Annotated in this window: 177 protein-coding genes and 1 pseudogene (1 of these 178 only partly in view); 109 read left to right on the top strand and 69 right to left on the bottom strand. The window is 48.8% G+C overall.

Going from position 1 to position 222,113, the window contains the following annotated elements:
- A pseudogene (locus IEX60_RS09325) lies at positions 1-317 on the bottom strand (hypothetical protein); the annotation flags it as partial.
- A gap of 23 nt (positions 318-340) precedes the next feature.
- Between IEX60_RS09325 and dnaG the strand changes: the two are divergent.
- The 5 genes from dnaG to IEX60_RS09300 all read left to right on the top strand — a co-directional run bounded on the left by dnaG (position 341) and on the right by IEX60_RS09300 (position 6,341).
- Positions 341-2,335, top strand: coding sequence for a DNA primase (gene dnaG, locus IEX60_RS09320; protein ID WP_188749832.1), 1,995 nt, complete (start codon positions 341-343; stop codon positions 2,333-2,335).
- The gene (locus IEX60_RS09315) at positions 2,336-2,701 is read left to right on the top strand and encodes a YraN family protein (RefSeq protein ID WP_188749830.1); all 366 of its coding nucleotides are present in this window, start codon (positions 2,336-2,338) and stop codon (positions 2,699-2,701) included.
- Positions 2,702-2,783: 82 nt separating this feature from the next.
- The gene (locus IEX60_RS09310; protein ID WP_188749828.1) at positions 2,784-3,827 is read left to right on the top strand and encodes a glutaminyl-peptide cyclotransferase; all 1,044 of its coding nucleotides are present in this window, start codon (positions 2,784-2,786) and stop codon (positions 3,825-3,827) included.
- The gene (locus IEX60_RS09305) at positions 3,827-5,605 is read left to right on the top strand and encodes a TrkH family potassium uptake protein (protein WP_188749826.1); all 1,779 of its coding nucleotides are present in this window, start codon (positions 3,827-3,829) and stop codon (positions 5,603-5,605) included. Before IEX60_RS09310 ends, IEX60_RS09305 begins: the two co-directional genes overlap by 1 nt.
- A 49-nt stretch (positions 5,606-5,654) precedes the next feature.
- The gene (locus IEX60_RS09300) at positions 5,655-6,341 is read left to right on the top strand and encodes a potassium channel family protein (RefSeq protein WP_188749824.1); all 687 of its coding nucleotides are present in this window, start codon (positions 5,655-5,657) and stop codon (positions 6,339-6,341) included.
- A gap of 5 nt (positions 6,342-6,346) precedes the next feature.
- On the opposite strand, the gene IEX60_RS09295 is transcribed toward IEX60_RS09300, so the two are convergent.
- Complete coding sequence (locus tag IEX60_RS09295; RefSeq protein ID WP_188749822.1) at positions 6,347-7,636, bottom strand: NUMOD1 domain-containing DNA-binding protein; 1,290 nt, start codon at positions 7,634-7,636, stop codon at positions 6,347-6,349.
- Between the two features lie 196 nt (positions 7,637-7,832).
- On the opposite strand from IEX60_RS09295, the gene IEX60_RS09290 reads away from it, so the two are divergent.
- From IEX60_RS09290 to IEX60_RS09280, 3 genes are all read left to right on the top strand, one after another.
- Positions 7,833-8,861, top strand: a complete 1,029-nt coding sequence (locus IEX60_RS09290) for a L,D-transpeptidase (protein WP_188749820.1) — start codon at positions 7,833-7,835, stop codon at positions 8,859-8,861.
- Positions 8,862-8,927: 66 nt separating this feature from the next.
- Entirely contained in the window at positions 8,928-9,704 is a 777-nt protein-coding gene (locus tag IEX60_RS09285; protein WP_188749819.1) for a murein L,D-transpeptidase catalytic domain family protein, read from the top strand.
- A gap of 111 nt (positions 9,705-9,815) precedes the next feature.
- Positions 9,816-12,296 (top strand): YfhO family protein, encoded by a 2,481-nt coding sequence (locus IEX60_RS09280; protein WP_188749816.1) that lies wholly within the window; start codon positions 9,816-9,818, stop codon positions 12,294-12,296.
- On the opposite strand, the gene rnhB is transcribed toward IEX60_RS09280, so the two are convergent.
- Positions 12,283-12,879 carry a ribonuclease HII gene (gene rnhB / locus IEX60_RS09275; RefSeq protein ID WP_188749847.1) on the bottom strand — a complete coding sequence of 199 codons (597 nt, stop codon included), beginning with the start codon at positions 12,877-12,879 and terminating at the stop codon, positions 12,283-12,285. The genes IEX60_RS09280 and rnhB overlap by 14 nt on opposite strands.
- A 170-nt stretch (positions 12,880-13,049) precedes the next feature.
- Here rnhB and IEX60_RS09270 point away from each other — a divergent pair, with 170 nt between their 5' ends.
- Genes IEX60_RS09270 through IEX60_RS09260 form a run of 3 tightly spaced genes read left to right on the top strand, consistent with a single transcriptional unit; the run spans position 13,050 to position 18,064 of the window.
- The gene (locus IEX60_RS09270; RefSeq protein ID WP_188749814.1) at positions 13,050-13,874 is read left to right on the top strand and encodes a hypothetical protein; all 825 of its coding nucleotides are present in this window, start codon (positions 13,050-13,052) and stop codon (positions 13,872-13,874) included.
- 21 nt (positions 13,875-13,895) lie between these two features.
- Positions 13,896-16,811, top strand: a complete 2,916-nt coding sequence (locus IEX60_RS09265) for a TonB-dependent receptor (RefSeq protein WP_188749812.1) — start codon at positions 13,896-13,898, stop codon at positions 16,809-16,811.
- Between the two features lie 26 nt (positions 16,812-16,837).
- On the top strand, positions 16,838-18,064 hold the full coding sequence (locus IEX60_RS09260) for a M16 family metallopeptidase (protein WP_188749811.1): 1,227 nt from the start codon (positions 16,838-16,840) through the stop codon (positions 18,062-18,064).
- A 5-nt stretch (positions 18,065-18,069) separates the two neighbouring features.
- Here the strand turns inward: IEX60_RS09260 and IEX60_RS09255 are convergent, their stop codons facing one another.
- Both IEX60_RS09255 and IEX60_RS09250 read right to left on the bottom strand, forming a co-directional pair.
- Positions 18,070-18,804, bottom strand: coding sequence for a DUF481 domain-containing protein (locus tag IEX60_RS09255; protein ID WP_188749809.1), 735 nt, complete (start codon positions 18,802-18,804; stop codon positions 18,070-18,072).
- 76 nt (positions 18,805-18,880) lie between these two features.
- On the bottom strand, positions 18,881-19,699 hold the full coding sequence (locus IEX60_RS09250; protein WP_188749807.1) for a M48 family metallopeptidase: 819 nt from the start codon (positions 19,697-19,699) through the stop codon (positions 18,881-18,883).
- Positions 19,700-19,828: 129 nt separating this feature from the next.
- Here IEX60_RS09250 and IEX60_RS09245 point away from each other — a divergent pair, with 129 nt between their 5' ends.
- Positions 19,829-20,116 carry an Rdx family protein gene (locus IEX60_RS09245; RefSeq protein WP_188749805.1) on the top strand — a complete coding sequence of 96 codons (288 nt, stop codon included), beginning with the start codon at positions 19,829-19,831 and terminating at the stop codon, positions 20,114-20,116.
- Between the two features lie 228 nt (positions 20,117-20,344).
- Here IEX60_RS09245 and IEX60_RS09240 read toward each other — a convergent pair whose 3' ends face one another.
- A complete protein-coding gene (locus tag IEX60_RS09240) occupies positions 20,345-20,887 on the bottom strand; it encodes a hypothetical protein (RefSeq protein ID WP_188749803.1) in 543 nt (180 codons plus the stop codon).
- 313 nt (positions 20,888-21,200) lie between these two features.
- Between IEX60_RS09240 and IEX60_RS09235 the strand changes: the two genes are divergently transcribed.
- Both IEX60_RS09235 and IEX60_RS09230 read left to right on the top strand, forming a co-directional pair.
- Positions 21,201-21,809, top strand: coding sequence for a DUF4833 domain-containing protein (locus IEX60_RS09235; RefSeq protein ID WP_188749801.1), 609 nt, complete (start codon positions 21,201-21,203; stop codon positions 21,807-21,809).
- Positions 21,806-22,498 carry a protein-L-isoaspartate(D-aspartate) O-methyltransferase gene (locus tag IEX60_RS09230; protein ID WP_188749799.1) on the top strand — a complete coding sequence of 231 codons (693 nt, stop codon included), beginning with the start codon at positions 21,806-21,808 and terminating at the stop codon, positions 22,496-22,498. Before IEX60_RS09235 ends, IEX60_RS09230 begins: the two co-directional genes overlap by 4 nt.
- Here the strand turns inward: IEX60_RS09230 and bshC are convergent.
- From bshC to rpmB, 6 genes are all read right to left on the bottom strand, one after another.
- Positions 22,492-24,081 carry a bacillithiol biosynthesis cysteine-adding enzyme BshC gene (gene bshC / locus IEX60_RS09225; RefSeq protein ID WP_188749797.1) on the bottom strand — a complete coding sequence of 530 codons (1,590 nt, stop codon included), beginning with the start codon at positions 24,079-24,081 and terminating at the stop codon, positions 22,492-22,494. The genes IEX60_RS09230 and bshC overlap by 7 nt on opposite strands.
- Positions 24,082-24,129: 48 nt before the next feature.
- Positions 24,130-25,464, bottom strand: coding sequence for a 30S ribosomal protein S12 methylthiotransferase RimO (rimO, locus tag IEX60_RS09220; protein WP_188749795.1), 1,335 nt, complete (start codon positions 25,462-25,464; stop codon positions 24,130-24,132).
- A 13-nt stretch (positions 25,465-25,477) separates the two neighbouring features.
- Positions 25,478-26,440 carry a signal recognition particle-docking protein FtsY gene (ftsY, locus tag IEX60_RS09215; protein WP_188749793.1) on the bottom strand — a complete coding sequence of 321 codons (963 nt, stop codon included), beginning with the start codon at positions 26,438-26,440 and terminating at the stop codon, positions 25,478-25,480.
- Between the two features lie 86 nt (positions 26,441-26,526).
- A complete protein-coding gene (locus IEX60_RS09210) occupies positions 26,527-26,712 on the bottom strand; it encodes a DUF4295 domain-containing protein (protein WP_188749791.1) in 186 nt (61 codons plus the stop codon).
- A 46-nt stretch (positions 26,713-26,758) separates the two neighbouring features.
- Positions 26,759-26,941 carry a 50S ribosomal protein L33 gene (gene rpmG, locus IEX60_RS09205; protein WP_079718388.1) on the bottom strand — a complete coding sequence of 61 codons (183 nt, stop codon included), beginning with the start codon at positions 26,939-26,941 and terminating at the stop codon, positions 26,759-26,761.
- Between the two features lie 49 nt (positions 26,942-26,990).
- Positions 26,991-27,224 (bottom strand): 50S ribosomal protein L28, encoded by a 234-nt coding sequence (gene rpmB, locus IEX60_RS09200; RefSeq protein ID WP_188749789.1) that lies wholly within the window; start codon positions 27,222-27,224, stop codon positions 26,991-26,993.
- A gap of 280 nt (positions 27,225-27,504) precedes the next feature.
- On the opposite strand from rpmB, the gene IEX60_RS09195 reads away from it, so the two are divergent.
- Together IEX60_RS09195 and IEX60_RS09190 are read left to right on the top strand one after the other, a co-directional pair.
- Positions 27,505-30,687: a SusC/RagA family TonB-linked outer membrane protein gene (locus IEX60_RS09195; protein WP_188749787.1), complete on the top strand. Its 3,183-nt coding sequence runs from the start codon at positions 27,505-27,507 to the stop codon at positions 30,685-30,687.
- A 36-nt stretch (positions 30,688-30,723) separates the two neighbouring features.
- Entirely contained in the window at positions 30,724-32,190 is a 1,467-nt protein-coding gene (locus tag IEX60_RS09190; RefSeq protein WP_188749785.1) for a RagB/SusD family nutrient uptake outer membrane protein, read from the top strand.
- On the opposite strand, the gene typA is transcribed toward IEX60_RS09190, so the two are convergent.
- Together typA and kbl are read right to left on the bottom strand one after the other, a co-directional pair.
- A complete protein-coding gene (gene typA / locus IEX60_RS09185; protein WP_188749783.1) occupies positions 32,184-33,989 on the bottom strand; it encodes a translational GTPase TypA in 1,806 nt (601 codons plus the stop codon). The genes IEX60_RS09190 and typA overlap by 7 nt on opposite strands.
- 70 nt (positions 33,990-34,059) lie before the next feature.
- A complete protein-coding gene (gene kbl, locus IEX60_RS09180) occupies positions 34,060-35,247 on the bottom strand; it encodes a glycine C-acetyltransferase (RefSeq protein ID WP_188749780.1) in 1,188 nt (395 codons plus the stop codon).
- Positions 35,248-35,375: 128 nt separating this feature from the next.
- Between kbl and IEX60_RS09175 the strand changes: the two genes are divergently transcribed.
- Together IEX60_RS09175 and idi are read left to right on the top strand one after the other, a co-directional pair.
- On the top strand, positions 35,376-36,689 hold the full coding sequence (locus tag IEX60_RS09175) for a nicotinamide mononucleotide adenylyltransferase (RefSeq protein ID WP_188749778.1): 1,314 nt from the start codon (positions 35,376-35,378) through the stop codon (positions 36,687-36,689).
- Positions 36,690-36,731: 42 nt separating this feature from the next.
- On the top strand, positions 36,732-37,244 hold the full coding sequence (idi, locus tag IEX60_RS09170) for an isopentenyl-diphosphate Delta-isomerase (protein WP_188749776.1): 513 nt from the start codon (positions 36,732-36,734) through the stop codon (positions 37,242-37,244).
- Positions 37,245-37,248: 4 nt separating this feature from the next.
- Here idi and IEX60_RS09165 read toward each other — a convergent pair whose 3' ends face one another.
- Entirely contained in the window at positions 37,249-37,815 is a 567-nt protein-coding gene (locus IEX60_RS09165; protein ID WP_188749774.1) for a hypothetical protein, read from the bottom strand.
- Positions 37,816-37,981: 166 nt separating this feature from the next.
- Between IEX60_RS09165 and IEX60_RS09160 the strand changes: the two genes are divergently transcribed.
- Positions 37,982-39,535, top strand: a complete 1,554-nt coding sequence (locus IEX60_RS09160; protein ID WP_188749772.1) for a S41 family peptidase — start codon at positions 37,982-37,984, stop codon at positions 39,533-39,535.
- A 14-nt stretch (positions 39,536-39,549) separates the two neighbouring features.
- Here the strand turns inward: IEX60_RS09160 and IEX60_RS09155 are convergent, their stop codons facing one another.
- Positions 39,550-40,215: an ABC transporter ATP-binding protein gene (locus IEX60_RS09155; protein WP_188749770.1), complete on the bottom strand. Its 666-nt coding sequence runs from the start codon at positions 40,213-40,215 to the stop codon at positions 39,550-39,552.
- Positions 40,216-40,654: 439 nt separating this feature from the next.
- Between IEX60_RS09155 and IEX60_RS09150 the strand changes: the two genes are divergently transcribed.
- Positions 40,655-41,896, top strand: coding sequence for an MFS transporter (locus IEX60_RS09150; protein WP_308420741.1), 1,242 nt, complete (start codon positions 40,655-40,657; stop codon positions 41,894-41,896).
- 84 nt (positions 41,897-41,980) lie between these two features.
- Here the strand turns inward: IEX60_RS09150 and IEX60_RS09145 are convergent, their stop codons facing one another.
- The 4 genes from IEX60_RS09145 to IEX60_RS09130 all read right to left on the bottom strand — a co-directional run bounded on the left by IEX60_RS09145 (position 41,981) and on the right by IEX60_RS09130 (position 48,308).
- Entirely contained in the window at positions 41,981-44,320 is a 2,340-nt protein-coding gene (locus IEX60_RS09145; RefSeq protein WP_188749768.1) for an ABC transporter permease, read from the bottom strand.
- 206 nt (positions 44,321-44,526) lie between these two features.
- Positions 44,527-45,072, bottom strand: coding sequence for an NUDIX hydrolase (locus IEX60_RS09140; protein WP_188749766.1), 546 nt, complete (start codon positions 45,070-45,072; stop codon positions 44,527-44,529).
- Between the two features lie 2 nt (positions 45,073-45,074).
- Positions 45,075-46,814, bottom strand: a complete 1,740-nt coding sequence (locus IEX60_RS09135) for a phospho-sugar mutase (RefSeq protein WP_188749764.1) — start codon at positions 46,812-46,814, stop codon at positions 45,075-45,077.
- 120 nt (positions 46,815-46,934) lie between these two features.
- Complete coding sequence (locus IEX60_RS09130) at positions 46,935-48,308, bottom strand: sensor histidine kinase (protein ID WP_188749763.1); 1,374 nt, start codon at positions 48,306-48,308, stop codon at positions 46,935-46,937.
- Between the two features lie 242 nt (positions 48,309-48,550).
- Between IEX60_RS09130 and IEX60_RS09125 the strand changes: the two genes are divergently transcribed.
- The gene (locus tag IEX60_RS09125; protein ID WP_188749761.1) at positions 48,551-48,745 is read left to right on the top strand and encodes a hypothetical protein; all 195 of its coding nucleotides are present in this window, start codon (positions 48,551-48,553) and stop codon (positions 48,743-48,745) included.
- Here the strand turns inward: IEX60_RS09125 and IEX60_RS09120 are convergent.
- Positions 48,729-50,885 (bottom strand): phosphocholine-specific phospholipase C, encoded by a 2,157-nt coding sequence (locus IEX60_RS09120; protein ID WP_188749759.1) that lies wholly within the window; start codon positions 50,883-50,885, stop codon positions 48,729-48,731. The genes IEX60_RS09125 and IEX60_RS09120 overlap by 17 nt on opposite strands.
- Positions 50,886-50,952: 67 nt before the next feature.
- The gene (locus IEX60_RS09115) at positions 50,953-51,951 is read right to left on the bottom strand and encodes a 2-hydroxyacid dehydrogenase (protein WP_188749757.1); all 999 of its coding nucleotides are present in this window, start codon (positions 51,949-51,951) and stop codon (positions 50,953-50,955) included.
- 104 nt (positions 51,952-52,055) lie between these two features.
- Between IEX60_RS09115 and uvrA (IEX60_RS09110) the strand changes: the two genes are divergently transcribed.
- The 9 genes from uvrA (IEX60_RS09110) to IEX60_RS09070 all read left to right on the top strand — a co-directional run bounded on the left by uvrA (IEX60_RS09110) (position 52,056) and on the right by IEX60_RS09070 (position 68,659).
- A complete protein-coding gene (uvrA, locus tag IEX60_RS09110; RefSeq protein WP_188749755.1) occupies positions 52,056-54,863 on the top strand; it encodes an excinuclease ABC subunit UvrA in 2,808 nt (935 codons plus the stop codon).
- Positions 54,864-54,956: 93 nt separating this feature from the next.
- Positions 54,957-55,544, top strand: a complete 588-nt coding sequence (locus tag IEX60_RS09105; RefSeq protein ID WP_188749753.1) for an RNA polymerase sigma factor — start codon at positions 54,957-54,959, stop codon at positions 55,542-55,544.
- A gap of 105 nt (positions 55,545-55,649) precedes the next feature.
- Entirely contained in the window at positions 55,650-56,843 is a 1,194-nt protein-coding gene (locus IEX60_RS09100; protein ID WP_188749751.1) for a FecR family protein, read from the top strand.
- A 185-nt stretch (positions 56,844-57,028) separates the two neighbouring features.
- Entirely contained in the window at positions 57,029-60,244 is a 3,216-nt protein-coding gene (locus IEX60_RS09095) for a SusC/RagA family TonB-linked outer membrane protein (RefSeq protein ID WP_229717490.1), read from the top strand.
- Between the two features lie 26 nt (positions 60,245-60,270).
- Positions 60,271-61,887, top strand: a complete 1,617-nt coding sequence (locus IEX60_RS09090; RefSeq protein ID WP_188749747.1) for a RagB/SusD family nutrient uptake outer membrane protein — start codon at positions 60,271-60,273, stop codon at positions 61,885-61,887.
- Positions 61,888-61,965: 78 nt separating this feature from the next.
- The gene (locus tag IEX60_RS09085; protein WP_188749745.1) at positions 61,966-63,936 is read left to right on the top strand and encodes a glycoside hydrolase family 127 protein; all 1,971 of its coding nucleotides are present in this window, start codon (positions 61,966-61,968) and stop codon (positions 63,934-63,936) included.
- 3 nt (positions 63,937-63,939) lie between these two features.
- Positions 63,940-65,049, top strand: a complete 1,110-nt coding sequence (locus IEX60_RS09080; protein ID WP_188749743.1) for a glycoside hydrolase family protein — start codon at positions 63,940-63,942, stop codon at positions 65,047-65,049.
- On the top strand, positions 65,046-66,632 hold the full coding sequence (locus IEX60_RS09075) for an MGH1-like glycoside hydrolase domain-containing protein (RefSeq protein ID WP_188749741.1): 1,587 nt from the start codon (positions 65,046-65,048) through the stop codon (positions 66,630-66,632). The genes IEX60_RS09080 and IEX60_RS09075 overlap by 4 nt, the downstream gene beginning before the upstream one ends.
- On the top strand, positions 66,629-68,659 hold the full coding sequence (locus IEX60_RS09070) for a beta-L-arabinofuranosidase domain-containing protein (RefSeq protein ID WP_188749739.1): 2,031 nt from the start codon (positions 66,629-66,631) through the stop codon (positions 68,657-68,659). Before IEX60_RS09075 ends, IEX60_RS09070 begins: the two co-directional genes overlap by 4 nt.
- Before the next feature lie 32 nt (positions 68,660-68,691).
- On the opposite strand, the gene IEX60_RS09065 is transcribed toward IEX60_RS09070, so the two are convergent.
- The 3 genes from IEX60_RS09065 to IEX60_RS09055 form a co-directional block, all read right to left on the bottom strand.
- Positions 68,692-69,939, bottom strand: coding sequence for an ABC transporter permease (locus IEX60_RS09065; RefSeq protein WP_188749737.1), 1,248 nt, complete (start codon positions 69,937-69,939; stop codon positions 68,692-68,694).
- A gap of 57 nt (positions 69,940-69,996) precedes the next feature.
- Positions 69,997-70,782, bottom strand: a complete 786-nt coding sequence (locus tag IEX60_RS09060; protein WP_188749735.1) for a carboxylesterase family protein — start codon at positions 70,780-70,782, stop codon at positions 69,997-69,999.
- 64 nt (positions 70,783-70,846) lie between these two features.
- A complete protein-coding gene (locus tag IEX60_RS09055) occupies positions 70,847-73,627 on the bottom strand; it encodes a hybrid sensor histidine kinase/response regulator transcription factor (RefSeq protein WP_188749733.1) in 2,781 nt (926 codons plus the stop codon).
- Between the two features lie 329 nt (positions 73,628-73,956).
- Here IEX60_RS09055 and IEX60_RS09050 point away from each other — a divergent pair, with 329 nt between their 5' ends.
- The 17 genes from IEX60_RS09050 to IEX60_RS08970 all read left to right on the top strand — a co-directional run bounded on the left by IEX60_RS09050 (position 73,957) and on the right by IEX60_RS08970 (position 107,151).
- A complete protein-coding gene (locus IEX60_RS09050) occupies positions 73,957-75,282 on the top strand; it encodes a sugar porter family MFS transporter (protein WP_188749731.1) in 1,326 nt (441 codons plus the stop codon).
- Entirely contained in the window at positions 75,282-76,238 is a 957-nt protein-coding gene (locus IEX60_RS09045) for a carbohydrate kinase family protein (RefSeq protein WP_188749729.1), read from the top strand. Before IEX60_RS09050 ends, IEX60_RS09045 begins: the two co-directional genes overlap by 1 nt.
- A 187-nt stretch (positions 76,239-76,425) precedes the next feature.
- Complete coding sequence (locus IEX60_RS09040; protein ID WP_188749728.1) at positions 76,426-79,590, top strand: SusC/RagA family TonB-linked outer membrane protein; 3,165 nt, start codon at positions 76,426-76,428, stop codon at positions 79,588-79,590.
- 23 nt (positions 79,591-79,613) lie between these two features.
- Complete coding sequence (locus tag IEX60_RS09035; protein ID WP_229717489.1) at positions 79,614-81,386, top strand: RagB/SusD family nutrient uptake outer membrane protein; 1,773 nt, start codon at positions 79,614-79,616, stop codon at positions 81,384-81,386.
- An 11-nt stretch (positions 81,387-81,397) separates the two neighbouring features.
- Positions 81,398-83,098 (top strand): glycoside hydrolase family 32 protein, encoded by a 1,701-nt coding sequence (locus IEX60_RS09030; protein ID WP_188749726.1) that lies wholly within the window; start codon positions 81,398-81,400, stop codon positions 83,096-83,098.
- Positions 83,099-83,119: 21 nt separating this feature from the next.
- Positions 83,120-84,847: a glycoside hydrolase family 32 protein gene (locus IEX60_RS09025; RefSeq protein ID WP_188749723.1), complete on the top strand. Its 1,728-nt coding sequence runs from the start codon at positions 83,120-83,122 to the stop codon at positions 84,845-84,847.
- Positions 84,848-84,866: 19 nt separating this feature from the next.
- Positions 84,867-86,669, top strand: coding sequence for a glycoside hydrolase family 32 protein (locus IEX60_RS09020; RefSeq protein WP_188749721.1), 1,803 nt, complete (start codon positions 84,867-84,869; stop codon positions 86,667-86,669).
- Positions 86,670-86,833: 164 nt separating this feature from the next.
- On the top strand, positions 86,834-88,483 hold the full coding sequence (locus IEX60_RS09015) for a glycoside hydrolase family 32 protein (protein ID WP_188749719.1): 1,650 nt from the start codon (positions 86,834-86,836) through the stop codon (positions 88,481-88,483).
- A 14-nt stretch (positions 88,484-88,497) separates the two neighbouring features.
- Positions 88,498-90,012, top strand: a complete 1,515-nt coding sequence (locus tag IEX60_RS09010) for a glycoside hydrolase family 32 protein (RefSeq protein ID WP_188749717.1) — start codon at positions 88,498-88,500, stop codon at positions 90,010-90,012.
- 88 nt (positions 90,013-90,100) lie between these two features.
- Positions 90,101-91,267: an FG-GAP and VCBS repeat-containing protein gene (locus tag IEX60_RS09005; RefSeq protein WP_188749714.1), complete on the top strand. Its 1,167-nt coding sequence runs from the start codon at positions 90,101-90,103 to the stop codon at positions 91,265-91,267.
- A 683-nt stretch (positions 91,268-91,950) separates the two neighbouring features.
- Positions 91,951-95,139, top strand: coding sequence for a SusC/RagA family TonB-linked outer membrane protein (locus tag IEX60_RS09000; RefSeq protein WP_188749712.1), 3,189 nt, complete (start codon positions 91,951-91,953; stop codon positions 95,137-95,139).
- 29 nt (positions 95,140-95,168) lie between these two features.
- Positions 95,169-97,064 carry a RagB/SusD family nutrient uptake outer membrane protein gene (locus IEX60_RS08995; protein ID WP_188749710.1) on the top strand — a complete coding sequence of 632 codons (1,896 nt, stop codon included), beginning with the start codon at positions 95,169-95,171 and terminating at the stop codon, positions 97,062-97,064.
- Between the two features lie 32 nt (positions 97,065-97,096).
- On the top strand, positions 97,097-100,207 hold the full coding sequence (locus tag IEX60_RS08990) for a SusC/RagA family TonB-linked outer membrane protein (protein ID WP_188749708.1): 3,111 nt from the start codon (positions 97,097-97,099) through the stop codon (positions 100,205-100,207).
- A gap of 11 nt (positions 100,208-100,218) precedes the next feature.
- Positions 100,219-102,438 (top strand): RagB/SusD family nutrient uptake outer membrane protein, encoded by a 2,220-nt coding sequence (locus IEX60_RS08985; RefSeq protein ID WP_188749706.1) that lies wholly within the window; start codon positions 100,219-100,221, stop codon positions 102,436-102,438.
- 123 nt (positions 102,439-102,561) lie between these two features.
- The gene (locus IEX60_RS08980; RefSeq protein WP_188749704.1) at positions 102,562-103,950 is read left to right on the top strand and encodes a discoidin domain-containing protein; all 1,389 of its coding nucleotides are present in this window, start codon (positions 102,562-102,564) and stop codon (positions 103,948-103,950) included.
- Between the two features lie 107 nt (positions 103,951-104,057).
- A complete protein-coding gene (locus IEX60_RS08975; protein WP_188749701.1) occupies positions 104,058-105,530 on the top strand; it encodes a CotH kinase family protein in 1,473 nt (490 codons plus the stop codon).
- A 67-nt stretch (positions 105,531-105,597) separates the two neighbouring features.
- Positions 105,598-107,151, top strand: coding sequence for a DUF4832 domain-containing protein (locus tag IEX60_RS08970; protein WP_188749699.1), 1,554 nt, complete (start codon positions 105,598-105,600; stop codon positions 107,149-107,151).
- On the opposite strand, the gene IEX60_RS08965 is transcribed toward IEX60_RS08970, so the two are convergent.
- The 7 genes from IEX60_RS08965 to IEX60_RS08935 all read right to left on the bottom strand — a co-directional run bounded on the left by IEX60_RS08965 (position 107,148) and on the right by IEX60_RS08935 (position 118,418).
- Positions 107,148-108,422, bottom strand: coding sequence for a metallophosphoesterase (locus tag IEX60_RS08965; protein ID WP_188749696.1), 1,275 nt, complete (start codon positions 108,420-108,422; stop codon positions 107,148-107,150). The genes IEX60_RS08970 and IEX60_RS08965 overlap by 4 nt on opposite strands.
- Before the next feature lie 87 nt (positions 108,423-108,509).
- On the bottom strand, positions 108,510-109,538 hold the full coding sequence (hemH, locus tag IEX60_RS08960; RefSeq protein ID WP_188749694.1) for a ferrochelatase: 1,029 nt from the start codon (positions 109,536-109,538) through the stop codon (positions 108,510-108,512).
- 70 nt (positions 109,539-109,608) lie between these two features.
- Positions 109,609-110,457 carry a 4-hydroxy-3-methylbut-2-enyl diphosphate reductase gene (locus tag IEX60_RS08955; RefSeq protein ID WP_188749692.1) on the bottom strand — a complete coding sequence of 283 codons (849 nt, stop codon included), beginning with the start codon at positions 110,455-110,457 and terminating at the stop codon, positions 109,609-109,611.
- A gap of 103 nt (positions 110,458-110,560) precedes the next feature.
- Positions 110,561-112,471 carry a RagB/SusD family nutrient uptake outer membrane protein gene (locus IEX60_RS08950; protein WP_188749691.1) on the bottom strand — a complete coding sequence of 637 codons (1,911 nt, stop codon included), beginning with the start codon at positions 112,469-112,471 and terminating at the stop codon, positions 110,561-110,563.
- 17 nt (positions 112,472-112,488) lie between these two features.
- The gene (locus IEX60_RS08945) at positions 112,489-115,587 is read right to left on the bottom strand and encodes a SusC/RagA family TonB-linked outer membrane protein (protein WP_188749841.1); all 3,099 of its coding nucleotides are present in this window, start codon (positions 115,585-115,587) and stop codon (positions 112,489-112,491) included.
- A gap of 536 nt (positions 115,588-116,123) precedes the next feature.
- Entirely contained in the window at positions 116,124-117,545 is a 1,422-nt protein-coding gene (locus IEX60_RS08940) for a Gfo/Idh/MocA family protein (protein ID WP_188749689.1), read from the bottom strand.
- Positions 117,546-117,566: 21 nt separating this feature from the next.
- Positions 117,567-118,418, bottom strand: coding sequence for a ThuA domain-containing protein (locus IEX60_RS08935; protein WP_229717487.1), 852 nt, complete (start codon positions 118,416-118,418; stop codon positions 117,567-117,569).
- A 62-nt stretch (positions 118,419-118,480) separates the two neighbouring features.
- Here IEX60_RS08935 and IEX60_RS08930 point away from each other — a divergent pair, with 62 nt between their 5' ends.
- The gene (locus tag IEX60_RS08930) at positions 118,481-119,488 is read left to right on the top strand and encodes a LacI family DNA-binding transcriptional regulator (RefSeq protein ID WP_188749687.1); all 1,008 of its coding nucleotides are present in this window, start codon (positions 118,481-118,483) and stop codon (positions 119,486-119,488) included.
- Between the two features lie 17 nt (positions 119,489-119,505).
- On the opposite strand, the gene IEX60_RS08925 is transcribed toward IEX60_RS08930, so the two are convergent.
- Complete coding sequence (locus tag IEX60_RS08925; RefSeq protein ID WP_188749685.1) at positions 119,506-120,267, bottom strand: DUF6807 family protein; 762 nt, start codon at positions 120,265-120,267, stop codon at positions 119,506-119,508.
- 471 nt (positions 120,268-120,738) lie between these two features.
- On the opposite strand from IEX60_RS08925, the gene IEX60_RS08920 reads away from it, so the two are divergent.
- Entirely contained in the window at positions 120,739-121,197 is a 459-nt protein-coding gene (locus tag IEX60_RS08920) for a hypothetical protein (protein WP_188749683.1), read from the top strand.
- 2 nt (positions 121,198-121,199) lie between these two features.
- Here the strand turns inward: IEX60_RS08920 and IEX60_RS08915 are convergent, their stop codons facing one another.
- On the bottom strand, positions 121,200-122,357 hold the full coding sequence (locus tag IEX60_RS08915; protein WP_188749681.1) for a serine hydrolase domain-containing protein: 1,158 nt from the start codon (positions 122,355-122,357) through the stop codon (positions 121,200-121,202).
- A 48-nt stretch (positions 122,358-122,405) separates the two neighbouring features.
- Positions 122,406-123,956 (bottom strand): TPM domain-containing protein, encoded by a 1,551-nt coding sequence (locus tag IEX60_RS08910; protein ID WP_188749679.1) that lies wholly within the window; start codon positions 123,954-123,956, stop codon positions 122,406-122,408.
- A gap of 96 nt (positions 123,957-124,052) precedes the next feature.
- On the opposite strand from IEX60_RS08910, the gene IEX60_RS08905 reads away from it, so the two are divergent.
- Complete coding sequence (locus IEX60_RS08905) at positions 124,053-124,475, top strand: nucleoside-diphosphate kinase (RefSeq protein ID WP_188749676.1); 423 nt, start codon at positions 124,053-124,055, stop codon at positions 124,473-124,475.
- Between the two features lie 61 nt (positions 124,476-124,536).
- On the opposite strand, the gene ybeY is transcribed toward IEX60_RS08905, so the two are convergent.
- Genes ybeY through IEX60_RS08890 form a run of 3 tightly spaced genes read right to left on the bottom strand, consistent with a single transcriptional unit; the run spans position 124,537 to position 125,650 of the window.
- Positions 124,537-124,986, bottom strand: a complete 450-nt coding sequence (ybeY, locus tag IEX60_RS08900; RefSeq protein WP_188749674.1) for an rRNA maturation RNase YbeY — start codon at positions 124,984-124,986, stop codon at positions 124,537-124,539.
- Positions 124,983-125,402 (bottom strand): Holliday junction resolvase RuvX, encoded by a 420-nt coding sequence (gene ruvX, locus IEX60_RS08895; RefSeq protein WP_188749672.1) that lies wholly within the window; start codon positions 125,400-125,402, stop codon positions 124,983-124,985. The genes ybeY and ruvX overlap by 4 nt, the downstream gene beginning before the upstream one ends.
- Before the next feature lie 47 nt (positions 125,403-125,449).
- Positions 125,450-125,650: a hypothetical protein gene (locus IEX60_RS08890; protein WP_188749670.1), complete on the bottom strand. Its 201-nt coding sequence runs from the start codon at positions 125,648-125,650 to the stop codon at positions 125,450-125,452.
- Between the two features lie 125 nt (positions 125,651-125,775).
- On the opposite strand from IEX60_RS08890, the gene dnaN reads away from it, so the two are divergent.
- From dnaN to nadD, 14 genes are all read left to right on the top strand, one after another.
- The gene (dnaN, locus tag IEX60_RS08885) at positions 125,776-126,900 is read left to right on the top strand and encodes a DNA polymerase III subunit beta (protein ID WP_188749668.1); all 1,125 of its coding nucleotides are present in this window, start codon (positions 125,776-125,778) and stop codon (positions 126,898-126,900) included.
- A gap of 4 nt (positions 126,901-126,904) precedes the next feature.
- Complete coding sequence (locus IEX60_RS08880) at positions 126,905-127,555, top strand: DedA family protein (protein ID WP_188749667.1); 651 nt, start codon at positions 126,905-126,907, stop codon at positions 127,553-127,555.
- Between the two features lie 86 nt (positions 127,556-127,641).
- Positions 127,642-128,214: an RNA polymerase sigma factor gene (locus IEX60_RS08875; RefSeq protein ID WP_229717486.1), complete on the top strand. Its 573-nt coding sequence runs from the start codon at positions 127,642-127,644 to the stop codon at positions 128,212-128,214.
- A 94-nt stretch (positions 128,215-128,308) separates the two neighbouring features.
- Positions 128,309-129,457, top strand: a complete 1,149-nt coding sequence (locus IEX60_RS08870; protein ID WP_188749666.1) for a FecR family protein — start codon at positions 128,309-128,311, stop codon at positions 129,455-129,457.
- 251 nt (positions 129,458-129,708) lie between these two features.
- Complete coding sequence (locus tag IEX60_RS08865) at positions 129,709-133,113, top strand: TonB-dependent receptor (protein WP_188749664.1); 3,405 nt, start codon at positions 129,709-129,711, stop codon at positions 133,111-133,113.
- 50 nt (positions 133,114-133,163) lie between these two features.
- Positions 133,164-135,038 carry a RagB/SusD family nutrient uptake outer membrane protein gene (locus IEX60_RS08860; protein WP_229717485.1) on the top strand — a complete coding sequence of 625 codons (1,875 nt, stop codon included), beginning with the start codon at positions 133,164-133,166 and terminating at the stop codon, positions 135,036-135,038.
- A gap of 28 nt (positions 135,039-135,066) precedes the next feature.
- Positions 135,067-136,302, top strand: a complete 1,236-nt coding sequence (locus tag IEX60_RS08855; RefSeq protein WP_188749661.1) for a DUF5000 domain-containing lipoprotein — start codon at positions 135,067-135,069, stop codon at positions 136,300-136,302.
- 34 nt (positions 136,303-136,336) lie between these two features.
- The gene (locus IEX60_RS08850; protein ID WP_188749658.1) at positions 136,337-137,590 is read left to right on the top strand and encodes a DUF4998 domain-containing protein; all 1,254 of its coding nucleotides are present in this window, start codon (positions 136,337-136,339) and stop codon (positions 137,588-137,590) included.
- 228 nt (positions 137,591-137,818) lie between these two features.
- Positions 137,819-138,358: an RNA polymerase sigma factor gene (locus IEX60_RS08845; protein ID WP_188749657.1), complete on the top strand. Its 540-nt coding sequence runs from the start codon at positions 137,819-137,821 to the stop codon at positions 138,356-138,358.
- A gap of 97 nt (positions 138,359-138,455) precedes the next feature.
- Positions 138,456-139,277, top strand: coding sequence for a HEAT repeat domain-containing protein (locus IEX60_RS08840; protein WP_188749655.1), 822 nt, complete (start codon positions 138,456-138,458; stop codon positions 139,275-139,277).
- A gap of 57 nt (positions 139,278-139,334) precedes the next feature.
- Positions 139,335-140,204, top strand: coding sequence for a DUF4097 family beta strand repeat-containing protein (locus IEX60_RS08835; protein WP_188749652.1), 870 nt, complete (start codon positions 139,335-139,337; stop codon positions 140,202-140,204).
- A gap of 116 nt (positions 140,205-140,320) precedes the next feature.
- Positions 140,321-141,196 carry a YicC/YloC family endoribonuclease gene (locus tag IEX60_RS08830; RefSeq protein WP_188749650.1) on the top strand — a complete coding sequence of 292 codons (876 nt, stop codon included), beginning with the start codon at positions 140,321-140,323 and terminating at the stop codon, positions 141,194-141,196.
- Between the two features lie 4 nt (positions 141,197-141,200).
- On the top strand, positions 141,201-141,773 hold the full coding sequence (gmk, locus tag IEX60_RS08825; RefSeq protein WP_188749648.1) for a guanylate kinase: 573 nt from the start codon (positions 141,201-141,203) through the stop codon (positions 141,771-141,773).
- Positions 141,774-141,784: 11 nt separating this feature from the next.
- Complete coding sequence (gene nadD / locus IEX60_RS08820) at positions 141,785-142,363, top strand: nicotinate (nicotinamide) nucleotide adenylyltransferase (protein ID WP_188749646.1); 579 nt, start codon at positions 141,785-141,787, stop codon at positions 142,361-142,363.
- 25 nt (positions 142,364-142,388) lie between these two features.
- Here the strand turns inward: nadD and IEX60_RS08815 are convergent, their stop codons facing one another.
- The 3 genes from IEX60_RS08815 to kduI are packed head-to-tail and all read right to left on the bottom strand — an operon-like array spanning position 142,389 to position 145,171.
- The gene (locus tag IEX60_RS08815) at positions 142,389-143,159 is read right to left on the bottom strand and encodes an SDR family NAD(P)-dependent oxidoreductase (RefSeq protein WP_373285034.1); all 771 of its coding nucleotides are present in this window, start codon (positions 143,157-143,159) and stop codon (positions 142,389-142,391) included.
- Between the two features lie 9 nt (positions 143,160-143,168).
- Positions 143,169-144,302 (bottom strand): BT3233 family polysaccharide utilization protein, encoded by a 1,134-nt coding sequence (locus IEX60_RS08810; RefSeq protein ID WP_188749643.1) that lies wholly within the window; start codon positions 144,300-144,302, stop codon positions 143,169-143,171.
- Positions 144,303-144,328: 26 nt separating this feature from the next.
- Positions 144,329-145,171, bottom strand: a complete 843-nt coding sequence (gene kduI / locus IEX60_RS08805) for a 5-dehydro-4-deoxy-D-glucuronate isomerase (protein WP_188749641.1) — start codon at positions 145,169-145,171, stop codon at positions 144,329-144,331.
- A gap of 410 nt (positions 145,172-145,581) precedes the next feature.
- Here kduI and IEX60_RS08800 point away from each other — a divergent pair, with 410 nt between their 5' ends.
- From IEX60_RS08800 to IEX60_RS08775, 6 genes are all read left to right on the top strand, one after another.
- Positions 145,582-146,985, top strand: a complete 1,404-nt coding sequence (locus IEX60_RS08800; RefSeq protein WP_188749639.1) for a tetratricopeptide repeat protein — start codon at positions 145,582-145,584, stop codon at positions 146,983-146,985.
- Positions 146,986-147,083: 98 nt separating this feature from the next.
- The gene (locus IEX60_RS08795) at positions 147,084-147,839 is read left to right on the top strand and encodes a phosphosulfolactate synthase (RefSeq protein WP_188749637.1); all 756 of its coding nucleotides are present in this window, start codon (positions 147,084-147,086) and stop codon (positions 147,837-147,839) included.
- Positions 147,840-147,841: 2 nt separating this feature from the next.
- Positions 147,842-148,594: a shikimate dehydrogenase family protein gene (locus IEX60_RS08790; protein ID WP_188749635.1), complete on the top strand. Its 753-nt coding sequence runs from the start codon at positions 147,842-147,844 to the stop codon at positions 148,592-148,594.
- On the top strand, positions 148,591-149,178 hold the full coding sequence (gene gldD, locus IEX60_RS08785) for a gliding motility lipoprotein GldD (RefSeq protein ID WP_188749634.1): 588 nt from the start codon (positions 148,591-148,593) through the stop codon (positions 149,176-149,178). Before IEX60_RS08790 ends, gldD begins: the two co-directional genes overlap by 4 nt.
- Positions 149,179-149,206: 28 nt before the next feature.
- Positions 149,207-149,848: an MBL fold metallo-hydrolase gene (locus tag IEX60_RS08780; protein ID WP_188749632.1), complete on the top strand. Its 642-nt coding sequence runs from the start codon at positions 149,207-149,209 to the stop codon at positions 149,846-149,848.
- 3 nt (positions 149,849-149,851) lie between these two features.
- On the top strand, positions 149,852-151,072 hold the full coding sequence (locus IEX60_RS08775) for an FtsX-like permease family protein (RefSeq protein WP_188749630.1): 1,221 nt from the start codon (positions 149,852-149,854) through the stop codon (positions 151,070-151,072).
- Here IEX60_RS08775 and IEX60_RS08770 read toward each other — a convergent pair.
- Both IEX60_RS08770 and IEX60_RS08765 read right to left on the bottom strand, forming a co-directional pair.
- The gene (locus IEX60_RS08770; protein WP_188749628.1) at positions 151,069-151,716 is read right to left on the bottom strand and encodes a peptidase associated/transthyretin-like domain-containing protein; all 648 of its coding nucleotides are present in this window, start codon (positions 151,714-151,716) and stop codon (positions 151,069-151,071) included. The genes IEX60_RS08775 and IEX60_RS08770 overlap by 4 nt on opposite strands.
- Positions 151,717-151,770: 54 nt before the next feature.
- Positions 151,771-152,049, bottom strand: a complete 279-nt coding sequence (locus IEX60_RS08765; protein ID WP_090626770.1) for a NifU family protein — start codon at positions 152,047-152,049, stop codon at positions 151,771-151,773.
- Positions 152,050-152,218: 169 nt separating this feature from the next.
- Here IEX60_RS08765 and IEX60_RS08760 point away from each other — a divergent pair, with 169 nt between their 5' ends.
- From IEX60_RS08760 to coaBC, 3 genes are read left to right on the top strand one after another with little or no spacing between them, the layout of a single operon-like run.
- Positions 152,219-153,106, top strand: coding sequence for an outer membrane protein assembly factor BamD (locus IEX60_RS08760; RefSeq protein ID WP_188749626.1), 888 nt, complete (start codon positions 152,219-152,221; stop codon positions 153,104-153,106).
- Between the two features lie 16 nt (positions 153,107-153,122).
- Positions 153,123-153,458 (top strand): DNA-directed RNA polymerase subunit omega, encoded by a 336-nt coding sequence (locus IEX60_RS08755; protein WP_188749624.1) that lies wholly within the window; start codon positions 153,123-153,125, stop codon positions 153,456-153,458.
- Positions 153,458-154,660 carry a bifunctional phosphopantothenoylcysteine decarboxylase/phosphopantothenate--cysteine ligase CoaBC gene (coaBC, locus tag IEX60_RS08750; RefSeq protein WP_188749622.1) on the top strand — a complete coding sequence of 401 codons (1,203 nt, stop codon included), beginning with the start codon at positions 153,458-153,460 and terminating at the stop codon, positions 154,658-154,660. The genes IEX60_RS08755 and coaBC overlap by 1 nt, the downstream gene beginning before the upstream one ends.
- Here coaBC and IEX60_RS08745 read toward each other — a convergent pair.
- Positions 154,638-155,681, bottom strand: coding sequence for a LacI family DNA-binding transcriptional regulator (locus tag IEX60_RS08745; protein ID WP_188749620.1), 1,044 nt, complete (start codon positions 155,679-155,681; stop codon positions 154,638-154,640). The two genes, coaBC and IEX60_RS08745, sit on opposite strands and share 23 nt — an antisense overlap.
- Positions 155,682-155,869: 188 nt before the next feature.
- Between IEX60_RS08745 and IEX60_RS08740 the strand changes: the two genes are divergently transcribed.
- From IEX60_RS08740 to IEX60_RS08720, 5 genes are all read left to right on the top strand, one after another.
- Complete coding sequence (locus tag IEX60_RS08740; RefSeq protein WP_188749618.1) at positions 155,870-156,100, top strand: signal peptidase; 231 nt, start codon at positions 155,870-155,872, stop codon at positions 156,098-156,100.
- A complete protein-coding gene (locus tag IEX60_RS08735; RefSeq protein WP_188749616.1) occupies positions 156,093-156,458 on the top strand; it encodes a diacylglycerol kinase family protein in 366 nt (121 codons plus the stop codon). Before IEX60_RS08740 ends, IEX60_RS08735 begins: the two co-directional genes overlap by 8 nt.
- Position 156,459: 1 nt before the next feature.
- Positions 156,460-157,182: a DNA repair protein RecO gene (recO, locus tag IEX60_RS08730; RefSeq protein ID WP_188749614.1), complete on the top strand. Its 723-nt coding sequence runs from the start codon at positions 156,460-156,462 to the stop codon at positions 157,180-157,182.
- 108 nt (positions 157,183-157,290) lie between these two features.
- A complete protein-coding gene (locus IEX60_RS08725) occupies positions 157,291-157,521 on the top strand; it encodes a 4a-hydroxytetrahydrobiopterin dehydratase (RefSeq protein ID WP_188749612.1) in 231 nt (76 codons plus the stop codon).
- A complete protein-coding gene (locus IEX60_RS08720) occupies positions 157,521-158,603 on the top strand; it encodes an AI-2E family transporter (RefSeq protein WP_188749611.1) in 1,083 nt (360 codons plus the stop codon). Before IEX60_RS08725 ends, IEX60_RS08720 begins: the two co-directional genes overlap by 1 nt.
- Positions 158,604-158,756: 153 nt before the next feature.
- Here IEX60_RS08720 and IEX60_RS08715 read toward each other — a convergent pair whose 3' ends face one another.
- A complete protein-coding gene (locus IEX60_RS08715) occupies positions 158,757-158,948 on the bottom strand; it encodes a cold-shock protein (RefSeq protein WP_090626780.1) in 192 nt (63 codons plus the stop codon).
- A gap of 148 nt (positions 158,949-159,096) precedes the next feature.
- Here IEX60_RS08715 and IEX60_RS08710 point away from each other — a divergent pair, with 148 nt between their 5' ends.
- On the top strand, positions 159,097-159,576 hold the full coding sequence (locus IEX60_RS08710; protein ID WP_188749609.1) for a DUF4112 domain-containing protein: 480 nt from the start codon (positions 159,097-159,099) through the stop codon (positions 159,574-159,576).
- Positions 159,577-159,611: 35 nt separating this feature from the next.
- Positions 159,612-162,335, top strand: a complete 2,724-nt coding sequence (gene acnA / locus IEX60_RS08705) for an aconitate hydratase AcnA (RefSeq protein ID WP_188749607.1) — start codon at positions 159,612-159,614, stop codon at positions 162,333-162,335.
- A gap of 5 nt (positions 162,336-162,340) precedes the next feature.
- On the opposite strand, the gene IEX60_RS08700 is transcribed toward acnA, so the two are convergent.
- The 5 genes from IEX60_RS08700 to nadA form a co-directional block, all read right to left on the bottom strand.
- Positions 162,341-162,754 (bottom strand): PIN domain-containing protein, encoded by a 414-nt coding sequence (locus IEX60_RS08700; RefSeq protein ID WP_188749605.1) that lies wholly within the window; start codon positions 162,752-162,754, stop codon positions 162,341-162,343.
- Positions 162,754-163,002 (bottom strand): DUF6364 family protein, encoded by a 249-nt coding sequence (locus tag IEX60_RS08695; RefSeq protein WP_188749602.1) that lies wholly within the window; start codon positions 163,000-163,002, stop codon positions 162,754-162,756. The genes IEX60_RS08700 and IEX60_RS08695 overlap by 1 nt, the downstream gene beginning before the upstream one ends.
- A 104-nt stretch (positions 163,003-163,106) precedes the next feature.
- Complete coding sequence (locus IEX60_RS08690) at positions 163,107-163,922, bottom strand: tetratricopeptide repeat protein (protein ID WP_188749601.1); 816 nt, start codon at positions 163,920-163,922, stop codon at positions 163,107-163,109.
- Positions 163,923-163,955: 33 nt separating this feature from the next.
- Positions 163,956-164,993 (bottom strand): thiamine-phosphate kinase, encoded by a 1,038-nt coding sequence (gene thiL, locus IEX60_RS08685; RefSeq protein ID WP_188749599.1) that lies wholly within the window; start codon positions 164,991-164,993, stop codon positions 163,956-163,958.
- Between the two features lie 74 nt (positions 164,994-165,067).
- On the bottom strand, positions 165,068-166,063 hold the full coding sequence (gene nadA, locus IEX60_RS08680; RefSeq protein ID WP_188749597.1) for a quinolinate synthase NadA: 996 nt from the start codon (positions 166,061-166,063) through the stop codon (positions 165,068-165,070).
- 417 nt (positions 166,064-166,480) lie between these two features.
- Here nadA and nadB point away from each other — a divergent pair, with 417 nt between their 5' ends.
- Positions 166,481-168,067: an L-aspartate oxidase gene (gene nadB / locus IEX60_RS08675; protein ID WP_188749595.1), complete on the top strand. Its 1,587-nt coding sequence runs from the start codon at positions 166,481-166,483 to the stop codon at positions 168,065-168,067.
- 32 nt (positions 168,068-168,099) lie between these two features.
- Positions 168,100-168,624 carry a gamma carbonic anhydrase family protein gene (locus tag IEX60_RS08670; protein WP_188749593.1) on the top strand — a complete coding sequence of 175 codons (525 nt, stop codon included), beginning with the start codon at positions 168,100-168,102 and terminating at the stop codon, positions 168,622-168,624.
- Here IEX60_RS08670 and IEX60_RS08665 read toward each other — a convergent pair whose 3' ends face one another.
- The 4 genes from IEX60_RS08665 to IEX60_RS08650 form a co-directional block, all read right to left on the bottom strand.
- Positions 168,625-170,217: an Ig-like domain-containing protein gene (locus IEX60_RS08665; protein WP_229717484.1), complete on the bottom strand. Its 1,593-nt coding sequence runs from the start codon at positions 170,215-170,217 to the stop codon at positions 168,625-168,627.
- Positions 170,218-170,369: 152 nt separating this feature from the next.
- The gene (gene mnmG, locus IEX60_RS08660; RefSeq protein WP_188749589.1) at positions 170,370-172,229 is read right to left on the bottom strand and encodes a tRNA uridine-5-carboxymethylaminomethyl(34) synthesis enzyme MnmG; all 1,860 of its coding nucleotides are present in this window, start codon (positions 172,227-172,229) and stop codon (positions 170,370-170,372) included.
- 69 nt (positions 172,230-172,298) lie between these two features.
- Positions 172,299-174,161, bottom strand: coding sequence for an ABC-F family ATP-binding cassette domain-containing protein (locus IEX60_RS08655; RefSeq protein ID WP_188749587.1), 1,863 nt, complete (start codon positions 174,159-174,161; stop codon positions 172,299-172,301).
- Positions 174,158-174,823, bottom strand: coding sequence for an oxidoreductase (locus tag IEX60_RS08650; RefSeq protein WP_188749585.1), 666 nt, complete (start codon positions 174,821-174,823; stop codon positions 174,158-174,160). The genes IEX60_RS08655 and IEX60_RS08650 overlap by 4 nt, the downstream gene beginning before the upstream one ends.
- Positions 174,824-175,132: 309 nt before the next feature.
- Here IEX60_RS08650 and IEX60_RS08645 point away from each other — a divergent pair, with 309 nt between their 5' ends.
- Positions 175,133-175,777 (top strand): DUF6266 family protein, encoded by a 645-nt coding sequence (locus tag IEX60_RS08645; protein ID WP_188749583.1) that lies wholly within the window; start codon positions 175,133-175,135, stop codon positions 175,775-175,777.
- A 7-nt stretch (positions 175,778-175,784) separates the two neighbouring features.
- Positions 175,785-176,354: a DUF6266 family protein gene (locus IEX60_RS08640; RefSeq protein ID WP_188749581.1), complete on the top strand. Its 570-nt coding sequence runs from the start codon at positions 175,785-175,787 to the stop codon at positions 176,352-176,354.
- Positions 176,355-176,369: 15 nt separating this feature from the next.
- Here IEX60_RS08640 and apaG read toward each other — a convergent pair whose 3' ends face one another.
- A complete protein-coding gene (apaG, locus tag IEX60_RS08635) occupies positions 176,370-176,756 on the bottom strand; it encodes a Co2+/Mg2+ efflux facilitator ApaG/CorD (protein WP_188749579.1) in 387 nt (128 codons plus the stop codon).
- Positions 176,757-176,894: 138 nt separating this feature from the next.
- Between apaG and IEX60_RS08630 the strand changes: the two genes are divergently transcribed.
- The 13 genes from IEX60_RS08630 (at position 176,895) to IEX60_RS08570 (ending at position 192,792) form a co-directional block, all read left to right on the top strand.
- Complete coding sequence (locus IEX60_RS08630) at positions 176,895-177,602, top strand: SAM-dependent methyltransferase (protein WP_188749577.1); 708 nt, start codon at positions 176,895-176,897, stop codon at positions 177,600-177,602.
- Positions 177,545-179,224 (top strand): FAD-dependent monooxygenase, encoded by a 1,680-nt coding sequence (locus IEX60_RS08625; protein ID WP_188749575.1) that lies wholly within the window; start codon positions 177,545-177,547, stop codon positions 179,222-179,224. Before IEX60_RS08630 ends, IEX60_RS08625 begins: the two co-directional genes overlap by 58 nt.
- A 78-nt stretch (positions 179,225-179,302) precedes the next feature.
- The gene (locus IEX60_RS08620) at positions 179,303-180,052 is read left to right on the top strand and encodes an alpha/beta fold hydrolase (protein ID WP_188749573.1); all 750 of its coding nucleotides are present in this window, start codon (positions 179,303-179,305) and stop codon (positions 180,050-180,052) included.
- 9 nt (positions 180,053-180,061) lie between these two features.
- The gene (locus IEX60_RS08615) at positions 180,062-180,535 is read left to right on the top strand and encodes a GNAT family N-acetyltransferase (RefSeq protein ID WP_188749571.1); all 474 of its coding nucleotides are present in this window, start codon (positions 180,062-180,064) and stop codon (positions 180,533-180,535) included.
- Between the two features lie 203 nt (positions 180,536-180,738).
- A complete protein-coding gene (locus tag IEX60_RS08610) occupies positions 180,739-181,200 on the top strand; it encodes a hypothetical protein (protein ID WP_188749569.1) in 462 nt (153 codons plus the stop codon).
- Positions 181,201-181,206: 6 nt separating this feature from the next.
- Positions 181,207-182,304 carry a Nif3-like dinuclear metal center hexameric protein gene (locus IEX60_RS08605; protein WP_188749567.1) on the top strand — a complete coding sequence of 366 codons (1,098 nt, stop codon included), beginning with the start codon at positions 181,207-181,209 and terminating at the stop codon, positions 182,302-182,304.
- A complete protein-coding gene (locus IEX60_RS08600; RefSeq protein WP_188749558.1) occupies positions 182,305-183,057 on the top strand; it encodes a zinc ribbon domain-containing protein in 753 nt (250 codons plus the stop codon).
- A 202-nt stretch (positions 183,058-183,259) separates the two neighbouring features.
- Positions 183,260-186,127 carry an excinuclease ABC subunit UvrA gene (uvrA, locus tag IEX60_RS08595; RefSeq protein ID WP_188749557.1) on the top strand — a complete coding sequence of 956 codons (2,868 nt, stop codon included), beginning with the start codon at positions 183,260-183,262 and terminating at the stop codon, positions 186,125-186,127.
- Between the two features lie 11 nt (positions 186,128-186,138).
- Positions 186,139-187,962 carry a DNA mismatch repair endonuclease MutL gene (gene mutL / locus IEX60_RS08590; protein WP_188749555.1) on the top strand — a complete coding sequence of 608 codons (1,824 nt, stop codon included), beginning with the start codon at positions 186,139-186,141 and terminating at the stop codon, positions 187,960-187,962.
- A 15-nt stretch (positions 187,963-187,977) separates the two neighbouring features.
- Entirely contained in the window at positions 187,978-188,712 is a 735-nt protein-coding gene (locus IEX60_RS08585; protein ID WP_188749553.1) for a rhomboid family intramembrane serine protease, read from the top strand.
- A gap of 69 nt (positions 188,713-188,781) precedes the next feature.
- Positions 188,782-189,663, top strand: a complete 882-nt coding sequence (locus tag IEX60_RS08580) for a rhomboid family intramembrane serine protease (RefSeq protein WP_188749551.1) — start codon at positions 188,782-188,784, stop codon at positions 189,661-189,663.
- A complete protein-coding gene (locus IEX60_RS08575) occupies positions 189,663-190,787 on the top strand; it encodes an endonuclease/exonuclease/phosphatase family protein (protein ID WP_188749549.1) in 1,125 nt (374 codons plus the stop codon). The genes IEX60_RS08580 and IEX60_RS08575 overlap by 1 nt, the downstream gene beginning before the upstream one ends.
- A 676-nt stretch (positions 190,788-191,463) precedes the next feature.
- Complete coding sequence (locus IEX60_RS08570; RefSeq protein ID WP_188749547.1) at positions 191,464-192,792, top strand: PhoH family protein; 1,329 nt, start codon at positions 191,464-191,466, stop codon at positions 192,790-192,792.
- Between the two features lie 88 nt (positions 192,793-192,880).
- On the opposite strand, the gene IEX60_RS08565 is transcribed toward IEX60_RS08570, so the two are convergent.
- The gene (locus tag IEX60_RS08565) at positions 192,881-194,257 is read right to left on the bottom strand and encodes a methyltransferase RsmF C-terminal domain-like protein (protein WP_188749545.1); all 1,377 of its coding nucleotides are present in this window, start codon (positions 194,255-194,257) and stop codon (positions 192,881-192,883) included.
- Between the two features lie 105 nt (positions 194,258-194,362).
- Between IEX60_RS08565 and IEX60_RS08560 the strand changes: the two genes are divergently transcribed.
- A complete protein-coding gene (locus IEX60_RS08560; RefSeq protein WP_188749544.1) occupies positions 194,363-195,535 on the top strand; it encodes a purple acid phosphatase family protein in 1,173 nt (390 codons plus the stop codon).
- A 35-nt stretch (positions 195,536-195,570) separates the two neighbouring features.
- Entirely contained in the window at positions 195,571-196,653 is a 1,083-nt protein-coding gene (locus IEX60_RS08555; protein ID WP_188749542.1) for a hypothetical protein, read from the top strand.
- Between the two features lie 14 nt (positions 196,654-196,667).
- On the opposite strand, the gene IEX60_RS08550 is transcribed toward IEX60_RS08555, so the two are convergent.
- On the bottom strand, positions 196,668-197,975 hold the full coding sequence (locus IEX60_RS08550; protein WP_229717491.1) for a MutS-related protein: 1,308 nt from the start codon (positions 197,973-197,975) through the stop codon (positions 196,668-196,670).
- Between the two features lie 60 nt (positions 197,976-198,035).
- On the opposite strand from IEX60_RS08550, the gene IEX60_RS08545 reads away from it, so the two are divergent.
- The 7 genes from IEX60_RS08545 (at position 198,036) to fabF (ending at position 207,136) form a co-directional block, all read left to right on the top strand.
- Positions 198,036-198,716 (top strand): response regulator transcription factor, encoded by a 681-nt coding sequence (locus tag IEX60_RS08545; RefSeq protein WP_188749538.1) that lies wholly within the window; start codon positions 198,036-198,038, stop codon positions 198,714-198,716.
- A gap of 10 nt (positions 198,717-198,726) precedes the next feature.
- Entirely contained in the window at positions 198,727-200,082 is a 1,356-nt protein-coding gene (locus tag IEX60_RS08540) for a sensor histidine kinase (protein WP_188749536.1), read from the top strand.
- A gap of 62 nt (positions 200,083-200,144) precedes the next feature.
- The gene (gene tatA / locus IEX60_RS08535; RefSeq protein WP_229717483.1) at positions 200,145-200,369 is read left to right on the top strand and encodes a twin-arginine translocase TatA/TatE family subunit; all 225 of its coding nucleotides are present in this window, start codon (positions 200,145-200,147) and stop codon (positions 200,367-200,369) included.
- On the top strand, positions 200,366-201,664 hold the full coding sequence (locus tag IEX60_RS08530) for a TolC family protein (protein ID WP_188749534.1): 1,299 nt from the start codon (positions 200,366-200,368) through the stop codon (positions 201,662-201,664). Before tatA ends, IEX60_RS08530 begins: the two co-directional genes overlap by 4 nt.
- Before the next feature lie 14 nt (positions 201,665-201,678).
- Positions 201,679-202,755 (top strand): efflux RND transporter periplasmic adaptor subunit, encoded by a 1,077-nt coding sequence (locus IEX60_RS08525; protein ID WP_188749532.1) that lies wholly within the window; start codon positions 201,679-201,681, stop codon positions 202,753-202,755.
- A gap of 3 nt (positions 202,756-202,758) precedes the next feature.
- Complete coding sequence (locus IEX60_RS08520) at positions 202,759-205,854, top strand: efflux RND transporter permease subunit (RefSeq protein ID WP_188749529.1); 3,096 nt, start codon at positions 202,759-202,761, stop codon at positions 205,852-205,854.
- A 43-nt stretch (positions 205,855-205,897) separates the two neighbouring features.
- Positions 205,898-207,136, top strand: coding sequence for a beta-ketoacyl-ACP synthase II (gene fabF / locus IEX60_RS08515; RefSeq protein WP_188749527.1), 1,239 nt, complete (start codon positions 205,898-205,900; stop codon positions 207,134-207,136).
- Between the two features lie 5 nt (positions 207,137-207,141).
- On the opposite strand, the gene IEX60_RS08510 is transcribed toward fabF, so the two are convergent.
- The 5 genes from IEX60_RS08510 to IEX60_RS08490 all read right to left on the bottom strand — a co-directional run bounded on the left by IEX60_RS08510 (position 207,142) and on the right by IEX60_RS08490 (position 211,584).
- Positions 207,142-208,149, bottom strand: a complete 1,008-nt coding sequence (locus tag IEX60_RS08510; protein ID WP_188749525.1) for a PorP/SprF family type IX secretion system membrane protein — start codon at positions 208,147-208,149, stop codon at positions 207,142-207,144.
- A 21-nt stretch (positions 208,150-208,170) separates the two neighbouring features.
- Complete coding sequence (locus tag IEX60_RS08505; protein ID WP_188749523.1) at positions 208,171-208,515, bottom strand: T9SS type B sorting domain-containing protein; 345 nt, start codon at positions 208,513-208,515, stop codon at positions 208,171-208,173.
- Positions 208,478-208,789, bottom strand: coding sequence for a phage tail-like protein (locus tag IEX60_RS08500; protein WP_188749521.1), 312 nt, complete (start codon positions 208,787-208,789; stop codon positions 208,478-208,480). Before IEX60_RS08500 ends, IEX60_RS08505 begins: the two co-directional genes overlap by 38 nt.
- 266 nt (positions 208,790-209,055) lie before the next feature.
- Positions 209,056-210,363, bottom strand: a complete 1,308-nt coding sequence (locus tag IEX60_RS08495) for a DNA recombination protein RmuC (RefSeq protein ID WP_188749519.1) — start codon at positions 210,361-210,363, stop codon at positions 209,056-209,058.
- A gap of 39 nt (positions 210,364-210,402) precedes the next feature.
- On the bottom strand, positions 210,403-211,584 hold the full coding sequence (locus tag IEX60_RS08490) for a formimidoylglutamase (RefSeq protein ID WP_188749517.1): 1,182 nt from the start codon (positions 211,582-211,584) through the stop codon (positions 210,403-210,405).
- 127 nt (positions 211,585-211,711) lie between these two features.
- Between IEX60_RS08490 and IEX60_RS08485 the strand changes: the two genes are divergently transcribed.
- Complete coding sequence (locus IEX60_RS08485; protein ID WP_188749515.1) at positions 211,712-212,695, top strand: NAD-dependent epimerase/dehydratase family protein; 984 nt, start codon at positions 211,712-211,714, stop codon at positions 212,693-212,695.
- A gap of 1 nt (position 212,696) precedes the next feature.
- A complete protein-coding gene (locus IEX60_RS08480; RefSeq protein WP_188749513.1) occupies positions 212,697-213,989 on the top strand; it encodes an HAD-IB family phosphatase in 1,293 nt (430 codons plus the stop codon).
- On the opposite strand, the gene IEX60_RS08475 is transcribed toward IEX60_RS08480, so the two are convergent.
- From IEX60_RS08475 to IEX60_RS08445, 7 genes are all read right to left on the bottom strand, one after another.
- Positions 213,973-214,563, bottom strand: coding sequence for a 5-formyltetrahydrofolate cyclo-ligase (locus IEX60_RS08475; RefSeq protein ID WP_188749511.1), 591 nt, complete (start codon positions 214,561-214,563; stop codon positions 213,973-213,975). The two genes, IEX60_RS08480 and IEX60_RS08475, sit on opposite strands and share 17 nt — an antisense overlap.
- A 169-nt stretch (positions 214,564-214,732) precedes the next feature.
- Entirely contained in the window at positions 214,733-215,293 is a 561-nt protein-coding gene (gene efp, locus IEX60_RS08470) for an elongation factor P (protein WP_188749509.1), read from the bottom strand.
- Positions 215,294-215,365: 72 nt separating this feature from the next.
- Complete coding sequence (locus IEX60_RS08465) at positions 215,366-215,989, bottom strand: ABC transporter ATP-binding protein (protein WP_188749506.1); 624 nt, start codon at positions 215,987-215,989, stop codon at positions 215,366-215,368.
- Positions 215,990-215,993: 4 nt separating this feature from the next.
- Positions 215,994-216,788, bottom strand: a complete 795-nt coding sequence (gene lpxA / locus IEX60_RS08460; protein WP_188749503.1) for an acyl-ACP--UDP-N-acetylglucosamine O-acyltransferase — start codon at positions 216,786-216,788, stop codon at positions 215,994-215,996.
- Positions 216,785-218,194 (bottom strand): bifunctional UDP-3-O-[3-hydroxymyristoyl] N-acetylglucosamine deacetylase/3-hydroxyacyl-ACP dehydratase, encoded by a 1,410-nt coding sequence (locus tag IEX60_RS08455; protein WP_188749502.1) that lies wholly within the window; start codon positions 218,192-218,194, stop codon positions 216,785-216,787. The genes lpxA and IEX60_RS08455 overlap by 4 nt, the downstream gene beginning before the upstream one ends.
- Positions 218,195-218,241: 47 nt before the next feature.
- Complete coding sequence (gene lpxD / locus IEX60_RS08450) at positions 218,242-219,282, bottom strand: UDP-3-O-(3-hydroxymyristoyl)glucosamine N-acyltransferase (RefSeq protein WP_188749499.1); 1,041 nt, start codon at positions 219,280-219,282, stop codon at positions 218,242-218,244.
- Between the two features lie 49 nt (positions 219,283-219,331).
- A complete protein-coding gene (locus IEX60_RS08445) occupies positions 219,332-220,579 on the bottom strand; it encodes an HD domain-containing protein (protein WP_188749497.1) in 1,248 nt (415 codons plus the stop codon).
- A 147-nt stretch (positions 220,580-220,726) separates the two neighbouring features.
- Here IEX60_RS08445 and porX point away from each other — a divergent pair, with 147 nt between their 5' ends.
- A protein-coding gene (gene porX / locus IEX60_RS08440) for a T9SS response regulator signal transducer PorX (RefSeq protein WP_188749495.1) crosses the window boundary here: on the top strand, positions 220,727-222,113 show its 5' portion. 167 nt of this gene lie beyond the right edge of the window; the window shows 1,387 of its 1,554 coding nt (coding positions 1-1,387); its start codon is at positions 220,727-220,729; its stop codon lies beyond the right edge, outside the window.

Genomic DNA, 222,113 nt, shown 5'->3' with positions numbered 1-222,113 from the left:
GAGAAGAACAGGTTCCGCCCCCGGGCTTCGCCCACCACTTCGGCAAGACCCGGTTCGTACACCGGAAGACGCGACAGATCCGCGTCGTTCCAGGCGGCGATACGCTGCTCGTTGATGTCCACGATGGTGACCCTGATGTGCGGGCATTGCTGGGCGATGACAGACATCGTCGGGCCGCCGACATAACCCGCACCGATGCAACAGATATTCTTGATTTCCATAATTTTCAGACTAAAATGACAACCCTCCGGTGCCTCTTTGTGCGGCAAAAATAGAAAATTAACCGATTGGAAGTTTAATCCTTTGTCGTTAGTCAACTACAAAATGGAATATTTTGCCAATGTCCTTGCTACTTATCCCTTATTCGTTAATTTTACCTTACCAAATCAAGAGTGGAGTGATCAAGCAAGAGGTTGTCGATAAAATATTGGATACTGCCCGTATTGAAGAAGTAGTGGGTGATTTTGTGGATTTAAAAAAGCGGGGAACCTCTCTCATTGGTCTTTGCCCGTTTCATAATGAGAAAACCCCATCGTTCAATGTCTCGGTAAGTAAGGGCATCTACAAATGCTTCGGATGCGGTGCCGGGGGCGATTCGGTGCGATTCGTAATGGAGCACGAGAAGTACTCCTATCCCGAAGCACTCAAGTACCTTGCCCAGAAATACCACATAGAAGTCGAAGAAAGCGAGCGTACACCCGAGCAGGTTGCGGCACAAGACAAGCGCGAGAGTTTATTTATCGTTACCAACTGGGCAGGTAAATTTTTCAGGGAAACATTATGGGATACCGAAGAAGGCCGTACCATTGGCCTCAATTACTTCAAAGAGCGGGGCTACCGGGAAGACATCATCCGCAAGTTTGAATTGGGGTATTCGCCGGAGGCCTGGACCGCACTTTATGACCGTTCGAAGGCAGACGGGCATAAAGATGAATTTCTGGAAGCAACGGGACTCATCATACGCAAGGAAGACGGAAGCGCCTATGACCGCTTCCGCGGACGGGTCATGTTTCCCATCCACAATCTTACCGGCCGGATACTTGGATTCGGTGGCCGAACCCTGAAAACAGACAAAAAGGTCCCTAAATATGTCAATTCGCCCGAAAGCGAAGTATATCATAAATCGGATGTGCTCTATGGGCTATACTTTGCCAAAAAACCCATCCTGGACGCAGACAACTGTTATTTGGTGGAAGGGTATGCCGATGTACTTTCGATGCATCAAGCCGGTGTCGAAAACGTGGTCGCCTCATCGGGCACGTCGCTTACCTCCGGACAGATACGGCTCATCTCACGTTATACAAAAAATGTAACGATCCTTTATGATGGCGATGAGGCTGGCATCAAAGCCTCCCTGCGTGGTACCGATATGCTGCTGGAGGAAGGCCTCAATGTAAAAGTGCTGCTTTTTCCAGATGGCAATGATCCGGATTCGTATGTACAACGTTACGGCTCTGCCGCATTCAAACAATACATCGCCGAGCACCAGCAAGATTTCATTTTCTATAAGACCCATGTATTGCTACGCGATGCAGGCAACGACCCCATTAAACGGGCGGAAGTAATCCACGAGGTAGTCGCCAGCATCGCCTTGATCCCGGATGCGATCAAGGCCTCGGTATTCGTTCGGGAATGCAGTTCCCTGCTGGAAATCGAAGAGCGGCTTCTCATTGCAGAGCTCAATAAAATCCGCATCGGCCAGGCGAAGAAATCCGACCGGAAGCCAGATCCCATCCCTTCCCAGCCAGATGCACCTGCATTCACACCCTCGGTAGACAGCGACAATCCGGGGGAGGGTATTTCGTCGGATGTATTGCAGGAACGTGAAATCGTCCGCATATTGCTTCACTACGGAAACCAGCCCGCAACCTGGGAAAGCAGTGGCGACATCCCCATTGCTCCACTTCTGTTGAGCGGACTTACAGATACTTCGTTTGACGATCCGGCATGCCGCTCGATAATCCATATTTACAGGGAATACATAGCACGCGAGGAACTACCCGAGGAGCGGATATTTATCACCCATCCCAACCGGCAAATTGCGGATCTAACGATCGATTTACTCGCCATCAAATACAGCCTTAGTCCCAATTGGAACGACGAAAAACGAAAGATCTATGTTTCTCATGAGTCAGAGCGCTTGGAAGATCTGGTATACGGAGCCATTTATCGCCTTAAAAAACGAAAAGTCGAACAACAAATCTTTCGCATCAGAGAGGAACTGAAGACAGAAACCGACGAGGCCAATATGGAAGTAATGCTGGCAAATTATCAAAAACTCAAAGATGTATCAAAGCTAATAGCTGATAAACTAGGCACTATTGTAATTAAATAAATGTCGAATTCGCTACAAACCGGCATACAGGGAGAAGAGGTGGCAGTACAGCTGCTGAAACAGCAGGGGTATCGGATCCGTTGCCGGAATTGGCGTTACAAAAACCTGGAGATAGACGTCATTGCTGAAGAACGGGATATTCTTGTTTTTGTCGAAGTCAAAACACGGGCAGACGCTGCTTACGGTATGCCATATGAGTTTGTCGATGCTGCAAAACAAGCGAAATTAGTACGTGCAGCCAACCAGTACATCGCTGCCAACCGATACGGTGGAGAGATCCGGTTTGACGTCGTATCCATCCTGTATTCAAAAGAAAATAACCGGTATAACACACGGTTAATAAGAGATGCCTTCTGGCCGGGTTAATTGCATTGCAGCAGCCTGGCGTCAGGCGGGTAGCTTACCTTGTCGCTTTGTGCGGCAAATCAGAATAACTAAGTTTGCGATTATGAATAGAATAATTTACTTCCCTTTGGTGTTACTTGTGTTTATTGCATCGTGCAATACACAAAAGAAAGCATCGAAATTCCGGTTTGACACGCCCGAAGCAGGCACGCTCGTCAAAAAAGGCGAGTCTATTCCGCTGAAGTTAGTGTTTCCCTCCGAAATCTCGTCATTTGACTCCGTAATCTATGCCATAGATGGAGAAGTATTAGCCCGGAAAACCGACAGCACACCGGTTTCCCTGGATACCGAAAAAGCACCCTTCGGCAGCCGCACACTCAGTGCCAAGCTCTATCATGGCGGAGAAGAGCAGGTCGCCTACAGCAACATAGTGGTGGTCCCCCCTTCACCCAAGCGCTATGGTTTCAGGGTCATTCAGGAATATCCACACGACCCCCAAGCGTATACCCAAGGACTGGAATTTGATCATCAAGGTGTTCTCTATGAAAGTACCGGCCAACAAGGTAGATCCTCTATCCGCCAGGTCGATTATAAAACCGGCAAGATACTGAAAAAGACCGATTTAAGCCCGAACAGCTTCGGTGAAGGGCTTTCCATCGTTGGCGATAAGCTGATCCAGCTTACCTGGCAGGAAAAGGTCGGCTTTGTTTACGATAAGAATACCTTAACCAAAACTGCAGAGTTCAACTACGGACGAAGCTCCGAAGGCTGGGGGCTGTGCTACGACGGCAAGCGCCTCATCAAATCCGATGGCAGCAGCCGGCTTTATTTTCTCAACAAGGATACCTACGCAGAAGAAGGATTCATCGAAGTATACAACGACAAGGGCCCTATGGATAGCCTTAATGAACTCGAATACATTGATGGTAAAATATACGCCAACGTATACACCAAAGATATCATCGTCATCATCAACCCGGATACCGGAGCAATCGAAGGAGAGATCAATCTCATCGGTATTTACCCCGACAAAAAGGAATCCGACAATGAGCTTAATGGCATCGCGTATGAACGGGAAGGTAAGCGGCTTTTTATAACCGGCAAAAATTGGCCTAAACTTTACGAGATTGAACTGGTAGCCCGGTAATGCTTAGCGACCTCCGATACATTTTTAAATACCGGGAAAAAACGGTAGACCGGGTGATGTTGTACATCAGCTTGACCTGCTGTTTAGCTATCCTGTTCCATATCGGTTATAACACCAATGAGGTTACCGGGCGTTATTTCGAATCATCCATCCCCTGGACATTCTATGGTTTATTTTTCCTGAGTTTAGTCCGGACTACGTTAGCAATTGCTGCCAAGCGTCAGATTTCCGTGTCGCATTACGGAGGTATCGCACTTATCATCTATTTTATGCTGGTCACCATCGGCCGTAGTAGCAGCAACGATTTCTTTAATTTCCTCAGACAGCCGGAGTGGCTGTATTTGGGTATTTTTGCTGTCTTTCTCACCGAACTTTCCAAAAACAGCCTGTTTTTCGATAATTTTTACTTCAATCCGACGATTTTATTTGTTATCAGTTTTCTCTTTCTGATTTTTATCGGCACGCTATTGCTTATGCTGCCTAAGGCCGGAGCTGAACATTCCCTGCGGTTTATCGACGCACTGTTTATGGCCACCAGTGCCGTATGCATCACAGGCTTGTCCACCATTAATGTAGCCACTACATTTTCGCCCTTTGGGCATACTGTATTATTAATTTTGATCCAGTTGGGCGGTTTGGGAATTATGACCTTTACGGGGTTCTTCGGATATTTTTTCAGTGGCGGCTTTTCTTATAAGAACCAGTTGATGTATAGTGAATTTCTAGGCCAGAACAAAGTTGCATCCGTCATCAACACGCTGCTAAAGATTATCTTTCTCACCCTGCTTTTTGAGGCTATCGGCGCGGTATTCATCTTTTTCGGCACAGAAGCATCCGATTTCGAATCCAATGGAGACCGTGTTTTTTTTGCCGTTTTTCATGCTGTTTCCGCATTCTGCAACGCCGGATTCTCCACGGCGACTGACGGTCTGTACCATGCTTCCATCCGCTACAATTACGGTGTCCAACTTGTTGTGGCATGTTTGTTCATCGCCGGAGGTTTTGGTTTTGGAATCGTATTCAATGTATACACCTTTGCCAAACGGTGGGTCATCAGCTTCTTTCAGAAGCTGATTGCCAATAAACCTTATGTGTATCGGGCATGGGTTATTAATTTCAACACACGCCTGGTTATATGGATGACCGGTATACTATTGGTTGTTTCAACGGTACTGACGTTTATCTTAGAATATGGAAATACCCTTCAGGAGCATCCCACGTTATGGGGTAAGTGGGTCGCCGCATTTTTTATGGGTAATAGTTCCCGTACCGCAGGATTCAACGTGGTGGACATGAACATGCTGTCGTTTCCTACCATCATGCTAGCTACCTTACTCATGTGGATTGGCGCCGCACCGGGATCAACAGGCGGAGGTATCAAAACAACCACATTTGCAGTAGCAATATTGAATATTGTCAGTCTCGCACGGGGTAAGGATAAGCTGGAGATTTTTGGCAGGCATGTTGCACCGGATTCCGTCAACAAGGCGTTTGCCATTATTGCATTATCCATTTTTGCCGTTGGAACCACTGTCTTTGCTTTATCGATTACCGACGGCCACCTGGGATTGTTGCCCATTACGTTTGAAAGCTTCTCAGCTTACGCAACCTGTGGGCTGAGTTTAGGCATCACCCCACAGCTGAGTGCGGCGGGTAAGGCCATTGTCATCGGATGCATGTTCATGGGTCGTGTAGGACTGCTTACGCTGTTGGTGGCACTGATCAAAAATGTAAAAAACAGAAGCTATGAATATCCCCAAGAGAAGGTGCTCTTTTAGTTAGTAGGAATAAATGTGGGGACTTGTTAGGTGATTTGAATTTATTGTCATGAAGTACATTGTATTGGGCCTGGGAAATTTCGGGCGGGCGCTGGCCATTCGCCTTACTGAACTCGGCCACGAAGTGATTGGTGCAGACAACCGGATGAGCAAGGTTGAAGAATTGAAGGAAAAAATCACACATGCCGTGCGAATGGATAGCACGGATGCCGACGCCATGAGCGCCTTACCGCTCAAAGATGCTGACGCGGCGATCGTGGCCATTGGCGAAGACGAAGGCGCGTCACTTCTTACAACTGCCCTGCTTAAACAACTGCGTGTAAAACGCATCATCGGGCGTGTGGTATCGGATTTGCAAAAAACGGTTTTGGAGGCCATGGATATTGACGAGTATATTATGCCGGAAGAAGAATCTGCCGCCCGGCTCGCTATGCGTTTAGATAACCTGGATATTGTCGATTCTTTCAAGGTCTCTGAACGATACAGCATCATTGAAACCAAAGTACCCGCAAAATATATAGGCCTTACACTGAAAGAGGCGAATCTGACCAACAAATACAAAGTGATTGTCTTAACCACCATCAAATCCACCGAACAGCTGGAAGATGGGAAAACCAAGGTGAACCGGGAAGCGACGGGCATCGCCCATTCCGATACGGTATTGGCCGAAGGTGATATCCTGGTATTGTTTGGTGAACTGAAGGACATCACCCGCTTAATCCAAAAAGGAGAATAAGTGATTCAATGTGGCTGATGCTGCCGGATTTTTTTCTTTCGTTTATTCTGTTCTCTTTTTTCTTTCCTATACACACCGAGTCTGGATTGTTCAAAACGCGGATGTTTTTTCAGCGGCCGCAGGTCCATGTGCAGCGCTTCACCGTATTGCCATAGATAGCCTCCGCCCGTCACGTATTTCCCACTCAATACCCGCTGTATGGTAGAACGGTTGATACCCGTCTCCCTGCTGGCCATGTGTACATTACTGAACGTTTGCAGGCGGAACCCATCAAAGTTATACTGGGTGACTTTCCGGGCTTCCGCCGATAGGGTGGACAAACGGAGGGATCGGCCGGAGGCAATACCATTTACTGAAATACGGGCGGCATCGCCGCGTCGCCAAATATAGCCCTTGCACGTATGCCGCTTGCCATTTAATACGGCACGTAAGCTGGATGAACTACTCATCCCCAGCGCCGCACACGCCTCCGCAATGGTGGCATAGGTCTGAATCAGGTTGCCTTGAAGATTATATTGCCCGATGCGTTTCAGGTTTTTTGCTAACGGACTTAAGTGGATGCCCGGCATATTCATCAGTTCAGCGATATCAACCTGAGATGACTTTCCACGTCGCCAGATGTAACCTCCAGCCGTATACGTACCCCGATTCTTGGCTGCGGAACTGATATGTGAAGCACTTATTTTTACCGCCTTACTCGCTTCCGATGCATCCGGATACGTACGGATGAAATTCCCATTCAAATCGTATTGGCTGATTTCGTGCACACCGGTTTGGGCATAATACTGCTTTGCTTTTTGCCGCATGGCCTGTTTGGCGGCTTGATCTAATTCGGCAAATGAGTTTTTCCATCGGTTTTGCTTTATCATCCGTGCAAATTTTTCGCTCGGATTACTTAACTCAAGATTCTCGGCACAAATATTTAAGGAGTCATCGTCTTTATATAGCACAACCAAGCGGGAATCAGCTAAGTCAAACGCTTCCACAAAGCAATGATAAACCATGCGGGCGGTGGTAATGTAGTGGCGGCTCTTATTTACCGTGGCTGAAAAACGTAAATTAAATCGATAGTCTTGCGTAAACGAATTATAGGTTGACTTGGCTTGCTGACACAACATTAAATTGGGTACCGGTATACGGACCCCCCGAGGAGATATCCGGTAGTGCGTCACCCTGCGCACCCTCCCCTTATTGGAAATTTGGTAATGCCCCTTCAACTGGGGAATATCTTTCCATCTTTCTTCTGGTAAATCTTCCCATGACAGGTCTTGGAATGGATACTTGGTCTTTTTCATAAACACAGATTTAGATAGTGGTCTAGCAACAACTTGGTAAATATAGAAAATATTCTCAAAATAGAAAAATTACTACGGGAATTAACAATACAAGTAACCGGTACAAACTCTTCCGTGATTTTGCTGTTTAATGATTCAGTGTTTGGTCTTTTAAGGCAATGAGACCGAATACAATTAAACAATCATTTAGCCACATATGAGATTAGCAGGATACCTGATCATTTTTCCCGTTGCGCTGTTTCTTTTTTCATGCAACGAGCGAGCCACCCAACAAAAAGAAGCGGAAAAGCGGAAAGCTGACTCATTGGAGCAAGTAAAAAAAGCCGAAGAGGAAGAGCGTAAGCGCCCCCGCACAGCGGCTGATATCAAGCTCACCAAAGATTTCGCGTTTGACAATTATACATTAGCGGATGAGTATCCATATGAAGACACAAACCGTGTCTTTCAATGGGATAAAATCAAAGAAAAGTTAGCCTTTATTGACAACTTTCAGCGGGAAAAAAAGCACTATGCCGTATTACAGAATTATAAAAATAAAAACGGTGAAGCACCTGTAGTAGGCAACTATCTCCGGAATGCCTATAAACGTGTTTCAGATACATTGGGTACCGAGCGTTATCAATCCGTTCCGCTGTATAAGGAGGGAAATCACGATGTTCCAGTGTTATACGGACGGGATGGATCATTGGTCGAACTGTTGAGCAGCGATACGATTCCGATGATCAAAGTTGCGGGCCTGTCTTTTGAAGGAACCTGGGAAGTGCCGAAACGTTACGTAAAGACCATTGGGGATACGGTAGCGTTTAACCACGTCGTGGTGGTAGACGTAACCAATCAAAACATCTGCACGATCGAACGTTCGGAAGAAACGTCCTGGCGGATACGGAGCATGAATCCAGCCACATCCGGAATGCATAAGCCTCCTTACTCAAAGGAAACGCCTACAGGCATCTTTGTGCTCCAGGAAAAGAAACCCAAGATGTTATACCTGAAAGACGGCACAAAAACCATACAGGGATATGCACCGTATGCCAGCCGTTTCACCAACGGAGGGTACATTCATGGTGTACCCACCCAAAACCCGAACGCACGCATCATCGAATACAGTGCCTCCTTGGGAACCGTACCCCGGTCGCACATGTGCGTACGCAACGCTTCTTCACATGCTAAATTCATCTACGATTGGGCCAAAACGTTTCAATCGTTAATCATCGTAATAGATTGATATTATTTAACACTTTGATATCCAATATTATTGTTAACTTTGCACCCGAACCAAAGAAGCGTGCGTATGAATAAGTTGTTGTTGGTAGTACTTTTTGCGGTTGTTGCCGGCTGGGGTTTCGATCCATTTCCTGCGAAAAGCGGGGGTACTTTATCCAAAACCAAGCAAGTCGATTCCATTGTCCATTCTTCTGAACTGTCTGAGACCCAAAAACTCTATGACAGTCTGCACCTTCAATCGCTGCTTAATTACGAGGCGTTTGAACAGGCCATGATTGGCTATCGGACCCTCCCGGCCAAAAACAAAGATATCCTCACCGTGGTAGACTTCACCTTGCCTTCCACGGAGAAAAGGATGTATGTATTGGATCTGAAAAACAAAAAACTACTGTTTCATACGATCGTTGCCCATGGCAGGAATAGCGGAGAAAAATATGCCACTAGATTCTCTAACAAACACGGTTCCCTGCAAAGTTCCTTGGGATTTTATCTGACCGATGCAACCTACCAGGGCGGCAATGGGTATTCGCTTCGACTGGTAGGCTTGGAATCCGGCATCAATGATCAAGCGATGGCTAGGGCGGTGGTCATCCACGGAGCAGACTATTGCAGCGAAGATGTGATTCGTACCACCGGGAGGCTAGGAAGAAGTTACGGCTGTCCGGCGCTGCCCAGGGAACTGAATAAGCCGATCATCGATGCTATCAAAAATGGATCGTTGCTTTTTGTGTATGCAGGTAATGACGAATACCTGACCAATAGCAAAGTACTGAAAAACAACATCGATAACCCTTCGGAGACCCTGCTGGCACAACGTGAGCACAATTCGGACCATCGGTTTTAACCCACCATCAACGTTCTTCCGATTATCTGCTAATTAATCGGCACTGATGTGCCACATCTCAAATCTAATCCCTATTTTTGGCACTTTGTGTTTGAAACTCAACAGGGATACATGAAGAACTGGTTCAATAACAATTCAATCCACCTGGCGGTCATCGGCGTTTTCATCGCCATTTGTTTTCTTTATTTGACCCCTGCCTGGCAGGGCAAGGTGTTGTATCAAAACGATGTGCTGCAAGCTCAAGCCGGACAAAAAGAAATTCTGGATATCAAAGCCCGTGACGGAGATATGCCGCTGTGGACTAATTCCATGTTCAGCGGAATGCCCTCGTATCAAGTATTGATCGAATTACCCAATAACCTGACTACCCACCTATTGCATGGTTTCAAAGCATTTTTTCCCCACCCGATTGATGTAGTGTTACTATACTTGCTGGGTGCGTATTTGTTGTTCTGTGTGTTAAGGGTCAAACCTTGGTTAGCCGCACTCGGAGCCATTGCGTTCGCATTTTCCTCTTATAACTTTATTTACATTGAAGCAGGGCATGCAAACAAAGCTTATGCCATCGCATTCATGGCACCGATCATGGCCGGTATATTGTTGGCATTCCGGGGGAAATACCTGTGGGGAACGGTATTATTGGCGCTGGCGCTGGCACTTGAAATCCGAGTAAACCACATCCAGGTAACCTACTACCTTTTTTTAGCCATGCTGGTGTTGGTCGTCATCGAGCTGTACCACGCCATCAAAGAAAAAAGGCTGCTCCAATTTGGAAAGGCCATTGCGTACCAAGCCGTGGCAGTCATCCTAGCAGTCGCGGTAAATGCTTCGCTGCTGTGGCCTACCTACGAATACAGTAAAGAAACCCTGCGCGGGAAGGCAAATCTGAAGACCGAAAACGCGCAGCGCGCAGACAACGGTGTGAGCCGCGAATATGCTTACGATTGGAGTCAAGGTGTGGGAGAAAGCCTGACCTTCCTGGTACCTAATGCTTATGGGGGGGGAGGGGATACCCGGTTGGACGCCGAATCGAACGTAGCCAAATTGGTTATCAGCAAGGGTGCCGATCCGGCACAAGCAGCGCAGTTTGCAGCCAACCTACCCACTTACTGGGGCGAAAAACCATTTACTTCGGGGCCGTGGTATTTTGGAGCAGGGGTCGTATTTCTGTTTATACTGGGGCTGGTTGTTGTACAGGGGCCACTTAAATGGTGGCTAGCCAGCACCACCTTATTGGTGCTGTTGCTTTCTTTCGGCAGGCACTTTCCGCTGGTATCGGATTTGTTCTTCAACTATTTTCCGATGTACAATAAATTCAGGGCCGTTGAATCGATCCTAATCATCGCCTCGTTACTAATACCGATTCTGGCCGTTCTAACGGTTAATGAAATTGTTACCAATGGAAGCAAGATCAAAAATTTAGATAAAAAGAGCCTCTACGTATTATACGGTGTGGGCGGCTTGGTGTTACTTATCGCTTTATTGCCGGATGTGTTTCTGAGTTTCAAAACGTCAAACCACCAGGCGGTTATTCAGCAATATGGCCAACAGCTGCGAGACAATACTTTTGCAAATGAAGTAATGGCGGCGTTGGTCAAAGACCGTGCGGCGTTGGCACGGGCAGACGCTTTCCGTTCGCTGCTCTTTGTGGTTCTTACTTTCGCAATCGTATGGCTGCTTATCAAAAATAAACTTAAAGCACAAACAGGCGTGATCGCATTGGGCTTGCTCACGCTGATCGACCTATGGGGAGTAGACAAACGATACCTGAATGAAGACCGTTTCGTCGACAAGCTGCAAGTGAACCGCCAGTTTATCCGGGAACGTGAGGTAGACAAGCTCATCCTCATGGATAAAGATCCGAACTACCGCGTACTGGACCTAACGACTAATCCTTTTGCCGATGCACGCCCCTCTTATTTCCATAAATCCCTTGGAGGCTATCATGCAGCAAAACTGATGCGCTACCAGGAACTCATCGAACGGCAGTTCAGCGGTGCCCTCAACGAAGACATACTGGATATGCTCAACACCCGTTACCTCATCACCAATGACAACCAAAACAGTGAGCGCATCCAGCGCCGTAACACAGCCGCTGGTAATGCATGGTTTGTGGAGAAGGTAACCTTGGTAAAAGACAACGAAGAGGAGATGCAGGCTATCAATGGGTTTGATCCCCGAAAAGAGGCATTTATCAATGAAGAGTTTAAATCCCTCCTGGATGAAAAGCGGCTGGGTACACCGGTAAATTCTTCGATCGAACTGACATCCTATCGGCCGGACCGGCTGGTATATGAATATTCGGCTCCCAACGATGCCCTGGCTGTGTTTTCCGAGATATGGTACGACAAGGGTTGGAAAGCGTATGTGGACGGGAAAGAATACCCCATCCTGCGGGCCAACTATGTGCTGCGCGCTTTACAGTTGCCCGGCGGAAATCACAAAGTGGAATTCATTTTCAAACCGCTTTCTTACCACTTGGGTGAAACCATTTCACTGATCGCTTCCATCACGTTGCTATTGGGAATGGCAGCAGCTATCTGGCTGCAAACACGGAGAAAAACCGAAGCCGTACCGGCTAAAAAAGGCTGAGCTGGGGGTCCGTTACCCGGAATGTGCGTCGATGGTGAGGGGTGAAGCCGTGTTGCAGAATCGCACTCCGGTGCTGAATGGTCGGATAGCCCTTGTTTTGACACCACCCATATTCCGGAAATTCTGCCGCAAGTCCCTCCATGTATTCATCGCGATACGTCTTGGCCAATATTGACGCCGCCGCAATGGATAAATACTTGCCATCACCCTTCACAATACAGCAATGCGGCGTTCGCTGATAAGGAATAAACCGGTTGCCGTCTACGATGATGTATTCCGCTTTCAGGGTTAACGTATCCAATGCCTTATGCATGGCGAGGTAAGAAGCATTATGGATGTTTATCCGGTCAATTTCCTGCGGACTTACACTGGCAACGGCAAACGCCAACGCATTGGCTTCAATGATGGGCCGAAGTTCGGCGCGCTGTATCGCAGACAACTGCTTGGAATCGGTAAGCAGCTCATGTTGGAAATCGCTGGGAAGAATCACAGCTGCCGCAAAAACGGGCCCCGCCAAACAACCCCGGCCCGCTTCGTCGCACCCCGCCTCAACCAAAATGTCCTGATACCTCGAAAGTAGCATTGTGTCGTTCTGCTTCGTTTTCACTGGAGACAAACTTAGGGAACTTGCACGCAATATACAATCGGCATGCTCACTTTCGCAGCATGAAAAGCATACATTTGTTTGTAGTATGCGGAACCCGGTTTAATACCGCGCATGTAATAATTTTTATACAATTAAACTTACTCAGGATGAAGGTGTCAAAAACGCACATTGTAGCAGCACAAATGGCTTTGAAAGCTTGTAAAATAGGGATACTGATGGTGATGATGGCGAGTCCCGTATTTGCCCAACGCAATAAAGGGAACATCCAGCAATCATTGGATTGGGCCAACGGTATTGTAATTGATGGAAAGCTCGATGAGTGGGAAGATTCGCTGACCTATGAACATGCCGTCCAAAAGTTCAGATACCACATCAAGAACGACGATGAAAACCTCTACATCGCCATGCGCGTAGTGGATAAAGACCGGCAGATGCAGATTTTTGCACAGGGTCTTGCCTTCATGGTCAATACAGATGGGAAAAAACGGGAAGGCCCAACTGTTTACTTTCCGGTTGCCGACCGGCTGGCGTTCCGGTCGATCATGTCAGCAGACAACGACGACCGTCCGGACGATATGCGCAAAGGAGCACTGGCAGCCATACGGGCGATTTACGTAATGCGGTTCAACGATGTCCTCGATGGGCAAATCTCCTTGCAGAATACCTACGGCATTCACGCCCAAGCTACATTGGATACGGCTGATGCATTATGCGTGGAAATGGCTGTACCGTTGGATCGCTTGGGGATGTCCTTGGATGACGCCAGCGAAGAGCTGGCATTCAACGTAAAAATAAACGGTGTCATGATACCCGGCAGTGGCAGTTCGCCCGCAATGATGAGGCGGGGATACGGATATCCCTATGGATATGGCTACGGTTATGGCTATCCCTACAGCTACGGACAGCAGGCACCCTCTAAACCGCGTGAAGAACCCGGCGTTTGGGTCTTGGCACCACTGGCCAAAGAATGAAGATATTTTACGAACATACGAATGACTAATTTCAATCAATCAGGTACTAAACAAACCGTTATTCGAGTGGCCTTATTGGCCGCTCTATTTTTTTTCCTCGTGCTGCCCGGTTTTTCGCAGACCAACAAACGGGTACAAGGCACGTTAAGCGATTCGCGGGGGGAAGCCATCGTAGGCGCTTCCATCAAACTGGTGTCCGACCAGGATTCGGTACAGACCAGTTCAGGCAGTGGAGGCCTATTTTCCTTCAACAACATCAAGGGCAGCCGCTTTGTACTGACGGTAACCAGTCTGGGATACGATACGCTTCGACAACGGTACGCGTTCGAGGGAGGCAAAAACGAACTGATGCTGCCCATCAGCCTCAACGAATCCAGCCGGATGCTAGCCGAAGTATCCGTTACAGGCGCTGCCCCCATTACGGTAAAAGAAGACACCCTGGAATATTCCACTAAAAACCTCCGGTTACGGGAAGGAGCACTGGTGGGCGATGCACTCAAAAAGCTGGACGGCGTGGAAGTGGATAAAGATGGCAACGTAACGGCACAGGGCGAAACGGTAACCCGTGCCCGCATTAACGGAAAGGATTTCTTCGGAGGAGACATCAAGGCCGCTATCCAGAATCTGCCGGCAGAGATTGTCGAACGCATACAAATTGTGGATGATTACGGCGATATGGCCAATATCACCGGCAACCGCAGTGGTGACCCCGAGCGCGTGTTGAACCTGCAAATTGCTCCGGATAAAAATAACGGCGATTTCGGGAATTTCCGCGTGGGCGGCGGTACGGATGAGCGGTATCAGGTAACCGGTTCATACGGCAAATTCAAAGAAGGAATGCAACTTTCGGTATTAAGCAACCTGAATAACGTAAATGCCAACCTGTTTGACTTCAACGTTCGCAGCGGTGGAGCCCGCCGTGGCCCCGGTGCAGGAAGCTTTGGCCGCGGGTTTGGCGGTGGAGCCGGCTCCGGGTTCGGCGGCTGGTCCGGAGCCAGCAATGGCCTCACCAATACACAATCCATCGGTGTAAACTATCGTCAGGATTTCAGCCCGAAACTGACGATGTATGGCGACTACAGCTTCGGCCATACCGACAATACCACGCTAACGGATGAATTTCGCGAAGAGCCACTTCCCGGGGGCACCACCTATACAAACAGCAATATGAACAACGGCAGCATCGGAAATGACCACCGCTTCAGCTGGAACATTGAATACAAGCCTGACGACAAAAATTACATCAAGTTTTCGCCCAACCTGACCTTCCGCCAAAGCCGGGCGGATAACTTGTCATTGAGCTCAAACCGGCAGGATGAGCAGCTGATTAATGATCTGACAAACCGCCAACTCAGTAAATCGTATGCACCAAACTATGGCGCCAGCGGCCTGTATAACCGAAGGCTCAACGATAAAGGCCGAAATATCTTCCTCAACTTTTCATTGAACACCGCCAGTACAGAACAGGATCAGGAGCGTATACTGAACACCCTGGTCTATGAAACGGCGATTGAGGACCTTGATAGCGTCTATCAACAGCATTTGGTCGACCTGGAAAACAAAAGCCTCAACGGAGGTGCAACCCTCTCTTATATCGAACCCCTCGGGCAATACAGCACCCTGGAATTGAGTTATGACTTCAATTTCGCATCGTACGACAACTATCGCAATGCCAATGCATACGATATCGATGGTGTAATTATCGACAACCCCGAATACAACAACAACCGGACGTACGACTATACTTTCTACACACACCGCGGCACCCTCAGCTACCGCTACCGGAAAGAAAAATGGAACTATTCATTTGGCGTGGCTGCCCAACCCAATTTACTCCAGGGAGGAGGGAACATTGACGGGAACGCGATCGAGATTCATCGAACCGGATTCAACTGGATGCCCGTCGCCCGCGTAGAATATGAAATTTCCCGCACCCAGCGGTTTAACATCAATTATTCCGGAAGGGCAAACGAACCGAGCTTCACCCAGCTGCAACCCTTTACGGATTATTCCAATGCCAATGCGCCGGTAACAGGTAATCCGGATCTTTCCGCCGAGTTTACCCATGAATTGCGGATGTTTTACCGCAACTTCAACATCAGCGGCGGCAATTCATTCTTCGCCGGTATCACCGGATCGTTGGCTGAAGATAAGATCGTAACCAACCGCACCACATCTTTCAATGACTCCATCGGCGTGGTGCAGGCCACAGAATACCTCAATACCAACGGATTTTATAATACGCGTGGATTTTACAATTTCTCCAAACCTTTTGCCGACCGTACCTATACCTTGTCATTCGGCGGCATGATTATGTATAACAATAACGTTTCGTATGTGTCTTCGCAAGTAGCCGGTCAGGATGCACCTTCTTGGGAAACCTTGCGGAACATCGCACGCAACTGGGTTTTTTCTCAAAATGTCAACTTCCGGTATAACCCCAAAGAAACCCTGGAGATCACACCGGGCATACGTTATACTTATAACACCACCACCAATACAGTTACCTCGCGCAACAATGCCAACAATAACGTATCTACCTGGGCACTTACTTTAAACGGCACGGTAAACCTCACGCCCACATGGATTTTCGGTGCTGACCTGGCTAAGACAACCAACAACGGATATACCAGTTCCGTCGGTGCCAATCCCATGATTATCGACGCCTATATCGAAAAGCAATTTTTCAAAGGCAAAAATGGTGCGATCCGTTTTCAGGCGTTTGATCTGCTGAACGAGCAAACCAACGTATCGCGCAGTGTCACAGAAAACATCATCATCGACAGCCGTACCAATCGGCTGGCACGTTATTTCATGCTTACGTTGTCATACCGTTTCTCCAACTTTGCGGGGGGCAGTATGGGATTCGATGGCCCTGGGGGGCCAGGTGGCCGTGGCGGATGGGGAGGAGACCAACGGGGAGGTGGTCGTTTTTAACCCTATATTTGCTATCTTGCGCAACTATGGAATACGAGCTTATTCACCTCCCCAACGGCATCCGGATCGTTCTGCACCAGGTTGCATCACCCGTATCCCATGCTTGTATGCTTATCAACGCAGGAGCGAGGGACGAACGGAAAGGTAATTATGGACTGGCCCACTTTATCGAACACCTGTTATTCAAGCAGACGGAGAAACGGAATACCCATCAGATACTAAACCGCCTCGAATCCGTGGGAGGAGATCTCAATGCTTATACGACCAAGGAATATACCTGCGTTCACGCCTCTTTTCTGACCCCCTATTTGGGGCGTACATTGGACCTGTTCGAAGATTTGTTTTTCCATTCTGTATTTCCTGAACATGAGCTGGAAAAGGAAAAAGGAGTCATTATGGATGAAATGGCATCTTATCTTGACAGTCCCGAAGATTCCATCCTCGATGATTTTGAGGATCAGTTATTCCAAGGGCATGAACTGGGACATAATATATTGGGTACCGAAGCCGACCTTACCCAGCTTACCCGTAACGATATTGCTGAATTTATCCGTAAAAACTACCAAACACATGAAATAATCGTCGGGATTACAGGTAACTACTCCATACGTAGTGTAACTGCGTTGGCTGCACGCACCCTGGGTAAAGTATGCCGGGCTTCCGGTCGCCGCGACCGGATACCACCGCAAAGGTCGGAACCGCTGCAAACCCGGATACCAAAACCCATCAACCAAACCCATTACATGCTGGGTGGTATGGCCTATAGTGTACACGATCCCAACAAGGTAGGATTACTGTTACTCAACAACTTACTCGGCGGAATGGGAATGACCTCGAAACTCAATTTAGTAGTCCGGGAAAAACATGGCATTGCCTATACCATCGAGTCCAGCTATACACCGCTTTCGGATACCGGAATTTTTCACATTTATTTGGGAACAGACGCAGAAAAAACGGATAAAGCGCTGCGGCTGGTCCGTGGTGAACTGCGTAAACTCCGCGAGCATCAATTGGGCGTCATGCAATTGCACCAGGCAAAGCAGAAATTCAAGGGGCAGATCGCGTTGGCTGAAGAAAACCGCCTGAGCCTGATTATTTCACTCGCCAAAAACCTGATGGACGATGGTAGGGTACAGACATTAGCGGAGGTATTCGCCCAGATAGATGCCGTAGATGCCCAACAATTACTGCATATTGCCAATGAAATCCTGGATGAGGAGAACCTTTCTTCTTTAGGTTTTTTTCCCGAATAGGGGTATTAAAAATACCGTTCAAAAGCTACACCATAAGTAAATAACAGATTCTCGCTATCCGTACGGTTAATACGGTTATACGTAAGGGCGGCCTTAAGACTGAGCCAGCGGTTTAGTCTAAATGAGATATCGTTTGTAAGCCGAATGTTATAATCGGAAGCCTTGGAAAGCGAAGGTTGGTAAAAATTGTTGCCCTGAACTACGATAAACGAACCAATGACAAATTTGTAAGCTACCCGGAAGGAATTACGTACCGTTTGGTAGTGGATAGGCAAATCATTTTCCAGAATGCTGCTTGCATCAAAAAGAAATCCGTCACTCAGATTGAAATAAGCAGTCTCGGTATCAAAAAAGCTGTATGCTAGTCCTGCACCTGCTAATAGCTGGTTTTTAATTTTTAAGGAGTAGCTCGTATTGTAATTGGCCAATCCCCAATAAAACAGCTTTTTATCGGGCCGGTAAAAGTTTGCATCAAACGTTGACGAGAAGTCGTTGTTGGTCTTGCTGCCATCCTGCTGGCCATAGAGCCAGTTATTGCTCCAGTTGAGGCGCACCCGTTCCTTCTGGATCGAAAATCGCAATCCGTTATTGAAAAGATAGGCACTTTTGGCATTCGCCCGGTTAATCGAATTGGTCGAAGACAGTTGTATGTAATAATGAGTGCTATCGCTCCATTGTGCCACGGCTGTAGTGATGGTAGTCACGTACAGCGGTAGCAAGCAAGCTATTCGTCGGATCATATAAGCAAAAATACGAAAAACCACCCGGAAGCGATCCTTCACGGGTGGTTGTCCTATTTTTCCACAGTCCGGGTGATTATTCCGTCAATCGGGTTTGTGGTAGTTCGACGGTACCGGGGTCTTGCCAAAGGCCATCTTTTTCAGCTTTTGCTTTTACCTCCTCCGCTCGTTTTTCGCTATCCGGGTGCGAGCTCAGCATTTTTTCGAAACCCGATACATTTGTGTCGCCACTACTCAGCAAGGCAAGTTTCTTGAATGCGGTGTAAGCGGCCACCACATTGTAGCCGTGCTGCTTCATGAAGCCGTAAGCATATTCGTCTGCCTCAGATTCCTGCTTTCTACTATGTGAGGCATCAAGCATCGCGTTGGCCAACTCACCTAACTGGCTATCGGAAAGAGCCTGTACCGTTTTGGAAGCAGATCCCGCCGCATCGATGGCAGCAGCCTTCATGTATGCATTTTTCATGGCGTCTTTCGTATCTTCATTTTTCACGTGGCCGATTTCATGGCCAATAATTGATAGCAATTCGTCATCGGTCATGATGTCCATCAATGAGGAAAATACGCGGACACTTCCATCTGCACACGCAAAGGCGTTGATATCACTCACTAAATATACTTTATAATTCAGTGCCAGCCCATCCTGGGATTGATGTTTGCCAAACAGACGTTCCAGCCGCTGGGTATATGGATCATCCGGGCCGGCGACTTCGTTGTGTTCATCCATCCAATTTACAGCCTCTTTTGATAGCTTGATCGCATCTTCGTTGGTAAACGTGAAAGCAGAAACACTATTGGATGCCGCGCTCGCAGCCTTTCCCAGGTTTAGTTTCTGTGCATTCGCAGCACCAATCAAACAAGCTGCGACAAGGAATGTAAAAACCAGTTTCTTCATGTTATGAAATTAGATATGAGTATGTGCTCCGGAATCAACCAAAACCCATACCAAAATTTCCTCCCGCCGATACAAAGGTACCTTTACCAATATTGCGTATCTTCGTGATTCAATACATTTCTATTCCAAATGAAACCAACAATCACGATCGAATATTGCCCGAAGTGCGGCTGGATGCTGAGATCCGTTTATTTAGCTTCCGAGCTGCTTACCACATTTAACGACGAATTGAATGGCGTAATGCTACGCCCCTCGGAAACCGAGGGAAAATTCACGATATACATAGATGGACACCCCGTTATCGACCGGAAAACAGATGGTGGATTCCCCGAAATAACGGCACTGAAGCGTCTGATCCGGGATCATGTGGCCCCCGACAAACTGTTAGGGCATTCGGAAAAAACAACGAATAAATGAAGGGAAGACTGAAAAGACAGATTCGATACGTTGCGATAGAAAATGAATTTGGAAAATTTTAATATTGTTGTCGATTTGTTAAAATAATGTTAAAAATTAAGCATACTATTTGATATTATCACAAAATAAATTACCTTTACACCATCATAATTTAGGTTTATAATTGGTTAGTAAAGGTTTCCATTCTCCCCGTTTGGAAACCTTTCATTAGTTAGGAGTATTGCTTGCCTATTGAGAATAAGTTTCCCACCAGTGTTGGATGCTGAAATCATCCAAATGCTCCTTTTCGGATAAATCGATGTCTTTATTAATCATATAAAGGTCGCCGGCGCGCAGGGTGTCCAAAGATGGAAAGGAGGATTCGTAACTTTTTTCAACCTTTAATGCACCAGAAAATAATTCCAAGGATTGTCCCGCTTCGTTATCAAACGCATCAACTTGCAATAAAAGCGGAAGTTCAAGCACTTCGATATCCATCAATGCGGTACGCAGCCCAAATGGCAATGAAGCTTTCTCGATGTATAACACGGATCGCCCGTCCATCCGCAACGCCTCACTACCGGTTTCGCGTAGTGTACTTTCTTGGTCCCAGAAAAACGCACGATTCACCGAGTCACCAAATATAAACTGGAAACGATGCGGATCGGGAATTGTATCCTGCTGAAAATCTATATCGGTTTTGTTATCTCTAATATCCGTGGCCGAGACCGTGCTTTTTGACTCATGCTGACAGGCACTGCTCAATACCAGACAAATGAATACCGCATTCACGGCCCTAAGTTGGATTTTTGCGCCCCATTGAATTACCTTGAACCAAGAATGTACCATGCACCGAATTTCTAGAACAAATGCGGGATTTGCAAAAACGATTCCCGCCCAAAAAATATTTTATTTTTTTTCTTGTGGGAGTGTACAAAATACACTATCTTTGCACCATCATAATTTAGGTTTATAATTGGTTAGTAAAGGCTTTCATTCTCCCCGTTTGGAAGCCTTTCATTTTATCTACTACCGATAAACCCCTGTATAAGTTTTTAAAATTTGATCCAGAAAATTCGTTATCTTTGGAAAAAGGAGGTGTCTTATGCGATCCTATTCAATGGTTCTGCCACCAACGCGGAATAATCTATGGGAATATACCCGGCTGAAAGGTAACATCAGTATCATTCTTCTTTTTTCCGCATTGGGCTTGATTGCGCAGGAAAGTAAATTCGACAAAAAAGTAGCCGTAGATCAATTACCCGTACCAAACGAAAATAAACAATTATTTTACCTGCAACGCGATCCGGACGAAAACACGGTGATCTATCAACTTAACATGAAAGACAGTGTGGTAGACTCCGATGAACCCATAAACGTATATTGGATACGCTATGCGGAAGGAGGGATACGTAAGGACTTAAATTTTATACAGCGGACTATGGCCTATGGCATCAGCCATAAGCAACTCGACAATGGGAGCTATGAATTGCGCCTGGCCGCTTACAAAAGTCACCCCTTACGGCTTTCCTATTGCGATAAGAGCAAAAAATACGTGGTATACACATCCATCAACAACCGGGAGGCTATTCTTGACCGGATTTTCGTACGCATTGACGGCGGAAGTCAGCTCAATCCTGACATTGCTTATTTCGAGTTGAGTGGCCGGGATGCGGCGACCCTCGCACGTGTGGCGGAACGGATCAAGCCATGAAACTGCTTGTCCTCATCGGATTGATCATTGCCGTGGAGACCCATCAGTTCCTGGTCCAGGATGAACAAAGTCTACGCAACGACATGGTCCGCCAGCAGCTCGAAGCCCGTGGCATCAACCATGATGCCACGCTCGATGCGATGCGAAAGGTGCAACGGCACCTGTTCGTGCCGCCACAGTATCGGGCGCAGGCATATGCCGATTCGCCACTGTCCATCGGTCACGGACAGACCATCTCACAGCCCTATATCGTGGCCTACATGACTCAATTGCTCGACCTAAAGCCGAATCACCGTGTCCTTGAAATCGGTACAGGGTCCGGTTACCAAGCAGCCGTGCTAGCTGAGATGGTCAACGAGGTATATACCATCGAAATCGTGAAGGAACTGGGTCAACAGGCTGAAAAATTATTGGACAGCCTGGGGTATGCCAACGTAACCGTCATCATCGGAGATGGCTACAAAGGACTGGAAACCAAAGCGCCGTTTGACGCCATCGTCGTTACCGCTGCACCCGATGAAATCCCTCCGCCGCTGATCAAGCAACTGAAAGACGGCGGAAAGATGGTCATACCCGTAGGGCCACCTGCAGCGGTACAGACATTGATTCTGATGGAAAAACAGAATGGAAAAGTCGTTGAAACCAAACTCACGCCTGTGCGGTTCGTCCCCTTCACCCGGAGTCAGTAAATAATTGTAAATTTAAACGCCAAAGGTTCAAAGTGCCCGATCAGTTCGCTGATCAACCGATCTCCATATTTTACATACAGTAGTCCAAAGTTTTCAGATCGCTCCTGTAATCCTCCGCCGGGGAAAAGTTTTTCTTTGATGCGGTCTATTTGAATCAGCGCATCTTCATGATTCCGTTTATCCGCTTTCAGCAGTTTTTTCTCCAGGTTGTTAATCGCTTTTTTGAGTCTAGCCTTTACCGCGTCTGTACTTGGCCCCAATGTCGGATCAATCTTGTGGGCGCGCAACCGCAGTTTACCGAAAATGGCATTGAGTTCCATCCATTCATCGTGCAGGTTCAGCCGATGTTTTGTATGCCGGCGCACATATTCCTTCTTCAACTCATCCGTTGGCTTGAAAATACTCCGGAAGGTCAGGTCAAGCCGGAGCACTTTCACCGCCATGTTATCGTCGGTTATCATGGCAGAGTTGCGTGGCACCAAAATGGGAAAATCCACGCCATAGTGCTCGAAGCAGGCTTTCAATTGCAACCAGTAGACAATCTCAGCTCCCCCGCCGATGTAGGCAAGATTAGGCAAGATCAATTCCTGATACAGCGGTCGCATGACCACATTCGGACTAAACCGATCCGGATGATTGCTTATCTCAGCGCGCAATTCCTCCTCAGTGAAATAAATTCCCTGACGGAGCACTTCATACCGGCCGTCGTCAAGCCGCACAATGCGTTCCCGGAACGCATCGGTCAAGTAAAAAAAATTGATTTCGCGGGCATGTACCTGAGTGGAGAACCCCGCATCCTTCAACGCATTAGAGGTCTTTTCGATCGCACTGTGGCTATGTTCGCCCAGGATGTCCTGTTCGATTACCGGTGCAAAGCGTTGCTTAAGCCAGCGGTCGTCCGCATCCATAATGACCAGTCCATACGAGCCAAACAGCTGATGGACAAGATAGCGTGTAGCGGCAGCAAGGTTATCATGTTTCAGGTACGCTTCCTCGATCATGCCGGATAACCGGGAAGAATTTTCCGAGAGACCAAGAAAATTCTGGTACCGGCGTACCGTTTCGGCAATGCCTTCCGTTTTTATCCGCCCGGTAGCTCCCTGGGTACTAGCTTCCCACACGATCTTCCTTCCATGGAGCCGGGTATGGTTAATCTCCGCAAAATCATGGTCTTCGGTAGCCATCCAATAGACGGGCACAAAGGTATATTCCGGAAAAGCTTTCTTCAAATCGCACGCCAGCCGAATAGTGGTCGCGATTTTAAAAATGAAATACAAAGGTCCCGTGAAGATATTCAGTTGATGCCCCGTGGTAACCGTAAAAGTCCGCTCGTCGGCCAATGCTTCCACATTAGCAGCCACCACTTGTTGTTCCGGCAGCAGCGTTCCATATTGGTGTTTAAGACGCTGTACCAGCCCCTCTCTTTCTGTTTTACCAACCTTAGCCGTTATCTGCCGGGCAAAACCTTCCATATCCGGCCGGTTACCTGCAAAGGGTTCAAGAGCCGGATCGTTATTCAAATAAGCCAGCAGTGTCTTTGAAAAGCTGTTGGTATCCTTATAGTCTATGTAGGTTGCCTTCATTGCCCAGCAAAGATAGGGGTTACCACCAAAAGCAGCGACTGATAACGATTATTTGACAATCGTTCCATACAGGTCGAAGTCTTCGGCCCGGTCCACATGCACCTGCACAAACCGGCCAGGTGTAAGATACTGGTCTGCAACAGGAATAAGCACCTCATTGTCCACTTCCGGTGAATCGTATTCCGTACGCCCTACAAAATATTCTCCCTCTATTTTATCCACCAGTACTTTGTAGGTGTTGCCAACCCGGGTTTGGTTAATGTCATAAGAAATACCCTGCTGGATTTCCATAATCTGTTCTACACGGGCGGCTTTTTCCGTTTCGGGAATATCGTCAATCAAGCTATATGCATGGGTCTTCTCTTCGTGCGAATAGGTAAAACATCCCAAACGGTCAAAGCGGGTAGCTGCAACCCATTGCTTAAGCTCTTCAAAATCCTGTTCAGTTTCTCCCGGGTACCCGCAAATGAGTGTTGTCCGCAAGGCAATGTCCGGCACACGATCACGGATGGAATGGATTAGGTCCAGGGTCTTCTGCTTGGTAATGCCCCGGCGCATCGACCGCAGCATGTTATCGCTGATGTGCTGCAACGGCATATCCAGGTAATTACAGATGTTGGCACGCTCCTTCATAACGTCAAGGACGTCCGTCGGGAATCCCGATGGGTACGCATATTGCAACCGGATCCATTCAATTCCCTCCACATCCGAGAGCCGTCTGAGCAAATCTGCAAGATTACGTTTGCCGTAAAGGTCCAAACCGTAGTAGGTGAGATCCTGTGCAATCAGTATAAGTTCCTTGGTACCGTTTTTTGCAAGGTATTGTGCTTCGTTCACCAAGCTTTCCATCGACTTGGATACATGCTTGCCCCGCATGAGCGGGATAGCACAAAACGAACAGGGTCGGTTGCAACCCTCTGCAATCTTGAAATAGGCAAAATGCGAAGGGGTGGTAAGCATCCGTTCGCCGACCAATTCGCGTTTGTAATCAGCACCCAGGGTGCCCAATAGCGCCTGCAGGTCATTGGTTCCGAAGTATGCGTCGACATTGGGAATCTCTGTCTGCAGCTCTGGCTTATATCGCTCGGAAAGACAGCCGGTCACAATCACTTTTCCAACCTTTCCTTCCGCTTTAAGCGCACTGTATTGCAAAATGGTATCGATGGACTCCTGCTTGGCGTTATCGATAAAGCCGCACGTATTGATCACGACGATATCATCCGCCTGTATATTCGATGCTTCATGCACCACCGGCATGTCATTACCACGCAATTGCCCCATCAGCACTTCGCTGTCGTGGATATTCTTGGAGCAGCCCAATGTGACCACATTCACACGTGGTTTCTGTGCTGCAGCAGGACGTTTTATCTGTTTCGTTCTCATGGTAATGGTACGATCACTTAAACAGCGAATCGACAAACTCCTTTTTATTGAACAACTGGAGGTCTCCTACCTTTTCACCCACACCGATGTATTTCACGGGGATTTTAAATTGATCAGAGATACCGATAACCACACCTCCTTTCGCTGTACCGTCAAGTTTGGTAAGCGCCAGCGCGTTCACATCGGTAGCCTGGGTAAACTGCTTGCATTGTTCAATGGCATTCTGTCCAGTCGAGGCGTCAAGCACTAACAATATTTCATGCGGCGCTCCCGGCACCACCTTCTGCATCACCTGTTTAATTTTGGTAAGCTCGTTCATCAAGGCCACCTTGTTATGCAGTCGCCCAGCCGTATCAATGATTGCCACATCGTCGCCGCTGGCCACCGCAGATTTGACCGTATCAAAAGCTACCGATGCGGGATCCGATCCCATTGCCTGCGCAACGACACGCACACCTACACGTTCACCCCACAGCTTGATCTGGTCTACGGCCGCTGCCCTGAACGTATCGGCCGCACCCAATACCACACGGTTTCCGGCTTCCCTAAGCTGATGGGCTAATTTACCAATGGTGGTGGTTTTGCCTACGCCGTTAACCCCTACAACCATGATCACATAGGGTTTGTGATCGCCGTATTCGAAATGCTCGAAGTCCGAACTGTTGTTTTCCGCGAGTAACGCCTGTATTTCCTCACGCAGAATGTTGTTGAGTTCAGAGGTGTTTACGTACTTATCGCGTGCCACACGCGTCTGGATACGCTCGATGATTTTAAGCGTGGTGGTCACACCGACATCAGAAGTAACCAATACCTCTTCCAAATCATCCAGCACTTCATCATCAACGGTGGATTTTCCTACTACGGCCTTGGTTATTTTGGAGAAAAACCCTTCCTTGGTTTTCTCAAGACCCCGGTCTAATGCTTCTTGTGCTTCCGGTGTTTCCTGCTTTTTTTTGAAAAAATCAAATAGTCCCATTAGCCACTCCGTTAAAAAAGATTATAACAAAAAAGCCCTTCCGGCAGGCTTCCGAAACGGCTTTTTATATATCCTATGCACGAAAATTACTGTGCAGCCGATTCAATAACGGCTTCACGGGCCACCTCAATGGCTTCTTTTACGTGGTCGTTGTGTGCAATCAATTCTTTGAAGGTATATGCACCGGTCTTCGGAGACTTAACGGCAGTAATAACCTTCGTGTAGTCTTTACCTTTACCCGTTTTGAGTGATGCTACTGCTTTCTTTGCCATGTCTTATTACGTGTTGTGCAAATTGCTGTGGAAAGCAACTGCGGATTTACTTAATTTCTTTATGAACGGTCACCCGCCTCAATACAGGATTGAATTTCTTCAATTCCAACCGCTCGGTAGTGTTTTTCTTGTTTTTAGTGGTAATGTAACGCGACATCCCTGGAAGCCCGCTCTCTTTGTGCTCGGTACATTCTAGAATTACCTGTACCCTATTTCCTTTTTTTGCCATTGTCCTATTCTATTATCATCCGCCCTAAACCGGGTGGAAATTGCCTTAATTAAACGTATCCCTTTTTGATAAATTTATTGATCACGGCAGTAATGCCGTTCTTATTGATGGTCTTTATCGCTGAGGTGGACACTTTCAGGGTAATCCAACGGTTTTCCTCGGGAATGAAAAATCGCTTGGTCTGCAGGTTGGGGTAAAACTTACGTTTCGTCCTCTTGTTCGAATTAGAAACGTTGTATCCGTTCATCGCCCCTTTTCCTGTTAAATCACAAACTCTTGACATGATCGTATGCTGTTTATCTTTTTAAATGCCTTTTTCGCAAAGAGCTTGCAAATATCAGCATTTGTTTTTTATTAAACAATTTTTTTTTATTTTAAGGTTAACCCCATGGAATGATCGTTAACAGGGTGTCATCACTTTTCCAAAACAAAACCTTGCACAGCACTGTATATAGTTTATCCAGCATACCTTGATAAACAGACGCATACTAGGCTACCGGCTAGCTAGTAACGTTTATTATGCTAATTTTTAAGCAATCATGGTAAAACGCAGAAGTAAAAGGGTGCCTATATCAATCGTAATCTGCTGGGTTTGCTGGGCATCCTGCGCATGGCTAAAAGGTTATTCCCAACAGGATACCCTTAAACAAGACACGATACAACAGGATACCCTTACAACGACCCTCCAGCCCGGGAATACTGCGCAGCCCGATTCAGTACAGACGGTAAAAGGAAAGGTGACGGACGATAAAGGAAAGCCCCTCGCGGGCGTAACCATTGGCATTAAAGGATCAGAGACGCAAACGCAGTCTGACGACCAAGGTGCATTTGAAATCCGGGCTTCCACGGACTCCGCAGCGATGCTCACTTTTTCGATGCTGGGTTTTGAACCGTTTGAAATGCCCATGAGCCTAGCCAATGGCCAAACCGTGGTACTCGTGCCTTCGGCAGCCCAAACGCTGGAAGAGGTGGTAGTCATCGGGTATGGCACCGTGCAACGGCAAAACCTGACAGGCGCTGTCAGTTCGCTGGAGGGCAGTGCCTTCCAAAACAATGCTATCACAAATACAGAAGATGGCATTGCCGGTAAAATTGCCGGTGTTCGGGTAAGCCAGAGCACCGGTGGACCGGGTAAAGCGGCCAATATTAAAATACGGGGGCTGAATTCCATCACTGCATCCAGCAACCCACTATACGTCATTGACGGTATTCCCCAAGATCACATGCGAAATGTAAATCCCCGGGATATTGCCTCGATCGAAGTGCTGAAAGACGCATCAGCATCGGCGATATACGGTGCACGCGGAGGCAATGGAGTCGTTGTCATCACCACCAAGTCGGGTGCATCGGGTGCCACCCAAGTGGATTTCAGCAGTTACGCAGGCTTTCAGGAGGTAGACCGTTTCCTGCCCATGATGGACACCCGTGAATATATTGCCTATATCCGCTATTTGCGCGATTCGCGCTTTCAGCAGACCGGAGGCGACTTATCGCTGCCGATTTCGAGCCGTCCGGCGGAATACCAGTACCCGGAAAGTTACCTGAATCCAGTCTCTTTGCCCAACAACAACTGGCAGGATATCGTCTATCAACGTGCACCTATGCAAAACTATGCGCTGACCGTATCCGGCGGAGGTGACGTAGGCACGTTTCTGCTGTCGGGCTCTTACCTGAATCAAGACGGCGTCATGCAATATACGGGCTTTGAACGGTATAACCTGCGCGCCAATACCCATTTCAACATCGGTGAAAAAATAAAAGTAGGTGCAAACGTAGCTGCCTCTTTCAATCGGATGGATGATCCGGAAACCGATGGAAAAGAGAGCAACGCCCACTACGCTCTGGCCATGCCTCCGGTGGTGGACATCGATCAAAATACCGAAGCCACGGGTTATTCGCCTGCGCAGACGTATGTTAATCCCCTTGCCCGGCTACGCGAGATGACTGCACGGGCGAAGGCAAGTGAACTGCAGATCAATAGCTTTGCCGAATATCTTCCCATTGAAAGAATGACCCTGCGTACCCAGATCGGTTATATTTCCGCCCACGCGGCATACAACGAATTTACACCGGCCAATGTAAATCGGGGAGCACAAGCCACGGGCTATGCCTCCAGCACGGACAACTATTCGTTCAGCATTCAGAATACTGTCACCTATCGGCCGGATCTGGGCGAGGACCATACGCTGGAACTTCTGCTGGGACAGAGCTACGAAAACATCCGCCAGGAAATCTTAGCCGCTGCTGGCGACGGCTATCCAAACGACCTGCTTCCTACACTGAATAATGCCAACAATCCCACATTGGCAAGCACGACCATTGGTGAAAGTGCGGTCACATCATTTTTCGGCCGCGCCCAATACCAGTTCCTCGATAAGTACTTACTATCGGTGAGCGCACGATACGATGGTTCGTCACGTTTTGGTGCCAATAATAAGTGGGGGCTGTTTCCTGCCCTCTCTGCCGGATGGAAAATCAACGGCGAACCCTTCCTACAGGATGTCGAGTGGCTGTCGTTGCTGAAAATACGGGCATCGGTCGGTAAGGCCGGCAATGATCGGATCGGGAACTATGAGCACATTTCGTTGCTCGGCTCTCAAGACTACAACTTAAACGGAAAGTTAGTCAATGGATTAGTACCTAGCAACATTGCTAATCCAAACCTCAGCTGGGAAACCACGGTGTCAAGAGACATTGGGTTAGACTTCTGGTTACTGGATAATCGGATCCGGTTGACGGCCGACGCTTACTTTAATAAAACGACAGACTTGCTGCTCAATGTACCCGTGACCCGGGTGAGTGGCTTTTCAACCATCCGGCGCAATGTAGGAGAAGTGGAAAACAAAGGGTTTGAACTGGAGTTGACCACCCAAAATATAAAAACGGAGAATTTCACCTGGGAGACGTCTCTTAACTTCTCCAAAAACAACAACAAAGTACTCGCACTTGCACCCGGCATTGACCAGCTCATCATGCTGAGCACACTGAATGATTTCAACGCTTATGCAACCATCGTGGGACAACCCGTAGGAAGCTTTTATATGTATAAGACAAATGGAGTATTACTACCAGAAGATTTTGACGCCGACGGAAACGCATTGGTCCCCATTGTTAACGGACAACTGGAAGGGAACCTGAAAATCGTGGATCTAAACAATGACGGACAGATAAACGAACAGGACCATACCATAGTGGGTAACGCCCAGCCCCATTTCTTATGGGGCTTGTCAAGTCGCTCAACCTATAAAGGGTTCGACTTCAGCTTCGACATCCAGGGACAACAAGGGGGCGATCTCTTTTATTTAGGTAGACGCGGCTTCAACAACGGGCTGGGTGAAGGTACCAATCAATACCGTGATTGGTTACATGCGTACAAACCGGCTGTATACGCGGGTAATATACCCGACGGGATTGACATGAGCTGGGACGGGAACACCCCAAGTGTAGTCGGGGTGAACCCACCCTACAACGATACCTGGATCTACGATGCGACATTTGTACGGATCCGCAACATTACACTGGGTTACAATTTTGCCAAAACGTTTCTGAAACGGTGGAAGGTACGAGCTATCCGGTTGTTTATTATGGCAGACAACCTCCATACATTCACCAATTATCCCGGTGCCAACCCCGAAGCGAACAATGCCGGAGGTTCCGACGCAGGTGAAAATACGCGGCCCGGCACCGATTATGGCGGATACCCATTATCCAAACGGTTTACTTTCGGAATAAACGCTTCTTTTTAGTGTACAAGGCAGAATAACATGAAAAATTCCAAGATAATGAATATACGCAATTTGCTCGGTCTGCTGACGCTTGCAGTGTCTTTAGGTTTCAGCGCTTGCAACAAAGATCTGGAGCTGACCCCGGAATCATCCTATAATACCGCAGACTTCTATCAAACCATCAACGACTTCCGGCAGGCATTGTTCGGTGCTTACGGAGGCCTGCGCTCCGTGCAGGGCTTCGACTATCCGATGATGATGGAAAGTCTGAGCGACAACGTCAACACCTTGCAAAATACCACCAACAATCCACTCGCACGTTTTGGTTTCACACCAGGTGACGACCGTATTCTAGGGGTATGGTCGGCTTATTGGAACGTGATTAACCGCACCAATAACATCCTGGATCAGATCGATGCCGGTGAATTTCCAAACGAAGAAACGAGAACCATCATGAAGGGCGAAACCCAATTTATCCGCGGATACTGCTATTTCCAATTAGGCTGGATTTTCGGCGGGATGCCCCTCATCGATCGTGTGATGAACGCCGAGGAGATCACGACAGTCGCCCGTAGCACCCAAGCAGAAACCTTTGCTTTTGCGACTGCCGACCTGGAAGCCGCCGCTGCAGCCCTACCTGAAAGCCAGGGTGGAGACAATCTCGGCCGGGCAACCCGCTATGCAGCGAAAGCCATTCTTGCCCGCCTGCACCTATTCACAAAAAACTATGACGCCGCACGTCCACTACTTGAAGAAATTCTCGCCTACGACGGATTTACTCCATTCGAACAATTTTCCGACTGTTTCCTGAATACGCGCGACAATGGATCGGAGCATGTGTTCCAAATCCAATATACGTCCGGACTGAACAGCCAAGGGAATCCGCTGGTTTACTCGCTTGTGCCAGAAAATCTTCGTTCTGAGCAGTTCCCCCAAGGCGGGCGCTCCACGTGGCTGGCCGTGTCCAACGACCTGTACGAAGCATACGATACCTCCGATGTGCGCCGTGATTTCACAATCCAAAAAGGATATACGAGCGCCAACAACGTGATTGACAGCCTAACGTTGCTTTTTATCAAATATGCACACGGTACGGTTCCGCCCAATAACCTCGACAACGACGTAAACCTTTCGATTGTACGCATCACCGACGTACAGCTTATGTATGCAGAAGTGTTGAATGAAATGGGATATACACCCGATGGTGAGGCCTTTACTTTATTAAACACTGTGCGCGGCCGTGCGGGACTGGATAGCTTAACCAGCTCGGAAATACCCGATCCGGATACATTCCGCGATACCCTCTTTAACGAACGGCGTCTGGAGTTTGCCTGCGAAGCGCTCCGCTGGTTCGATATCGTACGGCAAGGACCGGAGCGGGCAGCTGCCATCATGAATGCTTTCCTTGCCCGGGAGGAAGAGGGGGGCGGTTCACTTACCTTTGATCCGAAGTACCTGCTGATGCCCATTCCGGATAGCGAAATACGCACCAATCCGGCATTGGAACAAAATCCCGGCTACTGAAATTTCTTCGCGTTCACCTTTCGCTCGTTTTCCGTCAGGAAGATTTTCCGGAGCCGGATGCTTTTGGGCGTTACTTCGATGTATTCATCCGCTTGGATGTACTCCATGGATTCTTCAAGTGAAAACTTGATGGCCGGTGCAATACGTACGTTATCGTCACTACCCGAAGCACGCATATTGGTGAGTTGCTTGCCTTTTACCAGGTTCACTACCAGATCGTTGTCACGGATATGCTCACCTACAATCTGCCCCTCATAGACTTCCACGCCCGGATCTACAAAGAAACGACCACGGTCCTGTAGCTTGTCAATGGAGTATGCGGTGGTCTGACCCTTTTCCATGGATACCAATACGCCCGCCAAGCGGCCGGGAATGGGTCCTTTCCAAGGTTCGTATGCCTTAAAACGATGTGCCATCACGGCTTCGCCTGCCGTAGCGGTTAGTACATTATTACGTAAGCCAATAATACCCCGCGAAGGGATGTCAAATTCAAGGTGCTGCATGTCGCCTTTGGTTTCCATCACCAAAAGCTCACCTTTGCGCTGCGTGACCAGCTCAATCACTTTTCCGGATACTTCAGCAGGTACGTCTACCACTAGGGTTTCAATGGGTTCACATTTAACCCCGTCAATTTCTTTAACGATAACCTGTGGCTGCCCTACCTGCAATTCATAACCTTCCCGGCGCATGGTTTCAATCAGTACCGACAAGTGGAGGATACCCCTGCCGTACACCAGGTATGAATCCGGAGATTCCGTAGGTATTACTTTAAGGGCCAGGTTTTTCTCCATCTCTTTATACAGACGCTCCTGAAGGTGGCGTGAGGTGACAAATTTGCCCTCTTTACCAAAGAACGGAGACGTGTTAATGGTGAAGAGCATATTCATCGTCGGTTCATCAATCTTGATGACCGCCAGTTGCTCCGGGTTTTCAAAATCAGCAATCGTATCGCCAATATCAAAACCCTCAATGCCCACCACCGCGCAGATATCGCCCGCTTTGACTTCCTGTACTTTTACACGGCCAAGACCTTCAAAGGTATGCAGTTCTTTCACACGGGATTTCACAATTTTCCCATCGCGCTTCACCAACGATACCGGTTGATTTTCCTTGATGGAACCACGGGCCACACGGCCGATAGCAATACGCCCCACGAAAGAAGAGTAATCCAATGAAGTTACCTGCATTTGTAGGGTACCTTCGTTGTAAGGTGCCGCGGGGATATATTCCAGGATCGCTTCCAACAGATCCGTAAAATCTTCTTTGGGCTGCTTCCAATCAGTAGACATCCAGCCCTGCTTGGATGAGCCATATAATACCGGAAAATCCAGTTGCTCTTCCGTCGCGTCTAGGCTGAAAAACAGGTCGAACACTGCCTCGTAGACCTCATCGGGCCGGCAGTTTTCCTTGTCGACTTTATTCACTACCACGATGGGTTTCAGACCCAAACCGAGGGCTTTCTGCGTAACAAAGCGGGTTTGCGGCATGGGACCTTCAAAGGCGTCTACAAGAAGGATCACTCCGTCTGCCATTTTCAGTACCCGCTCCACTTCACCGCCAAAGTCGGCGTGGCCCGGTGTATCGATGATATTGATTTTGACATCTTTATATTTTACCGACACATTTTTTGAGACAATCGTAATGCCCCGTTCGCGTTCGAGGTCGTTGTTGTCCAGTATCAGTTCACCGGCCTGCTCATTTTCGCGGAAAAGGTTGGTAAAATGAAGGATCTTGTCCACCAGGGTAGTCTTGCCATGGTCGACGTGTGCAATAATTGCTATGTTTCTGATTTTCTGCATCCCGGCAAACTATTTATCAAATTTTGAGGGCGCAAAGGTAGGGAAATTCTGATGAAAATCAGGAGATTTTTTAAACAACCCGTAAATTCTTGCCCACTTTTGTAAACGCTGCAATGGCTTTATCCAGATGATGTTGCTCATGTGCGGCCGAAAGTTGCACCCGGATACGCGCTTTTCCCTGTGGTACTACCGGATAGTAGAAGCCGATCACATAAATGCCTTCCGCCAACATTTTAGCAGCAAATTCCTGAGCAAGTGGCGCATCATACAGCATCACCGGCACAATGGGATGCATGCCCGGTTTGATGTCAAACCCTGCTTCGGTCATTTTCTCCCGGAAATAGCGGGTATTACGTTCCAGCTTATCGCGCAGCTCGGTGGTTTCACTCAGCATATCCAGCACGGCAATGGATGCGCCTGCGATGGCTGGCGCCAAGGTATTGGAAAAAAGATACGGCCGCGAGCGCTGGCGCAGCATCTCAATAATTTCCCTGCGGCCAGAAGTGAATCCCCCCGATGCACCCCCCAAAGCCTTGCCTAACGTGCCGGTAATGATATCCACCCGGCCCATCACTCCATGCAGCTCATGCGTACCGCGCCCCGTCTTACCGATAAATCCCGTACAATGGGATTCGTCAATCATCACCAGCGCTTCATATTGATCGGCCAGATCGCAGATTTTGTCTAACGGCGCAATACTGCCGTCCATCGAAAAGGCCCCATCTGTGACAATGATGCGATGGCGTGCCCCTTGAGTCGCTTTGAGCTGTGTTTCCAGATCCACCATGTCACAGTTTCTATAGCGGAAACGCTGGGCCTTGCAGAGCCGTACTCCATCGATAATGGAGGCATGGTTCAGTTCATCGGAGATAATCGCATCTTCCGCACCAAACAAGGGTTCAAACACCCCGCCATTGGCATCGAATGCCGCTGCATACAGAATGGTATCCTCCGTGCCCAAAAATTCCGATATCTTAGCTTCCAGTGCTTTATGGATATCCTGCGTACCGCAGATGAAACGTACGGATGACAGCCCATACCCATGCGTATCGATCGTCTTTTTCGCTGCTTCGATGACGTTGGGATGGGAAGAAAGCCCCAGGTAGTTATTAGCGCAGAAGTTTATCACTTCTGCCCCGCTTTGGATTTTGATATCCGCACCCTGTGGGGTTACGATAACGCGTTCGGTCTTATATAATCCTGCGTCCTTAATGGCCTGCAGTTCCTGCTTCAATGCGGGTTGGAGAGTTTTGTACATGTGGCAAAAATTAAAAAGTTAAAGCGAGCTCAACAAAATTAAATCAAAAGTAAAAATTTAAAATCGTATCTCAGTTCTCATATCCCATATCTCATATCTCATATCTCCAAAAAGCCTATCTTTGCGCCATGGCACGTGAAATCTACGAAACCAAGCGAAAAGCGCTACAAATCAACCTCAATGGGGAAATCTACGGAACATTTGCCGAAATCGGTGCCGGACAGGAAGTAGCCCGCAATTTCTTCAATGCGGGAGCAGCTTCGGGAACCATTGCCAAAACCATGTCAGCCTATGATATGACCTTCAGTGACGCCATTTACGGTGCAGAAGACTCGGGAAGGTATGTGAGCCGTTCGAGGCTGCGCAAAATGCTCGAACATGAATATGAGCTGCTTACCGAGCGGCTCACGGGTGAAAAATATCAAAATAAACGGCTGTTTGCCTTTGCTAATACCGTTTCGGCACTCAACTTCAGCAAAACAAACGAACCACACGGATGGATCGGGATCCGTTTTCAGCACCAAGTGGGCGGTGCACCCAACGAGATTATCTTTCACGTGCGGTTATTGGACAGCGACAATTTACTACAACAGAAAGTTCTGGGCGTATTGGGTGTCAATCTTGTTTTTGCCGCTTACTATTATACCCGGGATGTGCAGACCATGATCGAATCGCTCGCCGACAACCTATCGCCTGGTGCAGTACAGATTGACTTGGTGAAAGTAGACGGCCCGGCCTTTAAGGACGTAAATGAACGGCTCATCAACCTTTACCTCATCGCAAAGGGTTTTTCCAAAGCAGCCATATTCAATCCACAGGGATCGGCATACCAAAGCAAGGACTTCCTTTACAAAAAGGATATCATGATTTTACGCACCAAATACCGGCAAAAATCCAATCCCCATTTCGACCTGTTTAACCTCGCTGTTGAGCAGTTTAAGCGTAACCTTCAACTATCCGATGACAACCTGGTTGTGATGATTGAAGTGTTGATGAGCAATGTACTTGATCAAACACCGCAGTTTACACCCGATGACCTCCAATATTTCGCCGAACGCGCGGAATACCTATGCAGTACAGGAAATCACATTTTGGTATCCAACTTCACGCGCAACCATTACCTCGCAGAGTACCTATCTCAGTTTAAACCACGGAATGTAGGGATCTCCACAAACATCTCCAACCTGCGCAACACTTTTAACTCCAAACAATACAACAAGGGTAATTACACCGACGAACTGCTTGCTTACGTAAGCGGGTTGTTCAGCAAAAATGTAAAACTCTATGCTTACCCTTATCTTAATAGGCAGGATAATCAAATCATCACAACGGCCAACATGCCTGTATCGGACGAGGCTCGGCCACTTTTTGAGTTTCTCGTCAAAAATAGATACATCATTGATATTGAAGGATACGATGAACGGCATGTAAAGACAGTTTAAAGGAATACGGGGGTCAGTGACGAGTGAGCAATAAATAATACGATGCAACAAGAAAATGTCATATTGGTTAACGAACGTGATGAGGTTATTGGTACCATGGAAAAACTGGAGGCCCATCAGAAAGGATTACTCCATCGTGCCATCAGTGTTTTTATATTCGATAACCAGCACCGCTTATTGCTTCAACAACGGGCAGCCCATAAATACCACAGTGCCGGGCTGTGGACCAACACCTGTTGCAGCCACCCGGCCCCCGGTGAGACCGCATCGGCTGCCGCCCATCGCCGGTTGGAAGAGGAAATGGGCATGCACGTTCCCCTGACGTTTGCCTTTACATTCCGTTACCGTGCGCCCTTTGACAACGGACTGGTGGAACATGAACTGGATCATGTATTCATCGGATATAGCAATCATCCGCCTATTCCCAATCCGGCAGAAGTAGCGGCCTACCGATGGTCGGACCGTACGACGATTGACCGGGAAAACAGAGAAAACCCCGAAGCGTACACCGCCTGGTTTAAATTAATCTACGACAAAGTGTTCGAGCGGGCCTGACCTTTCAATGCAGGCGTTTGGTTAGCTGTTCTTCTACAGATTTATATACCTGCAGGGGCTTTTGGTTCCGCCAACTGAGGTCGTCCAGTTTACCGCCAAAATTGATAAAATAATCAATATTGCTCGATTTAAATTCATCAATTACGTGTTTGCGGAAATTAATGCCCGCTATCCAGCCATCTTCAATATCCTGAAACCATTCCTCATAATAGCAATCGTCCGAAGCATGAAAATTGAGTACGTTTTCACCCATCATGATGAATTTATTGATACCTGCGCTGATCATCAAGTCGATCACCTCCCGCTTAAGCAGCATGATATCGTTGTATATGGCATCATTCCACTCGCCAATCAGCTCGATAATGGCATATCCTCGCTGATAATCAGCAAATAAAACCTTTAAGTACAACGTATTGGAACCAAAGTTATCCCACTGTGGATGAAGCAAGAAATTGTATATTTGCTTATCAAACTCAAACTCATTGTACTCCGTTCCATAGAACGGGGATAACTCATCTTCGGCAGCGATGTAATCATCTCTCCAGCGGTAATAGGGCTCAATCTCGTGCATCGCCTTGTATATTTTATTTTTACAAAAGTGCTAATATTTTAGGACAACAAAAAAAGGGTCAACTTGCTTTTTTACACCCTACAGCGAAACCATTTTTTTGTAAATTTTGCATCCATACGGCATAAAATGAGGGAAACTATTTAATTTAGCGCGTGTTATCAGGGATATGCGCAAGGAAACCAAAAGGAATTTATTTGTTGCCGCGACATATGGCGTAGCTTTGTCATTGGGTCTCCTGCTTGGGCAGAATTATACAGCCGAAAATACCCATTCGGGTGCAAGCAGTTTACTTCCTTTGGGTATTACCGATAAAACCGGTAAAGTGCAGCGTATGATCGATCTAATTGCAGAGAACTATGTGGACAGTGTAAATATAGACCAGCTGCAGGATCTTGCCATCGGTGAGCTAGTCGAACAATTGGACCCACACTCTGAATACCTTAGACCCAATCAAGCACAAAAACAACACGAAGCGCTTGAAGGGAGTTTCGAAGGTATTGGTATTGAATATTACAACCTTAACGATACATTGATTACCGTAGGCCTGGTGACAGGCGGACCTGCCCAACGGGCGGGCATGCGTGTAGGAGACAAACTGATAGCAATCAACGGAGATACCATAGCGGGGATCCACATCTCGGAAAAATCCATTGAAGAGAAGGTCCGCGGCCGCCGGGGAACAACTATCGAAATCACCATAAATCGCAATGGTAAAAGCTTGCCCTTACCGCTCAAAGTAGTGCGTGACCGAGTAGACGTGAGCAGTATTGACGCGGCATATATACTAGACAGCGCTACTGCATATATCAAAATCCGGCGTTTTGGCGCCAAAACGAACGATGATTTCAAAAATGCACTCCAAAATCTCAAAAAACAGGGAGCAAAACGACTTATCCTGGATCTTCGGGAAAACGGCGGCGGGTATTTTAATGCCGCTACCGCGTTGGCCAGCCAATTTTTTACCGATAAGCAGCTGATCGTATATACCGAAGGAGCCCATGAGCCCAGAACCGATTACTATTCAAGCGCCGATGGCATCTTCGGCCATGGAGGTTTAGCCGTATTGATTGACGAGCAATCGGCATCCGCAAGCGAAATTGTTGCAGGAGCAATCCAGGACCTGGAACGCGGCGTTATCGTCGGCAGGCCATCATACGGAAAAGCATTGGTACAAGAGCAGTTTGGCTTTGGCGATGGCTCGGCACTCAACCTTACTGTGGCACGTTATTATACGCCCTTAGGAAGGTGCATCCAAAAATCCTATACGAACCCTAGGATTCACCGTCCTCCTATCGATACTGTGGAGTTCAAAACCTTATCGGGCAAACGGGTATATGCCGGTGGTGGAATTGCGCCCGATGTTTGGGTATCTGCAGATAGTGGCAAGGTCAGCACGTTATACCGGAATATACGCCGGGCAAACCTCATTGAAGACTACGTGTATGGTCGGTTGACGAAGTCGCTGCCTGCATACTCTGTGGAAAACTACCTGAAAGGATACTTTCTGCCTGACCGTGAATACCGCGATTTTTTGGAGTATGTGCAAAACTCCGGTGTCAGCTACACCTCCAAAGAAGCTGACCAAATAAAACCGATGGTACGAAACGATATTGAAGCACTATTAGGCCGCTACTACTTTGGAAATGAAGCTTTTTTTAAAGTTCGTAACCGTTCAGACAAAGTCGTAGCCGAGGCATTGATCGCGCTTCAGGATCACTGAAACAGGCAATTTCCCTATTTTACAATCTGCCCATCCAACAACTCAATAATCCGGTTACCGTATTCGGCATTTTTTTCGGAATGTGTTACCTGTACAATCGTTACACCGTCTTCTTCATTGAGTTGTTTGAATAGGTCCATGATTTCTTCTCCTTGCTTGGAGTTCAGATTGCCCGTAGGTTCATCCGCCAATAAAAGTTTGGGTGTAGTGGCCAGGGCACGCGCAATACCTACCAATTGCTGCTGTCCTCCAGATAGTTGTGTCGGAAAAAGATCCTTTTTTCCCACGATGCCAAACCGGTCAATCAAGTCTGCGACAATTGCTTTCCGCTCGCTGCTTTTCAAATTTTTGTAAATGAGCGGGGTCTCGATATTTTCATATACGGTCAGCTCGTCAATGAGGTGATACGCCTGGAATACAAAACCTATGTATTGTTTATATAGCGCCGACCGCTGCTTTTCTTTCAGTCCAAGCACATTTTCGCCCAAAAAGAAATACTCCCCTTCATCCGGCTCATCCAAAAGCCCAAGAATATGGAGCAATGTGGATTTTCCCGAGCCCGAGGGACCCATAATCGAAACAAACTCGCCCTCGGCGATATGGAGATTGATATCTTTAAGTACAAATGAGCGATTGCCACCTACATTGTACCATTTAAATATATTGTTTAATTGGATCATTTTCTGCTTTTGGTTACCGAATTCAAGTTATCAGCTATCAGATTTGTTAATGTTGTACGTTAATCGACCGGCAGCGCAGTATGGAAAGCTGACGGACTCAAACTTAGATAAATTATTGATCTTTTATTGAGTTTTTTGGCGTCCATACGATTGCTCCATTAAGTTCGTTTTATATATGCAATGTAATCGACCTATTCACCTGCCAAAATCCCTCCATTACTGTAACGGACTAATAAACAGCAACTAACCTGATAATATATATTGTACGGTGTACGTTTCCGAACAGCTAATTGTCCGATTCCGCACACCTCTTGCTGAGTGAGGGTTATATCAACGCTGTATCATATGCTAACCTCTATTTTGTTGAGTACGTGTGCAACCCATAGAAAAAGTATTATCTTTGTGTACTTTTTACACTAAGCAATTTGACAGAAAAAATATGCAAACAACGATAAAGAGAAGTTTATTATCACTCCTTTTTGGAGGATTGGGTATTGGCATTACCGAATTTGTGATGATGGGGTTGCTGGAGGATATTGCACAAGATTTAGGCATCGATATCCCCACCGCAGGCCACCTGATCGCAGCGTACGCGATGGGTGTGGTAATTGGAGCTCCCCTGCTTGTGGTGATTGCAGGTAAGTATCCGCCCAAACGCATCCTTCTCGGGCTGATGGTACTCTTTACGCTATTCAATGCATTTACTGCATTTGCTCCGGATTACTATTCGTTACTTATTTCCCGGGTGCTTGCAGGTCTTCCCCATGGTGCCTTCTTCGGCGTGGGTTCCGTAGTAGCCAGCCGCTTGGCCAAACCAGGCAAGGAGGCCCAGGCTATTTCGATTATGTTTGCGGGGCTGACCATTGCTAACCTCATTGGTGTACCGCTCGGCACTTATATTGGCCATCATTTCATCTGGCGGTATTCATTTGCCATTGTCGTACTTGTAGGTATCCTTACCTTATTATCTTTGAAGTTGTGGATGCCTGATATGCCGGCAAAGCAGGCAGGCAGCGTAAAGACCCAGTTGCGTTTTTTCAGGCGGCAAGAAGCGTGGTTAATCATTGGGATGATTGCCATCGGCACAGGTGGGCTTTTTTCGTGGTACAGTTACATCTCGCCCCTGATGACCAAGGTTGCCGGCTTCTCAGAGTCGTCTATGACATACATCCTGATGCTAGCGGGCGTTGGTATGTTTATCGGCAATCTACTGGGCGGTCGTTTGGCGGATCTCGTTTCACCGGCTAAAGCATCTCTTATACTGCTCAGTGCAATGGCAGCCGCACTGGTCACCCAGCAATATGTGTCTGTTTACCCCATCCCCTCCCTTATAATGACTTTTATTTTGGGCAGCATTGCATTCGCGCTGTCGGCCCCTATACAAATGTTGATGATCAATACCGCAAAAGGGTCAGAAATGCTGGCCGCTTCGGTGAGCCAGGCGAGTTTCAACATCGGTAATGCACTCGGGGCATTTTTGGGCGGCTTACCCATTGCAATGGGATATGGCTACTCTTCGCCGGAATGGGTAGGTGCGGCCATGGCGGCTTTTGGTGCATTGTTCGCATTAGCCTTCATTCTTCATCAAGTCCGACAAAACCGCATAACGCATTCGGCCGAGCTTCATACGCATCGGGCCACCGTAGAGATAATCGAAGACGAAGCGGAGCCTGTTTTTTAACTTAGGTATGGGCCTGGAGCCTTTAGTTGCCAGCTTTCGGCTGTCCTGGCATTCCACTATTCATCCCTTAACCAATCGACCGGATTAGCCCGTGCTGCCCGCAGCGATTGATAGGCAACGGTAAGCAGGGCAATGAGCAATGCCATAACGCCCCGCTAGGGCAAACATCCACCAGGATACGGTAATGCGGTAAGCGAAAGTCGCTAGCCAACGATCTACCAACAGGTAAGCCAAAGGAAGTGCAATGAGGTTTGCGACCAGGAAAATCCGTAAGAACGGCCTGTTGAGCTGCACGAACAGCTGTCCAACCGATGCCCCGAGTACCTTTCGGATACTCACCTCCTTTTTGCGGATACTGATGCTGTAAGCCGACATACTGAACAGGCCCATCATCGCAATGGCGATGGAGAGGATCGTGAACGTACTAAAAGCGGACTCCAATTGCTCTTGCTGAGCATGCAATGCAGCGTATTTCTGATCGACGAATTCATAGCGGAAATGCGCACCGTCCAACCTGTTAATGGATTTCCAGTCTCTTTCCAATGCGGCCAGCGTTTGTCGCGTCGTGCCGGGCTTGATCTTGATCAGGATTTCCGTTTTGAATTGCCCGCAGGTATTGTTAATCGAATAAACAGTTGGATGTACCAATTTTTCGAAACCCTGCATTTTGCTGTCCTTGACCACGCCGACAATTTGGAAGTCGGCGTCACAGCCGCGGATGGTTTGCCCAATGGGGCTCTGCATCCCAAAAGCCTTTACCAGTGTTTCATTGACGATCGCCCCGTTCGTGGAATCGGCTGCAAAAGCCTCCGTAAATGACCGCCCCTGCAGCATTTCCATGCCCATCGTTTCGATATAGTCGAAGTCCACGGCTAGGTGATCTGCTTTGCGCACCTCATCCACATACTGAAATTCCTTCTCAGCGGGGCCGATGCTTCCCGGAGCGCTGGTCGCTGCCGTGGCATATTCAATACCGGGATAAGCCTGCATCCGATCGCGAAAGGGTTTGAAATCTGCCGGGTTGTTAAGCAGCATCTGATTTTTGATGTATACCACTTGCGCCGGCTCAAACCCCTTGTCTCCATCCCGGATATAATTCAGCTGCCGATTGAGGATCAGCATCCCTGCAATGAATACCAGCGCAATGACAAACTGAAATGTCAACAACGCGTGGCGGAACCAAGCCGTACGGTGGCTGGTTTGGAAACTGCCTTTCAAAATCGTTACCGGATGATAGCCGGAAAGAAGCATAGCGGGATAGCTGCCCGATACCAACGCGGTAAGGGACGCCGCTATCAGCAGCTGCCAAGCGATCTGACCGTCCATGGCAAAAGCGGCAAGATCATAAGCCAACCATTTTTGTAGCCCATTCCGGCAGAGTACCACCATGCCCCATGCAAGAACGGCCGCCAGCAAGCATTGAAACAACACTTCCCCCATAAATTGCAACATCAATCGAACCCGGCTCACTCCGAATACTTTTTTGAGGCCGATTTCCTTTGCCCGTTTATTCGCCTGTGCGACCATCAGATTGGCGAAATTGATGCCCGCCAACAGTAAAATGACTCCCGACAATATGCCTAACGCCCAAACAGTTATATAACCGGTATTCGAACCGTGCTGCGGCCGCAAATGCAGGTTTTGCAACGGGTCTAAGTACGTTTCACCCTTGGCGAAAGCCGAAGTAACGGTATGATGCCGCTGTGAAATCTCCCGCTTATAGATTTCTTTGATCTTCTTGTCCAACAGCGCGATATCCGTCCCTGGTTTTACCTGAATGTAGGTCTGGTATTGAAGCGGGTCCCCTGGATTGTCCCCGGCAAGGTTAGCCTTAAAAAAGATGGCCTCATAAGCCAGGTTGGATAATCCACGTTCTTTTGCGACACCATGTATATACGGAAAAGAACCACTCTCTTCACTTTGAAGTGCAATCTGCCGGGGCTCAAACTCCCGTTCAGGGAGTTTCGGAAACAACGCATTTGCAATTGCGGAAGTTACCAGATTCGCTTCGGGGTGCTCTTCCTCTGTAAGGCTGAAGCCATGTGCCGCGACACCGAACATCGTTGCAATGGAAAGATCTGCCATCTTCCAATCTTTCACAATGGCTTCGCCGTTGTCGTGTATAAAAGGCATCTCCCAGGGGAAATATGACACCCTACCCACTTCCTCCACTTCCGGCAGCTTCGCTTTGATAGCTGTCGCCAGCGCCGCCGGTGTAAGGTCGGTATGGTTTCCTTGATAAGAAAGCCCTACGAGGTAAATGTTCTCATAATTTGGATTCCATTTATCATAGCTTGTTTCCCGGTTAATGTACAAGTAAGCGAGGATGAAACCCGCAAATCCCAAGGCAAGACCAAGGATATTGAATGCCGCAAACAGTTTTGACCGCAGTGCATTGCGCCAAGCGATCTTCAGGTTATTCATACGTATGGTTTTTATATTAAATAGATCCGTTCGTAACGGGTTTTCCATAAATGCCTCCGTAATTCCGCACGTTTTTTCATACGAAATTCATTCCCAACCCGTTAACAGGCTGTCTTCCAAAGCTCCACAGCAGATCCTAAAAACAAAACTGTCCGATACCGGACAACAAGTGTTCGATATCGGACAGTCCATAATAAGAGATACGGTTATTTAAGCAGACCTAGGTGCATCAACGCATAAAAAAGTGCGGCTGTATGTAAGGCCTGCCCGAACTGATTTCCAATCAGCAACTGTTTCAATTCTTCGGGTGAGACCAAGAGAACTTCAATATCTTCCTGCTCATCCAAATCCTGCTCCTGTACCTTCACGCCACCGGTAAACAGATAGGTGTACGTACGGTTGTTTGCGGTTGCAGGGTTGGGAAATAACGTGGCCAGTTCCTCAATCGTATCAAACTGGTAGCCGGTTTCCTCAAGCATCTCCCGGGTAGCCGCGGTAGGAGCGTCTTCGCCGGGGTCAATGACTCCGCCCGGAATTTCGAGCACATCCTGCGCCACGCCATGACGGTATTGCTTGACGAGAATAAACTGGTTGTCGGCGGTAAGTGCCACCATATTTACCCAGTCGGGATATTCCAACACATAGTACTCCGGTACCACATGCCCATTTGGCATGCGGCATACATCCTTGCGCAGTACTGCCCAGGGCGCCTGCACTAAATATTCAGACGAGAGCGTTTCCCAATGCAGCATGGTTAGGCAATGTCTTTCATGATCCGATCCACCCGTTCTTCCAATTCCTGCCCTACGCGATCAAAATCCGCGGCGCTGCTGAGCGGTTGCCGTACGCTGCAATAAAATTTGATTTTGGGTTCCGTGCCTGAGGGACGGGCGGAGATCACGTCGCCATCCACGGTGATAAACTGCAAGACGTCCGACTTAGGAAGGTTGATTGCCTCTCGTTTGCCTGTTTTGAGGTTGTACGACTCACTCCTTTCGTAATCCTTGATTTCGGCTACATCGATGCCTCCAAGGGTTTGGGGCGGATCGGTCCGCAGGCGTTCCATCATCGCTTTGATTTCTTCGGCTCCGGCCTTTCCTTTTTTTGTCAGCGAGATCAGTTTCTCGTTATAATAACCATGCTGCGTGTATAGGTCTATCAGCGCATCAAACAACGTTTTGCCCTGGTCTTTGTAATAAGCCGCCATTTCGGCAATGAATACAGCAGATACCACAGCGTCTTTATCGCGCACCAGTTCACCAACCAAGTAGCCATAACTTTCTTCCCCGCCTACCAGAAAACGGCCCTGTCCGTTTTTCAACGTGATCAGTTCGCCGATGTACTTAAAGCCTGTAAGGGTATCGTAATAGGTGACGCCGTATTGCTTGGCGATGTCTGCAATCAAGTTGGTCGTCACGATGGTTTTGACCACATAATCATCGGGCCGCAAATCGCCCTGTTCTTTTTTTGCAGACAGTACATAGTTAACCAATAAGCTACCGATTTGGTTTCCATTGAGTAGTTGGTAAGCGCCATCCTTATTCCGGACAGACGCTCCCACGCGGTCCGCATCGGGATCCGTGGCAAAGATTACATCTGCTCCAATACGCTCACCTGCTTCTACCGCCAGTGACATGGCTTCTTCTTCTTCCGGATTCGGATACACTACCGTCGGGAAATTGCCATCTGGTTTGGCTTGTGCTTCCACCACCTGCACGTTAGCAAATCCCCAACGCTGCAAAGCGGGTGGTACCAGCGTAACACCTGTACCGTGGATAGGCGAATAGACAATTTTCAGGTCCTTTTGCCGTGCTACGGTTTCCGGCCGGATGGTTAAGGTGGCGATGGCATCCAAATAAGCCTCGTCCATTTCCTTGCCCAGCAAGTGAATATTCGCCTCGTTGGCCGAAAATTTGATTTCATCCGGATCTTCGATGGCGTACACTTCCTGGATCACATTTTTGTCGTGAGGTGGAACCAGCTGACCACCATCGTTCCAATAGGCTTTATAACCGTTGTACTCCTTAGGGTTGTGCGAAGCTGTCAGCATCACCCCGGCGTGGCATCCGAGATGCCGGACCGCAAACGACAGATGCGGCGTAGGCCTCAATTCAGCAAACAAATATACCTGAATGCCATTGGCTGAAAACACATCGGCCACCAAACGGGCAAACGATTGCGAATTATTGCGGCTGTCATAAGAAATGGCTACTTTAATTTGTTCTCCCGGATAGGTTTTGAGCAGATAATTGCTCAACCCCTGCGTAGCCCTGCCAATGGTATATTTGTTCATCCGGTTGGTACCCACCCCCATAATGCCCCGGAGACCCCCGGTCCCGAATTCAAGATCCTTATAAAAGCTGTCTGTTAATTCAGTATACTGCTTTGTATCAAATAATTCTTTTACAGCCGCTGTAGTGGACTCATCATAAGGCGCATGTAGCCAAACTTCGGCGCGTGCCTGGATCGCGGGATCTAAATTCGTTGTCGTCATGGTCAAATTTCTTTCCTTTTCAAACATAGATAAAATGCATCGCATTTACGAAATCATAGCCTACAAAAATAAATCCAAACATCCACGTCCTGGAAAAACCATTGGCTGGGGAGAACGGGATTAATGGAACGTCTGGAATACGTTCTTTTGCAGAGGAAACCGGTCGGTGGGATTATCGTGGGTATACAGGGGCAATGTGAGAAAAAAAACGGACCCTTTGCCCAGTTCGCTTTCCGCCCAGATTTTTCCATTTAACCGGAGGGTAAGCTCCCGGCATAGAAACAGACCCAGTCCGATTCCCTTTTCGCTTTCGGTACCGTATGTTGACTGGATACGGACGTTGAAAATGTTTTTTAAATCTCCGTCTGGTATGCCCACGCCATCATCGTCTATAGAAATTGTGCACTGATTGCTTACCAGGTCTTCTGTCACCGCTATGCGAATCGTACCTTTTTGCGGAGTAAACTTAAGTGCATTGCTTATCAGATTTCGGATAATCACCTCCAGCATTTCAGCATCTGCAAGTACTTTGATTCCTTTCTTGACATCCAACTGAATCGCAATCCCCTTCTTCTCCGCCATAAGCCCCTGCACTGCTAATACGCGTTCAATGATCATCTCCGGATCTACCCAGGTAAACAACGGGTTAATGCCCTTTATCTGCCCCGATACCCAAGCGAGTACGTTATTGAGCAAGTCTGATGTATGATAGGCAGAAACCAATAACTCACCTTTCAGCTTTTTTTCCACTTCGGAAGAAAGATCTTCCCGGGTGAGGATTTCGAGTGTGCCTGTCAAGGCGTTCAATGGATTCCTTAAGTCGTGGCCCAAGATGGAAATCAACTCAATTTTTTCACGATTTGCTTGCTGCAACAGATTATTCTGAAGTTCAGCCGCCGCCCGCTCGCGTTCGTATGCTTTCCGGAGGTAGCTCGTTGCGGCATACATGCAAATAATAATAATCGGGAAGGAGGTCGTCAGATCGGTAAAACGTGAACTTTTGGAATCATAGCCGACCATCACAATAGATGGATAAACGTATTCACCTATCAATAAGCCAACCGATAAAACAAGGTGTAATCCGGTCCAAACCCAATGAAGCCGTTGCGCAGTGAATGCTATCAGAAGCGAATAAGTGAGTAGAAAAAAATAAAGGGCCGGGCCGGCGTTCCCCCCATTGTACAAATAGGTAAAAATAATAAGCAGGTAGCTGTGGATCGCATATACAGTTAGTCCTACACGATGCAAACCCCGATAACGAGACAGAAGAAACATGGTGATCAGCATTCCTTCGGTCACGGCCAGCCCCGCTGCAATCTCCCAAAGGCCGAGATAAATGTCTAAAGGAATCAGAATCGCCAGTAACAAAATCATGTACAGCGACACAACATTAAAACCGCGGTTTTCGCGCGATAGCTCTCCCGGCTTACCGGTCAGTTCCTGCCAACAAGCCGTAAGCGAGTTAAAAAACCATTTGGTGCGTTCGCCTTTCAATCGCAATTTTGCATCAAAATAATTTGTTTATTGATGGATTATTTGTCTTCCTAGCGGCATCAATGAGATCGCTACGCTAAGTTTTTAAGTGGCGATGAAGCTTGCATGAGCTCGACTTATTCATGCCTTTTTTGAGTGGGAGCTCATGCAGGTTTCAACCTAAAAGCACGATTACAAACATACCAATTTTTCTGTCACTTTAGTTTTTCGTTTGTTCAACAAATGCTACATTCACCCGGAATATGAAACTACTCTTTTTAGTGATTGTATTGTTATTTGCCGGAGGGTACCTCGGCACCTACTTGGTATCGAGAAACCGTAAATATCCTTTTTTATCAGCCCATGCGCGTAACCGCATCCGGAGCTTTGGAATCACCTGTTTCTTCCTTGCAGTGGCACTTTGTGTATTGATCCTATACATCAGGATCCGGCGATAGTGCACATTGCCGGGTCGCTGATACCTGCCTTTCCGGTTTCTACCCTGCCGGCAAAACGATGTGAAAATCCGTTGGTGGTTTTAACGGTAAAATCATACCAGTTGCTGCTTTTATCCAGACGGATATATTTTTTCAGACGCTTCCCGGCTGCGAGGGAAATCGGATCGAATTTTTCATATTCGTATGCATTCGCTTCAATTTCTATATGTAAGGGTGTCCGTGAACCATTCTGCAAATGAATGGAAATATCTCCCTTTTGGTGATCATATTCCAGCTCGATCTCCGGTTCCGCATTACCTATATTTCCCTCAAATTTGTGGAAGTAGCCGTTTGGGCCGTATACTTCGAGGTGATAAGCCCCATTCGTTTCGCTCACCTCCCATTCGTCTGCCAGCGATTTGGTTGCCTCCACCGTGTACCGCCGCGGAATCCGATCCAGCCGATGCATGTCATACACGTGGTATACAGCCCCTTTGTTTCCCTTGTTCTTAAAAACAAGCTGCACCAGGTTTTTATCCTTCAGGTACTTCAATGTACAATGCAGCCGATAGGGCAGCGCTCTTGAGAGGCGGGTTCCCCGCTCTTGGTACAACTGCGCTGGCTGCGCGGGGGCCGTGGCTTTGGGAAGTTCCTTTGACGCCGCATCTATTTTTTCAAACCCTGCTGTATCGGGCATGACCGGTAGCTTCGGATCGTTGGGTGTTACAAAGTCGAATGCCGATGTCAGATCACTGCTAACAGCACGATGCCATGGAGAGATAGCCGGAATAGTCACCCCGAATCTCTTCTCGATAAACTGCCCCACCGAGGTGTGATCAGCCACGGCTGAGTCCACCCATCCGCCTTTGCTCCAAGGAGACAGGATATACATCGGCACGCGGGGGCCCATTCCCCAGGGACGCAGGTTTCCCGAAATCGTATCCCTTTTGTCGATATAAACCCGTGGTGTATCGGTATCTTCAAGGTTGTCCTTGTCGTCATGGAAATACATACCGTTAACGTCAATTGTCGATTTTCCGGCGAGCGTGCCATCCAAGTTGTATGAGGGCACTGCAGGAGCAGGCAGATGGTCGAACAACCCATCGTTTTCATCAAAAGTCAGGAAGAACACCGTCTTGCTCCATACTTCTGGATTGGACGTAATGGCCGACAATACCTCGTGAGTAAAATTGGATGCACGATAGGGGCTGGAAGGAGCGCCCGGATGTTCGGAGTTGCTTTGCGAGGGCAGTATCCAACTTACCTGCGGCAGCGTATTGTTTTTTACATCGTTGGCAAGGTCTTCCAATGACCAGTGTCGCATCCCATTTTCATAAATCGGATCACCGGGTTTCGCATTCCGGAAGCTTTCAAAGGCCAGGCAGCCGTGCATAGCCCCCGTCCAGTTATCATTCGGATCCTGATAAATGCGCCAGCTGATACCCGCCTGTTGCAACACATCCGGAATGGTAGGCCATTTAAATGCACTTCCCTGATAGGTATATCCTGGTTCCGGCATTTCGCCCTTGATCCAGCAGCGCAGGTTGACGGGTTCGGAATCCGCATCGGTGCAGTTTACGCCCGCTGCCTGTTTTTCGGGGTCCCAACCGGATCCTGACCAGAACACGATGCGGTTGGGATCCGTACCTGTGGCAATGGAACAGTAATAGGCATCGCAAATGGTAAAATATTCGGCCATGGCGTATTGAAACGGGATTTCTTCCCTTGTATAATACGCCATGGAATACGGGGTCTTAAACAGCGGCCAAAATCCATATTTTCCTTGGTTCCAGGCGGCTTGCGTATCGGGGAAATTATGCGGTGTGCCGTTGATAAAAGCGGCATTTGATGTTTTCCGATCTGCCCGGTAGGGAGGCACAATCTTTTCACCATCTGACTGATGAAATGCCCGTTCGCCGCTTTCAAGCGGTATCGGAAAACGGTCGCCAAAACCGCGCACTCCTTTCATCGCACCGAAATAATGATCAAATGACCGGTTTTCCTGCATGAGGATCACGATGTGCTGTACATCTTTGATGGACCGTGTGGCATTGTAAGCTGCTACCGCCAGCGCTTTTTGCAAAAGCGGTTCCCACAGGGAGGCCGCCAATCCGGCCGTAGCTGACAACTTGATAAAATCGCGTCGGTGTAGTTTAGACATCTTAATTTTCTTTCTTAAATCGCAACTAAAGCTAAGTTAAAAAAATGAAATACCTGCGCCCCCGTCCTCAAACTAATAAAGCCGCTGGATTTTCGGGTTCAAGCCCTTGTGACAGACGTGACAGGTTCATCAACGTCGTAGACGCAATCTCTTCCATAGCTTCGGCGGTGAAAAAGGCCTGATGGCCGGTCACCAGCACATTGGGAAAACTCATGAGCAACTGGATGGCATCGTCATTCAAAATAGTCTGTGAAAGGTCCCGGAAAAACAGCTTTTCCTCTTGCTCATATACATCGATACCCAGGTAGCCAACGTGTTTGGAACGCAGTCCTTCCAACACCGCAGCCGTATCAATGAGTTGCCCCCGGCTTGTGTTGATAAGCATAACGCCCGGCTTCAGCAACTTTAAGGATGCTGCGTTGATCAGGTGTTTGGTATCCTCGGTCAGCGGACAGTGGAGCGAAATAATGTCCGCACGGCTAAAAAGTTCAGCCAGCGGCACGTACTGTACACCTGCGGTGCTAAGGGCTTCGTCTTCGTAGAGGTCATAGGCAAGCCGTTCGCAACCAAAACCTCCCATAATCCGGGCAAATGCCCGCCCGATGTTGCCCGTGCCAACAATGCCGATTGTCTTTCCGTGGAGATTAAAACCCATAAGCCCGTTGAGCGAAAAATTCTGCTCCCGCACACGGTTATACGCTTTATGAGTCTTGCGGTTGAGGGTAAGGATCATGGCCAACGCATGTTCTGCCACCGCCTCCGGTGAATAGGCCGGCACACGGCAAATGCGCAGGCCATATTTCCTGGCTGCATCCAGATCGACATTGTTAAAGCCTGCACATCGCATGGCGATGTACTTTACACCGCGATTGGCCAAAACGCCAAGCACCTCCGCGGTAAGCTTGTCATTTACAAATGCGCAAATGGCGTCCGATTCTTCAACCGCGTTGACGATATGGGGCCCCAAGTGGGTTTCGTAAAACACAAAGTCGAAACTGTAGACTTCGTTGAGCCGCCTAAAAAACTCCCTGTCGTAGGGTTTTGTAGAGAAAAAGGTTACTTTCATGGTTTAAAGATAACATCTTATTTTTCTTCCTAACTACTAAAAAAATTATCCGTACTTTTGTGTCTCTCCGTACGAGATCCTGTACGGACCGCTTGGTTCCACATATGAATAAAGAAGTAGCAACACTCGATCCCAAAACCCATATTCTTATCAAAGGCGCCCGCGTACACAACCTCAAGAATGTAGACGTGGCCATCCCAAAAAATAAACTCGTCGTTATAACGGGCATGTCGGGCTCGGGCAAATCATCGTTGGCCTTTGATACACTCTATGCCGAAGGGCAACGCCGTTATGTGGAAAGCCTCTCGTCATACGCCCGGCAATTCATGGGGCGGATGAGCAAGCCCGAGGTCGATTACATCAAAGGCATCGCCCCGGCTATTGCCATTGAACAGCGAGTCATCACCAGCAATCCCCGTTCCACCGTAGGGACATCCACTGAAATCTACGACTACCTAAAGCTGCTCTACGCCCGGATCGGTAAAACGTATTCCCCCGTATCGGGAGAAGAGGTAAAGAAAGACACGGTTACTTCGGTCACTTCCTTTGTCACCTCACTTCCCCAAGGTACCGTAACGACCATAAGTGCGCCGTTACACCCGACAAATAACCGCAAGCTGAAAGAAGAACTGGCTGTCCTTCTCCAAAAAGGATTTGTGCGAGTAGTCTACAACGGAGTCACCCATAAAATTGAATCGCTGTTGGAAGACGCCGCTGTGGAAAACCGGACCCCAACGGCCGGGGACCTATTGATTGTGATCGACCGGATCGCGGTAGACGGTGAAGAAGACACGACAAACCGCATCGCTGATTCCGTGCAAACGGCCTTCTTTGAAGGAAAGGGTGACTGCTATGTAGAAGCGAATGGCACCATCCACACGTTTTCGGATCGGTTTGAGCTCGATGGCATCACCTTTGAAGAACCCACTCCCAATTTTTTCAGCTTCAACAACCCCTATGGTGCCTGCAAACGCTGTGAAGGGTATGGCCGTATCATCGGTATCGACCCGGATTTGGTAGTCCCCGACAAAAGCCGCTCCATATACGATGGGGCAATTGCCCCTTGGCGCGGCGAAAAAATGGGGGAATGGTTGCAGCGCCTGATCCGCAACTCCACAAAATTTGATTTCCCCATACACCGCGCCTATGCCGATTTGACGGACGGACAAAAGGAGTTGCTGTGGACAGGTAACCGCTACTTCGACGGATTGAACCGCTTTTTTAAGGAACTCGAAGAGCAGACTTATAAAATCCAATACCGGGTCATGCTCTCCCGCTACCGCGGCAAAACCGATTGCCCGGAATGCAAAGGTACACGCCTCCGTCAGGATGCCTCCTACGTAAAAATCAACGGAAAATCCATCTCGGACATCGTGCTGATGCCGCTGGATACCGCACTCGCGTTTTTCCAAAACCTGGAGCTGTCTGAAAACGAAGCTAAAATAGCGCAGCGCCTGCTCACCGAAATCTGCAACCGCCTGCAGTTTCTTACCGATGTGGGCTTAAGTTATCTTACACTCAACCGGCTGTCGAACACACTGTCGGGCGGTGAATCCCAGCGGATTAATTTAGCCACTTCACTCGGCAGTTCGCTGGTAGGCTCGATCTACGTATTGGACGAACCCAGCATTGGCCTCCACCCCCGCGATACACAACGCCTTATCAGTGTCTTGAAATCCCTGCGGAATGTGGGCAATACGGTATTGGTCGTGGAACATGAGCAGGAGATGATGCAAGCAGCCGATTACCTGATCGACATCGGCCCGGAAGCCGGAATAAACGGCGGAAGGCTGGTATTCGATGGCACGTATGACCAGATTCTCAAGGAGGAAGACAGCCTCACCGGTAAATACCTCAGCGGTAAAGAGCACATTCCCGTTCCCGCGAACCGGCGAAAATGGCATGATGCCATCCGCGTCAAAGGTGCCCGCGAAAACAACCTGAAAGGGATGGATGTCCGCTTTCCGCTCAATGTCTTCACCGTGGTAACCGGCGTGTCAGGTTCAGGGAAGACATCGCTGATAAAACGCATTCTATACCCGGCGCTTCAAAAGGCAATCGGCAACTATTCCGGCGAACAAACCGGCCAGTATGATGGCATCGATGGCGATATCCAACGGATCGAACAGGTCGAGCTAGTAGACCAGAATCCCATTGGCCGCTCGTCGCGCTCCAACCCCGTGACCTATGTGAAGGCTTGGGACGAAATTCGGGCACTATACAGTTCCCAATCGGCGGCGAAGGCCGCCGGCTTAAAACCGGCTGCATTTTCCTTCAATGTGGAAGGCGGACGCTGTGATGTCTGCCAGGGAGAAGGGGAGGTTAAAATCGAGATGCAATTCATGGCAGACATCGTGCTCCCCTGTGAGGCCTGCGGTGGTAAACGCTTTAAACAGCATGTACTTGACATCACCTGGAAGGATAAAAACGTGTCGGACATCCTTGATCTCAGTGTAGACGAAGCATTGGAGTTTTTTGCGGACCAGCCGAAAATCCTTGCCAAACTACAACCCTTGGCCGATGTGGGCCTGGGATACGTGAAACTAGGTCAATCTTCCAGTACGCTTTCGGGCGGAGAAGCCCAACGCATTAAACTGGCCTCCTTTCTCATCAAAGGAAATAATAGTAAGAACACGCTGTTTATCTTTGACGAACCCACCACCGGACTGCATTTCCACGACATCAAGAAGTTATTGAAATCGTTTGACGCGCTGATTGCCCAAGGCAACAGCATTCTTGTCATCGAGCATAACATGGACATGATCAAAAGTGCCGACTGGATTATCGACATCGGCCCTGAAGGAGGTCAGCGGGGTGGTCATTTGGTGTTCGAAGGTACCCCGGAGGATATGGTGAAACATGCTGACACCCATACCGCACAGTTCCTGAAAACGTATATTGCTGCATCGTAATGAAGTCATTCCGGTAACTTATTAACAAGTTTCTTTCTTTTGGTTACAATTTGTAGTAGGTTTGTAATTGATTAGCAGTTATAAACTTATGCCATGTCTTCCATTGACTCTTCGATTATCCGGCGTTTGATGGCTGGCGATGAAGTAGCCTTCCGCATAATTTATGACCTTCATAGCGGAAAGGTCTATCAATTGGCCTACCGTTTCCTAAAAGACGCTTCCTGGAGCGAGGAAATCGTACAGGATGTATTTCTGAAATTATGGCTCAACCGGGAAGGGCTGAATGAACAAGGCGATATGTGGGTGTATCTCTATGTAATTTCGAAACGGCTGTGCCTGAACAAACTGCGTGAAATCCGTAAGTCACCAGTGTTATTTGAACAATTGATGAGTGGTATGGAGGCAGCGGGCAATCCACCTGAAGAGCAGTTTATGGCCGTTGAGTTAGCGCAACAGACCGAACGCCTTATCGCCTGTCTCCCCAAGCAACAGCAACTGATATTCAAACTTAGCAGGGAGGAAGGTCTTACCCACCACGAAATTGCAGAGAAATTGGGCTTATCGCCCAACACCGTAAAAAACCATATGGTACAAGCTTTAAAGACATTGAAAAATTCCCTATACCAATCGGGCTATACCTATCTGCAGGCCTTGGTGTTCTTTAGCCTGATGATAGGCTGACACCCCGTTAAAAAAAATTTTCATCAAACTAGTCCTACTTTCTCCCGTTGGTGTTCTGTTTATGTAAGCCCTTACTAAGAAGGGCCAATTATATACCGTAGTAGTATGGACGAAAACCGCTTACGGCATTTGCTGGCTCAATATTTTGACAATCGCATTTCGCAGGAAGACTGTGAAGAGCTGTTGAGGTATTTGGATGAGGGGGATCCCTCCGCAACTTCAGCAGCTATTGACCAAGTATTGAAGGCAGACGAACACCATGCGGAGTTCGATCCCGGCAGGAAAAAACGGGTGTATGACCAGCTTATTTCCGAGATCCACGAGCGGCAAGCCACCTCTCAACCGCTGTCTAGCCCTAAACAAAACCGTATTTCCTGGGTGAAAATGGTGGCGCTTTGGGCCGTTGTCACTTCAATAGGCTTCTTCCTATACCATATAAAACAGCCAGACGCCGGTAATATCCTGACGACAGCCGCCAGCAGAGACAGCATTGTATTGCCCGATCATAATCAAGCGATACTTACCCTGGCAGATGGGCGTACGATTGTTCTTAGCGACTCATTGGATGGTGTTTTAGCTTACGAAGCTGGTGTTGAAATCAGAAAAGTAGAAGACGGAAGTATCTTTTATGAAACGACAGAGGCCAGCCTCAATGGCCCACTTAAGTACAATACTTTCAGTACGCCCAAAGGCAGCATGTATCAGATTTTGCTTCCCGACGGCACCAAAGTTTGGCTCAATACTGCGTCTTCGATTCGGTATCCGCTGGTTTTCAGCGAAAAAGAACGGAATGTATTCCTCACAGGGGAAGCGTATTTTGAAGTAGCCCACGACACATCCAAACCTTTCTCCGTAAATGCAAACGGTAGCGTTATAAAAGTATTGGGTACCCATTTCAACGTGTCTGCCTATGCCGACGAACGATGGACGACAACAACGCTCGTGGAAGGAGCGGTAAACGTATCCAAAAATGGGAAAGCCGTTACACTAAAAGCAGGTCAGCAAGCGACCGTCGACAGATCGACCGGAACAATCCTTCAGTCAGACGCCGATGTGCGATCTGCGATGGCTTGGAAAAACGGATATTTCCGGTTTGACAGTGAATCCATCAATGATATCATCGAAAAAATTTCACGTTGGTACGATATCGAAAATGTGGAATACAGGGGGCAATTTGATGACAAGTTCACGGGTACCTTCCATCGGTCAAAGAATATAGCCCAGTTATTCGATAACCTGGAAAAAATCGCACCAATTCGATTTGAAATCAAAGAAAGGAGGGTGGTCATCATGAAATAACAATACCTGCATCAACAATGGCCACAAAAAAGCCGGAAGCGTTCGCGGCGCGCCCGGCATGAATGCTGGCATTGAATCAATTGTAAGACGATAACTCAATTATTAACCAAACATTTTGTCAAATGTATAAAAATTCCATCGCATTTTGCCGCTCTCGGCGATATCTGTTTAAATTACTGCTAACCATGAAACTCGTTGTTTTCTTGCTGACTGTGACGTTTCTACAAGCAGCGGCCATGGGCTATGCACAAAAGGTGACTATCAACGTAAAAAACGCTTCCATAGCTGATGTCTTAGATCAAATCCAACAACAGACCGGTTACGATTTTTTATATAACGATGCACATTTCCAAGGGATCAAGACGGTCAGCCTGCATTTTAAAGACGCATCTATTCAGGAAGTTTTAGAAGCTTGCTTTTCGGGACAACCGCTTACCTATGAGATTGAAAACCAAACGGTACTCGTACAGATGAAGGAAGGAGACCCGGCAACGCCCAACCCGATAGCAAAGCAACAACGCGAAATATCCGGTACGGTAACCGATGAACAAGGCAGGCCGCTGGAAGGCGTAACGGTAAAAGTCAAAAATACTTCCATTGCCACCACGACCAATGCTAACGGGAATTACTCCGTCTCTTTTCCCGATCAGACAGGAGCACTTGTCTTCACCATTGTCGGGTATGAGGCACAAGAAATTAACATTGGATCTTCATCTATTATAAATACAGCATTGGTCGAATCGGTCAGTGATTTGGATGAAGTGGTCGTGGTGGGATACGGCACACAGCGCCGTGAACAGATCACTACCGCGATAGCCAGCGTAAAAGCGGAAGATTTCGTCAAAGGTTCTGTGCAAGATGCGGCGCAACTTATCAGGGGCAAAGTAGCCGGCCTAAGCGTAGCTACGCCCGATGGCAATCCCACATCAACTTCTCAGATTATGCTACGTGGCAATGTGACGATTAATGGAAGCACGGCGCCACTGATATTGATCGATGGGGTTCCTGGATCATTGATGACGGTAGCTCCTGAAGACATCGAATCTATCGATGTACTCAAAGACGGTTCGGCTGCTGCTATTTATGGTACAAGAGGCACAAACGGGGTAATACTTATTACCACACGGAAAGTACGGGGTGAAATGCCCCCTACAATCGACTTCAACGCCTACTGGACCACCCAACGGATGACCCGTGAACTGGAATTCATGGATGCGGCTCAGTATCGTCAATTAGTCCAACAAAACAAACCGGGAAGTGTAGATTTCGGGCAAAGCACCGATTGGCTGGCACAAACAACCCAAATACCCCTTTCCCAAGTTTATAACCTTAGTTTGAAGGGAGGGACACAAAATACCAATTATATCATGAGCCTGGAGTACCGGCAACTAAACGGGGTGATGAAAAAATCGGATAATACGATTTTATATCCGAGACTGGAAATAAACCACTCCATGTTTGATGGCATATTAAAAGTGAATGCCAATATCAATGGTTACCAACAAAAGCACTTTGCCATTGACGGCGGGAATTATTCGGGATTGATTTACCGCAATGCACTCACATTCAATCCTACTTCACCCTTACGGGACGAAAATGGCAACTGGGTAGAGCAACCCGACAAAACCGACTATATGAATCCCCTGGCCTTAATCGAGGAGTCCATTGGTGAAAACCGGAATCAAAATTTCAGAACGTTTGGCACAGCAACACTGACGCCCTTCGATGGTTTTGCGGTCAAAGCGCTTTTCTCCCGCGACATGTATAACAGCACACGGGGATATTACGAAACCAAACAGCATTATTCAACAGCCAGAAATGGGCGCAATGGATTTGCATCAAGAGGTGCTACCCGTTCTACAGACGATCTTTTCGAATTAACGGCCAATTATGATAAAAATCTCGGTGAACATTACTTCACCCTGCTTGGTGGTTATACCTGGCGCCGATACAATACAGAAGATTACTGGATGCAAAACTGGGATTTTCCGACTGACGAGTTCTCATACAACAATATTGGGGCCGGGCTTGCGCTCCGGAGAGGTGAAGCTCCGGAAAACTCTACACAATCTCAAAACAAACTGGCCGGATATTTCTTCCGCATCAATTACAGTTTTCAAGACAAGTATTTATTGATGGCGAGTCTTAGGCATGAGGGTTCTTCGCGCTTTGGGGCAAATCACAAATGGGGCAATTTTCCGGCTATTTCGTTGGGATGGAATCTCCAAAAAGAACCATTTTTCCAAGATTTCAGCGCCCTGTCTGTACTTAAACTGCGTGGTGGCTTCGGAGTTACCGGTACGGAACCAAATACCTCGTACATGTCGCTCAATAAAATTAACTTCAATACCAATGTGTTTGTCAACGGCCAATGGATTCAGGCGATTAACCCTTCAACCAACCCCAATCCGGATCTTCGTTGGGAAACCAAGCGCGAGTTGAACATCGGGTTGGACTATGGCTTTTTAAACAACCGGATAGCAGGTTCCATTGACTATTATATCCGGACTACCCGAGATCTCATTGCCAATTTCCCGGTGCCTACACCACCCTACCTCTATAGCTCGATCACCGCAAACGCTGCTTCCATGGAAAACAAGGGAGTAGAAGTCCAACTGAATGCTATCCCTGTACAAACGCCCCATTTTCAATGGAATACAGCTGCCAATTTCTCAACCAATGCGAACCGCGTTACCGCATTGTCAAATGATCGTTTTGCTTTGGCCAGCGGTTATTTTGACACGGGCAATACCGGAGAGCCAATCCAACAAGCGACTCATCGCGTTCAGGTGGGGCAGCCGATTGGTAATTTTTACGGCTTCAAAAGTGTAGGCATCGACGACGATGGCTATTGGATCATCGAGGGGAAAGATGGCAACCCAAAACCCATTGCCGAACAGCAGGCAGATGACAGACAGATCATTGGCAATGGGCTGCCGAGGCACTACGTCAACTGGAACAATACTTTTTCCTATAAAAGTTTTGACTTGAACATTACCATGCGCGGTGCCTTCGATTTTCAAATTTTGAATATGACTGAAATGTTTTGGAGCGCGCCGGTAATGCTTACACGCGGTAACCTCAGGAGCAATGCGTATGATAACATCTACGGAAAGCAGCCGCTGGCAGACGACCAGTCATTGCAGTATGTCAGCTATTACCTCGAAAATGGCAATTACTGGAAAGTCGACAACGTAACTTTGGGTTATAACGCGAAAATGAACAATCCTTACCTAAAAAATGCGCGCATTTACGCTTCGATCTCCAACCTTTATACGTTTACGCAATATAAAGGTATCGATCCGGAAGTAAGTATCGGAGGATTAGCACCCGGTATCGACGATAAAAACCGTTATCCTGCCGTGCGAAGCTATACCCTTGGCGTTTTCCTCACGTTTTAATCCAAAATAAACTAATAGTCGAAAAGATGAAAACGATATATAAAAAAACAGGTCAATACATCGTACTTCTCAGTTTGATTTTCGCTTCCTGCAACAATAACTTAGACGAAGTCGTATATTCCGAATTAACAGAGGAGTCGTATACCTATACCAATGCGTATCAAGCCATAGGGGTGGCTTATGCCAACATGAGGGGCCTAATATCCCATCAAAACTTTTACATGGTTCAAGAGACTTCTGCAGATGCAATCGTTATGCCCGCCAACGCTTCCGGCTGGGACGATGGGGGTATATACAGAAGGATGCATGAGCATACCTGGAATTCGGAAAGTATGCAGATGAACAACATGTGGAATACGTTGTACGCCGGTGTGATCAACACCAACCGCGTCATTGACCAATTGCGAAATGGCACGGTTCCACCACCCGCCGACCTATCTTCGGAATCCTTAGTGGCGGAAGTACGCACCATCCGTGCATTCTTTTACTGGCTGTTGATTGACAACTTCGGCGATGTTCCGCTGATCACAACCCGATCCGATGAGCTTCCGGAAAAGACCGAACGATCCACGATTTTTCAGTTCATCGTTACCGAACTCACCGAATCCATTCCCTCACTCAGTGAAGAAAAAAATGTGTTGTATTATGCCCGTTTCAACAAATGGGCTGCAAAAACGCTGCTCGCGAACGTATACCTAAATGCGGAAGTATACACAGGTCAGCCCATGTGGCAAGAGGCACTAAACGAGTGCGACGATGTGATTAAGTCTGGAAAATATCAGCTGGAATCCGATCTCAAAGCGGCATTCCGGACGGAAAATACGGGATCTTCTGAAATCATTTTCGCCCTACCATTTGATGAAAACCAAGCCGGTGGATTCAGCGTACATATGTTTTCCTTGCATGGATCCCTGCGCAACAAATTCGACATGCTGACCACTCCCTGGGGTGCCGGTTCGGCCAAAGGAATTTCTCAATTCATTGATACCTACGATGAAAGCGACCAGCGCCTACCTGCTTTCTGGATGATTGGACCGCAATATGCTTCGGACGGCAGAACTCCCTTAGTAGGGTCGTATGACCAAGGAGGTAAACCCCTCATATTCACCAAAGACTTGCCCGATGGCATTTATACCGGCGAAGCAGAAGGCTATCGGATGAATAAATTTGAAGTGAAAACGGGTACGCTGGGAAGCCTCAGCAATGATTTTCCATTTTTCCGGTATGCACAGGTTTTGCTCATCAAGGCAGAATGCCTGCTGCGCCTTGGCCAAAGCAACGATGCGGCTAGCCTGGTGACGGAAGTCAGGGCGCGAGCATTTACCGAAACACCTTCCAAAGCAACCGTAACCGGTGATGAACTATTACAAAACAGCCGCTATCAATACGGTTTTGTTGAAGATTATGAAATAACAGCCGCCGGAGATAATACACCTATTCAATTCGGCAGAATGCTAGATGAGTTAGGTTGGGAGTTTGTTTGGGAGGCACATCGCAGAAGGGACATGATCCGCTTTGGTGTCTATACCACCAAAAGCTGGCTGTCTCATAAACCAAACGGAAATTACCGTACGGTTTTTCCAATTCCGCAGATCGCCATCAATTCTAACCCAAAACTCGTGCAACATACGGATTATCAATAAAACTCTGGTGTCTATGGTTGTTCCATAGACACCAACTATGTTATTTTTGTACAACATAAATTATGCTGATCTTTAGCTATGAAGCCTTTTTTTATCCCTTCAATTGCCCTGATGTTCTGCGGCATCACTTGCGCTGTTGGCCAGCCCCTTATCCGGCCGATCCACTTTTCGGAAGTTATCCTCGACGACGGTTTCTGGAAAACATACGCCCACAAAGTCAGTGAAGTAACCGTACCGGTGTGCATGGAATATACAGAAGCCAAGACCGGACGAATACGGAATTTTGAACGGGCCGCAGGCCTGTTAAATGACGGAAAAGGCCATGAAGGAATCTATTATGACGATTCCGATGTCTACAAAGCCTTGGAAGCAATTGCCTACTCTCTCAAAATTTATCCCAGTCCACAGGTAGAGAAAAGAGCGGATGAATGGATCGATAAAATTGCTGCCGCGCAGGAACCCGATGGTTATATCAACACCTTCTATACGTTGACCGGTCTGGAAAACCGCTGGTCGGATATGGAAAAACACGAAGACTATTGCGCCGGCCATCTCATCGAAGCCGGCATTGCATACTATTATGCGACCGGCAAAAACAAGTTGATGAACGTAGGTATCCGAATGGCCGATCACATGGACAGTATCTTTGGCCCGGGCAAGCGCAACTGGGTGACGGGGCATCAGGAAGTGGAGCTGGCCCTGGTGAAACTGTACGAAGCTACCGGAAACAAGAACTACCTCAACCTGGCCAATTGGTTTATTTCTCAACGAGGTCACGGATATGGCGTGGGCAGAATATGGGACAATCCTGCCTGGGGACCCCGGTACTGCCAGGATGACCAGCCCATCGAAGCAATAAGCCACATCACCGGGCATGCCGTACGCGCCATGTACTACTACACCGGCGTGGCTGATGTAGCATCATACACCAAAAATACCACCTACCTGAATGCCATGCAACGCGTATGGGAAGATGTGGTTCATAAAAACGTTTACCTCACCGGAGCCATCGGCTCTTCCCGCCATAACGAGGGCTTTACGAAAAGCTTTGATTTGCCCAATGCTGAGGCATATGGTGAGACGTGTGCTTCTGTAGGAATGGTGTTCTGGAACCAGCGGATGAATCAACTGACCGGCAATGCGATGTACATTGATGTGCTGGAACGGAGTCTGTTTAATGGAGCGCTTGCAGGCATATCGCTCACCGGTGACCGCTTTTTTTATCCCAATCCCTTAACCAGTTATGAGGGTGATACCCGCAAGGAATGGTTCGGAACCGCTTGCTGTCCCTCCAATATCGCCCGCCTTTTGGCATCGGTCGGAAATTACTTGTATGCCCACGATGAGCACGATATCTGGTTGAATATCTATGCAGGCAGCAAAACAACCGTCTCCCTGAAAAATAACCGGGTAAAACTGACCCAACAGACCAATTATCCATGGGAAGGGTCTGTTTCGCTACTGTTGGAGCCCGAACACACCGGAGAATTTGCATTGCATCTGCGCATTCCGGGATGGGCACGCAACGATGCGATTTCCGGCGGCCTATACCGGTTTGCGAACACGGAAACACCGGATACCGAAATCCGCATCAATGGCAAGCCGACCCAGTATAAAATGGTCAATGGATATGCCATTGTACACAATACATGGAAAAAGGGAGATCGGGTTGATATCCGGATACCCATGGAAATAAAACGCGTATTGGCGTCAGACAGCGTGTCGCAAGACCGCGGTAAAGTTGCCCTGCAACGCGGCCCCCTGGTATATTGCCTTGAAGAAGCAGACAATGCCAGCGGAATTTTCAATGTCATCCTCAAGGATGATGTGCCGCTCTTGGAAACATGGGAACCCCACTTGCTGGGTGGCATATACACCCTATCCGGCGAGGTGGAAGCTGTCATACCCACTCCGGACCGCGCATCAGCCACCACGTCCGTGCAACCGTTTAAGGCGATACCTTATTTTGCATGGGCAAACCGCGGCAAACAACCCATGCAAGTATGGATTCCCCGCCGGGTCACATCGATTTTGTTGAATAAAGAATAAAAAATGTTGAAAATTCATCTCCCCAGCAATTGGATTTCCTGTCTGTTGTCAGTCACTGTGTTGTGCGCAATGGCATGCGATCACAACGGTGCAAGCAAGAGCCAGCGGGTGGTATCCATAGAAACCATGAATACCGTATTTGAAACAGTCAGGACCCCCCACAAATACGGTATCGTCCTCGCTCCGCCGGATTCGACCAAAATGGTCGATAGCCCCACGATCTTTCGGGTGGACAATACGTGGTACATGACGTATATCGTTTTCGATGGCAAAGGCTATGAAACATGGCTGGCAGAAAGCGCCGATCTTCTGCATTGGGACACCAAAGGGCGTATTCTATCGTTTACAGACACCACATGGGATGCTTCACAGAAGGCCGGTTATGTGTCGCTCATAGACATCGAATGGGGAGGAACCTATCAGCCGAGACAACAAAATGGCAGGTATTGGTTGTCCTATCTGGGCGGCTCCAGCCAAGGATACGAAGCAGGTCAGCTGGGCATTGGGTTGGCATCCACGGAGGATATCACGGAACCTCTTGAATGGACGCGCAACCCAACTCCGATTTTATCCGCTTCCGATGCCGATGCGCGGTGGTACGATAACCTGACCATCTATAAAAGTTTAATCATCGAAGATACCGAGGGGGTGACGGGACATCCGTATCTCATGTATTACAATGCAAAAGGACGGGAAAAAGATGCAAACGGCGAGGGATTCGAAAGCATTGCCATGGCGGTTTCTGACGACCTGGAAAACTGGAAACGCTACGGCGAACAACCGTTAATCACCATGCATCAAGGCATCTGCGGAGACGCACAGATTACCAAAATCAATGATCTGTATGTAATGTTTTACTTCGGCGCTTTCTGGCGCCCGGGAGCATTCGAACGTTTTGCTTGTTCCTATGATCTGATTCATTGGACACCATGGGAAGGCGAAGACCTAATCGCGCCATCCGAACCCTATGATAAGCAATTCGCACATAAACCCTGGGTAATCAAATGGAACGACGTGGTTTATCATTTCTACAATGCAGTGGGTGACCAAGGCCGTGTCATTGTGCTTGCCACTTCCAAAGATTTACGTACTGATACAACGTTGGAACCATGAAGTTATTGAAACACTTACTTTTTGTGACGCTGCTTGCTCCAACAGCAACGGAAGCGCAGGTGCTGAATCCGATGGATTTCAAGTTCTACATCGATGCATTCAACCAACATGACAACGAGCTGTATCGGCAGGCCATCCCGAATAGCGAAGCCTGGGCTTTCATTCAGGAGAACATTCCGTTTTTTGAATGTCCGGATAAACAACTGGAACAAACCTACTATTTCCGGTGGTGGACGTATCGCAAACACATTAAACATACCCCTGACGGATATATCATTACCGAATTTCTGCCGGAAGTACCGTGGGCTGGCAAATACAATTCGATCAGTTGTCCAGCCGCTCACCACTTTTACGAAGGCCGCTGGCTCAGGAATGCACAATATCTACGAGACTATGCCAAATTCTGGTTTAGTGGTGGCGGTAGCCCGAGGCTGTATAGCTTTTGGGCCGCTGATGCAATCCATGCATTCACTAAGGTCCACCCCGATGGGGAGTTTCTCGCCCACATGTTACCCTTGCTGGAAACCAACTTCAGGGAGTGGGAGAATAGCCATTTGGACACCAACGGCCTATTTTGGCAGTCGGACAACAGAGATGGGATGGAAGTATCCATTTCCGGGATACAAAGCAACAATATGGAAGGATACCGGGCAACCATTAATAGTTATATGTACGGCGATGCGAAAGCGTTGTCCGAAATCGCAAGCAGGCTGGGAAAGCAGGCCATCAGCGAACGGTTTGCCACCAAAGCTTTCCAGCTAAAAAGTAAGCTGCTTAACTTACTCTGGGACGAAGAAGCCGCTTTTTTCAAGGTCATTCCGAGGGGAAGTTCTGCGCTTGAGAAAACCGATGTCCGCGAATTACACGGCTATACCCCCTGGTACTTCTCCATCCCCGAAAACCGCCACTCGATTGCGTGGGCGCAGCTCATGGACCGAGCGGGATTCTGGGCTCCTTATGGCCCCACGACAGCCGAGCAGCGTCACCCGGATTTTAAGGTAGCATACGACGGCCACGAATGCCAGTGGAACGGCCCCAGCTGGCCCTTTGCCACCAGCATCACCCTCAAAGCGATGGCCAACCTGCTACATGGCTACCAACAACAGGTCGTAAATAAAAGGGATTACCTGGAAGTGCTGCTTACCTATGCCCGTTCGCATCAGCGGATCGATGAGGATGGAAATACAATCTCCTGGATCGATGAAAACCTCAACCCTTATACCGGAGACTGGATTGCAAGAACCCGGTTGAAAAACTGGTCCGAAGGAAGCTGGTCTGCCGGAAAAGGAGGAGTGGAACGCGGAAAAGATTACAATCATTCCTCTTTTTGCGACCTTGTGATCTCCGGACTGATCGGCCTATGTGCCGAAGAATCGGACACCCTGGTCATCGACCCCTTGCTCCCGAACGATACCTGGGATTATTTTTGCCTGGATTATATTCCCTATCGGGGCAAGTCGCTAACCCTGTTATACGATCGCACCGGAATGAAGTATGGAAAAGGAAAAGGCTTCCGGGTATTCGTCAACGGTATACTTAGATCCGAAGCGGATCAACTTCAAAAACTCACCATAGAACTATGAATAATTCTATCACAAACAGATTGCGGGCGCTTATATTCATTGCGTTCATCATTGCCTGCAACCAAACTTTTGCGCAAAACTACCTGAATAACCGTGCGCCATTGAAAAGCAAGCCGTATATGGAGTTGCCCTTGGGAAGCATTAAACCCGATGGTTGGCTACGAGAGATGCTCATCAGACAAAAAAATGGTGCAACCGGCCAATTGGAGCAACTGTACCCGGCGGTGATGGGTGCACGCAACGGATGGCTGGGAGGCGACGGCGATCAGTGGGAACGTGGCCCTTATTGGATAGATGGATTGCTGCCCCTGGCTTACCTGCTTGACGACGACACACTGAAAGCTAAAGTCCAACCGTGGATCGAATGGGCCATCGCCAGCCAGAAACCCGACGGTTATTTTGGCCCGGATACAGACTATGGCCCCGAACGCGGTCTGCAACGCGACAATGCACATGACTGGTGGCCAAAGATGGTGATGCTGAAAATCTTGCAGCAATACTACTCAGCCACGCACGATGAACGTGTCGTCAAACTGATGACCAACTATTTCCATTACCAGTTGAACACCCTGCAAGATAAACCACTCGCTCATTGGACCTTCTGGGCAGCGTATCGCTCAGGCGACAACCTTCAAGCAGTGTATTGGCTGTATAACATTACCGGCGAAAAGTCTCTGTTGGCATTGGCGGAACTACTTCACAAACAGGGAATAGACTTCACCTCCCTATTCGAAGAACGAGAAGTGCTGACCAGCATCAACCGCATCCACTGTGTCAACCTTGCGCAAGGCATTAAAGAACCGGTCATCTATTACCAACAAAATCCCAATCAACGCTTTCTGGATGCGGTCAAAAGAGGCGTTGCAGATATCCGGAAATTCAATGGACAGCCTCAGGGCATGTACGGTGGCGATGAGGGACTGCATGGCAATGTTCCTACGCAGGGATCCGAGTTCTGCTCGGCCGTGGAATTGATGTTCTCCCTGGAGAAAATGCTGGAAATCACGGGCGATATTCAGTTTGCGGAACATTTGGAACGCGTTGCTTTCAATGCGCTGCCCACCCAAGCCACGGACGACTTTATGGCCAGGCAATATTTCCAGCAAGCCAATCAGGTACAGATCCAACGCCGGGCTTATAATTTCAATACCAACCACCACGGCACCGATGTTATATTTGGATTGCTTTCCGGATACCCATGCTGCACTTCAAACATGCATCAAGGCTGGCCGAAATTCACACAGAATCTCTGGTATGCAACCGATGACGGCGGACTGGGGGCACTGGTATACGCACCAAGTACGATTACCGCAAAAGTGAACCAAGGGATAAACGTAAAAATTACCGAGGAAACCCGCTATCCGTTCGAAGAATCTATACGGTTCCATATCTCCATACTTGATGATGTTGATTCCGTACATTTTCCTTTTCACCTGCGGATGCCCTCCTGGTGCGACAACCCCAAGATAAAAATAAATGGTCAATCGTGGTTCCCGTCGTCCATAGATGGAGGTATCGCCATAATTGACCGCACATGGAAGTCAGGAGACACGATCACCTTGGAGATTCCCATGGGCATACACACCAGTAAATGGTACGAAAACTCCATAGCCGTAGAGCGGGGACCCTTGGTATATGCACTAAAGATAGCCGAGCGTTGGGAAAAAAGGGCGTTTACAGATCGTGATACTACGTTTGGATCCCATTATTTTGAAGTGTATCCCGAATCTCCCTGGAACTATGGCATCCTGGATTTTTCCCAAAATGACCTCCAGCATGTATTCAAAGTGGTGCACAAAAAAGGCACCGATCCGGATTATCCGTGGAACTTGGAAAATGCACCCATCGAAATCAAAGCCATTGGAAAACGGATGCCCCAATGGCAATTGTATAATGGAATGGCCGGACCGCAACCTCACAGCAATGTCTATCAACCAGACATCGACACCCCGGAGGAAGAAATAACACTCATTCCCTATGGTTGTACTACGTTGAGGATTTCGGAATTCCCCGTTATCAATAGGTAATATACTGTTAACTGCAATGCTACAAACCCACTCTACTCATACCTCAATGCCTCTACCGGATCAAGCCGGGAGGCTTTTGAGGCGGGGTAATAACCCGATACCATACCCACTCCCACACACACAGCAACACCCAGTATAATCCAGTGCCAGGGGATGATGAAACTTGCTCCCATCAACACCGCCAAAAGATTACCGATCAATATTCCAAGAAAGATGCCCGCAAAACCTCCCATCAGGCAAATGACCACCGCTTCGGTGAGAAACTGCCTGCGGATAACACGGGGTGTAGCGCCGATGGCTTTGCGTATGCCGATTTCCCGGGTGCGCTCCGTAACCGATACCAGCATGATGTTCATCAGGCCAATGGAGGCACCAAGAAGTGTAATCAAGGCGATGATAATGGCTCCCCACCGCACATACATCAAACTGTCAAACAGGATCTGTGCCACCGCGTCGCTTTTCGTGATTTCAAAATTAGTCTCCTGACCAACCCGCACACCACGTACATTGCGGAATAAAGCAGTAGCTTCCCCGATTGCTGAATCCATATGCTGCGGGTTTCCTACCATCACTGTAATGGTATACGAAGGCTGCCCGAAAGCCATGACGGCACGGGCTTTCAATAGCGGAATTACACAGGTTTTGTCTCCGCCGAAGCCTCCGCTCGAACCCTTGTCTTCCAGCACACCGATGATCGAATACCGCGCGTTCCCGATCGTGATGAATGCGTCAAGCGGATCTTCATTCTTCTTAAACAGCCGCTTAACAATCTCGGAGCCCACAATCACAACATTGCTTCCATATTCCACCTCCCGCTGCGAAAAATTGCGTCCTAAGGATAATTTATATCCGGCGGTCTCCAAGTAATTTTCATCCGCACCGAGAATATTAATGTTCGGATTGGTCTCTTCGCTCTTGTATTTCGCTATGGCTCCTGTCGATGCATACGTGCTCAACGATACCACAGCCGGATAATCAAACTGGTCTTTGAAATTCTTGGCCTGGTAATAAGTGATGGGGGCAAATTGTTTTGGGCGTGTACCCCCACCCCCGATCTGTACATTGATTCCCCGGTTGCGGATGTTAAACGAGTTGGATCCCATCGCAGAAAAAGAGTCGGTAAGTGAGCTTTTAATGGCGTCGATTGAGGTCAGAATTCCTACCAGTGCGGTGATTCCGATCGCAATAATCAATGCCGTCAAAAAAGTACGCAGCTTGTTACTGCTGATCGATTGCAGCGACAGCTTTACATTTTCCGTATTGGACATTTGCACCGACATCTCACGTAATTATCGCTAATTAGACACGGTCCACAGCAGGGTGTTACACGATTTCCCTTATTTATTTAGTTGACTGAAGAGCCAGGGGAGCAAGTCAGGTTCAGCAAACGCGGAATCCCAGCTGTTGTGATTAGCTGTCGGGTAAAACGTGTATTTCGGGTTGGCACCAAGCCGCTTCAATTCGGCAACAATGGCATGTGAGTGCGTTGACGGCACAACATCGTCCTGTTCCCCATGAAATATCCAAAGCGGCACATGGGCATATTTCTTGACGTTGGATGTATGATCTCCCCCACAGATGGCAAAGGCACCCGCAAATACCTTGGGTTTGCGCCGCAGCGCTTCATACGTTCCCATTCCTCCCATAGAGAGCCCCCCGATATAGACCCGCTGTTCATCCACCGCTTCATTTTTTAACACGTCTTTTACCAAACGCAGGAATAATGCCATTGCTGTAGACGGCTTTCCACCTGTGCGGAAATAGAATTCCCGGCTACCCCCTTCCCCCGATTGAATATCCACATTGCTCCAGTACGAATCGGCAGGACATTGCGGAAAGATGACGATGGCTGGAAACGCCTTGCGCACACTATCCGATAAAAACAGATTTGCCCCATGAACCAGTTGCTTCTCGTTGTCATTTCCCCGCTCACCCGCACCATGGAGAAAAAACAATACGGGATAATTACCATTGGGGTCGTAGCCTTCGGGGAATAGTATGCGATAGGGTAGTGTATCGCCCCTGTACACCAGCTGCTTAGCCTCAAAGTCAGACAAATTCTGCGCATACGCCCCCATACAGACAAACAGACTTCCTAAAACAAACAGCAGTTTTCTTTTCATTATTCAAAATGGGTCAACCTACTTTGACCGCTAAAAATACGAGTTTATTCCGTACCGCCAAAAATTAAACGACATCTGCCAGATTCTTCTTGAATGCGGAGGGTGACACCCCATACTTATTCTTAAAGGCCGTGGAAAAATAGGCAGGCGAGGAAAAACCGGTTTGATAAGCTACGCTATTGATGGGTACGTCTTGCTGCAGCAGTAGCTTTGCACGCTTCAACCGGTGGCCCGAAATATAGTCGTTGATGCTGCAATCCAGCAGTGATTTAACCTTCCGGTATAGTTGGATACGGGATACTGCCAACCGCTCGCAAAGGTAATCTACATTCAGCTCACTGTTGGCGATGTTTTCTTCTACCACCCATGCGAGTTCACTCAGAAACCGCTTATCGGCAGCGGCGATGTAACCAGGTGGCCGCAATTCTGCCACTTCGCTGCTGAAATGCCGTTGCAGAATCTTACGGTTGGCAATCAGGTTTTGGGCCACGACCAGCAGATAATCCATATTGAATGGCTTGGTCAGGTAGGCATCCGCCATGGACTCAAGGCCCGTCCGTATTTGTTCATCCGTTCCCCGGGCGGTCAGCAAGACCACCGGTATCGTAGCCGTCCGTACATCGGCTTTCAGCTTGCGTACAAGTTCGGTACCCAACTCCTTCGGCATCAGTACATCCGAAAGGATAAGATCGGGTAACTGTTCGACTGCCTCGCGAAAGCCTTCTTTCGCATCGGGGGCGGTAAAGACCGTAAATCGCTCGGCAAACTTGTCTGCCAAAAATTGACGCATTTCTGCGTGGTCTTCTACAATCAAAACGGAGTGTGTATTCATTGCGTACCCCTCCACTTCGCCTACCTGCTCCTGTTCCATTGCCCGCGCATCGACCTTGGGATCCAACATAGGCAACTCGGTGCCCACGCGATGGAAATCTCGTTCGGTTTCCGGAAAAGCGGGAACAAATTTCTCTTCCTCGCTAAGGTGATCACTGCCCCCCGGGAGGCAGATCGACACGGTCGTACCACACCCCCGCTCACTGTACAAGGCGATACGGCCATGATGCAACGATGCAATTTCCTTACACAGTGCCAAGCCGATACCCGAACCCTGCGCATGGTTTTCACCCTGATAAAACGGTTCAAACAGGTGCGGAAGGTCTGCCTCGGCGATACCGACACCGGTGTCGACTACCTGTATCTCCACCCAGCCCCGGTCAGACGACGGTTCAGTCAACCGCAGTACAATGTCACCACCTTCCGGTGTAAACTTGAATGCGTTTGACAGCAGGTTGTACAACAGTTTCTCCATCAGGTCCTGATCAAACCACAACGTGGTTTCCGAAGCTTCGTTTTCTAATCGGAGGTTTACCGCCCGTTGTTGTGCCAACGGCCGGAAGCATTGAACCACACTGCTGCAAAACAGCAACAAACTTTGCCGCTTTGCCTTAATATGCAACCCTTCGTATCCAACCCGCCGCAGGTCTATCAATTGCGAAACGAGGTGCTGCAGAATCAACGCGTTCCGCTTGATGAGCGCAAGCGAACGATGGGTCCCTTCAGGCAGTTTGCCGTTTTTCAGCAGCTCCTCCAAGGGAACCAGAATCAGTGAGAGCGGTGTTTTGAACTCGTGGGAAATGTTGGTGAAGAAATTGATCTTTGCCTCCGCCGCCTGCTCCACCTCCTTGGTCATTTCCAGGATACGCTGCTGCTGTTCGAGGATTTCATGGTTCTGGTGTTCCAACTGCTTGTTTTTATCCCAATTGGCTTTCAGCGAATAAAATGAAATCCCCGCGAAAACCACAACAAGTACCAAACTTACCACAAGGATGTTAAGCACCCGCCGCTGGTTGCTGAATATTTTTTGTTGCTCCGCAAACAACTGCTGTTGTTTATCAATGTCCCGCTGCTGGCTGATGATTTTATCGGTCTGCAGCCGCATCAACTGTACATTGGTAGAGTCTACAACCAACGTCCCTAAAATATTCTCCCGTTGATAAGGTTGATCCTTGAGAATAGCCATCGCCGTTTGGATGCATTCTTTGCCCCCCGTGGGATACAGCATGGACGCGTCCAATACATTTTCGGCCACAAAATGCAAGCCGTTGTTTTCCCCGGGCAGTGCATCCACCCCAACAATCTTTATTCGATTACCGGGCAATGCTTCCTGTAATGCCTGATAGGTTCCCAGTGCCATTTGATCGTTGTAAGCGAAGATGGCATCCGCAGTCGACAACTGTGCTGCCTGCCGTGCCACCTGCGACCGGGCTACGTCTATCAGCCACTGTCCATTCACTTGTAGCAGCAACCGGATACCCGGATACGCGTTTAACGCATCGTGCAATCCCCGTTGCCGCTCGATGGTCGCCGAAGATCCCGGCAATCCGGTCACCTCACTGATTGTGCCCCGTCGACCCAATTGTTCGGCAAGGTATTGACCCGCCATGTAACCAATTTTATAGTTGTCAGCCCCCACATATGCGTGGTATTGACCGGACGCTGTTTTACGGTCCGTCACGATCACCGGGGTGCCACTGCGAAAGATATCGTCTACGACTGGTGTGAGCGGCTCTGCTTCATTGGGAGACACGATAATCAGGTCGGGGCGCATACGCTGCAACTCGTGCAACTGCCGTATTTGTAACTCACTGCTGTTATCCGCGTCGCGATAGATAAACTCCACGTCGGGGTAAAACGAAAGTTCTCGTTTCATTTCCTCCAACATGGTTTGCCGCCATGCATCGGATCCCACACACTGTGAAAACGCGATGCGATACGCCGGTTTATGGTCTCCCAAACCACAAGCTTGCATAAGTGCTACCAAGCATATGATAATCCAAGATTTTCTCATCGTTTTTTACCGTCAAAAGATCCTGAATGGTTTTTTATACCATTTTTCACCGGGTTTATAATTACAAGTGAAGTTAAGAAAAATTGCTTTTCATATAACCCATCCTGTGATAAAACAGCAAAACCTAGCCGATTCTGTGTTCAATTATTGAAAGTCCCGATACAAAATTGAAATCCGTTTAGTTTGAAAATTATACAACAAGCTGATTATAAGCTATTTGTTTAAAAAAACAAAAACTGAATGATTTTGCAACAATCCTGAACATCGCGAAATCCCAACCCCCATACATTTGCTGCTGATTGCACCAATTTATAAACGTAACATTCCTTATGACAAAAAACACAGTAATTGCATGGTCGTTCGTGGTGGCTTTGGGTGGTTTTCTTTTCGGCTTTGATACCGCCGTCATATCCGGGGCAGAAAAATCCGTCCAACTCCATTGGAACCTCAGTGAAATACAGCATGGCGTTACGATGGCTATCGCCCTGGTGGGTACGGTAGTCGGTGCCCTGATGGGTGCCTATCCTTCCGACAGGTTCGGTCGAAAGCGTACGTTGTTCGTTATCGCCGCCCTGTATTTCTTCTCGGCCCTTGGCACAGCCCTTGCGCAGGATTGGTACCTATTTATTCTTTTCAGGTTTTTGGGTGGCATCGGTGTAGGGGTCTCATCGGTAACTGCACCCATTTACATCTCAGAAATATCACCGGCAGACAAGCGCGGCCGCCTCGTGGGTCTTTTCCAGTTCAATGTGGTACTTGGCATCCTCGTTTCTTACCTTTCCAATTACCTCATCGGACAGGGGGGCGAAAATTCGTGGCGATGGATGCTTGGTGTACAGGCACTACCCGCCGCCTTGTTTTACCTCCTCATTCACTACGTACCCGAAAGCCCCCGTTGGCTACTTCTATATCGCAAAAACCGCGAATCTGCCTTAGCTGTTTTGAAGAAAATCAACCCCTTGAATTACCACGAAGAGCTGGAATCCATCTTAGCCTCCGCAAACACGGCAAACGGCAACAGTCAGGCTTCGCTGTTCAATAAAAAATACCGCTTCCCCGTGTTCTTAGCGATTACCTTTGCGGTATTCAACCAGGTTTCGGGCATCAATGCCATCATCTACTATGCACCGCGCGTTTTCGAGATGGCAGGACTGGGAGCACAAAGCTCCCTGCTCTCGACCGTGGGCATCGGGGTAGTCAATTTTACCTTCACCTTAATCGCCATCAACGTGATTGATAAAGTGGGCAGACGCAAATTGATGCTGATTGGCTCGGTTGGATTGATTGCCGCGCTGGCACTCGTATCCCACTCCTTTTATTCCGAAAACCCCAATGGATTGGCCGTGACAGTATACCTGATGATTTACATCGCGTTCTTCGCTTTCTCGCAGGGAGCGGTGATCTGGGTATTCATCTCGGAGATCTTTCCAAACGAGGTGCGCGCAAAAGGGCAGACGCTGGGCAGCCTGACGCACTGGGTAATGGCCGCCGTCATCACTTTCTTCTTCCCGATGCTCAGCGAATGGGCAGGCGGGGGTACGACGTTCTTGGTGTTTGCGTTGTGTATGGTGCTTCAGCTCCTGTTTGTCATCCGCCTTATGCCCGAAACCAAAGGGAAATCATTGGAGCAGATCGGCGGAAACTTAATACATTGATGGATAGAAAAAAAACGGATATGGAAACCGGGCGTAAACAGGTCGTTTGTTATGGAGAGGTGTTGTGGGACGTATTGCCCTCGGGCAGGAAACCGGGCGGTGCCCCCATGAATGTCGCTTATCACCTATGCAGATTAGGCATACCCAGTGTCCTAGTCAGCCGGATAGGTGATGACACCGACGGCAGGGCGCTATTGGATTTCCTCAGCGGCATGGGAATAGCGATTGATTTTGTACAGGTCGATGAACAGTACGAAACAAGCCGCGTCATGGCAACCATCGGGAGAGACAACGAGGTATCCTATCAAATTTTAGAACCGGTCGCTTGGGATTTCATCCAGTATGATCCACGTCTCTCGACGTTGATCCATACCTCGGATGTATTGGTATATGGCAGCCTGGCCGCACGCAGCACACAAAGCCACGCTACCCTGCAGCAATTACTCGATCACGCCAAATACCGCCTATTTGATGTTAACCTGAGACCGCCTCATTATACACCGGAGCTTATCGACGGATTGTTCCGCCGTGCCGATGCGGCCAAGCTCAACAGCCATGAACTGGCACAGGTATCCAATTGGTTGGATATAGGTAGGGGCAGCGAAGACGAAAAGGTCCGCCGATTACAGGAGCGCTATGAATTAGGGGAAATCATCGTAACCAAAGGGGCACAGGGAGCTTCATACTATACTCCGGGTACCCGTCGGGACTTCCCCGCCATTCGCGTATCCGTAACGGATACCGTGGGAAGCGGCGATGCCTTCCTGGCCGCTTTCTTAGTACAGAAACTGCGGGGTGAAGGAAATGAAACCCTGTTGGAGTTGGCTACGGCACTGGGGGCGTACGTTACCACGAAAACGGGAGCTTGTCCGCACTATTCCCGGGCAGACCTGGATCATTTCATATGGGAAAATACCCTCCGGAAACGCGAGGATAAGAAAGCACCGCACAACTAAATGATTTGAAAACCAATTAAAAATGAATTATGAATAAACAAAAACAGAAAATGAAACGCTGCCTGTTCTAGTCAGGCCGGCTAACCAAGCATACCCCATATCGGGTATGACCGATGAATCAATTGGGTAAATCGCACACGGAAAGGCTTTTCTGCTGTGGTGAGGTTTTATTTCTAATACAAAAAAAATGAGCAAAAAATTAGTATTCATGATTTGCTTTGGGCTCTTCTTCAAACTGATGCAGGCCCAGGAATCGCAGATCACCGGTCAGGTGACCGATGCAAACGGAGAACCGCTTGAGTTGGTGACAGTTACTGTCGTGGAAACCAACTTAAGTGCAAAAACGGACCAAAATGGTACATTCCACATCGGCGCGTCCGTAGGACAAACATTGCGCTTTTCATTGGTGGGTGCTGAGCCAAAAACCCACAAAATAACGGATATTGCCCCCATCCAAATCCAGCTGGACATCAACCTAGCCCTGGAAGAGGTGGTGGTAACCGGCTACCAAGTGCAGCGCAAAGCCGACCTGACGGGGTCGGTAGCCGTGGTTGATATGAAAGATTCAAAAGACATCCCGTCGGGTAGCGTACTCCAAAACATCCAGGGCAAAGTACCGGGCCTGTATATCCAGTCGGACGGCTCGTCCAGCGGGCGGGCCCGTACGGTAAGCATACGGGGGCAAAATACACTGGGTAATACAAGCCCGTTGTATATCATCGACGGAATACCTACCACGGACCCCAACATCCTTCAGTTCATGGACCCCAATACCATTGAGTCCATGCAGGTATTAAAAGATGCTTCGGCCGCTTCCATATACGGATCGCGCGCGTCCAATGGCGTCATCGTCGTCACGACCAAGCAGGGCAAAGACAAGGTAAGTGTATCGGTCAATTCAAGCATCACCGCCGCCAGCATCAACCGGCGCATCGATATGCTCGATACGGAGACCTACGGGCGCGCACTGTGGCGGGCTTCGGTCAATGACGGAACCCCCACCTCCGCCCATTCGGCATTGTATAGCTTTGAAGAAACCGGAGAGGGTAGCGCGAAGACATTGCAACGCGTCATTCCCGTACAATACATCAATGGCGATACCAACATCCCCTCCGCAAATACCGACTGGCAGGATGAAGTGTTCAAAACCGGGATTGTCAGCAATACCAATGTTACGTTCTCCGCAGGCAATGACAAGAGTGCCACGCTGTTTAGCTTCGGCTATTTCTCCAATTCGGGAACGGTAATCAACAACGCCTACGACCGGTTTAGCGGCCGGGCAAATAACTCGGTCAACTTGTTCAATGGCAAACTCAAAATCGGCGAAAACTTCCAGATCATCAAGGCAAAAGAAAACCCAATGGGCGGCGATCAGTACGGCCAGGCGGGATGGGATGCCACCGGAAAGAGCCGTTTGGTTCCCGTAGGGTCCAATCCCATCCAATTGGCCACGACGATACTACCCATCCTCCCCGTACGCAAGCTGGATGGCTCGTTTGCCGGCCCCATCGGAAGCGGATTTTCCGATCGGATGAATCCGGTTTTCCTGGCTGATCTGGATAAGGACGACACCAATTCCGACCTCCAGACATTCGGAAATGCCTACCTTGACTTCAAGCCGATTAAAAACCTTACTTTCCGGTCAAACTTCGGTATCGACTATACATATAACAACGACCGGAACATCGAACGTACATATTCCCACGGTTTCATCAACCGCACCGTTAACAACCTCTCCGTCGCACAGCGCAACGTATTCAATTGGACCTGGTCCAGTACCATCAACTACCTGTATATCCAAAACAAATCACGCCTGAATGTGATGGGCGGTATGGAAGCCATCAAGAACTCCATCAAATACTATCAATCGCTCAAACAGGGTTTTGCTGTACAAAGCGACGAATACTTCCAACTCGGGGCCGGTACGGGCATCGCATCCAATGACGGATTTTCATTGGGCAACCAGCTTGTGTCGTACTTCGGTAAAGCTGACTACTCGTTTGACGAGCGCTACCTGCTTTCAGCTACCCTGCGTTACGACGGTTCATCGCGGTTTGGAGAAAACAATAAATTCGGCATGTTTCCCGCCGTTTCCGTGGGATGGGTGGTCAGCAACGAGGGGTTCATCAAGAATCAGCTGGATTGGGTATCAAACTTGAAACTCCGGGCAGGTATGGGTAAAACAGGTAACCAGGAAATCGGCGACTATTCGCGGTTCCAGACATTTGTCACCAATTACGGTACGGTGGAATCGACCATCCGGGCAACGGGTACAGCCTACGACATCAACGGCGACAATACCGGCAACCTGCACTCGGGTTACGTGGCCAAGCAATCGGCTAACCCCAACCTGCGCTGGGAAACCACCAATGAGCTGAATGTGGGGCTCGATTTCGGATTCCTGGCTAACCGGCTCACCGGATCGTTCGACTATTTCAACCGGGAGACATCCGATATCCTGGTAACGCCACCAACTCCGGGCGTACTGGGAGAAGGGGCAGCCAAAACGGTCAATGGGGCAACCATGCTGAATAAAGGCTTTGAGGTATCACTGGGTTATCAAGATCAGCAAGGTGACCTGTTTTATTCCATTACGGGAAATGTCTCGCACTTCCACGATGAAATCACTTACCTGCCGTCATCCGTGGTACGCTCTTTCCCCGGAAACGTGGAGAAAGACATCCTGGGCCGCTCGCGTTCCTCGCTGTTTGGCTATGTCACCGATGGGCTTTTCCAATCCCAGGAAGAGGTTGATGCACACGCTACCCAACCCGGCAAAGGGATTGGGAGGATACGGTACCGCGATTTAAACAGCGACGGTACCATCAATGCACTTGATCAGGACTGGTTGGGCACTGAACTTCCGGGCTTCATATATGGGGTAAACGTCCAGGTGGGTTACAAAAACTTCAGCCTCGCTGTATTCATGCGCGGGGTAGGACACGTCACGGTGAATGATGGCAGCAAAAACTACACGGACTTCTTGGGTACCGCTTCGGGGGTAAATAAAGGCTCGCGGCTGCTCGATGCATGGACACCCGAAAACAGGGGTTCCAACATTCCCGCACTTTCCCTCGTAAATGCCAATAACGAATTGCGGGCTTCAGACTACTTTCTGGTCTCGGGCGACTATTTCAAGATCCAGCAGATCCAACTGGGCTATACCCTGCCCGAGCGACTGACCAGGGCTGCAAAACTCGGCTCCGTCCGCATTTACGGGGTCGCAGACAATGCGCTGCTGTTCTTCAACAAATCGAAAGACAAGATCTTTACAGGTCCGGACCCCGAAACACCGGGTGCCATCTACCCACGTCCCATCCGGTATACCGTTGGACTTGATATACAATTTTAATTAGGTAATCCTTAATACATAAAATGATGAGAAGGAATCAATTATTCGCGGTTGCGATTGCCCTGATAGGGGGTACAGCCCTCTCCTGTTCGGAATCCTTTCTGGATGTCACGCCCGAAGGGGTGATATTGGAAACCGACCTGAATAGTGTCCAGAAAACAGAAGATTTGATTATCGCCGCCTACGCCGGCGTCTCCAATACGGGTTGGAACTTTACCTGGAACAGTGACTATGTTTGGGGAAGCATCCGCTCAGACGATGCCTATAAAGGCGGAAGCGGCGTCGCAGACCAAGGGGCAATCAATGACCTGGAACAATACCATTTGGTCACCCCCGCCGTGGCCGGCTACCAAAACAATACGTGGATAGGGGTTTACCAAGCCATTTCCCGTATTAACCTCGCCTTGCTAAAACTGGATGGGTTTACGGACGATCAGTACGCCATCACGGGGCTACAGCAGGCCAAAAGCGTACGGCAGGCCGAATTGCGTTTCTTACGAGGGCACCTGATGTTTATCCTCAAGCGCCTGTTCAACTATCCGGTGTGGATCGATCATACAGTTCCCCAGGAAGAGACCAAAAACATTTCCAACCGACAGTTTACCAGCGACCAATTGTGGGATAAAATTGCCGAAGATTTCCAATACGGTGTGGATCACCTGCCGGACGCCCAGCAACAAGTGGGCCGCCCCAACAAATGGGCTGCCATCTCCTACCTCGCCAAAACCCGCCTGTACCAGGCATACGTGCAAAACGATGCACATGCCGTGGTCAGCATCGACCGGGCAAAGCTGGAAAGCGTGGTTTCGCTTACCGATCAGGTCATCCAATCCGGCAAGTATTCGCTGGTTGACAACTTCGGGAAGAAATGGACATACGGCTACGAAAACAACAGCGAGTCGATATTTGCCATCCAATATTCCCTCGACGATGGAACAACCTGGGGAAGGGTGGATTTCGAGCATGGACTCAATTATAACATGGCTTCGGCTTACGGATGCTGCTCGTTTCACCACGCCAGCCAGAATCTGGTCAATGCATTCAAAACCAATCCGGCAAGCGGTCTCCCCCAATTCGAGCACTTCAACGACGCTCCCATGAGTGCCCCCGGGGATTTCCAAGCCCCCAACACGGTAGACCCCCGTTTGGATCACACGATAGGGGTTGTCTCCCACCCCTTTAAATACGACGTGGATTTTGTGGTTCAGCCCTCGTGGTCCAGAACCCCCGCCGTATACGGCTACTTCTTACCCATGAAAGAAATACAGTTACAGAGCAGCGGGGCAATTCGCAAAGGCGGGGCTTTCTTTGGCAGCGCCCAGAACTGGGACATCCTCCAATACAACGACGTCCTGCTGATGAAGGCGGAAGCCCTCATCGAATTGGACCGGCAAGAAGAAGCCCGGCCCATCATCAACCACATCCGGGAACGCGCATGGGCATCGACGGCCTGGACAACCTATCCGGCGGGTCACCCGCAAGCCGGCCAGGGTTTCTCCAACTATAAGCTGGGACTGTATGACGGAAGCAACCTGCCCTGGACCAAGGATAACGCCCGGCTTGCCCTGCGCTGGGAGAGGCGCCTGGAGTTCGCCATGGAGAGCCCCCGTTTCCACGACCTGGTGCGATGGGGCATCGCCGCCGAGGTGCTTAACGGCTATCTCCAAAAAGAGAAAGCCCTACGGCCCCACCTGAGCAGCGCCGTATTCACTGCCGGAAGAGATGAATACCTCCCCATACCTCAGGCACAAATTGATTTGGTGGATGGGTTATATGAACAAAATCCCGGTTACTAAGAAAAAACGGAATGAAAAAGAAATTCGCATATCTATTCACGGCAATGGCCCTCGCCTCGGTACACGTGGAGTTTGGCTTTGCGCAGGCAGACCGTCCTCCATATAAGTCGCCCGTACCGTTCTACCGGTTTTCCACAACCCTGGCCGAGCAGCAAGCCGAGCTCGAAAACAACGAACTGACGAAACGCTTTCAGGCATCCCGGAAAAAGCAGGCCAACGATCCCTATCGGCCGTTCTATCACTTCGTAAGTCCGGAAAGCACGCTGAATGATCCCAACGGATTGAGCTACTGGCAGGGAAACTGGCATCTTTTCTACCAAGCATATCCGCCGGAAGACCCCCGGCAGCATTGGGGTCATGCCATCAGCCCAGACCTCGTCCACTGGAAAGACCTGCCCTACGCCATCTACCCAAGTCCGGAGCGGGCGGTATTCTCCGGGTCGGTGTACGTGGAGGATGATCGTGCAATCGCCATGTATCACGGCACGGAAGCCGGCAACATGGTGGCGGTCTCCAGCGACCCCCTATTGCTGAATTGGGAAAAGGTAACGGGAAATGCCGTCATTCCCCTGCGGGGGAAAGCGGGATTCCCGCTTCCCTACAGCGTATTCGACCCTTCCATTTGGAAACACGGCGACGTCTATTATTCACTGTCTGCCGGACGGGCACCCAAAGGTCCCGGAAACCGGCAGGTACCGGTGGGGTATTTGTTCCGGTCAAAGGACCTAGCCAACTGGGAATACATGCACGAATTTGTTGAAAACGATCGTTTCACCCTAATCGGGGATGACTACGCATGCCCTTATTTCTGGCCCATAGGCGATCGGTACATCATGCCTTTCTTCAGCCACATGAGCGGCGGCCAATACCTATTGGGGGATTATGACACCGTGCGTCATAAATTCGACGTCACCAGTGCGGGAAAATTCAACTTCGGTCCGGCAACCCCCTCCGGCGTACACGCACCCTCGGCCACACCGGATGGCAAGGGAGGCGTTATCGTGCTATTCAACATAAACGCGGGCAAGCCGACAGGCGAATGGAACCAAATCATGTCCCTGCCCCGCAGGCTTACCCTGATCGGTAAAGACGAAATCGGACAGGAACCCGCAGGAGACCTCGAATCACTGAGGCATCAGCATGTATCCGTGCAGCCCATGACACTCCCCGCCAACAAAGAGGTCGTCCTGAACAATGTCAAGGGAAATGCAATGGAGCTTTTGATGGAAATCGACCCACAGGATGCCCCGGTATTGGAATTGAATGTCTTACGCTCGGCGGGCAAGGAAGAGTTTACCCGCATTGTCTTCATGAAGAACCGGGGAATGGGACCGGGCCGGGACTACCGGAATGGACAAATCGCACCCCTGCGAACGGACGGTCAGGGAAGTCCCTCATCACCGCCGGCATCCAATCCGCCAGCGCGTCAAAGCCTGATATCGCTGGAAACCGCTTCTGCCTCCCTGCATCCGGACGTGATGCCACGGGGACCGGAAACAGCATTTTTTACGATGGATGGGGGCGAAACCCTACAGCTGCGCGTGTTCATAGACCGGAGCGTGGTGGAAGTTTTCGTAAACGGCAAGCAGTGCCTGGCCGCGCGCATATACCCCAGCCGCAAAGATGCCGTGGGCGTATCCTTGCTTTCAAAAGGCAAAGAGGCCCAACTGAAATCGCTGGATGCCTGGCAGATGAAAAACATATATGAGTAGACCTTGAAAAAAACGGATCCCATGACAACAAAGCGCTTTTTCAGATCAACCTATCTGCTAGCCCTTATCGGAGCAAACGTAGCGGTCTCTTTTGCGCAGACCGAAAAACCGGATTACACCTCCAAAGTACCGAAGTTCTCGTTTCCCAATACGTTGCCCGAGCAAGAGGCCGCCCTGAAAACAAACCGGCTGCTGCAACGCCTGAACGCATCGCGCGCGAAGCTTGCGGCAGATCGTTTCCGTCCCATCTATCATTATGTGAATCCCGAGGGGAACCTGAACGATCCCAATGGCCTTTGCTATTGGCAGGGCAATTGGCATCTTTTTTACCAAGCCTATCCGCCCGAAGACCCCCGGCAGCACTGGGGGCATGCGGTCAGCAAAGACCTCGTGCATTGGCAGGATCTTCCTTACGCCATTTATCCAAACCCCGAAAAACAGGTCTATTCGGGTTCCACCTTGGTTGACGGCGACCGCGTAATCGCAATGTATCATGGAACGGGCGTGGGAAACATGGTGGCGATCGCCAAGGATCCGCTGTTGCTGAACTGGGAAAAAGTGGGCGATGGGGCCGTGATCCCCTCGGTAAGCACCGACGGCCGGCAATTGCCGTATAGCGTATTCGACCCGTCCATCTGGAAAAAAGGGGAATATTATTACTCGCTTTCCGCCGGAAGGGTGCCCGAGGGACCGGGGGGCAGGCCGGTAAGGGCCGATTTCCTATTTCGCTCCAAAGACCTGATCAATTGGGAGTACCTGCATGAATTTGTGGAGGGCGACCGCTTCACGCAGATTGGCGACGATGGTGCATGCCCCTATTTCTGGCCAATCGGAGACCGATATATTCTGAATTTCTTCAGCCACATGAGCGGCGGACAGTACCTCCTGGGCGACTATGACAAGAAAAACGATAGGTTCGTCGTCACCTCCGGCGGGAAGTATAACCATGGAGCCGTAAGCCCATCCGGCGTGCACGCCCCATCGGCCGCACCCGATGGCAAAGGTGGCGTAATCGTTATATTCAACATGAATCCCGGCAAGCCCACCGAAGGTTGGAATCAAATCATGACCCTGCCCCGGCGGTTGACCCTGGCCGGAAAGGACGAACTCCTCCAAGAGCCGGTAGAGGCCATGGAGAGCCTCCGCTACGATCCCCGCCACGTGGGCACCCTGAATTTGCCATCCAACCAGGAGATACCCTTAACGGAAATCAACGGTAACGCCATGGAGATCATCGCCGAAATCGATCCCCAAACCGCTCAGCTGGTCGAATTGAATGTACTGCGCTCTCCAGACAAGGAAGAATACACCCGCATTTCGTTCTTTAAAGAGAAAGGATTCTCCAAGGGGTTGGACTACCAATCCGGACCGGGCACCGCTTCCATGCCCCTTGACCTCGTAAAGTTGTTCACCGGAGACGAGACCCCCAGACCGGACAACCGGCGGCAACGGGAAAGCTTGATCTCCATCGAAACGTCCAACGCCTCGACACTGACGGATGTACAATTCCGCGCACCGGAAACCGCACCCGTAAACATTGCTCCGGGTGAAACGGTGAAACTGCGGGTGTTTATCGATAAAAGCGTGGTAGAAGTATTCGTAAACGGGAAGCAGTGTGTGGCTGCACGCGTATACCCGGGTAGGGATGATAGCGTAGGCGTTTCGATTGTCGCCAAGGGGGGTAATGCCCAACTGAAATCATTGGATGCCTGGCAGATGAAAAGCATCTATGGGGATTCGCGTTTGTAAATCGTAAAATAGATTGAAGATGAGAGCTAAACGAGTTATTTTCTGTTTCCTCCTTTCAGGAGCATGCATAGTCGCGGTTTCCGAAACCGCTGCACAAGACACCATCCGGCAAATTGATATCCAAAAAGGACAGGTTTACCTCAACCTGCCGGTGAGCGAATCCAATCCGCTCACCCGGATGCGGATCAGCGATGGAGACAAGCTCCTGGACCAATTCACGTTGAAACTGACCGACGGCAAACCGGACTATTGGGTGTTCTTTGACGTCTCGCGCCACCAGGGCAAAACGCTGTCCGTAGCGGTATCCAATGAAAACATCCCCATGAGTGGGGCATTCAGCAACCTCACGCAGGCAAGCAACAAAAACATCACCATCTCCTCCGCACAACGCAGCAAGGCACTGCAGATGGTTTTCGCCGCAGACCATTTCCCGGGCGAGGACAGTGTATATGCGGAGCAGAAACGACCACAGGCACATTACTCCGCCCGCCGCGGCTGGATCAATGACCCCAACGGACTCATTTACTACAACCACGAATACCACCTATTCTACCAACACAATCCATATGGATGGGCGTGGGGAAACATGCATTGGGGGCATGCCACCAGCCAAGACCTGATTCATTGGAAAGAACAACCCGAAGCGATTTATCCATTTGGAGAGAAAGATGCCGCCTTTTCGGGTTCGGCGGTCTACGATCCGCTGAACACCGCCGGCTTCCGGAAGAATGGCATCGACCCCCTCATCGCCGTGTATACGAGCACCGGACGGGGGGAATGCCTAAAGCTTAGTTACGACAATGGAATCACATTTGAGGAGTACAAAGGGAATCCGATCTTGAAGCATCAGGGCCGTGATCCCAAGGTGTTCTGGTACGAGCCCGGAAAGCATTGGGTAATGGTCGTATGGGATTTTGGAATGACCAAGAAAATGTCTACCGGCGACGATGCCATTATGAATCAACAAGTGATCTATACCTCGCCGGATCTGAAGAACTGGACCTACCAATCGGGCGTAGAGGGGTTCTTTGAATGCCCCGAACTTTTCGAACTGCCCGTCGAGGGTGAAGCCGGCGAAACCCGGTGGGTAATGTATGACGCCACCGGCAGATACGTGCTGGGTGACTTTGACGGCAAGCGGTTTACCGTAACCCAGATGTTTAGGCAGTACGATTACGGAGGTGGCTATTTTTATGCCTCCCAAACGTTCAACAATACGCCCGATAACCGGAGGATACAGCAGGGATGGGGCCGTGGACTGATCCATGCCGGCATGCCCTTCAACCAACCCATGCTGTTCCCGACGGAACTGCGGCTGAAAAAATCGTTTGACGGCCTCCGGCTATGCCCTTCTCCCATCTCCGAAATCACTCGCCTGCACCAAAACAGCCAGGTGCTTGAAAACCGGATGATCCGTCTTGATAACGGCGTATCGCTGAACGTACACAGTGACGCGGTGCATGTAATCGCCGAATTCGAGAAAGGAGATGCCACGACATTCGGCATTTCCGTACACGGTTACGAATTGTCTTACGACCACCTGCTGGGAGAGTTCCTGGCCATGCACGGAGAGACCAATGGCAAAACCAACTATGTAAACCCGGATTCGGAAACATTTAAAATCGAGGCAATTGTCGACAAAAACATACTGGAAGTGTTTGTCAACGACGGTGAGCTATATTATGTGCTGCCTTTCGACAAGGTCAAAAATAACCAAGTGGATGCATTCATCAAGGGACGGGGCAACGATCGAAAAGCATTGCTGAAAAAGCTAGAGGTGCACGAACTCGCATCCATCTGGTCGGGACGTAACCGTGAGTAAATGACGAGGCAAAATATATGCCGGCTTGATGGGGTACCGGGAGCAGCAGAACCGGTACTGCCATCTTGCTCGGCAATCGGAAGAAGTCGTAGATTTCAATATCTTAGCATATTGATTTCCTCACTACGATTGAAAAGGAAGGTTGGACCTTAAAAAATGACAATATGAATCCACAAATAGTAAAAACAGCGACAACCTGCATATTAATACTGCTCTTAGGAGGTTTTTCCTCCAAAGCCGGGGAAATTGAAATCAACATCACCAAGCGGTATCTCAATTTTCCGGTATCGCACCAGGTAGACCGAGCCGAGATGATTTTCCAGGTGGACGGCAAACCCGACCTGTCCGTAGTGATCCGGCTTGCACACGACCAGACCGACTATTGGGTATTCAAGGATGTATCTGACCTGAAAGGCAAGACAGTAAAAATTACCTACCGGGGAGATGACGGCGGATTGGCCCGCATTTACCAGGCCGATACCTTAGCCGGCCAGGACAGCCTGTACAGCGAACGTAACCGCCCCCAATTCCATTTCACCACCCGGCGCGGATGGATAAACGACCCCAATGGACTGATCTACCACGATGGCCAGTATCACCTGTTCTACCAACACAATCCCTATGAGCGCGAGTGGCAAAACATGCACTGGGGACACGCCATCAGCGACGACCTGATCCACTGGGAAGAGCTGCCCGATGCGTTGTACCCCGATGAGTTAGGAACCATGTTTTCAGGTTCAGCAGTTATCGACTACGACAATACTGCAGGCTTTAATACGGATGGTGTTCCCGCCATGATTGCGGCTTACACGGCTGACAGTCCGGAGAAGCAGGTACAGTGTATCGCCTATAGTTTGGATAACGGGCGCACGTTTATCAAATACAAAGGAAACCCGGTGATCGACTCCAAACATAGCTGGAACAGCAAGGATACCCGGGATCCAAAGGTCTTTTGGTACAAGCCCGGCAACCATTGGGTCATGGTCCTCAACGAACGCGACGGGCATTCCATTTACACCTCCGCCAATCTCAAGGACTGGAAATACGAAAGCCACGTGACGGGTTTCTGGGAGTGCCCCGAGCTTTTCGAACTGCCCATAGACGGCAACCCGGAAAACACCAAATGGGTCATGTACGGCGCATCGGGAACGTATATGCTGGGCTCGTTTGATGGCAAGGTATTCACACCCGAAGCGGGTAAATATCCGTATACGGCGGGTTCCATATACGCTGCACAGACGTTTACCAATATGCCGGACGGTCGCCGGGTGCAGATCGGCTGGGGCCGGATAAGCCATGCGGGCATGCCATTCAATGGCATGATGCTACTGCCCACGGAACTGACGCTCCGCACCACTAAAGAGGGTCCGCGACTGTTCAACGTTCCCGTGAAAGAAACCGAACAGCTGTTTTCGTCCGTCCGCCAATGGGAAAACCTGACCTCGGATCAGGCAAACGAGCTATTGGATGAATTTGACCGCGCGGACGGACTGCGGATAAAAACTGCATTCAAGTTATCACACGCCACGAGTGCCGGATTTAACCTTTTCGGCCAACGGATTATCGATTACGACCTCAATTTCAATACGGTGAATGGTACCTTTTATTCGCCCGCAGACCGGACAAGCATGGAGATTTCGGCCGATATCTACATCGACCGGACAAGTATCGAAGTGTTTATCGATGGCGGTGCATTCTCCTATTCCATGGAGCGGAAACCCCATGCCGACAATCAGGAAGGTTTCCACTTCTGGGGCAACAACATCGAGGTGAAAAATCTGGAAGTATTCAGCGCACAGTCCATCTGGAAATGACAACATAGATAATCATGAAACCATATATCGCTCTTTTTTTGGCTGCATCAACCCTACTAGGGTGTTCCGGCCCCCTCCGGCAATCAGAAAATGTATCCTTGGAACGCTACAGACCCGGCTTTCATTTTTCACCCAAAACAGGATGGATGAATGACCCCAACGGGATGGTATATCACAATGGAACGTACCACCTTTTCTTCCAGCATAATCCTGACAGTACCGTCTGGGGGCCGATGCACTGGGGCCATGCGACCAGCCAGGACCTACTGCATTGGGAGGAACAGCCCATCGCACTCTTCCCCGACTCACTCGGAACCATCTTTTCCGGGAGTGCCGTGGTAGACAAAGACAACACCGCCGGATTTGGCAATAATGCACTGGTAGCCATATTCACACACCATAACCATACCCTCGCGCAGAATCAAGCCGGGCTTCCCCAATACCAAAGCCTCGCGTACAGTACCGATGAGGGAAAAACCTGGGCAAAATATGAGGGCAACCCCGTGCTGCCCAACCCGGGTATCCGGGATTTCCGCGACCCGAAAGTCATGTGGCACGAGGAAAGTGAAAAGTGGGTGATGACATTGGCCACCAAACAAAGCATTACTTTTTATGGTTCACCCAACCTAAAGGAATGGACGAAGCTGAGTGAATTTGGAGAGGGCATCGGTGCCCATGGCGGTGTTTGGGAGTGTCCCGATCTAATCAGTTTCGACGATCAGGGAAAGAAGATATGGGTGCTGATCGTCAACCTGAATCCGGGAGCGCCCAATGGAGGGTCGGGCGGCCAATATTTTGTAGGCGATTTTGATGGAACGACTTTTCGCCCGTTTGACACGGACACCCGTTGGCTGGATTTCGGCCGCGACAATTATGCGGGAGTTACGTGGTCGAATACCGGCAACCGGCGCATCTTTATCGGCTGGATGAACAATTGGGAATACGCCAACGTCGTACCGACGGAAACATGGCGCGGAGCAACCACGCTTCCACGCGAACTGGGTATCGAAAAAATCAACGGCAAGTGGTATCTCGCGTCCCAGCCTGTACCGGAACTTTCCGCCATTACCTCCTCCCTGCAAAAGCTTCCCTCCGTCGATGGCGGCGAAAGCTTGTCGCTGAAAGCAACCGCAGGGAACCTGCCGGAAACATACCGCCTGGATCTTACGTATCCCGCCGATCATACTTTTGAAGTGACCCTGAAAAATGACGCAAACGAACAGATTACATTCGGTTATGCCGCTACGGAACGACGTTTCTTCATTGACCGTACCCTGGCAGGAAACCATGCGTTTAGCGAGAAGTTTGCCAGCAAGGACAGCGCTCCCCGGATTGGCGACCAGCCGGAAATCCGGGTCTCACTTTGGGTGGATGTAGCTTCGATCGAAGTGTTTGCCGACGATGGCCTCACCGCCATGACCGAAATCTTTTTTCCATCCCGGGTATACGACGACATTGTTCTCCAAGGGCAATCCGGCGCAATGTTTACGGATGTACATCTATCCCGCATTTCCCCTACGACCAACTAGGAAAATCAAGTGCCGATGCCATCAAAAGACCATCGGCACTTGCATTACTGATCGGATTTTGTATCTTTAACTACCAAAAGATACCGCTATGGTTCCAGCGTTACTTACCTTCATCCACCTGATTGCGCAACCGCAACCTTCTTTTGAACAGCAGCTGGTAGACGATCAAGTGTCCATCGGCTACGGGATCGCCATCGGTGATGTGGACGGCGACGGCAAGCCTGATATCCTGCTCGCTGATAAGAAGGCCTTCGTTTGGTACCGCAACGGCGACTGGAAAAAATTTACAATGGTGGAAAACCTCACCGAGCACGATAATGTATGCATTGCGGCACGTGACATTGACGGAGACGGAAAGGTGGAAGTGGCTGTAGGAGCACAATGGAACCCGGGTGAGACGTCAGATACGGCACAATCTGGCTCCGTCCATTACCTGATCCGTCCGGATGATCCCACCCAACTGTGGACTCCCGTCAAACTGCACCACGAACCCACCGTGCACCGGATGCGCTGGGCCAAAGCCGAAGAAGGCCGGTATCACCTGATCGTGCTGCCCCTCCACGGCCGGGGCAATAAAGACGGTGCGGGCAATGGAGTAAAAGTAATTGCCTATGAAAAGCCCGATGACCCGCACCTGCCGTGGCAGCACTGGATCATTGATGAATCCATGCACCTCACGCACAACCTTGACATACATAAAGAGGGCGAAAATGAAAGCGTATACATCGGTGGCAAGGAAGGCATAAAAGCTTTTTCTTACAGCAACCGCAAGTGGCGTGCCCAAAATGGCTTGAAACAATTGGGGAAAGAGCATGGCTTAGGCGAACTTCGATTGGGAAAAGCCGAGGAGCATGTACCTATACTAGCGGGCATTGAACCGCTGCATGGAAATATCCTGGCGGCATATGTCCCCCGTACTGGTGCCCGCAAACTCAATCAGGCAGAGCGGATTGTGCTGGATGAAGACCTCCGCGAAGGCCATGGGTTGGCGGTGGCCGATTTTATCGGGCAGGGAAGGGATCAGATCGTTGCCGGATGGCGGAATCCAAACCAAGCGGGCCTCATCGGTATCAAACTCTATATTCCCTTCAACTCACTGTGGGAAGCCTGGAGTGTACGGGCGATTGACATCGGGGACATGGCGTGTGAAGACCTCGCCGTTGCAGATTTAAATGGAGACGGGAAACCGGATATCATTGCGTCGGGGCGTTCAACCCACAACCTCAAAATCTACTGGAATCGTACAGGCGAATGAGGCAATCTCCCGCTGTTTGTCTGGCTAACCGCGATGGGTTTCCTCACCCTTGATTAATTCAAACAGTAATTTCAGATAAGATACTCACATGGCCCGAATAGCCGAGGAAACCGAAGCCGGTGTTCACCATGCATAGCCAAGAGATGATCCAAGAGCGTGCAGGACAGCGCGGGACGGGACAGCATGGGGCGGGTTGCTGTCATTCAATCTAATGGTTAGGTTTGTTTTGTTATAAGTTTAAATTAAAGATCACTGTATAGGTAAAGTTGGAAAACCCCTTGATAGGGTAAATTGTAGGCTCGTGTTGCACGCGTTGGGTGCTGGGTTTGTGATAGATGCCATCGTTGTTGATAAACGTAGAACTGAAACGTGGTGGGTGCCGTAAATGAGTTGATTAGTTAGCCGTATTGCAAAACAGATAGCATGTTTATTGAAAAATTGTCTTTCAAACGTTATTAGCGGACACCCAATTAATAAATCTAATCTAAATCGTATCGGATGAGACCAACCCGAGAAAAGTCGGGATATTTTTAAGCAATACCTTTAGATTAAAATTCTATATCGAAGAATTCTATTAGTAGAATGGATTTGGGATCCTATCAAAGAACGACTGTTATTATTTATAACTTATAACGCATCACTAGTAATATTATTATCTAAATTAACTTTAAAAATTATGAATTATGCTTAAACATTTACCGCGTAAAGCAAAACCATGGATGTTTGCTGTTTTTGCTGCCTTTTTCATCTTTTCATTTCCGGCTATATCGGCCGCACAACAACAGGTGAATATTAGTGGAAAAGTGAGCGATGAACAAGGGCCGTTGGCTGGTGCAACCGTTAGTGTTAAACACAAATCTGCTGCCGTATCCACGGGAGAGGACGGTACCTATGTGCTGACGGGAGTCCGTGTTGGAGACACCTTGTTGTTTCGTTTAGTTGGCTACATTGACCAAGAGCTGCCCGTACGTAACGCGTCGCCCATCAATGTCCAGTTGATACCGGATAACCTGGGGCTGGATGAAGTTGTGGTCGTTGCCTACGGTGTGCAGAAAAAAGTGACGGTTACCGGGGCCATTTCTTCCGTCAGCCCAGGCGAATTACGCATATCATCGTCGCCTAACCTCGCCAACGCACTCGCCGGGCGTGTTGCCGGTCTTACATCCATGCAGCGTGTGGGCGGGCAACCGGGTGTCGACGACGCGACCATGTACCTTCGGGGCGCCGCGACGACCAACGGCACCAATCCGCTGATTCTGATAGACGGGGTACCTAGGGACAACATTCGTACCCTCGATATCAATGAGGTGGAAACGATTTCGGTATTGAAAGACGCTTCGGCAACGGCGATATTCGGCGTGCGCGGCGCGAATGGCGTATTGATCATCACAACAAAACGAGGTAAAGTAGGGAAGCCCGAACTTTCCGCCAATCTTACGCAAAGCTATTCTAAGCTCACCCGCGAACCGGAAATGCCAGGATCGATCGAGTACATGAAGCTGCGTAACATAGCCATGGAAAACGACCGGTTCGAAGCGCCCTTTACTCCCGAAATTATCGCCAAGTTCGAAAATCCGCTTGCCGGACTGGATCCATCCGCACCCGATTACGAAGAACAAGCGGCCCTACGGAAATGGATGTATCCCGATAACGATTGGTATCGGATGCTGGTGAGAAGATGGTCGCCGCAGACCAACTTAAATACCAACCTGAGAGGCGGGACCGATAAAATCACCTACTTCCTGAATGTTGGCTACCTTCACCAGGGCGGGAATATGAACACCCTCTCGGAAGATATCCTGAAATATGATCCATCATTTAAATTGGATCGTTATTCGTTCCGATCAAATGTGGATTATAAAGTGAATAAATGGCTCTCTGCATTTCTCAACTTAGGCACCTACATTGAGAAAGTAAACATGCCAAATTCTGCCGTGATGTACGGTGGCGACCGGAACTGGCTGGTGCGCGATATGATGTATCAGGCACAGACCATTGTGCCCATGACGCCAGGGCCTGTAACCATTCCGGGATTTGGCGTTCCTCCCAATCTGCCGCTGGATCCCACATACCTGACCAGTGGACACTATGCCGACCGCTCGCCATTCACGATCATGAACTGGTATGGTTATGACCTGCAGACCCGATCTAACCTGAACTCCTCATTCGGACTGGACTTCAATTTGGAGGGAATTACGAAAGGACTTGCCCTTAAAGCGATGATTTCATACGATGCCATGGGAAACAATTGGGTGAGAGGGAATATGAATCAAACCGAATACCAAGCATTTATCAACCCCGAGACGGATGAACTTTCCTTCTCTGTATTCCAATTGAAACAAGACAATTTCTATTTAAGTTATGGGCAGGGCGCGAAGTACAATGTCAACATCCAGGGACAACTTCTTTATAACCGGTCGTTTGGAAAGCACAACGTAGGCGGTATGCTCCGTGGCGACCGGGATTACTGGGATGATGGAGGGGCCGCTATTCCTTTCAATGTACTCGGTTTCGCAGGACGCGCCACGTATGATTACGATACACGTTACCTTGCTGAAGTCAACTTCGGTTATAACGGGTCGGAACAGTTCTCCCCTGAAAAGCGATTTGGCTTCTTCCCCTCGGGATCGATCGGGTGGGCGATCAGTCAAGAACCGTTCTTGAAGGACAACCCTTATATCACATTCCTGAAGATCCGGACTTCCTATGGAAAGGTAGGCAACGATCAAATGGACAGACTACGTTTCCTCTATTTAGATGATATTACCATCGGAGGCGGCGGGTTCTCGGGTAGTTTGGCTGCCGGAAAACGGATCAACGAAGGATTACTGGGCAATCGGATGCTCACGTGGGAAGTGGCCAATAAATACAACTTGGGACTGGACTTTTCCATTATCAAGGACATCACGGGGCAGGTTGATTTCTTCCGTGAAAACCGCTCTCAGATTCTTCTCCAGCGGCGAAGCATTCCCGTATGGCAGGGTGTCCCCCTCGGCAATATACCGAAAGTCAATATGGGCGAAGTGCTGAACCAGGGGTATGAGATTGAGCTGGGATACAACAAGCGCGTGAATCCCGACCTGTTCCTCCATTTCAGGGGACAACTTTCGTATAACCGGAATAAGCGCCTCAACGTTGACGAGGTACCGCGTGATGATACCTACGCATACCGATACCGTAGCACCGGTTATCCGATCGGGCAGAATTGGGGATACCTCATCGACTGGGACCAGGACGGCGGGTACTGGAACGCCGAATCGCTGGCCGATCCTGAACGCGTTACCTACTCATTCGGGACACCAGGCCCGGGGGACTTTGTTTATAAAGATTTGAACGGTGACAATATAATTGACGACAAGGACGAAGCTCCCATCGGTGTTGGACACATTCCCCGCTACAGTTATGGCTTTTCATTATCGGCCGAATGGAAGTCATTCGATGCCTATATTTTCTTCCAGGGACTGGGTAAGTTCAATTCCGGTCTCGCTTCGCAAGGCACGTACGAAACAACGCTTGACGGGACCTATTTCCCTTATCACAAAAAGGCATGGACCGAGGAGCGTTGGAAAAACGGAGAAGAGATTACCTATCCGGCACTGCACTCTGAGGAGGGCGTGAATCATCGGGCAAACTCGTTCTTCATCTTTGACCGAGATCTCTTCCGGCTGAAAAACTTTGAGGTGGGCTATACGCTCCCGGAAAATTCGCTGCGGTTAATAGGAGTCTCCAACATGAGAGTGTTTATGAATGGACAGAATGTGTTTACGTGGTCACCCAAATTCAGGCCGACCCACCTTGACCCCGAAAATGACGACTCGATAGGCTATCCACAGACTTCGATCTTCAGCTTCGGTGCCAATATCAAATTCTGATCATACCAACACTGTAAAACGATATTACTATGACTGATTATATGTTTAAAATCGCAAAAACACTGGTATTGGTTGCATCTATATTTTTCACAGGATGCTCCGATGTACTAGACCAGGCGCCCGATGGGAAAATCTCCCTTGAGGATGTCTTTAAAGACGATGAGAAAGTCGCCGCCTATATGAACTCCTGTTATGCGTACATACCCGGGGAAGGGAAATCGTATTTCTTCCATATGCGTGGGCCGGTAGACTGGAGTGACGAGGCTTGGGATACGGATGCGGAAGCCGAGCCATGGATTACCTCCGGAAAATTATATAGCGGAAATGTCTCTGCCGCTTCTCATTTCAATGCAGACCGAGCCGATGGCAACAACGGCCAGTATTGGGTACGCATGTGGGAAGGCATCCGCAAATGCTCTTTGTTCCTTGGACAGATTGACGGGGCCACGGTACGGAATGAATCGAACCGTGCTCGATGGAAGGCTGAGGCACATTTGCTGCGGGCTTATTATTACTCAGTACTTCTTAAATTTTTCGGATGCGCGCTCCCTATCGTAAGGGAAGCACATGGCTACGAAGATGATTTTTCGCAAACGGTTCGCAGCTCCTATTACGATGTGGTGCAATTCATTATTGAGGATTGTGATGTAGCGCTGTCAACGCCTGAATTGCCCTGGCGCATCACTTCCGGTGCCGAGGCATTCCGGTTTACCAAAGCGGTAGCAGAAGGCCTCAAATCGAGGATGTCTCTTTATGCTGCCAGCCCGTTGTACAACGAAGGAAACGACTATTGGGAAGAGGCTTATCAACTCAATAAGCAAGCCCTTGCGAACTTGAGCGCAAACGGATATGAATTGTACGACCAGGTTAATTTCCCGTCTTGGAGTGACAATCCGGATGTTTTTTTGCCAAACGACGCGGCAAAGCTTTTCAACGAGTATTTTTCTAACAGTATGGCTTACGAAAGTAGCCCGACCGACAAAGAGACGATCTATCAGACCAATGCCGGCCAAGACGGATTCGGTACGGACGGTGTAGGCGCCCAAAACCAATATAAATCAGGTTCGTGCCCATCGCAGGAAATCGTGGATTGTTTTGAAACCATTGACGGACAGCCCATCCTTGATTTAGCGAAGCCCTACGTGGACGAAGTGACGCACCTCCAGCCCAACTTTAATCCCAACAATACGCTATACGACGAGCAGAATCCATATGAAAACCGCGATCCGCGCTTTTATGCGTCCATCTACTACAACGGGTCACTGCGCAAAGCCTACTGGCCTTTTGATGAAACAACCGAAAGCATTGAAAACTATCCGGCAGGCAGAGGCTATCGTACAAGGGTGATTGCTACCTGGACAGGAGAGCCCCAGACAGGCAGGCATCCAACTACGCGGAAAGCCACCCGTACGGGGTATTTCCTGCGGAAATTCATGCACCCGAATACCGGACAGGAAGTAGTGAACGTTGGCATGGCTGCTCCGAAAGTGATGAGGTTAGGCGAAATTTATCTGAATCTTGCAGAAGCAGCTGCAGAAGCCGGCCACTTGAATGACGCTTACGAGGCGGTCAACGCGATCCGTAAGCGTGTGAACATGCCTGAACTGCCGCAGGGTCTTTCTAAAGATCAGCTCTTGCTCCGTATCCGTAATGAACGCCGGGTGGAACTCGCGTTTGAATCACATCGATACTTTGATGTGCGTCGTTGGAATACGCCCGACGGAGATCTCGAAAAAACCGACCGGTGGATTACCGCAGCACATATTACCCGCAACGCAGACGGGACTTACACTTATGCCAGAGGACCTGTTTCACGTGAGCGGCTCTGCTACTCGCGTAAATTTATGTGGTTTCCCATACCGTTGGACGACGTGAATATCATGATCGGTCTGACCGGAGAGAACTGGCAAAACCCGGGGTGGTAATTTGATTGTTAATTCAAAAACGAGATTCTTTTATGAATAATTCAACAAATAAAGCTATATTTTCATTGGTTTCGTTGTTTTTGTGGGTGGGGTTCCTTCACGCGCAGGTCAGCGGGACTGTCAAAGATGAATATGGCTCGATACTGCAGGGGGTAATCGTCGCCTCAGCGAATGGCAAAAATGTTGCCGCGACCGACAAAGACGGTAATTATGATTTGGAAATCGATGATGGCAGCACGTACTTGGCCTTCTCATTGCGCGGATACGTTTCGCAAACACATGAAGTTACCGAAGGGACACTGAATGTGACCCTAAAACGTGCCGAAACGTACGACTTGGACGAGAAAGTGTACTTCGGAAATTATACCCAACCGAAGAGAGAGGTGACTGATGCGACGGTGAGCGTAACGAGCGACCAATTACGTCGTTCGCCCGTTGGAAACCTCTCCATGTCGCTCGCCGGGCGTTTACCGGGATTGTTTACCCGCGAAACCTACTCGGAGCCGGCACGGACCAACACCGAACTTTGGGTGAGGGGCTATTCCTCTCCCAACGGCGGCACAGCTATGGTTGTCATCGATGGTTTCCCATATGATTACAATGCCAATGAACTTTTTGAATACATCACTGCCCACGAGGTCGAGTCCATCAACGTATTGAAAGATGCCTCCTCCCAGGCATTGTACGGGATTCATGGAGCGAATGGTGTGATTGTCATCACGACCAAGCGCGGCGTAAAGCAACCGCTTAAGATAGAGGCTGAAGTTAACCATACGTTTGAACAACGTACGACAACCCCACCCCACATCAGCTCGGCCGATTTCGTGCGGCTACGTAACCAGGCAGGTTATAACGATGGCAACGGAATGTACTCCTATTTCAGCCAAGTTGCAGAAGAGGGATTCGCCGCGGGCGAAGACAGGGAATATTTCCCCGACAATAACTGGAGAGCAATGAACGCCAAAGACATCACCCATATGAATAGGGTGAATGTTAATCTTACAGGTGGCGGGGATAAAGCCGTTTTTTATACCAACGTGAATGTATTGCATCAGGATGGTATGTGGAAGGTAGATCCGACAACCACCGATTATAACCCAAACAACAGTTTTGTATGGGCCAACATCCGATCAAACGTGGATGTGAACCTAAACAAATATCTTTCTATCGGGGTGAATCTTAGTGGAAACATCAAGCGGGAAAGAACGCCGGGCGGCCATGCGGTGGAAATGACCTACGGAGGCAGTTGGGATGGGTTTGCTAAACGGATATGGTATCGCTTTTTCACCTTACCGCCCTATAATTACGGTCCGACCACGCCGTTGGTACAAGATCCCGAAACGGGTGATATCTCCGGGGGTGAAGTGGTTGTTACGGAAACGGAACCGATTACCTCATGGGCCGTCATCAACCGCCTTGGGTATGACCAGTATACCGTCACCAATATCTATGCACAGTTTGCGCCCAAACTCGACCTGAGCTTTGTGACGCCGGGGTTAAGCCTGAGCGGTAGCTACGGCTACCAAACAAACGCGGTCAAAGGATTATTCGCCAACCGTACTTATGAAGAATGGGTGCGTACCAAAGATTATTCCGAGTTGGAATTTGAAAAGATACGGACACAGGTCAATAGCCCGTTGCAGTACAGAAGCAGTACGAGTTTTTATTATAATCTGAACTATAAAGGTGTCTTGAATTATCACCGGAGATTCAAAGATGTACACGATGTAACCGCTATGGCTTACAGTTTTTATCAGCACCTCAACAAAGCGGGAGGAGGATTACCTTACAAACGGTTAAATTCCGGCGTGAGTGTGGGCTATGGATTTGACGACCGGTATTTGGTTAAATTCGATCTCGGCTACTCCGGCTCGGAACAATATTCCCGCCAGAACCGTTTCACCGCCTTTCCGGCTGTATCCGCTGGTTGGGTGGCCTCCAATGAGTCGTTTTTAAAAGAGAACCCCATCTTAACGTACTTAAAATTCCGCGGTTCGTGGGGTAAAGCAGGTAACGACCGGGGAGTAGGCAGGTACGTCTACCTCGACAACGTCACATTAACCGGTGGTGGATTGGGATTCCTGGGCGGCCATAACGTAAACGAAGGCCAGGTTGCCAATCCCCTCCTCGATCCGGAAATAATTACCAAAAAGAACCTTGGAATCGACCTCTCCCTGTTGAACAACCTAACGTTATCGGTTGACATGTATAATGAGCGGACAGAGAACGGCGTCACCAGCGCTACGTCCAGAACACCGGAGTATCAGGGAGTCGCGCTTGGAAATTATCCAAGCACCAATGTGGGTGTTTTCGAAAACAAGGGGTACGAGGTAGCGCTCGATTTCACAAGAGACCTTACCCGTGACCTAACGCTGTCTTTCGGCGGATGGTTGGCTTACAACAAAAATAAAGTCATTTTCTGGGACGAAAGCGAACGGGCAGAAGACTTCGCCTACCGCATCCGTCAGGAAGGATATCCGATCGGACAGCAATGGGGTTATCGGGTCGACGACCATAATGGCAACGGATATTTCAATAGCCAGGAAGAGATTGACAACAGTGGGTTGGTCTACGAGATCGGTACGCCAAGACCCGGTTACCTGAAATACTATGACCTCAATGCCGACGGTAAAATCAATGACAAAGACAAAGTACCCCTCGGAAAAGGTGCCTTACCAAACTTCTTCTATGCGTTCCATGGTGGATTCAAGTACAAGAGCTTTGACCTGAATTTTCTTTTCCAGGGAATCGCCGATTATTGGACAATCGACATGTCCAATAGCCGGGTAGAATATAACTTCGAAGGCATGTATTCCGAATGGCACAAAACCGCTTGGACACCTGAACGGTATGCCAATGGAGAGAACATTACGTATCCTGCATTGTCTGCCAAGAAGAATTCCAACCATGAAGCCAGTAATTTCTTCCTCGAAGATAAATCCTATCTGCGGTTAAAAAACCTGGAATTAGGGTATACGTTCAAGGCTTACAATGGCATAAGGTTCTATCTGAGTGGACAAAACCTATTCACCTGGGATAAACTGGACCATGACATTTATGGGCCGGAAGGTCATTATGACGGAGGTATCGAAGGGATTCCCGTATATCGTTTGTACAACGTGGGATTAAGTATTAAATTTTAAAATTTAATCAGATGAAAAAATATATTGTCTTCTTAATAATTGGGTTAGCCGCGTGTTTTGCTCCTTCCTGCAACAACCTGCTGGAACTTGAGTATGATGGGCGCTCCTCGCTCGACGAACTATTCAAAACCAAGAACGGCGTAAGGGGATATCTGAATGCGTGCTACAATACCCGGATTTTTCCCGATATCAACCGTTCGGCGCTTACCGACGAAGCGCAAAGTTCAGAACGGGTTTTCCAGGGGTCACTCCCTTCCCTATGGTATGCCGATGCGTATTCAGCGGCTAATTACACCAACGTAGACGGACAGCCCTGGAGCGCAATCTACCAATCCATCCGCAACTGCAATATCTTTCTGAAAAGGATTGAAGGTGTTTCGGCCGAAGACCTGGCGTCGCTTGAGGATGAGATTACTTCCTGGAAAGCACAGGCTCATACGCTACGGGCGCTCTATTACCTACAGTTGATCAAACGCTACGGTTCAGTTCCATTGATCACCGAATCTTACGAGATTGACCACGACTTCAGCCAAGATGGCCGTTCACCGGTATCAGCCGTTGTCAACCAAATACTTGCTGATTGCGATGCAGCGATGAGCGCACCCGAATCATCGTTAGGCTTCTCCTGGACGGTGCGTGTCGGCGAAAACTGGATTATGAACCGGGCGGTGGTGCAGGCCATCCGCTCAGAGGCGATACTTTACGCCGCCAGTCCGCTGTTTGCCGATGGCACCTATTCATGGAACAATGCCGCAGAAATTACCGGCAATGCGCTGTCAAATCTTTTGGCGAATGGTTATCAGCTTTGGACGGAGGTTCCGGACCAGACGATTGCTCAAAACACCTATGAACTCTATTTTATTACGCAGCACGATGAGCAGCGCGCACGCGACAAGGAAACCATTTACGGTGGACCGAAAGTAAATGTCTGGGGAAGCCACGGTATGCCCTCCACCCCTGGGCAAAGTTCGGCAGGAGCTAGCCCTACACAGGAGCTGGTGGATAGTTATGAGATGCAGGCTACCGGGCTGCCTCCGATCAGCGGCTATTCCGATCCCCAGCACCTGCAACCCATTATTAACACCGCATCGGGTTATGATCCGGAAAACCCCTATGAGGGAAGGGATCCCCGTTTCTACGCAACCGTTTATTTCAATGGCGCAAGACGGGATTTGGGCACATCGGGCGGACTTGCAAGGGATGACCATTATCCGCTCGAAATGACGCTCTCCGGAAATAACATCTCCATCACGGAAGAAGACGGTGCATTTCGCATCGAAACCCTCGGCGGCGACCCTTTTGCGCCGACCACCACCCTGGGTACCAACATCGACGCTTCTTCGGGTTCGATCTTGCTTAAATTCAAATACAAAAGCAACAAAGAGATTACCAATGCACAGTTCTTTTTCCAGTCTCCCGGCGCCGCCGGAGGACAGTCAACCCCGGAAAACGTGGTTCTTCACAAATCGGACGAATGGATAGACTTCGAATTGGATTTGACTCCCTACAGGAGCGAGAGCTGGTGGAAATGGGGGGCTGCTGACCACTCCTTGCGGTTCGACGTCGGTGCGGACGAAGGAAGTATCGTTTACGTGAAAGATATGGAAATTAACGTACGGGTCGAGACAACTCCCGCAGACCCCGTTCAAAGCTATGTCGGTGGGAAAGATGCCATCTCTTCTACCGACCGCCGCGCCACCCATACCGGTTACTACCTGAGGAAGTACAACAACTGGAAATCGGGGCGTGACAACGACGCCGACGGTGAAATCCGCATGTTCCGTCTTGCAGAAATGTATCTTAACTTCGCGGAAGCTGCATATCAGTCAACCGGCAACCCGGATGCTGCCGTCAACATCGGAAATGGGATGTCCATGAGCGCACGCGACGCGGTCAACGCCATCCGCCGGAGGGTGAATATGCCCGACCTGCCCGCCGGATTGTCGAAAGATGAATTCGAGAAACGCTACCGCAACGAACGCCGGGTTGAACTTGCTTACGAGGGCCATCGTTATTTTGATGTGCGCCGCTGGAAAATTATGGAGGATGTAGAGCATTACGTCACGGGAATGAGAATCACCAAAGTAGGCGATTCCTTTACCTACGAACGGATCGGGTTTGCGCGCGAATCCTTCAAGGAAAAACTCTATCTCTACCCCATCCCGCAGGGAGAAATCAATAAAATGCAGAGCCATACCGGTACCAACTGGCAAAATCCGGGTTGGAATTAATCACATCAAAAGGAAATGAGTGTATGAACCCGACATGATTAAAATAACCATTACGCTATGTGCTTAATGGTTATTTTAATCATCAAAGGTTCCATGAGGCAGTTAAAAACAAATTATTTTCGAATGAAACATATTATAAAATTAGCGTTCAGCATACTGTGCGGGGTTCTCATTCTTAATTCCTGTAGTGATCCTTACGCAGAATCAATCGAGCTGGAAAGGTTTATGTTCCTGTCGCTGTCGGGAGCAGCAGACGGTCCGATAGAACAGACCATCAGCCTCGACGATCCATTTACCTATCCGCTGTCGGTCTCTTACGGCGGCACTACCAATTACAATCAGGGTGAAATCACCGTGAATCTTGCGGTAGACAACGCTTTGGTAGATCGTTATAACACGGAGAACAATACCAGTTATTTGCCGCTGCCCGACGGATCCTGGTCTCTTGACAAAAACTCGATTGCTATTCCGGACGGCGACCGGATATCCGATGTCGTGACGGTAACCGTTCAACCGTCATTAGTAGACTTTGCACACGATTACCTACTTCCGGTTACCATTCAATCTGCTACGGGAGATAAAATCCCTGTCAACGAAGCGTTTAAAACGGTCTATCTCGTCATAAAAGGGGATGTAGAGCTGCTAGCGCTCGAGAATTTATGGACGGCCCATGGCTCTTCATCCGTATGGCAGGAAGGGTACGAAGTTGAAAGCGTGTACGACGGAAACCGGAATTCCTATTGGCACAGTGCGTTGACCGGAATGCCCCAGTGGTTCGCGATCAACATGAACGGATACAAGCTCATCGAAGGATTCTCATGGATCAACCGGCAGGATCCCGATCAACATGCGCTTCCGAAGCATGTAAAATTCGAAACCAGTATGGACGGAACCAATTGGACGGAAGTGCTGGATGTACCGGAATTACCGGCTTCACGCACCATGCAGGTATTGGAACTGCCACAAAAGGTCGTCGCCAAATACTTTAAGGTAACCGTACTGTCGAACTGGGCCGACGCACCCTATACGTACGTGGCCGACGTATCCACCTGGGCCGGAACGAAACCAACCGGCGAGTATGATTGGGAAAAGAGTACTTGGGAAGTGGTCGACTATAAATCGGAATGGAACGCGGATTGGGGAGTAAATAAAATTTTTGACGGCAACAAAAGCACCACTTGGCACAGTGAACCTTTCGATGGCAGCAAGAACGGAATGCCGCAGTGGTTTATCGTCGACATGAAGAAGGTGAGGCCAGCCATCAAGGGATTCCTGATATGGAACCGACAGGATGACCACGGGATGGAACCCAAACACGTGATCTTCTCCGTCAGCGAAGACAATACAAACTGGACGACGATACTCGACCTCTCGGAAATGTCGAATGACTACTCGACAGAACTGGATTACAAGACGACTGACCAGCAAGCGGGCCGATACCTGAAAGTGGAAGTCGTATCTAACTGGGGAAATGGTGCCTGGACGTACTTCGGCGAAATTACAACGTACTAATCACCGACAAAGGAAGGGTCTCGAAAATGAAACCCTTCCTTTTCAACTTTGTATGATTAAGCCATGCAACTCGTCTATCACCAACCATGTACGAATCTGACAAGATTATGATGAAGAACTTACAATTCAACAGGCTTGTCTCGTGGATAGCACTCTCGGTTTTTTCTTTCCTTTTTGTTTCCTGTGAAAAGGAGAAATTAGCACCTAAAATATTTACCGATACCGAAATTGCAAAACTTCCGGATAAAACGGTTTTCAAACTCGGAGAGACACCAGATTTCAGTGGTTTGGAGGTATCCGAAGTCTATACCGACAGTACAAGAAAGCCAACCTCCCATTACAAAACAGAATGGACAGGGAACATATTCAAAAAAGGGTCATCCAATGTGACCGTCCGGGCACGCGACCGCGAGGTAACGTTTCAAATCACCTTCTCCGACGAACTGATCGAAACCGGGCTTCCTGTCCTGTACATCGAGACAGAGAATGAAAAAGCGGTCGATTCGAAAGATGAGTATGTCAACGCCAACCTGATTATCAAAAAAGAAGGGGAAACAATTTCAGAGAACTCACTGAGAATAAAGGGAAGGGGAAACGCTACATGGAGCTATCCCAAGAAACCCTATAAGTTGAAATTGGATACAAAGACCTCCATTTTGGGGATGGAAGAGGCAAAGGACTGGGTCCTGCTCGCCAACTACTGCGACAAGACATTGCTTCGTACCAGCATAGCCTTTCAGTTGAGCCGATTGATGCATTTTCCATGGACACCCGACGACCAATTTGTGGAAGTGGTGCTCAATGGAGAATACCTTGGAAATTACCAGATCACCGAAGCAATTGAACAGGGGAGTAACCGCATCGATATCCCGGAGCAGGGTTTTATTTTTGAGCGTGACGGATACTATGAGCAGGAGCCGAAGCACTTTGTCTCAGCATTAAGGGGTTATGGCTATTCGTTCAAGAATCCTGACCCAGAAGACGATCTAAGCGACGATCAATGGCACTATATCAAAAATTACATGGACGAGTTCGAGTCTGTACTCGCTTCGGAAACATTTGCTGACCCACAGAACGGATACCGACGTTATATTGATGAATTAAGCTTCGTCCGGTGGTTTATTTTCCAGAACATCCTCGCCAACATGGATACAAACGTCTACCTGATCAAAGCGGATATGAATGATTCAAAACTCTCCATGGGACCCGTTTGGGATTTTGAGTGGTCCATCGGAATCGGATGGTACGACGGGGTAAGGCCGAGACCTGCAGACTATTACGTCTGGCAGTCAAACGCATTCTACTACGACCGTCTCCTGCAGGATCCTCCATTTAAAGCCAAGGTAAAAGAGCTATGGAACAGCATCTCTGTAACGGCCGATATTCTTCAGCACATCGAAGAAACGAGCCAGCTCATCGCAAAATCACAGGAGTTGAATTTCAAGAGATGGGATATTATGAATGAACAAGTGGGTGTCGGAGGAATTCCGATGGGGTCGTACGAGAAAGAGGTTGAGTGCGACCGTCAGTTTTTTATCAATCACATGAACTGGTTAGCCGGTGAAATATCCAACTATTAACGTGATTTTCGGGAGACCGATTATTCAGGGTTATTATTGCAGTGTATCAGCAATCAATAGGTAAAACATGAATACCAACCGAAGGAAATTTTTCAAGACAGCAGGGTTTGCGACAGCGGGGTTAGCTACGGGGCTTCACGCCAACCTATGGGGTATGCACCCGGAAAATGATCCTGCTCGAACAACCGGTAAACCTGCGTTTGCCCCTATACGTAACTCCCATCCCACAGCGATTCATCATGCGAGACCGATAGACCATGGCGAGGCATTGGTCAATCCCGGGATGGGATGGGTAACCTATTTCTATTCCAACCTATACCAAAATTATGGATCCAAGCTGGCCCCTTCCGACACGGTCCGTTATTTCCCTGGAATGAACACGGTGTTCCTCCGGCTCCCCTGGGCTTTCATTGAGCCGGAAGAGAATAATTTTGTCTGGGAAATACTTGATACACCCGCCCAACGGTGGATCGACGACGGTGGACAGGTAGCGCTTTGTATCACGGCTACCGAGAACTGGATGGAATCGGGAACCCCCCGCTGGGTCTTCGACGCGGGCGCTGAGCATTACGAAGTGGACGGCTACCTTGAGCCAAATTACGACGACCCAATTTTCCTTGAAAAGGTGGAGAAGTTTGTCCGAATACTTGCGGAAAGGTACGACAACAATCCCCATATCGCGTATGTATTTGTGGGTCATTACGGCATGTGGGGAGAAGGGCATACCGTACTCACCACGCCGAAACACGGCCATTCATGGGGATTTGACACACAGAAGCGGATGATCGATCTTTATCGACGTCACTTTAAAAACACGCTCCTCTGTATTTCTGACGACTACGTGGGACATGATCTCAGGGGCGAACGGTTTCCGATTACCGACTACGCTTTTTCACGCGGGGTTTCTATCCATGATGACAGTATCCTCGTGCAGCCGGAACCCAACAATTGGTACCACAGCGAGATGGCCCAACTATTCTGGCCTACACTTCCCGTGGTACTGGAACATGAACACTTCGGCGGTTCGGTCGACCGGGGTGCGTGGGACGACGAGCTCCTGCTACGCGCGGTGGAGGAGTATCACGCTTCATTCCTTTCCATCCATTGGTGGCCGGATATATTCTACGAAAAGAACAAGGAGCTAATCGCCCGGATAAACCGGCGCATCGGGTACCGACTGCAGGTGCCGGAAATCAGCTGGCCATCGGTCATCAGAAAAGGGGAACCGTTTATCATCCAGAGTAAATGGGCAAACGCAGGGGTAGCCCCCTGCTATGGTGGCGGGTATCCCTGTTTCACACTCAAGGATGAAAAAGGCGGGATTGTTTCCGTACTGACCGATACCTCGTTTAACCTGAAAACCCTTCCGGTGTCCCCACCCGATAAAAAAGCAGAACAGGCGTTATCGTCGACCTTCGTCATCGCACCCGCCCATCATGACCGGAAAGGTATTTTCTCCCGTGCATGTTCGCCGGGGACATATGATTTGTACGTTTCTGTGGGGGGCCAGGACGGCACCCCGGTCTATGAACTTCCATATCCCAATAACGACGGGAAAAGACGCTATAAGATAGGCGCTATTGTCTTACAGGATTATGAATCAACCGGGACAGGCGATTAGCCCCGTCGGGGTCGTTCCCCTTTTATGAGTTCGAAAATGGTTATTTCCGGCAGAATGCCGACCCTGCCCGGATATCCGAGGAACCCGAATCCGGTATTGACATACAGTTGCTGATTGCCCTCGCGGTACAGTCCGGCCCACTCCTTGTAGATGTATTGTACCGGGCTCCACTTAATGTTGCCCATTCGCACACCAAATTGCATGCCGTGCGTATGCCCGGCAAACATCACATCCACATCGGGTCGGTCAAGTACCTGCGCACGCCAATGGGTCGGATCGTGCGACAATAACAGCTTCACCGGCATCTCTTCGGTACCCTGCAATGCGTCATCCAGCTTCGCAAATTTAGGAAACCGCTTTCCGGCCCCCCAGTTTTCGACGCCTATGATACCGATTTCCGCATTGTCTACCTTCAGTTTACGATTTTCGTTGAGCAACAGATCCCACCCCATCACTTTGTGCGTATCCTTCAGGTCACGGAGATTTTTTGCCTTTTCCGGTGAGGATTCGGGACCAAAGTGATAATCACCGTAATCGTGGTTTCCCAATGTGGAATAAACACCGAGCGGCGCCTGTACCTTGGCGAAAACATCCTGATAATCACGCATCTCGTTAGCGAGATTGTTTACCAAATCCCCGGTAAAGAAGACCACATCAGGCTTTTCCGCCAGCAGCATCTCCACCCCGCCCTGTACGGCTGTTTTATTGTAAAAGCTGCCGGAATGGACATCGGATAACTGCCCGATTTTCATGCCGTGAAACTCCCGGGGAAGATTGGGCAGGTAAAGCTTCTGCCTGCGTATACGGTAGTCATAGGCACCCGAAACGACTCCCCACCCCATCGGGGCAACAGGTAACGATGCAACAAGAATTCCGGCCTTCGTCAAGAACTCAGATCGGCTGATTCCGTTTACAGGCCGCTCAGGCAGAGGTTCCGAAGTCGCCGCTACCGGGGCCGGTTGCTCTTTTTTTGGAACAAACAGCCGTTTTAACCAAACGCCTCCCCGGCGGATGTCATCCGAAAGTAGAACCAACAGGAAAATGAACTTGCTTACAAAGGTCAGAAAAAAGGCCACCAGAATAATCGCACGGAATATCAGCGGAATATTGTAGTAAACGCTGATGAAAACACTACTTACCAATAACAGGCTATATCCCCACCATACTTTCGGAAAAGCCGGGGATGATGCCCATTTTAGCCGTGTCGAACGCAATGCCTTGTAGATGTAAAAATCTATCAAGAGCAAAATAATGGTGTTAAAAATAATCATGAATAAAATTCCTCTTTCGCTCGGTTACAGACATTTTGTCGCTTCTTTGCTCCTTCACCGGAAACTTTGTCGCCTCCGGGGCAGTATTTATATTGTCGCAGTCGACAGCTGCTGCAACCCTTTGATCCACAGCGGATGTGCATTTAGACTTTCTACCAATTGCACGTGCTCGCCGCCCAGATTCTTAAACTCTGTTGCATATTCTGTGCCAACTTCATAGATGGTTTCCAGGCAATCCGACACGAAAGCAGGGCAGAAAACAAGCAACCGCTTTTTCCCTTTTGCGGCCACATCCTTTAGTACGTCACTCGTATAGGGCTGGATCCAAGGGGTTTTTCCGAGACGCGACTGGAAACATACGGTATACCCATCCGACGGCAATTGGAGCTTTTGGGCCAACAGACGTGTCGTGGCGTAGCATTGGGCGAGGTAACAATACCGGTTATGCACGGCAATGCGCTCGCGGCAGCCCGCTTTTTCGCAATTGTGTGTGCCCGAAGCTTCCACATCCGTCAGTTGCCTCACCGGCAACCCGTGATAACTGAATAAAACGTGATCGTAGGTCTCTGGCCGGTGCTTGAGTGCATTTTCCACAAAAACATCGATCATCGCCTCGTTATCGTAGAAATCATTGACAACCGAGACCTCGGGGAAGGTATGCCAGGTCCGCATGAGTTCCATCACCTTATCGATCACGGACCCCGTACTGGCTGAAGCGTATTGGGGAAACAGCGGAATGACCCGGATACGCTCCAGATTCATCGGCTTTAGCTTTGCCAGTGCCGCGGCAATGGAAGGGTTTTGGTACCGCATGGCCAGCTCCACGTGATATTCTTCGCCAAGCGCCTCCTGCAATAACCGCTGTTGAAGCTCGCTGTAATATAAAAGCGGAGAACCTGTCTTTTCATCCCAGATGGCTTGATACAACTTGGCTGACTTGGGTGCCCGGAAAGGTGCGATAATGCCCCGCACCAGAAGGTTCCGGCGCCATGCCGGAATGTCAATCACCCGCCGATCCGTCAAAAATTCAATCAAATACCGTCTTACATCGGCTACGGAAGGACTGTCCGGGGTGCCCAGATTGATCAACAAAATTCCCTTTCTCGGTTTACTCATCGCCGGCAAAGGTACGGATTTATCCCTGCGGCCTTATATATGCGGTGCCAATTTGATGTTTAGATGACCATCAATAGCTTTCCAGCACCGCTTTCACCTGCTCCATCAGCCACATCGGGGTAGAAGTAGCTCCGCATACGCCTACGGTATCTCCGGCTTCAAAGAATTCAGGTTTCAATTCAGATGGATCGGATACAAAGTAGCTATTGGGATTATGTTTCTGGCAAACCTCATACAATACACGCCCATTGGACGATTTCTTCCCCGAAACAAACACCACCTTGTTATAGTTACGGGCAAAATCACCCAAATCTTCATACCGGTTAGACACCTGTCTGCAAATGGTGTCGTTGGCCTTCACATCGTATCCCCGGCGCATCAACTCATCCTTGATGGCATAAAACTTATCGACGCTTTTGGTGGTTTGGCTGTACAATGTAAACTGTTCCGGCAGGTCCATTCCATCTAACTCGGAAATGTCCTGGAAGACAACGGCATTGCCATTGGTTTGTCCCTGTAGGCCGATAACCTCTGCATGGCCGTGCTTGCCATAAATCAAGACCTTCTCCTGCTGGTCGAAGGAGGTTTTCACACGGTTCTGAAGTTTCAGTACGACAGGGCAGGAAGCATCGATCAGTGTGATGTTATTCTCCAGCGCAATGCGGTAAGTTTCCGGTGCTTCTCCATGCGCCCGGATCAATACTTTTTCGTTTTTCAGTTCAGGTAACTGTTCATGCCCGATAATGCGCAAGCCCTTCGCTTTAAGTCGGGCCACCTCTTCATCGTTGTGCACAATATCACCGAGGCAATATAGGTAGCCATCCTCCTCAAGAATTTCCTCTGCCATGTCAATGGCATAAACCACCCCGAAGCAGAACCCGGAATCCTTATCGATCGTTACCTGTAAATTATAGGACATCCTGCTGCAAAGATACACATAAATAACAATAGCAAGAAGTTAATGCAATACGGGCGGCCGCTCAAAAGATAGCGGCCGCCCGTGTGCCTTGCTAAACGCGGTATTAATTGCCAGCCTGAGGTCCCAAAACCGTTCCTTCCTCCGGTACCGGAAGCGGCTCTACGTTACGTTCCGCACCCGGATATCCGATGTTCTGATTAATGACACCTTTGATATTTGTATTGATCGCATTTGCGGGTACCGGCCACAAAATATGATGCACACTCACCTTATACTCGGCCCATTTATGCTTTACCCCGTGGTTGTAGAAGTTACTCCGTGCCACAACCCGATCATACCAAAAATTAACCCCCTCCTGTTTAACATTGGAGCCGGTTCCCCCAGGTCCGCTGAGGTTTTGCAAGGTATAAGTGCGGCCGCCAAAAATTTCACAGGGTTTCCCTGTTCTCGCATAGATATAAGAAATCCTAACCAACTCTATATGGCGGTTTTCTTCATAATAGAGTTCCCGGGCACGCTCGTCTAATATTTCACCGATATTGACATCACCCGCTGTCAGCGGTTCGGCTCCCGCCCGGGTACGCACTTCATTCAATGCCTCTGCCGCGAGTGCAAGTTGATCCTTCCAATAGTACGACTCAGCTAACAGAAGATACACCTCTGCAGAACGGTAAATATACCATGGCGTCTCACCACCCGCCCATTGGGTTTGTAACGGATCGGGCACAAACAGCTTATAATGCGGCCAGGAAAACCATGTTCGTATGGTGTCTTCCACACTCATACTCGCTGGCTTTTCGAAGTTTTTACCATACCACGGGCTTCCACTGGTTTTCAAACCAGGCGCATTATACCTCAAATCTTCCATGCGCCTCCAACTGTCACGGTTGCGAATACCACGCAGATCATTCGCCTCCTTATCCGCTCGCCAAATCTCATTGGTAAAATACCAGGTCGGCCGTAAACGGCCGATACCCCTACCATAGGATTTATTCAAATCCATCTCTGGGTCCGTTTCTCCGGCCGCAGGTGCGATACTTGTGCCCGTCTGTCCATCCGGTGTTTTAATATTTCCACTATTCCAAAAAGGGACGGCATTCCGCATGGTTTGAATACGATCTGAGCCTTCTTCTTCAGGATAAGAAACGACATACATCAACCCCTCCGTATTGGACATATCCAATTTCGCTTCTACACTATGCAGGTCGAACATCAAATTGGTGTTCGGTTTCCCTTGGTTCGGCGTAAAACGGTTCCGCATCAACGGATGCTTCGCAACGATCTCTTTGCCAACCGCGATTGCACGGTCAAAATCGCCAAGCACCATGCAAACCTTCATGAGTAAAACACCACATGCGGCCTTGGAAGTCCTGCCACGATCGACCACCTCGGGCACCCACTGGTAAGCAAATTCGAGGTCCTTTCTCATCCGTTCCAAAATCCCCCACCTGTCGTATGAATAGAAGTCATACTTCGGTGTTTCAATTTCCCAGTCCAAATAGGGTATATCGCCAAATTGATGTGTTAATTTGAAATAACGGTATGCACGATGGAAATAGGCAGACCCTAAAATCGCATTGCGCTCCTCCTCACTGCTAAATTCGGCATTATCAATGCGTGCGATTATGGTATTGGCATATTTAACTCCTTTATAGCCTTCATACCAATACCAGCCTACCTTCGTGAAATCCGTATGATTCAATTGTGCATCCGGTAGAAGGGCAACATCCATGTCCATTTGCGGGCCTGCCTTGTCTGTCGTCCCTTCAACGGCGACTTCTGACTGAATAATTTCTGTTAAGATGGGTGCATTGTCACCAAAGTATTCATGCCGCATGTTCCGTTCTAATGTGGTAAGTGCGGAATACATTCCCTCGGCATTGGACAATGCGATACCCGGCTCATAAAACGATAAGGGCTTGGGCGTTAGCCAATCCTCACTACAGCTTATAGCGGTAAAAGCCAGGGTCACAAACACCAAAAGTGTTTTCTTATATATTTTTCTACTGTTCATCTTCTTGTATTTTCAAGTTAAAGCGAAAAATTGATACTCAGGTTGTAAGTCCTCGGAGTAGGCATACCTCCCAAGTCGGTATTGTCATAAGACTCCGGATCACCAAATGTCCAATGAGGGGCCCAAAAAGCAACGTTACGCACGGTGGCTGATATCCGTAAATTCTGAATATTAATGGACCGAAGGAACGAGGCAGGCACTGCATAAGAAAGGGAGACATTATCCAGGCGAATAAACGATCGCGACACATAATTGGAGCCGATGTTCTTTGAGCCGATACGGCCATAGTCGTTTATTGGATTATCCGGAGTCCACCGGGGCTGTTCATAATCCGTGGCACGGTCGGCAAAATTCGCATTATTAGCAGCACGGTTGTAGGTGTCGTAATGCCCCCAATTGGAGTAGATGAAAAATGAAAAATCAAAGCTCCCGTAGCGAAAATCATTACGAAGCGACCACCGGAACCTTGGGGTTGTCCACTGCTGGAAAATCCGGTCTTCATCCGTCATCACACCATCCCCATTTTGATCCTTGTATTTAAAATCACCCGGCTGCAGCCCATAGGGTTCAGCCGCGTCTTCTTCACCCACCTGCCATACACCTATTCGCTCGTAAGACCAGATTCGATCCGGGTCCTGACCAATAAACCACCGATTCTTAATATCGTCTGCCTCACGTTGGCCGATCACGTTGCCATTGGCATCCAACACATCAACCATGTCGCCATAAAGCCGTTTGATTTCCCGACGATTAAGCATGAAGATGGCTGAAGCATTCCAATTGAATTTTTCACGCTCAATAATTCTACTGTTCAGCGCTACCTCAAAGCCTTTATTTTCCAATTCGCCAAGGTTAGCAGCGACACTGTTGAATCCAATAATCTCCGGAAGTGCGCGGTCTACTAACAGATCTAACGTGGTAGAGGTATAGAAATCCAACGCTGCCCCTAGCTTATTGTTAAACAACGAGAAATCTAGGCCGAGGTTATACGAAGATTTATTTTCCCACCGAAGCCCTAAATTGGCCATACGGTTCACATAGAGTTGGGAGTAAAGGTAGATATTCCCATTTTGATCGATATAGGGGTGTAGACCGGATGTCATATCAGAGAGTGCCTCATATTGTCCAATATCCCGGTTACCATTACGACCCCACGACAGCCGTAGTTTACCATAATCTAGCCAGCTTGATGTGCCTGCCAAGAATTTCTCATCGGAGAAATTCCATGCGAAAGCCAGCGCCGGAAAAGTAGCGCGGGGATTTTGCGCACCGAATGCCGAATACCCATCGCGGCGCACGGAGGCGGTCAGCATATACCGGTCATGTAACGAATAAAACAGTCGGGCCATCAGGGCATCACCGGTGCGGTAAGTATCGTCACTCTCATTCAACGGTACCGCCCCGGCTTGCAGACGATGCCATCCCAAAATGTCACTCGGACTATAGTTCGAAGTTGTTGCCTTTGTCCTCCAAAATTGACCCTTTTCGGCATTCTGCAACAAAGTCACCTCGAAATTATGGATATCGAATCGCTTGTTCCACCGCAAAACATTATCAATCTGCCAATTATACGTCTTCTCAAACGTACGCTCAGAACGACCACCACTATTGGTCCACTCCGGATTCTGTGACGATTCGTGATTATAATATTCCCGCCACACATACGACGGTGTGAAATTGGTTTGGAATTCGATGCCGAATGGCAATGAAATAACGCCAAAAAGTGTTGCATTCAGTGTATTGTACCGATCTACACGGTCTCGATACAAGTTATCAAAAAATGGATTCTGAGGTGTCGGGTCTCCAGTAGGTAACCGTCGGTATGGGCTGGTAGGGTCATCAATATTGTTTGATCCATAGGGTGAAATCACCGCAGATTGTGCCCAATTCGCCTGCAAGAAACCTTCGTCTCGCGCTGCAAAATTAGCATTGACACCCACACGAAGAAAAGAAGTGATTTTAGACTCCAAATTCAGTCTGGAACGTAGGTTTTTGAATCGATTACCAACAATGATACCTTCGCGGTCCACGTGATTCAATGACCAATAATAATTGATATCATCTGTTCTATTCGATACACTGACCGAGTAGTCTTGCTGAATCCCTTGCTGGAAAACAAGGTCTTGCCAATCGGTAAGGCGATTGGCCATGTAATTATCAATTTCCGGAGTTTTGAGCTCCAGTCTGGAGAGCCAAGCCCGAATAAGCTGTTCTTCCGTCACAGAAGCTACCGGGTCATTTTGGTCATAATTGTACCAAGTCAACTGATCCACTTGACTTAACTTTCGGGGATCCACAAACATTTCCGGATAATCTTGATGATATTGATCGGTACGTCTACCCATCTCATAATCATAGCGGTAAGATAGAAATTCCTCACCGGTCATTACACGGGGCATGCCTGCGTTTTCAACAAATCCCAAATTACCATTGAACGAAATTTTCGGTTTTCCTACCTGTCCCTTTTTCGTCGTAATCAATACCACGCCGTTTGCAGCCTTGGCACCATACACCGCCGAAGCACTGGCGTCCTTTAGAATATCAATGGACTGGATGTCGTTTGGATTGATGTCTGACAACGTACCGTCGAAAATAACACCATCCACCACGTGCAGTGGACTACTCCCTGCTTTCAACGTTCCCTTGCCACGTATGAGCAACGAAGCATCTCCTTTCGCGGTATTACCCTGCCCGATAATCATACCCGCAGCATTTGCCCGCAATAAATCCTGTACAGACCTCGGTGCCTGCGTTTCAAGTTTTTCCGCCTGAACAGAAGCAACAGCACCCGTCAGGTCCTTTCTTTTTGCGGTACCATAACCGATGACCACCACTTCATCGAGGTCCTGGATATCTGCCTGTAAGGTTACATCGATTACGGTACGTTGATCCACCTGAATTTCCTGCGTACTGTATCCTGTCGATGAGAAAACCAGTGTGTTTCCTCCTTCCGGCAGGGGAAGACTATAATTGCCTTGGGCATCCGTTTGTGTACCCGTACCCGTACCCTTTACCACCACTGTTACACCCGCTAAGGTAAATCCCGCGTCATTCTTAACAGCGCCGGTAACAACACGCTGAAGATAACTACTCGTAGTTAATAAATTTTCATTAATTGGGGGGGGGGGGGGGGTATTTTAACTAATAGGTAATTATGGGTATGCGCTACGGCAGAATTATCAAAAACAACAGCCGAACAGGCTCCCGACAATTTAGCTTCTAGACGCGCTATGGCCAAAAGCGGCAATAGCGCTAAAAATAATTTAGCAAACTGCATTCTCATTGGTTCATTTTTTGGTTAGAAATTAGACGAAAATCAACTGACGATTGAGCTACTCACAATCGAATTTTCCCTTTAAAATCGGTGGTACGCTAGGTAGGATACCTATTGGCACCGTCAATGATAATCCGGTTTGAAAACCCGTAAATGTGTTCCATGAAAACCTCCTTACTTAGTTCGTATTAAATTGGTGAGTTTATGCGTCGGAAGACTTTATGATCTTGTGTTGCCGACGATGTTACCTTCAAATATACAGAATGCTGACATGCTAGGATATTCCGGATAGGTTTCTTTGCTCACATAACCGACCCAAACCATGTTTTTAACACAATTCAATCGTTGGAATAATGGTTAGAATAATGTTATAATTTGTTACGCTCCTTTGACATATTCTGTTCCATATGGAAAGCGCTGTGTGCGTGACAATAGTTTATTAGCTTCTTTATCTTTCTTATACTTTTCCTTTTTTGCATTCCAATACAATTTCCTTCCCAGCTTCATGGCCGTGTGGGCGATCAAGCAGGCAGAGCCCGACCGGTGGGCAATCTCGGCATGGCTGATTGTTTGTTTGCCATCCTTTATACATTCCAGCCAGTTGGTATGCTGTTCAGGACTTTTATAAAGTTTGATTTCGTTTGGACCGATTTCTGACTGCAATATCTTGGGGTCACTTGCATTAAATGCCTTATGTGCTTCACCTCCTGCAGCAGCTGGATCAGAGGCCGTTACGCCTACGTTACCCCGTGAAACAAATATCCAGCCTTCAGTACCCTCAAACCTCACGCCATTGGGATTGGATCCGCTGATCTGCATAACCACGTTATCAGGATAAAGCATTTCTACCTCAAAATCTCCATGCACGTCCCACAGACCCGTGGTGGGAAATGTGGCACGTCCTTCTGCTTCAAGCGGGCCGGACAGCTCGGTACCCATGCCCCAATGGGCAATGTCTATGTGGTGAGACCCCCAGCCTGTAATCATACCTGCGCCAAACTGCTCACAGCGCAGCCACCCGGGGCGGGAACCGATATCTGTCTGTGAATGTACTCTATCTAATGTATAAGGTACCATGGGCGTGGAGCCCAGCCACATGTCGTAATTCAGGTTATCCGGTATCGGCATTTCGGCCGGGTTACCGCCGGCGGGGTCCCCCGGTAGTCCGATAATCACCCGCTTCAAGGTACCTATACGGCCGTTGCGAACCAGTTCACAGGTGCGGTGGAATTGAGGCCAAGGGCTAACAGACCGTTGCTGGCTCCCTAATTGGAATTTAACCCCCGTTTTCTTCACTGCATCGGCCATCATACGCCCTTCCTTGATCGTCAGAGCGGTTGGCTTCTGCAAGTATACATGTTTACCGGCAATAGCGGCTTCCATAGCGGGTTGTGCATGCCAATGGTCGGGCGTACTAATCACAATCGCATCAATATCAGTATTCGCCAGCATGTCTTTATAATCACCATAGGTTTTTACCTCCATGGATGACTTCTCTCCCTTATCGGTATAATATTTTTCAATCCAGGCTTTCCCCTGGGCCACACGCTTGGCATCCACATCTGCCACACCAATCACCCGTACATAATCGTGCTTCATCACTTCAGGCAAGTCGTGCGTCATAGCGATACGCCCAAAACCAATCTGCCCCACATGTATGCGGTTACTGGGTGCATTTTTCCCAAAGACCGACGAAGGGACGATCGAAGGAAATGCCGTGGCTGCAAATAAGGCAGCGGAGCCAGCTGTTGCCTGCTTAATGAATGTCCTTCTGTCTAAATGTTTGTTCTCACTACTCATAATCTATTATATTTATAATTTTTAACGTTCTCTTACTTCATCCTGCGGCGATGTAGCGTACGCCTTGCTATAATCTAATTTTTTACCCTTACCTATCGCCCATTTGATGCCTCCTAGAATGTGTTTTCTGAAATCCTCATCAAAATAATATTCCTTATTATGTCCAAGCGAAGTATACCAAGATCTTCCGCCGTCAAATTCATGACACCATACGGAGGGAAACACATCTCCAAACGTATCCAGTCTATTCGGGTTTTCCCCTGCTAACGTCGTAGCATCATTGACGGCTATTACATGCAGGTTAACCGCCATTTCTTTCAGGTAATAAAATTCGTCACCCCTGCTTCGCTGCCATCTTTTCTGAAGATGTGCTACCGAGGGATGATTGTGATCGACGATGTTCACCGTAAAGGGCTGGTTTTTGTCATGCCAGTAAAACTTAGCACCCAACAGCTGTTTAAACCATTTCCAATCACGCTCGGTGCCCGATGCCGAATGAATGGCAACGAAACCGCCTCCTGCTTGTATGTAACGCATGAATGCAACCCGCTGCGCATCTGTATCGAAGACCACATTATTTGTGTTAGAGAAAATCAGCACGTTATACTGCTTCAGGTTATCGTCCGTAAATACAGCCGGATCCTCACTGGCATCTACTTCAAATCCGTACTGCTTGCCCAGTTCTTTGATCGCAACAATGGAGTTAGGAATGTTGTCGTGCACATACCCTTTTCCGTTCTTGGTATAAACCAATACTTTTATTTTTGACCATTTTACCTTCTGTGCATCTGCTTGGTGAATCGATAACATCAGGATGCCTGACAGCAATGCCGTCAGCCAAGATACATGCATACTAAAAACACGCTTTCTCATATAATTGTTAGCTTTTTAATGTTATAAATATTATTTGTCTCCTTATTTGCTATTTTTACATAATGTTGAGTAAACCCGTCACTATTAAAGATATTGCTGCCAAACTGCATTTGTCGGTTTCCACCGTTTCAAAAGCATTAAGCGATTATCCGAATATCGCGGCCAGTACGAAACACCGTGTAAAAAAACTGGCGAAGGAACTGAATTACGTTCCCAACCGCGCCGCCATTTATTTTAAACAACGCAAATCATTTACCTTGGGCATCATTGTTCCCAGTCTGATGGATCATTTTTATACCATAGCACTTGACGGGTTTGAAAAAGTGGTCTCATCCCAGGGGTATCACGTGATTGTTGGTCAAAGCCATGAAAGTTTCACCCGTGAAGCCGAACTGACGTCCGTGATGCAATCCAGTTCCATTGACGGCCTGCTTGTTTCCGTTTCCAAGGAAACAAAAGAATTCCAGCATATAAAAAAGCTGGAACTTGCCGGCATACCTGTGGTTTATTTTGCCAGAAAACCGGCGATTCCATGTCACAGTGTAGTAAGCGACGTTTACCAGGCTACCATTGATGCAGTATCCCTACTTGTCTCGCGGGGTCATCGGCATATCGCTTATCTGAATGGTCCTACTTCCTGGTCAACCAGCAAAGGCCGCTTTCTAGGTTATCGCGATGGCCTGCTGCGTAATAACATTCCCTTTGAATCCTCACTGGTCAAAGAAACCAATTTCAGTGCATTGGAAACGCATACTGCAGTCAGGAAGCTGCTTCTACAGGACAATTCCCCAACCGCCATCCTCTGCTTTAAAGATTACATCATGCTGGACGTCATCAAGTGTTTCCGTCAACAATTCCCCGATAAAATCCACTCCGTAGATCTGATTGGATTCGGGGCTTTGCCTTTTTTTGATTACATCAATCAACCTCCTTTGGGCTCCATTCAGGAACAACCCTACATGATCGGCGAAAAAGCCGCCGAAATGCTGCTCGACCTTATAAAATATCCTGACAAAGAACGCACGGCACAGCAACTCTCATTACCCTGCTCGTTAAAACTTTTTGAATAGGCTTAATAGGCGTAGCGCTACATTTTCTGCACCTTTACCTCCGGCGGATGCGCGAACGATTGCCACATTGATTCCGCTTCAGATGCCGACAGCCTTCCATCGAAAACCACCAACCTATACGTTAGTGTATAAGTATGCCCTGCCATCAGCACCCAATCTTTATTTTTAGTGGGAGAGAAATTAAAAAACTGATCTCCCCTCCCGCCATTTCCGTCAAAAGGCCATACCCTGATAGGTTCGGGAAAGTTATAATTTTCCGCCCCCTGTTCGATCCGATCAAATTTGACAAAACGCACCGTACCTTTATTGCCTCCCAGGTTCCACAAATCATATTCTTTGCCGCCATAACTGATCTTCGTCCATGGGTTCCAGATGCCATAATGGTGGTAATGATCGGGAGGTTGTATACGGGTGAGCACTTTCCCGGAAGGTGTATATAGCGGATGGATGTAACCAGCCCGACCGTACAAAGGATCTACCCCTTCGGGTGGTGCTTTTACCGTATAACGATAGGTTAACAAGGGTTGCTTATCCTGCCCTTTCACCACCAAATCATCTGCCTGCTTATCGGCCGATACGAATGGCGCTTCGGTCGGTTTCCCCCTCTCAAACTCAAAGATTCGCTTTGATCCGGCGGGGGTTACGCCATCTAGCTTCCAATAAATGCGCGGCTCTGTATCGTCGATCAGTTGAAACGGCTTTTCCACCCGTTTACCTTCGGCAACTTCTATTAAACGGATTTTCTTGACAGAAACGGTTCCGAGCTCCGCGACCAGCATGCTTACCGGTAAATTAGTATGAGTAGCTGACCCTGCCGACACTTCAATCCGTATAATCGGCTTCCCAACTATACTAAATACTGAAAAGAAGGATAGTAACGCTATACCAAAAGTTTTTAACATAATTATTTGAATAGATTTATAAAATAACAGGCTCGCTGTTTCCGGTTTTAAAATTACTAAATAACGAAGATCACCGTCATAGAGAATGAACATCTCCCGTTTTGTATGGCAAAAATGGCCCCTGAATAGCTGTTCAACCGTTATACTTGTATCGCCCCATTATCGCTCGCAAGACGGCGGTTTGATACCTCTCCTCCTGATTTTGAAATACCATTGGCCCGGCCTTCGGCGGGACGTGCTACCTGCAGGGAACCAAAGTCGATCGTACAGACGGATAAGAAGCCCTAGCCCCGTCCCGGAATAGTCAGATTTCCCTTATCTTTGAATGAAATACAAATTACTCAGCAAATGAACCACAAAGTCGCGGCGCTGGTCCTCGTTATATTCGTATTGGCCGGTATTTCTTTTCCCGCCATATACTTCAGCGACGATCAGGTGCGTGCTTACACCGGATATGGCCTGTTTGCCTGTTTTGTATTGGCGGCCATAGGTGTACCCTATAAACCCCTCTCACAAAACCGTTCCTTGCGAAAACATTTGCTGGTTCGGCTGGGCGTCCTGGCTTTCTGCTTTTTGGCCATCTTCATTCCTTACCAAATGATGTCAAACAGTGGTGACCGACTGGGTGCTGCCTATCTACTGCTGTTCCTGAGCGGTGGCGCAGGTATCCTGCTGGCAACCTATGCACTGTTCGAAACCACGTATCTGTTTGTAAAAAAGAAAACCGAAAAGGCTATGATCAACCTCTTCCTCACAGGAGTCCTGTATAGCCTCACCGTATTTGTGTTCGGGGGATTATTCAAATAGGATTACTGAATAAAATTCCGGTATAAACAGTCATACACCGCCATCAGAAAATCATTGATGACATCCCCGTGTGTAAAGCCGGTGTTGCAACCGTTCGTAATCACCACCATACCAAACCGTTCCTGGGGCTGGAAATACATCGCACTGTATAAACCATAGGCGACCCCTTCGTGGCCTGTCATCAACTTTCCGGGAATCAGGTTGTCGATGGTGCGTAGCGCCATCCCATAGCCCGATTCCGGTGTCAGCACTGCCTGCATGGCATGGCTGCTTTCCGCTGAAAAGATCCGCTTGCCGTTGGCCCGACCGTAGTTCATATGTATCACCATATACCGGGCAAGGTCTCTCACCGAAATTTTCATCCCGCCCGTTGGTGAGAAAACAGGGGTACTGTAGCCTGGTTTATACGTTTTCAGCGCTTCTGCACGCGACCGGTAGGCTTCATCCGCCGGTACAAATCGCCTCCCGTCTCCATCGTATTCATACAGCGTCACAAACCGGGCGCTATCCAATTCGTCTACATTATAGCCCCCGTATAAACCCAGGGGTTTGATGATGTGGTCGGCAATATACCGATCAAACCGTTCTCCCGAATACTTTTCAAGAATCGCCCCTGCAAGGTTGAAATTCAGGTTGCAGTACCGGTATCCCGCTCCCGGTGCATAGTCGTAGTACGCCTTCCCCCAATCTGGATTTTTTTCCGGATTGAACGCATCCAGTGTGAAATAGCCGTTCCGATCGCTGATGCTGGACCGATGTGAGAGAATCATGCGAAGCGTAATCACCGAATCTGGAAAATTCGGATTGCGTACCCGAAAGCCGATAAGGTCGCTCACATCGTCATCCAGCGAGAGCTTCCCCGCATCGACAAGCTGCAGAATGCCGGTAGCTACAAACGATTTAGAGATGGAGGCGATACGGAAGAGGTCATCATTTTCCAACGGCTCATCCGTTTCGATACGTTTCATCCCGAACGAATGGTTGTAAATGATTTTTTCATCCTTTACCACAGCCACGGCAGCACCTACGGCTTGGTACTGATCCATAATCGCGGCGATCTCGGTTTCCGCACGGGAAACGCGTTGCGCATGGACTCCCAAAGCCACAAAAAGCAGGAATGTACCGAGGAGCGTTGTCCGGAATCGATTATACAGTTTCATGATCGTAATATAGTTAACATCGTAATTAGTTGCCTTTTCAGATGACCGTTACCAGCGGCCGCCTGCACCGCCACCACCGCTCCTTCCACCACCCCAACTTCCGCTATTGGAGCTACCGGAGCCGCTACTCCCCGGGCTACTGCTGCTGGAACTCGATCGGCTACCACCGGACGATGAACGGATCGGTTTCGTCCGACTGAGGACTACCCTGCCGTGCGAAACGGAGTGCTTACAATTACTGCACTCCTGTAAGCGTTCACCCTCACCCTCATCAATCACGGTCGGCCGCTTCACCACCTTCAGAAACGTGTTGGAAAACGTGTGGTAGCCACACGATGGACATAGTCCGTATTTCGAGAAATTTTTCCCCGGAAATGCTACCGGATGGATACCTCCGGGACCCTCACGCGTCCATATTTCGTAAACGAGAGCCCCTACACTTTCCTCCTTGCGCTGCCCCCGGTCGAGGTAACGCGAAACGTCTTTCTGTTTGTCGCGGTCAATCCGCTGCCAACCGCCCCCCTGCGGAGGAACAAGCCGCAGTTGATCGCCCTTCCCCCAACGGGTTGCAAGATATAACAAGAGCCAGCAAAGCGGGGTGGCAAGTATCGGCAAGAGCATCCGTTTGTTGAAATTAGCCATCGCCTCCAACCGATTGGCCGCGTCTACATACGTCTTCTGAATGAGTGATAGCCCCTTGAAATACAAAGCGGTGATACCCAGCCCGAAGAAAACAGCTACGTATAGCGGCAGGTACGACCAACGGTAGAGCCACCACGGCGGCATCCCCACGAAAACGATCAGGAAAATGGAAAAGAACCCAAAAAGGAACAGAGCTACGCCTCCAAATACCAGGTATAGTCCCGTTGGCGTCCTCGCCGGCTTCCGCCCGCTGCGCGTTGGAATCCGGTTAAAGGCACGGGAAGTAATTCTCCACAGCAGGCCATACAGCATAAAAGCGAGGGCAAAAGAAAGCAGCGGGATCTGATGCCTATAGAAAAACGAGTTTTTACGGGCAAGGTTCCGGCGGAGGTCGCCCGCAGTACTGGGGTTGAGCACGACGGTCTGCACGGCATCCATTGCTGCCAGCACACCGCCGTCGTAATCGCCTGCGCGGAACTTCGGCACCAGCAAGGTTTCGCCGATGCGTTTAAGCAGCGCATCGGGAAGCACCGTCTCCATGCCGTACCCCGTAATAAACCGATAAGCACGCTTTTCCGTGCCAACAAATAACAGCAACCCGTTGTCCGAGCCGGCCTTTCCAATCCTCCAGGCATTAAACAGATCCAACGCAAACTGGAAATCGTCGTCCCCCGCGAAATCATCCACTACCACCACGGCCAGCTCCGATGAAGTAAGGCTATCTACTATGTGTGCCAGCCGGTTCAATGAATCCACCGTCGTCTGCGAAAGGATTCCGGAAGGATTGCTTACGTAATATTCCTGTCCCGTATCCTTCGGTGAAGGGATTGTATTCACATCGAACTGGGCATATCCATCCTGTGCAGCCCATAATACCAGGCCGAACAACAGTTGAAAACTCCTCCGAAATACCGGTTGCCTCCTATTCACCGCAACCAAACTAAGATAAAAATTCATTAATGTGCAAGTTTGCAAAAGACATTCCTAAAGCTTTGCCAAAGAAGTATTCGCGATTGCGATACAATTTTCTACTTTTGCAAAAATTTTTTCTAAATGGCAACAACGAATAAGACATTCACCATGATCAAGCCCGATGCGGTACGCAATGGCCACACCGGCGCTATTTTGAACGATATCATTGCTGGGGGATTTAAGATTGTGGCGATGAAATACACCCGCCTGAGCCGGGAGACTGCAGGTGCATTTTATGCTGTGCATAAAGAGCGTCCCTTTTATGGCGAATTGGTTGATTTCATGACATCCGGACCCATCGTGGCCGCCATTCTCGAAAAGGAAAATGCCGTGGAAGAATTCCGGAAATTAATCGGTGCCACCGATCCTGCCAAGGCTGACGCCGGAACGATCCGTAACAAATACGCGAAATCCATTGAAGCCAATGCCATTCATGGGTCTGATTCCGATGAAAACGCCGAAATCGAAGGTAACTTCTTTTTCTCGCAGTTGGAACGGTTTTAAGATCGGTCACGAATATTCAATATTAGCCACGGATGCACGAATGTACACAGATAATTAGTGTTTATTCGTGCATCTGTGGCTTTTTTAATCCATTTCTCCTCGCCAGATAAAAATCCTCCTTTTCCGTCATCCGCGCTTTCTCCTCCTTTTTCTTATCTCCATACCCACATAAATGCAGGATGCCGTGGATCATCACGCGGTGCAGTTCGTCATGCTCCGGCACATCGAACTTCACCGCATTTTCGCGGACGCGCTCGATGCTGATAAAAATATCGCCGGCAATAACGCCGGATTCCTCACTGTTGTCAAATGTAACAATATCGGTGTATGTATCGTGATTGAGGTATTGCCTGTTGATGTCCAGTAAATAAGCATCGCTGCATAAAACGATGCTGATTTCACCCGCTTTGAAACCCTCTTCCTTCACCGTCTCGTTTATCCACCTTCGCAAAGCGGCTTTTTGTTTAAGTGTATAGGTAACCCCTTCCGTGAAAAAATAAATACGGCTCATGATTGTAACTCCCTTCTTTCAAGATACGATTGCAAGATCAATACGGCCGATACACGATCGATTAATGCCTTATCCTGTCGTCTTTTCCGGCTAAGGCTGCTTTGGGCAATACTTGAGGATGCCATCTTGGAGGTAAAACGCTCGTCAATGGTTTCGACCGGAATTGCCGGGAACGTACGGCGCAGCGTACGCACAAACCCTTTTATATGCTGAGCGGATTCAGAGTCTGAACCATCCAGCTGACGCGGCATTCCGACAACAAATAACGAAACATTTTCCTGTGCAACATAAGTTTTAAGGTACGCTTGCACGTCTTTAGTATGCACCGTATCCAATGCCGTAGCAATAAGTTGAAGCGGATCAGTCACTGCAATGCCAACCCGCTTAGTTCCATAGTCAAAAGCCATGATGCGCATTGCCGCAAAGATAATCCTTTTGGAGCAAACGGCACCGTCAACGCGCTTTAATAAATGAAGACAAAATATAAAATGGACATGATAATAATGGCAATAATAATAGCCACCCACATGGTATTGCTTGCCGGTCGGTCATTCGGCTCGTTTATTGCCTCGGGCGAAGGTGCCGGATTTTCCTGGTGAGCCGCATAGTTCTCTTCTGCCTGAAGGTTACCCTTCTCGTCCGTTCGATGACTATTCGTTTCCATAGCGTCAAATCGTTGTTTTCTATGTGAATTAACAAAAAGAGCCCGATTTTGTTTGCATTCAATTCGCAATCTCATTTCCCGAATACAAATCTTTTCCTTATCATTGCACGGAAGATTATTCAGCCATGAGATTCATTGTTTCTACATCCATACTGTTAAAGCAATTGCAGGCCGTTAGCGGAGCGTCAAGCAGCAGCACAGTGCTTCCTATTCTGGAAAATTTCCTGTTCGAAATCAAGGATAACGTACTGACTATTTCGGCCACGGATCTACAGACCAGCATGGTCACTTCGCTTCCTATCGAAGCAAAGGAAGAGGGCCGCGTAGCGATGCCTTCCAAGATATTGATAGAAACACTCAAAACGTTGCCCGATCAACCGGTAGCATTCTCCGTAGATACAGCCACCCTCGCGGTGGAAATCAGTGCCGGAGACGGTAAATATAAACTCAGTGGTGAAAATGCAGATGATTTCCCCAAGATTCCGGTTGTGGATAATGCATCGTCTGTTACCATGCCTGCATCGGTGTTGGCTGAAGCCATCAACAAAACCATTTTTGCCGTAAGTAACGATGAACTGCGGCCTGCCATGTCAGGTGTATTAGTGCAGTTGGCCGAACAATCGACTACCTTTGTGGCCACGGATGCCCATAAACTCGTACGCTACCGCCGTAAAGACATCGGCACCCAAAAGCCGACTTCATTGATTTTACCCAAAAAAGCGCTGTCATTGCTGAAGTCATCCCTGCCTTCGGAAGACATCGGCGTTTCCGTCGAATACAACAGCACCAACGCTTTCTTTAAATTCGGCAGCATTCATTTGATTTGTCGGCTCATTGATGAGCGGTATCCGGATTACGAAGCGGTTATCCCGCAGGTTAATCCCAACCGCCTGACGTTAGACAGGCACACGTTCCTGAACTCCTTGCGGCGTGTGGTCATCTTTGCCAATAAGACAACCCACCAGGTCCGTCTCAAAATATCAGGCAGTGAGCTGAACATTTCGGCAGAAGACCTTGACTTTTCCAACGAAGCACACGAACGGTTGAGTTGCCAGTTCGAAGGCGACGACATGGAAATCGGATTTAATGCCAAATTCCTGGTAGAGATGTTGACGAACCTCGATAGCGATGAAGTGGTCCTTGAAATGAGTACGCCAAATCGTGCCGGATTGCTAGTTCCCGCCGTTTCGGAGGAAAACGAGGATATTCTTATGCTGGTAATGCCGGTGATGTTAAACAACATGGGTTAATCGTTTGGATCTCATCTCTTCCCTGATAGATTTTATCCTGCACATCGACCAGCATTTGGTTGAGATTGTCAACGATTACCAAACATGGACATATCTCATTCTATTTCTGATTATTTTTGCTGAAACGGGGCTAGTCATCACGCCCTTTTTACCGGGTGATAGCCTGCTTTTCGCTGCAGGGGCGATCATCGCCAAGCCGGAAACCGATCTAAGCATCGTGCTCATGTGCCTGCTATTGATTGCCGCGGGTATACTGGGCGATATGGCCAATTATCATATCGGTAAATACGTTGGTCCCAAAGCGTTTAGCGGACGCTATAAGTTGCTGAAAAAAGAATACCTGGAAAAAACCCAACAATTTTATATTAAACATGGCGGTAAGACCATCATCTACGCCCGTTTTATTCCGATCATACGCACATTCGCACCATTTGTGGCCGGTATCGGAACCATGAGCTACAGCCGGTTTGCATCATACAACGTTGTTGGCGCCATTCTATGGGTATCCTCTTTCTTATTCCTCGGCTATTTCTTCGGGGGTCTGCCCGTCATCAAAGATAACTTCACCTACGTGATATTTGCCATCATCCTGCTTTCGCTGCTGCCCCCGCTTTTCGAGCTGTTCCGCGGACGAAAAAAAGAAAAGACGTTGTAAACTTCTTTGGATATGTATATTTGAAACCAGAAGTTCCCCTCAGTGGGGGAATAGGGAATGGCTTATGCACGGCAACAATAACTCGAATGGGTGGCAAAATCAGATATCAAGACCTGTCCGATCCTGAATTGGTGAGCTTGCTTAAGAAAGGGCAGGAAGAGGCATTTACTATTTTGTACCAACGGCATTGGGCAATCGTATATCAACAAGTATATCGTATCCTCCGGGATGATGACGAATGCAGGGATGTGATACAAGAAGTGTTCAGCAGCCTCTGGCTTAAGCGCGAACAGCTCGCCGATAATACGAACCTCGGGGCCTATTTATACATACAGGGACGGAACAGGGTATTCAGCCTGATCGCAAAGAATCGGGTACGTAGCGATTATCTTAACTCGATCACCCAGTTTATGGAAAAAGTTGATCGGAATGCGACCGACCTGTTGGAAGAAAAAGAAATTTTCGCCCGTGTCGAACAAGAAATTAATCGGCTACCTCCCCGCATGCGTGAGATTTTTATATCAAGCCGTGAAGAGGGCCGCTCCCATAAGGAGATCGCAGACGCGCTCGGACTTTCCGAGCAGACCGTTAAAAAGCAGGTACATAACGCATTGAAGATTATCAAGCCGAAACTCCAAAACTTAGGGGGATTGCGGTAGTGTTGTTTTTTAGATAAAATTGTATAAAAAGAAAATTCTTATACCCCCAAACGCATAGTTACGAGTTATATTAGTTAGTAACCAACTATAATTCGTGATAACTGAGGAAACTGTACGGCAAATTATTAATAAGTACCTGCAAGGAGAGGCCACCGATCAGGAACGTGCACTGTTGGAGAATTGGTATCACCAACAGGGACAGCAGCATCCGCTTCAAAAAGAAGATTTACATTTTCTATTAAATAATGAAGCATTGTTTGAGGATGTGCGCCGCCGGGCAGGGCTTACCCCGAAACGCGGGCAAGAGCTAAGGATTTGGCGATGGCGCGCTTATGCAGCGGCATTAATCCTAACCGCCTTGTCCATAACTTGGATTTTTTATACCCACCAGACCGACAGGGAACCTGAAATAGCCACCTCGAAGCCATCGGATGTCGTGCCTGGAGGAAACCGTGCCATCCTGACTTTGGCTGGTGGACGCCGAATCAACCTTAGCGAAACGCAATCCGGCATTATAGTGGACCAAGACCAAATCCTGTATGAGGAAGGTGCGGAACTCGTAGGTCTTGAAGTCGAAGAGGCCGTTCCACTGGAATTGTCGGTTCCCGGGGGTGGCACCTATCAGGTCACATTGGCTGACGGAACCAAAGTTTGGCTCAATGCGCATTCCAAGTTGAAATATCCATCGCGCTTCGGCAGCGACGAAAGGACGGTGGAGCTTGAGGGCGAGGGGTATTTTTCTGTATCCAAAAGAGAATCAGGCGATTGGCCATTCCGGATAAAAGTGACCGGACAAACGGTTGAGGTCTTGGGTACCGAATTTAATCTTTCAGCCTACCCCGGAGAACCTAAGAAAACAACGCTTGTAGAAGGTTCCGTGCGCGTGGCGCCCGCCCTTCCTCCAACCGCCGGAGGAACCGGCCATCGATCACCGGTCACCATAAAGCCCGGAGAGCAGGCGATCGTCGGCGAAGCGACGGTGGACGTGGTCTCCGTAGATGTTCGCAAATACACGGCTTGGAAAGACGGTCTTTTCTATTTTGAACATACGCCCTTCGATGAGCTGATCCGCGAGATTGCCCGTTGGTACGACGTGGATGTAGTCTATGACGGTGCCGTGCCCAGGGAAACAATCAGTGGAAAGATGAGGCGGGGATTGTCGCTGATGACAGTTTTAGGCCTGCTGGGTACGCCGACGAAAGCAAAAATCCAGTTGGACGGCCGAACATTGATTATTCGATAAGGTCTTCCAATGAATAAATAACCAATTATCACACATTAAACTTTGAAACTATGAGAAACATATGACCACCCAGAAAGACAGGAAAGGGAAGTGCTACCAACACTCCCCCTTTTGTTTAGCAGCAACAGTTTAAAACCGAAAATAAAAACCATTTAAATCTATCTAAACGTACAAACGTAATGATAAATTATGTATTTTATCCATTGGGTAAGCGAATAACGCCCAATGGCCTCTACCCAATACTCCGAATTATGAGATTGACATCGCTGTTGTTAACAGTCGCTTGCCTGCATGTAAGTGGAGCATCGCTATCTCAAACCGTCACGCTAAAGGTCAAACAGCAATCCATTATCAAGGTCCTTGAGGCCATCGAATTGCAAACCGACTATTTGGTGATTTATAACGATCAATACGTGAAAAAGAACATGCTGGTTTCACTGAATGTGAAAGACAAGCCATTGGAAATGGTGTTGAATAACATCCTGACTTCAAGAGGATTGATTTACGAAATTAAGGACAAAACCATAGCGATCAGCGGACGCGAGTTCAAGGGTACGCTTCCAAAAGTAACCCTTTCCCCAATTCCACCGCCGCAGGAACGCGTGGTAACGGGGCGGGTTACCCAAAAAAACGGAGAGCCCCTGCCCGGGGTATCTGTAGTGGTGAAAAACCGTGCTGCGGTGGGAATCAGCACCGATCAAGACGGACGCTATGCATTGGAAGTGCCCGACAAAGCCATCTTGGTATTCTCCATGGTTGGCTATGAAGCCCAGGAAGTGCCCGTCGGAAACCGACATACGCTAGATGTCGTACTAACGGAGTCGTCCCAGCAAGTTGACGAAGTCGTGGTTGTCGCCTTTGGCAAGCAAAAGAAAGAAAGCGTGATTGCATCGATCACCACTGTAAATCCTTCCGATTTAAGAGTGCCTTCCAGTAACCTCACCACGGCTTTTGCCGGGCGCATCGCTGGCATGATTTCCTATCAACGGACGGGCGAGCCTGGGGCGGATAATGCCCAATTTTTCATCCGCGGCGTAACCAGTTTCGGAACGGGAAAGGTAGACCCACTGATATTGATCGATAACGTGGAAATGACAACGGAAGATCTATCCCGTTTGACAGTAGATGATATCGCCAGCTTTTCGATCATGAAAGACGCCAATGCAACAGCGCTCTATGGTGCCCGGGGGGCTAATGGCGTGATCCTAGTGACGACCAAAGAAGGCCGTGAGGGCGATGTGAAAGTGCAGTTCAGGGCGGAAGGATCCTATTCCGGCCCCACAGAGAATGTACAATTGGCAGATCCTGTAACCTATATGAAGTTGCACAATGAGGCCGTGCGCACGCGAACACCGGGTATGCGCCTACCATATGATGAAAAGAAGGTAAACTATACGGAACGGGGGATTGATCCATTGTATTATCCCGCAGTCGACTGGCAGGATCTGTTATTTGATAAGAACACCTTCAATCAGCGGTACAACCTGAATGTCAGTGGAGGCGGAAAGATTGCGAGGTACTACATTGCTGCAGCATATTCAAAAGACCAAGGAATTCTTAAGGTAGATAACCGGCAAAATTTCAATAATAACATCGATATAAACAGATACTCGTTACGGTCCAATATCAATGTTAATCTCACAAAAACCACAGAAGCCATCGTACGCCTCAACGGCGTATTCGACGACTACCAGGGGCCGCTATACGGAGGCACCAACTTGTATAATAAAGCGGTATTGGCAAATCCTGTCTATTTTTTACCGTATTACGAACCTGATGAATCAACGATTTTCGCAAAACACATTTTATACGGAAATACCGCGTCCGGTACCTATTTGAATCCCTATGCGGAAATGTTAAAAGGGTACCGGTCAAATGACCGCTCCTCAATGTATGTTCAGTTCGAGTTAAAACAAGACCTGAAATTCATCACCAAGGGGCTTTCCGCAAGAGGCTTATTGAACGTAAACAGGTTTGCACAACTAGAGGTCAGGCGTCAGTACAATCCGTTTTACTACGCATTATCCCCACAAATAGCAGGTGTCAATGACTATCGGTTGATTGCCCTTAATCCCGATGCCGGCACAGATTATCTCGACTATGTGCCTGGCGACCGGCAAATGGAAAATACCCTGTACTTCGAAGGAGCTGTCCAATACCAAACGAGCATTGCCGAAAAGCACACGCTTTCGGGTTTGCTGGTGGGAACCCTACGCGAACGGAAAGACAACACCTACAATACCTTGCAATTATCGTTGCCCCAACGTAACATGGGCCTCGCCGGAAGAGCTACCTATAGCTATAGCGAAACGTACTTCCTGGAAGCTAACTTCGGATACAATGGATCCGAACGCTTTTCAAAGAATGAGCGGTGGGGCTTTTTTCCGTCAGCGGGACTGGGATGGATCATTTCCAACGAATCTTTCATGGAAAAGTACAGCAATGTGATTTCCAAGTTAAAACTTCGGGCAACCTATGGGTTGGTCGGAAATGATGAGATCGGGCTAAAAGAAGATCGGTTCTATTACCTGTCCAATGTCAACATGAATGACGGCGGCAGGGGCATCAGTTTTGGTGATACGTATGGCTATAATCGCAGCGGAATCTCAATTTCGCGCTACGAAGACCCGTTTATTACATGGGAAGTCAGCCAAAAGACCAATCTAGGTTTGGAATTGAACTTATGGAATAGCCTGGAAATCCAAGCGGACTACTTTCAGGAAAACAGGAGTAATATCCTCCAAACCAGGGCCGATATACCGAGCACAATGGGACTTCAGGCCACGCCAAAAGCAAATATCGGAAAAGCAAGTGGAAAGGGAGGCGAAATTTCGGTCGATTATAATAAGGCCTTTGCTTCCGGTCTGTGGGCGATTGTCAGGGGTAACTTCTCCTACGCGGCCAGCCGGTTTGAAATATACGAAGAACCCGACTATTCAGCCACGCCCTGGCGATCGAGGGAAGGACAAAAGATTTCCCAGCGATGGGGGTATATTGCCGAACGACTTTTCCTGGATGATGAAGAGGTAAAAAACTCCCCAATCCAAACGTTCGGCGAATACGGGGCGGGGGATATCAAATATAAAGACATCAACAGGGATGGACGGATAGACGAAAACGATCAGGTGCCTATTGGTTATCCAACGACCCCTGAGGTCAATTACGGATTCGGGCTATCTCTGGGCTACAAGAATTTTGACCTATCCGTATTCTTTCAGGGATCCGACCGCTCTGCATTTTGGATAGATCCCAACGCCACGGCTCCTTTCGTTGCCGGGAGCACCGATATAACTACATTGACGAACAACCGGGCATTACTGCAGGCCATTGCAGATGATCATTGGTCGGAAGACAATCGGAATATCTACGCTTTTTGGCCGCGCTTATCCGAAACAGCGATCAGCAACAACAACGTATCAAGCACCTGGTGGATGCGAAGGGGCTCATTTATCCGATTGAAAACGGCAGAAATGGGCTATACACTGCCCACGCGTTACTTAGACAGATTCGGAGTGAAGGGCCTGCGGGTCTATGCCTCCGGCAGTAACCTATTCCAATTGCGCACCTTCAAATTATGGGATCCCGAACAAGCCGGCAATGCCTTCAACTATCCCCTCCAGCGCGTCGTCAATATGGGTGTGAATGTAGAATTTTAGAACAACGAAACAACATGAAAGATTTTACCAAAATAGTTAAACAGCTTACAATGGTCTTAAGCTTATTCAGCTTGACCAATTGCTCCGAATACCTCAACGTTGTTCCCGATGGCGTTCCCACGCTGGACAACGCCTTTTCAAATCGGATCAATTCAGAAAAATTCCTCTTCAGTTGCTATAACATGCTTCCCAATCAAAACGATCCCTTTGTCTATCCGGCAAACGTCGGTTTCGACGAGATCTGGTGGGACACCAATGTAGGGGGATTAAATGCCCGGAGCGGTTCAAGAATCGCAACGAACGATCAGAACTCGGCCGACCCTTTTCAAAATTACTGGGACGGTAGACGTGACGGACGGAACCTATGGATAGGCATCCGCGACTGCAACATCTTTTTGGAAAACATAGAAAAGGTACCGGATCTGCAAGCTTGGGAACGCGTCCGCTGGGTATCGGAGGTGAAGTTCATCAAGGCCTATTTGCATTATTTCCTGTTGCAGCTTTATGGGCCGATTCCCATTATCGATGTCAATCAACCCGTCAACGCAAATCCAGAAGATGTCAGGGTATTCCGCGAGCCGGTAGATTCTGTGGTCAACTTCGTTGTTCGCCTCTTGGACGAATCCATGGAAAACCTTCCCGATCAAATCGAGGAAACGACAACGGATATGGGACGCATAACCAAATCCATTGCAGCTTCTGTAAAGGCGAAAGCCCTCGTTTGGGCGGCAAGCCCACTTCTCAATGGAAATCCGGATTATGTAAGCTATGCGGATAAAAGAGATATCCAACTTTTTCCATCCCAAGCAGAGAACGCGAAATGGGAGCGGGCATTGCAAGCGATAGATGAAGCCATTAACATTTGTCATCAAAACGGCCATTCGCTTTTCCATTTCAAACGGGGCTTTGAAACAATGTCCGATACGACACTCTTAAAATATACATTGCGGGGAGCGGTTTCGGAACGGCCCATTGACAACCCGGAAATCGTTTGGGCGCATCCCGCGTACAATAATGCCAACCAGTTCCAAAACTACTGCACACCGAAGTTTTTCACAACGTATAGTGGTACGTCCGAACTGAGCGCAACGCTGAAAATTGCCGAACAGTATTATACACAAAATGGCGTGCCGATTGATGAAGACCGTTTTTGGGGCTATTCCAACCGCTATGAAATGCGAAGAGATACGGGCTCTTTTCACCGGTACTACATCAGCAGGGGAGAAACAACGGCCAACCTCAATTTTTACCGGGAGCCGCGGTTCTATGCACATTTGGCTTTTGACCGCAGTCTGTATGAAGCATTAGCACAGCCGGAAGACCAAACCCTGGTGATCAAAAACCGTAGTGGAGATCCCCATGGCGTGGTTTTCAACGATGCACACATCAAAACCGGATATTTTATTAAAAAGTTGGTAAGTTTCAGATCGGCAACGACCACTGCGTCTCCTAGCCCCTATCGATTTTCAATACCGCTTATTCGGCTGAGCGATCTTTACCTATTGCGCGCGGAAGCTGCAAACGAGGTAAAAATTGAACCGGATAATGAAGTATATCAATGGGTCGATAGCATCCGCTTCCGGGCGGGGTTGGAAGGTGTGGTCCAGTCGTGGGCCAAATATGGAACCATCCCGGGAAAACCCACCACCAAAGAGGGAATGCGCGAAATTATAAAACGCGAACGATTAATTGAATTAGCCTTTGAAGGGCAACGCATGTTTGATCTACGCCGTTGGAAAGATGCGATGCGGTACATGAATCAGCCTGTACAGGGCTGGGATCACCAGGGAGTCAAGCCTGAGGAGTATTACCAAATTGTAACCTATTTCAACAATAGAAACTATACCACAAAAGATTACCTCTGGCCCTTATGGATGACCACCATCATTCAAAACCCCAATTTAAAGCAAAATCCAGGATGGTAAATCTTCGTCAATTATATATCGTAGAATCATGAATTATTTCAAAAATATAACCCATTCATCCTTTTTCTTCCGGTGCCTCATTCTGATGGGAATAGGAATCGCGGTATCTTGCAAAGAAGAGAATATCGGCCAAACGCCGGTCGACCGCACACCCCCCTCCGCCGTGACCAATGTCAGTATTGAATCGCTGCCCGGAGGGGCAAAAATCAGTTACGACCTTCCGGATGAAACGGATATATCGTACGTCACATGCGAATATATCTTCAATGACGAAAAGAAAGTTGCCCGCTCTTCGGTTTACAACAACTATGTCATCATCGAAGGCCTGGCAGACATTGTTCCCTGTGATTTTACTCTTTCTTTGGTGGACCATAGCGAGAACAAATCGGAGCCGTATAAAGGGTCTTTCGTTCCCTTGGAGCCTCCTTTCCGGTCGGTATTTAAGACCATTACCTTGGAACCCGATTTTGGCGGGGTGGTTATCCGATGGAAAAATGAATCGAATGCCTTGATAGGCGCATTTTTGTATGCAATGAGCGACGAAGGGGAATGGGAAGAATACGATCTGGTCTACTCGTCAACAACGGAAGAAAAGCGCTCGATCAGGGGCTACAACACCGATCAAAGGAAATTCGGCGTAAGCCTGATCGATCGGTTTGGGAACACCACCGATACCCTGGTTGTGGCGGCCGAACCACTTTATGAAAAATTGTTGGATAAAAGCAACTTCAAGGACGGGCATCTGGCGGGAGACAACTATACGTCTCATAACAGCCGTCCCATCAGCAATATCTGGGATGGCAATGTCCAGGTGATTTGGCATACCGTCCCGGATGCCGGTTTTACACCTCCGCAGACATTTACGATCGATTTGGGGGTAGAAGCCAAGCTAAGCCGAATGATGCTTTGGAATAGGCAGGATGGTTACGTTTTCAATCAGCACAATTTACGGTATTTCGAAGTGTGGGGTAGTAAGGAGCTGACCCATGGCATCAACGATCCATACTGGAGTGGCGAAGCATGGAAAGATGATTGGATTTTGATTGGGGACTTTGAGCAAATCAAGCCCTCAGGGCTTCCCTTGGGGCAAACAAACGCAGATGACGAAGCTGCTACGCAAGCCGGAAGTGAATTTATATTCGAATCCGGAGTTGGAGAAGTCCGCTACCTCAGATTTGTGGTGAAAGAAACCTGGGCAAGGACTCCCGCAATGCACATTGCGGAAGTATCCATCTATGGAGATGACGGAGTGATAGAAGAATAAGGATTTTTCTAAGAAGTTAAGCATGAATATAGCCATGAAAAAAATTCAGGAGAAGATTGTGAAAAAATGGGCAATCCTATGCGCCATCATCACCCAACTCGGCGTGATGGGTTGCGATGACATGAATAGCATCCACCAGCAATACTACGATTTCGGAGAAGGGATTTATACGGGCGTTGTGGATTCACTCAAGGCCTTGTCGGGATACAAAAAGATCAGGTTCGATTGGGAAGTTAATGCGGATCCGAGGATTACCAAGACGGTTATTTATTGGAACAAGCGGACGGATTCCGTCGTGATCGATGTGAGCCGTACGCAAAGCGGTAGGATCAATTTGTCCTATGATCTCGAGAACTTAGACGAAGGTACCTATACGTTTGAATTCATTACCCAAGACAATCAAGGGCACTTCTCTATACCCACCGAGCTGGTCGTTACCGTTTTTGGCGAGTTTTATATCCAGTCGCTAAGGAATAGGAGCGTATCGGCCATTACAAAGCAATTGGATGGAACCATGCTCATCGAATGGGAGCCGATTGCCAGCAGCACCGTTCAATATGTTACCGTGAATTATACGGTAGGCGGGATAGAGCAGTCCCTTCGCGTGGAGAATGACGAAATGCAGACCGTATTAACCGGCCTGGAGACAGACGATGTAATTGGTATCGTTACCACGCACCTGCCTGAAAATGCATTGGAACCGTTGGAGGCACCGGTAAGGGAATATGTACTGCCTAAGTTGGAGCGCGAAATCAATAAATCGAATTTTGCGATCGTCGCATTGGCCGGAGATAACACTTCCGTCAACGGCGACAGAAACTTGGCAAGAATATGGGATGGGGGCACAAGCAATCCAAACATCCTGCATACGGTAGAAAATGCGCCCGGATTTGACTTCCCCCATCGTTTTACATTTGACATGGGAGTACAGGCAGAACTCAGTCGTTTCCGGATATGGCCGCGTACGGATGCCGGTGCCTTTTCAGGGCACAGCCCGCGTTATTTTGAAATTTGGGCAACGGATCAGTTGACGAGACCAGCAAATGACGAGGCTTACTGGGCATCGGATGACTGGAAGAACGACTGGAAATTGGTAGGCGACCACGAAATTCTGAAACCCGGAACTACCGAAGATCAAACGGCGGAATGGGCTGCCGGTTGGGAATACATGGTCGATGATGATTCCAGCCGCGTCCGCTATATCCGTCTGGTTATTAAAAACTCCAATTGGCAAGGATCAAATTGTGTGAATATTGGCGAAATTACCCTGTGGGGTGACGATCTTTAATCTAGCCATTCCGGTGGCTTTGCATCCCGTGCGTACAAAGTCCGGACAGTAGACTTAGGCTCAACCAGGTGCTGGTTGAGCCTCTATTTAAAAACCACAATTCAAACACCAGCCTCATAAAGCCCCGCAACAACCTCTATCTACGGTCACAAAATCCTTCATGCAACATTTTTCGGTGTTTGACGACTAACAGATAAAACACATAAGTTTGCATACGTGCCGCCAACAATGAACGAAACGGAACTTGTCGCGCTTTGCCTCAAAGGCCATGAAGGGGGATTCACCGGATTATACAATAAACACGCCCGGACGATATATAACTCCATTTGCCGTATCGTTTCACATACGGCAGAAGCGGAGGATATTCTTCAAGAGTCGTTTTATCACGCCTTTAAAGACATACATCGCCTGCAGCAGGCCTCCAGTTTCGGTGCCTGGGTTAAGCGGATTGCGCTGAACCGCTCGATCACCCATCTCCGTAAGCAGAGAATCTCATTTTCAGATGCGGATTTGGTGGGTATCGCAGACGAAGCGCACTACGACGAAGATGCGGACCGATTGGCGGACCGGAAGGTCGAAGAGGTGCGGCAAGCGATAGACCAACTGCCAACGGGATATAAAACCATACTGAGTCTCTATGTTTTTGAAGAAATGCGGCACGAAGAGATAGCAAGCTTATTGGGAATTTCCCATAGCACCGTGCGTACACAGTACCACCGCGCCAAGAAAAAAGTAATACAGTCACTGGAAAAGAATATGTTATTATGAACCGTTCCTGTTTAAAATTTCATTTTTAGCACACAAGGAAATGTAAATTTTAAATAGGATAAGCTCCATCTGACCGATGGAACAAAATTAGTTACAGATGAAAGATGACTTGGAAGATTTTGTAAACAAGCACCGCGATGAATTCGACCATCTCGACCCTTCCGCGGATGTCCTCCAACGCCTGCATGCACAGCTCCAGGCCGACCGGGACAGGATCAATAAAAACAAAACTGTTTTTCAACGCTTGCCCTATATACCCTGGCTGGCAGCTGCCTCTTTGCTGGTTGCCGTACTTAGTGCCTACTGGTTGTTCAATATCAATCGTCCGACCACAGATCAGCCACTGGCTGCTACCAAGCTGCTTACCGACGAGCATCAACCAACCGGACACGCACCGGCAAATACATCCACCAACCCGATAGAAACCGAAGAGGCTCCTCCCTTGTCGCCGCCGTCCCAACAGGCGGCAGCCAAGCTCAGCAAAAACCTGCATAGCCGGACCAATGCAGTGCTGACAGCGCCACAAACACCTTCCTTCGCCACCCGGCTTCGCGACAGTTCGTCTGCAAGCACCCGCCTGGCCGCTATCCTCGAAATCGAACAGAACCAGCAGTTAGACCACCGTTCACTAACCCTGCTTGCGCAAACCATGAATCGCGATGGCAATACAAATGTACGCCTGGCAGCACTGGATGTATTGGGCCAGCACCTGGATCAACCCGACATTGTGGATATATTCCAAAAATCACTGGTGGAACAAGATGATCCACTGGTACAACTCGGAATCATTAAGATTGTCAGTCAACTGGATGACGGAGAGATCGACCGGACGCTGTTTTCGCTGGCCGAAGATCCCTACACCTTCCGCGCAGTCCGAGATGAGGCGTATGCTGTATTGTTAAAGAAAAATAAACTGTAGGTAATATCCCTGTCAAAATCGTAACAACAACTGGTAAAACAGAAAATATAAAATCATATGAACAAGCAAATTCTCACTTTCGCGCTGCTCACGCTACTGAGCATCCCCGCATGGGCCCAGCGCGATTACCGCGTCAGCAAAAACAACGGCAAACTACTAGTCAACCTTCAGGGTGCACGGATCGAGGGCTACGATGGAAACGAAATTATTTTCTCAAAAGCAGGAACTGTAGAAGAAGAAGACGAGCGAGCGAAGGGCCTCCAGGTATTGAGCAGCACCGGACTCAAAGATAACACCGGCTTGGGAATAAGTGTCGTTGAAAAAGACGGAAACATCGAGGTTTTCGCGGTGGGAAACCAGAATGACGAAGAGCTGCTGCGCATCCGTGTCCCCCGGCAAATGGGCGTTGTTTTCCACAACGACAACAGTTTTATGGCAGATTCTCTCCTCATCAAAGGAATTCGGGGTGAAATCGAAGTGTCCACGAGTTATAACGAAGTAAGGTTGGAGGATAACAGTGGGCCGATGAACGTCAAGTCGGTATACAACGGTGTGGAAGCTGTTTTTAATCCGTCGATCACCGGCCCCATTTCCATTGTATCGGTATATGGCCATGTCGATGTATCCCTTCCTGCGGCGACCAAAGCTACGCTCTCTCTGAGCACTTCCTACGGTAAGCTATATGCGGCGGAGGCATTTGATATAAAAACCGAGCCCAAATCAATGACCGAAAAAACCGAGCCTTCGATAAAGGCGGTTACGGGGGACCCGGCCGCGGAAACGATATTTCCGGATATGCCTCCGCCAACGCCTCCCGTGGCTATAGGCAGTGTCTCCGAGCAGATCGAAGGATCAATCAACGGAGGTGGCACGCACATCATCCTGAAGTCGTCCTATAAAAATGTCTATCTGCGCACCTCATCGTAGTTAACTCTCCATGATATGCTTGAGCAACTGCACCGGTGCGGTTGTTCAAGCATACTGTTCAAAAAACGCAAACGCGCACCGTTGCTCCGCTCGGCTTTTATTTGTTACCTTTGCACATGATTAAATCCATGACTGGGTATGGCTGCGGTGCCAGAGACAACCATAAGGTAAAATATACCGTCGAAATAAAATCCCTGAACTCCAAGTTTCTGGAATTAACACTGCGACTGCCCAAAGCCTTTTCCGACAAAGAGCTAACGCTCCGCAGCGAATGCACCCGGCTTATCGAGCGGGGCAAGGTAAACATCACCGTTACCGTGGAGTATGTGGATCAGACGGCTGCCGCAGCTACCATCAATACAGAATTGCTTAAAAATTATTTCCGACAGCTGGAGGCTGTGGCCAACGAGTTGGGTACCAACCGCGGAAATCTGTTTGAGCTGGCCCTCAACATGCCCGAGGTCATCAGCCACAACGAAGAGGAGGCAGACGAAGAAGAAGCCGCCCTGCTCCTGAATGCCTTTCAGGAGGCGGTAGCCCAGCTTAACGAGTTCCGGAAGGACGAAGGTGTCGTGCTCAAACAGGACCTATCTACACGGACTCAGGACATTCTCCGTCTGTTGACGGAAGTCGAAGCGGTTGAAACCGACCGCATACCCCTCATCCGTGACCGGATCAGCCAGTATATGGACGAAACTGTTGGTAAGGAAAATGTCGATATGAACCGGTTTGAACAGGAACTGATCTTTTACATCGACAAGCTGGACATCACCGAAGAGAAGGTGCGTTTGCGTAGCCATTGCAATTATTTCCTGCAGGCGCTTGACGCAGCAGATGCCAACGGCAAGAAGCTCGGTTTCATTTCCCAGGAAATGGGCCGGGAAATCAATACACTGGGCTCTAAAGCTAACCATGCGGGAATCCAACAGATCGTAATACGCATGAAAGAAGAACTCGAAAAGATTAAGGAACAACTGCTAAACGTGCTGTAATCCCATGGAAGGTAAACTCGTCATATTCTCTGCTCCTTCCGGTGCGGGCAAAACCACCATCGTTAGGCACCTGCTGTCCAAACATCCCGACAAGATTTCGTTTTCGATTTCGGCCAGCACGCGCACGCCCCGCGAAGGCGAAGTGAACGGAAGAGATTACTATTTTATCTCCAAGGAAGAATTTCTGCACCGGGTTGCAAAAAAAGAATTCATTGAATTTGAGGAGGTCTATTCGGGTACATTTTACGGCACGCTCCGCTCGGAAGTGGAACGGATATGGGCCCTCGGAAAACACGTCATCTTCGATATCGACGTGGAAGGAGGCCTGCACCTCAAACGTAAATTCGGCGACCGGGCCCTCGCTATATTTGTACAGCCGCCTTCGTTGGAAGTTTTGGTACAGCGCCTGCGCGGGCGCGGTACGGATAGCGAAGAAAAGCTGCGTGAACGGGTTGCAAAGGCGGAAAAAGAGCTTGTGTATGCAGACCGTTTTGACGTCATTCTCAAGAATGACAATCTTGACGTAGCCTGCACCGAAGCCGAACAATTGATGCTTACCTTCCTCTCGACGGAATAAAGGAATATGCCATGCGGAAAATAGGATTGTTTTTCGGTTCGTTCAATCCCATACATACCGGGCATCTGATCATCGCCAATTACATGGCAAATTATACCGGACTTGATGAAGTGTGGCTGGTAGTATCTCCCCACAATCCGTTGAAGAAAAAAGGTTCCCTCATCAATATGTACGACCGGCTGGAGATGGTGAACCTCGCTATTGAACGCGCCGAGAACATCCGCAGCAGCACCATTGAGTTTTCGCTGCCCCAACCTTCCTACACCATCGATACCCTCATACACCTACGGGAAAAATATCCAACAACCGACTTCGTGCTTATCATGGGGTCAGATAACCTCCAGTCGCTCAAAAAATGGAAGAATTACGAAATCATCCTGCGCGACTATCATATCCAGGTCTACCCCAGGCCCGATTATCCTGCCGCACCGGAGTGGACCCAGCATCCCTCCATTACGCTTACCGACACCCCATTGATGGAATTTTCATCCACCTTCATCCGCAACGCCGTGAAAAACGGCAAAAACATCCGGTACTTTGTGCCAGACAGCGTAATGGCCTTCATCGAAAATAAAGGCCTGTATCGATAACCGTCCACCCATCACCGACCACCCTCTACCTTCCCATCCAGCCGCCATCCACCGTCAGAATAGTTCCATGCACGTAGTTGGACGCATCAGAAGCTAAAAACACGGCCGGTCCTTTGAAATCCTCGGATTCACCCCATCGGCCCGCGGGTATGCGTTCCAGAATTGAACGGCTTCGGTCGGGATCGGCACGCAGTGCCTCCGTATTATCGGTGGAGATGTAACCCGGCGCAATGGCGTTCACGTTGACACCCTTCGATGCCCATTCATTGGCAAACGCCTTGGTTAACTGCCCTACCGCACCTTTGGAGGCGGCATAGCCCGGCACGTTGATACCCCCCTGAAAGGTAAGCAGTGAAGCCGTGAAAATAATCTTACCGCTGCCACGTGCCACCATGTCCCTCCCGATTTCGCGCGTGAGGATAAACGGAGCGTTTTGATTGATCCCAACCACGGCATCCCAGTAGTCATCGGGGTGCTCCGCAGCAGGCTTACGCAGGATGGTTCCGGCATTGTTAAACAAAATATCAATGCGGGGATGTTCCGCCCGGATCTGCTTGATAAATGCATACAGCGCCTCTCTGTTGCCAAAATCGGCTTGATAGGCATAAAACTTGCGCCCCAATCGCTCTACCGATGCCGAAACCTCACTTCCCCCAGTCTCCAACGATGCGGACACGCCAATAATGTCTGCACCTGCTTCGGCTAACGCTTCCGCAATCGCCTTTCCGATTCCTCTTTTGCACCCCGTCACCAGCGCAATTTTACCCGTTAGATCAAATAAGTGTGTGATTGCCATTACTGATTATTAGTTTATTTCTACGTTTAGCGGCGAAGCCAACCGTTCCTTAAATGCATGCAAGTAATCAAACCATGCTTCTGCAGACGTATAAGTTCCCGCTCTGTTCCACGCTCCCCCTACGTAGTACGTCAGCGGCGTTCCATCTGTTGCTTCCGTGAAAGCCAGGTATTGATTGGATAATTCGCCAAACCCCGAAAAACCCCCTTTTTCCAGAATAACCCCGACTCCGGTAATGCCGTGATTACCGATCTCAGGCTCCCAATACCCAAAGATACCTGCTTGTTCTTCCTGCAAAAGATTTCCCGGCTGTTCCCTGCGTGCAACGCCAATGGCTACCGGCAGTACGCCTTCTCCGTCTACCGAGTATGTGACATCTACACGGTTCAGTTGCGATCCCGCATCCAACGTAAACTGCTTAGTGACCGACACCGTTCTCGTTCCCACCTGCCACGGTTCATACGTGAGTCTAAACGTACTCCGCAATGGGCCATTGTCCACTATTTCATATTGACGATAGTGCTTGGAAAAGACGATGGTATCGTCGGCAAATGGAGCGATATCTCCCGCTCCCAAGGTCATTCCGACCGAGTAATAATCCATGCCTTCTCCATGATCCGTATGGTAATCTCCGTTGGCATACCATTTATCAACCACCAGGTCTGTCGTTCTTTTTGACCAGAGATCAAGCCCGTGAGCATCATCCGGCCGCCCTTCGAGTGCCTTACCGTACATCCGGAAAGCCACCACATCATTTTCCCAGGCAAAGTCGTCATACCGCTCGGGCACGTAGCGTGCGTATGTACGTGCCCGCACCGGAGCCGGGGCCGATTTTTCCACGGTCAGCATGATACGTTCCGATGCCCGGACCGTTACTTCAAGCAAAATGTGCTGCGTTGACGGCGTTCCCTTTGTTTCCAGTTGGTAGGGGATTTCTATGCCACTTGATGCGTCTATAATTTTAAAGACACTCTCTGTTCCGAAGGCGCCTGTCCATTCCGCATAAGGGATGGCAACCAGCTCATGCCGATTCTGGTTAGTTGGATTGCTGATAACAATGGTTTGTTTCCGTTGGCCAGTCCCACATGCAGTCAACAGGGTGTACACCAAAAGCAAGCAGCCCAGATTAGTTGTTTTATGCATTGTCTTATTCCTGTTTTTGAGATGTATTATTTCAATTCAGTAATGGCACGTTTGTCCATATCGTCATAGTCGAGGTTTTCGCCCGCCATTCCCCAGATGAAGGTATAATTGCTAGTGCCCGCACCGGCATGAATGGACCAAGGAGGAGAAATTACTGCCTGTTCGTTTTGCATCCAGATGTGACGCGTTTCTTCTGGTTGGCCCATGAAATGACTTACGGATTGACCTTCAGGAACCTCAAAATAAAAATAAACTTCCATGCGGCGGTCATGGGTGTGTGCTGGCATGGTATTCCATACACTGCCGGTTTTCAATTCGGTCATTCCCATCTGTAATTGACAGGTCTCGACTACACTGTTGACCAATAATTTATTGATTACGCGGTGATTGGCTGTTTCCAGGCTTCCTAGCTCCACGGTTTCCGCTTCGGCTTTCGTCACTTTCTTGGATGGATACGCACGGTGTGCCGGCGCTGAATTCAGGTAAAACTTGGCCGGCCTTCCAGCATTGTCACTGGAAAACACCACATCCCGGTGCCCTCGGCCTACATACAAAGCCTCTTTAAAGCCCAGTTCATACACTTCACCGTCCACAGAAACCTTCCCCGCACCGCCCACGTTGATGATACCCAATTCACGCCGCTCCAAAAAATAGGATGCTTTCAGCGCGTCAATGGTTTCCAACGGAAGAGGTTTGCCTACCGGCTTCGCTCCACCCGCCAGGTAGCGGTCGTAATGGGTATATACCAATTGTATGGTATCATCCGCAAACACGTTTTCAATTAAAAAATTGTCCCGCAACGCCTTTGTATCCAACGCCTTGGTTTCATGTGGGCCAATCGCATAACGCGATTCGTAATTTACGCTCATTGCTTTTGTTATTTCGTCTCTAAATTGGATTCTGTGCTAAATTAAGCACATTATTTCAATCATGCAAACGTTTACGCATTGGATAGAAAATAGTTGTATTTGAAAAGAGGGCCTTGGCATGCTCAGCCTGCAGCCGATAGCCGTCAGCCGATAGCCGTCAGCTTTAAAATACCAATTTTTTAGCCCGTTTTATGTATATTTGCAGCATATTTGACACAGGAATGGTGGGAAATGGGTGTAATTCGTTTATTGTAATCAATTGGTTTTCTTTGGTTTTGGGGCGAATTTGTCAAATTGTTGAAAACTTATGTTGACAATATTACCTCATAAATCCTATTTTGTTATCATCAAACATGACTGTGTGTGAGGGTGAAAGCCTAGGTATTAGTTCTTAAAAATTAGGAGTATAGATGGAAGACGATTTCGAATATGGGCCTGCCGAAGATCCTAAATTTTCGGTAGCACGTTACGAAGAAATGATTCGCAATAAGGATCAGTACTTTTTTGATACACAGGCTTTTGAAGGGATTATTGACTACTATATGGATAAAAATGATCCGATCAAAGCCCTACAAGTAGTTGATTATGCAGTAAGTCAACATCCATTTGCCGCAGTTTTTTACCTTAAACAGGCTCAATTATTTGCGGTGACCAGCCAGTTCGCGCGTGCACTTGAGTCGCTGGATAAAGCAGAAACATTGGAACCTTCCGAAGGCGATATCTACCTCATCAAAGGGGGTATCCTCGGTAATTTAGAGCGTTACGATGAGGCGTTCAGCAGCCTGAACAAGGCGTTGGAATTTGCGGAAAATCCGGATGAAATTTATTTGCAGATTGCCCTTTTACACCAAAACAAAGGAGACTACGAAAAAGCCATTCATTTCTTAAAACGTAGCCTGGAGCAGAACATGGAGAATCAGGATGCACTCTATGAGCTTGCATTTTGCTACGATGTCTTGGATCGGCAGGAGGAAAGCATAGGCTTCTATAAGCAATATATCGACAACGATCCGTATTCGTACGCTGGCTGGTATAATCTTGGAAATGCTTACCACAAGCTGAACCGCTACGAAGAGGCTATCGACGCCTACGATTATGCGATCCTGATCAAAGATAATTTCGCCTCTGCGTACTTCAATAAAGGGAATGCATTGGTCAACCTCGATAAATACAACGACGCGATCGAAGTCTACAAACAGACTTTCGAATATGAACCCCCGGGAGCGGAAACCTACTGTGCCATCGGCGAATGCTATGAAAAACTGGAGCAGATGGACGAGGCACGATCGTATTATAAAAAAGCGGTTAAAATCGACGCAAACCTAGCCGATGCCTGGTTTGGCATCGGAGTAACGCTGGATTATGAAGAGCGGTATTTTGAGTCCCTGCATTTTTACAAAAAGGCGCTCGACATCGAATCGGACAATCCCGACTATTGGTTTGCCATCGCCGACGCCCGCTATAAACTCAAACAATTGGACGAAGCGGAAGCGGCGTATGAAAAGGTGGTCGAGCTTAATCCCATCGATCTGGAGGCCTGGTTGGACTATTCGTCCATCCTGTATGAACGCAATAAGTTGGACCGCGCGATAGAAACCATTGCGGAAGCAATCAAGAACAATCCGGATGGCGCAGAATTGTATTATCGCATGGTCGCATACCTTATTGCTGCGGGAAGGTATAACGAAGCCCTGAATTACCTGGAATTGGGGCTTGCATCCGATCCGAAGAAACACGCTGTATTATTTGAATACTTACCACAATTGCGCGATAACAAGGCTATCGCAGAAGTTATTAAGAAATACATGCCTTAACCCTGTTAAAAATGGCTTTTTTCAGGATTTTTCCAGGATTTTTCCGGTCTTTTGTTCGCAGAAACATCCCACATTCCCGTTAGTAGCATTATATGTACATGAACTTTCATTTAAATAATATTCCCCAACGAACGGAAAAACCAAGAGAAAACGGCCTAACCATGGTCATGGACAAAGGACTGAGCGTGCGGCAGGCTGCCGATTTCATGGAAGTGGGGGCGGAGTATACTGATTTTATAAAACTGGGCTGGACCACCGCGTTGATCGTACCGAAGCTGGAAGACAAGCTCGCTGTGTACCGTGAAGCAGGCGTGCATCCTTATTTCGGTGGTACGCTGTTCGAGGCCTTTGCCGTACGGAATCAATTCGATGACTTTCTTCGGGTGATTGAAAAGTACCGGCTTGAATATGCCGAAATATCCGATGGCTCCATCGCCTTGCCGCATGAACAGAAATGCGAATACATCGCCAAAGTAGCGCAATATGTCACGGTGATTTCCGAAGTGGGATCCAAGGACAATACCAAAATCATGGCTCCGTATAAGTGGATCTCCCTCATGAAAGCGGAACTGGAAGCCGGTTCGTGGCGACTGATCGCTGAATCGCGGGAAAGCGGAAATGTCGGCTTGTACCGCGAATCAGGAGAAGTCCGCCAGGGCCTGGTTGACGAAATCCTCAACGAAATATCCAACGAGAAAATCATCTGGGAAGCCCCGCTCAAATCGCAGCAGGTATATTTTATCCACCTGTTAGGGTCAAACGTCAACCTCGGCAACATCAGCCCTGCCGAGATTATTGCACTGGAAACTACCCGCATGGGATTACGGGGCGACACGTTCCATTATTTTATTTAACGATGCAAAAATTCGGTCTGATCGGGTTTCCACTTACGCATTCTTTCTCTAAAAAGTACTACGATGCGAAAATGGAAAGGGAGCAGATTGCTGGCATAGATTACCAGCTTTATCCCATCCCTGACATCGGCGCATTTCCCACCTTGCTGGCAGACGAACCCTTGCTGATGGGAGTTAATGTCACCATCCCTTACAAAGTTGCCGTAATGGATTACCTAGATCAGTTAGCTCCGGAAGCTTCGGCTATCGGTGCCGTCAATTGCATCCGCATCGAACGGCCGGATAACGGCGAAACATTCCTCACAGGTTACAATACCGATGTATATGGTTTTACGGAATCCCTGAAACCCCTTCTCCGTCCCGAACATCGTCTGGCGCTGGTGCTGGGCAACGGCGGAGCGGCCAAAGCCGTAACTTATGCGCTCAGCCAATTGGGTATCGGATACACCGTGGTATCCCGGTCTGCCACCGCTAGCCAATACTCCTATGACCAATTGGATGCCGGCACAATGGCCAACCACCTGCTCATCATCAATACGACGCCGCTGGGTACATACCCCGCGGTCAGCGGTTGTCCCGATATCCCCTACGAACACATCGGAAATACGCATCTGCTGTATGACCTCGTTTACAATCCCGAAGAAACGGAGTTTCTCCGCCGGGGAAAAGTACGCGGAGCAGCCATTAAAAATGGGCTTGAAATGCTGGAGCTCCAGGCCGAGCGGAATTGGGAGATCTGGAACACCGGCTTATGATCAGAAAACACATTGCACGTTTATCGATCGTGGGTTTCGCCGTCCTCACGCTAGGAGCCTGTACGCCCCAATATTCGCCCAAACCACGCGGATATTTCCGTATTGAATTTCCTGAAAAGACCTATCAGCCCTTTGCGCCCGACTGCCCGTTTGCAGCCCGCATCCCTACCTATGCAACGGTGGAACCCGACCGATCGCCCGATGCGGAACCTTGTTGGATCGACATCCGCTTCCCGCAATTCAATGCCCGGATACACCTCAGCTACATGCCCGTTACCAGCAGGAATAACTTTAACGAATTGGTGGAAGATGCACGAACTTTTGCTTTTAACCACACGGTCAAGGCTACTGCAATCGATCAGCAACGCATCAGCCGGCCGGATGCCGGGGTTTACGGTTTAAAATATGAAATCAAAGGAAACACCGCATCCAGCGTTCAGTTCTTCGTGACTGACAGTACCCATCGTTACCTACGCGGCGCACTCTATTTCCATGAAAAGCCCAGACTCGATTCCATTCAGCCGGTACTGGACTTCATCAAAGCCGACATCGATACGCTTATTCAGTCGATGCGGTGGAAATAAGAAATTAAAAACCGCTACCTTTGCAAACATGATTCACATCAAATCATTCGTTTGCAACCCGTATCAGGAAAACACCTACCTGTTATACGACGATGCGGGCATTACGGCGATCATCGATCCGGGAATGTATGGCCAGGCCGAGGAAAAAGCGGTAAAAACGTTTATTGAAACACGGGGACTTGAACCAAAGCTGTTGCTGAATACACATTGCCACGTGGATCATGTACTTGGCAACCGCTACGTTTACGAACAATACGGTCTGCTCCCCCAGTTCCATGAGGGCGAGTTACCCCTGCTCATGGAGGTACAGAACTATGCGCCGCAGATGGGAATCCGGTATGATATCTCGCCCATTGGCGAAACCTTTCTGCCCAAAACCGGTACCATCCGTTTCGGCGACAACGAATTGACACTTATCTTTGCTCCGGGCCACTCACCGGCACACCTTTGTTTTTATAACGCAGAAAATGGATTCCTCATTGGAGGCGATGTCCTCTTCCGGAATAGCATCGGCCGCACCGATCTGCCGGGCGGGAATCATCAGCAGTTGCTGGCCAGCATCAAACAGCAGCTCTACATCCTGCCCGATGATACAGTGGTATACCCCGGTCACGGTCCGGAAACCACCATTGGATATGAAAAGCAAACCAACCCATTTATCCGGGGATAACTCATGAACGTCGCGCTGTACTTTGCCAAACGCTACCTCCGCTCCAAAAAGACCATTAATGCCGTCAATATCATTTCCGGCATCAGTGTGGTAGGCGTGCTGGTAAGCAGTGCATCGCTCATTGTGATCCTTTCCTTTTACAACGGCCTGGAAAACCTCATTTTTTCAATGTATAGCGCCTTTACCCCTGAGCTTCGCATCGAGCCACGGGAGGGTAAAGGTTTTGTCGCAGATTCCGTGCTCGCCGATCGAATTAAGAAACTTCCGGGAGTTCGTACCTATCGTGAGGTACTTCAAGAACAGGTATTACTGCGTTATGGGGATGCTCAATACATTGCCACCCTTAAGGGAATCACATCCGATCGTACGTTATCTCAGTCTATGGATACGTTACTACAAGACGGGCGGTTTGTGCTGCAACAGGGCGACGAAGACTACGCCATCATGGGTGCACGTGTGCAAGGCACGCTGGGAATCTCACTGCGGGACGAAGCGCGTCGTATTGAAGTGTTCTCTCCCCGCAAGGGCGTCAAGGCCAGCATCAATCCGGCCGAGGAATTCATCATGCGTACCATCCGACCCGCCGGCGTATTGGAATACCAGCAGGAATTTGACGACCTGCTTATCGTGCCGATGTCATTTGCACGGGAAGTATTGGGTGAGTTTACGCAAGTGTCTGCCATTGAAATTCACCTGATGCCGGGATCCGACATTCCCGCGGTACAACGGCAATTATCGCAACTGGTGGGCACGGATTTTTCAGTGAAAGACCGCGAGCAGCAGAACCCGACCTTATATAAAATTGTCCGTACGGAAAAATGGGCGGTCTTTATCATCATCGCGTTCACCGGTATCATTGCCATCTTCAATATCGTAGGGTCCCTCACCATGCTCGTCATTGACAAGAAGAAGGATATTTCTGTATTGATGGGCTTAGGTGCCAGTAACAGCCTTATCCGTCGCATTTTCTTTTTCGAAGGGCTGCTTATTTCGTTGATCGGCTGTATCGCCGGATTAGTGGTGGGACTGCTGTTCTGCCTTTCGCAGCAAACCTTCGGTTGGATCCGTTTCGGTGATGCCGAGAACCTGGTAACTGATATCTATCCCGTGGATATCCGGGTGACTGACTTTTTGTTGGTTTTCCTGACTGTATTTGCTATTTCCGCGCTGATTTCGCTGGTTTCGTCGCGGCTCAGCGTCAAACAGACCGTGCGGCTGTCCTAATACCGACTTTTGCTCCGACTTTTATTCCCTTCGGTAATCTGGCGGATCAGGTTACCCCACGCAAACGGACTCAGTAACGGGTTAGCCATGCGTTGGTTAACCGCCTTATTGGATAACCCGATGTGGTTTTGCATGGAATTGAAATTCTGGATTTCTTCCGCACTCCGGGGTGTTACTGCAGCCAGTGCCGCCAATGACTCCGGCGAAAGGTTCTTCTTGGCAACCACGATGTCATCGTCGGCAATTTCAAGCGACATGAACGCCATGTTAAACTCATCGATACTTGCCCACGGATAAGGCGTAACCATGGGGAGTTCCTTAATCTCCGCCGTCATGTTAACCATTGCCGTGTATTTGTCTTCCGGAACCCTCGGAATGACTAACTGTGCAGACCGGTAACCTACCGAACTGAACTGAATCGTATCCCCTTCGTGAGCCACAAAAGAAAAATAACCCTGGTGATTCGCGGTAAATGTCTGATGATTATAGGACAGGTTTATTACGGTTACATACGGAACAATCACATTGGTATCCGCGTTGTGAATAACTCCACTGAACTGCACAAGCTTACGTTGCTGGGCCGAAGCGGACATCGACAGCCCGATGGTAAAACAGAGAATCAGTATGTTGCGGATCAATTTCATTATCGTTGACGGCAAAACTAACCATTCACACGTTTCACCGCGCGTTAAATAATGTTAAATAACTGGCGACGGCATTGTTGCGTTTGGATCGTCCATATCCGTGATGTTGACAGCCTCCACGGCAGTGATTTCAGGAACTGCTTTCTTGATCGCTTGTTCCAAACCCGCCTTGAAGGTCATGATGCTCATCGCACACGAAGCACAGGATCCTAACAGCTTTAATTTTACCACCTTGTCGGCCGTAATTTCATCGATGCGCACATTCCCCCCGTCCGTTTCGAGATAAGGCCGGATGGAATCCAAGGCCTGTTCTACTCTTTCCCGTATTTCCATAACCTTTTGATTATTCAAAGGTGTAAAGATACGGAAAATTTCTAATTTTTCATAAATAGGGTAACCTGTTAAACTCTGTTAAATCCCTTGGCAGTTTGCTCGTTTTACACTTATTTTGACCCATAAAAATTTAATTGACAGGTATTTTAAATTCACTTATCTTTGCAGGATGTTTATAAACAGGCAAATAGTAGCGGGAGCTGCCTTGGTATTGTTGGTGGCGTTGGTTGCCGGATGTAAAAGCAAGTTTGAAAAATTACGCGCCAGTAACAACATTGCTCAAAAATATCAGGAAGCTGTCAAATATTACAACAACAAAAAATACAGCAAAGCACTCATATTATTTGATGACCTGATGAACAAATACCGGGGTCAGGCCGAAGCGGAAGACTTGTATTACTATACCGCCTATACCAACTACTACCTGCGCGATTATACATCGGCAAGGTTCCATTTCAAGCAATTTACGGATACATACCCCAACAGTACGCGTGCAGAGGAATGCCGTTACATGGGGGCCTACTGTTATTTCCTCGAATCGCCTAAAACCGGGCTTGATCAGGAATATACGTATCGGGCTATCGAAGCGTTGCAATTGTTCATCAACCTGTATCCCAATAGCGAGCGGGCACAGGAAGCGTCGGATCTCATCCAGCAATTGCGGGATAAATTAGAAGCCAAGGCCTTCCACAATGCCAAACTCTATTTGGATATGGGCCTTTCAGATGACTATCGGGCTGCCGTTATCGCCTTTGATAATGTACTCCGTGAGTTTCCAGACACCAAATACGCCGAGGAAATGGAGTTTCTCAGCATAAAAGCCCAATACCTGTATGCCAACCAAAGCTCAACCCGAAGACAGGAAGAGCGTTTTGGAGAAGTTTTGGATATGTATAACAACTTCATTTCCGCATATCCCGAAAGCAAGTTCCGCAAAGATGCAGATCAACTGAAACGGGATGCGGAAATCGGCATCGAACGTGCAAAGAAATACACTACACAACTTGCAGCAGCTTCCGAAACTAAAAATGAAGCTGCCGACACACCTCAGAATTAACAGATCGAAAAAAGATATGAGTACTCAAATAAGCAAATCCGTCCCAAATAGCACCGTAACCCGCGATTTAAGGGACTTGGACAAGAAAACGGATAACATTTACGAATCGATTGTCATCATCAGCAAACGTGCCAATCAGATTGCCGTAGATATGAAAGAAGAACTGAACGGCAAGTTGGCCGAGTTTGCCACCACAAATGATAACCTGGAAGAAGTGTTTGAAAACCGTGAACAGATCGAGATTTCCAAACATTACGAGCGTTTGCCCAAGCCGACTTTGGTCGCAATCGATGAGTTCCTGAACGATAAAGTATACTTCAGAAACCCCGCAAGGGAAAAAGATGAAGACTAGTGTCCGTCAGGGGGAAGCATATCCTATTGGGTATATGCGGTAGCATCGCCGCCTATAAATCGGCTTACCTGACCCGTCTGTTGGTTAAAGCAGGCGCCCATATTCAGGTAGTGATGACCCCCGATGCCACACAGTTTATTACGCCACTCACCCTGGCTACGCTGTCGGGTAATCCTGTATTGGTAGATTATTTCAATGTAAAATCCGGTGAGTGGAACAACCACGTCCAGCTTGCCCTTGACGCAGACGCCATTGTGGTAGCCCCCGCAAGCGCCAATACACTCGCCAAATTTGCGAACGGTCTCTGCGATAATCTCCTTTGCGCGATCTACCTATCTGCCAAAAGCGCCGTCTTCCTTGCTCCGGCTATGGATTTGGATATGTGGGCTCATGGCAGCACCCAATCGAATATCGGCAAACTTAAATCGTTTGGAAACTACCTCATCCCGCCGGGAAGGGGTGCCCTGGCGAGTGGCCTGAGTGGAGAAGGGCGGCTTGCGGAGCCGGAGGAAATCCTCGCCGCCCTAGACCATCACTTCGGAAAGGACCGGCCCCTGGCCGGCAAAAAAGCATTGGTTTCCGCAGGCCCCACCTATGAAGCCATTGATCCCGTACGGTACATCGGTAATCATTCCAGCGGAAAAATGGGATATGCGATCGCTTCTCAACTGCTGCTGCTGGGAGCCGAAGTAACCCTGGTAAGTGGGCCTTCGGGTTTGGTGCCTCCTGCCGGAGTAAATGTGGTGCGGGTAACTTCCGCAGCCGAGATGCTGGCCGCATGCCAATCTCATTTCCCGCTGTCTGATATCACCGTCATGAGCGCGGCTGTAGCCGACTATACACCCAAAGCCGTGGCAGACCAAAAAATAAAAAAAGCCGATTCACACCTGACCCTCGAATTGGTCAAAACCACGGATATCCTGGCAACCCTTGGAAAATCAAAACGTAACGACCAGATCCTGGTTGGTTTTGCATTGGAAACGCAGGATGAAGAAACAAATGCCCAGGACAAGCTTCATCGGAAAAATCTCGATTTCATTGTGCTCAACTCCATGCGCGATGAAGGTGCCGGCTTTGCGGGCGACACGAATAAGGTGACAATCATCGGCAAAAACGGAGATAAAGAAGTCTTTGGACTGAAGTCAAAAGAGGAAGTCGCCAAAGATATCTGTTCCCGTGTCATCCGTTTACTTGCACCTTAACCCCCGGCCTGCTCGAATCCCGTATATGTAATTGAGCCGGTAAAATAACCGTCTCATATTCTTCAGATAAGCCCCTGCCGGAAATCAATCCGATCAATTTCTCAGCGGCCAGCCGACCGATTTCAAGTGCCGGCTGATAGATGGTGGAAAGGGGAGGGGTGAGTACATCTGCTAATTCGGTATTACTGAAACCTATCAGCGCGATATCCTCGGGAATACGGTGTCCCATTTCATGCAGCACGCTGAGACTAAGGGTGGAAAGCTGGTCGGTTGCCGTAAAAAGTGCGTCCGGGGGTTCTGCCAGCTCAAAAAGGGATTGGATGCTTGCTCTTACACGGTCTTTCAGCGTTTCGCCCGTATCCGGCCAGCACGGACGTATAAGCTGCTTCCCGTAAGTCAGGTGTTTTTTTTTCAGCGCGTCTAGATAGCCTGCACTCCGCAGCCGTGCAAAAGGAATATCCAACCCGATATTGAGCATAGCAATACGTCGATACCGGTTGGCAAGCAGGTGTTCCGTTGCCTGAAATGCCGCGTGATAATTATCAATGCCAACCTGATCCGATTCAAACCGTTCACTGATCCGGTCAAACAAGACTATGGGCATCCCCGTCTCCCTCAGCGCCAACAGGTGTTCAAAGCCGATGGTCTCCGCAGAAGGTGAGATCAGAATGCCTTCTACCCCCCGCGCCTCCAACTGTTTAAGACATGATTTTTCCTGTACCAACGACTCTTTGCTCTGCATGATCACGATGTCATATCCCGCTTGCGCACAGACACCGTCAATGCCATCCAGCATCCGGGACACAAAGCTGTTGTCAATGGAGCAGACCACCACACCAATGGAGCCGCTCTTGCCTTCTTTGAGGCTTTTGGCCATCCGGTTCGGCAAGTAATGGTTAGTCCGGGCATAAGCGATCACCCTTTCCTTGGTGTCCTTGCTGATCTCGTAACTGTCGCGCAGCGCTTTGGATACCGTCGAAACAGACAAACCCAATGCATAGGCAATATCCCGTAAAGTCATCTGGGGCATGGTACCAAAATAAATAAAAGGATAAAGATAAGCATTCCCTATGTAATTACATCAACGGATAAAAGCCCTATCTTTGTAAGGTACGTCTTCAATTAAAGAGCATGAAACCTGTCATGTCAGCGTCTTCAAAGGCGATGAAATGCGGGTTTCATTAGACCACTAAGAGTAATGATTTTCTAATGAATAAATATCTTCAAAGAGGAATTTTGGGTGCTTTATTGGGCATAGCATTGTGCATGTTGGGACTATTTCTCATGGGAAGGGAATTATCGGTCTATAAATGGGTGTTGGTGTCGGGAGTCATCGTGTTCGGGATCGGGTTTTTAACCATCCTGTACGGGCTCATCCGGAAAATCGAACGCCGGAGCATCCTCGATGAACGCAAGGAGCGACAGCAAAACAATGAATAAACATCGTCAGAACCCATTTATCCATGCGATGAGGGGAATTTTGGAAACTGCCCGTACCGAACGGAATTTCAAAATCCATCTCATTTGTGCCGTTGTTGCCGTCGCGGCCGGTAGTTGGATCCATTTGTCCACATCAGACTGGCTTTGGATCACATTCTGTATCGCCCTGGTATTTGCACTTGAGCTGTTGAACACCGCAATTGAGGCCGTGGTCGACCTGCTGTCTCCGGCTTCCCATCCCTTCGCCAAAAAAGCGAAGGATGCTGCCGCAGGAGCAGTGCTGATCGGCGCTATTTTTGCATTGATCGTCGGAGCATCAATCTTTCTACCGAAATTGGGTCACTTTTTTTTCGACTAGTATGCAGCATAAAACACGCGGCATTGTTTTGAAAACCACCAAATATTCGGAGAGCAGCCTGGTGGTCCAGGTATTCACGGAGAAATTTGGCCTGCAGGCCTATTTGGTAAACGGAGCCCGAAAACCGAAAGCAAAAATCGGGACAAGCCTGCTGCAACCCCTGCACCTACTGGATATGGTGGTCTACCATCGTGAAAACGCATCGCTGCAGCGCATTTCCGATGCCCGGCAGATGCCACCCCTGCAAAGTATCCCTCATGATATCATCAAACGTACCGTTGCACTTTTCCTCAATGAGGTACTCTATAAGAGCCTGCGTCAACAATCGGCAGATGAACCCCTGTTTGATTACCTCTTCAATGCGATTTCCTGGTGGGACACGGTGGAAAAACCGGCGCCCAATTTCCACCTTTTTTTTCTGATTAAACTTTCCCGCTACCTTGGATTCAGCCCTACCTTGCCCAAATCGGGCGAACCTTTTTTTGACTTAAAAGATGGCATTTTCTGCCATACTTTGCCTGCACATGCCTGGGTCCTGCAACACCCCCAAACGGCTTCCTTTGCCCGCCTGCTTACCTGCTCATTCGAAGAATTGACATCCATGCACATCCCTTCGTCCGAACGACGCATCCTGCTTGGGAAAATACTTGATTTCTATCGCCTGCATATCGATCATCTAGGTGAAATCCACTCGCACGAAGTGCTTGAAGAGGTTTTCCGCTAACCAAATTGTTCGTTGAAATGCGGTGCCTGTTGATAAAACAATCGTCCAAACAAAATCCGCCCTTGTTTGTTTTAAAGATAAGTATTTTAACAACCCATCCGTACGCCCATGTGGAATGAAGAAAACAACAGGCTTTATCAATCGTTCACTTTTCGCGATTTTTCCGAAGCATTTGCTTTTATGACCCGGGTCGCTCTACTGGCCGAACAGCACAATCATCATCCCACGTGGACCAATACCTGGAATAAGGTAGAAATCTGGTTGACTACGCACGACGCAGGTGATACGGTGACCGAAAAAGACCGGAAACTCGCAAGAGCGATAGATGATCTACGGTAATGCCAACGAAAAGTAACCCCATTGCGCGGTTTAATCAAGTTCTGCTCTTCATTGTATTGGTCTTTGCCATACTTTATTTTGCAAAACCATTTCTCATCCCGGTAGCCATTGGCGGAATGATGGCAATGCTCTTGGTTCCGGTTTGTAAACGGTTAGAGCGGCATCACGTTCCCCGGGCATTGGCGGCAGTCATCTGCGTGCTTCTGACCCTCATGCTATTGCTCGCCGTCGGTTATTTGTTATATGTTCAATTGATCGCGTTGGGGAAAGATCTGCCTGTAATCGGTAACAAACTTAACGAAATGCTCAATTCGGGGCACGACTTTATTTCCGAACATTTTCAATTGCCCGTTGCCAAACAGAAAGAATACCTTCAAAGCCAGATAGCGGGTATATCAGACTTGTCCGGAAAATTTATCGGCAATGTCTTTCGATCCATCCTTTCTTTTTTGGTACACGTACTGATCATTACCGCCTATTCTGTCCTGTTACTGATCTATCGGCGACGGATCAAAAATTTTGTGCTTTCGCTTGTTTCCTATTATGCCGGCAAAGAGCGCGTAACGGAAGCTCAAGACATTGTAGACAAAACGGCAGCTGTGGCCAGTGCTTATTTAGCCGGTGTATTTTCCGTAGCACTTATCTTCTCTGTTGTTAACACAATTGGTCTGATGATCATCGGTATTGAAAATGCCCTATTCTTTGGCGTGATGGTTGCCTTCATCAACATTATTCCCTATATCGGCTCCGTAGCCGGCAGTTCCGTTGTCGTACTTTATACCCTCATTACCCGTGATTCACTGCTTACCCCAACGATCGTGGCTATTTTTTTTATTGTCATGCAGCAGATAGACAGTTACATACTCACCCCAAAGATCACGGGTAGTAAAATACAGCTGAATGCATTGTTTACCATTATGGCTCTTCTATTGGGCAGTTTGGTCTGGAATGTAGCCGGTATGATTCTATTTGTACCCTTCCTGGGTGTTGCAAAAGTAATTTTCGACCATGTGGATTCCCTGAAACCCTATGGAAACCTCATCGGTGATAGCGATACGCAAATGTCCACAGATAATCAATAGGTATCCATGCATCCGTGATAAACAAGAATCGCCACGGATGCACAAATGTTCACAGATAATCAGTGACCATAAGTGGCATTAACAACTGCCACAAAAAAACCGGCTATCAATGATAGCCGGCGAAATACAATAAATATAGTTGAAAAATAATACCTAGATTACCTTAACATTTACCGCATTTAAACCTTTTCTGCCTTGTTCAACATCGTACGAAACATTGTCATTTTCGCGGATTTTGTCGATAAGACCCGATGAGTGAACGAAAATTTCACTTTCACCAGAGTTGGGGACGATAAAACCAAAACCTTTGGTTTCATTGAAGAATTTAACTACTCCTTCTGCCATTGTATTGAAAAATTAAAAATAATAAAACTCAAATGTATGTATAATTATTTGTAAACCAAGCAAAAATATTTACAATAGAATAGCATACATTTAGCCATTAGGTAGTTAACTGTCATTTTTTTTCGCTATTTTAGCACATCACGCTGACATGCAAACGCATCGGGAAATAGGTAGTCGCTTACAAAGGGATCTGGCTTGGACCGAACGCTTAGCTTGGTTGATGGACGATAAATTCCGTCTAAAGGGCACGCGGTTCCGTTTCGGTTTGGATCCGCTTATCAACTTGGTTCCATTCCTGGGAGATCTCATCGGATTCTTCATCGCCTTTTACCTGGTACTGGTCATGTGGCGTCACGGTGCAAGTAGAAAACTGGTGATGCTGATGTTAATCAATGTCATTATTGATTTAACCATCGGCGCGATCCCGGTCCTTGGCAATATCTTTGATTTCTTTTTCAAAGCAAATAAGAAGAACATTATACTGCTTAACGAATACTACTATGAAGGTAAACACCAGGGAAACGGCGCCAATATACTGATCATCCTATTGGCAGTCTTCCTATTGCTCACGTTCCTTTTCGTCTACCTGCTTTGGCTGGGATTCATATGGATGATCAATTTGTGGTAAGAATAGTAAATTATTGATAACGCTAACTAAACATCATGGACTATCAAATAGCTTCGCTGAAAAAGTTGGAAGAAGAAAACCAGAAAATTGGTAAGCTCCCTTTTTCAATCCGCATACTACTCGAAAATGTCTTGCGCAACCATGACGGCTTCGCAATCACGGACGAACACCTGGATACATTGGTAAATTGGAATCCCGCCGGAACCGACAAGGAAATACCGTTCAAACCGGCCCGCGTACTGATGCAGGATTTCACCGGTGTGCCGGCCGTTGTCGACATGGCCTCCATCCGGGCAGAGGTAATCCGGAAAGGCGGAGATGGAAGTAAAATTAATCCGGCTATTCCCGTTGATTTGGTCATCGATCACTCCGTACAGGTCGATTATTTCGGTACTAACTATGCCTACCTGAACAACGTCGGATTGGAGTACGAACGCAATGCCGAACGTTATGAACTGCTCAAATGGGGACAGCAGGCACTGGATAATTTCACGGTCGTACCTCCCGGTATGGGTATCTGCCACCAGGTGAACCTGGAATACCTGGCAAAGGGCGTCATTGCACGCGACGGATGGGCCTTTCCCGATACGTTGGTGGGAACCGATTCCCATACGCCCATGGTCAACGGAATCGGCGTCATTGCTTGGGGAGTAGGGGGTATCGAAGCCGAGGCAGCCATGCTCGGCCAACCGATCTATTTCACCTGCCCGCAGGTCATCGGACTGAAGCTGACGGGAAAAATTCCTCCGGGTTGCACCGCAACCGATATGGTGCTCACCATTACCAAACTGTTGCGCGACTACGGCGTGGTCGGAAAGTTTGTGGAAGTATTTGGCGACGCCTTGGACTCCCTCAGCGTTACAGACCGCGCCACCATTTCCAATATGTCGCCGGAGTTTGGCTGCACTGTTACGTATTTCCCCATCGACAACCAGACGCTTGAATACATGCGGCGCACCAATCGTTCGGAAGAACAGATATCCCTGGTGGAAACCTATTGCAAGGATAATTTACTGTGGCGCACGGGCAATGAGCACATCGAATATTCCGATGTGCTGGAACTGAACCTGGACACACTGGAACCCACAGTATCCGGACCGAAACGGCCGCAGGATAAAATATTGGTAAGGGATTTTGCGTCGCAATTCTCGCTCCTCCTTGAAAAAGAATATCGCCGCAACTACGTCCCCGTTAAACAACGGCAGGAACAAGCATGGCTCTACGAAGGTGGGTCGGGCAGCGAATTTACCTACGAAAGCCGCCATACTGACTCGGCCATAAAAGTTGAAAACGAGGACATCCGTTCCGTACGCATCAAGATCAAAAATCAGGAGTATGTATTGAGTGACGGCAGCATCGTCATCGCCGCCATCACGAGTTGTACCAACACGTCCAATCCGGCAGTTATGGTGGGTGCCGGTCTCGTGGCACGGAAAGCCGTAGCACGAGGCATCCGTACCAAATCCTGGGTAAAAACCAGCTTGGCTCCAGGATCCAAAGTCGTGACCGAATACCTGCAGCGCGCCAATCTACTGGAAGACCTGGAGGCACTGCGTTTTCACACCGTGGGGTATGGGTGTACCTCCTGCATCGGGAACAGCGGACCCCTGCCTCCGCACATCGCGGAAGCGGTGGACAAAGGAGACCTCGTGGTTGCCTCTGTCCTGTCGGGCAACCGGAATTTCGAAGCCCGTGTACATCCCCAGGTAAAAATGAATTTCCTCATGTCACCGATGCTCGTCGTTGCCTATGCATTGGTTGGCCGCGTGGATGTGGACCTGCTCAACGATCCCCTGAGTTACGATCCCAATGGCAATCCGGTTTACCTGCGTGATATCTGGCCTACGCAGCAGGAAATCGTCGATACCATCAATCAATGCATGCGTACATCCGACTTCAAAGAGGTATATGACGTTATTTTTGACGGTGGCGACGACTGGAAAAAACTGACAGCCCCGCAGGGCAAAAATTTTGAATGGAACGAGCAATCCACCTATGTACAGGAAGCTCCTTTCTTCAAAAATATAAGCAGCGAACCGGTGCCCGCGCAGGATATAAACAACGCCAAGGTCCTCTTATACTTGGGCGATTCAGTTACGACCGACCACATTTCACCGGCCGGGTCGTTTAAACCCGATTCTGCCGCAGGCCGATACCTCATTTCAAAGGGCGTGGATCCCAAGGACTTTAATTCGTACGGATCACGCCGTGGAAACCACGAAGTGATGATGCGGGGTACCTTTGCCAATGTGCGCATCCGGAACCGGATTACCGAAAAAGAAGGTGGATACACCACCTACTTTCCCACGGGTGAAACACTTTCGGTGTACGACGCAGCAATGAAATATGCCGAGAACCAAACACCTTTGATTGTATTGGCGGGAAAAGAATACGGAAGCGGTTCCTCACGCGATTGGGCGGCAAAAGGTGCTAATCTATTGGGAATAAAAGCAGTGATTGCGGAAAGTTTTGAACGCATACACCGGAGCAACCTGGTAGGTATGGGTGTCATTCCCCTCGAATTTCCGGCAGGAGAAAACGCAGAGTCCCTGGGTTTGGACGGTACGGAACAGTTTACGATCCATGGTATTTCCGAGGGTCTGAAACCACATAAACTGCTTGAGGTCGTCGCTACAAAATCCAATGGACAAACGGTAACTTTCCAATCAAAAGCAAGATTTGATTCGGCCATTGAAATTGAATATTACCAGCACGGGGGTATCTTGCAATATGTGTTACGGGGATTTTTGAAGAAGTAGGTAATTCAGCGACTTTTCAGGTAGGTTTCCGGTGTCATTACAGATAAATTACTTGATTTATAATCTTTGATATTTCGGGTAACGATTATCTTGATTTCTTCTTCGTTTTGGGCGGAAAAATTCTGTAAAGCATCTTCAAAATCTTTAAAATCAGAATTTAACGCATCCAAAACGACTTGTCTGCTTATCATAGCAACATGTACGATATTCAACAGCATTTTTAAATGTGCAATGACTTTTTCGTGTTTAGCCGTTTTTCTGAGTAAGTAATAGACATTGCTGATCAGTACGGGTGTTACAAAGCCTATCACGTTCCCTTTTTCACACAGGCTAAGAATTTTTGAAGCATCCGCCGAAAAAGGTTCTCTATCAAAAAAGAAATCAAGAATGACGTCCGTATCAATTAAAACGTTATCCATCACAAATATTTCTCTGATAGACGATCCACAAGTTCCTTTTTATAATCGAAATTTTTGGGAAGTTTAAATGACCCTCTTAATGATTTAACAGTTGGCGTTAATTCATCTTCAAGGGGTGTTTCTTCGTTAGTCAATGCTTTCAAATAATTGGTTATCAAATCAGAGAGACTTCTTTCTCTTTTACGCGCATATTTTTTTGCTTTTTCAATAACCGATCGTTCAATGGTTAACGTGAGTTTCGTATTCATCGTGTCATCCTCCATAATTCCTAACAAAAATACAAAACGAACATAAAAACACGTATTAAATTTATAATTTTTATACGTGTACGATTTGATATGGTTTCGCTGGGTTATTTACCTGCTAACTTTTCGATCTGCTTTTTGGCATAATCCTGCGTTTGCGCATCGCCGTATTTAATGACTTTCTGGTAATACGCAATAGCGGTTTCTGTCTGGCCGACCTGCCCGTAGGCATAAGCCAAATTGCTGAGTACACTGGTATTGGTCGAATCGACAGACAGGCTTTTTTCCAAGTAGCCGATCCCTTTTTCGTAGTCCTTATGGTATAATGCGGTAATGGCTAGGTTGGACAGGCTGGGTATATGCGTTGGATAGGAACGCAGTACCCGCGTCGAAATCCGATCCATATAGGGGTGCAGCGACTCATCCTGTAGGTTATAGAGCTGCACCACGAAATTATCCACGTATTGCAGGAGAAAATCCGTTGCATCCACCAAAGAAGCATCACGTTTCCAAAGCCATCCATCAGTCACCACGTCATTCCGGTCCAATACCGCAAGAATGGTTTGGGTATACGTTTCGTACCTACCTGCTTCACCCAACAGGGCAATCTTGAGCAAGGGCATGTCCAATCGGTTCGGAAAACCCGCTATACCTGCATCAATATGGGAAAGAGCTTTTGAAAGAAACTCATTTTTAACCATCGGATCCGATTCCGCCTCATAGCGCTGCTTGAAGAAATTGAAATACGCAACAGGCAGATCTGCATCTTTCGGTTTGTTTGCCCTCCATTCTTGGAGCAACTGCTTCTGCCGGGAGGTATCACGCTGATTCAATGCTTCGTCAAAGCGTTGACTATACGTCTGTCCGATCGCAGATAGCGGCAGAATGGCAAACAAGTATAGGATTGCTAATTTTCCGATCATCGTGCTATAATTATTTATATCACACCCTAACACCTATCCAAAAGCGTTCCAACCCTGCGCTTTAATGGGGTGTACGTTACCCGACTTGGATATCAATTCCCTGCCCGCAGATACTTCCGTTATGTGCCCGATTATGCTGATATCCGGTTGGCTTTTTAACTTTTCATAATCCGATTGGCGGGCGGTAAAAAGCAGTTCATAATCCTCGCCGCCGCTTAGTGCACATACAGTTGGATCCAATCCGAATTCGCGTGCTGTATCATACGTCATAGGATCGATCGGGATTTTTTCTTCGTACAACCGGCAACCTTTTTCAGACTCCCGGCAAATGTGCAATACCTCCGAAGCCAATCCATCGGAAACATCGATCATTGCCGTCGGTTTGACATCCAACGAAGCCAACAGCTGAACGATATCTTTGCGGGCTTCCGGTTTCAGCTGTCTTTCAACGATGTAATCTTTTCCTTCCAGATCGGGCTGGATATTCGGGTTTTCCAAGAAAATACGCTTTTCCCGCTCCAACAGCTGCAAGCCCACATATGCGCCACCCAAATCGCCGGATACGCAGATTAAATCTCCTTCCTGTGCGCCATTGCGGTAGGTTACATCAGTTTCCTTCGCGTAGCCGATGCTGGTAACGCTGATCACCAGTCCCTGCGCGGAAGCAGACGTATCGCCTCCCACCAGATCCACGCCATATTTCCGGCACGCCAATAGGGCACCAGCGTACAATTCCTCCACCGCATCCAATGGAAATTTACTCGATAAACCGATGGAAAACGTGATCTGCGAAGCCATGCCATTCATGGCATAAATATCACTGAGGTTTACCTGTACGGCTTTATAACCCAAATGTTTAAGCGGCACATACCGCAAATCAAAATGGATACCTTCCAGCAATAAATCCGTAGATACCAACGTCTTCTTCCCTGAAAAATCCAGTACCGCAGCATCGTCACCGATCCCTTTATCTGTCGTTTCCTGAGTCAGTTCAACCGATTTGGTTAGGTGATCGATCAGACCGAATTCACCCAACTGCTCCAAATTCGTCGTCCCGGCGTTTTCGAACATATTTTTATGTATTTAAAAAAGAAAGATGAAGGAATATCTAACTATCAATTATCAACTATTAACTATCAATTTAATCAAAGTCCCAATCGCTCTGAAATCTCCAACATCCGCTCGATGGGCCGTCTGGCCCGCTCAATGATATCCGCCGGTAAATCCACTTCCGGAAGTTCAAATTTCATGCAATTATATAACTTCTCCAGGGTATTAAGCTTCATGTACGGACAGTCGTTACAGGCACACGCATTATTTGGCGGAGCCGGTATGAATATCTTTTGCGGATTCGCTTTCTGCATCTGATGGATAATACCGCTCTCCGTAGCCACAATAAACACGTTGGCGTCGTTCTCCTTCGTGTATTTCAGTAATCCGGATGTCGAACCGACGTAATCAGCTGCGTCTAAAATTTCTTTTTCACATTCGGGGTGCGCGATAAATTTGGCTTCCGGATAGTCATTTCTTAACTGAGTAATGCGCTCCTGTGAAAAAATTTCATGCACCATGCATGCACCGTTCCAAAGTACCAGATCACGCCCTGTCTTCTTTTTAACGTAATCCCCCAGGTTCTTATCCGGTCCGAAAATAATCTTTTGGTCTTTCGGCAAGCTTTCCACAATCTGTACCGCATTGCTGGACGTACACACAATATCCGTAAGCGCTTTCAATTCAGCCGTACAATTCACATAGGTAATGGCAATATGATCCGGATATTTCTCTTTGAATTTCGCAAACAGATGCGGCGGACAGCTGTCCGATAGCGAACATCCGGCTTTCAGATCCGGAAGAAGTACTTTCTTTTGCGGAGACAGGATCTTGGCAGTTTCAGCCATGAAATGCACCCCTGCAAACACGATGACATCCGCCTCCGTTTTGGCCGCCTGCTGCGAAAGCCCAAGGCTATCGCCAATGTAGTCGGCAATATCCTGTATCTCCGGCTCCTGGTAGTAATGCGCCAGCAGCACGGCATTTTTTTCTTTCTTGAGTTTGTTTATCTCCTCGACCAGATCCAACGTAGGATCGATCGGTTCATCGATATAGCCCTTTGTGTTTAGTTCAGTCAGTAGTGCTTCCATGATTATACAAAGGTACTAAACATTTGATTCGGTTTTCAAGATCCCAACAGGCTCAATCTATAATAATAGCTTTTATATATAAATGATTTTATTGTTTGTTAGGGTGTTGGTTTTGTGAAAAATATGGGATGATTTTATTTTGATTTTTCGGTTTTACTTTTCTTTTAACATATTATTAACATAAATTTAATCGATAATTACTGATTTCCAGTGATTTTTATTTTTGTAAAAATGTTTTTCCATACCCGTTTGTATACTATTTATTGAATCGTATTTGTTAATATTGTGCGGTATATCGGGTGATTTCATGCGGAGGTATGTGCAGAATTAAAGATAAAATCCCCGAGTTGCCGACTTTTCATTTTTATTCAACGGATAGTCTACAGGTTATCCACAGGTTTTAGGTTGTTTCCGTTTATGCATGAAATAGATTTCTTGGTTATCGGGTCCGGAATCGCCGGATTGAGCTTTGCATTGAAAGCAGCGAATCACGGTAAGGTCATGATTATTACCAAATCCAACGAGGATGAGTCAAATACGAAGTATGCACAGGGCGGCGTAGCGGTGGTTGTGGATAAGTCCGATTCGTTTGAGAAACATATTACTGATACACTGATAGCTGGAGACGGATTATGCGATGTGAAAGTTGTGGAGAACGTTGTTAGGGAAGGGCCGAAACGGATCCAGGAGATCATTGATTACGGGACACATTTTGATAAACGCACCGATGGGGTGTATGATTTGGCACGCGAAGGCGGGCATTCGGAACACCGGGTATTGCACTACAAAGATGTGACCGGCTTTGAGATTGAACGCGCACTGCTTGAGAAGGTACACGAAAACCCGAATATCAGTGTATTGACGCATTATTTTGCCGTCGACCTGATTACACAGCACCATCTGGGAAAGTTTGTGGATAAAAGCACCACCGATATTACCTGTTACGGCGTTTATGTATTGAATACGGTAAATAACCGTGTGGAAAAAGTGTTGAGTAAAGTGACCGTGATGGCTTCCGGAGGTGCGGGTCATGTGTATGCGAGTACGACAAACCCAGTGATTGCCACGGGCGACGGGATCGCGATGGTGTACCGTGCGAAGGGGAAGGTACGCAATATGGAGTTCATTCAGTTTCATCCCACCGCGCTTTATAATCCGGGGGAATACCCGGCTTTTTTGGTGTCAGAGGCTGTGAGGGGTTTCGGTGGAGTGCTGCGTAGAAAGAACGGGGATCCGTTTATGGAGGAATACGATAGCCGCGGTTCGTTGGCACCGAGGGATATTGTGGCCCGGGCCATCGATTCCGAGATGAAGAAATCCGGCGATGATTTTGTCTTTCTGGATATCACCCACCGAACTAAGGAAGATATTTTAAAGCATTTTCCGAACATTTACGCGAAATGCCTTTCCATCGGTATCGACATGTCACGGGATTACATACCGGTAACTCCGGCCGCACATTACCTATGTGGCGGAATTATGGTAGACGAGTATGGCCGGTCATCCATCCGGAATCTGTATGCTTGCGGGGAATGTGCATCGACCGGATTGCACGGAGCGAATCGATTGGCTTCTAACTCGTTACTTGAAGCAACTGTATTTGCGCATCGCATATACGAGGATTCTATTTCGCAGGTGAATTCGATTTCGGTGTCCGGCAGTATTCCGGATTGGGACGACTCGGATACCGTTCTTTCCAATGAGGATATTTTGGTGACCCACAATTTGCGCGAGACGCAGAAGGTGATGAGCGATTATGTGGGGATTGTACGCTCTGACTTCCGTCTGGAGCGCGCAATGCGCCGACTGGGGTTATTGTACGATGAAACGGAAAGTTTTTATAAAAATACCAAGCTATCAGTGAAATTATGCGAATTGAGAAATGTAATTCAGGTGGCTTACCTGGTAATCAAATCGGCAATGGCTCGGAAAGAAAGCCGTGGATTACATTATACTACCGATTACCCTGAACGTTCCAAAGAGTTGGTAAATACTATATTTTAGCAAGCTATTCGTACTTTAACAAGTAACAAAAAATGGCATTAATCCTTCCCGTAAAAGATAGTTATCCGGCAATTGCAGCAAGCTGTTTTGTGGCAGAAAATGCGACCATAGTGGGCGATGTGGAAATAGGTGAACATGGTTCGGTATGGTTCAATGCGGTGATCCGCGGTGATGTCAATTCCATACGAATCGGAAGATATACCAACATTCAGGACGGCGCGGTGATCCATTGCACCTATCGGACTGCGCCAACAGTAATTGGGAGTTATGTCAATATCGGGCATCAGGCGCTGGTTCATGGCTGTACGCTGCATGACCGCGTACTTGTCGGCATGGGCGCAATTGTCATGGATCATGCCGTTGTTGAAGAATACGTCATTATTGCCGCGGGAGCTGTGGTACTTGAACGCACCCGTTGCGAAAGCGGTTACCTGTACGCCGGGGTGCCGGCAAAAAAGATCAAGCCGCTTTCTGACGAACAGCGTAAGCTGCTGGACGAATTGCCCGACCGGTATGTGATGTATTCCAGTTGGTTTCCCAATAAAGGCAATTCCTGATCATTCGGGCACTTGAATGATCTCTTCCTGTTCCCAGTTGGCACGGATGATAAACGTCCTGCCGAGATACCAAACACGTTCGGGCTGTCGTTTCTGGTATACATCCCCTGAATCCCATTCACCGTTATTATTTTCGTCGTATACAACGCGTATCGTATATTTTCCGCCCGGAAATTGGCGGAATGGAATCTTTCCGGATTTCCGTATGGGTACACTCCGGTGGATGAAATCCATTTTTTCATTGATCAATTGGACAAGGTATTGATGATTGGTATCCGGAAGGTTAACATCGAGGACAATATCGCCGAAGTTTTCCGTCTCATTCATGGTAAACGATTTGGAGACCGGTTTATTTTTGTCGCCGAAGAAACCAAGGAATGCTCCTTCTTCGAGGGTTAATTGATAATTACGCTTTGGTCGCCAGTTGTATCGCAGGATGTATTTACCCGGCGCAGTTGTATCTTTGGCAAGTTGATAGTTGGTACGCGGTATCGAGTCTTCGGTCAGGACTATTTTGCTCCGGTCAATGGATTGTACCGGAGATCCTGCCGAGAGTTGGATATGCTTTACGCGGGTAACCTTATTGCCGGATAGGTTATCTAGGATAATGAAATCCCGGTCGTATTTCTCGTTGCGCCCCCGTCTCATGGTGACCGAATCCAGCATGTTTCCGTCATCCAGTATGCGTACCTTCAAGGAGTCGAACGTCAGGTCTGATAACCAGACCGATGCGGAGTCCCGGGTCGGATTATAAGTAATTTGCTTGGTTTCGTCCAACTCTTTGGGATGGGCTATGACAATGTCGGGATTTTTCAGTGTTTTATTGAATGCGAAGGAAATCTTGCCGCTTGATTCTATTTTTCGGTCCAATAGCCGGAAGTCCTTGGGGATTCCTTTGGATATTTCCAGCAGTATTCCGGAAGTATCGCCAGTAAGTACGATCGAATCGTTGAGGAAACCAATGTATTCACCTGGAGCATTGTACACCCGGTCGTTGTTTTCTTCTTTGAGTGCATAAATGCGATAGGTATCTTCCCGTAAATTTTTCAGTTGAAAATTTCCTGAAGTATCGGTAAGCGTAAATATGTTGGCCTTGCGTTTCCCGAAGATCGAATCCTGCCGGGTTGGAATTAGGAGAACGGTTACTTCTTTTTCGTTTACTTTGGTAAGCGCGTTTGTTACTTTTCCCGATATGGATAGGGAATCGATGACATCACCGGTAGAAAAGACATAACTGTAGTTGAGTATTGGATTCCCCTCGTTGAAGTCGCCGATGGCTTTACCGAAGTTTAGGGTATAGGTGGTATTTTCTTCAAGTGAATCCGGGAGCGCAACTTCAATGGTTTTCCTTTTTACCCGCGGATTGATTGGCTGTTCAACATCGGGCGATACACTGACTTCCTTTTGCGCGTTGTTTAATTTGACATACTCGTCAAATTCGATGACTATTTTCTCAGCATTGAAATTCCGTGTCAGGTTGGGTGGAGTCTCTTTCAGAATTTTTGGAGGAATCGAGTCTTTAGGTCCACCCATGGGTTGCTGTATGCTCGCACATTGCCAGGTAAGGGAAAAAAGCACCAAAAAAAACAGCAAAATAGCCCATTTTGTGTTTTTGACTATTTTTAGCCGATTTGAGCCATTTTTTATGTTCGATATATCTTGCATCGGAAATTTCGAGAAAGTGTCTTATAATTAATTTATTAAAGTCGATTATTTTTTAGTGTAACTGATTAATTAACAATAAGTTAGCCCATATGTATCATTAAAACCGAAATGTCTGATGGAGAAACGCCCGAAATCCGTGAAGCTTGGCCCAACGTGCGTGGTTTTACTTTAATTAATTTCTCACGTGCTTCTTTCGAAAGGGAGACCAGGTTTGAGTAGTTAAAGTCGGGGTTAATTTCCTGGTCCTCCATTCGACGCATCTTATTGACGATTTCAATTTCCTTTTCAAAGTAGCTATCGTACTTCACTTTGATTTCCGCCTGTTCAATTTCTTCTTTGCTGTATTGCGACAACAAATCAGCGAAGGATTCATCGGCTTTGGCAAGGTCATATATTGTAACCTGCGGCCGTGAAAGGATATGAAAAAGACGGGTCTTTTGAGAAACAGGACTTGATTTCAATTGATCCAATACTGGATTGATGACCTCAGCACTGACTGATTGGCTACGCATGTAGGCTACGAGACGCTCTGCTGCCTCTACTTTCTGCTTTACCTGTTCCAGACGTTCGTCGGATACTAGGCCGAGTTGATGGGCAATGGGAGTTAAACGCGCATCAGCGTTATCTTGGCGAAGGAGAAGACGATGCTCGGCCCGGGAGGTAAACATGCGGTACGGTTCTTCGGTTCCTTTGGTGACCAGGTCGTCAATCAACACGCCGATATACGATTCTGATCGTTTTAGGATCAGCTCGTGAAGGTCGTTGATCCGCTGGTGTGCGTTTACGCCTGCAACAAATCCCTGGCTGGCGGCCTCTTCATATCCGGTGGTTCCATTGATCTGACCTGCGAAAAAGAGGTGTTTTATCCGAAAAGTTTCCAGCGTCAAGTCCAGTTGCATGGGTGGAAAATAGTCGTATTCGATTGCGTAGCCAGGCCGGAACATGCGTGCATTTTCGAATCCGGGTATCAACCGCATGGCTTTTAGCTGCACATCTTCGGGTAATGAAGTGGAAAACCCATTGACGTAGATTTCAATCGTCTTCCACCCTTCCGGTTCCACGAATATTTGATGACGGTCGCGTTCGGCAAAACGATTGATTTTATCTTCGATGGATGGGCAATACCGCGGACCAAGACCCTTAATCCGTCCGGTAAACATGGGTGATTTTTCAAAGCCCTCCTTGAGTGCCTCATGAACAGCCTCATTGGTATAGGTAATCCAGCAGCAACGTTGTTCCATGGGAAGATCAACATCGGTGAAGGAGAATTTACCCCGCTCGTCATCTCCCCACTGTTCTTCCATTTTGGAGTAGTTCAGGCTGCGTCCGTCTACGCGGGGCGGCGTACCTGTTTTCATGCGTCCCGACTCAAAACCGAGACTTACCAATTGCTCGGTTAGTCCGGTGGCCGACTTTTCACCGGTACGGCCTCCTCCAAATCGTTTCTCTCCGATGTGAATGGTTCCATTAAGAAAAGTACCGTTCGTTAAAATAACCGCATCGCTTTCAATTATAATCCCCAGTGAGGTGACTACTCCCGAGGCTTTTCCGTCTTTCACAACGATTTCTTTCACTGTATCCTGCCATATATCCAAATTGGGCAACGATTCAAGCTGTAGGCGCCATTCTTCCGCAAAACGTATGCGGTCATTCTGTGTACGTGGACTCCACATCGCTGGACCTTTGGATCGGTTCAACATACGAAACTGAATAGTCGTTTTATCAGCAATAATCCCCGAGTAACCACCCATTGCATCGATTTCCCGGACAATTTGCCCTTTCGCTACACCGCCCATAGCCGGATTACAGCTCATTTGGGCAATGGTGGCCATGTTCATCGTAATCAACAATACCGACGACCCTAAATTGGCAGCCGCAGCCGCAGCTTCGCAACCCGCATGCCCACCTCCTACTACAATAATGTTATATTTATTAAACATCTTTTATTTTTTTGTTCCACGTGGAACGTGTATTTAAATTATGAGTTGATGTTCCACGTGGAACATACATTATATATATTCCCCTAATTCCATCCACCGTTCTGTTTTTTCATCCAGTTCTTGGTTTAACCGTGCTATCTCCGCAGCGATATCCGTAAGCAGTGCATGATCGGTGGTATTGGTTAATGCCTGGGTTTGATCGGAAATTTGCTGTTCGAGCGCCGGAATTGCTTCATCGAGCGATTCGTATTCTTTCCGTTCCTGGAACGTGAGTTTTCTTTTGGCTTCTTTTTTAGGTAATGTCACAACAAGCCGCTGAGGTTCATTTTTTCGTTTATTTTCCTCGGCAAGCGCCGTCTGTTCCGTTTTATAGTCGGCATAATTACCATTATAGAGGGTAATCTTACCATTTCCATCAAAAATAAAAAGTTGATCAGTCAAACGGTCGAGTAAATAGCGGTCGTGCGACACCAGCAATAGAATACCCGGAAAGGTTAGCAGAAACGACTCCAGTATATTTAAGGTGTCGATGTCCAGATCGTTGGCGGGTTCGTCCAGAATGAGAAAATTCGGATTCTGCATGAGTACGCGCATCAACTGCAGGCGCTTTCGTTCGCCCCCGCTTAGTTTGCCGACCAGGCCAAACTGTTTCTCGGGAGGAAATAGGAATAAGGTAAGTAATTGAGAGGCGGTCAATACATCTCCATTCGCCATGCGGATGTGTTCCGCTACAGATTTTACCACGTCAATAACCCGTTCATCCTCCCCTACGGTAAGTCCACCTTGTTTGTAGTAACCAAAGACGGTCGTTTCTCCCACGATTATGTTTCCGGAGTCCGGGCGCTCTGAAGCGGTGATGAGATTGAGAAAAGTAGATTTTCCCGTTCCGTTCCGGCCAGCTAGACCAATTCGGTCACCCTTTTTGAATACATAGGAAAATCCATCAATAAGCGTGTGTTTTCCGAAGCGTTTGCTGACGTTTTCCAGTTCCAGGATCTTACCTCCCTGTCTGCTTACTTTCACACTTAACTGCAAACCATTTCCAGACTTTTGGATATGTGTCTTTTCCTCCAATTGATGAAAGGCATCTATCCGGGCTTTCGATTTGGTTCCCCTTGCCTGGGGTTGCCGCCGCATCCATTCCAGCTCCCTGCGTAATAAGTTGCGATTGCGTTCGAGAAGCACTTCTTCTGCTTCTTCACGCTCGGCCTTCTTTTCCAGGTAATATCGGTAATTACCCGCGTATGCGGTTATCCGCCCCTTGTCCAGTTCACGGATTTCCGTACATACCGTATCAAGGAAGTAGCGATCGTGCGTAACCAATAAAACCGTTTTCTGTCCCGTGGTCAACAGTTTTTCCAGCCATTCAATGGTTTCAATATCCAAGTGATTGGTCGGTTCATCCAGGATGTACACATCCGGTTCGTCGATCAATAATTTAGCCAACGCCAAGCGTTTCCGTTGACCGCCAGAAAGCGTATCAATGGCTTGTGAAAAGTCCGTAATTTGCAATCGGGTAAGAATACTTTTGATGTTGTGTTCGTATTCCCATGCGTCCAACGAACTGATCTGATCGGTTAAAGACGTTAATTTCCGGGAATCTGCATCCGGTTGTACAAGTAACTCCTCATACGCACGGATCAATTGCTGTTGCGGGTTGTCCGGACTATAAATAAAATCATTGATCGAATGGAACTGTTTAAAACCGGGGTCCTGCGGCAGAAAGCCCACACGGGCCCCACGCTCCTTAACCACGATGCCTTCCATGGGTTCGAGCTGTCCGGCCAGGATGCTCAATAACGAAGATTTTCCCGCTCCGTTGGCACCCACTAACGCCACCCGCTCCCCTTTCTGCAATCCAAAATGGAGATTTTTAAACAACCATCGGTCGTGGAAATTATGGCCCAGCCGTTCTGTCGATAAGATATTCACACCAATTTTCTGATATCATTCCAATAATAAATACGGACACCTGCCCCGTTTTCCCGTTCCGTTACCCGGTACATTGCCTTGGCAACCCAAGCTGCGGGGACACTTCTATATTTTGATAACTTTCTGATTAATAACGGATTAATTAATTTAAAAAAGCCGGTGGACAGCGTTTCTGCCCATCGTTTTTCAGCGCGGTTTCCCGTAAGTAACGATGGGCGGAAAATGTGCGTATGAGCCGGACCTTCCGCAACCACATCACGCTCGGTTTCACCTTTCATCCGGAGATAGAAATTGGTGGATTTTGCGTTTGCACCGACTGCTGATACCAATACAAAGGTACGGGCTCCCACAGCTTTGGCCAACCGGGCCGCAGCTACCGGATAGTCGTGATCGATGCGGTAATAGTCTTTTAGATCCGGCGTTTTTTTCCGGGTCGTGCCCACGCAGCAAAATACATCGTCAGCCACAACTTGCGTTTTTATGTCGTTAACATACTGTAAATCAGCAAATAGTTGAGTAAGCTTCGGATGACTGAAACCAACGTCGTGCCTAACTACCGCAGTGACCGTACGGTAGGAGGAACTATTCAGCAGCTCTTGCAGCAGATGCCCTCCTACCAATCCTGTGGCACCGAACAATATCGCCGTTTTTTGAGCCGTCATAAATCCCTGCAAAAATACGGAAAATATATCGGTTCGGTATTTGATCTGTTTCGGATAAATGCCGTGTAAGCTTTCTTATTAACAAGTATAAGAATGCGGGTGATTTAGGTAATTAACAGCTAATTTTATCGTCTTTTGGTCGTCTTTTTATGGTCTTTTGGTCATCTTTAGCACGATAAATAAATGACCATAAATATACCAGTAGATAATTATTTTGAATTGATATTCCGAAAGTTATACGTAATTTATACCTGTTTATTTGTAAAATGGTAAAGATTTTTCTATCTTGCTTTGACTAACGGACAACCTATGGGAAAAATTGAAGAAGGAATCAACGGACCTTTCCGGGGTAAAACCGGAAGTGTAATCGGGAGTAGCTGGCGTAAAATAAACTACATCAAGGGGTTACCGCGAAAAATAAAGCGAAAACCATCGCCTCGCCAAGCATTACAGCGCGCGAAATTCGTCCTATTGAATCAGTTTTTTGATCCGGTTGCTAACCTGTTGGAAATCGGTTTTAATCAATATACGAGCAAGGCAACCGGCAGAAACGTTGCATTTAGCGTTAACTTCGATCATGCATTCGTGAATGAAGGGGAAAATGTAGCCCTCAATTATCCTGCATTGCAATTCAGCCAGGGTTCGCTATTTCCCGCGGGCGATGAAAAGGCTTGGTTGGAGGGAGATACCCTCCATGTTACCTGGGATCCTCATACATACGGTATGGGAAGATCGATGGATGATAAGGCCTTTTTGGTGCTTTATGACGAAACAGATGCGTATTTTATTGGGGGTTATGAGGCGCTACGACTGGATGGAGGGATACAGGCTACGGACGACGAGTTGGCTTCACGTTCGCACAAATTTCACCTGTGGCTTTTTTTTGCCGACAAAGCCCATAAACAGGTTTCCAAAACGGTATATATTCCCATTGAAAACGGGGAATCTGAATAAGATCGACATGGATATTAACTTTTTCTACGATAAAAGCAAACCAAAGAAGGAGAAGAAACAATCGTATGGAAGGCTTGCCGTGCAACAGCGGATGCGCCTGGCAATGGCATTTTTACATCCGTTAAGGCCGGTTATTGCCGAAAGTTGGTTGGGTAAAGGCCAGGGGAACCGCAGCAAAGCGTTCGGGCAAGCGTTGAAGGCACTGATGCAGGAGGCCATGGACGGTTACTATCCGGACCAACGCATTGCGGCCGAACGGGTGCTGATTAGCACAGGACTGCTGCCGGCCATGCATGTGGAAGATGTGGTGTGCGGTGACCGGATGCTGGAAGTGTATTTTTCCGGTGAATCGACACCGATGGCCAGCAGTACCGATGAAGTGGTCCTGGTTGTTTACAGTCCTGAAATAGGAATCGCCGGCCGGAATACGGACGTGTTTTTCCGGAAGGATGGCCACATCCGGTTGAAGATACCCGCACAACTGCAAGGCCAACCTTTCCATGCCTACCTATTCATGCATAACAGCAAGAAGAAACAGTTCAGCAGAAGTGTCTACCTTGGGCAATTAACGGGTTGATGCGGTGGTAAATACCTAATTCAGCCGGTGGGGTGCGATCAGATCAAACCTGGGGATTTTTACCTCAAAGAGGCTACCGTCAAATTCGCGCAGCATCTGATACGTACCTGTCATGGTACCCATGTCGCTTTTCAGGTTGCATCCCGACACATATTCGTGCTGTTCTCCGGGTTCGATGATGGGCTGTACGCCTACAACCCCCTCTCCTTCCACTTCCCGGTGGGTACCGTTGGAGTCGAAGATATACCAATGGCGCCGCAAAAGCTGTACGCTGTAGTCGCCCAGATTTTCAATGGTAATCCGATACGCAAACATGTAGTGTTCGTTTTCCGGATTGGAATACTCAGGCTGATAGACTGTTTCAACCGAAACTTTTACCCCGTCTGTGATTTGCGTGGCCATGTGTGTAAACGGAATTTGTGGGCCAATTTAATAAATGTGTTTGAATTAAAGAAGAGCTACCCAGCTAACTTTTTGCGCGGAGCCTTCATATGTATCTTCGCGTCCTTGTTAAGGATTCCTTTTGCTACCTTTGTATCCATGCCTTACGGAACGCTGTACCTGATTCCCGTGCCGCTTGCCGACGATGCTGCGGCAGCGTCTTATACACCCTATTTGATTCAGGTTGTGAATGCCATCGATGAGTACATCGTAGAGAACGAGAAAACGGCGCGTAAGTTTCTGAAGCAGGCAGGTATCCTGCGGCCCCAAAGCGAACTGATTTTACACGATTATGGTAAACATGCCCGGAACAGCGGATCTGTGGCCGACTATTTCGGTGGTTTGCTGAAGGGTAAAAACGTAGGCCTCATGAGCGAAGCAGGCTGTCCCGGTGTAGCAGACCCCGGTGCCGACATCGTGGCCGAGGCACACCGCAGAGGAATTCCCGTTGCTCCTCTCGTGGGGCCGAGTTCCATCCTCCTGGCGCTGATGGCTTCGGGGTTTAATGGGCAAAGTTTTGTTTTTCACGGATACCTACCCATCGATAAAGGTGAGCGGGCTAAGAAAATTAAGGCAATGGAACAGCAGGCACAACGGGAAAGGCAGACCCAGATTTTCATCGAAACGCCATTCCGCAATCAACAGCTGCTCGCGGAGATCCTGCGCATCGGCAAACCGCAGACCCGCCTATGCGTGGCCTGTAATCTGACCACCGCCGATCAACAGATCATCAGCCAGCCCATCCGGCAATGGAAAACGAAGAACCACGATTTCCAAAAAAAACCGGCTATTTTCCTGCTCTTCTGACCGTGGAATCCGTCCGACATACCGATGTGCTCATTGTGGGGGCAGGCCCCTCGGGACTCATGATGGCGGCGCAGCTGCTGCGTTTCGGTATACAGCCTACGATCATCGATGCCAAATCCGGACCAGACCGGACATCCCGGGCCATCGCGGTGCACGCACGGTCGCTGGAATTGTTTCGGCAGATGGGGTTGGCCGATGCGTTGCTTGCCCAGGGTAACCCCAGCTACGGCGTGCAGTTGCAACGGGGCAGGAAGCTGCTGGGCCGACTGGATTTCGCACAGATGGACCACCCGGATACGGCATTTCCCTTTGTCTATTTAGTGGGCCAGGATAAGACGGAAAAGGTGCTGATTGACCGGCTTACGGAAAATGCCTGCCCGGTAAGGTGGGAAACCCAGCTAATTTCGCTCCGGCAGGACGATAAAGAAGCCATCGTGGAACTGAAACAGGGCGCCGATGTTCAGAAATGGGTATGCAAGTGGGTAATTGGGGCGGATGGGGCAAACAGCACGGTAAGGACGTGTATCGGTATTCCTTTTGAAGGAAAGAAGTATCCGGGCCAATATTTTTTGGCGGATGTGCAGATCCGTGGAACCGATAGCCGGCGGGTCCATTTTTTCCTGTCGGCGAAGGGTTTTCTCGGCATCTTCCCCTATGGACCGGAGGGCCGGTACCGACTTATGGGGCCATTGCCGGCAACCGACAACTTGCCGGAACTTCCCCTCCAATATGCAGACATCAAGCCTAGGGTTGATGACGCGGTGGGTTTCGGACTTTCGGTAGACCGTTGCCTTTGGATCAGCCGGTTTTCTCTTCATAAACGGCTTGCAGAATCGTTTGCACGGCAACGCTGCTTTCTGGTCGGTGATGCAGCACACATTCATTCGCCCATCGGCGGCCAGGGGATGAACAGCGGCATGCAGGACGCCGCCAACCTGGCGTGGAAGCTGGCCGGTGTCCTGGCCGGAAAGATGAACCCGCGGATATTGCATACGTATCAACAGGAGCGGATGCCGGTGGCGAAGGCAACGTTACGGGATACTGACCGTGCATTTGGATGGATAAGGACGATGCCGGGCTGGTTCAAGCCACTGAGTGATTCCTTGTTTGCTTGGGGAATGCGGTTGGTTGGCCAAAGACCGGGTTGGATAAAGCGGCTATTCAACGAACTGGCGCAGTTAAACATCCATTACCGCAAGGCTCCGCTCGCCATCCACTATGCAACAGGCCGGCACATACAGGCGGGCGACCGGCTTCCTTTTCTGCCCGTATTTGACGAAAAAACCAAAAAGCAAACCGATCTGCACCGATGGTGTGAAAAACCGGGGTTCATGCTTTTGCTGCTTGGTACGGTGAGTCATCACCAGCTGCACATCATTGGACAATGGGTACGGCAACGCTATCCCCGGGCAATGCACCTGTATTACCTTCCTTTTTCACCACAGAACCAGGCGGTATTCGATGCCTTTGAAGTAAAACCGGACGGAACCAAATCGGTACTTATCCGGCCGGATATGTATATCGGTTACATCAACGATGCGCTGAACGTAAATTTGATCGATACGTATATGGAAGAAGTCATTGGGTGGGTTTCCACAGGCAACGCCGGATTGAGAAGTTAGAAGGGCCGGATTTATTTCAAATTTTAGTAGGTTTGTATGGGTCAATAACCGTAGTGGTTTCTTTTCAGATTGATTGATATGTGTAAACTCATGTATTTAGGGCTGATTGGCAGCATGCTGCTGTCAAGCGGCACGATGGCGCAACAGGCGACTTATGTATTGGTGCACGGAGCCTGGGGCGGTGGTTGGTCCTTCAAGCAAACGGATTCCTTATTGCGCTTGCAGGGAAATACGGTATACCGCCCGACCCTGTCGGGGTTGGGTGAGCGGGTGCACCTGGCTTCGCCTGATATTGACCTGCGTACACACATCGCCGATGTAGTCAATACCATCCTGTTTGAGAACCTTCACGATGTCATTTTGTTGGGGCACAGCTACGGGGGAATGGTGGTAACGGGCGTGGCCGACAGCATTCCGGAACGGATCAGGCAGCTGGTCTATCTGGATGCTTTTGTGCCGGAAGACGGGCAAAGTGTAGCCACAGCGCACGGACAACAACAAACCGGCCGGGAAAAGCCGTCAGCGGACGGTCTGATTCACCCGTTCTGGAGCACGGATGATCAAAAGTTCCCCCACGATGTACCGCAGCCGGCTAAGACATTTTCGCAGCCACTTGTGCTGAAAAATAAAGAGCGGTTTAACATACCGACTACGTATATCCTGACCTACGAGGGGGACGACCCCGGAAAAGATGCATTTGCTTTTTTCGCCAACCGGGCAAAAGGATATGGATGGAAAATTATCCACATGCAGGCAGGCCATAATCCGCAGATGGACATGCCCGATAAACTGGTCGAACTGCTCAGCAAAGTGGGTGGGGAAAAGTAGCGGAAAGCCATGGAAGACCGGATCTTAACGTGGGAAACAAAGTCTTTTGACGCACTATCGCTTGAAGAACTGTATAAAATCCTGCAGCTGCGGCAGGAAGTTTTTATGCTGGAACAGGCGTGTGTATACAACGATTTGGACCACAAGGACCAGCAATCATTCCACCTGATGGCCTGGCAAGGCGAAACACTGGCTGCTTATACACGGCTGCTCCCCTATGGGGTATCCTACCCCGATGCATTGAGTATCGGCCGGGTGGTGGTGGCTGCAGCATTCCGGAGCAATGGGTTGGGCAGGGAGCTGATGCTGCGCAGCATGGAAGGTGTATACAGCTTGTTTGGACATCATCCCATCAAAATCGGCGCCCAGCAGCACCTGAAAGCGTTTTATAACTACTTGGGTTTTGAGCAGACCAGTCAACCGTATATGGATGCAGGGATTATGCATATCGAGATGACCCGAAGGCAGTTGGAACACGGATAACGCAGATCAGACGGATCCGTGCGGATCGTTATCTGTGTGAACCTGTTGAATCCGTGCAATCCATGTTCAATCAAATCACGAATACATTGGGTTTTGTGCCCAAATCGCCGTAATTTAGCTCCGTGAAACCCGCCACGACGGCGCCTTCAGAAAAGGCGATGTAAATGCCGGTTCCATGAGGCTTTTAAAGCAAACAATTGCGAATGAATATTGATTTAGAACATCTGTCGCCCGAGATGATTCAGGTGGCCGTAGCCGTGTTTCTGATCCGGTTGCTCATTTGGCTGTTTTATGCCAATACGGTCCGGAAGACGCTTCTATTGGTTGCTCCTGAAAACCGGTTGATAACACCAAACCAAGCCTGGTTGCTAGCTGTCCCCCTGTTTAATATTTACTGGAACTTTGTCATAGCTTCCCGGTTGGCCGACTCGCTGACCAATGAGTTCTATGACCGTAAAATCGCGGAGGAAGAGAATCCCGGACGGGCGGCGGGTAATTGGTATGCCTGGCTGTTTTTGCTCACAAATATCCCGCTTCCCCCTTTTATCCTCATCACCTTCTTTTTGCTGAGCATCACCTACTTTATCGTTTATTGGGTAAAAGTCAGCAACTTCCGGAATTTACTGGTTGAGCATGAAAAATTCAGAAATACCCCTAAAGATTGATGGCTTATGTTAGTACGTGAATTGACCGATCACCTTGAGTCGCTGGCTCCCTTAGCCTACCAGGAATCGTATGACAATGCCGGGTTGTTGGTGGGCCGGCCCGATCAGGAAATCAATCAAGCGTTGATCTCGCTGGACTGCACGGAAGCCGTGGTGGATGAAGCGATTGATTCGGGATGCAACGTCATTATCTCCCATCATCCCATCGTGTTCAAGGGGCTTAAGCGGTTTAATGGAAACTCGTATGTGGAACGTGTGGTAATGAAGGCAATCAAACACGACATTGCCCTCTATGCCATCCATACCAACCTGGACAATGTAACGGGGGGCGTTAACGGCAAACTGGCCGAACGGTTGGGCCTCCGCCAGACGGCAATCCTCAGTCCAAAGAGCGATTTGCTGCGTAAACTCGCTGTTTTTGTGCCGCTGAGCCATGTAGAAGCCGTGCGGACAGCCCTATTTACCGCCGGTGCGGGGCATGTGGGCAATTACGATGAATGCAGTTTTAACGTCGTGGGGTATGGCACATTCCGCGGCGGGGAAGGTACCGACCCCTATGTCGGTAATCCCGGGGAGCAGCACCGGGAGGAAGAAGTACGTGTGGAAGTGATTTTTCCGGTCAACCGGGAACGCGCTATATTACTGGCACTTTTTGAAACGCACCCCTATGAAGAAGTGGCGTATGACATATACCCGTTACAAAACACCCATCAGCAGGTCGGCAGTGGCCTGATCGGTCAATTGGAGCAGCCCCTTTCCGAGGAAGGATTTCTCGGTTTGCTGAAAGAACGGTTGAATGCCCAGGTTATCCGGCATACCGAACTGCGGAGTAAGCCGGTAGCACGGGTTGCGGTTTGTGGAGGTGCCGGGGGCTTTCTGCTGGACCAGGCCATCCGCTCGGGTGCCGACGTGTTTGTAACGGCAGATTACAAATACCACGAGTTTTTTGACGCCGAGGGAAAAATCGTCATTGCGGATGTGGGACATTTTGAAAGCGAACAATTTACGCAGCAATTATTGTTGGAAATTATTCGAAAAAAATTTCCTACCTTTGCAGTCCGTTTGACGGGAATAGACACAAACCCGATAAAATACTACAGTTAAATGGAACAGACCATAGAACAAAAACTGAGAGCACTCTGGCAACTGCAAACCATACACACCCAGATAGATAAAATTCGTCAGGTAAGAGGTGAGTTGCCGATGGAAGTGGGTGATTTGGAGGATGAAATTGCGGGATTGGAAACCCGTATTGAGAAAATCCGGGGTGAGTTGGATGAATTGGAGGATTCCATCGTCAACCGCCGCAACATGATCAAAGATGCACAGGCTGCCATCAAGAAGTATGAGAGCCAGCTCAATGAGGTAAAGAACAACCGGGAGTACGATGCAATCACGAAGGAAATCGAAATCCAGGGACTGGACATCCAGGTGAGCGAGAAGAAAATCCGGGAGTTTGAGTTTGAAATCAAGAACAAAACGGAAATTTACGAAAATACGCAGGCTACGCTTGAAACGGCAAAGAAGGACCTGGAAGTAAAAAAAGGGGAACTGGATACGATCACTGCCGAGACCCAAAAAGATGAGGACGAGTTGTTAAGTCGGGCAGAAGGGGCCGAAAAGGAGATTGAAGACCGGTTGCTGCGGGTATACCGCCGCTTACGTACTTCCTATAAAAATGGACTGGCCGTGGTTTCAATTGACCGCGATAGCTGCTCCGGCTGCCACAATAAGATACCACCTCAGATGCAACTGGAAATCCGCCAACGCAAGAAAATCATTGTCTGCGAACATTGCGGCCGTATACTCGTTGACGAGGCGTTGGTACACGAGACAGACGACACGACAGTGGGGTGATAATTAGGACACTCCTAACAAAAAAATCAGTCGGCCCGGTAAACTCTTACCGGGCTTTTTTGTCGAATATTTTTAGTATTTTTTTGGCGGTTTTCACCGATAAACCATTATCTTTAGCGGCGGGCGAAAGGCCGATGAACTTGCATATCAGGGCAAATTTATCTAATTTTGCGTACCACGTGATTATTTTTAGTAAGGGTACATGACGAAACAAATGACGCCCAATCCGGGTGAATCCCACGAAGGTGGCGAAATACAGGTATTCGGCGCACGCGTACATAACCTCAGAGACATTGATGTAAGTTTTCCCCGGAATGAACTGGTTGTCGTTACGGGATTGAGCGGCAGCGGAAAGTCTTCCCTGGCGTTCGATACAATCTACGCCGAAGGACAGCGCCGGTACATGGAAACATTCAGCGCGTACAGCCGGCAGTTTCTCGGGGGCATGGAGCGTCCGGATGTTGACAAGATATCGGGACTCAGTCCCGTGATTTCCATTGAGCAGAAGACCACCAGCAAGAATCCGCGCTCGACGGTGGGTACGATTACGGAAGTATACGATTTCATGCGCTTGCTTTTTGCCCGGGCGGGGGAAGCGTATTCCTACGTGACGGGAAAAAAAATGGAACGGATGTCGGAAGACCAGGTGGTTGACCGCATTATCCAGCAGTTTGACGGGCAGGCGATTAACGTGCTGGCGCCAGTGGTAAAAGGGCGCAAAGGCCATTACCGGGAACTGTTTGAACAGATCCGTAAACAGGGCTATGTGAAAGTGCGGGTAGATGGGGAGTTGTTGGATCTGGTACCCAAAATGCAGGTGGACCGCTATAAGATCCATGATATTGAAATGGTCATCGACCGGCTACAGGTTTCGGAAAAAGACCGGAAACGCCTGTATGCCTCGGTGATGCAGGCGATGAAAGCTGCTAAAGGAATCATCAAAATCAGCGACAAGGCCAATAACGAATATTTTTACAGCCGCTACCTGATGGATGCGGAATCCGGCATTTCCTACGACGAACCGCAACCGAACACCTTCTCGTTCAATTCGCCTTACGGGGCCTGCGAACAATGCGACGGCCTGGGTTATGTGTATGAAATAGACCGCGATGCCGTCATCCCCGACCCGAAGCTCAGCATTCAGAAGGGGGGTCTTGCTCCCCTGGGGGAATACCGGGATACGTGGAACTTCCAGGTGCTCAAAGCGATAGCCAAAAAATACGACTTTTCACTGACCACCCCCATCGAAAAGCTTACGGATGAACAGTTGAATATTCTCCTCAACGGTGCGGAAGAAGAGGTCGTTGTGCCGGTAACCTACAGCAGCTGGAACACCAAGGACTATAAGATTTCCTTTGACGGACTTTTCAAAATGCTGGAAGACCAGAACGAGCGCCTGGGATCAAACGGGCAGAGCCTGGATGAATACCGTGCGCAGAAAGTCTGTCCGGCCTGCCACGGTGCCCGGCTCAAAAAGGAATCGCTGCATTTCAAGATCGCCGGCCAGAACATCCATGAACTGGCGGTGATGGACATCACCGCGCTGGCCGGATGGTTCCGGGATGTGGAGCAACGGCTGGACGAACGGCAAACCATCATTGCCACGGAAATCCTGAAAGAGATACGCGCCAGGCTGGGATTCCTGCTGGATGTAGGCCTTACGTACCTGACGCTGGACCGTACGGCCAAGACACTTTCGGGCGGGGAGGCACAACGCATACGGCTGGCTACGCAAATCGGGTCGCAGTTGGTCAACGTGCTGTACATCCTGGATGAACCCAGCATTGGCCTGCACCAGCGCGACAATGAGCGGCTTATCAAGGCCCTCAAAAACCTCCGGGATATCGGCAACTCAGTCCTCGTGGTGGAACACGACAAAGACATGATCCTTCACGCCGATTACGTGATTGACATGGGACCCGCGGCGGGAGCGCATGGGGGGCTGGTGGTGGCGCAGGGCAAGCCGGATGACATCAAACAAGCCGACACGCTTACCGCGGCCTACCTAAACGGCCGGAAGGAAATCCGCGTGCCGGAAAAACGCAGGGAAGGAAACGGCCACGTCCTGCGGCTATCGGGAGCCAAAGGCAACAACCTGCGGAATGTGAGCGTGGAGTTTCCCTTGGGGAAGCTCGTGCTCGTAACGGGGGTTTCCGGAAGCGGCAAATCCAGTCTGATTACGGAAACGTTGTATCCCATTCTGAACCGACATTTCTTCCGGGCGAAGAAAGCGCCCCTGCCCTATAAAAAAATAGAAGGCCTGGAACACATCGACAAGGTGATCGAAATCGACCAAAGCCCCATTGGGCGTACACCGCGGTCCAATCCCTCCACCTATACGGGTGTCTTTTCGGATATCCGTGCGTTGTTTGTGCAGCTGCCCGAATCCAAGATCCGGGGGTATAAGCCGGGGCGTTTTTCCTTCAATGTGAAGGGTGGGCGCTGCGAGACCTGCCAGGGAGCGGGGATGAAGGTCATCGAAATGAATTTCCTGCCCGATGTGCAGGTACCTTGCGAAACCTGCAATGGCAAACGCTACAACCGTGAGACGCTGGAAGTACGTTATCGGGGGAAATCCATCGCCGACGTGCTGGATATGCGCATTGACGAGGCGGTCAGCTTTTTCGAAAAAATTCCTTCGATTTACCGTAAAATAAAAACCTTGCAGGATGTCGGGCTGGGTTATCTTACGCTCGGGCAATCGTCGGTAACCCTCTCGGGGGGCGAGGCGCAGCGGGTAAAGCTGGCTACGGAGCTTTCCAAAAAGGATACGGGCCAAACTTTTTACATCCTGGATGAACCGACCACGGGACTTCACTTTGAAGACGTTAATGTGCTGCTGGGCGTGCTTAACCGTTTGGTGGACCGTGGAAACACGGTATTGGTGATTGAGCATAACCTGGACGTCATCAAGGTGGCGGACTGGGTGATCGATCTCGGTCCGGAGGGCGGCGCCGGCGGCGGAGAAATCCTGTTCAGCGGTACGCCGGAAGACCTCGTTGCCTGCGAGCGGAGCGAAACCGCGCGTTTTCTTGCCCTGGAGATGCGCGGAGTAGGGACGTTTTCGTAACTTCGCAGCGTATGTCAGACGTTATCCAACTCTTGCCGGATGCCGTGGCCAACCAGATTGCCGCGGGAGAAGTGGTGCAACGCCCGGCATCGGCGGTGAAGGAATTGATCGAGAATGCAATTGATGCGGGAGCCGACAAAATCCGGCTCATCGTGAGAGATGGGGGCAAATCGCTCATACAGGTGATCGACAACGGCTGCGGCATGAGTGTGACTGACGCAAGGCGCTGTTTCGAGCGCCATGCTACCTCAAAAATACGGAAAGCGGAAGACCTGTTTGCCATCCGTTCGATGGGATTCCGGGGAGAAGCCCTGGCCTCCATCGCGGCCATCGCGCATGTAGAACTGAAGACGCGGCGCGTGGAAGATGAATTGGGTACGCTTATAGAGATCGAAGGCTCGAACGTGGTGCGGCAGGAGCCGGAAGCCCTTCCCGCAGGAACCAGCATTGCCGTCAAGAACCTGTTTTACAACATACCGGCAAGGCGCAATTTTCTGAAAAGCAATCCCGTGGAAATGCGTCACATCGTGGATGAGTTCCAACGGCTGGCGTTGGCACATCCGCGCATTTTCTTTACGTTCCATAGCGACGATAACGAACTGTTTCACCTGCCGGGCGAAAGTCTCAAACAACGGATTGTCCATATTTTTGGTAACAGTTATAACCAGCGGCTTGTACCGGTGGAAGAAGAAACCACCATCATCAACCTCAGGGGGTTTATCGGCAAGCCTGAATATGCGAAGAAAACACGGGGGGAGCAGTTCTTTTTTGTGAATAACCGCTTTGTGAAAGACCCATACCTTAACCATGCGGTGGTGAAGGCGTATGAAGAAATTCTGCCCCCCGAGAGCTATCCGCTCTACGTACTGTTTATCGAGATTGATCCGGCGAAGATCGACATCAACGTCCATCCCACGAAAACGGAGATTAAATACGCCGATGAACGGGCGATCTATGCCATTATCCAATCGGCCGTAAAACGATCGTTGGGGCGTTATAACATCACACCCACCCTGGATTTTAACCAGGAGACCGGATTCAGCCAAATGATCCGTCCGAAACCGCTGGAGGAGATCACGCCACCCTCGATTACGTTTAATCCGGATTTCAACCCATTTGAGAATGGGAAATCCGGTGGCGGCAGACAGTCATCGCCGATCCCGCAAAACTGGGATACGTTGTACCAGATTTCACAGAAAGAAGCGCCGACCCAGCTTGGACTCCACAGGGATGAAGAAGAGTTGTCGGCAGAACAGCCGCAACCGGGAAAAAAGCAGCCTTTTCAGCTGCACAACCGGTACATCGTGTCGCAGATCCATTCGGGATTTATTTTGATTGACCAGCAGGCTGCGCACGAACGTATCCTGTTTGAACAGTTTTGCCAGCAGCTGGAAAACCGGAAGGGTGCCAGCCAGCAGAGCCTGTTCCCACAGACGGTTACACTGAATGCGGCTGACTTCCAACTGATCAGTGATTTATTGCCCGATATCCAGGCACTGGGTTTCCAGATCCGGGAGTTCGGCAAACATACGTTTGTCGTCGAGGGCATTCCGGCCGACCTGACCTCGGGCATGAGCGAGCGGCAGGTGTTGGAGCAGCTGCTGGAAGATTACAAAAATAACCAGGCCGCCTTAAAATTGCCAAAGCGGGAGAAACTGGCCAGAAGCCTCGCGCGGCACGCAGCTATTAAATCCGGCACCGCACTGTCCACAGATGATATGGCTGAATTGATTGACCGGCTGTTTGCCTGCGAGATGCCTAACGTGTCATTGAGTGGCAAACCCGTGATCCTTACGTTTACACTGCAAGAACTGTCTGAACGGTTTGAGCGCTAATTTTGAAAGAATATTATGTTTAACAACACCGCATCACCGTTTTCAGGAATACCACCCGTTGTCAAGAATCTATTGATTGTTAATATCATCTGTTTTGTCGGCAGTGCGCTTATTTTTCCGGGAGCAAACCGATTGTTTGGCGTATACTATCCGGACTCTCCCGGCTTCCACATCTGGCAGGTTATCACGTACATGTTTATGCATGGAGGGTTCACGCATATCTTTTTCAACATGTTTGCGTTGTTCATGTTCGGCCCGGTTTTGGAGCAGGTGCTGGGGTCGAAACGCTTCCTGAACTATTACTTGATTACGGGGCTGGGGGCACTGTTACTGCAGTTCGGCGTACAGGCGCTGGAGGTATATAGCATTGCCGACTCCGTTTCGGCCAGGCAGCTGATTGCGGACGTCGATGTCATTCAGCAGAGCATAAGCGTGAATTCAAGCCTGACGGAAGCGGAAGGGCAGACGCTCCGCTCGATATACACGACGCCGATGGTGGGTGCTTCGGGAGCCATTTACGGCTTGCTGATCGCTTTTGGCTACCTTTTCCCGAATACGCCCCTGATGCTGATTTTCCTGCCGGTACCCATCAAAGCGAAGTATTTTATTCCGGTGATGATTTTGATTGAGCTGTTTTTGGGCATTTCCCGAACCGGTAGTTCGATTGCGCATTTTGCGCACATCGGTGGAGCCCTGGTAGGTTTTCTGCTGATCAAGTTCTGGAAAATCCGCCGGCCGAATTATTGGTAAGGATTCGATGGGGAAAATGATTCAGAAAAAAAATTCATATATTAGCGACTCTTATCAGGAAGTATGGCGATGAAGAGGTCATGGATTGGCGATTTATGGCACAAGGCTTTCCGTTCCGGGAATCCGTTGTACGTATTGATTGCCATCAACATCGTGGTATTTTTAGGGCTCGGCATTTTGTCGCTGGTTACGGCTTTGGGTATCACGCGCATACCCTTGTCGGATTATGTGATTTCCTGGTTGCAACTTCCGGCATCCGCGTCGGATTGGTTATACCGGCCCTGGACAATCGGCACGTATATGTTTACGCAGCAGGGGCTGTTCCATATCCTTTTTAACATGCTCTGGCTATTTTGGCTGGGCATTATTTTTCTTGATTTCCTAAAAAAGAGGCAGCTCACATTCGTTTATCTTGCAGGCGGTCTAGCAGGTGGTGCGTTGTACCTGCTTGCGTATAACCTGATTCCTATCTTCCGCGCAGATGCTTACCGTACGGTTATGATCGGTTCTTCGGCCAGCGTGAGTGCAGTGGTATTTGCCACGGCAACGTTGTTGCCGGACTATACCATCCGGCTGCTGTTATTCGGCAATGTCAAGTTGAAATACCTGGCACTGGCGTTTATAGCGTTGGCTATTTTAGCCGTGGGGGGGCTAAACGCCGGCGGAAATATCGCCCATATCGGCGGAGCACTATTCGGCTTCGTTTACATCAAACGGCTGCAGAACGGACGGGATTGGAGCCGTATATTAGGAGGAAGGGAGCGTAGGAAGCGTAAACTCCGCGTAGTACGCAACGATGTACCACCACCCCATGAAGAACCGCTGGTCCCAAACCAGGAAGTAATCGATCGCATTTTAGATAAAATTTCTCAGTCGGGTTATGACAGCCTGACAAAAGCCGAAAAAGAAGCCTTGTTCAAAGCCAGCAAGCAAGGACAAAATGAATACTGATGGCAGCGAAATCACGCCGGTTAAAACGACTGAACTTCTTCAGCAGATCTGTTTTATGGACTAATTTTTTTGCAGTTGGGGGATTGCTGTTAAGTTACCTAGCCCCTGTCATTAACCCTCAGGCGTTCTGGCCGATTGCTTTTTTTGGCATCGCTTACCTACCCCTGCTGCTTATCAACGTACTGTTTATTATTTACTGGCTGGTTCGCCGGGTAAAGTTTGCCGTAATTTCTGCTTTTGCAATCCTTATTGGATGGGGTACGCTGGCTAAGCATTTCGGATTCCATGCAAAGGTTTCTGCGTCGGAAATCGTTTTACGTGACAGTAGCGACATCCGGCTGCTTACCTATAACGTTCATTTTTTCAGGACCTTTGAGCAGGAGGACACCGAGCTGACCATTCGGAAAGAAACGATGCAGTTGATGGACAGCATCTCTCCCGATGTCATCTGTATCCAGGAATACTATACGCGGCAAAAGGGGAGGAACCGGATGGCCAAGGCATTTGAACGGGAGATGGGAATGCCGTATTACTATTTTCTGCCCACGGCAGAGAATGATTACGAAGCGTATGGCCTGGCGATCTTTTCCCGGTATCCGATTGTTGCATCGGGCTATCTCCCGAACCATGAGCACGGTGTGAACCGGGTGATTTACGCAGATATTGATAAAGGAGGGCGTATTTTCAGGGTATACAATGTCCACCTGCGTTCCATCGGTTTCCAAAAGGAAGATTACGAATTCATCAAGAGCCCGGCGAAGACCCTAGAGAAAGACGCGGCATCCACCAAGCGTATCGGGGCACGGCTGAAATGGGCCTTTAGTGCCCGTAGTGACCAAGCCGATGCGCTCCGGAAACATAGTCAGGAGTGTGAAATTCCCTATCTCATTGCGGGAGATTTCAACGATACCCCTTTGTCATACGCGGTGAGCAACGTATCGTCTGGTCTGCAAAATGCGTTTCGCGAAAAAGGCCGGGGCTGGGGGGTAACCTACAATGGGGATTTTCCCAATTTTCAGATCGATTACATTTTGGCCAGCAAAGATTTTAAGGTAGCCCGGTATCAGATCATCAAGGCTAAGCTATCGGATCACTATCCCGTATGGGCGGATCTGAAGCTATAAAAAAAACGGAAGGCCTCTTCTTTCGATTTGAACCTTCCGTTTTTAACCTTAATTACAGCCGTAGCTGAAAATTCAGGTATCAAGTCAAGTATCTTTGTCGGCATTTGTTCCTTGCGTATGCACGGAAGGCATCGCAATTCCATCATGCATTTGCTACCTTATACCTTCTCCGTAGAGAACAGTGAAAAGTAACAACCCCACTGCGTATGTTTTTGATTGAGCCTACCCCTTTTACAGGGCATTTGGCAACTTCCATCGGCATGACACCTTTGGAACCAATCCATCGCTAAAGTAATCCTGAAATAGTTACCTGTTGGCACTGCTTCGTTTGTGGATACTCATTTGGGCGATTCAAAGAACTTCGTACTTGATATTGTCTAAGGTAGTAACAAAATACTTATGTGCCAAGAAAAAAATGAGTTATTTTATTAACATGTTTTCCACCTAGAATGCTTGGGTTATCCACATTTTGTTTGTCCCGAAACATTGGGTTAAGTAATCTTTACGTAACATAAGCATAAGGTTTTACACATTTTACGTGGATATAATTATCCACACTGCACCGCAAAATGCGGATGATCTGTATTGCACTTTTCTTCTTAAATTCTAGTTTACGCTCCTAGAAATAATGAAAAAACAGTAATTTTATGTCTTCAATTGGAGCAAGCAGGTACCTATGGCGGCATCCCGTAAAATTTTTGTTCTGGATACATCTGTCATTTTGTATGACCACAACGCGCTGAACAACTTTCAGGAGCACGATGTGGCGATTCCTGTGCAGGTGTTGGAGGAGCTCGACAACATGAAGGGGGGCAATGAAACCCGAAATTTTGAGGCACGCGGTTTTATCCGGTTGATTGACGAACTTTCGCGCAAAAAGCTGATTAACCAATGGGTACACCTCAATGGGCAGACTAAGGGTAAATTCCGGGTGATCCTTTCGGGAAAACCGCAGCGCATGGATGCGGAAAAGATTTTCGGCAACGATAAGTACGATCACCAGATCATCAATGCGGCCCTCATTCTGATGGAAGAAAATCCGGACCGGAAAGTCGTTCTGGTATCCAAAGATATCTGCCTCCGTTTGAAGGCTAAAGCACTCAACCTGCCTGCGGAGGATTATGAAACCGGAAAGATCAAGAACGTGGAAGCGCTTTATACCGGTAAGACGGTACGGAACGATTTCCCCGATGAACTCGTTGAAACGCTGAAGAACAAAACCAGCGTACCTGTGGGGAATATACCGCTGGACCATATCGGAGCAAACCATTTCTATGCCATCCGACATAACCGGAAGACGTTATATGCGTTTTATCATAGAAGCTCGCAAACCCTGACGCCCGTATCGACGGCTCCTGTTTTCCGGATCAAGCCGCGAAATCCCGAGCAGGCGTTTGCACTTCATGCGTTGCTTGATCCGGCAATCCGCTTGGTAAGTATCCAGGGCAATGCCGGCACGGGAAAGACCTTGCTGGCGCTGGCAAGTGCATTGGAGCAGCGCAAAAACTACCGACAGATCTACATCACCCGGCCGGTCATCCCGCTGAGCAACCGTGAAATCGGTTTCCTGCCGGGAGATGCAAAATCCAAAACCGATCCTTTTTTGGCTCCTATATGGGACAACATCCGCTTTATCAAGGAACAATATGCGGACGATGAAAAGATGCTCGAAAAGATCGATGAGCTGATCGCAACAGAAAAGATTGCCATCGCCCCGCTTGCTTTCATCCGGGGCCGTACGCTGACCAAGATTTTCTTTATTGTGGATGAGGCACAGAACCTGACACCGCATGAAATCAAGACCATCATTTCGCGTGCGGGTGAACACACCAAAATCGTCTTTACAGGTGATATCTACCAAATCGATACCCCCTACCTTGATGCCGAAAGCAATGGGCTGTCTTACCTTATCGAGAATGTGAAAAATCATCCCCTGTATGCCCATGTTACGTTACAAAAGGGTGAACGGAGTGAATTGGCCAACCTGGCAAATGATCTGCTTTAATTAATTGATAGTTGATAGTTGACAGTTGATAGTTGACAGTTGATAGTTGACAGTTGACAATTATCCATTATCCATTATCCATTATCCACTATCCATTATCCATTAAAATCCGCCATTCTTTCGGGTAATAGTTGTTGATGCGGTTTGGAAGCATTTTCATCCAACCCAAGGAAGCCCCTTCATACGAAGCGATTACCCAGCCGGTAAGCCCCTCCGGATTGACCGAGAGCGGAAGGTTACCCTTGCGGAGGTATTCCAACGCCTGTGCACGATCCAGCGGTACAGTGGGGATACCGGGATGGCGGGCTAGACTCAGGGCCAGGTCATGCGCGGGTACAAGTGCTCCCTTTGCCATGCGGCCAACCCGTGTGCCTGCATTGCGTAGATAAAGCATCTGCTGAAGAATGCGCAGATCGCTTTCCCTTCCGTTGGGAAGGATGTGTATATCGTCGCCAACGGGAAACAAAAAGAATTTTTCAGGATGAATCACCCAATTTTCCAGTGCAATGGATGGGTTAGAGCGCTCTGTTTTTGGTTTGGGGCGGTCGAACGAGGGTTGGCCTACGACCTTACGGAATGCAGCCAGGAAAAAGCCCTCCCCCCGCAACCGATGCGGATAGAAGCGGAAGCAGGGGCATGCATGCCGCTCCGATTGTGTCTGCTCAATGCCCCATGCGTCATTTACCGGGATAGCCACGGGTTCCATGCCTTGTGTTTCACACAGCCAGTCGGCAATTTCTTCGTTTTCCTCAACGGAATACGAACAGGTGGAATACAGCAGAATACCTCCTTCTTTGAGTGCGGGGAGACTGTCAGCCAAAATCCGGCGCTGCCGCTCGCTGCATAGCTGCACCATGCTTTCCGACCATTCGTTGAGGACCGCCGGATCTTTGCGGAACATCCCCGATCCGGAACAGGGTGCATCGACCAGCATGAGATCGACGTACCCCGGAAGGCGTGAGAATGCCGAAGGGTCGTTGTTGGTGACAACCGTATTGGAATGTCCCCAGCGGACAAGGTTGTCGGCCAGGACGATAACCCGGCTCTTGATGAGTTCGTTGGTAATGAGCAGGCTGTCGGGATGCAGATAGGTGTTCAGCAGTGTACTCTTTCCCCCCGGGGCCGCGCAGAGGTCCAATGCGACAAGTGGTTGTCTCTCCAACGCCAACTCCCTAATGACGTGGGCAATAAACATAGACGATGCTTCCTGTACATAATAGCAGCCCGCATGGAACAAAGGATCGAGGGTAAACACGGGACGCTCGGGTAGGTAATAACCCGTGTTGCACCAGGGCACGGGATCCCGATCAATAGACAAGGACGGGGGAAAAGGCGGCTTGTCTGGATTGACCCGGATGGAGGTGACGCCTCCCTCCTGCTTATGCACCGCTTCAAAAGCGTCTGTATCAAAACCTGCGAGGTTGCCTAGTCTGCGTACCAAAGGAGGTGGGATGATGTTGCTCATACGATACAAAATTACGGATTTAATCCAGCCCTGCTTGTGGTTTAAGTGGGAAAAGAAATACTTTGGCTATCTTGCATGCCTATGGAATGTAAAACACTAAAGAACATGAATAAATCGGTCTGTTTCCTATTATGCTGCTTCCTGAATGTTACGGTGTGCATTGCACAAACCAAGATTTCCATCACCCATGGGCCTTATCTGCAGGCATTGCACGACACGGGTGTGACGATCGTCTGGACAACCGATAAGGATGCGGTGGGTTGGGTGGAGCTTGCCCCGGATGACAGTACCCACTTTTACCGGGAAGAACGGCCCAAGCATTTTGCTTCCAGCCACGGTTTCAAGGATGTATCCAAGCTGCACAAGGTGACGTTGCGCGGGCTTCAGCCGGGGGTAAAATACCGCTACCGGGTATATGCACAAGAAGTAATCAGCCACGTGGGTACCAATGTCCAGTACGGGCAGGTCGTGGCCACGCAGGTATATCAGCGCGCACCGTTGAGCTTTACAACGAGCCGGCCGGATCAATCCAGCCTTTCGTTTGCAATTGTCAATGATATACACGGCCGTAACGACGTGATGAAAAACCTGTTGGGCCAATTGGACTGGCCAGAGACGGACCTGGTTTTCTTCAATGGAGACATGGCCAATGATTTGCGGAGCGAAGAGCAGTTGTTTGCCCATTACATGGATACCGCGACCGCGTTATTTGCTTCGGAAATCCCGATGTATTATGCGCGGGGAAACCACGAGACGCGGGGAAATTTCGCAAGTGCATTTCCCGATTATTTTCCCACTACTTCGGGACATCTTTATTACGTATTCAGGAGAGGGCCGGTCTGTTTTGTTGTGCTCGACTGTGGAGAAGACAAGCCCGATAGCGATATCGAGTACAGCGGAATAGTTACTATGGACGAATACCGCACCCAGCAGGCCGAGTGGCTGAAAGAAGCACTTCAGCGTCCGGAATACCGGGAGGCCCCTTATAAGGTGGTTGTCTGCCACATGCCGCCTTTCGGCGGTTGGCATGGCGAGGAGGAAATTGCCCGAAAATTTGTTCCGTTGTTGAATGCGGCGGGCGCCCAGGTCATGCTGAGCGGTCACCTGCACAGGCACATGAAACGGGAAGCACAGCCGGGAAACCATCAATTCCCCATATTGGTTAATTCGAATAACAATATGTTGAAAGCGACAGCCGACGGTCAGCGCCTGCATATTGACGTCGTCGATCAATCGGGGAAAACGATCGATTCGATTACCTTGTACCCAAGCCATTGATGGGATATTCTTATTTTTTATGTTTATTTGCGGCGATGAAGCAGGGAACATTCCGACGCGTTATACTGCCTATTTTCAGCATAGGCCTGCTGTGGGGTCTCCACGGATGTCAGTTTACAGAGAGCGGCCGCTCATTCGCAACGGGAGCAACGGCTGCGGAAGATACCGTAGCGATAAACGAAGATACCGTGGAAACAAAGGAAGACACTGTGGCAAAGCAGGTAAGATCTACTACCGTCGACTCGTTGGAATACCACGCGCTTGTCCGCGATCTGGCTGAACACGACACCACCGGTCGATGGCCGGTAGCGGAACAGCCTGTTCCGCTCACAGGGGCAATCTTGCCATATAAGCGGATCATTGCCTTCTACGGAAACCTCTATTCGGCTAAAATGGGTATTCTAGGTGAATTACCACCGGACGATATGCTGGCTAAGCTGGACGGGGAAGTCGCCGCATGGAATGCGGTGGATACGTCCACAGAAGCGATTCCTGCCTTGCATTACATCGCCGTAACGGCACAAGGCAGTGGGGGAAGGGATGGAAAATACCGATCGCGTATGCCGTTCAGCCAGGTAGATTCGGTGCTGCGCATTGCAAAGAAAAGGGACGCACTGGTGTTTTTGGATATACAGGTGGGCTTCAGCACGTTGGCGGATGAACTGCCCCGCTTGGATACATTTCTGCGCATGCCCCACGTACATTTGGGTATTGATCCGGAGTTTTCGATGAAAGACGACCTGCCGCCGGGAAAGCGGGTCGGTCATTTTACAGCCGAGGACATTAATTTTGCGGCATCGCACCTGGCGGAATTGGTTCGTGAGCATGATCTCCCACCAAAGGTGTTGGTCGTCCATCGTTTCACACAAGGAATGGTCAAAGATTACAGCCGGATAGCATTACGGCCCGAGGTGCAGGTGGTGATCAATATGGACGGATGGGGTGCTCCGGCATTGAAAAAGAACACCTATCAGTCATACATTTTCCGGGAACCAGTACAATTTACCGGGTTTAAGTTCTTTTACAAAAACGACCTGATACCAGCTCCGCACCGGATGATGACGGTTGAGGAAGTGAATAGCTTTATACCGAAGCCGATTTATATCCAGTACCAGTGATGAGGGCTTTGATGCTATTTTAAAAGTTCAAATATGCCCTCATTCTGTAATATCCAAAGGCCAATTCGGTCGTCGGTTATGCCCCCGCGCAGTTGGTAGTCAAATACAGGTCTTTCTTTTTCCATACGGCTGGGCAGGTAATTAAATGCAATTTTTCCATTGGTGGAAAGTGCCTGTGCAACCTCTACAATGTGGGTTGAGACCATGAAGAAACCTTTGCCAAGTCCGGAAAAGGCCTGTATGATACGGAGCGAACCGTCGTACGCATCTTTGATGTTGGTGCCCCGGAACAGCTCATCAAAAATAACCAGCAGGCGATCCGACTGATGGATCTGCTGTGCTACCAGCTTGACGCGCTTTACCTCACTGTAAAAATGGCTGTAACCGTCGTTGATGTTATCGGCCAGGTTAATGGTGGTGATCAATCCATCCAGGATACACGTTTCCATGCGGCTTGCCGGAACCGGAAACCCGATGTGGGCGAGGTATACCGCAATACCGGTCGCTTTCATCAAGGTGGATTTGCCCGACATGTTGGCGCCGGTAATGAAATTTACCCGTTTGTCGGTATCCAGGATGACAGCATTGGCCACCGGATTGCTAACCAAAGGATGGAAGACGCCTTCCAGGCTCAAGTTTTCCTTTTCTTGAAAGGTGGGGAACGTAAACCCCCGTGCCCTGGAAGTGCTGGCCACGGCGTAGTAGGCATCGAGGAAATACAGCTGATCGAGCAAGGTAAGGGTTTCCTGGTAGTATTCCTTGCGCAAAAGGAAGTCAATCTGCTCCAGGGTATAGCGCTTCAGGCGGCGTTGGGGAGCATTTACCAATTTTTTAAGTATCGGGTGTTGCGTCAGTTTGTGCAACGATTCCTGCAGATCGGCCAGCAATGGAATGTTGTTTCCTTCGGGATGGGTTTCGCCAAACTGCTTGATAAACATCAGGGTATCGACCATCTCCGCAATTCCCCGGCGTTTGGCATAAAAAGCCTGGTTGGGCGAAAAAAAGAATTTAACCGTATTGCGGATGCCACGGTAAACGGAAAACGACACCGGCCGCTCGGGGCTTTTCAGGTAGTAATCCAGAAAATCCACGGTGGTTTTGTCCAACCGCAATTCGTCCACCTGATCCATAAGGAACCGGATTGTTGCGCTTCGTTGTTGGAGCTGGTTGAGGTCGGTAAGCGGCTTACGGAACAGTTCACGCAATGCATCCTCCCCTCCGTACGTGATGGTTTTGTTAAAGCAGGCGAATACACTGTCAGGCCCATCGTCCAGTAATTGCAGATCGGAAAGGGTCTGTTTATCGGTGTAAAAGGGGTCCATCACACAAATATACATTTCCAAAATTGGATTTCGCAGTCCTTAACGTTAACTTTGGCCTACATGAACATCTTGCTCGTTGAAGATGATAGCCGCATCAGTGATTTTGTCATCAAAGGTCTGGAGGAATCCGGGCATACGGTCGCGCTGGCACGTACCGCCGAGCTGGCAAGGGACTGGATAGGCGATCACGAATGGGACGTCATCCTCATGGATATCATGTTGCCGGGTATCGATGGGGTGCAGCTGACGAAGCTGATCCGCTACCGGCGTAACCACACACCCATTTTGGTACTCAGTGCGTTAGACGGTCCCGATGATAAAGTTACGGCGCTGGATAGCGGAGCAGACGACTACCTGGTAAAGCCCTTTCACTTTAAGGAACTGCTGTCGCGCATCAACGCCCTGGTGCGCCGAGCACAGCTGTCCCGCCAAGGCGGCGGGCAATCGTATCACAGCGGCCCTTTGATTGTCAATACGGATGAACACCGGGTAACGCTGCACGGCGAAGAGATCGAGCTGTCGCCCAAAGAATACAAACTGCTGCTGTATTTGGTCGAACACCGCGGTCGCGTACTGCCAAGAACACAGTTACTTAACGCGGTTTGGGGCATTAACTTTGACAACAGCACCAATGTGGTGGATGTTTACATTTCTTATCTCCGAAATAAAATTGAGAGACAGGGAGTCAAGTTCATCCATACGGTGAAAGGTACCGGTTACCTGTGGAAAGAACCCCAATGAAATTCCGGCCATGACCATCCGCAACAGGCTTACCTTGATTTCGTCGCTCACGTTCGGTGTGGTATTTGCCTTAGCGGCGTTTGTGGTCTACTATATGTTTGTGGTCACTTCCGAACGGATCATTTTCAGTGATCTGCAAAAGACGGGGTTGCTATCCGCTATGTTTTACCTGGAAGAAGATGAGCTTTCTACCCGCGAACACAATCGGATACGGACAGACTTTGAAGTGGAGATGCAGCAGACAGACGTCAAAGTATACGATCATTCCGGCAGGCTGCGCTATGGCAACGGGCAGTTCAGGGAAGCGGTCACGCCCGCGATGCTGCAACGTATCCGGGAAGAAGGGCGGGTGCGGTTCAAGACTGAAGGGTATTACTACTATGGCCTGCACTACCCAGACAACCAAGGTGACTTTGTGGTGGTGGTGGCGGCAGATCATTCCTTTTTTACGGCACAACGCAATCAGTTGCTGCTCGCGATGGGCACTGCACTCGCCATTGGCCTGCTGCTTATTTTTCTGCTGAGCTATGCATTATCTCGGATCGCCTATCGGCCGATTTCATCCGTCATCCATCAGGTGAACCAACTTCAAGCCCACAACCTGGAACGCGCATTGACCCTGCCGCGCACCAAAGATGAGCTGCATGAGTTGATTGATACCTTCAATGGGTTGCTGCTGCGGCTTTCGGAGAATTTTGTCATCCAAAGAAACTTCATTAACTACGTATCGCACGAGTTCAAGACACCGTTGGCATCCATCACGGGCAACCTTGAAGTATTTGCGCAGCGTGAGCGTTCACCCGCCGAGTATAGAAAGGTAAGTGAAACGGTGCTGGCGGAGGTATCACAGTTGGAACATATGCTCAATAACCTGATGATACTGGCGGGTCTTCGCACGAATCCACAAGGCAGTGTAATGTATCGCTTAGACGAGCTGTTATGGGATGTAATGGACCGGATTTTCGAACGGTGGCCGGAAGTTAAGCCGCTGCTGAGTCTGGATGTTTCCGTGGCCGATGCGGATCGCCTCGTTGTAAAGGGGTATCGTAACCAGCTGCAGATGGCTGTTTACAATGTGATTGACAATGCCGTGAAATATGCATGCGGCAAGCCGGTTACCATCGCGCTTGCTGAATCGGACGGGGCGCTTCGATTGACGGTTCAGGACCAGGGACCGGGCATACCCCCGACGGAATTGCAGTTTGTGCACCAGCCCTTTTACCGGGGCAGCAATGTGGGCGATACCAAGGGAAGCGGTATCGGCCTCTCCTTAGCCGTGCTTATCTGTAAGCAAAATGATGTTGCTTTTTCCCTCACCTCAGATGCGCGGGGCACCCAGGCTACGTTTATCTTTAGGCAACTTTAACCCCGCTCTAATCCCGTTCTAATGTTGTGCCGTTACTTTTGCGGTCAAACGAAATAAGAACGATGGTTTACGGAAAATTGGTTTTGTTGGGCATTATGGGTATCGGCGGACAGGAGATGCTGCTGATCGTGCTGGCCTGCCTGTTGCTATTCGGGGGAAAAAAGATACCGGAATTGATGCGTGGCCTCGGTCGCGGTGTGCGTGAGTTTAAGCGTGGACAGGAGGAGGAGCCCGAGCCGGAAGGCGATAAGACGGATAAGGATTCGGACAAGGAGGGGCACCTATGAAAATGGGTTTTCGTTACCTGGCGGTGGTGGCATTTTGCTGCGTGGCAACAGGAACCCACGGGCAATACGCTCCGGACACCTTGGCGGTAACCCCTACGGAGGCCGAAGCGGTCTTCCTGCAACGCAATCTGCGCTTGTTGGCCGGTAAGCTGGATATCGATATGGCCAAAGCGCAGGTAATACAGGCCAAATTATGGCCCAATCCGGTGCTGTCCATCGGAGAAGTCAATCCTTGGTCCAACCGGGATGCCGAAGTGCTGGGCCGCCTTTTTGGCGATTGGGGCAACCACGCTCAGGTGGCGGTGGATGTCGAACAACTCATTCAGACGGCAGGCAAACGCCGGAAACGCATCGCCGTGGAGGAGGCCGGCCTGGTCGTGGCGGAGCACTCCTTTGAGGACCTGCTCCGAAGCCTGCAAGCCGAGTTCCGCACCGAAATGGCCGAATTGTACCGTACCCAGGCGGGAATGGTTGTTTACCAGGGGGTATTGGGACAGCTGCAGCAATTGCTGGGTGGGTATCAGCGTCAGGTCGCACAGGGCAACATCAGCCGCAGCGAATACATGCGATTGCAGGCCTCCGAAGTAGCACTAATGAAAGCCATCGATGATCTCCGGCGGGAGAATGGGGAGGCCCAACGGCAGTTAAAGACGCTCATGGGGCTGACACCACAACAGGAGTTGATCCTTACCGGCGGGGGGGGGGGCACGGACATCCCCATCGATGTCCTTAACGCGCTGGATGCACCTACCCTACAGGAATGGGCAAATACCCACAATGCCGAACTTGCAGCCCTGCAATCGGGCACAGTTCAGGCCGATTGGCAATTGCGTTACGAGCAGGCGCAACGGGTGCCGGATGTTACCGTTAGCGCGGGCTATGACCGAGGAGGTAACATCATGCGTGACTTCGTGGGGCTCGGTATCGCAGTGGACCTTCCCTTTTTCAACCGTAATCAAGGCAATATCAAGGCCGCTCAATTGGCCTTGGCGCAAAGCAGATTGCTGGCAGACGACAAAAAGAATGAAGCGGAAAGCGAAGCCATCCGGATATGGAAAGACCTGCTGGCTATCATTGCACGCAGGGAACACATGGGGACACAGTATGAAGCCGACATGGATACCCTGCTGGCGAGCTACCACCGGAACTTTGCCGAACGGCACATCAGCCTATTGGAATACCTCGACTTTTTGGAGGCGTATTTACATTCAAAAGACACCCTGCTGGATACCGAAAAAGAATTGCGTGTGCAATACGAAGCGCTCCGGTACCACGTGGGGAATCAACTTCCCTGATAAAAAATAGACGTATGATAAAACGGTATAGTTGGTTTGTGCTATTGCTGGCCGCTGCATGCGAGCCGCGAGAGCAACTGGTTGAAGAAAAGCCTACAGGCTTCTGCCTGAGCGAAAGTTTGCGCAGTCAACTGGCGCTGGATACCTTGCAGGAGCGGGGTATCACCCAACATATTACGTTGACGGGTGAGGTTTCCTACAATCCGGACAAGGTGGTGCAATTCGTAAGCTGGGTAACGGGTGTGACTGTGCAAACCTTTTTTTCCCTGGGTGATTTCGTGAAACAGGGACAACTATTGGCCACACTGAAAAGTCCGGCACTTCATTCCCTGTTGGCCGAAAAGCGAAGCCTTGAATCGCAGCGACGGCTTGCCGAACGCGAACTGGCTGCGGCACAGGGCCTGCATGCGGACCATATTGCCTCGGATCGGGACCTCGCAGAAGCGAAATCGACACTTGAAAAGCTGGATGCCGAACTGGGGAACATCGAGGCGAACCTATCGCTTTTTCATCCCAACCCGGCACAGGGTACTTTTGAGATCCGCTCGCCTTCTTCCGGTTACATCGTGGAGAAAAACATCAATTCGGGTATGCCAGTCAACGATGGAGACAACCTGTTTACGGTATCCGGACTCGACGATGTGTGGGTGATGGCCAACATATATGCAACCGACATGCAATTTGTGAAGGAGGGCATGGATGCCGAGATCCGCACGCTGGCTTATCCCGGAGTGGTTTTCCATGGGCGCATTTCGGCACTTCCGCAGGTGTTTGACAGTAATGAGCGCGTGCTCAAAGCTCGTATTGTGATCGCCAATGAGGGACTGAAGTTGAAACCGGGGATGTCTGCCGATGTTGTGGTGACCCGCCGTACCGGCAAATCGACGGTTGCCCTGCCTGCAGACGCCGTTATTTTCGACGACAACCAATATTTTGCCGTGGTATACGGCGGAGACTGCGACCTTCAACTGCGACGCCTTTCCTTGCTTGCCCGCGACCAGGAATGGTGTTTCGTAAGCGAAGGGTTGAAGGCTGGTGAATGCGTGGTTACAGAGAACCATTTGCTCATTTATGAAAAAATAAAAGGATAGGGAATGAAGAAGCTGGTTCAGGGGGTGGTTTCCTTCTCGCTCAAAAATACATTCATTGTCTTTTTCTTCACCGCGCTGCTGCTGGGGGTAGGCATTTATTGCCTCGTGCATACCCCCATTGAGGCATATCCCGATGTGACGAATACCCGCGCGCGTATCATTACCCAATGGCCCGGGCGAAGTGCAGAGGAGGTAGAGAAATTCGTTACACTACCGATATCCAAAGAAGTCAATACCATCCCCCGCAAAGCGGAGGTACGGTCTATTTCGTTGTTCGGGTTGTCCGTAGTGACGCTAATCTTCGAAGATGGGATGGACGACTTCTATGCGCAGCAGTATGCATCGAACCGCTTGCAGGGGGTTGACCTGCCCGAAGGGGCCACTGCGGATATCGAACCTCCTTCGGGCGCGACGGGTGAAATCTTCCGGTATGTGGTAAAGAGTGATCTGCCCATTAAGGAGGTCACCGCCATACAGGATTGGGTCATCGAACGTGAGTTGGTGGCCGTACCGGGCGTGGCCGATGTGGTGAGCTTTGGTGGAGAGGAGAAAATATATGAAATCAAGATCAATCCAACCGAACTGGTCAACTACGACCTGTCCCCATTGGATGTGTATGAAGCCGTGAGCAAAAGCAACATCAATGTGGGGGGCGATGTCATCCAACGCGGAGATCAGGCCTACGTGGTGCGCGGTATCGGCCTGCTTGACAAAGAGGAGGATATCGAGAACATCCTCATCACGGTGAAAGGAGGTACTCCCATATTGGTGAAGCATGTCGCCCAGGTGGTGGTGTCGGCCAAGCCACGGCTCGGCAAAGTCGGGCTTCAGGACGATGACGATCTGGTGGAAGGTATCGTCATTATGCTCCGTGGGGAAAATCCCGGAGACGTCATCGCCCGGCTAAAAGAAAAAATTACGGAACTCAATGAGCGCATCCTGCCGGTGAATGTCAAGATCGTTCCGTTTATCGACCGTACCGAGTTGGTGGGGGCGACGGTCCATACCGTAAGCAGGAACCTGATCGAAGGCATCGTGCTGGTATCGGTAGTTGTCTTTATCTTCCTATTCAATTGGCGCACCACCGTCATCGTAGCCTCCGTTATCCCCCTGGCCTTTCTCTTTGCCATCGTTATGCTGCGTATTCAGGGATTGCCTGCCAACCTCATTTCCATGGGTGCATTGGATTTCGGGCTTCTGCTGGAAGGAACGCTGGTGATTGTCGAAAGCGTATTCGTCGGCATGCGCAAGCGGGCTGATTTGGTGGGCATGGAACGGTTTAATCGTTCAATCAAGCTGGGCATCATCAAAAAAAGTGTAGCCAGTGTAGCTACCTACGTTTTTTTTGCACAGTTGATCCTGATCGTCGCCTTGCTTCCTATTTTCTCCTTTCAGCAGGTGGAAGGCAAGATGTTTTCACCATTGGCATTTACCCTGGGGTATGCCCTGCTGGGTTCACTCATTCTTAGCCTGACCTATGTACCTGCCATGTGCAAGGTCCTACTGCGGCGGAATATCCGCGAAAAAGAGAACTTTATTTCCAACGGATTCCACCGTGGGGCGTCGCTTCTATTTGAGTGGAGCCAGCGCCATCGGCGACTGACGCTGGTTGGCTTTTCCGTATTGGTGGTTGGCTGCGGCGTACGTTTTTTATTTTATGGTTCCGAATTTATTCCGAGCCTGAACGAGGGAGCGATTTATGTGCGGGCAACCTTACCCAACAGTGTCAACCTGGACGAATCCGTACGGCTGGCCAATGAGATGCGTCAGAAATTAAGGGGCTTTGAGGAGGTGGAATTTGTGATGAGCCAGACGGGAAGGCCGAACGATGGAACCGATCCCACCGGTTTTTTCAACATTGAATTCCACATCCAGTTATTTCCCGAATCGGACTGGAAGCGGAAGATCAGCAAAGATGAGTTACTCAGCGAAATGCGTGCGGAACTGGAAGCCTATCCCGGCATCAACTTTGGGTTCAGCCAACCCATCCAGGACAATGTGGAAGAATATGTAGCCGGGGTAAAAAGCGCGTTGGTTGTCAAGATTTTTGGTGATGACCTAGGCCAGCTGGAAGATTATGCGGGTCAGGTGGAAAAGGTCCTGGCAACGGTTCGGGGTATTACGGATCTGAAAGTCTATAAAAACATCGGGCTACCGGAGTTGCGTATTCAACTGCACGACAGCAAGATGGCCCGCTATGCGGTGAATACGGCTGATGTACAGGCGGTAGTGGCAATGGCGATCGGCGGGCAAGCGGCTACGCAATTTTATGAAAACGAACGGTTGTTCGATGTGCGTCTGCGTTTTCAGGCTGCGTATCGCGATGATGATGAAAAGATCGGCAACATTTTGATTCCTACCATGGATGGTAAGTCGGTACCACTCCGTGAAATCGCCACGATTGGGTTTCATACGGGGCCGACGTTCATTTATCGTGAAGGAAGCAGCCGCTACATCGGCGTGGGGTTCAGTATCGAGGGGCGTGACCTGGGAAGCACGATTGCCGACGCCCAGCGCAGCGTAGCGGCGGAAACGAATATTCCAAAAACGAACAAAGTGGAATGGGCGGGCGAATTTGAAAGTAAGGAACGGGCTTCGCGTCAATTGGCTGTGGTAGTGCCCATAGCGTTGGTGTTGATTCTGTTTCTGCTGTACTTCAATTTTGGCAATTACAAAGACACGTTTGTAGCGCTGGGCACGATCCCCTTTGCCTTTGTGGGCGGGTTTTTATCGTTATGGGCGACGGGCACGGTGTTTGGTATCTCCGCGGGAATCGGTTTCATCATCCTGTTCGGTGTCAATACGATCAATGCCATTATCCTTATTGCGGTGATGAAAGAAAATCTGTTTCGCAGGAAGTTGTCCCTGGCAGCAGCCATCCGCCAAGGCGTGTACAGCCGTATCCGTCCCATCGTTATGATTGCCCTGATGGGCTCCATGGGATTACTGCCGGCAGCACTTTCGACGGGAATGGGATCCGAAATCCAAAAACCATTGGCCATTATGATTGTGGGCGGATTGCAGGTTTGCATGCTGCTTTCGTTCACCGTACTGCCGCAATTGTTTTATTGGATGTACCGGAATGAGCGGGTAGGCTAGCTAACCGGTTTAATTTGCTATTTTTGCCGGAAATTTTGAAACTATGACAAGAGTGGTCGTCACCGGCATGGGAGCTGTTACGCCCCTGGGCAACGATGTGAAAACATTTTGGCAAAACCTTATCAGCGGCGTAAGCGGAGCTGGAACCATTACCCGGTTTGATGCAAGCCAATTCCGTACGCAGATCGCCTGCGAGGTCAAGGGATTTTCGCCGGAGCGTTATTTGAACCGGAACGAAATCAAGCGGAGCGATCTCTTTACCCAATATGCGCTGTATTCGGCTTCGCAAGCGCTGGAAGATTCGGGGCTGGATCTTTCGGCAATGGATCCATTTGATATCGGCGTGATCTGGGGGGTGGGCCAAGGTGGCATGGAGACCTTCGAGGAGGAGGTGACCCAATACGTCACAGGCGGATATACACCCCGTTTCAGTCCATTTTTTGTTCCGCGGCTGATTGTGAACCTTGCCTCGGGCATGATCTCGATGAAGTTCGGGTTGCAGGGTATTAATTACACCGCTGTTTCAGCCTGTGCAACCTCTAACACCGCCCTGATGGATGCGTTTAATTACATTAGGATGGGTAAGGCGAAAGTATTCGTAACCGGAGGTTCTGAGGCGCCGATTACGCCGGCTTCCATCGGTGGGTTTTCGGCCATGAAGGCGATGTCTATGCGCAATGCGGACCCCCAGCACGCAAGCCGTCCGTATGATCGGGACCGGGATGGTTTTGTGATGGGTGAAGGTGCAGGAGCCCTGATTTTGGAAGAATATGAACATGCAAAGCAACGAGGTGCCCATATTTACGCCGAATTGGTGGGAGCTGCTATGACGGCAGACGCCTATCACATGACGGCACCCCATCCCGAGGGAATCGGTGCTTCCAAAGCTATGAAACTGGCGCTGAAAGAGGCGGGGGTATCCTCCGCAGGGGTAGATTACCTCAATCCGCACGCAACTTCTACGCCGATCGGCGACATCAGCGAGCTAAAGGCGGTGAGTGCCGCCCTGGGTAATACGGAAAACCTGCGCATCAGTGCCACCAAGTCGATGACCGGACATCTATTGGGTGCCGCTGGCGCCATTGAAGCAATTATCGCCATAAAGGCAATCAACGATCAGGTAATTCCGCCAACCATCAACATTGCATCGCTTGACGAGGCGGTTCCGCAGGGTATGCACATCGTCATGAACGAAGCGCAACCCCATAAGATCAACGTAGCGATGAGCAATGCATTCGGTTTTGGCGGACACAATGCCACCGTGGTTTTCCAGAAACTATAGCGCGATTAGAAATAGCATTTTACCCGGTCAAGCGGTCTTCCCAATGTAACACCGAGTGTCACTTCATGCGATCCGTTTTGTAAGCCATTGAGGCGACTTAGCATGTAATCATAGGAATACCCGATCCGGAGTCGGTCGGTGGCGAAGACCTGCATGACGAAGGAAATGGCATTCAGGCCGCTCAGGCGATCTCCGGTGAACCGCTGATAGTCCCGGCGGAAAGCAGAAACACCTGTGCGGATGCCGCCTCCCAGCCACAGGCGGTCGCTGAAGATGGCCATGGCATTGAGGTCCAGGCTGGGCGGGCCCTTGAAGTCATCTTTATACAACACGCTGGGGCGTAGCTTGACGGATTCATTGAGATCCACCAGCAGTCCACCGATCAGGTATAAGTGCCGTCTGCGCCGGATGCGGTCTGTAGTGGTTTGGTCCCATCGGAACAGGTTATCGCTGCTGCCACCGGAGAGAAGGTCCATGATCGAGGCTCCGGCATACCACCTGGCATTGTGGTAATAGATACCGAACCGGATGTCCGGCACGAAGTTGCTGATTTTTCCCGTGGGAAGCGCCTGATCACCGTCGTCTAGCACGGTAATCTTAGTGCCATCGAGGCTGTATCGGGTTACCCCCGCTCCTAACCCGAAACTAAGCCGTTGGGTATCCTCGCGGTCAAGACGGAGCCGGTATGCATAGTTGAGGTAGGCGGAGGTGGCGGTTTGGGGACCTAACTCGTCAGCCATGACCTGTATGCCACCACCATGCCGCCGCGCGCCATACAGGTCGAGCAGACCATCCAGCGATAACAATCCCGTTTGCGGTGCACCTTCCAGATCTATCCATTGGCTTCGGAGCCCCAATTGAGCAAACAGCTCTTCCATGTAACCAGCATAGGCGGGGTTTACACTCATCGAATTGAATACATATTGGGTAAACTGGATGTTCTGCTGGCCCCGTATAGGTAATACGGTACTCCAGCAGAGCAACCATACGAGGCTTTTGAATGCTATTTTCATGGTGGTAGTGTTCTGTGTTTGTTATCGTTTTACGAGTACCCACCCTTTATGGATGGTTTCTATACCGTCTTTGATGAGTACCAAGCGATAATAATAGGTGCCTTCGCTCACACCCGCAGCGTCCCAATTTTGCTGGTAGCTGCGGCTTCGGTAGATTTCATTGCCCCAACGGTTGAAGATGGTCAGGTCGCCATTATCATAATTTTCCAATCCCTGGATAACAAAGAAATCATTTTTACCGTCACCATTCGGTGTTACCGCATTGGGAATCAGCAACTCAGCGAGGAGAATGTTCATCCGGACAGTTGCAAAATCCTTCAGCCCGTTTTCATCGGTTACCCACAAGCCGTATCCAGCGATTACCATTGTTGTAATAAATACCCGGAGTTACGTCATTGGTAGTAGCCGTGTTGTATACCACCATACCAACACGATGCTGCGACAACGGAGCAGCATCATCCGTGCGGATCAATTGGACCCTTGTGTACAGCAACCCTTTGTTGATACTTTCTAATTCCAGCAACGCGTCTTTATTGGGTAATACTTCGCCGGAGACGGTATTGTCTTTTAGCTTCTGCTGAGCAAATGTTGGAATAAATGAAACGGACGCTATTAATATGAAAAGTAATTTATTTTTCATAGGCAACGTTGACTACAATCTTGGAATGTCTTTCGACTTAATGCACGGACATTTTAGGTTCCAAAATAATGTTATACGGTCGATACAATAACGGCACAAGATCGCCGACGCTTCGCGGGTCTCTTTATCTAGATCGTCTGTTATTCATAAGTAAATGGTAGATGTAAGCCGTAAAGGTGAGAACTTTTTATAAAAAAACCATAAAGAACAGGTTAATTTTTTTCTTTATAAAAAGAATTTTGCATGGGAGCGGGTTAATAAAGGGATTATTTATCGTCATCTAGCAAATTGCCCCCAATTTGCTTACTCGCGCGAGCACCCAGTTTCTTGAGTTTTTCCACTTTGGTTACGACGTTACCCGGGCCGGTGCTGAGTTTACGGGTAGCCTCTTCGTGGGCGCGTACCGCGCGGTTAAGCTGCTCCCCCACTTTGTCCAAATCCTGTAGAAATCCCACGAACTTATCGTACAGGGTTCCAGCCTCTTTGGCGATTTCCAGCACGTTGCGCGTTTGTCGCTCTTGTTTCCACATGCTGGCGATGGTGCGCAGCGTGGCCAGCAAGGTTGAAGGACTTACGATGACCACCTTGCGGTCCCAGGCATCGCTGAAAAGCTCTGCCTTGTAGGTAATGGACATGCTGAATGCCGATTCAATGGGCATGAACAATAACACAAAGTCAGGCGAATTGATCTGATAGAGATCATGGTAGTTCTTTGCTGAGAGGCTTTTTACGTGATTTTCGACCGACTGAATATGCTGTTTGGCGTATCCTTCACGCTCCTCGTCGGTTTCGGCGTTTACCCAGCGTTCGTAGGCTAGGAGGGATACCTTTGAGTCGATCACCAAGTGCTTTTCATCCGGCAGGTCGATGATTGCATCGGGTTGCAGGCGTCTACCCTCCTCATCTGTCAGCGCTGCCTGCAACCGGTACTCACGATCTTTGACCAACCCCGAACGCTCCAGCACCCGCTCCAGGATGACTTCACCCCAATTGCCTTGTTTTTTACTGTCGCCACGTAGTGCACGCGTCAGGCTATTGGCCTCGTCCTTAATCCGGAGGCTCTGCTCCATAAGCTGTTGCACAACTCCCTTCAGTGAGTTGCGCTCGGCGGCTTCGTGCTGGTATGTTTTTTCTACTTTCTCCTCGAAGGTTTTGATTTTCTCTTTGAGCGGATTTAAAATCTGATCGAGCGATTTGCTGTTGGTTTCTGTAAATTTCTGTGTTTTCTCTTCAAGTATTTTGTTGGCGATCACCTGAAATTCGGTGTTGAATTGCTGTTTGATGGTTTCGATTTCTGCCTTTTGTTCCTGAAGTTTTTCTTGTTGGGACTGGTAATAGGCTCGGGTGCTCTCAAGCGCTTTCTCGGATTCAAGCCGTTGCTGTTGTTCCTCCCGCAGCAGGACTGTCATCCGTTCTTTTTCGATCGTGAGGTCTTCCACCTGTTGCTCAGCACGGGCTAGTCTGCGTATGGTTTCCGCATCGGAGGCAGGAAACGTCTGTTGCGGGCGTTTGACGAATAGAATTACCGCAAGGACCAGGATCGCGACCGCAATCAAAACGAGGTATAGTTCCATAATGAACAAATGTAAGGAAAACCCACCACTGACCACCCTTTACACCAGCTTCTGATGCGTTTTCCACCATAAATCGGGCATTTCGCCCCCCACGGCTATCTGGTAGTCTTCGTAACGGCAAGGCACCAGGTGATACCGCTCATTGACGGATTGGGATCCCGAATAAGGCACCTGCATCCACCAACGGTCTGATTTTTTGCTTTTTATAAACACCAATTCATAGGCATCGTTATGCACGGTGGTACGATAGGTAATATAGGCCGATTTGGGTAACAGCGGTGCATCGTGTTTACGATTGTAGAAGCCTTCGATGAAATACCAAATCATCTGCGCGACAAGAATCGCCGTCTGCTCCCGGTTGTCCAATGTGGGGTTGTATTCGTAGAATCCGACGGATGTGAGTTTATCGCTCATTCCCGCGTACCGGCATAGCTGGCAGGCTTCATCGCCAAACAAGCCGTTTGGAGTCGCATGGGCGCTACCGGGAGCATCCGAAAACCGGATGGCATTGATATCAAAACTTAGCATATCTGCTGCGCGGATGACGGGTTCAACCTGACCTACCTGATCGGCTATCATGCCTAGACGCACCGCTGTGAAATAGAGCTTATCGTACATGGCGATGGACTCTTTGCTGACAAAATAGGTTTGATAAGCTAAGTTGTTCAAGTTGAATAGGTAATCGGGTTCGTGGAGAATGATGTGGTTGAGATAGGTCTGTGAATTCAACGGAGCGCTTTCGGTATTCTCCTGATCGAGGTCAAACCGGGAATCCACCACGGCCACTTCGACCTTTTGCTCCAGTTTTTCATACGCCAGGTATTGGGCGTATGTAATGTCCTGTCCGCCGCCGATGAGGATGGGAATGATGCCGGAGCGGATAAGTTCTTCGCAAACCGTTTTTACGGCCGCATAGGTGTCTGTAACGGTTTCTCCGGCCTTTATGTTGCCGAGGTCGGCCAGCTTCAGCTTATATTCTCCCTGGTAAAGCGGATAGAGGTGTTTACGTATGGCGTTGGCCGCATCGTCACAGCCTGCGTTGCCGATCGCCATCCGGTCATCGAGCACTCCAAATAAAGCCAAATCGGGTTTTTCTTCTTCCAAATCGGGGAATATTTCGTCGTATACACGCAGGGTAGCACCGATCTGTGAGCGGAAAAAATCGGCCTCCGGCATGAAATTCCTACGGGAAATAGAAGAAAAGAAAACAGAAAGGGACATAGCAGTCGTATGTTGTTTGGCAAATTATTCGACAAAGGTAAAGAAGTTTTTTACATTTTAATTCGGTATAGGTAATATCCATTTATTCCCTTACTTTTGGAAGCGTTAGATCAACTATTCTAAGACGGTGGTTTTAGTAACAGGCGGTACGGGTTTTCTGGGCTCCATTCTTATTCAACAATTGATCGCAGCAGGGTATCAGGTTCGCGCTACGAAGCGGGAAACGTCTGTTCTTCCGCGGCCACTGGTGGGTGTATCTGGGCTGGAATGGGTGAATGCGGATGTCAATGATTTTTTTGCCTTGTCTGATGCCTTTAAAGGTGTAACACAGGTATATCATTGTGCTGCCCTTATTTCCTATCATGCGGCCGACCGGAAGCGGATGATGGCGGTGAATGTGGAAGGCACTGCGCATGTGGTTACGCTTGCGCTGGAGCATCATGCGCGCCTGTTGCACGTCAGTTCGATAGCCGCGGTAGGGCGGGGAAAGAACGGGCGAGAAACCACGGAAGACGATCTGTGGGAATATGATCGTAGCCAGTCGGGTTACGCGGTCGCCAAATACGAGGCCGAGATGGAGGTATGGCGGGGTATTGCGGAAGGATTGGACGCCGTGATTGTGAATCCGGCGTTGATCATCGGTCCGACCGCCGAAACGGAAGGAAACGGAAGCAGTGGGTCAATTTTTGCACAGCTGCATGCTGGACTCAACTTTTACACTGCAGGGTCGGTTGGCCTGATAGACGTCGAAGATGTGGCGAAGGCGATGGTGCTGTTGATGGAGAACCTGTCCATCAGTGGGCAGCGGTTTTTGCTGAGCAACGAGAATATGAGTCACCGGGAGCTGCTGGCACGGTGCAGTGTGTATCTCGGACGGCCTGCACCGAAATTTAAAGCAACGGGTTTTATGCTTGGACTGGCTTGGCGTGCCGCCAAGATGTTGTCCCTGTTCAGTGGTAAACGACCGCTTTTGACGCGTGAAACCGCACACGCTGCAAACCTGCAGATGCAGTTTTCCAATAAAAAGATCCTTGACGCGACAGGTATCACATTCAAACCGATCGACGATACGTTGCGCGAAATATGTAGTAGCTATTTAACCGTACAATAAATTGGACAATTATTACATTATTGACTTTGACAGCACCTTTACCCAGGTGGAAGCGTTGGATGAATTGGCCCGCATTTCATTGGCCAACCATCCGGCCCGGGAACTTATTTATGAAGAAATTGCACGGCTGACCAATCTATCCATGAACGGTCAGTTGTCTTTCCGTGAAAGCCTCTCAGCGAGAGTGAGACTGCTGGAGGCCAACCGGGAACACCTAAAGAAATTGGTTAGTATACTCAAGAAAAAGGTCTCCCCTTCGTTTCTCCGCAACCGTGAATTCTTCAAGAAGCATAGCGACAGTGCGTTGATTGTATCCGGCGGGTTCAAGGAATTCATCGTGCCCGTGGTGAGTCCTTATCATATCAAGCAGGAGAATGTCTATGCCAATACCTTTACGTTTGACGAGCAGGGCAATATAACGGGATACGATGAGAGCAATCCGTTATCTGAAGAGGGAGGCAAGGTGAAGCTTTTGCAGCAGTTGAAGCTGCCGGGTAAAATTTACGGTATCGGAGATGGTTATTCCGATTTCCAGCTGAAGGAATCGGGACTTATTGAGCGTTTTTTTGCTTTTACGGAAAACATTGAGCGGAAAAGTGTGTCTGAGAAAGCCGACCACGTGACGCCCAGTTTTGATGAATTTTTATACGTGAATGACCTCCCGCGGGCGATCTCTTATCCCAAAAACCGCATCCTTTGCCTGATTGTGGGCGATGTGCCCGAGATTTCGGCGCATATACTGAAGCGGGACGGGTTTTCTATCCGGATAAAACAGACGTTTGAAGAAAAATATGTCAAAGACGTGGGAATGTTGCTGTTGGGGAAAGACGAAAAATTGGATGACAATCAGTTGGCAAGGGCTGATAAGCTAAAAACGATCGGTTATTTGGGAGATAGCAAAGACCAATTAAACCGGGAGATCTGCAACGAAAAGGGAATTGTTCTTTTTGACGATAAAAAAGGCAAGAAGCGGAACAACGAGTTTATCCCGCGGCGTATGGCTGATTTTATCAACAGGGGCGATACGTACATGAGCCGTAATTTCCCCAATTTGCTGTTGCCGAAGATTGAAAAGGCACATCGGTTGCTTCATATCCATCGGAATGTGCCCGGTGTGATGGCACAGATTAACCAGGTTTTTGCCGAAAACAGAATCAACATTGTTGCGCAATTTCTGATGACAAAAGGAACGATCGGCTATGCGGTGACCGATGTGGATACGCAATACGACAAGCAGCTGCTCAAGCAGCTCCGGCAAATCGAAAACACCATTAAATTCAGGGTATTGTATTAAAATCCCAGATCTGTTGCGGTGTTACGCAGCAATCGAGGGGAATATCGTATACATCCGTGTCGCCAATGGCTGGTTCGGCCTCAAACAATGACAGGCCAATTTTGGTAGTTGCGGGGCCGCACTCGGCCAAAAAGCGATCGTAAAACCCTTTTCCATAGCCTACACGATTTCCACGGATGTCAAAGGCGAGCAACGGAACAAACACGGCGTCTATTTCCTGAGCGGAAACGGCCGTCCCATTTTCCGGCTCTGGTATCCCCCAATGATTCTCCTTTAAGAGGGTGTCTTCGGCCCAGATAAAATGATGCATGCCGTGGGTTATGCGATCGGTTCGGGAGAGCACCAAGCGTATATGCGGGTAGGTATGCCGTAGCCATTCCGCCACGGCATAAGTATCGGGCTCGCGGTTGCCTTCGATGGGGAGAAACAGGTGTACCGTTGAGAATCCGGCCATATCGAGCCGGTGAACCTGTTCCAATAACCGCTGGTTTAACAGGAGGAAGTCCTCGGTTGAGAGATTGATCCGTTTTTCGCGGTAGCGCTTTCGTAACTCCTGTTTACCTGGGGACTGCATGGCTCAAAAATACGTACTTGCGGCTATTTTCCGGCGTTTTAAGGTACATTAAATTTAATTGACCGAGGTTTTAAGGAACTGGCCAGGGCACGTAACGATAAAAAAATCGGCCTTGAAGCGGAGAGCCCCAAGACCGAATAATCAACCTAAACCTAAAAATTTGAATTCTTTATTTCACACGTTCAATGTAGTCGCCGGAACGTGTATCAACTTTCACTTTATCTCCTTGATTCACAAAAAGCGGTACTCGTATTTCTACACCGGTTTCTACCGTCGCACTTTTCAGTGCATTGGTGGATGTATCCCCTTTCACAGCAGGTTCTGTATAGGTGATCTCCAGTTCTACCGTGGTAGGCGCCTGTGCCATAATGGGCTCATCGCTTTCCATGGCTACCAGCACCTGCATACCTTCTTTCAAAAAACGTGCCGAACTGCCGAATAAATGTTTCGGGATATTGAATTGCTCAAAGGTATTGTTGTCCATGACGACGAAGGTATCTCCATCTTCGTAGAGGTATTGATAATCATTGGTTTCTACCCGCGCAATTTCGACTTCCTCATCGGTACGGAAACGGTATTCTACCAATTTTCCGGTTTTGACGTTACGCATTTTGGCTTGGTAAAATGCCCGAAGGTTGCCCGGTGTCCTGTGGATAAACTCTTCAACGGACACCAACTCACCATTGAAGCGCAGGATATTGCCGGTTTTTACTTCTGAAGCTTTGGCCATAATGTTAATTCTAGTACAGTGTATAAATGTGGGGTCAAAGATACAAAACAAGCTTTCTTTTACAAAGGAAACTTACCTGAGTTTGTAATCTACGATGTTGATGATCTGTTCACAGAATCCGTATTCCTTTTCTTGATTTGAGCAAACCAACACCAGGCGGTCGGTGCGTGTTTTAGTCACGAGGTTAAGGTACCAGTCTACCCCCTGCTGGTCCAGGTTACTCGTTGGCTCATCCAATAAGAGAAGCGGGACGTCGGAGCAGCAAGCCAGGGCGAGCTTTACCCGTTGTTTCATGCCGGAAGAGAAAAACCGGATCTGCCGGTCTTTGGCGTGCTGAAGGCTTAACAGCTCCATAATCGTCTCTTCGTCGAAACCGGGCAGGTAGTTCTTCAGTTTAAAATGGAAGCGGATCTGTTCGATGAGCGTGAACTCTTCGATAAGCTCCATATAAGGGGCGGCCAGAGAAAGGTACTGGTAAAGGGAATCAGGGGCTATTTCCTTATCCGCAGCTGTATAGCGGATATGGCCAGCCGAAGGGACCAGATTGGCAGCGATGACCTGCAGGAATGTGGATTTACCCGACCCGTTTGGCCCCAATATGGCGTAGCTTTGACCTATTTCAAACCGATAGTTGATATGCCGGAAAACCCAATCACGATTAAATCGTCTGCCGATGTCTTCCAAAGAGATATCCATAACCTCAGAGTATGCCCTTGCTTTGGCCAAACCCTTTCATAACCCCCCTGTTGGAGTTCCGCACGAAGTCCAGTATTTCATCCCGTATTTCGGTGGGTTTATATTCGGCCTCAATGATGTCCAATGCCTTGGTGAGGTTATTGTTTTTGACGAACAGTACCCGGTAGATATCCTGGATTTCGTTGATCTGATTAGATGAAAAGCCTCTTCTCCGCAGCCCTACGGAATTGATACCGACATACGACAACGGTTCCCGGGCGGCTTTGACAAAGGGCGGTACGTCTTTGCGCACCAATGAGCCGCCGGCAATAAAGGCATGGGAGCCAATGTGGCAGAACTGGTGTACAGCTACCATACCTGCCAATACGACGTAATCGCCCACGGTGATGTGGCCTGCGAGCGTACTGCTGTTGGAGAAAATACAGTTATCCCCCACAATGCAGTCGTGCGCAATATGGCTGTACGCTTGAATCAGGCAGTTTTTACCGATTACCGTTTTCCATTTATCCTTGGTACCGCGGTTTACGGTGACACACTCCCGGATGGTGGTGTTATCGCCGATTTCTGCCGTAGTTTCTTCTCCGTCAAATTTGAGGTCCTGTGGGATACCTGAGATGACGGCACCTGGGAATATACGGCAATTTTTACCGATGCGTGCTCCGTCCATGATGGTTACATTGGAACCGATCCACGTGCCTTCTTCGATCACTACATCTTTATGGATGGTGACGAACGGCTCGATGACGACATTGCCGGCAATCTTTGCCTGTGGGTGTATATATGCTAAAGGCTGTATCATGACGCTTGGCTCTCTTTTACTTTTACAATCTGAGCCATCAACTCTGCTTCCACCACTATTTTTTCGCCAACCATACCCACGCCCTTCATCTGAGCGATGCCCCGCCGGATGGGTTCGAGCAGATCACAACGGAAAATGATGGTATCTCCGGGATTTACCTGTGCTTTAAAGCGGGCATTTTCGATTTTAAGGAAGAGGGTAAGGTAGTTTTCCGGGTCGGGTACGGTGCTGAGCACCAGAATTCCACCGGTTTGTGCCATGGCTTCGATTTGCAGCACGCCCGGGAAGACAGGAGCTCCGGGGAAATGGCCCATGAACAAGTCCTCGTTCATCGTCACGTTTTTCAGCCCAACGACATGTGTTTTGGTCAATTCCAGGATTTTATCGACCATCAGGAACGGCTGCCTGTGGGGCAAGATGTTCATGATCTGTACGGTGTCATACAGCGGCGGCATGTTGGGGTCGTATATTTTTACGTATTTACGCCCTTTTTCCTTTTTTATCTGCGCTTTGATCTTTTTGGCGAATGCTACGTTTGCGGCATGCCCCGGCCGGGCAGCCATGATGTGTCCCTTGATGGGGCGCCCCACCAATGCGAGATCGCCGATCATGTCAAGCAATTTGTGGCGGGCAGGTTCATTTTGGTGGCGCAACTCAATGTTGTCCAATATCCCTTCCTTGGCCACATCGATATCTTCCCGGTTGAACAGTTTGGCCAGGTGACGCAGTTCATCTTTGCTTACCTCTTTATCGACCACGACGATGGCATTGTTGAGATCTCCTCCTTTGATGAGGTTGTTTTTGAGCAACATCTCCAATTCGTGCAGAAAGCAGAACGTGCGGGATGAGGCGATATCTTTGGGAAACTCGTCGATGTTGCTGATGGAGGCATGCTGGCTGCCCAATACCGGCGAGTTAAAGTCAATCATACAGGTAAAACGATAACCATCCAACGGCATGGCCACCATCTCAACCTTCCGGTCGGGTTCGGTGTGGTGGATGTTATGGGGGATTTCGTAATAATCGCGGTCTGCCAATTGATCTACATACCCAATTTGCTCGATCGCTTTGACAAAAGGGGCCGAACTGCCGTCCATAATGGGTACTTCGGGACCGTCGATATCAATGAGCACGTTGTCGATCTGCAGGCCCACCAATGCGGCCATCAGGTGTTCAATGGTGCTTACACTTGCACCGTTCTGAGAGATGGTCGTTCCGCGTGAAGTATCCGACACATTATCGGCATCCACAAGGATGGTTGGTTGTTTGTCAAGGTCGATGCGCCTGAACCGATACCAATGTTGTTCGGGAGCCGGTTTCAGGGTAATGGTGACGGGTTTACCCGTGTGGAGCCCTACACCTGAGATACTGATTTCTGATTTAATTGTTCGTTGTTTTACGTTCATTGCTGTCCATTGGCTTATCTGCCCAAAGAAAGGCAAAAGCACTTCGTTTATTTTGATAGTTCTTTTGTTAACAGTAATTGTTCCAGCTCTTCCAAGCGACGTTCGAGTTCGGGTAGACGCGAATATACAACCTGCGACCGCATCTGTGCGCTGTAGGGAGCAGCCGGGCTGCCTGACCATTTTTTTCCTTCATCGGCAATGGTGCGATTAACACCGGATTGGGCCTGTATCTGGGTGCCACTGGCGATATGAATGTGTCCCACGATGCCGACCTGCCCGCCGATGACGGCATTTTCGCCGATTTTCGTGCTTCCTGAAATGCCCGATTGGGCGGCAATCACGGTGTTTTTGCCAATTTCTACGTTGTGTGCCACCTGAATCAGGTTATCCAGTTTTACGCCCTGCCGGATAATTGTGGAGCCCATAGTAGCTCGGTCTATGACGGTGTTAGCACCGATTTCTACGTCATTTTCAATGACCACATTTCCGATCTGGTTGATCTTATTGTAGGTTCCGTCTTCCTGCGGTGCAAACCCGAACCCGTCACTGCCGATGACCGTGCCGGAATGGATAATTACGCGTTCGCCGATTACACAGTCAAAATAGACGGAAACTCCAGGGAATAAGGTTGTATCGTTACCTATTTTAACATTGTCTCCAATATATACATGGGGATATACCTTGCAATTGTCCTGGATGACCACATCCTTGTCTATGTAGGTAAAGGCCCCGATGTAGACATTTTTCCCGATTTTGGCTGTTGGATGAATAAAGACCGGATTTTCGATGCCGGTTTTATTCAGACGCATTTTATTGTAAACTTCCAGCAACATGGAAAATGCGGAATAGGCGTTTTTTACCCGGATCAGGGTGCTTGCCACGGGTTTATCCAACTTCAGATCGTTGTTGACGATTACGATCGAGGCTTGGGTCGTGTATAAGTACTGTTCGTACTTAGGATTAGACAAAAAAGAAAGGCTTCCGGCGGTTGCCTCTTCAATTTTGGCCAATTGCTCCACCATCACGTCGGGATTCCCTTCAAGGGAACCGTTCACGAGCGTTGCTATTTGACGTGCGGAAAATTGCATCTGCAAATGTATAAGTTTAAACGATATATATTAAAATTTTTACTGGTTATCAGCTTATTGATGGAGTACTACCCAACAGTTCTTTTGGAAAAGAGACGGCAAACTTCCGTACTTTCCTGGATAGTGTCTCCAAATTAGACAGATCGGATGCCTCCGCAATATCCTGTATGCTCCCGTCTTTCATTAAAATCTTAATATTACTGCTAGTTATTTCGTAAGCACTATTCTCAATCAATTGCGTCCATACGTAATAATCCACTTGGGCTGCATCTATACCAAAGTATGTTACCGCCCGGGTTTTCAGATCATCGACAAACCGACCATCCAACTCACTGCTGTGGAGCTCGGTATGGTATAGGGTACGCGCCATAAGCCGTGAACACAACATCTGCAAAATGGGGTCTTCATGATACGCCCAAGTTTTCACGGCCGACAAGATGTCTGTGTCATCGAGACGTGAAAAGTGAACCAAATGTGACACATTTTCGGTGAAATTCTCTCGGGTAATCTTATTGCGCAAAAAATGTTCCAACGATGGTGATGCAAAAAGAGAAATGCCGTTTCCATATAATTCTTTTGCACGTTGCAGGATTTTAAGCAGCATCTGCTCAGCGCTGAGGACGGTTTTGTGCAGGTAGACCTGCCAATACATCAACCGTCTGGCGATCAGAAATTTTTCAATGGAATAAATCCCTTTATGTTCGATAACCAGTTCGTTGTCAACCACATTCATCATTTTGATAATCCGGTCAAAACTGATTACCCCTTCTGCAACGCCTGTGAAGAAGCTGTCGCGGCTGAGGTAATCCATGCGGTCGAGATCGAGCTGTCCGGATACCAGCTGATGGAGGAATTTTTTTGGGTGGCGGTTGTTGAAAATCTCGATGGCCAGATCGAGCCTCCCCGCAAAAAGCTCGTTAAGCTCTTTCATCATCAATGCGGAAAGTAACTCATGCGAGACCCCTTCTACCAAGGTGTGTTCCAGGGAATGTGAAAACGGACCATGACCGATGTCGTGCAACAGGATGGCAACGAGGGCTGCTTCCTCTTCGGCTTCCGTAATGGCCGCCCCCTTGCTGCGGAGGGTCTCCACGGCCAGCCCCATGAGATGCATAGCCCCCAGGGCATGCTGAAAGCGGGTATGCAATGCGCCCGGATAGACCAGATGCGTCATGCTAACCTGTTTGATATAACGAAGGCGTTGGAAGTAGGGGTGCTGGATCAGGTCAAATATAAAACCGGATGGGATGGATATGAATCCATAAACGGGATCGTTGATTATTTTCTTTTTATTCAATGTTTCTTCGCGTTGCAGCAAGACAGAATCCTACTGCAAAATACGGTGCAAAGATACGGTACCCGCCTGTTAATTTTTGTTAAAAATGTAGATACCGGCAAACTTTTCCTTATGTTCGCCCTTATATTTTTAGTTAGAGGAGCAGGAATGCAAGAGACGAATATACTATGGGCAGATGACGAAATTGATCTGCTGAAGCCACATATCATGCTGTTGAATGAAAAAGGGTACGGCGTAAAAACGGTAACGAACGGCAACGATGCGGTGGATGCGTTCAAGAAGGGATTTTACGATTTGGTGTTCTTAGACGAAAACATGCCGGGCCTTACAGGCCTGGAGACCCTTTCGGCCCTGAAAAACATCAATCCCGGCGTGCCCATGGTGCTGGTTACCAAAAACGAGGAAGAGCATTTGATGGAAGACGCCATCGGATCCAAAATAGATGATTACCTGATTAAGCCTGTTAACCCCAAGCAGATTTTGCTGACCATCAAGAAGCTGACGGAAAACAAACGGCTTATCAGTGAGAAGACGTCGATGGCCTATCAGCAGGATTTCCGTAATCTGGGTATGATTTTAAACGACAACCTGGATTTCGAACAATGGGCGGATGTTTACAAGAAGTTGATTTATTGGGAACTGTCTCTTGAAAAACTGGAGGATGCGGGGATGCATGAAGTGTTAACCCTGCAAAAGGCCGAGGCCAATATGCAGTTTTTCAAGTTTATCGAGAAAAATTACCTCCGTTGGGTCAAGGAACCTGAAAAGGGCCCGATCATGTCACATCAGCTGTTCCGCAAAAAAGTTTTCCCGACGTTACAGGAAAACAGGCCGACCTTCTTCTTCCTCATTGATAACCTGCGGTACGATCAATGGCGTGTGATTAACGAGGTGATCGGCAATCATTTCCGGTTGGAAGAAGAGGATAGTTATTACAGTATTCTGCCTACAGCCACGCAATACGCCCGCAATGCGATATTCAGCGGGTTGATGCCCCTGGAAATGGAGCGGCAGCATCCGGATCTTTGGCAGAACGATGAAGACGAAGGAGGCAAGAACCTTCATGAAGACAAATTTCTTGCCGATCAGATCAAACGCCTGTACCGCAAAGAATGCAAGCATTCTTATCATAAAATACTGACCTTGGAACAAGGTCGTGATGTGGCTGACAATTTAAGTAATTTGATGGGGAATGACCTCAATGTGTTGGTTTATAACTTTGTGGACATGCTTTCGCATGCCCGCACGGATATGGCGATGATTCGCGAATTGGCCAATGACGAGGCCGCTTACCGCTCGCTCACGCTTTCCTGGTTTGAGCACTCTCCGTTGCTGGACGCGCTGAAATGGCTCGCCCAAAAACAGGTACGGGTGATCATTACGACAGACCATGGGACCATCCGGGTGAAACGTGCCAGTAAAGTCATTGGCGACCGCAATACCAACACCAACCTCCGCTATAAGCAGGGAAAGAACCTCAACTACATTGCAAAGGATGTTTTTCACGTAAAGAATCCACATGACGCTTTGCTGC

The sequence above is a fragment of the Parapedobacter defluvii genome (assembly GCF_014642075.1).
Classification (GTDB): domain Bacteria; phylum Bacteroidota; class Bacteroidia; order Sphingobacteriales; family Sphingobacteriaceae; genus Parapedobacter; species Parapedobacter defluvii.
Note: the sequence above shows the minus strand (reverse complement) of the source record. Positions and strands in the feature narration are given on the sequence as shown.

What these genes read in the sequence shown, in the direction of transcription:
- dnaG (WP_188749832.1), top strand. Translation starts at nt 341, where the DNA reads ATGTCCTTGCTACTTATCCCTTATTCGTTAATTTTACCTTACCAAATC.
- IEX60_RS09315 (WP_188749830.1), top strand. Translation starts at nt 2,336, where the DNA reads ATGTCGAATTCGCTACAAACCGGCATACAGGGAGAAGAGGTGGCAGTA.
- IEX60_RS09310 (WP_188749828.1), top strand. Translation starts at nt 2,784, where the DNA reads ATGAATAGAATAATTTACTTCCCTTTGGTGTTACTTGTGTTTATTGCA.
- IEX60_RS09305 (WP_188749826.1), top strand. Translation starts at nt 3,827, where the DNA reads ATGCTTAGCGACCTCCGATACATTTTTAAATACCGGGAAAAAACGGTA.
- IEX60_RS09300 (WP_188749824.1), top strand. Translation starts at nt 5,655, where the DNA reads ATGAAGTACATTGTATTGGGCCTGGGAAATTTCGGGCGGGCGCTGGCC.
- IEX60_RS09295 (WP_188749822.1), bottom strand. Translation starts at nt 7,636, where the DNA reads ATGAAAAAGACCAAGTATCCATTCCAAGACCTGTCATGGGAAGATTTA.
- IEX60_RS09290 (WP_188749820.1), top strand. Translation starts at nt 7,833, where the DNA reads ATGAGATTAGCAGGATACCTGATCATTTTTCCCGTTGCGCTGTTTCTT.
- IEX60_RS09285 (WP_188749819.1), top strand. Translation starts at nt 8,928, where the DNA reads ATGAATAAGTTGTTGTTGGTAGTACTTTTTGCGGTTGTTGCCGGCTGG.
- IEX60_RS09280 (WP_188749816.1), top strand. Translation starts at nt 9,816, where the DNA reads ATGAAGAACTGGTTCAATAACAATTCAATCCACCTGGCGGTCATCGGC.
- rnhB (WP_188749847.1), bottom strand. Translation starts at nt 12,879, where the DNA reads ATGCTACTTTCGAGGTATCAGGACATTTTGGTTGAGGCGGGGTGCGAC.
- IEX60_RS09270 (WP_188749814.1), top strand. Translation starts at nt 13,050, where the DNA reads ATGAAGGTGTCAAAAACGCACATTGTAGCAGCACAAATGGCTTTGAAA.
- IEX60_RS09265 (WP_188749812.1), top strand. Translation starts at nt 13,896, where the DNA reads ATGACTAATTTCAATCAATCAGGTACTAAACAAACCGTTATTCGAGTG.
- IEX60_RS09260 (WP_188749811.1), top strand. Translation starts at nt 16,838, where the DNA reads ATGGAATACGAGCTTATTCACCTCCCCAACGGCATCCGGATCGTTCTG.
- IEX60_RS09255 (WP_188749809.1), bottom strand. Translation starts at nt 18,804, where the DNA reads ATGATCCGACGAATAGCTTGCTTGCTACCGCTGTACGTGACTACCATC.
- IEX60_RS09250 (WP_188749807.1), bottom strand. Translation starts at nt 19,699, where the DNA reads ATGAAGAAACTGGTTTTTACATTCCTTGTCGCAGCTTGTTTGATTGGT.
- IEX60_RS09245 (WP_188749805.1), top strand. Translation starts at nt 19,829, where the DNA reads ATGAAACCAACAATCACGATCGAATATTGCCCGAAGTGCGGCTGGATG.
- IEX60_RS09235 (WP_188749801.1), top strand. Translation starts at nt 21,201, where the DNA reads ATGCGATCCTATTCAATGGTTCTGCCACCAACGCGGAATAATCTATGG.
- IEX60_RS09230 (WP_188749799.1), top strand. Translation starts at nt 21,806, where the DNA reads ATGAAACTGCTTGTCCTCATCGGATTGATCATTGCCGTGGAGACCCAT.
- bshC (WP_188749797.1), bottom strand. Translation starts at nt 24,081, where the DNA reads ATGAAGGCAACCTACATAGACTATAAGGATACCAACAGCTTTTCAAAG.
- rimO (WP_188749795.1), bottom strand. Translation starts at nt 25,464, where the DNA reads ATGAGAACGAAACAGATAAAACGTCCTGCTGCAGCACAGAAACCACGT.
- ftsY (WP_188749793.1), bottom strand. Translation starts at nt 26,440, where the DNA reads ATGGGACTATTTGATTTTTTCAAAAAAAAGCAGGAAACACCGGAAGCA.
- IEX60_RS09210 (WP_188749791.1), bottom strand. Translation starts at nt 26,712, where the DNA reads ATGGCAAAGAAAGCAGTAGCATCACTCAAAACGGGTAAAGGTAAAGAC.
- rpmG (WP_079718388.1), bottom strand. Translation starts at nt 26,941, where the DNA reads ATGGCAAAAAAAGGAAATAGGGTACAGGTAATTCTAGAATGTACCGAG.
- rpmB (WP_188749789.1), bottom strand. Translation starts at nt 27,224, where the DNA reads ATGTCAAGAGTTTGTGATTTAACAGGAAAAGGGGCGATGAACGGATAC.
- IEX60_RS09190 (WP_188749785.1), top strand. Translation starts at nt 30,724, where the DNA reads ATGAATATACGCAATTTGCTCGGTCTGCTGACGCTTGCAGTGTCTTTA.
- typA (WP_188749783.1), bottom strand. Translation starts at nt 33,989, where the DNA reads ATGCAGAAAATCAGAAACATAGCAATTATTGCACACGTCGACCATGGC.
- kbl (WP_188749780.1), bottom strand. Translation starts at nt 35,247, where the DNA reads ATGTACAAAACTCTCCAACCCGCATTGAAGCAGGAACTGCAGGCCATT.
- IEX60_RS09175 (WP_188749778.1), top strand. Translation starts at nt 35,376, where the DNA reads ATGGCACGTGAAATCTACGAAACCAAGCGAAAAGCGCTACAAATCAAC.
- idi (WP_188749776.1), top strand. Translation starts at nt 36,732, where the DNA reads ATGCAACAAGAAAATGTCATATTGGTTAACGAACGTGATGAGGTTATT.
- IEX60_RS09165 (WP_188749774.1), bottom strand. Translation starts at nt 37,815, where the DNA reads ATGCACGAGATTGAGCCCTATTACCGCTGGAGAGATGATTACATCGCT.
- IEX60_RS09160 (WP_188749772.1), top strand. Translation starts at nt 37,982, where the DNA reads ATGCGCAAGGAAACCAAAAGGAATTTATTTGTTGCCGCGACATATGGC.
- IEX60_RS09155 (WP_188749770.1), bottom strand. Translation starts at nt 40,215, where the DNA reads ATGATCCAATTAAACAATATATTTAAATGGTACAATGTAGGTGGCAAT.
- IEX60_RS09150 (WP_308420741.1), top strand. Translation starts at nt 40,655, where the DNA reads ATGCAAACAACGATAAAGAGAAGTTTATTATCACTCCTTTTTGGAGGA.
- IEX60_RS09145 (WP_188749768.1), bottom strand. Translation starts at nt 44,320, where the DNA reads ATGAATAACCTGAAGATCGCTTGGCGCAATGCACTGCGGTCAAAACTG.
- IEX60_RS09140 (WP_188749766.1), bottom strand. Translation starts at nt 45,072, where the DNA reads ATGCTGCATTGGGAAACGCTCTCGTCTGAATATTTAGTGCAGGCGCCC.
- IEX60_RS09135 (WP_188749764.1), bottom strand. Translation starts at nt 46,814, where the DNA reads ATGACGACAACGAATTTAGATCCCGCGATCCAGGCACGCGCCGAAGTT.
- IEX60_RS09125 (WP_188749761.1), top strand. Translation starts at nt 48,551, where the DNA reads ATGAAACTACTCTTTTTAGTGATTGTATTGTTATTTGCCGGAGGGTAC.
- IEX60_RS09120 (WP_188749759.1), bottom strand. Translation starts at nt 50,885, where the DNA reads ATGTCTAAACTACACCGACGCGATTTTATCAAGTTGTCAGCTACGGCC.
- IEX60_RS09115 (WP_188749757.1), bottom strand. Translation starts at nt 51,951, where the DNA reads ATGAAAGTAACCTTTTTCTCTACAAAACCCTACGACAGGGAGTTTTTT.
- uvrA (WP_188749755.1), top strand. Translation starts at nt 52,056, where the DNA reads ATGAATAAAGAAGTAGCAACACTCGATCCCAAAACCCATATTCTTATC.
- IEX60_RS09105 (WP_188749753.1), top strand. Translation starts at nt 54,957, where the DNA reads ATGTCTTCCATTGACTCTTCGATTATCCGGCGTTTGATGGCTGGCGAT.
- IEX60_RS09100 (WP_188749751.1), top strand. Translation starts at nt 55,650, where the DNA reads ATGGACGAAAACCGCTTACGGCATTTGCTGGCTCAATATTTTGACAAT.
- IEX60_RS09095 (WP_229717490.1), top strand. Translation starts at nt 57,029, where the DNA reads ATGAAACTCGTTGTTTTCTTGCTGACTGTGACGTTTCTACAAGCAGCG.
- IEX60_RS09090 (WP_188749747.1), top strand. Translation starts at nt 60,271, where the DNA reads ATGAAAACGATATATAAAAAAACAGGTCAATACATCGTACTTCTCAGT.
- IEX60_RS09085 (WP_188749745.1), top strand. Translation starts at nt 61,966, where the DNA reads ATGAAGCCTTTTTTTATCCCTTCAATTGCCCTGATGTTCTGCGGCATC.
- IEX60_RS09080 (WP_188749743.1), top strand. Translation starts at nt 63,940, where the DNA reads ATGTTGAAAATTCATCTCCCCAGCAATTGGATTTCCTGTCTGTTGTCA.
- IEX60_RS09075 (WP_188749741.1), top strand. Translation starts at nt 65,046, where the DNA reads ATGAAGTTATTGAAACACTTACTTTTTGTGACGCTGCTTGCTCCAACA.
- IEX60_RS09070 (WP_188749739.1), top strand. Translation starts at nt 66,629, where the DNA reads ATGAATAATTCTATCACAAACAGATTGCGGGCGCTTATATTCATTGCG.
- IEX60_RS09065 (WP_188749737.1), bottom strand. Translation starts at nt 69,939, where the DNA reads ATGTCGGTGCAAATGTCCAATACGGAAAATGTAAAGCTGTCGCTGCAA.
- IEX60_RS09060 (WP_188749735.1), bottom strand. Translation starts at nt 70,782, where the DNA reads ATGAAAAGAAAACTGCTGTTTGTTTTAGGAAGTCTGTTTGTCTGTATG.
- IEX60_RS09055 (WP_188749733.1), bottom strand. Translation starts at nt 73,627, where the DNA reads ATGAGAAAATCTTGGATTATCATATGCTTGGTAGCACTTATGCAAGCT.
- IEX60_RS09050 (WP_188749731.1), top strand. Translation starts at nt 73,957, where the DNA reads ATGACAAAAAACACAGTAATTGCATGGTCGTTCGTGGTGGCTTTGGGT.
- IEX60_RS09045 (WP_188749729.1), top strand. Translation starts at nt 75,282, where the DNA reads ATGGATAGAAAAAAAACGGATATGGAAACCGGGCGTAAACAGGTCGTT.
- IEX60_RS09040 (WP_188749728.1), top strand. Translation starts at nt 76,426, where the DNA reads ATGAGCAAAAAATTAGTATTCATGATTTGCTTTGGGCTCTTCTTCAAA.
- IEX60_RS09035 (WP_229717489.1), top strand. Translation starts at nt 79,614, where the DNA reads ATGATGAGAAGGAATCAATTATTCGCGGTTGCGATTGCCCTGATAGGG.
- IEX60_RS09030 (WP_188749726.1), top strand. Translation starts at nt 81,398, where the DNA reads ATGAAAAAGAAATTCGCATATCTATTCACGGCAATGGCCCTCGCCTCG.
- IEX60_RS09025 (WP_188749723.1), top strand. Translation starts at nt 83,120, where the DNA reads ATGACAACAAAGCGCTTTTTCAGATCAACCTATCTGCTAGCCCTTATC.
- IEX60_RS09020 (WP_188749721.1), top strand. Translation starts at nt 84,867, where the DNA reads ATGAGAGCTAAACGAGTTATTTTCTGTTTCCTCCTTTCAGGAGCATGC.
- IEX60_RS09015 (WP_188749719.1), top strand. Translation starts at nt 86,834, where the DNA reads ATGAATCCACAAATAGTAAAAACAGCGACAACCTGCATATTAATACTG.
- IEX60_RS09010 (WP_188749717.1), top strand. Translation starts at nt 88,498, where the DNA reads ATGAAACCATATATCGCTCTTTTTTTGGCTGCATCAACCCTACTAGGG.
- IEX60_RS09005 (WP_188749714.1), top strand. Translation starts at nt 90,101, where the DNA reads ATGGTTCCAGCGTTACTTACCTTCATCCACCTGATTGCGCAACCGCAA.
- IEX60_RS09000 (WP_188749712.1), top strand. Translation starts at nt 91,951, where the DNA reads ATGCTTAAACATTTACCGCGTAAAGCAAAACCATGGATGTTTGCTGTT.
- IEX60_RS08995 (WP_188749710.1), top strand. Translation starts at nt 95,169, where the DNA reads ATGACTGATTATATGTTTAAAATCGCAAAAACACTGGTATTGGTTGCA.
- IEX60_RS08990 (WP_188749708.1), top strand. Translation starts at nt 97,097, where the DNA reads ATGAATAATTCAACAAATAAAGCTATATTTTCATTGGTTTCGTTGTTT.
- IEX60_RS08985 (WP_188749706.1), top strand. Translation starts at nt 100,219, where the DNA reads ATGAAAAAATATATTGTCTTCTTAATAATTGGGTTAGCCGCGTGTTTT.
- IEX60_RS08980 (WP_188749704.1), top strand. Translation starts at nt 102,562, where the DNA reads ATGAAACATATTATAAAATTAGCGTTCAGCATACTGTGCGGGGTTCTC.
- IEX60_RS08975 (WP_188749701.1), top strand. Translation starts at nt 104,058, where the DNA reads ATGATGAAGAACTTACAATTCAACAGGCTTGTCTCGTGGATAGCACTC.
- IEX60_RS08970 (WP_188749699.1), top strand. Translation starts at nt 105,598, where the DNA reads ATGAATACCAACCGAAGGAAATTTTTCAAGACAGCAGGGTTTGCGACA.
- IEX60_RS08965 (WP_188749696.1), bottom strand. Translation starts at nt 108,422, where the DNA reads ATGATTATTTTTAACACCATTATTTTGCTCTTGATAGATTTTTACATC.
- hemH (WP_188749694.1), bottom strand. Translation starts at nt 109,538, where the DNA reads ATGAGTAAACCGAGAAAGGGAATTTTGTTGATCAATCTGGGCACCCCG.
- IEX60_RS08955 (WP_188749692.1), bottom strand. Translation starts at nt 110,457, where the DNA reads ATGTCCTATAATTTACAGGTAACGATCGATAAGGATTCCGGGTTCTGC.
- IEX60_RS08950 (WP_188749691.1), bottom strand. Translation starts at nt 112,471, where the DNA reads ATGAACAGTAGAAAAATATATAAGAAAACACTTTTGGTGTTTGTGACC.
- IEX60_RS08940 (WP_188749689.1), bottom strand. Translation starts at nt 117,545, where the DNA reads ATGAGTAGTGAGAACAAACATTTAGACAGAAGGACATTCATTAAGCAG.
- IEX60_RS08935 (WP_229717487.1), bottom strand. Translation starts at nt 118,418, where the DNA reads ATGAGAAAGCGTGTTTTTAGTATGCATGTATCTTGGCTGACGGCATTG.
- IEX60_RS08930 (WP_188749687.1), top strand. Translation starts at nt 118,481, where the DNA reads ATGTTGAGTAAACCCGTCACTATTAAAGATATTGCTGCCAAACTGCAT.
- IEX60_RS08925 (WP_188749685.1), bottom strand. Translation starts at nt 120,267, where the DNA reads ATGCTGGTCGCGGAGCTCGGAACCGTTTCTGTCAAGAAAATCCGTTTA.
- IEX60_RS08920 (WP_188749683.1), top strand. Translation starts at nt 120,739, where the DNA reads ATGAACCACAAAGTCGCGGCGCTGGTCCTCGTTATATTCGTATTGGCC.
- IEX60_RS08915 (WP_188749681.1), bottom strand. Translation starts at nt 122,357, where the DNA reads ATGAAACTGTATAATCGATTCCGGACAACGCTCCTCGGTACATTCCTG.
- IEX60_RS08910 (WP_188749679.1), bottom strand. Translation starts at nt 123,956, where the DNA reads ATGAATTTTTATCTTAGTTTGGTTGCGGTGAATAGGAGGCAACCGGTA.
- IEX60_RS08905 (WP_188749676.1), top strand. Translation starts at nt 124,053, where the DNA reads ATGGCAACAACGAATAAGACATTCACCATGATCAAGCCCGATGCGGTA.
- ybeY (WP_188749674.1), bottom strand. Translation starts at nt 124,986, where the DNA reads ATGAGCCGTATTTATTTTTTCACGGAAGGGGTTACCTATACACTTAAA.
- ruvX (WP_188749672.1), bottom strand. Translation starts at nt 125,402, where the DNA reads ATGCGCATCATGGCTTTTGACTATGGAACTAAGCGGGTTGGCATTGCA.
- IEX60_RS08890 (WP_188749670.1), bottom strand. Translation starts at nt 125,650, where the DNA reads ATGGAAACGAATAGTCATCGAACGGACGAGAAGGGTAACCTTCAGGCA.
- dnaN (WP_188749668.1), top strand. Translation starts at nt 125,776, where the DNA reads ATGAGATTCATTGTTTCTACATCCATACTGTTAAAGCAATTGCAGGCC.
- IEX60_RS08875 (WP_229717486.1), top strand. Translation starts at nt 127,642, where the DNA reads ATGGGTGGCAAAATCAGATATCAAGACCTGTCCGATCCTGAATTGGTG.
- IEX60_RS08865 (WP_188749664.1), top strand. Translation starts at nt 129,709, where the DNA reads ATGAGATTGACATCGCTGTTGTTAACAGTCGCTTGCCTGCATGTAAGT.
- IEX60_RS08860 (WP_229717485.1), top strand. Translation starts at nt 133,164, where the DNA reads ATGGTCTTAAGCTTATTCAGCTTGACCAATTGCTCCGAATACCTCAAC.
- IEX60_RS08855 (WP_188749661.1), top strand. Translation starts at nt 135,067, where the DNA reads ATGAATTATTTCAAAAATATAACCCATTCATCCTTTTTCTTCCGGTGC.
- IEX60_RS08850 (WP_188749658.1), top strand. Translation starts at nt 136,337, where the DNA reads ATGAAAAAAATTCAGGAGAAGATTGTGAAAAAATGGGCAATCCTATGC.
- IEX60_RS08845 (WP_188749657.1), top strand. Translation starts at nt 137,819, where the DNA reads ATGAACGAAACGGAACTTGTCGCGCTTTGCCTCAAAGGCCATGAAGGG.
- IEX60_RS08840 (WP_188749655.1), top strand. Translation starts at nt 138,456, where the DNA reads ATGAAAGATGACTTGGAAGATTTTGTAAACAAGCACCGCGATGAATTC.
- IEX60_RS08835 (WP_188749652.1), top strand. Translation starts at nt 139,335, where the DNA reads ATGAACAAGCAAATTCTCACTTTCGCGCTGCTCACGCTACTGAGCATC.
- IEX60_RS08830 (WP_188749650.1), top strand. Translation starts at nt 140,321, where the DNA reads ATGATTAAATCCATGACTGGGTATGGCTGCGGTGCCAGAGACAACCAT.
- gmk (WP_188749648.1), top strand. Translation starts at nt 141,201, where the DNA reads ATGGAAGGTAAACTCGTCATATTCTCTGCTCCTTCCGGTGCGGGCAAA.
- nadD (WP_188749646.1), top strand. Translation starts at nt 141,785, where the DNA reads ATGCGGAAAATAGGATTGTTTTTCGGTTCGTTCAATCCCATACATACC.
- IEX60_RS08815 (WP_373285034.1), bottom strand. Translation starts at nt 143,159, where the DNA reads ATGGCAATCACACACTTATTTGATCTAACGGGTAAAATTGCGCTGGTG.
- IEX60_RS08810 (WP_188749643.1), bottom strand. Translation starts at nt 144,302, where the DNA reads ATGCATAAAACAACTAATCTGGGCTGCTTGCTTTTGGTGTACACCCTG.
- kduI (WP_188749641.1), bottom strand. Translation starts at nt 145,171, where the DNA reads ATGAGCGTAAATTACGAATCGCGTTATGCGATTGGCCCACATGAAACC.
- IEX60_RS08800 (WP_188749639.1), top strand. Translation starts at nt 145,582, where the DNA reads ATGGAAGACGATTTCGAATATGGGCCTGCCGAAGATCCTAAATTTTCG.
- IEX60_RS08795 (WP_188749637.1), top strand. Translation starts at nt 147,084, where the DNA reads ATGAACTTTCATTTAAATAATATTCCCCAACGAACGGAAAAACCAAGA.
- IEX60_RS08790 (WP_188749635.1), top strand. Translation starts at nt 147,842, where the DNA reads ATGCAAAAATTCGGTCTGATCGGGTTTCCACTTACGCATTCTTTCTCT.
- gldD (WP_188749634.1), top strand. Translation starts at nt 148,591, where the DNA reads ATGATCAGAAAACACATTGCACGTTTATCGATCGTGGGTTTCGCCGTC.
- IEX60_RS08780 (WP_188749632.1), top strand. Translation starts at nt 149,207, where the DNA reads ATGATTCACATCAAATCATTCGTTTGCAACCCGTATCAGGAAAACACC.
- IEX60_RS08775 (WP_188749630.1), top strand. Translation starts at nt 149,852, where the DNA reads ATGAACGTCGCGCTGTACTTTGCCAAACGCTACCTCCGCTCCAAAAAG.
- IEX60_RS08770 (WP_188749628.1), bottom strand. Translation starts at nt 151,716, where the DNA reads ATGAAATTGATCCGCAACATACTGATTCTCTGTTTTACCATCGGGCTG.
- IEX60_RS08765 (WP_090626770.1), bottom strand. Translation starts at nt 152,049, where the DNA reads ATGGAAATACGGGAAAGAGTAGAACAGGCCTTGGATTCCATCCGGCCT.
- IEX60_RS08760 (WP_188749626.1), top strand. Translation starts at nt 152,219, where the DNA reads ATGTTTATAAACAGGCAAATAGTAGCGGGAGCTGCCTTGGTATTGTTG.
- IEX60_RS08755 (WP_188749624.1), top strand. Translation starts at nt 153,123, where the DNA reads ATGAGTACTCAAATAAGCAAATCCGTCCCAAATAGCACCGTAACCCGC.
- IEX60_RS08745 (WP_188749620.1), bottom strand. Translation starts at nt 155,681, where the DNA reads ATGACTTTACGGGATATTGCCTATGCATTGGGTTTGTCTGTTTCGACG.
- IEX60_RS08740 (WP_188749618.1), top strand. Translation starts at nt 155,870, where the DNA reads ATGAATAAATATCTTCAAAGAGGAATTTTGGGTGCTTTATTGGGCATA.
- IEX60_RS08735 (WP_188749616.1), top strand. Translation starts at nt 156,093, where the DNA reads ATGAATAAACATCGTCAGAACCCATTTATCCATGCGATGAGGGGAATT.
- recO (WP_188749614.1), top strand. Translation starts at nt 156,460, where the DNA reads ATGCAGCATAAAACACGCGGCATTGTTTTGAAAACCACCAAATATTCG.
- IEX60_RS08725 (WP_188749612.1), top strand. Translation starts at nt 157,291, where the DNA reads ATGTGGAATGAAGAAAACAACAGGCTTTATCAATCGTTCACTTTTCGC.
- IEX60_RS08720 (WP_188749611.1), top strand. Translation starts at nt 157,521, where the DNA reads ATGCCAACGAAAAGTAACCCCATTGCGCGGTTTAATCAAGTTCTGCTC.
- IEX60_RS08715 (WP_090626780.1), bottom strand. Translation starts at nt 158,948, where the DNA reads ATGGCAGAAGGAGTAGTTAAATTCTTCAATGAAACCAAAGGTTTTGGT.
- IEX60_RS08710 (WP_188749609.1), top strand. Translation starts at nt 159,097, where the DNA reads ATGCAAACGCATCGGGAAATAGGTAGTCGCTTACAAAGGGATCTGGCT.
- acnA (WP_188749607.1), top strand. Translation starts at nt 159,612, where the DNA reads ATGGACTATCAAATAGCTTCGCTGAAAAAGTTGGAAGAAGAAAACCAG.
- IEX60_RS08700 (WP_188749605.1), bottom strand. Translation starts at nt 162,754, where the DNA reads ATGGATAACGTTTTAATTGATACGGACGTCATTCTTGATTTCTTTTTT.
- IEX60_RS08695 (WP_188749602.1), bottom strand. Translation starts at nt 163,002, where the DNA reads ATGAATACGAAACTCACGTTAACCATTGAACGATCGGTTATTGAAAAA.
- IEX60_RS08690 (WP_188749601.1), bottom strand. Translation starts at nt 163,922, where the DNA reads ATGATCGGAAAATTAGCAATCCTATACTTGTTTGCCATTCTGCCGCTA.
- thiL (WP_188749599.1), bottom strand. Translation starts at nt 164,993, where the DNA reads ATGTTCGAAAACGCCGGGACGACGAATTTGGAGCAGTTGGGTGAATTC.
- nadA (WP_188749597.1), bottom strand. Translation starts at nt 166,063, where the DNA reads ATGGAAGCACTACTGACTGAACTAAACACAAAGGGCTATATCGATGAA.
- nadB (WP_188749595.1), top strand. Translation starts at nt 166,481, where the DNA reads ATGCATGAAATAGATTTCTTGGTTATCGGGTCCGGAATCGCCGGATTG.
- IEX60_RS08670 (WP_188749593.1), top strand. Translation starts at nt 168,100, where the DNA reads ATGGCATTAATCCTTCCCGTAAAAGATAGTTATCCGGCAATTGCAGCA.
- mnmG (WP_188749589.1), bottom strand. Translation starts at nt 172,229, where the DNA reads ATGTTTAATAAATATAACATTATTGTAGTAGGAGGTGGGCATGCGGGT.
- IEX60_RS08650 (WP_188749585.1), bottom strand. Translation starts at nt 174,823, where the DNA reads ATGACGGCTCAAAAAACGGCGATATTGTTCGGTGCCACAGGATTGGTA.
- IEX60_RS08645 (WP_188749583.1), top strand. Translation starts at nt 175,133, where the DNA reads ATGGGAAAAATTGAAGAAGGAATCAACGGACCTTTCCGGGGTAAAACC.
- IEX60_RS08640 (WP_188749581.1), top strand. Translation starts at nt 175,785, where the DNA reads ATGGATATTAACTTTTTCTACGATAAAAGCAAACCAAAGAAGGAGAAG.
- apaG (WP_188749579.1), bottom strand. Translation starts at nt 176,756, where the DNA reads ATGGCCACGCAAATCACAGACGGGGTAAAAGTTTCGGTTGAAACAGTC.
- IEX60_RS08630 (WP_188749577.1), top strand. Translation starts at nt 176,895, where the DNA reads ATGCCTTACGGAACGCTGTACCTGATTCCCGTGCCGCTTGCCGACGAT.
- IEX60_RS08625 (WP_188749575.1), top strand. Translation starts at nt 177,545, where the DNA reads ATGGAAAACGAAGAACCACGATTTCCAAAAAAAACCGGCTATTTTCCT.
- IEX60_RS08620 (WP_188749573.1), top strand. Translation starts at nt 179,303, where the DNA reads ATGTGTAAACTCATGTATTTAGGGCTGATTGGCAGCATGCTGCTGTCA.
- IEX60_RS08615 (WP_188749571.1), top strand. Translation starts at nt 180,062, where the DNA reads ATGGAAGACCGGATCTTAACGTGGGAAACAAAGTCTTTTGACGCACTA.
- IEX60_RS08610 (WP_188749569.1), top strand. Translation starts at nt 180,739, where the DNA reads ATGAATATTGATTTAGAACATCTGTCGCCCGAGATGATTCAGGTGGCC.
- IEX60_RS08605 (WP_188749567.1), top strand. Translation starts at nt 181,207, where the DNA reads ATGTTAGTACGTGAATTGACCGATCACCTTGAGTCGCTGGCTCCCTTA.
- IEX60_RS08600 (WP_188749558.1), top strand. Translation starts at nt 182,305, where the DNA reads ATGGAACAGACCATAGAACAAAAACTGAGAGCACTCTGGCAACTGCAA.
- uvrA (WP_188749557.1), top strand. Translation starts at nt 183,260, where the DNA reads ATGACGAAACAAATGACGCCCAATCCGGGTGAATCCCACGAAGGTGGC.
- mutL (WP_188749555.1), top strand. Translation starts at nt 186,139, where the DNA reads ATGTCAGACGTTATCCAACTCTTGCCGGATGCCGTGGCCAACCAGATT.
- IEX60_RS08585 (WP_188749553.1), top strand. Translation starts at nt 187,978, where the DNA reads ATGTTTAACAACACCGCATCACCGTTTTCAGGAATACCACCCGTTGTC.
- IEX60_RS08580 (WP_188749551.1), top strand. Translation starts at nt 188,782, where the DNA reads ATGAAGAGGTCATGGATTGGCGATTTATGGCACAAGGCTTTCCGTTCC.
- IEX60_RS08575 (WP_188749549.1), top strand. Translation starts at nt 189,663, where the DNA reads ATGGCAGCGAAATCACGCCGGTTAAAACGACTGAACTTCTTCAGCAGA.
- IEX60_RS08570 (WP_188749547.1), top strand. Translation starts at nt 191,464, where the DNA reads ATGGCGGCATCCCGTAAAATTTTTGTTCTGGATACATCTGTCATTTTG.
- IEX60_RS08565 (WP_188749545.1), bottom strand. Translation starts at nt 194,257, where the DNA reads ATGAGCAACATCATCCCACCTCCTTTGGTACGCAGACTAGGCAACCTC.
- IEX60_RS08560 (WP_188749544.1), top strand. Translation starts at nt 194,363, where the DNA reads ATGAATAAATCGGTCTGTTTCCTATTATGCTGCTTCCTGAATGTTACG.
- IEX60_RS08555 (WP_188749542.1), top strand. Translation starts at nt 195,571, where the DNA reads ATGAAGCAGGGAACATTCCGACGCGTTATACTGCCTATTTTCAGCATA.
- IEX60_RS08550 (WP_229717491.1), bottom strand. Translation starts at nt 197,975, where the DNA reads ATGGACCCCTTTTACACCGATAAACAGACCCTTTCCGATCTGCAATTA.
- IEX60_RS08545 (WP_188749538.1), top strand. Translation starts at nt 198,036, where the DNA reads ATGAACATCTTGCTCGTTGAAGATGATAGCCGCATCAGTGATTTTGTC.
- IEX60_RS08540 (WP_188749536.1), top strand. Translation starts at nt 198,727, where the DNA reads ATGACCATCCGCAACAGGCTTACCTTGATTTCGTCGCTCACGTTCGGT.
- tatA (WP_229717483.1), top strand. Translation starts at nt 200,145, where the DNA reads ATGGTTTACGGAAAATTGGTTTTGTTGGGCATTATGGGTATCGGCGGA.
- IEX60_RS08530 (WP_188749534.1), top strand. Translation starts at nt 200,366, where the DNA reads ATGAAAATGGGTTTTCGTTACCTGGCGGTGGTGGCATTTTGCTGCGTG.
- IEX60_RS08525 (WP_188749532.1), top strand. Translation starts at nt 201,679, where the DNA reads ATGATAAAACGGTATAGTTGGTTTGTGCTATTGCTGGCCGCTGCATGC.
- IEX60_RS08520 (WP_188749529.1), top strand. Translation starts at nt 202,759, where the DNA reads ATGAAGAAGCTGGTTCAGGGGGTGGTTTCCTTCTCGCTCAAAAATACA.
- fabF (WP_188749527.1), top strand. Translation starts at nt 205,898, where the DNA reads ATGACAAGAGTGGTCGTCACCGGCATGGGAGCTGTTACGCCCCTGGGC.
- IEX60_RS08510 (WP_188749525.1), bottom strand. Translation starts at nt 208,149, where the DNA reads ATGAAAATAGCATTCAAAAGCCTCGTATGGTTGCTCTGCTGGAGTACC.
- IEX60_RS08505 (WP_188749523.1), bottom strand. Translation starts at nt 208,515, where the DNA reads ATGGTAATCGCTGGATACGGCTTGTGGGTAACCGATGAAAACGGGCTG.
- IEX60_RS08500 (WP_188749521.1), bottom strand. Translation starts at nt 208,789, where the DNA reads ATGAAAAATAAATTACTTTTCATATTAATAGCGTCCGTTTCATTTATT.
- IEX60_RS08495 (WP_188749519.1), bottom strand. Translation starts at nt 210,363, where the DNA reads ATGGAACTATACCTCGTTTTGATTGCGGTCGCGATCCTGGTCCTTGCG.
- IEX60_RS08490 (WP_188749517.1), bottom strand. Translation starts at nt 211,584, where the DNA reads ATGTCCCTTTCTGTTTTCTTTTCTTCTATTTCCCGTAGGAATTTCATG.
- IEX60_RS08475 (WP_188749511.1), bottom strand. Translation starts at nt 214,563, where the DNA reads ATGCAGTCCCCAGGTAAACAGGAGTTACGAAAGCGCTACCGCGAAAAA.
- efp (WP_188749509.1), bottom strand. Translation starts at nt 215,293, where the DNA reads ATGGCCAAAGCTTCAGAAGTAAAAACCGGCAATATCCTGCGCTTCAAT.
- IEX60_RS08465 (WP_188749506.1), bottom strand. Translation starts at nt 215,989, where the DNA reads ATGGATATCTCTTTGGAAGACATCGGCAGACGATTTAATCGTGATTGG.
- lpxA (WP_188749503.1), bottom strand. Translation starts at nt 216,788, where the DNA reads ATGATACAGCCTTTAGCATATATACACCCACAGGCAAAGATTGCCGGC.
- IEX60_RS08455 (WP_188749502.1), bottom strand. Translation starts at nt 218,194, where the DNA reads ATGAACGTAAAACAACGAACAATTAAATCAGAAATCAGTATCTCAGGT.
- lpxD (WP_188749499.1), bottom strand. Translation starts at nt 219,282, where the DNA reads ATGCAATTTTCCGCACGTCAAATAGCAACGCTCGTGAACGGTTCCCTT.